Origin of the sequence: Paenibacillus oryzisoli (assembly GCF_050467285.1) — a bacterium.
Lineage (GTDB): Bacteria > Bacillota > Bacilli > Paenibacillales > NBRC-103111 > Paenibacillus_E > Paenibacillus_E oryzisoli_A.
In genome coordinates this window covers 230687-461372 of sequence record NZ_JBCMUN010000001.1, presented here as the reverse complement: position 1 = coordinate 461372, position 230686 = coordinate 230687, and the positions used below count along the sequence as shown (strand labels likewise).

At 51.9% G+C, this 230686-nt stretch carries 194 protein-coding genes, 4 tRNA genes, 2 pseudogenes, 2 riboswitches and 2 other annotated features (2 of these 204 cut by a window edge); of the genes and pseudogenes, 47 read left to right on the top strand and 153 right to left on the bottom strand.

Annotation, left to right across the window (positions count from 1 at the left end; genetic code table 11):
• The 4 genes from ABE504_RS01775 to ABE504_RS01760 form a co-directional block, all read right to left on the bottom strand.
• Positions 1-1334, bottom strand: partial view of a putative bifunctional diguanylate cyclase/phosphodiesterase gene (locus tag ABE504_RS01775; protein WP_430083618.1) — the 5' portion only. 886 nt of this gene lie to the left of the window's left edge; 1334 of the gene's 2220 nt are visible here — the first part of the coding sequence; its start codon is at positions 1332-1334; its stop codon lies beyond the left edge, outside the window.
• 139 nt (positions 1335-1473) lie between these two features.
• Positions 1474-1566, bottom strand: a riboswitch (cyclic di-GMP riboswitch).
• A gap of 187 nt (positions 1567-1753) precedes the next feature.
• Positions 1754-2863 (bottom strand): GerAB/ArcD/ProY family transporter, encoded by a 1110-nt coding sequence (locus ABE504_RS01770; protein WP_430083615.1) that lies wholly within the window; start codon positions 2861-2863, stop codon positions 1754-1756.
• A complete protein-coding gene (locus tag ABE504_RS01765) occupies positions 2860-4056 on the bottom strand; it encodes a Ger(x)C family spore germination protein (RefSeq protein WP_430083612.1) in 1197 nt (398 codons plus the stop codon). Before ABE504_RS01765 ends, ABE504_RS01770 begins: the two co-directional genes overlap by 4 nt.
• A complete protein-coding gene (locus ABE504_RS01760; RefSeq protein ID WP_430083609.1) occupies positions 4053-5564 on the bottom strand; it encodes a spore germination protein in 1512 nt (503 codons plus the stop codon). Before ABE504_RS01760 ends, ABE504_RS01765 begins: the two co-directional genes overlap by 4 nt.
• Positions 5565-5643: 79 nt before the next feature.
• Between ABE504_RS01760 and ABE504_RS01755 the strand changes: the two genes are divergently transcribed.
• The 3 genes from ABE504_RS01755 to ABE504_RS01745 all read left to right on the top strand — a co-directional run bounded on the left by ABE504_RS01755 (position 5644) and on the right by ABE504_RS01745 (position 8243).
• Positions 5644-5823, top strand: coding sequence for a hypothetical protein (locus tag ABE504_RS01755; RefSeq protein ID WP_430083606.1), 180 nt, complete (start codon positions 5644-5646; stop codon positions 5821-5823).
• Positions 5824-6027: 204 nt separating this feature from the next.
• Entirely contained in the window at positions 6028-6807 is a 780-nt protein-coding gene (locus ABE504_RS01750; protein WP_430083603.1) for a hypothetical protein, read from the top strand.
• A 26-nt stretch (positions 6808-6833) separates the two neighbouring features.
• Entirely contained in the window at positions 6834-8243 is a 1410-nt protein-coding gene (locus tag ABE504_RS01745) for a hypothetical protein (protein ID WP_430083600.1), read from the top strand.
• A 250-nt stretch (positions 8244-8493) separates the two neighbouring features.
• Here ABE504_RS01745 and ABE504_RS01740 read toward each other — a convergent pair whose 3' ends face one another.
• Positions 8494-8775: a Fur family transcriptional regulator gene (locus tag ABE504_RS01740; protein ID WP_430083598.1), complete on the bottom strand. Its 282-nt coding sequence runs from the start codon at positions 8773-8775 to the stop codon at positions 8494-8496.
• The gene (locus ABE504_RS01735; protein ID WP_430083595.1) at positions 8759-10246 is read right to left on the bottom strand and encodes a catalase; all 1488 of its coding nucleotides are present in this window, start codon (positions 10244-10246) and stop codon (positions 8759-8761) included. The genes ABE504_RS01740 and ABE504_RS01735 overlap by 17 nt, the downstream gene beginning before the upstream one ends.
• A 369-nt stretch (positions 10247-10615) precedes the next feature.
• Between ABE504_RS01735 and ABE504_RS01730 the strand changes: the two genes are divergently transcribed.
• On the top strand, positions 10616-12928 hold the full coding sequence (locus ABE504_RS01730) for an S-layer homology domain-containing protein (protein ID WP_430083592.1): 2313 nt from the start codon (positions 10616-10618) through the stop codon (positions 12926-12928).
• A gap of 187 nt (positions 12929-13115) precedes the next feature.
• On the opposite strand, the gene ABE504_RS01725 is transcribed toward ABE504_RS01730, so the two are convergent.
• The 17 genes from ABE504_RS01725 to ABE504_RS01645 form a co-directional block, all read right to left on the bottom strand.
• Positions 13116-15281, bottom strand: coding sequence for a Sip1-related alpha-galactosidase (locus ABE504_RS01725; protein ID WP_430083589.1), 2166 nt, complete (start codon positions 15279-15281; stop codon positions 13116-13118).
• 503 nt (positions 15282-15784) lie between these two features.
• Positions 15785-18673 carry a fibronectin type III domain-containing protein gene (locus tag ABE504_RS01720; protein WP_430083586.1) on the bottom strand — a complete coding sequence of 963 codons (2889 nt, stop codon included), beginning with the start codon at positions 18671-18673 and terminating at the stop codon, positions 15785-15787.
• A gap of 13 nt (positions 18674-18686) precedes the next feature.
• Positions 18687-21608, bottom strand: coding sequence for a sugar-binding protein (locus ABE504_RS01715; RefSeq protein ID WP_430083584.1), 2922 nt, complete (start codon positions 21606-21608; stop codon positions 18687-18689).
• A 28-nt stretch (positions 21609-21636) separates the two neighbouring features.
• On the bottom strand, positions 21637-22728 hold the full coding sequence (locus ABE504_RS01710) for a peptidylprolyl isomerase (protein ID WP_430083582.1): 1092 nt from the start codon (positions 22726-22728) through the stop codon (positions 21637-21639).
• 107 nt (positions 22729-22835) lie between these two features.
• Positions 22836-24077 carry a CynX/NimT family MFS transporter gene (locus ABE504_RS01705; RefSeq protein ID WP_430083579.1) on the bottom strand — a complete coding sequence of 414 codons (1242 nt, stop codon included), beginning with the start codon at positions 24075-24077 and terminating at the stop codon, positions 22836-22838.
• A 48-nt stretch (positions 24078-24125) separates the two neighbouring features.
• Positions 24126-24908 carry a Nif3-like dinuclear metal center hexameric protein gene (locus ABE504_RS01700; protein WP_430083577.1) on the bottom strand — a complete coding sequence of 261 codons (783 nt, stop codon included), beginning with the start codon at positions 24906-24908 and terminating at the stop codon, positions 24126-24128.
• 71 nt (positions 24909-24979) lie between these two features.
• Positions 24980-26533, bottom strand: coding sequence for an ABC transporter substrate-binding protein (locus tag ABE504_RS01695; protein ID WP_430083574.1), 1554 nt, complete (start codon positions 26531-26533; stop codon positions 24980-24982).
• A 73-nt stretch (positions 26534-26606) separates the two neighbouring features.
• A complete protein-coding gene (locus tag ABE504_RS01690; protein WP_430083572.1) occupies positions 26607-27581 on the bottom strand; it encodes a carbohydrate ABC transporter permease in 975 nt (324 codons plus the stop codon).
• 14 nt (positions 27582-27595) lie between these two features.
• Positions 27596-28546, bottom strand: coding sequence for an ABC transporter permease (locus ABE504_RS01685; RefSeq protein ID WP_430083569.1), 951 nt, complete (start codon positions 28544-28546; stop codon positions 27596-27598).
• Between the two features lie 158 nt (positions 28547-28704).
• Entirely contained in the window at positions 28705-30312 is a 1608-nt protein-coding gene (locus ABE504_RS01680; RefSeq protein WP_430083566.1) for a response regulator transcription factor, read from the bottom strand.
• Positions 30287-32059 (bottom strand): sensor histidine kinase, encoded by a 1773-nt coding sequence (locus tag ABE504_RS01675; protein WP_430083563.1) that lies wholly within the window; start codon positions 32057-32059, stop codon positions 30287-30289. Before ABE504_RS01675 ends, ABE504_RS01680 begins: the two co-directional genes overlap by 26 nt.
• Before the next feature lie 121 nt (positions 32060-32180).
• A tRNA-Leu gene (locus ABE504_RS01670) sits at positions 32181-32262 on the bottom strand.
• A 16-nt stretch (positions 32263-32278) separates the two neighbouring features.
• Positions 32279-32350, bottom strand: a tRNA-Glu gene (locus ABE504_RS01665).
• Positions 32351-32531: 181 nt separating this feature from the next.
• Positions 32532-34274, bottom strand: a complete 1743-nt coding sequence (locus ABE504_RS01660) for a methyl-accepting chemotaxis protein (protein WP_430083560.1) — start codon at positions 34272-34274, stop codon at positions 32532-32534.
• Positions 34275-34454: 180 nt separating this feature from the next.
• Positions 34455-34542: transfer RNA gene (locus tag ABE504_RS01655), tRNA-Ser, on the bottom strand.
• Positions 34543-34547: 5 nt separating this feature from the next.
• Positions 34548-34623 (bottom strand) — tRNA-Asn (locus ABE504_RS01650).
• A 19-nt stretch (positions 34624-34642) separates the two neighbouring features.
• Positions 34643-35116 carry a SprT family protein gene (locus tag ABE504_RS01645; protein ID WP_430083558.1) on the bottom strand — a complete coding sequence of 158 codons (474 nt, stop codon included), beginning with the start codon at positions 35114-35116 and terminating at the stop codon, positions 34643-34645.
• A gap of 116 nt (positions 35117-35232) precedes the next feature.
• Here ABE504_RS01645 and ABE504_RS01640 point away from each other — a divergent pair, with 116 nt between their 5' ends.
• From ABE504_RS01640 to ABE504_RS01630, 3 genes are all read left to right on the top strand, one after another.
• Positions 35233-35586 carry a hydrolase/acyltransferase gene (locus tag ABE504_RS01640; RefSeq protein ID WP_430083555.1) on the top strand — a complete coding sequence of 118 codons (354 nt, stop codon included), beginning with the start codon at positions 35233-35235 and terminating at the stop codon, positions 35584-35586.
• Positions 35587-35669: 83 nt separating this feature from the next.
• Positions 35670-35831, top strand: a complete 162-nt coding sequence (gene cmpA / locus ABE504_RS01635) for a cortex morphogenetic protein CmpA (protein ID WP_126142772.1) — start codon at positions 35670-35672, stop codon at positions 35829-35831.
• 175 nt (positions 35832-36006) lie between these two features.
• Positions 36007-36492: a hypothetical protein gene (locus ABE504_RS01630; protein ID WP_430083552.1), complete on the top strand. Its 486-nt coding sequence runs from the start codon at positions 36007-36009 to the stop codon at positions 36490-36492.
• Positions 36493-36836: 344 nt separating this feature from the next.
• Here the strand turns inward: ABE504_RS01630 and ABE504_RS01625 are convergent, their stop codons facing one another.
• The 32 genes and pseudogenes from ABE504_RS01625 to ABE504_RS01470 all read right to left on the bottom strand — a co-directional run bounded on the left by ABE504_RS01625 (position 36837) and on the right by ABE504_RS01470 (position 73258).
• Positions 36837-39077, bottom strand: a complete 2241-nt coding sequence (locus ABE504_RS01625) for a Tex family protein (protein WP_430083549.1) — start codon at positions 39075-39077, stop codon at positions 36837-36839.
• Positions 39078-39171: 94 nt separating this feature from the next.
• Positions 39172-39522 (bottom strand): type II toxin-antitoxin system PemK/MazF family toxin, encoded by a 351-nt coding sequence (locus ABE504_RS01620; protein WP_028553893.1) that lies wholly within the window; start codon positions 39520-39522, stop codon positions 39172-39174.
• 4 nt (positions 39523-39526) lie between these two features.
• On the bottom strand, positions 39527-39808 hold the full coding sequence (locus ABE504_RS01615; RefSeq protein WP_028553892.1) for a CopG family ribbon-helix-helix protein: 282 nt from the start codon (positions 39806-39808) through the stop codon (positions 39527-39529).
• 258 nt (positions 39809-40066) lie between these two features.
• Positions 40067-41254, bottom strand: a complete 1188-nt coding sequence (gene alr, locus ABE504_RS01610) for an alanine racemase (RefSeq protein ID WP_430083544.1) — start codon at positions 41252-41254, stop codon at positions 40067-40069.
• 46 nt (positions 41255-41300) lie between these two features.
• A pseudogene (locus tag ABE504_RS01605) lies at positions 41301-41384 on the bottom strand (SEC-C metal-binding domain-containing protein); the annotation flags it as partial.
• Between the two features lie 1390 nt (positions 41385-42774).
• Entirely contained in the window at positions 42775-43983 is a 1209-nt protein-coding gene (locus ABE504_RS01600) for a LolA family protein (protein ID WP_430083542.1), read from the bottom strand.
• A 168-nt stretch (positions 43984-44151) separates the two neighbouring features.
• Entirely contained in the window at positions 44152-44457 is a 306-nt protein-coding gene (locus tag ABE504_RS01595; RefSeq protein WP_430083539.1) for a hypothetical protein, read from the bottom strand.
• Positions 44458-44550: 93 nt separating this feature from the next.
• A complete protein-coding gene (rfbC, locus tag ABE504_RS01590; protein ID WP_430083536.1) occupies positions 44551-45090 on the bottom strand; it encodes a dTDP-4-dehydrorhamnose 3,5-epimerase in 540 nt (179 codons plus the stop codon).
• 133 nt (positions 45091-45223) lie between these two features.
• The gene (locus ABE504_RS01585; RefSeq protein ID WP_430083534.1) at positions 45224-45349 is read right to left on the bottom strand and encodes a hypothetical protein; all 126 of its coding nucleotides are present in this window, start codon (positions 45347-45349) and stop codon (positions 45224-45226) included.
• A gap of 84 nt (positions 45350-45433) precedes the next feature.
• A complete protein-coding gene (locus ABE504_RS01580; protein WP_430083531.1) occupies positions 45434-46840 on the bottom strand; it encodes an undecaprenyl-phosphate glucose phosphotransferase in 1407 nt (468 codons plus the stop codon).
• A gap of 181 nt (positions 46841-47021) precedes the next feature.
• A complete protein-coding gene (gene cysC / locus ABE504_RS01575; protein WP_430084728.1) occupies positions 47022-47624 on the bottom strand; it encodes an adenylyl-sulfate kinase in 603 nt (200 codons plus the stop codon).
• Positions 47625-47945: 321 nt separating this feature from the next.
• Positions 47946-48803 (bottom strand): glycosyltransferase family 2 protein, encoded by an 858-nt coding sequence (locus ABE504_RS01570; RefSeq protein ID WP_430083528.1) that lies wholly within the window; start codon positions 48801-48803, stop codon positions 47946-47948.
• A 17-nt stretch (positions 48804-48820) separates the two neighbouring features.
• On the bottom strand, positions 48821-49564 hold the full coding sequence (locus ABE504_RS01565) for a sugar phosphate nucleotidyltransferase (RefSeq protein ID WP_430083525.1): 744 nt from the start codon (positions 49562-49564) through the stop codon (positions 48821-48823).
• A gap of 19 nt (positions 49565-49583) precedes the next feature.
• Complete coding sequence (gene rfbD, locus ABE504_RS01560; RefSeq protein ID WP_430083522.1) at positions 49584-50453, bottom strand: dTDP-4-dehydrorhamnose reductase; 870 nt, start codon at positions 50451-50453, stop codon at positions 49584-49586.
• 13 nt (positions 50454-50466) lie between these two features.
• The gene (locus ABE504_RS01555) at positions 50467-51492 is read right to left on the bottom strand and encodes an NAD-dependent epimerase/dehydratase family protein (protein ID WP_430083519.1); all 1026 of its coding nucleotides are present in this window, start codon (positions 51490-51492) and stop codon (positions 50467-50469) included.
• 16 nt (positions 51493-51508) lie between these two features.
• A complete protein-coding gene (gene rfbC / locus ABE504_RS01550) occupies positions 51509-52057 on the bottom strand; it encodes a dTDP-4-dehydrorhamnose 3,5-epimerase (protein WP_430083516.1) in 549 nt (182 codons plus the stop codon).
• Entirely contained in the window at positions 52044-53267 is a 1224-nt protein-coding gene (gene lhgO, locus ABE504_RS01545; protein ID WP_430083513.1) for an L-2-hydroxyglutarate oxidase, read from the bottom strand. The genes rfbC (ABE504_RS01550) and lhgO overlap by 14 nt, the downstream gene beginning before the upstream one ends.
• 90 nt (positions 53268-53357) lie before the next feature.
• Positions 53358-55466, bottom strand: a complete 2109-nt coding sequence (locus ABE504_RS01540) for a DUF6077 domain-containing protein (protein WP_430083510.1) — start codon at positions 55464-55466, stop codon at positions 53358-53360.
• 159 nt (positions 55467-55625) lie between these two features.
• Positions 55626-56642: a glycosyltransferase family 2 protein gene (locus ABE504_RS01535; protein WP_430083507.1), complete on the bottom strand. Its 1017-nt coding sequence runs from the start codon at positions 56640-56642 to the stop codon at positions 55626-55628.
• 30 nt (positions 56643-56672) lie between these two features.
• Positions 56673-57596: an NAD-dependent epimerase/dehydratase family protein gene (locus ABE504_RS01530; RefSeq protein WP_430083504.1), complete on the bottom strand. Its 924-nt coding sequence runs from the start codon at positions 57594-57596 to the stop codon at positions 56673-56675.
• Positions 57593-59362, bottom strand: a complete 1770-nt coding sequence (locus ABE504_RS01525) for a thiamine pyrophosphate-binding protein (protein WP_430083502.1) — start codon at positions 59360-59362, stop codon at positions 57593-57595. The genes ABE504_RS01530 and ABE504_RS01525 overlap by 4 nt, the downstream gene beginning before the upstream one ends.
• Positions 59363-59377: 15 nt before the next feature.
• Positions 59378-60436 (bottom strand): CDP-glucose 4,6-dehydratase, encoded by a 1059-nt coding sequence (gene rfbG / locus ABE504_RS01520; RefSeq protein ID WP_430083499.1) that lies wholly within the window; start codon positions 60434-60436, stop codon positions 59378-59380.
• A complete protein-coding gene (gene rfbF / locus ABE504_RS01515; RefSeq protein WP_430083496.1) occupies positions 60433-61230 on the bottom strand; it encodes a glucose-1-phosphate cytidylyltransferase in 798 nt (265 codons plus the stop codon). Before rfbF ends, rfbG begins: the two co-directional genes overlap by 4 nt.
• A 23-nt stretch (positions 61231-61253) precedes the next feature.
• Entirely contained in the window at positions 61254-62786 is a 1533-nt protein-coding gene (gene rfbH / locus ABE504_RS01510; protein ID WP_430083494.1) for a lipopolysaccharide biosynthesis protein RfbH, read from the bottom strand.
• Positions 62783-63178: a GtrA family protein gene (locus ABE504_RS01505; RefSeq protein WP_430083492.1), complete on the bottom strand. Its 396-nt coding sequence runs from the start codon at positions 63176-63178 to the stop codon at positions 62783-62785. The genes rfbH and ABE504_RS01505 overlap by 4 nt, the downstream gene beginning before the upstream one ends.
• Positions 63175-65448 carry a hypothetical protein gene (locus ABE504_RS01500; RefSeq protein ID WP_430083489.1) on the bottom strand — a complete coding sequence of 758 codons (2274 nt, stop codon included), beginning with the start codon at positions 65446-65448 and terminating at the stop codon, positions 63175-63177. Before ABE504_RS01500 ends, ABE504_RS01505 begins: the two co-directional genes overlap by 4 nt.
• Positions 65449-65469: 21 nt before the next feature.
• Positions 65470-66711 carry a hypothetical protein gene (locus tag ABE504_RS01495; protein WP_430083487.1) on the bottom strand — a complete coding sequence of 414 codons (1242 nt, stop codon included), beginning with the start codon at positions 66709-66711 and terminating at the stop codon, positions 65470-65472.
• A complete protein-coding gene (locus tag ABE504_RS01490; RefSeq protein ID WP_430083484.1) occupies positions 66711-68510 on the bottom strand; it encodes a glycosyltransferase in 1800 nt (599 codons plus the stop codon). Before ABE504_RS01490 ends, ABE504_RS01495 begins: the two co-directional genes overlap by 1 nt.
• Positions 68507-69463 (bottom strand): glycosyltransferase family 2 protein, encoded by a 957-nt coding sequence (locus ABE504_RS01485; RefSeq protein ID WP_430083482.1) that lies wholly within the window; start codon positions 69461-69463, stop codon positions 68507-68509. Before ABE504_RS01485 ends, ABE504_RS01490 begins: the two co-directional genes overlap by 4 nt.
• A complete protein-coding gene (locus ABE504_RS01480) occupies positions 69451-71073 on the bottom strand; it encodes a sulfotransferase family protein (protein ID WP_430083479.1) in 1623 nt (540 codons plus the stop codon). The genes ABE504_RS01485 and ABE504_RS01480 overlap by 13 nt, the downstream gene beginning before the upstream one ends.
• A 17-nt stretch (positions 71074-71090) precedes the next feature.
• Positions 71091-72437, bottom strand: a complete 1347-nt coding sequence (locus ABE504_RS01475) for an ABC transporter ATP-binding protein (RefSeq protein ID WP_430083476.1) — start codon at positions 72435-72437, stop codon at positions 71091-71093.
• 20 nt (positions 72438-72457) lie between these two features.
• Positions 72458-73258 carry an ABC transporter permease gene (locus tag ABE504_RS01470; protein ID WP_430083473.1) on the bottom strand — a complete coding sequence of 267 codons (801 nt, stop codon included), beginning with the start codon at positions 73256-73258 and terminating at the stop codon, positions 72458-72460.
• Positions 73259-73464: 206 nt separating this feature from the next.
• On the opposite strand from ABE504_RS01470, the gene ABE504_RS01465 reads away from it, so the two are divergent.
• On the top strand, positions 73465-75978 hold the full coding sequence (locus tag ABE504_RS01465; RefSeq protein ID WP_430083471.1) for an O-antigen ligase family protein: 2514 nt from the start codon (positions 73465-73467) through the stop codon (positions 75976-75978).
• Between the two features lie 159 nt (positions 75979-76137).
• Here the strand turns inward: ABE504_RS01465 and ABE504_RS01460 are convergent, their stop codons facing one another.
• From ABE504_RS01460 to ABE504_RS01445, 4 genes are all read right to left on the bottom strand, one after another.
• A complete protein-coding gene (locus tag ABE504_RS01460) occupies positions 76138-76356 on the bottom strand; it encodes a hypothetical protein (RefSeq protein ID WP_430083468.1) in 219 nt (72 codons plus the stop codon).
• Positions 76357-76371: 15 nt separating this feature from the next.
• Entirely contained in the window at positions 76372-79437 is a 3066-nt protein-coding gene (locus ABE504_RS01455; protein ID WP_430083465.1) for a DEAD/DEAH box helicase, read from the bottom strand.
• Positions 79434-81011 carry an SWIM zinc finger family protein gene (locus ABE504_RS01450; RefSeq protein WP_430083462.1) on the bottom strand — a complete coding sequence of 526 codons (1578 nt, stop codon included), beginning with the start codon at positions 81009-81011 and terminating at the stop codon, positions 79434-79436. Before ABE504_RS01450 ends, ABE504_RS01455 begins: the two co-directional genes overlap by 4 nt.
• 144 nt (positions 81012-81155) lie before the next feature.
• The gene (locus ABE504_RS01445) at positions 81156-81404 is read right to left on the bottom strand and encodes a hypothetical protein (RefSeq protein WP_430083459.1); all 249 of its coding nucleotides are present in this window, start codon (positions 81402-81404) and stop codon (positions 81156-81158) included.
• 239 nt (positions 81405-81643) lie between these two features.
• Here ABE504_RS01445 and ABE504_RS01440 point away from each other — a divergent pair, with 239 nt between their 5' ends.
• Positions 81644-82357, top strand: coding sequence for a Crp/Fnr family transcriptional regulator (locus tag ABE504_RS01440; protein ID WP_430083458.1), 714 nt, complete (start codon positions 81644-81646; stop codon positions 82355-82357).
• A 79-nt stretch (positions 82358-82436) separates the two neighbouring features.
• Complete coding sequence (locus ABE504_RS01435) at positions 82437-82808, top strand: carboxymuconolactone decarboxylase family protein (protein WP_430083457.1); 372 nt, start codon at positions 82437-82439, stop codon at positions 82806-82808.
• Between the two features lie 61 nt (positions 82809-82869).
• Here the strand turns inward: ABE504_RS01435 and ABE504_RS01430 are convergent, their stop codons facing one another.
• Positions 82870-85122 (bottom strand): rhamnogalacturonan lyase, encoded by a 2253-nt coding sequence (locus ABE504_RS01430; RefSeq protein ID WP_430083456.1) that lies wholly within the window; start codon positions 85120-85122, stop codon positions 82870-82872.
• A 171-nt stretch (positions 85123-85293) separates the two neighbouring features.
• Between ABE504_RS01430 and ABE504_RS01425 the strand changes: the two genes are divergently transcribed.
• A complete protein-coding gene (locus ABE504_RS01425) occupies positions 85294-85617 on the top strand; it encodes a hypothetical protein (RefSeq protein WP_430083454.1) in 324 nt (107 codons plus the stop codon).
• A gap of 237 nt (positions 85618-85854) precedes the next feature.
• On the opposite strand, the gene groL is transcribed toward ABE504_RS01425, so the two are convergent.
• From groL to ABE504_RS01385, 8 genes are all read right to left on the bottom strand, one after another.
• Entirely contained in the window at positions 85855-87486 is a 1632-nt protein-coding gene (gene groL / locus ABE504_RS01420; protein ID WP_430083451.1) for a chaperonin GroEL, read from the bottom strand.
• A gap of 74 nt (positions 87487-87560) precedes the next feature.
• Positions 87561-87842, bottom strand: coding sequence for a co-chaperone GroES (gene groES / locus ABE504_RS01415; RefSeq protein WP_430083448.1), 282 nt, complete (start codon positions 87840-87842; stop codon positions 87561-87563).
• 241 nt (positions 87843-88083) lie between these two features.
• Positions 88084-88842, bottom strand: a complete 759-nt coding sequence (tatC, locus tag ABE504_RS01410; RefSeq protein WP_430083445.1) for a twin-arginine translocase subunit TatC — start codon at positions 88840-88842, stop codon at positions 88084-88086.
• A 35-nt stretch (positions 88843-88877) separates the two neighbouring features.
• The gene (gene tatA / locus ABE504_RS01405; RefSeq protein WP_430083442.1) at positions 88878-89393 is read right to left on the bottom strand and encodes a twin-arginine translocase TatA/TatE family subunit; all 516 of its coding nucleotides are present in this window, start codon (positions 89391-89393) and stop codon (positions 88878-88880) included.
• Between the two features lie 77 nt (positions 89394-89470).
• Entirely contained in the window at positions 89471-90472 is a 1002-nt protein-coding gene (locus tag ABE504_RS01400) for a molybdopterin-binding protein (protein ID WP_430084725.1), read from the bottom strand.
• Positions 90473-90486: 14 nt separating this feature from the next.
• Entirely contained in the window at positions 90487-90978 is a 492-nt protein-coding gene (locus tag ABE504_RS01395) for a MogA/MoaB family molybdenum cofactor biosynthesis protein (RefSeq protein WP_126142816.1), read from the bottom strand.
• 47 nt (positions 90979-91025) lie between these two features.
• Positions 91026-91514 (bottom strand): cyclic pyranopterin monophosphate synthase MoaC, encoded by a 489-nt coding sequence (gene moaC, locus ABE504_RS01390; protein ID WP_430083439.1) that lies wholly within the window; start codon positions 91512-91514, stop codon positions 91026-91028.
• Between the two features lie 4 nt (positions 91515-91518).
• Positions 91519-92148, bottom strand: coding sequence for a 5-formyltetrahydrofolate cyclo-ligase (locus ABE504_RS01385; RefSeq protein ID WP_430083437.1), 630 nt, complete (start codon positions 92146-92148; stop codon positions 91519-91521).
• A gap of 222 nt (positions 92149-92370) precedes the next feature.
• Here ABE504_RS01385 and ABE504_RS01380 point away from each other — a divergent pair, with 222 nt between their 5' ends.
• Positions 92371-94341, top strand: a complete 1971-nt coding sequence (locus ABE504_RS01380; protein WP_430083434.1) for an ABC-F family ATP-binding cassette domain-containing protein — start codon at positions 92371-92373, stop codon at positions 94339-94341.
• A 471-nt stretch (positions 94342-94812) separates the two neighbouring features.
• Here the strand turns inward: ABE504_RS01380 and ABE504_RS01375 are convergent, their stop codons facing one another.
• From ABE504_RS01375 to ABE504_RS01345, 7 genes are all read right to left on the bottom strand, one after another.
• On the bottom strand, positions 94813-96381 hold the full coding sequence (locus ABE504_RS01375) for a 2-isopropylmalate synthase (RefSeq protein WP_430083431.1): 1569 nt from the start codon (positions 96379-96381) through the stop codon (positions 94813-94815).
• Positions 96382-96871: 490 nt separating this feature from the next.
• Positions 96872-97144 (bottom strand) — a binding site (T-box leader).
• A 157-nt stretch (positions 97145-97301) separates the two neighbouring features.
• Positions 97302-97552: a binding site (T-box leader), on the bottom strand.
• A 164-nt stretch (positions 97553-97716) separates the two neighbouring features.
• A complete protein-coding gene (gene tsaD / locus ABE504_RS01370; RefSeq protein ID WP_430084722.1) occupies positions 97717-98790 on the bottom strand; it encodes a tRNA (adenosine(37)-N6)-threonylcarbamoyltransferase complex transferase subunit TsaD in 1074 nt (357 codons plus the stop codon).
• Between the two features lie 41 nt (positions 98791-98831).
• Positions 98832-99365 carry a ribosomal protein S18-alanine N-acetyltransferase gene (gene rimI, locus ABE504_RS01365; protein ID WP_430083428.1) on the bottom strand — a complete coding sequence of 178 codons (534 nt, stop codon included), beginning with the start codon at positions 99363-99365 and terminating at the stop codon, positions 98832-98834.
• Positions 99362-100216 carry a tRNA (adenosine(37)-N6)-threonylcarbamoyltransferase complex dimerization subunit type 1 TsaB gene (gene tsaB / locus ABE504_RS01360; protein ID WP_430083425.1) on the bottom strand — a complete coding sequence of 285 codons (855 nt, stop codon included), beginning with the start codon at positions 100214-100216 and terminating at the stop codon, positions 99362-99364. Before tsaB ends, rimI begins: the two co-directional genes overlap by 4 nt.
• On the bottom strand, positions 100213-100701 hold the full coding sequence (gene tsaE, locus ABE504_RS01355; protein WP_430083422.1) for a tRNA (adenosine(37)-N6)-threonylcarbamoyltransferase complex ATPase subunit type 1 TsaE: 489 nt from the start codon (positions 100699-100701) through the stop codon (positions 100213-100215). Before tsaE ends, tsaB begins: the two co-directional genes overlap by 4 nt.
• A gap of 299 nt (positions 100702-101000) precedes the next feature.
• On the bottom strand, positions 101001-101183 hold the full coding sequence (locus ABE504_RS01350; protein WP_430083420.1) for a small, acid-soluble spore protein, H family: 183 nt from the start codon (positions 101181-101183) through the stop codon (positions 101001-101003).
• Complete coding sequence (locus ABE504_RS01345; protein ID WP_430083417.1) at positions 101180-101359, bottom strand: hypothetical protein; 180 nt, start codon at positions 101357-101359, stop codon at positions 101180-101182. Before ABE504_RS01345 ends, ABE504_RS01350 begins: the two co-directional genes overlap by 4 nt.
• 158 nt (positions 101360-101517) lie before the next feature.
• Between ABE504_RS01345 and ABE504_RS01340 the strand changes: the two genes are divergently transcribed.
• Positions 101518-102399 (top strand): Ku protein, encoded by an 882-nt coding sequence (locus ABE504_RS01340; RefSeq protein WP_430083414.1) that lies wholly within the window; start codon positions 101518-101520, stop codon positions 102397-102399.
• A 78-nt stretch (positions 102400-102477) separates the two neighbouring features.
• Here ABE504_RS01340 and ABE504_RS01335 read toward each other — a convergent pair whose 3' ends face one another.
• On the bottom strand, positions 102478-103425 hold the full coding sequence (locus ABE504_RS01335) for a DNA ligase (protein WP_430083411.1): 948 nt from the start codon (positions 103423-103425) through the stop codon (positions 102478-102480).
• A gap of 115 nt (positions 103426-103540) precedes the next feature.
• Between ABE504_RS01335 and ABE504_RS01330 the strand changes: the two genes are divergently transcribed.
• Positions 103541-104833 (top strand): arsenic transporter, encoded by a 1293-nt coding sequence (locus ABE504_RS01330; RefSeq protein ID WP_430083408.1) that lies wholly within the window; start codon positions 103541-103543, stop codon positions 104831-104833.
• Between the two features lie 88 nt (positions 104834-104921).
• Complete coding sequence (gene ligD / locus ABE504_RS01325) at positions 104922-105806, top strand: non-homologous end-joining DNA ligase (RefSeq protein WP_430083405.1); 885 nt, start codon at positions 104922-104924, stop codon at positions 105804-105806.
• A 6-nt stretch (positions 105807-105812) separates the two neighbouring features.
• Here ligD and cls read toward each other — a convergent pair whose 3' ends face one another.
• The gene (gene cls, locus ABE504_RS01320) at positions 105813-107210 is read right to left on the bottom strand and encodes a cardiolipin synthase (protein ID WP_430083402.1); all 1398 of its coding nucleotides are present in this window, start codon (positions 107208-107210) and stop codon (positions 105813-105815) included.
• Positions 107211-107448: 238 nt separating this feature from the next.
• Between cls and ABE504_RS01315 the strand changes: the two genes are divergently transcribed.
• From ABE504_RS01315 to ABE504_RS01300, 4 genes are read left to right on the top strand one after another with little or no spacing between them, the layout of a single operon-like run.
• Complete coding sequence (locus tag ABE504_RS01315; protein WP_430084719.1) at positions 107449-109104, top strand: spore germination protein; 1656 nt, start codon at positions 107449-107451, stop codon at positions 109102-109104.
• On the top strand, positions 109091-110269 hold the full coding sequence (locus ABE504_RS01310; RefSeq protein WP_430083399.1) for a Ger(x)C family spore germination protein: 1179 nt from the start codon (positions 109091-109093) through the stop codon (positions 110267-110269). The genes ABE504_RS01315 and ABE504_RS01310 overlap by 14 nt, the downstream gene beginning before the upstream one ends.
• 3 nt (positions 110270-110272) lie before the next feature.
• Positions 110273-110509, top strand: a complete 237-nt coding sequence (locus tag ABE504_RS01305) for a hypothetical protein (protein ID WP_430083397.1) — start codon at positions 110273-110275, stop codon at positions 110507-110509.
• A gap of 5 nt (positions 110510-110514) precedes the next feature.
• Positions 110515-111900 carry a GerAB/ArcD/ProY family transporter gene (locus ABE504_RS01300; RefSeq protein WP_430083394.1) on the top strand — a complete coding sequence of 462 codons (1386 nt, stop codon included), beginning with the start codon at positions 110515-110517 and terminating at the stop codon, positions 111898-111900.
• 94 nt (positions 111901-111994) lie between these two features.
• On the opposite strand, the gene ABE504_RS01295 is transcribed toward ABE504_RS01300, so the two are convergent.
• Complete coding sequence (locus ABE504_RS01295) at positions 111995-113086, bottom strand: ParM/StbA family protein (RefSeq protein ID WP_430083391.1); 1092 nt, start codon at positions 113084-113086, stop codon at positions 111995-111997.
• 196 nt (positions 113087-113282) lie between these two features.
• Here ABE504_RS01295 and ABE504_RS01290 point away from each other — a divergent pair, with 196 nt between their 5' ends.
• The 3 genes from ABE504_RS01290 to ABE504_RS01280 all read left to right on the top strand — a co-directional run bounded on the left by ABE504_RS01290 (position 113283) and on the right by ABE504_RS01280 (position 115684).
• Positions 113283-114332 (top strand): peptidoglycan DD-metalloendopeptidase family protein, encoded by a 1050-nt coding sequence (locus ABE504_RS01290; RefSeq protein ID WP_430083389.1) that lies wholly within the window; start codon positions 113283-113285, stop codon positions 114330-114332.
• Between the two features lies 1 nt (position 114333).
• Entirely contained in the window at positions 114334-114801 is a 468-nt protein-coding gene (locus ABE504_RS01285) for a bactofilin family protein (protein ID WP_430083386.1), read from the top strand.
• Between the two features lie 148 nt (positions 114802-114949).
• Positions 114950-115684 (top strand): HAD family hydrolase, encoded by a 735-nt coding sequence (locus tag ABE504_RS01280; RefSeq protein ID WP_430083383.1) that lies wholly within the window; start codon positions 114950-114952, stop codon positions 115682-115684.
• A gap of 885 nt (positions 115685-116569) precedes the next feature.
• Here ABE504_RS01280 and ABE504_RS01275 read toward each other — a convergent pair.
• Positions 116570-117517 carry an ABC transporter permease gene (locus tag ABE504_RS01275; RefSeq protein WP_430083380.1) on the bottom strand — a complete coding sequence of 316 codons (948 nt, stop codon included), beginning with the start codon at positions 117515-117517 and terminating at the stop codon, positions 116570-116572.
• The gene (locus ABE504_RS01270; protein WP_430083377.1) at positions 117501-118436 is read right to left on the bottom strand and encodes an ABC transporter ATP-binding protein; all 936 of its coding nucleotides are present in this window, start codon (positions 118434-118436) and stop codon (positions 117501-117503) included. Before ABE504_RS01270 ends, ABE504_RS01275 begins: the two co-directional genes overlap by 17 nt.
• Positions 118437-118563: 127 nt before the next feature.
• On the opposite strand from ABE504_RS01270, the gene ABE504_RS01265 reads away from it, so the two are divergent.
• Together ABE504_RS01265 and ABE504_RS01260 are read left to right on the top strand one after the other, a co-directional pair.
• Positions 118564-119766, top strand: coding sequence for a sensor histidine kinase (locus tag ABE504_RS01265; protein ID WP_430083374.1), 1203 nt, complete (start codon positions 118564-118566; stop codon positions 119764-119766).
• A 38-nt stretch (positions 119767-119804) separates the two neighbouring features.
• The gene (locus ABE504_RS01260; RefSeq protein ID WP_430083371.1) at positions 119805-120500 is read left to right on the top strand and encodes a response regulator; all 696 of its coding nucleotides are present in this window, start codon (positions 119805-119807) and stop codon (positions 120498-120500) included.
• 10 nt (positions 120501-120510) lie between these two features.
• Here the strand turns inward: ABE504_RS01260 and ABE504_RS01255 are convergent, their stop codons facing one another.
• The 3 genes from ABE504_RS01255 to gltB form a co-directional block, all read right to left on the bottom strand.
• The gene (locus tag ABE504_RS01255) at positions 120511-121017 is read right to left on the bottom strand and encodes a hypothetical protein (RefSeq protein ID WP_430083369.1); all 507 of its coding nucleotides are present in this window, start codon (positions 121015-121017) and stop codon (positions 120511-120513) included.
• A gap of 651 nt (positions 121018-121668) precedes the next feature.
• Positions 121669-123153: a glutamate synthase subunit beta gene (locus ABE504_RS01250; RefSeq protein WP_430083366.1), complete on the bottom strand. Its 1485-nt coding sequence runs from the start codon at positions 123151-123153 to the stop codon at positions 121669-121671.
• A 203-nt stretch (positions 123154-123356) separates the two neighbouring features.
• Positions 123357-127949 carry a glutamate synthase large subunit gene (gene gltB / locus ABE504_RS01245; protein ID WP_430083363.1) on the bottom strand — a complete coding sequence of 1531 codons (4593 nt, stop codon included), beginning with the start codon at positions 127947-127949 and terminating at the stop codon, positions 123357-123359.
• 231 nt (positions 127950-128180) lie between these two features.
• Here gltB and ABE504_RS01240 point away from each other — a divergent pair, with 231 nt between their 5' ends.
• Genes ABE504_RS01240 through ABE504_RS01225 form a run of 4 tightly spaced genes read left to right on the top strand, consistent with a single transcriptional unit; the run spans position 128181 to position 131569 of the window.
• Positions 128181-129164: an HD domain-containing protein gene (locus ABE504_RS01240; RefSeq protein ID WP_430083360.1), complete on the top strand. Its 984-nt coding sequence runs from the start codon at positions 128181-128183 to the stop codon at positions 129162-129164.
• Between the two features lie 45 nt (positions 129165-129209).
• Positions 129210-129788, top strand: a complete 579-nt coding sequence (locus ABE504_RS01235) for a thymidine kinase (protein ID WP_430083356.1) — start codon at positions 129210-129212, stop codon at positions 129786-129788.
• 46 nt (positions 129789-129834) lie between these two features.
• Positions 129835-131013, top strand: a complete 1179-nt coding sequence (locus ABE504_RS01230; protein WP_430083353.1) for an MGDG synthase family glycosyltransferase — start codon at positions 129835-129837, stop codon at positions 131011-131013.
• A 31-nt stretch (positions 131014-131044) separates the two neighbouring features.
• Positions 131045-131569, top strand: coding sequence for a hypothetical protein (locus ABE504_RS01225; RefSeq protein ID WP_430083350.1), 525 nt, complete (start codon positions 131045-131047; stop codon positions 131567-131569).
• A gap of 940 nt (positions 131570-132509) precedes the next feature.
• Here the strand turns inward: ABE504_RS01225 and ABE504_RS01220 are convergent.
• Positions 132510-133712, bottom strand: coding sequence for a hypothetical protein (locus tag ABE504_RS01220; protein WP_430083347.1), 1203 nt, complete (start codon positions 133710-133712; stop codon positions 132510-132512).
• A gap of 192 nt (positions 133713-133904) precedes the next feature.
• On the opposite strand from ABE504_RS01220, the gene ABE504_RS01215 reads away from it, so the two are divergent.
• Positions 133905-134918, top strand: coding sequence for a M23 family metallopeptidase (locus ABE504_RS01215; RefSeq protein ID WP_430083345.1), 1014 nt, complete (start codon positions 133905-133907; stop codon positions 134916-134918).
• Entirely contained in the window at positions 134915-135367 is a 453-nt protein-coding gene (locus ABE504_RS01210; protein WP_430083342.1) for a bactofilin family protein, read from the top strand. Before ABE504_RS01215 ends, ABE504_RS01210 begins: the two co-directional genes overlap by 4 nt.
• A gap of 62 nt (positions 135368-135429) precedes the next feature.
• Here ABE504_RS01210 and ABE504_RS01205 read toward each other — a convergent pair whose 3' ends face one another.
• The 4 genes from ABE504_RS01205 to ABE504_RS01190 form a co-directional block, all read right to left on the bottom strand.
• Positions 135430-136677, bottom strand: a complete 1248-nt coding sequence (locus ABE504_RS01205) for a DUF445 domain-containing protein (RefSeq protein WP_430083339.1) — start codon at positions 136675-136677, stop codon at positions 135430-135432.
• Positions 136678-136759: 82 nt separating this feature from the next.
• Positions 136760-137434: a uracil-DNA glycosylase gene (locus ABE504_RS01200; protein ID WP_430083336.1), complete on the bottom strand. Its 675-nt coding sequence runs from the start codon at positions 137432-137434 to the stop codon at positions 136760-136762.
• 512 nt (positions 137435-137946) lie between these two features.
• Positions 137947-138594, bottom strand: a complete 648-nt coding sequence (locus tag ABE504_RS01195) for an HD domain-containing protein (RefSeq protein ID WP_430083333.1) — start codon at positions 138592-138594, stop codon at positions 137947-137949.
• Positions 138591-139538, bottom strand: coding sequence for a TrmB family transcriptional regulator (locus ABE504_RS01190; RefSeq protein ID WP_430083331.1), 948 nt, complete (start codon positions 139536-139538; stop codon positions 138591-138593). Before ABE504_RS01190 ends, ABE504_RS01195 begins: the two co-directional genes overlap by 4 nt.
• Positions 139539-139745: 207 nt before the next feature.
• Here ABE504_RS01190 and ABE504_RS01185 point away from each other — a divergent pair, with 207 nt between their 5' ends.
• Complete coding sequence (locus ABE504_RS01185; RefSeq protein WP_430083329.1) at positions 139746-140192, top strand: flavodoxin; 447 nt, start codon at positions 139746-139748, stop codon at positions 140190-140192.
• A gap of 6 nt (positions 140193-140198) precedes the next feature.
• Here the strand turns inward: ABE504_RS01185 and ABE504_RS01180 are convergent, their stop codons facing one another.
• The 30 genes from ABE504_RS01180 to ABE504_RS01035 form a co-directional block, all read right to left on the bottom strand.
• Positions 140199-140771 carry a GNAT family N-acetyltransferase gene (locus ABE504_RS01180; protein ID WP_430083326.1) on the bottom strand — a complete coding sequence of 191 codons (573 nt, stop codon included), beginning with the start codon at positions 140769-140771 and terminating at the stop codon, positions 140199-140201.
• Positions 140708-141316, bottom strand: a complete 609-nt coding sequence (locus ABE504_RS01175) for a VC0807 family protein (protein ID WP_430083323.1) — start codon at positions 141314-141316, stop codon at positions 140708-140710. Before ABE504_RS01175 ends, ABE504_RS01180 begins: the two co-directional genes overlap by 64 nt.
• 1 nt (position 141317) lies before the next feature.
• Positions 141318-141971, bottom strand: a complete 654-nt coding sequence (locus ABE504_RS01170; RefSeq protein WP_430083321.1) for a DUF2306 domain-containing protein — start codon at positions 141969-141971, stop codon at positions 141318-141320.
• 11 nt (positions 141972-141982) lie between these two features.
• Positions 141983-142564: a TetR/AcrR family transcriptional regulator gene (locus ABE504_RS01165; RefSeq protein ID WP_430083318.1), complete on the bottom strand. Its 582-nt coding sequence runs from the start codon at positions 142562-142564 to the stop codon at positions 141983-141985.
• Between the two features lie 249 nt (positions 142565-142813).
• Entirely contained in the window at positions 142814-144094 is a 1281-nt protein-coding gene (locus tag ABE504_RS01160; RefSeq protein ID WP_430083315.1) for an SLC13 family permease, read from the bottom strand.
• Positions 144095-144335: 241 nt separating this feature from the next.
• The gene (locus ABE504_RS01155; protein WP_430083312.1) at positions 144336-145310 is read right to left on the bottom strand and encodes an SGNH/GDSL hydrolase family protein; all 975 of its coding nucleotides are present in this window, start codon (positions 145308-145310) and stop codon (positions 144336-144338) included.
• Between the two features lie 142 nt (positions 145311-145452).
• On the bottom strand, positions 145453-146859 hold the full coding sequence (locus ABE504_RS01150) for a sulfatase-like hydrolase/transferase (protein WP_430083309.1): 1407 nt from the start codon (positions 146857-146859) through the stop codon (positions 145453-145455).
• 48 nt (positions 146860-146907) lie between these two features.
• The gene (locus tag ABE504_RS01145) at positions 146908-148560 is read right to left on the bottom strand and encodes an ABC transporter substrate-binding protein (RefSeq protein ID WP_430083306.1); all 1653 of its coding nucleotides are present in this window, start codon (positions 148558-148560) and stop codon (positions 146908-146910) included.
• A 15-nt stretch (positions 148561-148575) separates the two neighbouring features.
• Positions 148576-149469, bottom strand: coding sequence for a carbohydrate ABC transporter permease (locus ABE504_RS01140; protein WP_430083303.1), 894 nt, complete (start codon positions 149467-149469; stop codon positions 148576-148578).
• A 15-nt stretch (positions 149470-149484) separates the two neighbouring features.
• A complete protein-coding gene (locus tag ABE504_RS01135; protein WP_430083300.1) occupies positions 149485-150462 on the bottom strand; it encodes an ABC transporter permease in 978 nt (325 codons plus the stop codon).
• A 96-nt stretch (positions 150463-150558) separates the two neighbouring features.
• Positions 150559-152364, bottom strand: a complete 1806-nt coding sequence (locus ABE504_RS01130) for a sensor histidine kinase (protein ID WP_430083298.1) — start codon at positions 152362-152364, stop codon at positions 150559-150561.
• On the bottom strand, positions 152364-153386 hold the full coding sequence (locus tag ABE504_RS01125; protein ID WP_430083295.1) for a response regulator: 1023 nt from the start codon (positions 153384-153386) through the stop codon (positions 152364-152366). The genes ABE504_RS01130 and ABE504_RS01125 overlap by 1 nt, the downstream gene beginning before the upstream one ends.
• A 349-nt stretch (positions 153387-153735) precedes the next feature.
• On the bottom strand, positions 153736-155964 hold the full coding sequence (locus tag ABE504_RS01120; RefSeq protein ID WP_430083292.1) for a glycosyl hydrolase family 95 catalytic domain-containing protein: 2229 nt from the start codon (positions 155962-155964) through the stop codon (positions 153736-153738).
• Positions 155965-156464: 500 nt separating this feature from the next.
• On the bottom strand, positions 156465-157151 hold the full coding sequence (locus ABE504_RS01115; RefSeq protein ID WP_430083289.1) for an MgtC/SapB family protein: 687 nt from the start codon (positions 157149-157151) through the stop codon (positions 156465-156467).
• Positions 157152-157238: 87 nt separating this feature from the next.
• On the bottom strand, positions 157239-157928 hold the full coding sequence (locus tag ABE504_RS01110; RefSeq protein WP_430083286.1) for a response regulator transcription factor: 690 nt from the start codon (positions 157926-157928) through the stop codon (positions 157239-157241).
• Entirely contained in the window at positions 157925-159421 is a 1497-nt protein-coding gene (locus ABE504_RS01105) for a sensor histidine kinase (RefSeq protein WP_430083283.1), read from the bottom strand. The genes ABE504_RS01110 and ABE504_RS01105 overlap by 4 nt, the downstream gene beginning before the upstream one ends.
• A 6-nt stretch (positions 159422-159427) precedes the next feature.
• Complete coding sequence (locus tag ABE504_RS01100) at positions 159428-160177, bottom strand: ABC transporter permease (RefSeq protein ID WP_430083280.1); 750 nt, start codon at positions 160175-160177, stop codon at positions 159428-159430.
• The gene (locus tag ABE504_RS01095; protein ID WP_430083277.1) at positions 160170-160907 is read right to left on the bottom strand and encodes an ABC transporter ATP-binding protein; all 738 of its coding nucleotides are present in this window, start codon (positions 160905-160907) and stop codon (positions 160170-160172) included. The genes ABE504_RS01100 and ABE504_RS01095 overlap by 8 nt, the downstream gene beginning before the upstream one ends.
• The gene (locus ABE504_RS01090) at positions 160904-161854 is read right to left on the bottom strand and encodes a hypothetical protein (RefSeq protein WP_430083274.1); all 951 of its coding nucleotides are present in this window, start codon (positions 161852-161854) and stop codon (positions 160904-160906) included. Before ABE504_RS01090 ends, ABE504_RS01095 begins: the two co-directional genes overlap by 4 nt.
• A 210-nt stretch (positions 161855-162064) precedes the next feature.
• Complete coding sequence (locus tag ABE504_RS01085; protein WP_430083271.1) at positions 162065-163228, bottom strand: Ger(x)C family spore germination protein; 1164 nt, start codon at positions 163226-163228, stop codon at positions 162065-162067.
• Entirely contained in the window at positions 163228-164676 is a 1449-nt protein-coding gene (locus ABE504_RS01080) for a spore germination protein (RefSeq protein WP_430083268.1), read from the bottom strand. Before ABE504_RS01080 ends, ABE504_RS01085 begins: the two co-directional genes overlap by 1 nt.
• Positions 164673-165767: an endospore germination permease gene (locus ABE504_RS01075; protein WP_430083265.1), complete on the bottom strand. Its 1095-nt coding sequence runs from the start codon at positions 165765-165767 to the stop codon at positions 164673-164675. The genes ABE504_RS01080 and ABE504_RS01075 overlap by 4 nt, the downstream gene beginning before the upstream one ends.
• 156 nt (positions 165768-165923) lie before the next feature.
• Positions 165924-166004: a YjcZ family sporulation protein gene (locus ABE504_RS01070; protein WP_430084716.1), complete on the bottom strand. Its 81-nt coding sequence runs from the start codon at positions 166002-166004 to the stop codon at positions 165924-165926.
• 87 nt (positions 166005-166091) lie between these two features.
• Positions 166092-168371 carry an RNA polymerase recycling motor HelD gene (gene helD / locus ABE504_RS01065; RefSeq protein WP_430083262.1) on the bottom strand — a complete coding sequence of 760 codons (2280 nt, stop codon included), beginning with the start codon at positions 168369-168371 and terminating at the stop codon, positions 166092-166094.
• A 15-nt stretch (positions 168372-168386) separates the two neighbouring features.
• Positions 168387-169358, bottom strand: coding sequence for an ABC transporter ATP-binding protein (locus ABE504_RS01060; protein WP_430083259.1), 972 nt, complete (start codon positions 169356-169358; stop codon positions 168387-168389).
• Between the two features lie 57 nt (positions 169359-169415).
• Complete coding sequence (locus ABE504_RS01055; protein WP_430083256.1) at positions 169416-170207, bottom strand: ABC transporter permease; 792 nt, start codon at positions 170205-170207, stop codon at positions 169416-169418.
• On the bottom strand, positions 170204-170983 hold the full coding sequence (locus tag ABE504_RS01050) for an ABC transporter permease (RefSeq protein ID WP_430083253.1): 780 nt from the start codon (positions 170981-170983) through the stop codon (positions 170204-170206). The genes ABE504_RS01055 and ABE504_RS01050 overlap by 4 nt, the downstream gene beginning before the upstream one ends.
• A gap of 159 nt (positions 170984-171142) precedes the next feature.
• Positions 171143-173158: an LTA synthase family protein gene (locus tag ABE504_RS01045; RefSeq protein WP_430083250.1), complete on the bottom strand. Its 2016-nt coding sequence runs from the start codon at positions 173156-173158 to the stop codon at positions 171143-171145.
• A 97-nt stretch (positions 173159-173255) separates the two neighbouring features.
• A complete protein-coding gene (locus ABE504_RS01040) occupies positions 173256-173594 on the bottom strand; it encodes a c-type cytochrome (RefSeq protein ID WP_430083247.1) in 339 nt (112 codons plus the stop codon).
• A gap of 186 nt (positions 173595-173780) precedes the next feature.
• The gene (locus ABE504_RS01035) at positions 173781-175175 is read right to left on the bottom strand and encodes an MATE family efflux transporter (protein WP_430083244.1); all 1395 of its coding nucleotides are present in this window, start codon (positions 175173-175175) and stop codon (positions 173781-173783) included.
• A gap of 143 nt (positions 175176-175318) precedes the next feature.
• Between ABE504_RS01035 and ABE504_RS01030 the strand changes: the two genes are divergently transcribed.
• The 3 genes from ABE504_RS01030 to ABE504_RS01020 all read left to right on the top strand — a co-directional run bounded on the left by ABE504_RS01030 (position 175319) and on the right by ABE504_RS01020 (position 177891).
• Complete coding sequence (locus tag ABE504_RS01030) at positions 175319-176215, top strand: AraC family transcriptional regulator (protein ID WP_430083241.1); 897 nt, start codon at positions 175319-175321, stop codon at positions 176213-176215.
• A gap of 120 nt (positions 176216-176335) precedes the next feature.
• Positions 176336-176569: a hypothetical protein gene (locus tag ABE504_RS01025; protein ID WP_430083238.1), complete on the top strand. Its 234-nt coding sequence runs from the start codon at positions 176336-176338 to the stop codon at positions 176567-176569.
• Positions 176570-176688: 119 nt separating this feature from the next.
• Positions 176689-177891, top strand: a complete 1203-nt coding sequence (locus tag ABE504_RS01020) for an MFS transporter (protein WP_430083235.1) — start codon at positions 176689-176691, stop codon at positions 177889-177891.
• A gap of 447 nt (positions 177892-178338) precedes the next feature.
• Here the strand turns inward: ABE504_RS01020 and ABE504_RS01015 are convergent, their stop codons facing one another.
• On the bottom strand, positions 178339-178947 hold the full coding sequence (locus ABE504_RS01015) for a VC0807 family protein (RefSeq protein ID WP_430083232.1): 609 nt from the start codon (positions 178945-178947) through the stop codon (positions 178339-178341).
• Positions 178948-179158: 211 nt separating this feature from the next.
• Between ABE504_RS01015 and ABE504_RS01010 the strand changes: the two genes are divergently transcribed.
• Both ABE504_RS01010 and ABE504_RS01005 read left to right on the top strand, forming a co-directional pair.
• Positions 179159-180361 carry a sensor histidine kinase gene (locus ABE504_RS01010; protein WP_430083229.1) on the top strand — a complete coding sequence of 401 codons (1203 nt, stop codon included), beginning with the start codon at positions 179159-179161 and terminating at the stop codon, positions 180359-180361.
• Positions 180321-180989, top strand: coding sequence for a response regulator (locus ABE504_RS01005; RefSeq protein WP_430083226.1), 669 nt, complete (start codon positions 180321-180323; stop codon positions 180987-180989). The genes ABE504_RS01010 and ABE504_RS01005 overlap by 41 nt, the downstream gene beginning before the upstream one ends.
• 88 nt (positions 180990-181077) lie before the next feature.
• Here ABE504_RS01005 and ABE504_RS01000 read toward each other — a convergent pair whose 3' ends face one another.
• The 11 genes from ABE504_RS01000 to coxB all read right to left on the bottom strand — a co-directional run bounded on the left by ABE504_RS01000 (position 181078) and on the right by coxB (position 194220).
• Positions 181078-182688: an extracellular solute-binding protein gene (locus ABE504_RS01000; RefSeq protein ID WP_430083223.1), complete on the bottom strand. Its 1611-nt coding sequence runs from the start codon at positions 182686-182688 to the stop codon at positions 181078-181080.
• A 19-nt stretch (positions 182689-182707) separates the two neighbouring features.
• Positions 182708-185065, bottom strand: a complete 2358-nt coding sequence (locus tag ABE504_RS00995) for a helix-turn-helix domain-containing protein (protein ID WP_430083220.1) — start codon at positions 185063-185065, stop codon at positions 182708-182710.
• A 147-nt stretch (positions 185066-185212) separates the two neighbouring features.
• Positions 185213-186094, bottom strand: coding sequence for a carbohydrate ABC transporter permease (locus ABE504_RS00990; RefSeq protein ID WP_430083217.1), 882 nt, complete (start codon positions 186092-186094; stop codon positions 185213-185215).
• A 10-nt stretch (positions 186095-186104) separates the two neighbouring features.
• The gene (locus ABE504_RS00985) at positions 186105-187061 is read right to left on the bottom strand and encodes an ABC transporter permease (protein ID WP_430083214.1); all 957 of its coding nucleotides are present in this window, start codon (positions 187059-187061) and stop codon (positions 186105-186107) included.
• A 62-nt stretch (positions 187062-187123) separates the two neighbouring features.
• The gene (locus tag ABE504_RS00980) at positions 187124-188737 is read right to left on the bottom strand and encodes an extracellular solute-binding protein (RefSeq protein ID WP_430083210.1); all 1614 of its coding nucleotides are present in this window, start codon (positions 188735-188737) and stop codon (positions 187124-187126) included.
• A gap of 208 nt (positions 188738-188945) precedes the next feature.
• Entirely contained in the window at positions 188946-189401 is a 456-nt protein-coding gene (locus tag ABE504_RS00975; RefSeq protein WP_126139837.1) for a DUF420 domain-containing protein, read from the bottom strand.
• Positions 189402-189419: 18 nt separating this feature from the next.
• Positions 189420-190271 (bottom strand): cytochrome c oxidase assembly protein, encoded by an 852-nt coding sequence (locus ABE504_RS00970; protein WP_430083207.1) that lies wholly within the window; start codon positions 190269-190271, stop codon positions 189420-189422.
• A gap of 104 nt (positions 190272-190375) precedes the next feature.
• Entirely contained in the window at positions 190376-190690 is a 315-nt protein-coding gene (locus ABE504_RS00965) for a cytochrome C oxidase subunit IV family protein (protein WP_430083204.1), read from the bottom strand.
• 1 nt (position 190691) lies between these two features.
• On the bottom strand, positions 190692-191306 hold the full coding sequence (locus ABE504_RS00960) for a cytochrome (ubi)quinol oxidase subunit III (RefSeq protein WP_430083201.1): 615 nt from the start codon (positions 191304-191306) through the stop codon (positions 190692-190694).
• Positions 191303-193177, bottom strand: a complete 1875-nt coding sequence (ctaD, locus tag ABE504_RS00955; protein WP_430083198.1) for a cytochrome c oxidase subunit I — start codon at positions 193175-193177, stop codon at positions 191303-191305. The genes ABE504_RS00960 and ctaD overlap by 4 nt, the downstream gene beginning before the upstream one ends.
• Before the next feature lie 26 nt (positions 193178-193203).
• A complete protein-coding gene (gene coxB / locus ABE504_RS00950; protein ID WP_430083195.1) occupies positions 193204-194220 on the bottom strand; it encodes a cytochrome c oxidase subunit II in 1017 nt (338 codons plus the stop codon).
• Positions 194221-194496: 276 nt separating this feature from the next.
• Between coxB and ABE504_RS00945 the strand changes: the two genes are divergently transcribed.
• The 5 genes from ABE504_RS00945 to ABE504_RS00925 all read left to right on the top strand — a co-directional run bounded on the left by ABE504_RS00945 (position 194497) and on the right by ABE504_RS00925 (position 199345).
• The gene (locus ABE504_RS00945) at positions 194497-195192 is read left to right on the top strand and encodes a YhcN/YlaJ family sporulation lipoprotein (protein ID WP_430083192.1); all 696 of its coding nucleotides are present in this window, start codon (positions 194497-194499) and stop codon (positions 195190-195192) included.
• Between the two features lie 139 nt (positions 195193-195331).
• Positions 195332-197092: a DEAD/DEAH box helicase gene (locus ABE504_RS00940; RefSeq protein WP_430083190.1), complete on the top strand. Its 1761-nt coding sequence runs from the start codon at positions 195332-195334 to the stop codon at positions 197090-197092.
• Between the two features lie 140 nt (positions 197093-197232).
• Complete coding sequence (locus tag ABE504_RS00935; protein WP_430083187.1) at positions 197233-197820, top strand: guanylate kinase; 588 nt, start codon at positions 197233-197235, stop codon at positions 197818-197820.
• A 21-nt stretch (positions 197821-197841) separates the two neighbouring features.
• A complete protein-coding gene (locus ABE504_RS00930; protein WP_430083185.1) occupies positions 197842-198216 on the top strand; it encodes a hypothetical protein in 375 nt (124 codons plus the stop codon).
• Positions 198197-199345 (top strand): conserved virulence factor C family protein, encoded by a 1149-nt coding sequence (locus tag ABE504_RS00925; protein ID WP_430083182.1) that lies wholly within the window; start codon positions 198197-198199, stop codon positions 199343-199345. Before ABE504_RS00930 ends, ABE504_RS00925 begins: the two co-directional genes overlap by 20 nt.
• Before the next feature lie 80 nt (positions 199346-199425).
• Here ABE504_RS00925 and ABE504_RS00920 read toward each other — a convergent pair whose 3' ends face one another.
• The gene (locus tag ABE504_RS00920) at positions 199426-200673 is read right to left on the bottom strand and encodes a M48 family metallopeptidase (protein ID WP_430083179.1); all 1248 of its coding nucleotides are present in this window, start codon (positions 200671-200673) and stop codon (positions 199426-199428) included.
• A 130-nt stretch (positions 200674-200803) separates the two neighbouring features.
• Here ABE504_RS00920 and ABE504_RS00915 point away from each other — a divergent pair, with 130 nt between their 5' ends.
• On the top strand, positions 200804-201697 hold the full coding sequence (locus ABE504_RS00915; RefSeq protein WP_430083176.1) for a C39 family peptidase: 894 nt from the start codon (positions 200804-200806) through the stop codon (positions 201695-201697).
• A gap of 350 nt (positions 201698-202047) precedes the next feature.
• Here ABE504_RS00915 and infC read toward each other — a convergent pair whose 3' ends face one another.
• Positions 202048-202521, bottom strand: coding sequence for a translation initiation factor IF-3 (gene infC / locus ABE504_RS00910; protein WP_430084713.1), 474 nt, complete (start codon positions 202519-202521; stop codon positions 202048-202050).
• A 152-nt stretch (positions 202522-202673) separates the two neighbouring features.
• Here infC and ABE504_RS00905 point away from each other — a divergent pair, with 152 nt between their 5' ends.
• Positions 202674-202982 (top strand): hypothetical protein, encoded by a 309-nt coding sequence (locus tag ABE504_RS00905; protein ID WP_430083173.1) that lies wholly within the window; start codon positions 202674-202676, stop codon positions 202980-202982.
• A 63-nt stretch (positions 202983-203045) separates the two neighbouring features.
• On the opposite strand, the gene ABE504_RS00900 is transcribed toward ABE504_RS00905, so the two are convergent.
• The 4 genes from ABE504_RS00900 to ABE504_RS00885 all read right to left on the bottom strand — a co-directional run bounded on the left by ABE504_RS00900 (position 203046) and on the right by ABE504_RS00885 (position 206646).
• Positions 203046-204071 carry an LLM class flavin-dependent oxidoreductase gene (locus tag ABE504_RS00900; RefSeq protein ID WP_430083170.1) on the bottom strand — a complete coding sequence of 342 codons (1026 nt, stop codon included), beginning with the start codon at positions 204069-204071 and terminating at the stop codon, positions 203046-203048.
• Positions 204072-204224: 153 nt separating this feature from the next.
• Entirely contained in the window at positions 204225-204926 is a 702-nt protein-coding gene (locus tag ABE504_RS00895) for a phosphatase PAP2 family protein (RefSeq protein WP_430083167.1), read from the bottom strand.
• A 40-nt stretch (positions 204927-204966) separates the two neighbouring features.
• A complete protein-coding gene (locus ABE504_RS00890) occupies positions 204967-205635 on the bottom strand; it encodes a TVP38/TMEM64 family protein (protein ID WP_430083164.1) in 669 nt (222 codons plus the stop codon).
• A gap of 159 nt (positions 205636-205794) precedes the next feature.
• Positions 205795-206646 carry a sugar phosphate isomerase/epimerase family protein gene (locus tag ABE504_RS00885; protein WP_430083161.1) on the bottom strand — a complete coding sequence of 284 codons (852 nt, stop codon included), beginning with the start codon at positions 206644-206646 and terminating at the stop codon, positions 205795-205797.
• A 138-nt stretch (positions 206647-206784) separates the two neighbouring features.
• Here ABE504_RS00885 and ABE504_RS00880 point away from each other — a divergent pair, with 138 nt between their 5' ends.
• Positions 206785-207636 carry an AraC family transcriptional regulator gene (locus ABE504_RS00880; RefSeq protein ID WP_430083158.1) on the top strand — a complete coding sequence of 284 codons (852 nt, stop codon included), beginning with the start codon at positions 206785-206787 and terminating at the stop codon, positions 207634-207636.
• An 854-nt stretch (positions 207637-208490) separates the two neighbouring features.
• On the opposite strand, the gene ABE504_RS00875 is transcribed toward ABE504_RS00880, so the two are convergent.
• From ABE504_RS00875 to ABE504_RS00835, 9 genes and pseudogenes are all read right to left on the bottom strand, one after another.
• Complete coding sequence (locus tag ABE504_RS00875) at positions 208491-209606, bottom strand: aminopeptidase (protein WP_430083156.1); 1116 nt, start codon at positions 209604-209606, stop codon at positions 208491-208493.
• A 2-nt stretch (positions 209607-209608) separates the two neighbouring features.
• Positions 209609-210217 carry an ArsR/SmtB family transcription factor gene (locus ABE504_RS00870; RefSeq protein ID WP_430083153.1) on the bottom strand — a complete coding sequence of 203 codons (609 nt, stop codon included), beginning with the start codon at positions 210215-210217 and terminating at the stop codon, positions 209609-209611.
• Between the two features lie 277 nt (positions 210218-210494).
• Positions 210495-211136, bottom strand: coding sequence for a thiamine phosphate synthase (gene thiE / locus ABE504_RS00865; RefSeq protein WP_430083151.1), 642 nt, complete (start codon positions 211134-211136; stop codon positions 210495-210497).
• Between the two features lie 230 nt (positions 211137-211366).
• Positions 211367-212170: pseudogene (gene thiD, locus ABE504_RS00860) on the bottom strand (bifunctional hydroxymethylpyrimidine kinase/phosphomethylpyrimidine kinase); the annotation flags it as partial.
• A 369-nt stretch (positions 212171-212539) separates the two neighbouring features.
• Positions 212540-213307 (bottom strand): thiazole synthase, encoded by a 768-nt coding sequence (locus ABE504_RS00855; RefSeq protein ID WP_126145017.1) that lies wholly within the window; start codon positions 213305-213307, stop codon positions 212540-212542.
• Positions 213308-213312: 5 nt separating this feature from the next.
• The gene (gene thiS / locus ABE504_RS00850; RefSeq protein WP_430083148.1) at positions 213313-213516 is read right to left on the bottom strand and encodes a sulfur carrier protein ThiS; all 204 of its coding nucleotides are present in this window, start codon (positions 213514-213516) and stop codon (positions 213313-213315) included.
• 20 nt (positions 213517-213536) lie between these two features.
• Positions 213537-214865: a glycine oxidase ThiO gene (thiO, locus tag ABE504_RS00845; protein ID WP_430083145.1), complete on the bottom strand. Its 1329-nt coding sequence runs from the start codon at positions 214863-214865 to the stop codon at positions 213537-213539.
• A complete protein-coding gene (locus ABE504_RS00840; protein WP_430083142.1) occupies positions 214866-215483 on the bottom strand; it encodes a thiamine phosphate synthase in 618 nt (205 codons plus the stop codon).
• 169 nt (positions 215484-215652) lie between these two features.
• Positions 215653-215750, bottom strand: a riboswitch (TPP riboswitch).
• A 67-nt stretch (positions 215751-215817) separates the two neighbouring features.
• A complete protein-coding gene (locus ABE504_RS00835) occupies positions 215818-216576 on the bottom strand; it encodes an MBL fold metallo-hydrolase (RefSeq protein WP_430083140.1) in 759 nt (252 codons plus the stop codon).
• 127 nt (positions 216577-216703) lie between these two features.
• On the opposite strand from ABE504_RS00835, the gene ABE504_RS00830 reads away from it, so the two are divergent.
• On the top strand, positions 216704-217132 hold the full coding sequence (locus tag ABE504_RS00830) for an Lrp/AsnC family transcriptional regulator (protein ID WP_430083137.1): 429 nt from the start codon (positions 216704-216706) through the stop codon (positions 217130-217132).
• 53 nt (positions 217133-217185) lie between these two features.
• Entirely contained in the window at positions 217186-218172 is a 987-nt protein-coding gene (locus tag ABE504_RS00825; protein WP_430084710.1) for a bile acid:sodium symporter family protein, read from the top strand.
• An 84-nt stretch (positions 218173-218256) separates the two neighbouring features.
• Here ABE504_RS00825 and ABE504_RS00820 read toward each other — a convergent pair whose 3' ends face one another.
• Together ABE504_RS00820 and ABE504_RS00815 are read right to left on the bottom strand one after the other, a co-directional pair.
• Complete coding sequence (locus tag ABE504_RS00820; protein ID WP_430083135.1) at positions 218257-218895, bottom strand: SdpI family protein; 639 nt, start codon at positions 218893-218895, stop codon at positions 218257-218259.
• Positions 218892-219173, bottom strand: a complete 282-nt coding sequence (locus ABE504_RS00815) for an autorepressor SdpR family transcription factor (RefSeq protein ID WP_430083132.1) — start codon at positions 219171-219173, stop codon at positions 218892-218894. The genes ABE504_RS00820 and ABE504_RS00815 overlap by 4 nt, the downstream gene beginning before the upstream one ends.
• Positions 219174-219335: 162 nt before the next feature.
• On the opposite strand from ABE504_RS00815, the gene ABE504_RS00810 reads away from it, so the two are divergent.
• The gene (locus ABE504_RS00810; protein WP_430083130.1) at positions 219336-220685 is read left to right on the top strand and encodes an MFS transporter; all 1350 of its coding nucleotides are present in this window, start codon (positions 219336-219338) and stop codon (positions 220683-220685) included.
• A gap of 522 nt (positions 220686-221207) precedes the next feature.
• Here ABE504_RS00810 and ABE504_RS00805 read toward each other — a convergent pair.
• The 6 genes from ABE504_RS00805 to ABE504_RS00780 all read right to left on the bottom strand — a co-directional run.
• A complete protein-coding gene (locus ABE504_RS00805) occupies positions 221208-222809 on the bottom strand; it encodes a response regulator transcription factor (protein ID WP_430083127.1) in 1602 nt (533 codons plus the stop codon).
• Entirely contained in the window at positions 222802-224637 is a 1836-nt protein-coding gene (locus ABE504_RS00800; protein WP_430083125.1) for a cache domain-containing sensor histidine kinase, read from the bottom strand. Before ABE504_RS00800 ends, ABE504_RS00805 begins: the two co-directional genes overlap by 8 nt.
• An 81-nt stretch (positions 224638-224718) precedes the next feature.
• Positions 224719-226122, bottom strand: coding sequence for an ABC transporter substrate-binding protein (locus ABE504_RS00795; protein WP_430083122.1), 1404 nt, complete (start codon positions 226120-226122; stop codon positions 224719-224721).
• A gap of 131 nt (positions 226123-226253) precedes the next feature.
• A complete protein-coding gene (locus ABE504_RS00790) occupies positions 226254-227093 on the bottom strand; it encodes a carbohydrate ABC transporter permease (protein WP_430083119.1) in 840 nt (279 codons plus the stop codon).
• 66 nt (positions 227094-227159) lie between these two features.
• Positions 227160-228110, bottom strand: coding sequence for a carbohydrate ABC transporter permease (locus ABE504_RS00785; protein WP_430083116.1), 951 nt, complete (start codon positions 228108-228110; stop codon positions 227160-227162).
• Positions 228111-228729: 619 nt separating this feature from the next.
• On the bottom strand, positions 228730-230686 hold the 3' end of the coding sequence (locus tag ABE504_RS00780; protein WP_430083113.1) for an S-layer homology domain-containing protein. The gene runs 7565 nt beyond the window's last position; only the last 1957 of its 9522 coding nucleotides appear in the window; its start codon lies off the right edge, out of view; its stop codon occupies positions 228730-228732.

Here is a 230686-nt window from a genome sequence, read left to right as displayed (position 1 = left end):
TGCTTGATGAGCAGTTCGGCGCTGCGGCCGTCTTTCGGATACATGGCAAGTCCTACGCTGGCCGTTATAATAATTTCTAATCCGTCCGTATGAAACGGATAAATCAGCTCGTCCATCAGCTTGGCAATCAGCTGTTCGGCGTCCCGGTTCGTCGCATGCGGCAGCAGTGCAACAAACTCATCGCCGTCAAGCCGCGCGACGAAGCCGTAATTCGGCAGCAGCGTCCGCAGGCGCTGAGCGAAGCTTTTGAGCAAAAGATCGCCTGCAGCATGGCCGAACGTGTCGTTAATCATTTTAAACCGATCCAGATCAATCAGCATGACCGCCAGCCCGCTCATGCCTTCCTCGGCGCTTTGAATTTCTTTTTCGAGGCGCTTGACCAGACAGTTGCGGTTCGGAAGATCCGTGAGCAGATCATGGTACGTCATATAGCTCATCCAGTCGCGGGACTTTTTCACTTGGGTAATGTCTCGGATGCTCGTGAGGATCGCGGGCTGCCCGTTAAAATGCAGCAAAATGGAGTTGACTTCTACGTCCATGGCTTCGCCGTGGTAATTGTAAATTTGCAGCTCCGTACGCTCCAACTTCTTGCCCTCCTTCAAGAGCGTCAACCGATGGGCGAGCAGCGGCTGGTACTGCGGCAGGATGAAAGAGGAAACGTTCAGCCCGATCACATCCTCCATGCGTGAAGCCCCGAACATGGCCAGCCCCGCTTGATTCACAAACAGCACCTGATCCCCGCGATGCACGAGATTGGCCTCCGGCGCCAAATCGAAAATATGCCGATAGCGGGACTCGTTATCCAGCGCAACCCGTTCGCTGCGATGAAGATCGGCGAAGAATCTTTTTCCAATGATGCATATGCTGATACACGTCAAACAACACATGCCAAAAATCGTGTACAGCACGATAGCACTAACGGAATTCAAGTTAAAGTAGGCATTCAGCGAGTGATGGATGCTCAAGACGATCAAACCGTACAATGAAGCGAGCAGCGTTACCCGAAGATTCAAATAGATCAGCGACAGTGTCACATATACCAGCACAAGAAAGCCGGCGTTTGAGGACGGAATGAACCACAGCGACGTGAACTCAATGATAAAAAGGTAAGCGGAAATCAGATATTTGCCGATCGCCTTATCATACGTCAGCCTGTACAGCCCGTATAAAATGAATGCATGCGGAACGACATACAGCATATGCTTCTGACATAAATCGGTCGGAATCAGATGCAGCGAAGCGGAGACATAGTAAATGGGAATTGACACTCCAATTAAGATCAGCATGGTATAAGTAAGCAGTTTGGAGCTAAGCCTGTTATAATGGGTTACCACGCACGTACACGTCCTTTTCTCATCGTTTGAATCTCCGCACGAAACCTCGACAAAAAACCTTCCCGCGCCAAGTAAAGGATCGCCCATCACAACCGATGAGTCCTATCCAACCTGTACAAGAAGGTTAAGAACTTAAACATTCGGCGGTCTGGCAGCCATATCTCCCCGATCCGGGAGACTTAGACCCATGACTTTGCGTCCCCGACTTTCGTCGGATTTGCCCTTGGAAACTGGTTTAATTACTATTAACTAGGAAAAATATCCTGATACTACCGTTTTACCATGACTTGTCTATGTTTTGTATAGTTCCAAATAACTATATTTCCATGTTGGTCCTAGAAAAAAACTCTGTTATCGTCGTAAATTATCGTTAATTGTCGAATAAAAACGAATTTTCTTGGGACTTGATTAAATTTTGATTAAGACCTGGCAGCACTATTCAGCTTCTTACGAAACAGCAATCGCAACGTCAGCAACGCCAGCGGCAAACCGAAAGCGATCGGCAGTGCAATCTTCGGCCAATCCTGTTCCAAATAATGAATGGCGCGAAAATGATCCTCCACGATCCATGTCCCGAATATGCCCAGCATGAGGCATACCGGAATAATCATCCACTTGTGGCTCTTTATCCCGATGATTTTGGACAGCGTGACGGATGTGCCATAGATACAGAACATTACCTCGAATAGAATAGAGACGGAGTACAGCGCAATCATAATCATTTCATACCGCTGCAAAAAGTTTCCGATATGCGCATTCCGCGCCAACTTCATGCACGAAATTGTATATTGGCTCGTGACTTCCGCCGATAGCACCGCTCCCTCCAGGATCGCCCAGATGACGATCAACATGCCGCTTACGAGAATGCTGACCACGCCAAGCTGGCTGCCGCGGGGCACCGCTTCGCTTACGAACGGCATAATCAGCGCAACGAGCATAATCGCAAGCGACCAGTCTACGTCAAAGTGGAGGCTTGCTGCTGCCGTTTGCGGAAAGCCATGCTCCAAGAGCGGAAGCAAATTGCGTATATCGAATTCGTTCGTGGAACCGATAATAATCAGAATATTCAACAGAAAAATAAAAAGCAGCCCGATCAGCGCAATGCGCCCCATCACTTCCAAACCGTAAAAGCAGCCAATTGCACCTACAATTAATGAGGAGACTGTAAACAGCCATACCGGCGCTTCGGGGAGAAAGTAGTCTTTGATGTGATAGACAAAGGTGATCAGGACCGGGCCGAAGCCTGCCAGATACAGGATGAAGATCAACAGAGCAATGATTTTGCCGAACCATTTGCCCAGCAGCACTTCGCCCAGCTCGATATAATTCAGATGCGGCGTTCTGCGGACGACCAGATAGGCGATATACATCATCGCACAGCCCTGCAGCATGCCGAGCAGCGTCGCCACCCACATATCCTGGCCGATTGCGCGGGCAAGCACGCCCTGTGTCAACCCGATGGCCTTGGCGAAAATCAAGTTCACCACCATCGCGATAAACATGCCGTTCGTGATCTGGATTTTCTTCATTTAACCCCCTGCTTCCCTGCCTTCAGCACCGTAGACTTAATCGTTGTTTGGACCTCGACCGTCGTTTCCGCCTTTGCAAAGACAGCATTCCAATCCGCGCCAATCCTCTGCCATTCGACAGGGAACTTGTTCCGAAATACGTCGCCGAGCTTCAACACATCGGACTGATACTGCTGCTGCAGCTTGGCGATGACGCTCTGAATTTCAGCCGTTACTTTCTGATCCACCGCCTCTTGGATCTCCTGACGAAGCTCCGCGGTCGTCCGCCCGCAGTTGTTCTCCACAACATCGGCCTTGTTCTTCAATCGAATATGAAATCGCGGAAGTCCGTTTATGTACGCAGGCGCTACCTTGAAATCCATCTGTTTAAATTCCACCGTTACAAAATTATCTTTGCTGTTGGGACAGTCAACGACCTCATCCGCACTTCGCAGATTCTGCAAAAAGTACATTAACCCCCTGGTTTCCTTGAAGGATAGCCAGCCCGCCATTTTATCTTTCTGAAATACCGCAGCGCCCGCCAATTCTACCTGGTTCAGTGAGCCGTGCTCTTCCGGCTTCTTGTTGGAAATGCCCCTTGGCACAAGCCGGATCTTCGCTATTACCGGTTGGACGGATTGGCTCATGTAGGCCTCTTCCAAGCTTCTCATATTCGATGCCGGCGCCAGACCGACAATCTCCACATTGCGGAACAGCCGATCGACCGCCTCCCCGGGTACAACTTCAAGCCCTGTAATTGTGGAGATGACCTCATCCGGCGAATCCGGGGTGACGGCCACCCACGTATTCATCCGAAGCTCATGATTCCGTGTAAAAAAATCAATCATATCCGAAATGCCGCGCCGGGCGTAATCCTCTTGCATCACGATCAAAAAATTATGTGCCCAATAGACCCGCCGCGAGGTAAAATGGCCCAGGTTGCGGATCGCTTCGAAAATACTTCTGCCTTCCGCACTGATGGAATAAATCGGCTGTCCCGTCCCGCCGGCAGGCGCTCCCGTCTGCCCCCTGGCGTCAGCTGGACGTATAATTTGCACGGACAGTTTGACCGAGCCGGGCTCTTTCCCAATGTCCAGACCCACAGCTGTCACCAGCGCGAGCTCGTTAATCTGGCGCAGGCCGTAGCAGGATGTGGTGAGCAGCAGCTGCAGCACAGCCAGCATGACAATGAGGATATGTCGTAGGCCGCTCATTCCTTCGGCACCCTCGGCATTTGGTCGTCGCTCATCCGCTGTGTATCCTGGGCAAAGGCCGGCCGCCCATCGAGCATCCACAGCGGGAATCTAATCATCATATCCCGCTGGTCCGCTTGGCGGAACGGACTCACCGGCGCCATGTACGGTTCTCCGAAGGAGCGGATCGAGAGCGCGTGCAGCAGCAGAATAAAGAACATTCCCGAGAAGCCCAGCAGCCCCAGCGTACCGGAAGCGATCAGCAGTGGAAACCGGAAAATGCGCAGCGCCAGCGATGAGGAATAGCTCGGAATGGCAAACGAAGAAATGCCGGTTATCGCGATGACGATGACCATGAACGGTGACACCAGCCCCGCCTGCACCGCCGCTTGGCCGATAATCAGCGAGCCTACGATGCTCACCGCTTGGCCGATCGGCTTCGGCATGCGAAGCCCCGCTTCGCGCATCAGCTCGAAGGCCAGCTCCATGAGCACCGCTTCCAGCAGCACGGGAAATGGCACGACCTCCCGACCGGAGGCAATCGTCAGCGCAAGGGAAGTGGGAATCATCTCGTGATGAAAGGAAACCAGCATGACATAAATAGAAGGCAGCATTAATGAAATCAGAAATGCGAAATAACGCACAATGCGAAAAAACGAACCGACCCAATACCGGTTATAGTAATCGTCCGGCGCTTGAATGAACTGCCAGAAAAACGTCGGTACAATGAGCACGACCGGGGTGTTGTCCGTGAAAATCGCCACACGGCCCTCCAGCAAGGAGGAAGCCACCTTATCCGGGCGCTCCGTGCTCTGTATCGTATTGAACGGGGAGAAAGGAGCGTCCTCGATCAATTCTTCAATATAGCCACTTTCCAGAATCGCATCGATCTGGATGCGGGAAAGCCGGCTTTTAACCTCATCAACAAGTCCGACCTTCACCAAATCTTCAATGTAGACCACATTAATATCCGTTTTTGAGCGCGTTCCGATGACCATGCCCTCAATCCGCAGCATCGGATCCTTAATCCTTCGGCGGACGAGCGCCGTGTTCGTGCGGATGCTTTCCGTAAAGCCGTCACGCGGACCGCGAACGTTATTCTCCGAAGACGGCTCCTCGACGCTGCGATCCTTCCACCCTTTGGTGCTGACCAGCAGCGGCTGTTCGACGTCTTCAATCAGCACCAGTGTATCCCCAGCAAGCACGCCTTCAATCCCCGCTGCGAACGTACTGCAAGCTTGAATCGCCGCATTGAACATCAGACTGCTGAGAATCTCTTCCGCCGTGGCGAGGAGCGCAGGCTCTTCCACCAGTTCATGGCCTTTGACGACCAGCGCCCTGAGCGCGGTATCAATGATCGCTGCATCCGCAAGCCCTTCGACATAGAAGCAGCAGCCAGGATAATCAGGATTTCCGCAAAACATAAAGTCACGGCGCTGGAAATCGACACATTGGCCAAATATCCCCTCAATCGCCGCTGTTTTCTCTGCCAACCTCAACCCTTCAAGCCCCTGTCTCATTTCCTGCATGAATGTCCCCCCATCTTCTGGGAATAAGCCGCACACCGCTGGCTACACTAACTACACATTATCGAAAGGAGCGGCTGCCATGGACTTTTATCATTCCTTCATCTATCTGTCCGTGCTGAACACGGAATGGTTTATGTGGATCATCGTCAGCGCAGTGCTCGGCATCAACTTTTTGGCACCGGTCCTCGTGTGGTACAGCCTTCGCGGCAAGCAAGTTATTCAGAAGTTTATGGCACTGTGGCGACAGCGCAAAGGTTAGGCAACCGCCGGTACGATCGTTATATTTTGCCAAAAAAACAGGAAAATATTACGGTCGTGTTGGAAGAGTCCCGTATATTTATGTAAATTTAATTTGACATATCATGACAATTTTTGAGATAATCCTCCTAATTATTGGGTCTATCATCTAGTATTTTCGTAAATTAGGTCCAATCTACTATATTTCTATTAGGGGGAATGTCAGATGACAGCATATTGTACAAAGTGCGGGGAGCGGTTGGAGGGAGACAATGCGCACGTATGCCTGGCGCAAAGCGAGCAAGCGGCTTCACTTGCAGAAGTGAGAAGCACGACGGCATCATCCGGTTTTTCACTCGACACGAATCTTCTCTTGCAGTTGCTTAGGAATCCTTATGCCGGTACTCGACTTGACGAACACCAGGGCTTCATCTACGGCTTGATTGGCATTGCGGCAGCGATTCTCAGCTTCTATATCTGGGCGTGGTCGCTGAAGAAACAAATCGTTTCCAGCATTGCAGATACGATTGGCGGCGGACTCGGCATGTTTGGAGGTTCAGCGGTTAAATCAGGCATCAAAAGCGTCGGAAAGCAGCTTCCAATTGATTCTCACATGCTGCTGCTTGGCATCGTTTCGATCTGTGCGCTCATTGTCCTTGTCTTTCTTGTCGGCAACTGGATCAGCGGGACGAAACGCAGCATAAAAGATATCGCAACAAAACTTGGCGCGATGCAGCTTCCATTTGCCGCCATCTATCTGATCTTGGCCATTGTCAATGTGATTTCTTTAAAAGCTGCCCTGGTGCTGCTTATCATTACGCTTCTCATTCAACTGAACACGATTCTTCTTGCCTCCATGCAAATCTATGAAATTCGCCAAGAGAAAAGCCTCACATTCAATGGAATCGTGATTGGCATTCAACTCATTGTAATCGCTGTTGTCTTTAGTTCATTATCCGCCAAATACGGAAATATCTTTACGAACATTGGCGATTCGCTCTTCTAAATTTCAAGAGAAAGTAGGAAAATTGTTTGTTTTGTTCAGCATGTGGAAATAAAACCGCGCTCGAAGACCTCTATTGCGGCGGTTGCGGCCAGCGCATTCAACAAGCGGCATCGGCGGCGATAGTTCGAACGTCTGGCAATATCGCACTCCCGGCACTCACCCGCAGAAGTAAAGTCGGGCTTGGCGCAGCAGGCGCCATCATTGGCGTCCTCTTGACGGGATACTTTATCGCCCATGCAACTTATGGACCGTCAAGCCCCGAAGCCTTGGAAAAGCAAGTGAACGCGGCACTATCCGCCGGCGACATGGCCAAGGTAGCCAGCTTTCTCGATCCTAATCAGGCTCAGTTGAAAGCTGCCCCCCTGTTGGAGGCTTTTAAGAACAGCCTGAATGATAAGGTGAAAAATCAATATCAAAACAGTTTGGCGGATGCCAGGCTTTCAGCCTCTCAAGCCGCTTCCCAAGACAGCACAACGAAACAGATTAGCGCGTTCGGCAGCGCCAGAGGCATTCTGCAATTTGTCAGCACCTCGAACTGGCGCGGTACCAAATGGAGCTTCCACGTCTACCCGTCTGAGTTAGCTTTTCAAGCCGACGGGACAAACACCGTCAAAGGAACGATAGGCACGCTCGCAGACAGCGATGGGACGATTCGAAATCTTTGGCCGTCCGAATACAAATTCGAGGGCACGCTCTCCAACGATTATGCCTCCCAGCCCTTCAACGGTACCGCCAACTTGCTGACCTCCTCCAAGTTTACCTACACCCCTGCCAGCAAAACTTACCTTAACATCCGATTTCCTGATATAAAAGAATTCTCCGTTACCTTAAACGATAAACCGGTCGTTCCTACCGCAGGTAAACAAGAACTTCAACTTTCCCCTGCGCCTGCCACTGCCAAATTTGTTATTTCAGCTAAAATTATGGGGAGTTCCGTTCAAGGATCTATGACCGTTGACGGCTCCAAGAGCAGCCAGGTTCAACTGATCGACGCCTTGAAAGAAGCGGCGAGCAAAAAAGCGCTTGATGTCATTCTGCAGTCCGCAGACACATGGGCTAAAGCAACGAATGCCGGCGATCCTTCATTGATAAAAGGAATTCAAACGGATTCCGCTTATTACAAAGATCTTGTTGGCACAATAACTAAGCCCTCTGATCCTAAGATCAAGCTGTTAAAAGCCGCTGTGAATCCCGATTCGTTAACGATACGCGGTGATTCCATCACACTTAACGCGTCTGAAATGTACGAATATGCACCTGCCTCAGACAGCACTTCCACCCGTCAAACGACATCAAATTGGACGTATACCTTGCAACAAACTGCCGGAAAAGACGAATGGTGGATTACATCTCACAGCTCAAGCTGGTTTGGCGAGAACGTATTCAACGCTAAAAACAACTACAGTAAAGAGCCCGCTGCCGTTTCGGCAACATGATCGCAGCTAGGACGACGCCTCTTCTCTTCCGCACTGTCGGAGACGGGAACTTTTACGGCTATCCTATTGTTTCGAGACATCATACTTCCCGAATATGAGAAAAACTTCTATCGAAGTCCTTCAAGGATGTGCGACCGTGTTTTAAAGGTAGTTTTTATCGCCAATAAGAATTTGTTCTTCCGGGTATTGGAAACTTATAAATTCTTATGTGGTAAAAAAATGGCTGCCGGATGGCAGCCATTTTTCTTGCTCAAGACCCGATTGCCGCTTCGTACCGCGCCGAATTCGAACTGCCGCGCAAAACAAGCTCATTCACCAGCCCCAGCTTCTGAAACACATGCAGGTTGCTGTTCACCGTCATTGCCGTGATCGCCGGATATTTGGCGCGCAGCGCTTCGCAAATTTCCTTCACACTTGTATCGCCGGTCTGCGTGTACAAAAACTCCAGTAACGCATACCGCTGCGGCGTCAAATGAATATTCTTCGCGCGCATCCGCTGCAGCGCTCCGTTCAAATCATGTGTGGCTGCCATCCTGGGCACCTCCTCGCCTTACGTAAGGGGAAATATCGACGTTCAAGCCAGCGGCAAGCCGCTCACCGAACCGGGCATCCGCGCGGTAGAAATTACAGATCGCGAGCAGCTTCGATTGCTCGTGCACCGAGGCCAGGTCGCCGATCAGATTGGCGATCAGATTCGCTTGCTCCTGCTCGCTGAAGCTGCGGAACGTCTCGCCGGCTTGCCCAAAATCGTTCGTCTTGGCAATCCGCTGCCGTACGACTTGGCCTTGCAGCGGCGCGGAGCTTTCCTGATACGCCGGCGCTTCCTTCGGCGCATCCGCGTGGCGCGTCGGCTCGTAGTTGACGCTGCCGGCCTGCGGCTTCATCTGCATCGCACCGTCGCGCTGATTGTTACGCACCGCGGCATACGGGCAGTTCACCGGGATTTGCAGGTAGTTCGCCCCAAGGCGGTGCCGCTGCGTATCCGGATAGGAGAACAAACGGCCCTGCAGCAGCTTATCCTCGGACGGCTCGATGCCGCTGACGAGCACGCTTGGCGCGAATGCCGCCTGCTCCACATCCGCAAAAAAGTTTTGCGGATTCCGATCGAGCGTCATCGTCCCGACTTTGTGCAGCGGAAGCTGGTCTTCCGGCCACATTTTCGTCGGGTCCAGCGGGTCGAAATCGTACGCATCCAAATCCTCCGGCTGCAGCAGCTGCACGTAGAGATCCCATTTCGGGAAGTCCCCGCGGGCAATGGCATCATACAAATCCCGCGTCGCATGATTGAAATCCCGTCCCTGCACCTCTGCGACTTCCGACTTGTTCAAGTTCCGCACCCCTTGATGCGGCTTCCAGTGGTATTTCACGTAAACGTAGTTGCCGACCGCGTTCACCCATTTAAAGGCATGCACCCCGAACCCGTTCATCTCTCGGTAGTTCGCCGGCGTCCCATAGTCCGAAAACACCCAAGTCAGCATATGCGTCGATTCCGGCGAAAGTGACATGAAGTCCCAATAACGATCAGGTGTCTGCACATTCGTATCCGGCGCCGGCTTCAAGGAATGCACCATGTCCGGGAACTTCATCGCATCGCGAATGAAAAACACAGGCAAATGATTGCCGACCAAATCGTAATTGCCTTCCTCCGTGTAAAATTTAACTGCGAAGCCGCGCGGGTCACGCGCTGTCTCCGGCGATCCTTGGCCGTGGATGACCGTCGAGAAACGGACGAACACTGGCGTCTCTTTGTCGGCTTCGCCGAGAAAAGCGGCTTTGGTGTAGCGACTCATCGCGTTCTCCACCTTGAATGTGCCGAAAACGCCCGCGCCGCGTGCATGCACGACCCGCTCTGGAATGCGCTCCCGGTCAAAATGCGCCAGCTTCTCCAGCAGATGATAATCCTCCAGCAGCGTCGGCCCATGCTGGCCGGCCGTTCGGGAATTCTGATTGTCGCCCACCGGCGCGCCTTGGTTCGTCGTTAAATAGTTCGGGTTATGTGTCATGGAAAAAGTCCTCGCTTTCAAAATTAAAATGAATACTTATTTATAATTATTATAATTTAATATTTATTTTATTTTAATTGATAACGATTGTCAATTCTTTTTCCAGCATTCCAGCAGGAATCTGACGACACAAATGTGGCCACATTGTATCCTATCCGCTTGAGATGCGGGATTATTCGACCGAAATTACCAGAAGAAGGAAAGGGGGCTGCCGTGGCAGCCCCTTCTTTTGCATCATGACACAGACTCTTACCCTGTGTTGATGAAGGTATTCTGATTTTGTAGAGATATGAAGGATAAGGATGGTTTTTGTCGAATTTTTACAATAGATTTATCTTCCATTCAATTAATCCATCAGGAGGTTTCTTCATGCATTCCAGTAAGTCTCGGCGCATCATGGCAATTGTTTTCGCATCTGCACTTGCATTCTCAGTATTTAGCTCAGTGTCCTTTGCGGCGACACCTGCAACACCAGCAGTTGCAGACAGTAAACACATCACTGATTTGGATTTCTCGAATCAATCGGCAACACCAGCAAGGTTGGTGAGTAAGACTGGTATTGATTCGATTAGCGCTATAGGAATTCTTACGATTACAGATAGTAACAATCATACTGCAGCAATCTCCACAGCCGGCAATAATAGCATTTTCGTATTGGTAGATTGGATTAACGCCAACATGGGGACCACCGCGGCAAGGGCCTACGTTGAAAATCCAGACAACCCAGACAAATTCGTAATCGAGTCCACTGCAACTGGTTCTTCGGCAACTTTGACTCTCGGTGATTCTATGGCAAGTTATTTATTCACCACCACATCAGCTACAGGTACCAGTGGGATTAAAAACAAGACATTCACAATAGCCGACATGGACAATGATACGGCAACAATAAACTTGACTACTGACTACACCTCGTCTGGCATCGGTGGGATTGTGGCAGATGTAAATGCTGCCCTCAATAACGCTCATGTAGATGTCGGCGCTTTCGTACTTAATCCAACCACCATCGAGCTGATCAGCACAGGAAATGGCCAAGCCGCAGTAATCAATCTTGGCGGGGCAAACTACACGGATTTTTTCGCTGAAGCATCTTACCAAGGTCAAGATGCGGTGAAGGCAAATGTAAATTTGAATAAATCTCTTGTAGCTAATGCAGTCTTTGGTCAAGTGATAAACAGTTCGGTAACAATCACTTCGGATGACCCTCAAGTAACTGCCGCAGCAACTGGTACAGTTACTCTTACAATTGACAATGACTCATCTCAAACGGCTTCGCTTTCAAACGGGGTAGCGAGTTTTGTAACATCTATTTTGCCCGCTGGTGATCATACGTTTGTATATACTTACGGAGGTGATGCTAACTACAACGGGGCAACTACAACTGGAACTCTTATTGTAAATCCAGCGGTGGTTTCGTCCCTGACGGCGAATCCGTCGAGCGTGTCCATCATAGCAGGTCAATCTGCTTCGCTTCCTGTAGTAACGGCAGTATACAGTGATCAGTCCACAGCAGTCATCGCACCTTCCGATATGACTTGGACTTTCGGAGTACCGGGTATAGCTTCCATCGTCAATGACGAGCTAAACGGCGTAAATGTAGGTAACACGGTGCTGACGGCTACCTATGGCGGTCAATCGGTCAACATTCAAGTTGCAGTTACGGCTCCAATTACGGTAACAGCGGTGGATGTTTCTCCTACCGACATGGTTGTAGACTTTGGCCAAACACAACAAATCACGGTAACGGCGCACCTGAGCAACAGCACGATTCAGGATGTTACTTCCTTGGCAACGTTTGATCCTGAAAAGAGTGGTATCGTTAACGTAAACAACACAGGTTTGGTCACGGCTCTCAATTCTGGGGAAACGACCATTAACGTCACTTACTTGGGAAACACGATTCCGATTACGGTCACAGTTCCACAGCATAGCAGCGGAACGTCTGAGCCGGCTTCAACACCTACATCGACTCAAACCCCGACACCGACTCCGACTCCGATTCCAACTACTACTTCAATTTTTAACTCGGACGTAGTGAAAACGGATAAGAACGTGGTAGATTCGATCAAGGAGAAGGTAGCCGAGGTCAAGGTTTCCCACTCGAGCTCTAATCCGGTTGTTGAGCCTTCGGATACCAAGGGTCACTGGGCGGAAAAGACGATAAATACTTTCGAAAAGCTCGGTGTAATTAAGGGGTATGAAGATGGCTCCGCGAAGCCGGATGCTCCAATTACACGTGCTGAGTTCGTGACGATCATTACCCGCACATTTGGCATCACGGGCGGCTCTAAGTCCGATGCATCATTCTCCGACGTTAGCGACCACTGGGCATATCAATCGATTATGACCCTTGCTCAAGCAGGAGTCATTAGCGGCTACGAGGATTTGTCCTTTCGTCCTGATAAGACAATAACGCGCGAAGAGATGGTCGTTATCCTGTCCCGCATCATCAACATGAATGGGGTATCGAAAGATACATCTAAGGGCAATTTTTCTGACCTGAACGATTCCTACGCATCCGACGCTATAAAAAATGCGGCTGAAACCGGAATCATCGACGGTATTGGCGACAGTAAGTTCGTTCCGAAAGCACGGTCTACCCGCGCTGAAGCTTTGACGGTCATATTGAAAACACTAAACCTTAATCCTGATGTGAAAACTTTGTTGGATTCTATCAATTAACCTAATCCCATCAAATAGTGTACCTTTTCACGAGATGATGTCTACGAGGCATCATCTCTGTTTATTTTCGAGCGAGAACGATCCCGAGCAGCAATATCAAAGAACCCTGTACAGATCCATCAGCCGAGGAAGACCGAGCTTCTTCGCGCCGTCTACATATTTATCCCAATCGTCCATGCTTTGCAGCTCACTTGCAAGCAATCTTGACGACAACTTCACCTGGTTGCTCACTGCAATCAACCTCGTAGAAGCCCTCTGCAACCACCGCAGCCTGCCGCTCCGCCTCATTAACCAGCACGAGCTCGGGTTTCACTGGGGCGTAGAACAAGAACTTGCCGCCCTCCCGCAGCCGCACCACATCCGCATCCCCCAGTCGCGACTGTTGAATAAGTGCGTGGGAGGAGGCGAATTTGTCCGCCAGCCCCAGCGGCGTCACACCGGTCACATCGCTGCTCAGCGGTGCGAGAAGAAACAACTTGCATGCCTCCGGCTGCAAATCAAACGGGAACGCTTCGCCCGCTTCCAGCACGCGGCACGTCTGTGAGAAATGCTCGTACAGCGCCACGCGCTGCCCGGCAAGCGCAGGCACGTCCTCGGCGGATACGGTGCCCTGCACCGCGCTCGCCGTTTCCGCGATGTGGAACGCGGCGACCAGACCAGCGCTCCCGGCTGTGTTCCACAGCTTGAGCGGGATAAGCTCGCGCGTCGGATCTCTCAGCAAGCCGTCCAGGGTCGGCACAGCCGGCTGATCGCAGCGCAGCAGCTTGCCGTCGCGGTACGTCAGCGGCAGCAGCTTGGCCGGATCGGTCCGCTCCAGCGGATCGCTGATATAGACGGGACCGCCGCTGATCGCGCGGAGCACGGCATTTTGCAGGTCGTCATGATTCATCGTCCAGAACATATCCCAATCGCCCCAATAGAAGGGCCCGTGATAAAAAGAATTGTACGCATTCTGCAAAGCATGCTCCCTGAAGCCGTGCTGACTTCTCGGCATAAAGTCATCACTGTTCCGCGATACCGCCGAGGCCGGACGGTGCCAAATATTTTCGGCGGCGAGCCCCATGCAGTTGATCATCCTCTTATCAAAATGCAGCGCTGTGGAAGCTTCAAGCGCCTGATGAGTAGCGGATGCCGCAGCCCCAATCGTCTTGTCATATTGCATAAAATTGCCGATCGCTGCTTGGCTGTCCACCTTGACGAAGTCGATGCCCTGCCGCCGCAAATAGCCGTGCCAAGCGTTCCAGAAGCCGAAACCCAGCGCCGGATCGGGGTATGGGATCAGGCTGCCGTCAGGCGTGGCATAAAGGTATGGGCGCAGTTCTGCAGCCATGACGCTTAGCGGGTGAATGCCGCACCAATATCCCGCAATCGTATGCCAGACGCCGACCCAGCGGATGCCGTGCTGCTCTTTGAGCCGGCGGGCTGTATGCCCGAGCCCTTCCGGAAATTTAGCCGCATCCGCCTCAAAACCGAGCAGCTTGCCGTCAGCCGTCGTCGACCAGCCGTCATCGATCATGACCCAGCGTACAGGAACGCCGAGCGCATTGAACTCCGCCGCCTTGGCGAGTACCCCCTGTTCATCCACTTTTTGATAAAAGGCATCCCAGCTGCACCAGCCTAAGTAATCCAGCACTTCGGGATAGGTTTTGCCCTTTCGCAGGATGGCGGGACCGTTCAGCGCCAGGAGTGCAGCGTCCGTGGTTCGCTCCGCCAGTGCGTAAGGGTCAGCGCCGCCGCCAAGCACAAAAGCCAGCGCCTCAGTCCGCTGCAGCCCGCCCCGATGCGAGGACAAGCCGACCGAGAAGCCAGCGCCCTCCTCCCCGCCGCCACCCGTGACATCGGCCCGAACCTCCGGCCCGCACACCGGGAGCAGCCTGAAATAGGCGTCCTCCGTTCGCCACAGCAGGGAAATCGTACGTTCGGGAAGCTGCGATACATCCGAGCCAAAATGCGGCCGCGTCCACCACTCGTTATGCTGGTAGTTCGCCATCAGCCCCTGCACATCGTTCATCTCCTCGACTGTGACAGCCACCCCTTTGACCGGCGCGAACGATCGCCGGCTCATAAAAGCAGGCCCGCCAAGCACCTGCGCGTCCACGAAGCCAAGCACAGTATCTCCGCAGCAGCGCAGCCGAAACGTCGCCGATACGGTTGCAGGCTCAGCCTCATCCTGGAATCGCAGCGTGTATTCCTCAAACGCCTCGTGCTTATCGGTGCCGGTCACATGCTCGCAAGCTTGAAATGTGAGCCGTTTCGGCGTTTCCCCCACGAGCGAAACGGTTAGACCGAAACCGCGCAGCACCGGTGCCCCCGATCCCGCAAATAAAGTTAAGTTCTGGTAGGTAAACATCATGGCCCACTTCCTGATCGTTGTATAGTCTTGTTTCTATGAGATAGAGCAGCCGGCTTTGTCGCTGGCACATAAAACGGATGAGAGTGATGCCCTCTGAGCGAGCATCACTCTATCGAAAAGCTTGCACATGCAGCGGAACGCTGCGGCAGAAGCAGCAGATTGTCGAACCCCTCGCATCCAGATCCTCACAATCTCACCGTCTCCAACAAGAGGAACGTGGATGCACTATTTTTGCAAGATTGGCCGACTTTTGCTGGAAGCGGAGTGAGATGCCCTTATTTGCGCCTTTTTGCAGCATTCTACGGGTTTCGGGCCCGAATAGCGCATCCTCGTTCCGCATCTCGGGAAAATCAGCGAAAATTAACCAAATAGCGCCCTGACGTTCCGTTGTGTTTGTTACCCGCGCGCCTCGCTCCTCCACCGCTTCCCCGCACTCACTCAAAGCTCTTGCAAAGCCAACAGCCGGCCCGCGCCTCTCAGCCAGTGCCGACCAGCCGCACCGCTTATTGCAGCGTCACCGCATCCGCTAACGCCGTCATATCGTTCGCGTTATCCCAGATGAACGCTTTAATGGAGTACCCGGCAGGCACTGCCGGCACCGTCAAAGTAACGCTCAGCGCTTGGTTATCGTACTTGTTCACGACAACCTCTTGCGTCTTGTACTCGACGAGCCCCGTCGGGCCGTACAGAGCGGCAATCAAAGCTGCGCTCATGTGCGTCTCCGAAGAATTGACCACGCGCGTCGACACGTTGACCGTGCCGGAGGCCAGCGACGTCAGCACGCTGCCGCTCACATCGGTAAACGCTGGCGCATCCACGATGACATGCGGGCCGACGATCACTTCCGCCGGATTGCTCTGCAGCGTCACGCCGCCGAAGGTAAAGCCTGCGTGGAAGTGCGTAATGCCGTCGCTCACACCGGTTATGACGCCGCTGCCGACATTCACAATCCCGGCATCGTCAACCGTGTACGCGAGCGTTGCGTTATCGGCAGTCAAGTCCACCCGCTGACCGAAACTATCCGTTCCCCAGACGGTGAACTTCGCCGTTGCCCCTGTCCGCAATTGGAGCTTGTCGGTCGCCAATTGCACGCTTACGACATCGTCCAGCCCGAAGTCCTGCAAGTACACGAACTTCACGGAGTCCGCCGCCACCTCGCCATTGCCGGCATCGCTCAGCTGCACGTAGCCCGATGTGCCCTGGTTGAAGCGATGAATGCCAAGCGGCACCCAAGCCCCACCCTTCACACGCTGATCGACGGTGTACGTCTTGGAACCGCCAGCCCCGCTGACGGTGTATCCGGCATTCCCTGCGCGGGAAGCTGAGCCGTCCGGCAGGAAGTAATACACCATATAGTAGCCGCTGTACGGAAGATTCGGCATCCACTTGACGGTATTCGCGCCGATCCCCGCAGCGATCCGGTGATAATCGTTATTCAGCGCATTCCCGCCGGTTGCCGCTGTCCAGCTGCCGGTGCGAACCGCTTGCGCATTGTCGACGGTGACCGCCGTCATGGTCGTGGCGGAGACAGTCGCGCTCGGTGCGGAGGCGTTCCATTTCCGGTCCTTCGCCACCACATAGAAGCTGTACGCTGTTCCCGGCGCCAATCCCGTCACCGTCACGGTGTTGCCGGAAATAACCGACGCGACGACCTGATGCGTCACCGCATTGTAAACATCGGCATCGAGCTCAATGCCGTTCTCCAGCGATGTCCAAGCCAGCGATACCGTCGTATCGCTCTTGCCCGTGACGGCAACCGACGTCGGCGCACTTGGCGCAACCGTATCGTCGACCGTGCTTGTCGGGTCCTCGAACGCCCCGATATCCGGCAGCCCCGTATAGATCGGATTGTTCCAGAAATCGCGGACGCCATGATCCCCTACCACGGCGCCGGCGCCGATGAGCGGAGAATCGGACCGCAATTTATAGCCGTCGAGCGTGTTGAAGCCATCGAGCCCCTGGCCCGGATTGACGAATCGGGGATCGCCAACGATGTTGTTTTTGCCTTGCGCCGGCGCAGCCTGACCGTAAAAAGCATTATAGAGAAATCTAGGTGCTGACGCATAGGTTTCCGTGATCGGATTCGTACCCGTTACATAGAAAATATTGTTCATAAACGTGGCGTTGGCATTATTTTTCATTTGGAACCCGATGCCCTGGTCGTTGTAGAAGACGTTATTGTAAAAGAGCCCCGGATCGTTAATGTTCATCGTATAGCTGTGCCAGCCGTTGCGCTTGTCGTTCTGGCTGATGTTGTAGCGGACGATGTTTTTCCCGTTCTTGAGCTGCCCCATGTCCATGAAGAATCCGCCTTCATTCTCATGGGAATAGTTATATTGAATCGTGTGATCGCCCCGAGCGGAAATGTCGGTATCAAAAGCCGCAGAGTCCGTATCCGACTTAATCTCGGCATGGACGCGCCCCACTTCGTTAAACTGCAGCAGCGCCTGATCCGTCCGCCAAACCCACATGCCGGCGATCCACTTGATCCCTGGTGCATACGCACCCGCATCCAGGCTGACGTTGTGCTCAATCAGCGGGTTGCTCGTCGCGCCGACGACAATGCCGTCCGCGCCGTTATTGAGAATTGAATTTCCGCGAACCGCCACATTGCGGTTAAAATACGTCACATCGGACGAGAAAGCCGCAATAGTAATTCCCATCGTCGACATATCGTGGAGGTAGTTGTCTTCCAGCGTCAACCCGTCGTAATAAGCCTTCGGCTTGTTCGTTTCCCACTCCCACGCTTCGATTTGGATGCCGGCGTTGGAGTTTTTATTGACGCCTTTATCCTTGCCATCCGTCGTTGTCGTCGTCGTTTCACCGGTCAAGTTCATCCCTGTGACATCATGAATGTCCATGTTTCGAATCGTAATATCTTTCATCGGACCGTTATGGAACGCCTTGATCCAGATCCCGCTCCGCCGGTAGTAACCGGTCAAATAATCGTCCGGATCAGCGGGCTTAAAGTTCGTCAGCTCCAGATCCTGAAGCGTAATGTACTGGATGTTTTCCAGATCGATCGCCGCATAGGTCGCATTCGCATTGATGACCGGCCGGGCATCGCCGCCGTATTTGCCGACAACGATCGGATTGCCCGCAGCTCCCGAGCTTTTCAGTTTCAAGGAGCCCGACCACGTACCTCCCGATTTGAATAAAATATGGTCCCCCGGCAAATAGTTGGTTTTCGCATTCACTTTCGTCAGCGTTTTCCAGGGGGTCGTGGTGCTGGTGCCATTATTGCTGTCGCTGCCCGAAACGGAATCCACATAATACGTCGTGTTGTCGGCATACGCCCGCTCGCCCGGCACAGTCGCAACCCACGCTGTCATCAGCACCGTAGCCGATAGCGCGATGGAAGCGATTCTCCTGCCTATTCCTTTGAGTTTCATGGTTACCCTCCCCCTATTGGCCGTTATTTACAACAAAGGTCGTGGTCTGCGGAACCTGGATGCCGGCGCCGCCGACTTTCACCGTGTAGGTCCCGTTCGCCGCTCCCGAGCCGCTCAAGCTGTAGCTGAACGTGAAATTCCCGGACCCATTGCTGACCGTCTGCGCGAGATAATTCACCGCACCCGCAGGATTCTTCACAGTCAAGGTTACAAAAGAGTTGTTGACCGACAACGTATGCCCCGTCACCGTCACTACGTGCGTGCTGGCGTTATAGCTGGCCGACAAGGTCATTTCCGCCGCCGGTGCTGTCGAGGTCTCGAAGCTTACGCTTCCCCACTGGCCTCTGGCCTTTTTCGCCGCTTCACCGTTCGTCGTCCAGCCCCACTGCCCCCGGCTCGCATAACCGCCGTCACTGAGCACGGCATTCAGGATCAGCGCTTTACCTGACCATGGATTGGCAATGCCCAGCGCATATAGCGGTACCGCCGCCTCCATCGTATAACCTTTGCCGTCCGTGTCTCGAACAAGCTCCATGAAAATTAAAGGCTTCGAGTTCACGCCATTCGTGTACAAATAAGACTGATACCCGTACTCCGTACCGCTGCCAAGGACAAGCTGGCGATCGCTCGAGAGCATCGTGCCGATCAGATCCGGATGCTGGGTGTAATCCATATCCTCGTCACCGAAGAAAATTTCAAGGACATCTCCATTCCAGATGCCGGTTCCGGTTTTGGTATTCACCATCGGGGTCGGGTCCTTGATCTTGGCTCCGATGTACAGCTTCTTCTCGTCATATTTCAGGAAAACATCCGCTCCCCGATGATCCCCGTTGTTATCTGTAACGCCTTCAATGTGAATGCGTTCGCTGCCCGCCCATTGCCCGGCCGGATTGCCGCTCGAATCCGTCTCGACAACGCCGTCGATGGTGATGCTCGAAGATGTCCGTCTAATGGTAACGTCCGTATCCACCGGCTGCACCGCAACTTCCTCTCCGTAGCCAAACGCCAGCTTCGTTATATAAGGGAAACCGTTGCCGATATTGCCAACAAGCCGCACTCGGACATACTTCACCCCATCCGGCAAAAAGTTCGCCTGCAGCACATCCGGAATGCTGTTATTGGCGGAAGATCCAAAGGCAGGGTGTTTGTAAATACCGGACAAGTTGTATTGGGTAAAATCGGTGCCATTGGTTGACGTCCACAGCTCAAAGGAAGGACTGCTCGGCTGGTTCGCGAAGTAGTAGCCTTCGATATAAGCCGATTTAAAATCCTTGCCGCTCGGCGCCGCATACGTCATCGCCGTTGTCGCCGTGCTTGTGTTAATGCGCTTTACATACGTCGTCGTGCCGAACGTCCGGATAGACGACAAGTTGCCGGTTAGGTTCACCGCTTGCAGATTACTGGTGTCGCCTCCCGCTGCATACATCGAGAAGTCCGCCATAGGATCGATGACATAGCCATCAGCCACGTCCGAAGTGGATTGCGAGCTCTCGAAGTTAATGAGGTCGATTTTAAAATCGCCCGCAACCCCCGTCTCGCTGAAATAGCCGGCCTGCGGCAGTTTCACGTGCACATATTTGGTGCCCGGTGTCAGAGGCTCCGCCAGCGCATAGGTCGCTTTCACATACTGCACACCCGACATCAGCTCCGGATGGAGCCTGCGTACAAGCGTCACTTTTTTGCCATCCACCAGGCTGCCGGTTTGTGAATTATACGACGCTTCGTATACGGACAAATCATCGGCCGGCGAAAAATTGAGCGCCCATTTGTTATACGTTACATCGATTGCTAGCGACTTAAAATCACTGGCACCGGCATAATAGGCAAAATCGCCGCCAATGCCCACCGCGCTGCCACCGGAGATCGAAGCCCCGTTCGTTCGGAACGCGTAATTCCACTGTGTCAACTCATCTGTAAAACGGCCCGTTCCATCGAACGGCACAACATTCCCCTGCACAGGGATATACACAGGCGCGCTCAGTGCCGGCGTGCCCACCAGAACGCCCGCCGCAGCGACCGGAGTCACTTCAAACCAGACGTACCCGCCTGCATCCCCTGACGCCACCGTGTAAGTTGGCGAGACAGCCCCGGCAATCGCCGTTTTATTCGAACCATCAGCCAGCGTTCCTCTGTACCATTGCAGAGTCGTCGCCGCTTCGCTGTCCCCATCCGCATCTGTGAAGAGATAGCCGCCTGTCAGCACCTGCCCCGGCGCCGGAGTACCGTACACGTTCAGCGACACCGCTGTCGGCGCTTGATTCGGCGGCGCAACGAACTCTTTGTTTACAACCAGATCGTCTACCCGCATAGTGCCTGACTGGTAGCGATACGAGGAAAATCCGTACTGCGTCACCTCGGTTGCCGCCTTGTACAACGCAACATTCGTTGCCGAAGTAATCGGCACACCGTCAATCGTGACACTGTAGGTTTTGGCGTCCATATCGACATCTACATGCACGTTGTACCATTGATTTGCGACGATGCCGGACTTCACGGTTGCCTTCAAGTTGCTGCCGTATCTGCGTGAAATCGTACTTCCGTTAAACAACAACTCCAGCACCTTATCACCGGCGCTGTCGCGCAAGAGGAGGAAATACCCTTCATACGAGGAAGTCGTCTGCTGAGTCATCGCACGCAAATCTACGCTAAACGAAGAGGTGATGGGTGCTGCAAAATCATAGTTGGCCGTATTCGGAACCGAATTGTTCGTCTCCGAGGTGCTTAAATATCGGTTGCCTCCCGTTTCTTCCGCAACGCCGACGAGATTCGCTCCCGTTGTTGCCACCCAGCCGGACGGAACCTGCCCGACCGTCGTACTGTCAAAATTCTCGGATAAGACCGTGACGCTTGCCGCTTCCGCAGCCGGCATTCCCACAGGCGACCATACACCGAATAACAGCGCCGCCAGCGTTAACTTTGCGATACCTTTTCTCATTGTGCCACCTCATTTTCTTCTCAGATTTCTACTTGCTCATGAGCACTTGCGATTCAACCGCCTCCAGCACCTCCTTGTTCAGAGTCAACTGCGCCCGGTCGACCTCCTCTTGCAGCCTGCGTTCGAACGCCTGGTCGCTCAGCTTGGCCGCAATCGCATCTTTAACCGCTGTGAGCGGCAGCAGCGTATCCATGAGTCGATCTGTACATTGAACCAACGTCAGCACCTGCTGTTCCTCGAACACTTCACTGAGCTGCCCTTTGGCGAGTTCCTTGACAGCGGTTGTCAGAAGCGGACTGGCCAGCGTGTCCTTTCTGGCGGTGTCGCTGCTGAACTGCTGCTCCCTACAGGTGTACTTCGAAGATTGGGAACGGCATACATCACCTGTCACCGCTGCAAAATCCTCCCCAGCCGCCACGCGCCTTGCAATCGCTTGCAGGCTGCGCTTCGCTTCCTCCTTGGACACGCCGCCACCCGTCGTCACGGTCGAGATCATCTTCACATGCACCGTTCCCGCCCGGACAAACATACTGCTGTTCTTGTCGTAAAAAGCCTGAATATCAGCTTCGCTAACTGCTGCCCCGCCGCTTAGCTTCATCTTCAAATCGTCCAGCAGCTCGGACTGCCGCATCTCGTAAAAAGCTTTTTCCGTCAGCTGCTTCGGCCCGTACACCGGTCTGCCGCTATTCACCTCCTTTTGTCTGCGCGCATTCTCCTGCGCCAGCTCCCGCAAAAACGCGCTGTAGCTAGCATCCTGCAGCACACCGAGCTGAACGCCCAGCGCCTGCTGCACCTTCGTTCTGACCACTTTCTGCAGGACGTCTTGCTCGATTTTGGCCAGCGGCACCTCCCCTTGATAATTCTGATTCCAAAATGAAGGACTGTCCTCCGCACCGTACTTATCCTGGAAGTAGGCGTAGGTCTTCGAGCGTTCTCCGCTCAACGCAGCGGCAAATTCTCTCGCCTCCACGATCTGTCCGTTAACGACAGCAACGCCGGCGCTATCCGGATTGCCTTGAGCCTGAAGCTTCATGCAGCCTGATAGGACCAGCGTCGCTATGACGATCACGCCTCCCCAAGCCTGCAACGGTCTCCCTTTCCACAGCTTACTGATCTGCACCACGGTCGCTCCTCTCGATAACGGTTACAATGCACTCACATCGTAACAAGATCGACTTTGCTCCAGCTATAGGGTTTCATGACAAAACTATCGAATTTGTAACCTTTTCAAGAGTACATGGATTTCTCACCCGATCCAGCCATCGATGCCTCGCTTGCCTGCGCCTCAGGCAGCTTCACGTTCCGACCTGCGCCCAGCCCTGCCCAGGTAAAGACAGCCACCGCCGCCAGCAGCACGCAGAGCGGCATGTTCCAGCCTCCGCTGACATCGTGCAGCCAGCCGAATAAGGCCGGGCCTGTGCAGGCCAGCGTGTACCCGATGGACTGAGCCATGCCGGACATTTCGGACGCTTGGCGGGCGCTGTTCGTCCGCAGATTGAAGAACATCATCGACAAGCTGAAGGCGGAAGCCGCCGCACTGCCGATCAGCGCACCGCCCAGCCCAAGCAGCACGGCGCTGTCCATGAACAAGCAAAGGACGCCTGCTAAGGACATGAACGCCGCCATCATGGCCAGCCAGCGCTGATCCTTGACCTTGGCCGCCAGGAGCGGCATCACAAAGTTAAACGGCAGCCCGCAAAACTGCATCAAGCCGACCATGATACCGGACGTACCGGCGCCAATGCCCCGCTCAGCGGCAATATCCGGCAGCCACGCCATAACAATAAAAAACATAAACGATTGCAAGCCCAGGTACAGTGTCATCTGCCAACTGAGCAGGTGCCGCCAGAGCCCAAGCCGCCGTGAACCAGACGCTTCTTTCTTGCCGCTTGCAGGGACTTGAACCCGGAGCCTCTGACACAACAGCCAATAACAAGCTGTAAATAAAGCGAGAAAGCCCCACAGCGCGAGCGTTCGCTCCCATCCGAGGCCCATCGAACGGGCGATTGGAATGCTCAAGGCTGACGCGACCGAGCCGATCAAATTCATGGCTACCGTGTACGTGCCCGTCATCAGGCCCAGCCGCTTGGGAAAATACCGGTTGATCAGCACCGGCAGCAGCACGTTGCAGACAGCGATGCCGACCCCGGCGAGCAGCGTGCCAACCAGCAGCTGGCTCACCCCGAACCAAGGGCGCAGCAAGAGCCCTGCCGAGAGCACAAAGAGGGCGATCAGAATCACCCGCTCCAGCCCGAACCGGTTTGAAAGGCGGGGCGACAGGATCGAGAACGCAGCGAATGCCATCAAGGGCAGCGTCGTTAACAGCCCCGCTAAAGGATGCGACATGCCGAGCTGGCGGCTCATCGACTCCAGCAGCGGGCTCACGGACGTAAGCGGCGCCCGCAGATTCGTCGCGATAAAAATAACTGCGAGCACCAAGACAACGTTTTTATTACTCAACTTCCACATCCCAATTCCCCCTGCTGCTCTTCCAGTTATCGTAGATGCAAGGCGCCCCTACAGCCAGACAGCGCCGGATGTGCCAGGCACAAAGAAGGCTTCAAGTTCAGGGAATAACGCCCTCAACAGATCGACAACCGCCCGCATCCCTGGCTCTTCACTGGACATATGGCCCAGCACAAGCATCGCTTTCAAAGCCCCCACATCCAGCGCATCCTGCACATACGCCTCCGTTTCCCACGAGAGCGTTTCTCCTGCGATAAGCAGATCAACGCCATCCCGCATCAGCTTCGCTATCTGCCTCCGCCCGCCTTCCATACCGGGGCTGAGACACACCACTGATACCGCTTGCTCCGGATTCCCGATCAGCTGTATCGACGGCAGACCAAGCCTCCTCTTCACGTCGTCCGCCAGTTGACGAACCGTGGTCTTGAGCACATCCACAACAAATGGCGTCTGGGCCCTAGCGCAGGTCTCCCAGCGCATAGCCGCCAACAAACCGCTCAGAATCCCATCCGGCTGGTAACGGTGCCAGTAATCGTGAAACCGATAGATCGCGAGGCCAGACTCCTCAATCAACTTTCGCTTCTGTTCATAAATCGCTTCGCCTTGCAGCCAATCCGTCTCATCAAGATGCGAATAAAACGTCGGCTCATGGGTAATGAGCAAATCCGCCCCGCCGTCCACTGCGCTTCGAATACTCGCATAGGATGAGTTGAACGTGACAGCCACACGCCGCACCTCCCGAGCGCTGCCGCCGGCTATCAACCGGTCCGTTGTTTCTTTCAAAACGCCGACCGGCTCGGTCAGCTTATCGATGATCGTCTGCACCGTAATCATGACGTTTCTCCTCTCAAGAAGGAACGGCCCCGAGCAAGTCGGAGCCGTCATCTTTCGCCTGTAACAGCGTATTACTTCTTGTTGTTCGCCGCAGCCCAAGCATCCAGCTGCTTTTGCACCTCGGCGTTGATTTTTTCCATACCGGCTGCCTTCAGTTTTTCCACCATTTTCGGCAAGTACTCTACTGGATCCAGGGTGCCTGTGATCAGACCCGGATAGAACTCGGCGAGGGCGTTAGTGTAAGCACTGATTTCGTTTTTAACATTCTCGTTGTTGAAAATAAAGCCAATTCCTTTCGCTTCATCCGCATCCGCATTAAACTTATTGTATTTCTCCCATTTCTTCGGATCTTCGTTCGTCCAGAGGTAGTCAATAAACTGGTTACCGAACATGTAAGGTGCGCCAAGGGAGTATCCGGACGTTTGCGCTGTCATGCCCGGCGGGAAGTCAATCGTGTTCTCATCTTTCTTCACGAAGTGCTTGCCTTCAAGCCCGAATGCAATCATATTGAGCAGCGTTTTGTCTGTGTACAACAAGTTCAGGAACATCATGACACGCTCCGGATTTTTGGAGGTGCGGGAAATCGACAGCATGTTGCCGAGCGTACTGCCCGTCGTGATCAGCGGCTTCGTTAACTCAACTTGCACCCATGGCAGACCAGTGGCCTGCGTCACTTCCAAATCTTTTCCAGGTTTCAGCGTCTCCGGGAAGGCAAATACTTTACCCGAACGATACGTGCCGGCAAAATCAGTCAGGGTCGCAGCGTCTTTGTTAATATATCCGGCTTTATACCATTTGTTCGCCAGCTTGAGCATATCCATGTAACGCGGATCGCTGTAGAGATCGATTAATTTCAAATCCTTCGTCGCACGATCCATCACCCCGAGATTCGTCGCACTGGAACTCGCCGAAACGAACATGCCTTCCTGCAAAGCGATGAACAGTCCGTTCGTCTTGCCGCTCAGGAACGGAATCATGCCCGTCTCATTCTTCTTGATCACGTCGAAGAACGGTTCCATATCTTCCGGTTTTTTCACCGTGCTGAGGTCGAACTTATACTTATCGACTAAATCCTTGCGCACCAGGAACCCTTTATTGGCGGCAAATTCTTTATTCGTCGGCATGCCATACGTGACCCCGTTATACTTGATACCGTTCAGCACCTTCGGATTCACAATTTTCAGCGCATCTTGCCCATATTTGGCCATCAAGTCATCCAGCGGAATGATCGACTTGTTCTGGATTTTGCCAGGCCAGTTGTCCCATGACGTCGTCCACGTAATATCGAACACTTCGTTAGACGCGTATTTCAGGTTCATTTTGTCCGCCCAGCTGCCCCAATCAATGACCTGCATATCGAGTGTCACGTTGATCTTGTCTTTCAAATACTTACTGACCTCGGCGTTAATCAACTCCTGATCCTTCTGTGGAACGCCGGGCACGAACATCTTGATCGTGTACGGATCCAGCTTGGGCTGGGCGGCGGTAGAAGCCGCCGGACTTGTACTTGCAGCGGGTGCGGGGCTGCTGGTGCTTTCCGAGCTTGAGGAGCAGGCGCTGAGCACAAGGCTCGCGGTTAGGGTAAGCCCTAACGCAGCGCCAATTCGACTGCGGATTGATTTCATCTTTTTAACCCTCCATTTAGTTAATTGTTGCGAACATGCTCTATGCTCGACCGGCGCGAGGGCCGGATGAAGCCTACCCTTTTACAGCGCCGACCGTTAAGCCTTTTACGAAATATTTCTGGAAAAAAGGATACGCCAGCACGATCGGCCCCATCCCGATAATCGCCATCGCCATCCGGGCTGTCTCGCTCGGAAGTTTAGCCGTCTGATCGCCAAACCCGCTTACTGCAGCGATCGTATTCAAGTACTGCAAGTTTCTCATCGCCTTATACATCAAATATTGGATCGAGATGAGTTTATCTGAATTCATGAATACCAGGGAATTAAACCAATCGTTCCAATAGCTCAGCGTATAGAAAAGACCGATGGTTGCCAGTACCGGCAACGATAACGGCAGTACAATGCGTGTAAAAATGCGAATCTCGCCGGCTCCGTCAATTTTGGCGGACTCCAGAATGGACGGATGAATGCTGCTCGTAAAAAACGTCCGCATAATGATCACATAGAACGCGCTTAGCAAATGATTCGGAACAATCAAGCCCCAGATGGAGTCCCGAAGGTCGATGAAATTCGTGTAGACCAAGTACCAAGGCACCAAGCCGCCGCCGAAAATCATGGTGAAGAAGAAAAAGAAGGAGAAAAAGCTTCGAAACGAGAAGTCTCGCCTGGACAGCGGGTACGCCACTAACGCCGTAATCATGAGGGCAACGATCGTGCCGAATACCGTGACGAAGATGGAGACAAGATACGCGTCTATGATCGGCCCGATGTCGCGCAGCAAGTAAGCGTAGGCCGACCAGCTGAATACCCGAGGAATCACGTTGTAGCCGTAAAGATAAATCGTATCCTGATCGGTTAGGGAGACGCCAAGCACAACGAGCACCGGGAAGACGCAGGCCGCCGAGAACAGCAGGAAAAATAGATGCAGAGCAATTTCCGTCGGCGTTTTAATCGAGTTGATTTCGCGTTTTCGCCTTATCAGCGGAAGCTTATGCTCCTGAGGAGGAGCTTGCGGCGACACAGCCACAGTGGTCACAGATTCCTTCATAGCAGCTCCTCCTTCTAGAACAATGCGTTCTCTTTATCAATTTTGCGAACCACATAATTCGTGGTCATGACGAGCACAAACCCCACCAAAGCTTGATATAAACCGGCTGCCGAGGACATTCCGATGTCGCCGAGCGTAAGCAGCGCGCGATACACATACGTATCGATGACCTGCGTAGTATTGTAGAGTGCTCCGGAATCCAGCGGCACTTGATAGAACAAGCCGAAATCCGAGTTGAAAATTTTACCGACTTGCAGCAGCGTCATCACAATCAGCACGGGACGGATGAGCGGCACCGTTATGCGCGTAATCTGCTGCCATTTGCTCGCGCCGTCGATGTGGGCTGCTTCGTAATACTCGTTGTCGATGCCGATGATCGCCGCCAGATACACGATGCTGAGGTACCCGACATGCTTCCACAGATTGACAAGCGGGAGAATAAACGGCCAAAGCTTCGACTCGCTGTACCACGATACGGCAGGGAACCCGAGCGGCTCCAGCACCGTTTTGTTAATGAAACCATACTCGCTGTTCAGCAGGGAATAACCCAGATAGCTGACGACGATCATGGACAAGAAGTGCGGGAGAAACATCACACTCTGATAAAATCGCGCCGCCAAACGCGCCCGCAGCTCATTCAGCGCAATCGCAAACGCCACGGCCACGACCAGATTCAGCACAATAAACAGCGCATTGTACAGCACCGTATTCCGGGTAATGATCCAGGCGTCTTTCGTACTGAACAGAAACTGGAAATTGTCCAGCCCGACCCAGTCGCTTCCGAGAATCCCTTTGGAGTAGTCGACATGCTTGAAAGCAATGACGACACCGAACATCGGGAGATAGTTGTTGAGAATGAGATAAAGCACCCCGGGCAGCAGGAGCAGGAGCAGCGCTTTATCTTTGCGCACGTTGCGGATGAATCTCAGCATCGCGTTCTGCGGCTTGGGTTTGGTTATTGCCATGCGTGTCACACCTTTCACGTTGGTTGCTATAGGTTAAGTATAGCTTCGTTTGGCGATCCCCTCTATCGGGTGGCGTGACACTTTCCTCGTTTTTGTGACTGCTTGCAAAAAAAGCACAGCCGTTAAGCTATGCCTCTTTGCTGCTCCCTGCGGTCAGGTCAAGTAATATCCAGGCTCTGGAACCGCTTGCGATACTCCAAGGGCGATATGCCGACCTTTTTCTTAAAAGCTTGCCCGAAGTGCGAGTAATTCTCGTACCCGATCTCCTCACACACGTCCACAATCTTCAGATTGGACTCCGTCAGCAGGATTTTTGCCCGGTCCATCTTGGCCTGAATGATAAAATCAATGAGCGATTGCCCCGTCTCCCGCTTAAAAATCCGTGATAAATACGCCGAATTGAGATAGATATAGTTCGCCGCTTTCTCGCGCGTCACGTCTTTGAGATTCGCCTTGATGTACATCTTCGTCTTCTCGATAATGAGCGAGCATTCGTTCCGCTGATTGTCCAAATACCGCGAGCCTGTATCGATTAGCTTCTCCGCCCACGCTTTCAGCTGGGGAATGGAGCGAATGGCGGCCAGTTCCCCGCTTCGTTCCCGCAGCCCCGACCATTCTTTCACCGAGAGCCCGTTCTTATGTGCGACGTGGTACATCATATACGTTAACGCGTGATAGAGCGCGCTGGCCGATTCCGTATCCGCCTGTGCCTCCTGCATCTCCGCGAACAGCTGGTTGAGGCGCTTCAGGAGCTCCGCTTTGTTGCCGGACTCAAACAGCACGACCCAATCCGACCAGGGGATGGACAGCGGCGTCTTATTGCGGTTTCCTTGCAGGGCAGGCTGCCGCAGCTGTTGGACGGAGAGCGGACTGGACAAGTTCTCCTGCTCCAATTCAATCAGACGGTGGACGACTTCAGTGAGCGAATGGATCGGCACCATATGCCCGATATAGCAGGACACCGTACAGTAAAAATAGCGGTTGCAGGCGTCGGCGAACGCCCGGCACGCTTCAGCCAGCGCAGCAGGGTCCGGCAATCGCCCTGACGTTTCGTAGACGAGCGCAAACAGGATGCCGTTCTCGTCCTTGATGATGCCGCCGGCGTAGTCCCCCAACAGCAGTTCAGCCGCTGCATTACGGATCGCATACTCCAGCGTGTCCTCGTCGCGCAGCGAGAATTCCTTATGCCACTGCTCGATGCTGAGGAGGATCGGCAGGATCTGCGAGTGCGGGTGGATCGGCAGATTGACCGCCCGCATATTCTCCTCGCCAGGCACGATCCGCCCCGACAGCAGATTTTGCCAGAAGCGTTCGACGACGACCGCCTTCTGAAGCTCCCACAAGGTCTGGTACTTCTTGCTCGTTTCCAGCAGCCCTGCTGCGGCGCGGTCCTTCTCGATTTTGTCAATCGCCAGCTGAATCGTGGCCGTCAGCTCCTCCGGCTTGACCGGCTTCAGTAAATATTCGAAGCTGCCCAACTGGACTGCTCTTTTCGCATACGCAAATTCGGCATGGCCCGTCAGGAAGATCGTCTCCACCTCCGGCGTATGCTCGTTGACCCACTCAATCAGATCTAGCCCGTTCATACCCGGCATCTCAATATCGCAAATAATCAGATCGATGGCCTGCGTCTGCAGAATGCTCATCGCTTCCTTCGCCCCCATCGCCTGATGCACCTCGTCAAACCCGAGCGCAGCAAAATCAATAGACTTCCGCATCGCGCGCAATACGTAGATTTCATCATCGACAATCAGCAGCTTTAGCATGGTCATCCTCCTCCATTTCGCTTAAGGCGCCGCTCGCGGGCAGCACAAGCCGCACCACCGCGCCATGCGGAGCTTCCAGCGCAAACGAAAGCTCCGCCTCATTTCCGAATACCATCCGCATGCGCCGGAATACATTTTGAACGCCCATGTGAGCTCCCGTCTCATCGCCAAAATCTTGACGGTTAAACCTCGTGAGCGTCGCAGGTGGAAAGCCCCGCCCGTTATCCTGGATCAGCACTTCCATGCGGTCGGGCATGTCAGGAAGTACACCTGCGGTAATCGCAATATGGAACGGGGCGCTGCCCTCTTCCATGCCGTGAATGACAGCGTTTTCGACAAACGGTTGAATCATTAACGGCAGAATCGACGTACCTGCTAGCTGCTCTTGCACATGAATGTCGTACGACAGTTTTTCCGGAAACCGAACCATCTGGATCTCAAGGTAATTGCGAATGTGCCGCATCTCTTCGGTGAGCGTAATCGTATCCCGATGAGATCTTGTGATGAACCGGAAATACTCCGCAAGATGCTCCGTCATTTTCTTAATCAGTTCATTTTCCCCGAGCGTGGACAGGCTGTTAATAATATTCAAAGAATTCAGATAAAAGTGCGGATTAATCTGCGCCTGCAAATGCTTGAATTCCGATTGCTGCGCTTTCAGCATCTCTTCGTAGACGTTAATTTTCAAATGGCTGATCTGCGACACCATGTGATTGAACGTCGTAATGAGGAAGTTCAGCTCCTCAGTATCCGCTTCCTTGACGCCGATGTCCATATCGCCCTTGACGACCCGCCGCATGCCTAGAATCAACCGGTTCATGGGGCCAAACAGCATTTTGCGCAGGTAGAAGGAGTAGAAGTAAAAAAGAATGACTACGCCCAGCGGAATCAGATAAATCACGCGCTGGAAAAAGGGCAGCTGCTGCAGCAGCGACTTCTCCGGGATCATCGCCGCCAAGCTAAGCGGCGCCTGCTGGAACGGCGTGGAGACGAGCAGATAGTCCGTCCCGTCCGTAGGACCTTCAAACAGTTGGAACGCTTTTGGATTAGCAAGCAGCTTCTGGCTCGCGGCGATCATCGTCACATTAGACAGCGCCGACTTCGTCAACGGATTTCCTGTCGCGTCGAGCAGAATCGCCTCCCAGCTGCTCCCATAATCGAGCGCGCGCAGCGGCTGCAGCAAGTCTTCCAGCCGAAGCACAGCCCCGATGTAGACGCCGTTATTCGCTTTCGCGACACGGACGAGATAGGCGTCCTCGCTTTGGTTCAGCACCGTCCAATCCCCGAATACTTGTCCGACCTGCTGCAAATAAGTCTCCAGAATGGTTTTCAGGTTGGTCGTATCGGCGTAGGAGGATCGCGAAAAAATAAAATCATCTTTATCCGCCGCATAGGTGAAAAAGGAATAGAAATTTTCGAACGCCCCGCTCCACGCCGTCAGATCGTTATGGACTTTGATTTTGGCCAGCGTGTAATCACCATTCGTTTCCGGCAGAGCCGCCATCGCCAAATAGGAGGATTGCGTATCCGGCGTGACGATCTGCCGCAGGAGATAATGCGTAATTTCCTCGAGTGTGCGATCAATCTGACCAATATGCACGGCCAGCGCCTTGCTCGTCGACTGTGACACTTCTTCGCGGACGACTTTGATGGCATAGTAGTTTTCATAAAATAAAAATAAAGCCATCGGTGTTATGATCATTAGGAAACTGCTAATCAATTTGATTCGAAGAGCCGGTTTTTTCATTCGCATTCCACCCGTCGATTTTTCTCGATATGATCATATCATGCATGCTGTTCCGGGGATTCGTCAATTCGGAAAATAAAAAAACCTGAATTCCTTAATAGGAATTCAGGTTTCGTTGGGATGCGGTCGGAGGGATTTGAACCCTCACGCCTTGTGAGCGCCACCCCCTCAAGATGGTGTGTCTGCCGTTCCACCACGACCGCAAGAGAGTAAAAAAAGTGACCCGTAGGGGACTCGAACCCCTGTTACCTCCGTGAAAGGGAGGTGTCTTAACCACTTGACCAACGGGCCATAATATCAACTTAAAGCTGTTAGCCCGCTTGGACGACAAAAATGATTATACTGCATTTATGAATAAATGACAACCCTTGCGCGCAAAAAAAATGAATCGTCAAAAACAGGATGCAGCGACCGACAAGCGGCCCCTGCATCTGCCTTCATTTCCGGATCAGCCGACATGTTCGGCCAACCGTTACTTGATTTTAAATGCCGCCACAGCTCCGGTCAACGCATCCACAACCGTGCGCAGCTGCTCGGACGCCGCGGCAATGTTCTCCATCATCGCCAGCTGCTCTTCCGTTGCCGCCGCTACGGATTGCGACTTCGTCATCATCTGCGAAGAACCGGCTGCCGCATGGTCCATCGTCGCCGAGATCTCCTCAGAGCTCGCCGACATCTGCTGCGTAATCGCGGACGTCTCATGAATTTGCGTCACGATCTGGTTAACCGAGCTGTGAATGGTGTCGAAGCTTTGATTCACTTCCGCCATCAATCGCGAACCTTCGCCCGCCTCTTGCAGCGTCTGAGCCATCGACGACGACACACTGGCGATTTCCACCCGCGTCTCGTCTATCAGCTGATTAATCGTATCCGCCGATTCCAGCGACTGAGAGGCCAGCTTGCGAATTTCGTTCGCCACGACGCTGAACCCTTTGCCATGCTCCCCGGCCCTTGCAGCTTCTATCGAGGCATTCAACGAAAGAATATTCGTCTGATTTGCAAACGACGTAATACTCGAAGCAATCTCACCAATTTGATCGGACTTGCGTGTAAGCGACTGCACGGTGCCGGACAACTGCTCGACCGCATTTAGCATATTCACAATCTGCTCCTGGAGCTTCGCCAGCATCGTATGACCGAGCCCTGCGTGCTCCGATGTATAGGTGGAGTGATCCGACATGACACTGGCATTTTCCGCAACGCGTTGAATGCCGATCGCCATCTCCTCAATCGCGCGGCTCGTCTCCTCGCTGCTTCTTGCCTGGACTTCAACATCCTGCGCCATCTCCTGGATGTTCGCAGCAACATGCTCGGCTGCCCGTGCAGATTCCTTCGAGCTGTCGGACAAATCATTCGAAGCATCATGCACATATTGCGTATGCTGGGCAATCGTTCCGATCAAGCTTTTCATATTGTTCAGCATGAGATCAATCGCTTGGGCAATTTGACCGAATTCGTCTCGCGCATACGTTTGCTGCGGCTCGATACGCAGGTCGCCTGCAGCAATTTTACCCGTAACATCCAGAATACGTCTGACAGTCCGCATGATTTTCCGGATGACAATTCCGCCAGATAGCAGCAAAATGATAACCACAACGGCAACACCGATATAAACGCCGCGCGCCGTTTTGTCGTTCTGGGCTTCAATATCCGTTATGCTGCGGAGCGCATCCGCATCCAAGATTTCGCCGATCCGGTTTAGAGGGCCTCGCCCTTTGTCGAAAACAGCCATAAGCTTAGGATCATTCACAATCCCTTTGCCAACTGCACCGCTTTGTACGACGCCGTTCGCTTCCTTCACCCACTGGTCAAAAGAAACCTGAAAGTCAGCCGCATTTTGCTCAATCGTCGTGTTCGTCTCCGCATGAGCCGTTTGCAGCAGCTGTTTTTCTTTTAAAATCGCAACAGCTTGCCCAACCCTTGTATTCGTTTGCTCAATGTTTTCTTGCAGCGCTTTCAACTGAGTCGCCTTCTCCTCAGCACTTAGCGTGCCCGATACCAACAGTTGATAAGCCGTCAAGGCTTGATACATGTCGCGATCCGCGTTGAGGATCAAGGAAAGGCTGCGGTCCGCGGTTTCATACAACGAAGATTTCAACGAATCCGTCGTGGAATGATTCACTTGAAGCATATACACACTTGTGAACACATACATCAAAGATGGAATTAAAAGCAATAAAATCAAGCGCAGGCGTACGGATAACAATTGAGCCACAGCGAGTTCCCCCATATAGATGTTTTATTTTCAATATATCGGACAATCATTTAATCGTTGTTAGAAATTTGTTAGAAAACTTTTATGTAAATTTTGGAAAACAACTAAAAACCGAATAACCGACATAACCGACAAAAAAATAAGCCCAACAGCAATATGCCGTTGGACTTATTTCACTTACGGAGAGAGAGGGATTCGAACCCTCGCACCGCTTACGCAGTCTAACCCCTTAGCAGAGGGTCCCCTTGAGCCACTTGGGTATCTCTCCATGATTGGCTCCCCGAACAGGACTCGAACCTGTGACAACTCGATTAACAGTCGAGTGCTCTACCAACTGAGCTATCAGGGAATGGACAAGTTTTATTGTATTATGAAGGCTTCGTGAAGTCAAGTGGATACGATTTCAGTTTCCCCCTGCATTTGCCGCACGCATATTTGCGGACATCGACTTTTCGTTTGCGCAAATATTCGGTCCGGCAGTCCGCGCACACCAGCTTGTATTTGTAAGCCTGCTTCGGCCTCGCCTGCGGCAAGGATTGACAGTACCGGGAGCCCCCGACCTGGGCCAGCAATGTTTTAAAATCCAAATCCCGATGCTTGTATCCCCGCTTCAGCAAATGCAAATGGTAATGGCACAGCTCATGCTTAATGATTTTCTCCGTTTCCTCGCGACCGTACGTCTCCCATTGCAGCCAGGAAATTTCGATGTCATGGGATTTCATAAAATAACGCCCGCCTGTCGACGTCAGTCTACGATTAAACCGCGCCCGATGCAGGAACGGCCTGCCGAACGATGTGAGCGAAACCTGCTCTATCCATGCCTGCAGTTCTCCGTCATCCATACACCTTACACTCCCGCTCTACAAGTCTCACTTGAATTTGTACCGTATGTACCGCTATACTGTCAAGTAGAAAAGAAGCTCGAAAGACAGTGAAAGAAAGGATCTGACCTCCTCTTATGCCGAAAATGCGCTATGCAATTCTACAGCTCGACAACCAGCTTGAATTTGTGGCTATGCCTTCTTCTTATTCTTATCAGCTTACCGCGCTCAATCAACGTCTGCACAAGGAACTCGACAAATTAACTGCCGATCACGTCCCACTGCTGCCTCGTGTAATCGCGGAATGTGACGATCTGGAGCTGGTCGGTACCACCTACACACTGGTTCAAGGACTCGATTATTTGAACCGCTTGGAGCAAAGCTTCGCTGCCATCCAAGAGAAATCGTACCCGCTGGTATCGCTTCTGACCGAAATTCGTGCGCTGCAAGCCCAGCTTGAACAGTGGTACGAAGAGGAATTTGAAGCATAGGCTCTCCTGCCGACAAAGGGACCTGCACCCAAAGCCGCCCCCCTTCATATGCTATAAGATATGGTGAAGAAGGGGATGGGCATATGCCTCAATGGCTTTGTAATCAATTAATGCGTGCCTTCCAGAGCAAAAATCGCAGACAAATCCGTCTGCTCAATGAAAGTTGGTTCTTTTACCGCACACGCCGCTCGCAAGAGGAATGGCCGGATTCGCAGTCCGATGGACCCGGGAAACGGAAATTTTAGCGTTTCGCCTCATATCTTGTAAACATTTGTAAAAAAACCGTTGACAATCCTCAAACATACTCGCTATACTGTAAATAATTGTAATCCAGAGTGAAGCACACTCGTTCTGCGCAGAAGATCGTTCTGCCAGGCCGGGTGTGCTTTTTTTCATACTCATTTCTAAAGGAGAGGTCATATGTCGTATCGAAAACCACGCGGATTTTTAAAACAACTGCGCGAGCTTGGCTTGCGCAAGCTGGAAGGTGTTCCTACTTCTTCCGTTCCGATGACGTCCGGGACCGCCCAGCGCATGCGGAACTTGCGCATCGTATTTGCCGCCAAGATCCTGCATGAGCTGTCCGTTCGCGCCAAAACCCGCCGCGCCCGCCGCCCGGCAGGCCGTAAAGTTGTGCCTTTTATTCGCAAGGAAGCGCCTCGCCGCTTTATCGACGAGGACCTCTGGGAATTGCGGCGCCATATTGTCCTGCAGCTCGCCAAGCGGCTGGGCGGCCGCATCAAGCTGCAAGACGTGGCCGCCGAATGCAACGTGCACATCCGCACAGCGGCGGACTGGCTGGGACGGCTAGCGACCGAAGGACGGCTCGCACTTGTGACCGAAGGACACCGCCTTAAGGTGTACGCGCTGAAGGAGGTGGATCCGCTCGCGGAATCCGGGGATTGAGCGATGGAGAGCCCCGTCCCCCGGTCAGCTTGGAATCCGAGACTCTAGCGTCGCTTTCGTTGGAATCCTGTATTTTCAACATCAAATTTCAGGAAAATAGGCCGAACTTAGTTAGAATCCTGTATTTCATACAAGTAATTCACCCAAGGACTCCCCTTTTTCGATGAAAAAGGGCCTGATGGCGGAATTTTGCTGTAGGTTTTACATGATTCTCGGCGTTTCGCCACCTTTTAGCAGAAATTACCTGCAGTTTTTGCAGGAAGGGAGGGACAAGGAGGATCTATCGGAGGATAACTACATAATAAAAAAAGCAGGCAAGCCCTCCGGCTCAACCTGCTCCATCTTTACTGCTGCGGCTTTTTCATCGTCAGGCCAACGCGGCCTTTCTTCTGGTCGACGTTCAGCACCCAGACCTTCACAATATCGCCGACGGACACCACGTCCATCGGATGCTTCACAAACCCGTTCTTGAGCTGGGAAATATGCACCAGCCCGTCGTTTTTGATGCCGATATCGACGAACGCGCCGAAGTCGATGACGTTGCGCACCGTGCCGGTCAGCTCCATGCCCGGCACCAGATCCTCCAGCTGCAGCACATCCGTGCGGAAGATCGGCGCCGGGACTTCGTCCCGCGGATCGCGCCCCGGGCGCTGCAGGCTGTCCAGGATGTCCCGCAGCGTCGGGACACCTACGCCAAGCTTCGGAGCCAGCTCAGCCGGCTCCACGGTCTTCAGCAGCTCGAGCAGCTGCTGAGAGCCCAGCTGCGCCAGTTCCAGGCGCAGCTCTTTGAACAGCCGATCCACCACGTCGTACGACTCCGGATGGATCGGGGTGTTGTCGAGCGGATTGCGGCCGCCCGGAATCCGCATAAAGCCCACGCACTGCTCGAAGGACTTCGCCCCGAGCCGCGGCACCTTCGCCAGCTCCTGCCGGGAGCTGAACTTGCCGTTCTCCTCGCGATACTTCACGATGTTTTTGGCCAGCGTCGCGTTCACGCCCGACACGTACGAGAGCAAAGACGGGGACGCCGTGTTGAGGTCCACGCCGACATGGTTCACGGCCGACTCGACGACGGCCTTCAAGTTCTCATCCAGACGTTTCTGCGACACGTCATGCTGGTACTGACCGACGCCGATCGCTTTCGGCTCGATTTTCACAAGCTCCGCGAGCGGGTCCTGCAGCCGCCGCGCGATCGAGATCGCGCTTCGCTCGGCGACGTCGAGCTCCGGAAACTCCGTCTGCGCCAGCTTCGACGCCGAGTACACGCTCGCCCCCGCCTCGCTGACGATCAAATACTTCAGCTCGCGCTCCTTGATCTCGCTGATCAGCTCCGCAACAAACTGCTCCGTTTCACGGGACGCCGTCCCATTGCCAATAACGATCAGCTCCACCCCGTACTTGCTGATCAACTGCTTGAACTTCGCCTTCGCTTCCGCCACCTTGTTATTTGGCGGTGTCGGGTAAGTGACGGCGATTTCAAGCATTTTCCCGGTGTCGTCGATCACGGCCAGCTTACAGCCTGTCCGAAAAGCGGGGTCGACACCAAGCACCACATGGCCCTTCACGGGCGCCTGGAGCAGCAGATTCCGCAGATTTTCCGCGAAAATCTTAATCGCCTGCTCCTCGCCCGCCTCGGTCATCTCACCGCGCACCTCGCGCTCGATGGAAGGTGCGATCAACCGCTTGTATGAGTCCTCGACAACTGCTCGAAGGACATCACGTACCACCGATTCGCCACGCACCACTTGACGAAGCATGTACTCGTGAATCTTGTCCGCCTGCACATCAAGGCTGACCTTCAGCACGTCCTCCCGCTCCCCGCGATTAATCGCGAGAATCCGGTGCGGCGGCAGCCGTTTCACAGGCTCCTGGTACGCATAATACATCTCGTACACCGATTCCGCTTTAGCGTCTTTCGCCTCCGTGCGAATCACACCTTGATCGTGCGTATACCGGCGCACCCACGCCCGGATTTTCGCGTCATCCGCGATATTCTCCGCCAGAATATCCATCGCGCCTTGAATCGCCTCAGCCGCGCTGCCAACGCCCTTCTCGGCGTTCACATAGCGCTGCGCCTCGGCTTCCAGCGAGCCTTGACGAGGCTGCTTCCAGATCCACATCGCGAGCGGCTCGAGGCCCTTCTCCTTCGCCACGCTGGCTCTCGTCTTCCGCTTCTGGCGATACGGCCGGTACAAGTCCTCGATCTCCTGCAGCTTCACAGCGCCCTCGATCGCCTTGCGAAGCTCGTCCGTCATTTTGCCCTGCTCGTCAATCAGACGAACGACCTCGAGCTTGCGGTCCTCCAGATTACGCAGGTATTGCAAGCGCTCCTCAATATCCCGCAGCTGGTTCTCGTCCAGCTCCCCCGTCATTTCTTTCCGATACCGGGCGATAAACGGGATCGTATTGCCCTCATCGAGCAGCCCCATCGTCGTTTTCACTTTGCCGGCAGGCAGCCCCAACTCGGCGGAGATTTGCTTCAGTATCCTCTCCTGAATCTCCGCTTTCTTTTCCTCAGAGAGCTGCACCTTTTCACGAGGCTCGTCCGCCTCAATTGTTTTTGCTTGCTCCTCAACAGTCGCCATAGGTATGTATCCCCCTCTAATGATGGATAAGAGTATGTATGCACAAACCAAAAAACGAGGGTAATACCACGCCCTCGTCCGTTCCAGATCCTATTCAAAATTCTATCAGGCCCACACTAATTTGCAAAGCGTCGTCAACCTTTCGCATCGTTTCTTCATCCAAATGCGTGATCTTATCCGTCAGCCGCTGCTTATCGATCGTTCGGATCTGCTCAAGCAATATCACCGAATCCCGGTCGAAGCCATGCGTTTCCGCATCGATTTCTACGTGCGTAGGAAGTTTGGCCTTCTGGATTTGCGCCGTAATCGCGGCAACAATCACCGTCGGGCTAAAGCGGTTGCCGATATCATTTTGGATCACAAGAACAGGACGAACGCCTCCCTGCTCCGATCCGACGACCGGCGAAAGATCTGCGAAAAATACATCGCCACGTTTCACAATCACTAACCTACACCCCGCTTACTAAGCGATCAAGCGTACCGTCCGCTTCTTCCTCCGCTTGAAAAGCTTCAGATGCCATGCTGAGATTTATTTTTGCCATTTCCATATACCCACGCTGCATGGATTCGCGTAGACTGCGCTTTTTGCGTTCAATTAAATACAGCTTCATTGCCTGACGGATAAATTCGCTCCGGTTGGAGTTCTCCTTCTCGACAATCCCGTCCACTTCCTGCAACAGATTGTCAGGCAAACTAATCATGATCCTTTTCGTATTATGCGCATTGCTCACACTCTCGCACCCCCAGAAACGATACAAAGACAATATTACCAGTATGTCATTCCCAAAACCAAATTATACAATACTTATATGCCTCCGGTATATCAAATATGTTACACTCACAGATATAAGATTGTGCTTTACTACAATTCGCCGCTTCCGTTGAAAATCCTCTCCAATACCTGCAATATTTGCATGGTAAATTCATGAAACCACTTTCAGTCTAGAGACAACGACGAAAAACGTACCGCTAACTTCCTCGCAGCTCTACTAGTAGCGATGCCTCATCAATGGATTTAACGCCTCGACTCTTTGGCCTCCGCGCACATACACGCGAGCCACTCGGTGGGATATCATGCAGATGATTTCATAATTCACGGTTCCCAGCTGATCGGCCAAATCCTCCGCCGTAATGCGTTCGCCGCCCTGCTCTCCGATCAGTACGACCTCATCCAACGCTTCCACGTCCGGTACGTCCGTCACGTTGATCATGCACTGGTCCATACAGATTCTGCCGACGATCGGCACTCTGCGGCCTCGTACAAGCACCTCCGCTTTCGTCGAAAGCATACGGGAATAGCCGTCTGCATATCCGATCGGCAATGTCGCGATTCGCTCCTCGCCCTTCGTACGATAGATCGTGCCATAGCTCACGCCCGAACCCTGCGGCAGCGTTTTGAGATGAACAATTCCAGTTTTGAGGCTCATCACTGGCTTAAGCTCGACAACCGATTGGTTAACCTCCTCGGAAGGATAAAGTCCATACATAGATATGCCGAGACGAACCATAGAATACGTAAAGCCTGGCAAATCAATCGCCGCAGCGCTGTTGCCGGCATGAATATAAGGGAATTCCACCCCTTGATCGGTAAAATGGCTCACAATCCGCGCAAAGCGGCGGTATTGCTCCATCGTATAGCTTTTATCGCTCTCATCCGCGCTCGCATAATGGGTGAACAAGCCTTCTACAACCACATTCGGCAGCTTCAGTGCTTCCTCAATGAAAGGAATCGCATCCGCTTCCGTATGCAGTCCGAGCCGGCCCATCCCTGTATCCAGCTTAATGTGGATTTTCAGCTTCCGCTTGGCCTGGTCCACCTGTTGGCTTTGACGGCGGAGTGCCTCCAGCACGTCCCGGCTGTATACCGCGATCGTGACATCCATCTCCTGGGCACGGGCGATGCCTTCCGGCGGCGTGTAGCCGAGCACGAGAATCGGCGCCATAATGCCGGCATTGCGAAGCTCCAGCGCTTCATCGAAGAAAGCCACGCCCAAATAATCAACGCCCGCGGCGAGCACCTCTTTGGCTACTTCCACAGCCCCGTGTCCGTAAGCATCTGCTTTGACGACCGCCATCTGCTTCATGCCCGAGGGCAGTACTTTCTGAAATTGCTCTATGTTGCTGCGCAGCGCATCTAACGATATTTCAACCCACGTGGGACGATAAAAAGCATCCACCGGTTTCACCTCTTCTGTCCTGTATACATCCTGCTGCGCTGCCTGATTACAGGCAGCACTTCTTATATTTTTTGCCGCTTCCGCATGGGCACGGATCGTTGCGTCCAACCTTTGATCCGCTTACAACAGGTGTGCGCGGTGCCGCTGGCTCTTCCTTCGACCAGTAACGGAAAACAGCATGCCCTGCAGGCTCAATCGCCATCGACAAAGGCGTGCGATCAAATTCGTATTTGATGTCCGATTCCAACGGGAACTCCGCGCGAACAAATCCGAAGCGCTTCAGCAGCGTTACAACAGAGAACAAGAATACACTTGTTACCAGCGTAGCCTCATCAAACTCGTTATTGGCTTTGGCCTGCTTCCAAGCCGGATCGACGTCCAGCGCTTGCCCCACCGGCCAGCTTGCGAGCACTCTAGCAATGGCCGCACACGCCGTAGGCGTGGAAAGATCATGCCAGAACTCGCCACTATCCTCAGTGAGCTTCTCCCATGGCACATGGTTCCACAGCGTATCCAATAGGACAACAGCCTGCTCTTGCTCTGTTAAGGAGAGATACGTTTCCACTTTCGGCGTTACGACACCGTTTGCTCCTGTTACATCGATAAGCCCCAGGACATCAGCCGCAGCATAGAAAAACTGGAACAACGGCTCCTGATTCTGATTCAACGTCGGCTTACGGATCAGCTGCCAACCAAGCTGCGCATCCAGCTCGTGCCAGAATTTGCGGGGCAGATGCTTGCGCGCAGATGTCAGCTTCACATTTTTACCTGTGCCCACTGCTGCCAAGAACGCGCGAAAATCCGCCACAACCGAAGGAACCGCCTTTTGTCCGTCGATCCAGAGCTGCTTCAGCTTCTCATCGACAACTAGCGGCATTGCTTGCGGGGTGCTTCCTTCTTCCTCATTCAAATCCACTAGATTGGCGTTATGCCAGTCCATCATTTCTTCTTCCGTATCCGCCTGCATGTATTGGTCAAAACGGGCCAGGAAGTAATCTTTCTCCTTGAGGACATCCATCATCGCTGTATACTGCTCATTCGATATTTTACCAACTTGTCTCAGGTACGGCAGCCACTTTTTAAAAGCCGTTATATAATTCGCAATGTCCGTTTTCGTACTGTTCAAAATATGGCTGATCGCAAAGCGGCCTACAAAATCCCCAACCGTTTCACTCGCCAACTCGTCATACCCGATCCCGTACCGGACCAAATAAATCTCTGCAAAATCATTTACACGGCTCACATGCTTCGCAATCGTTTCTTCTTTTAACTTGCCTTCATCCGCGAGATGTTTGCCGAACAAAGCCGTTTCCTTTTCCCAAAAAACTGTTTGTTGCTCAAAAGTTTCAAGTTTCATCCAAGACACTCCATTTTATCTATTCGCTCTAAAGTTGCATTATACCAAAAAAACGCCCGTTCGTGGGAGTTGGGTAAATCTTCTTGCACACAATTTAGTAGAAAATTGAGAGAAAAAGAGAAAAGCACCCGCCGGAAGCGAGTGCCTGTTCCCTTATTTCATCCTATTTTCCGGATTGACCTTCCGTAGAAATTGCCACTTGGATCATCTCATTTGTTGGCATATCCCCCGTGGACATCCGGTATTCAACACCGTCATTCGTCCATGTGAGCGTTTTGATGCCCTCTGTTTTCCCATCAACGGCTCCGGTCAACACACCAATCGTAAAGCCGAGGTCCACGATGTCGCCAGGCTGCAGCGCAACAGATTTCGCTTGCGGTCTCACTTCTACGATGTTAAAAGAGTATTTGCCCTTATAACGAAGCAGCACCGCGGCATCTTCACCGAGCTTCATATCCGTAATGTCCTGCTTCACCACATCCTTCGGCAGGTAGAACGGCTCGACAATGCTGCCAAAGCTTTGCGCTTTCGTTGCTGCCGGTTCTGTTTTGGACGTGCTGCCTGTCGCAGCGGATGCTTTCGGATCCGTCGCTGTGCCCGCTTTTCCGGTCGCTTGGTCAGATTGACCGCCGGTTGCCGTCAGGTTTTTATCCGTCACCGATTTGCCATCTGCCGGATGGTCGGCGTCTGTCACCGCCACATCGCCCATCGTCGCCATACTTTGCTCCATATTAAAGCTTGTCATGTTGCGTTCCATTTGGAAATAATCCTTATCAAAGTTTGCATCGAATTCAAAATGGGTAAAGTTCACTTGCACCAGCACATTTTGATTCGCATCCGACACCTGGACCTGTGTTGGCGCCAACGTCTTCTTATTCAGCCAAATCTTTTGGCGGGCTAATTGCTCATTTTGATAATTCGCCGCTACATCGAACACATAGGCATCCTTGTCCGCTGTGAACTGGCGATCTTGATCCGCGATAATGCTTTTCGCGAGCGATTGGAACAAATACACTTGGCCTTGATTTTCCGGCCAGTCGCTTTGGAAACGGAAGCTTTTCTTGAGGTGCGGCGTCAAGACGAACACGCCCTCTTCATTGCGAAGCACAATTTGCGTAACATCCTTCGTTGCATTTGTCAGCGCAATCCGGTAAAAATGCTCCGGCGAGAACGCCACTTCAACCGAATACTCCTGCGGCTGCTGCCCCGTATTCAGAATCATGCTGCCTGTTGCCTGGTAGCTGCTTGCCTTGCCGACCACACGATCCAAATCCTTGACGATAGAAGCTGCATCCTTCTTGCCCATCCCGCATCCTGCGAGAATCAATGTTACGCACATTACCACGGCCAATACCCATGTGACCCGGCGCATTCGATCATCCCCTCACTCATGATTAACATCAACATAGTACATGCATATGAGGGGACTTGGCCGATTATGCAGCCAAGCTTGACAAGCTGGGAAAAAGAGTTGCGGCAAAGGCTCCGACACTAATCTCTATAGAAAAAGAGCAGGAATGAAGTGAACTTCATCCTGCTCTTACTTAATCAGTTTTAATGTACGAATGCTCGCGGTATGCTCCAACATCGTGACAGCAATACCTGCAATCTGCTCACCTTGTTGCGTTTGCAGTTGTTTTACATCCAATAAAGCCTCCTCAACTTTACCCATGCGGCCTTCCATGCTTTCCATGCGATTTTCCATACTATCCAGACGGCCTTCCATTCTGTCTAACCGCCTGTCAATCTGATCCACACGATCCCGTATAGCCGTTACATCAGCACCAATCTCATTCATTCTTCCAAGTATAGCACTCAGAAATTCCCGTTCTGTCATTTCAGCCAAATTTATCAACCCCCTGCACATATAGATATATTACTCATTATACCTCAGAGAATTGATAAATGGCATCAAATTTCGATAAAAAACAATTTCCACCTACACCTCCGCATCCCGCAGCGACGGATGCTTCCCATCCTTCTCCGACAAAATCGGGCTCGCCGTCGGCCACGTAATCCCAATCTCCGGATCGTTCCACATGATGCCCCGGTCATGCTCCTTCGAGTAGTACGCATCTACCTTGTAAAGCACCTGCGTATGCGGAGCCAGCGTGCAGAAGCCGTGTGCAAAGCCCTGAGGCACCAACAGCTGCCGTTTATTCGCTTCGCTAAGCTCAACCCCTACCCACTGCCCAAACGTCGGCGAGCCAGGCCGAATATCCACCGCGACGTCATAAATCGCGCCGGTCACCACGCGCACAAGTTTCGTCTGGGCATACGGCGGCAGCTGATAGTGTAGACCGCGCAGCACCCCAACCTCCTCCGACAACGAGTGGTTATCCTGCACAAACGTCATCCCCACGCCATTTTCCGCCCATTTGGCCTGATGATAACTTTCCATAAAATATCCCCGATGATCCCCGAACACATCCGGTTCAAGAATCAACACACCTTCCAGCTTGGTCGTAGTCACTTTCATCTCGTCTCACCTCAACCTATCTTATGCGGACCGGCAACTTCCTGTCCACGCGAACTGCCTCTGCCCACATGACACAAAAAAGAGACTGAACCAAGCGATTCCCGCTCGTCAGTCCCTTCGCTATTCTCTAATATTACCACATATACACAATCCCGGCGATAATGGCCGCCCACATCAGAGCGCCGAACAGCACACCAATAAGCAACCCTCTGCCCATCGACATCTGTTCATCCTGGTAAGCGTCTTCATGATCAATCATAGCCATCCCTCCCCGCTACTTTACAGTATATGCGTTAGTATGGGGAAGATACTGGCGAATCATGCGTTTTTTAGAAAAAAACTTTTAATATGCGTTCTTATTAATGAATCCGTTGATCACCGTGCGCCAAATAATCTTAATATCGAACAGAAAAGTCCAATTCTCAATGTAAAAAATGTCATGCTGGATGCGTTCTTCAATCGACGTGTCGCCGCGAAGCCCGTTGCTTTGCGCCCAACCCGTGATCCCGGGACGGATGTGATGCTTAACCATGTATTTCGGAATCTCTTCCTTGAATTGCTCCACGAAATATGGCCGCTCCGGCCGAGGCCCTACAACACTCATATGCCCGAATAGCACATTAAAAAACTGAGGCAGCTCATCCAGACTCGTCTTGCGAAGAAACGTTCCGACCTTCGTCCGCCGCGGATCATTTTCCACCGTCCACTCCGTGTTCGACGCACTTTCCGGCAGCACCTTCATGCTGCGAAATTTATACATCATAAACGTCCGGCGATTGAGTCCCACCCGCTCCTGCTTAAAAATGATCGGCCCCGGCGACGAAAACTTAATCGCAATCACCGTGGCGAGCATCACCGGCATCGTCAGTACGATCGCCACCAGTGCAAACGCAATGTCGAACGCTCGTTTAAATAGTCGATTACGCAGCTCATCGAGCGGAATGTCCCGCACATTAATCAGCGGCATATCCGCGAAATTATCGAAATACGGCCGCGACGGCAAAAAGTCAAAAAAGTCAGGAATAATCAGCGTTTTAACCCCGATCTTCTCGCAGGTATTAATGATACTACCGAACTTGCGGTGAGCATCCAATGGCAGCGCAATAATAACCTCATCCACAATAATCTCATTCAAAATCGTTTCCAAATCATCAATCTTCCCGATGATCGGCTTATAATTCTGGTACGCAACGTCATGCTTCTCCTGAAAATCGTCGAGAAACCCAACAACCTCATAACCAAGCTCTGGATGCTGCTTGAGCCTCGTATAGAACTGACGCCCCAGCGAACCCGCGCCAAGAATGAGAATGAACTGCTTGTTGTACCCTTTGCGGCGCACGCGCTTTAGCGACACCTTAATCATATACCGATAAAAACTGATGAACAAAATATTATTCACAAGAAATAACAAGAGATAAGAACGGGAAACATCCACTTCTTTTAAAATAAACAATACACTAAGCAGCATCAGCAAGCTGAGCACATGGACCTGAACGATTTTCAAAATTTCAAAAGAAAACCGCTTCCTCCGCTTCGGCGTATAAAAATTAACCAAATAACTGATCGCAACCGCAATGAGCGCATAGGCCACGCTCCACATCACGTAGTGCTTAAACGGCAGCGGGGAATCGAACGGAATCCAGCCGCTTCGGAACTTCAGCCACCACGACAGCAAGAACATCAACTGAATGACTATAAAATCCGCGACCGCATAGAGCTGCGTCAAAAAACCTTGACTCTGCCGAATCAAACCAACTCACCTCACGGGACGTAATTTATTTCGTGCTAGCGACAGTGCAAACTTCACGCCTACCCCTATGTAAACCAAGCCATCCGTCAGCCAAGAGTACTTCTTGCGGTAGTGCTTGTTATGGAACAGAATCAGGCGTAGTATATTTGCGAATATCCCAAGCGATCTTAATTTTGCTAATTTAAAGAATTTGATTTTGAATCAAGTACTCGATAATGCGCTCAGCAGATACCTCAAGCGAATATTTCCCGGTTTCTATGTTCAGTTCAGGTGAGTTTGGAGCCTCATAAGGCGCAGAAATGCCCGTAAATTCCTTTATTACCCCATTCCGAGCCTTTTTGTAAAGCCCTTTAGGATCTCTCTTCTCACAGATGTCTAAAGAACAATTCACATAGATCTCGATAAACTCACCCGAATCAAACATGTTTCTAGCCATGGCCCTGTCTGCTTCATATGGTGATATGAATGCCGCCAACACTAATACCCCTGCATCCACGAATAATTTGGATAGCTCTCCAATTCTACGAATATTCTCTCTTCTATCCTCTACACTGAAGCCTAGGTTCTTATTAAGACCAAGGCGAATATTGTCCCCATCGAGGATATAAGTCCGAATTCCTCTTGCATAAAGCCGCTTCTCTACTTCATTAGCCAGCGTTGATTTTCCTGATCCAGATAAACCAGTAAACCACAATACGCAGCTTTTATGTTGATTAAGCTCATGACGATCTTGCTTATTAACTGTAGATTTATGGAATGTTAGGTTTTGGGATAAATTTTCTATGTTTAGCCCCCCTCAGTAAATGTTGAATTTTCATCATCATGTTAACCTTCTCTGTTAGAAGCGTCAAGTCCTCTAGCATCGTTATATCAATAAATGATGAAAATACAATCCAAAGCCTAAGTGTATGGCGAAAAAATCTTAGGCTCGCCATTTGTTTGACATCCACAGAATTTATAGCTGACAATAGCTTGATCCCCTTAATGTAAAGATGAGGATAGGCAATTTATTATGTTAAAACAGGAGAATGCTCCCCGACCTTTAATAAGGGCATTGGGAGCATTCAAATGCGTTTGGAATCCGTACTCTTTAAAAATACATTGCCTAAAATAATCGCGCTTTTAACCACTCTATTACGAACTTCGTTGAAATTCCAATAACAACCATCGTATTCACAACAAGCGAATGCTTTTTCCAGTAATGCTTTCGATGAAAAACCAACATTGCCCTATGAAACTCATATATCATTTTGGTCGGCTTCTTACGCCAACTTGCACGTTTATGATGCAAAATCATTGTCCGTGGGTAATAATAATTTATTAAGCCTGCTTCTTTAATCCTGTAACACCAATCAATATCGTCTCCATACATAAAAAACTGCTCGTCCAACATTCCTACCCGTTGAATTGTCGTTGACCTTACAAGCATAAATGCGCCCACTAAACAATCAACTGGATATTCTTCATCGGAATTTAGATAACCAAGCTGATATTGATTAAAAACTTTTACTTTTGGAAAAAGTTTAGAAAGCCCAAAAAAATAATAGAAAGACGCTGATGGTGAAGGGAATCCCCTTTTGCATGCTTTATCAAGCGAACCATCAGGAAGGACAACCTTACAACCACTTGCCCCGATCTCCGGACGGTTCTCCATTAATGTAAGCATAATTTCCAAAGTGTCAGGTTGTATCTCAGTATCTGAATTCAATAGTAATACATATCGTCCTCGCGCTACTTCCATACCTTGATTATTTGCTCGTGCGAATCCAACGTTCTCATTATTCACGATTAAATGAACATATGGATATTCCGCGAATATCTTCAGAACAGAGTTATCCATAGAGGCATTATCAATTAATATAACTTCAAAAGTAAAAGATGATTTAGATGCGAACACCGATCTCAAGGCCTTTAATGTCAGTTCACAAGTGTTATAATTCACAATAAGGATACTCAGATCCAAGTTGCCATTCACCACGCTTATAACTTGAGTTTACCAAACTTATCGCCAAGGTTTAAATCCTGTGCTAACTCATTCGCACGTAAAAACGATGAATGCGTCCCAGCGTCAGTCCACCAACCTTCAAGTTGATCGTAGCTTAGCTCACCACGCTCAATATAGCTGTTATTTACATCAGTAATTTCCATTTCACCTCTAGCGGAAGGTTTAAGCTTCTTCACAATTTCGAAAACAGTTTGATCAAACATATAGATGCCAGTCACTGCAAAATTGCTTCTAGGCATCTTCGGCTTTTCTTCAATAGAAATAATCCGATCTTCATCCAATTCTGGTACGCCATAGCGCTCAGGATCGTGAACACCCTTAATTAAAATTTTCGCACCTTTTCCTTGATTTTTGAAGTTACTCACGTATGAAGTGATGTCATCCTCAAAAACATTATCACCCAAAATAACAACTGATAAATCAGTACCAACGAACTGCTCTGCCAGCCCAAGTGCTTGTGCGATCCCGCCTGCCTGATCTTGTACCTTATACGTGAAAGTGGCCCCGAATTCATATCCACTACCAAGCAGGTTCACAACGTCTCCCATATGCTCTCTACCAGTTACGATCAAAATATCTTGAATATCTGCATTCAGAAGCTTCTGGATAGCATGATAAATCATTGGATATTTACCGACTGGCAGTAGATGTTTGTTCGTAACTTTTGTCAGTGGAAAGAGTCTCGATCCTGTTCCCCCCGCCAATATAATCCCTTTCACGTTAGTTCTCCTCTCCGTATTAAAGATATTCTTTTCTAGTCAAGTATTCTCTGAGCGCATCAGGCCATAATGGCATCTGATGAATCTTACTAATTTTCTCATTGGAAAGAACACTGTTAGCGGGGCGTTTTGCTTTGGTAACAAATTCCGATGAGGAAACTGCTGTAAGATTAACATTTAGGTTTAATTGTCGAAAAATTTCAATTGTGAATTCGTACCAACTACAACTTCCATCTCCAGAACAGTGGTAAATACCGTATTCTCGTACATCTTTATCAAGGAAGCTCTTTATTGCTTTTGCAATATCTAATGTATGTGTAGGTGACATATATTGGTCAGAAACTACCTTTAGTGGCTTACCCTCACGAGCTAGTCGTATCATTGTTTCAACAAAATTACCGCCTTTTCCGCTCGCACCTGCCTTACCAAATAATGATGAAACGCGCAAAATAAAAAACCGATCATGATACGCTTCAATAGCCTGTTCACCAGCTGCCTTTGAGATACCATATACATTCACAGGCCTAGTAGCATCCTCTTCCGTGTAGAAAACATTACTTCTGCCAGAAAACACATAATCGGTACTTATATGAAATAACAGCTTATCATTGGCGTAACAAAACTTTGCCAACTCTGCAACCGAAACGCTGTTAATCAAATACGTTTTCAACGGATTATCTTCACACTCATCCGTCTTATGATATGAAGTACAATTAATCAATACATCAAAGTTTTGTTTGTTAAGGTATGAGGAGACCTCGCTTGTCAGCTCCATATCCAATTCGTTTCTACTAACTGCTTGTACCTGATAATGGGTGGAATTACTCAAGACCTCTTGTACATCAGTACCTAGCTGCCCATTCGCACCAAGCAATAATACACTGATCAATTGAATCATCCTTTTAGATTTCTATTATACCGCCATATCTTTCAACATTCTTAATAATCTGATGCCACTTAATAAGCTCATTATACCACTGTAGAGTAATTGTTTGTTCAATATGATTTAATTTATCGGTTACAAGTGCATCGTAGATTTCTCTTGCACCATCTGCTGCGGTCCATTTGGCTTTCCAACCTAATGTTTTTTCAATTTTTTCAAAATTCACACGATAGGATCTGTGGTCTGGATCGCCATACCAGTCAATTTTCACATCAATAGGTAAAGAAGTAGCAATCTCTTCTGCTAAAGGCCCTAATTGATAGTTATTCTTATCAGAACCAACGTTAAAGATTTGTCCATTAATTTTTTCGTGCTCTGCTCTTAGCAACAAAATCATCACATCTGTCGTATCCTGAACGTGAAGCATAGGGCGCCACTGCGAACCGTCACGCATCAAAGGAATTACTCCTTTATTCCATGCACCAAGCGTCATTCCATTAATAGCTAGGTCAAAACGCATTCTTGGAGAAAATCCATAAATAGTTGCCTGACGCATTACTACAACAGTGAAATCATTATCGGCTAATGGAAGAATTCCTTGTTCGGCCTTTTCATTCGCTTTAGCATACGTAGTCAATGGATTAGTAGGGGACGTCTCATCTACTGTAATGTTTTGGTCTACAAATCCATAGATACTGCAGGAGGAAGGAAGAATGTAACGTTGTACTCCAAGCTTCTTAGCCATATGCGCTGTTGAGACACGAGAAATATGGTTAATTTGGTAAGTTGCATCTTGGAACAACTCACCACTCGGATCATTCGAAATAGCCACTAGGTCTATGACAGCATCTACATCAGCAAAATATTCTTCACGCATTCGGCGAGAATCATCTTTAATTAAAAACAAATTTTCATGTTGAGGAAGCTTGTCTTCACCGAAGAAGAAGCGATCCAGTGCCTTAACTTTGTATCCGCTGTTTAGTAGTTTTGGGACCAGAACGCTACCAATATAACCGCCAGCTCCCGTAACAAGTACTGTTTTCATTTGTTTAAGTTCTCCTCTAATCAAAGTTTATTTCTGCTTCTTTTAATCGCGGTTGTTTCAGATCTTTGTCAGAAAGCACAGGTTTTGATGTAGGCCATTCAATTGCCAAATCTGGGTCGTTCCAAAGTATGCCTCTATCATTCTCAGGAGAATAATATTCATCGACTTTGTAAAGAATCTGAGTGTTAGAAACAAGTGTACAAATACCATGCGCAAATCCCTTAGGTACAACAATCTGGCGATTGTTATCCTCGCTCAAAATAACGCCAATCCATTGACCAAATGTTGGTGAATTTTTACGGATGTCAACAACGACATCATAGATTGCACCAACCAGAGCTCGTACAACTTTCGTTTGCGCCTTTGGATGAAGTTGATAATGTAAGCCTCGAATAGTACCAGCTTCAACAGAAAGGGAATGATTGTCTTGAACAAAATCAAAGTTTAATCCCATTTCCTCAAACTTCCGTTTATTATAGCTTTCCATAAAATAACCACGATGATCACCAAACGCCTGAGGCTCAATGATATAGACATCTTTTAACTTCGTTTCAACCAATTTCAATGTGAGAACCTCCTCTTTTTTTCAGTTCAATCTCGTCCACCACATATTTTGCAAAAGGCATCGAACATGTGAAAGCAGGAGAAACTGCATTTAAGACATGCATAGAATTTGCATCTCCCTCTATTACAAAATCCTGTACTAATTCAAGCGTTTTTTTATTTAGTAATTGTGCTCGGATTCCTGGTCGTAGGAATTGACCAAATCCTTCTTTATCGAGCTTTTTCACCATTTTTAATGATAACCCAATAAAAATGGATTTTCTATATTTTTTCATTTCATCAAATGCTAAACTACGGAAGTTAAATGAGTTTTTAAGAAATAGTTTAGCTTCATAGTAAAGAATCTGTAAGAACTCATCAAATCGAAATTTCTGTAAACCTTTATAATTTTCCCGCCAAAATGCCGGAATAGCCGTTGGCCCGATCTTGATGCTATTATCAACCGTCTTAGTAAAATGAACCCCAAGAAAAGGATTCTTTAAATTCGGTACTGGATAAATATTGGTTGCAATATCCGTTTTATTTTTATCATACTTTAAATAAATCCCCTTAAAAGGTATGATTGTATATTTCTTTCCGAATCCAAACTGATGGGCAATCTTGTCAGCATATAATCCAGCAGCATTAACAAGATAGTCGCAAGTATATATTCCTCGATTTGTAATAATTTCATTATTTCTTTTACACTTGAAATTTGCATTATAAATAATTTCAACTCCATTAGCTAATATTTCATTCTTTAATGCATTACATACCTCAACTGGGTCAACAGATGCCGTATTAGGTGAATATAGGGCTTTGAGATATGTTTTGACATTAGGATCGATTTCCGTCACTTCTTCTTCCGATTTCCAATGTAGTGTAACACCATTACGATCACCGCGACGTTTAAGTTCCTCAAGTCCTTTTAACTCATCGACATCAGTTGCCACAATAAGTTTGCCGCAATTATTAATACGAAGGCCATTCACTATGCAATATTGTTGCATCGCACTGTTACCCTCACGGGTAAACTTAGCCTTTAAGCTGTCTGCTGTATAATAGAAACCAGCATGAAGAACTCCACTATTTCGTCCGCTTGAATGTTGTGCTATACCAGATTCTTTCTCCAATATACCAACTGTGAGTTCAGGATTGCGTATCAATAATTCACGAGCTATTGTAAGTCCAATAATCCCACTGCCAATTACCAAATAATTATAGTGTTTCATCTTCACGCCTCTTTATTATTGTTGGATTGCCAGAACATCTAATAACCCGTCTGTCAACTAGTTTTGTCGACTTCTATTAAATCAAAATTGCTAGAGCGTTTTATTTCCATCGAAGTTAATGAAGTTAACTGCAGATTGTAGAACTTCATCATAATAATAAATTCGAAATTTGTTATCATTACTTTTTAATTTTTTTTTATCAATAATAGTAATCCAACCAGCTGTAGTTATAGACGAATCGTTGCGCGCTTTTGAAACATCTGGTCTGTCAAAACAGTTTTTGGTTGTTGCCAGTATATGATCTTGAGCATCAGTAACAATAAGCGTTACGTTTGGTTTACCTGGGATATTAATCCAACCTTCTAGTACAATAGAGAAACTATTTTCTTCCACACTATCCAAATTCCCAGAGGCTTTTACTGTGCGATTTTCAGAAAAGGAAATACTTAATGGAAGGCCAAAGTTTATAATAAAATTACTTTGATAGTTTTTTAGTAATAAAAAATAGCTAGTATCGATATAAGCAATCTCCCAACCTTCATGTTTTTTCGCGAGTTCCCTAACAATTTTCGGCAAATTTTCTTTTTTTGAAATAATCCCATTAACTCCAGAATTAATAGATGTATGGAAAGCATCGGCATACGTCGGCTCAGTTGTTTCAATGAATCCTTTTGCTTGTTGTCTTCGTAATCCTTCTATAGAATCGCCATATTCTAGAAAATAATGTTGAACTGAGTTACTTCTTCCTGCTTCCAAACGGATATTATGATTCAATAAAGGAAGAACAGCAACCATTTCGTCAGGAATCAATAAGTTAAGATTATTATTCAAAATAGAATTTATTTTTTTTGCCGAATTCAGAACTTTCTGATCAAACTTGTAAGCAAAAGGGGGTTTAAAACTTATCTCTTTGGGAGAAATACTAACCTTTTCAATAGTAACCAAAGTTATTATTATAATTGCAAGCGCCAAGATCGGTCTTAAATATACTCCGCTTCCTTTGTATTGCTTCCACTGCTCAAATATATTAGCAATCAAACCAAAACTTAAAGGGATTGGCAATAAGTACACTAATCTCCAGTATGACGCTGGTTCTACATAACTCATTACTATTGGTCCTACTAGTGGATTAAAAAACAAAAAAGTAATGCTCAGAGAATAAATAATAATAAGCAAAGCCTTACGAAAGGGAAGAGCGATGAACGGCACTATAAGCAAGATAAGAACATCTCGTACTAAAGTTGAATAGTCTCCAAAAACTAGCATAATATTTTCGAACCAATGAGATGGCCAACCATATACCCAGGCCGTTTTATCCTTAGGTTGAGGCAGAATTCCCAAGGTAATAAGCAATGCTGCAACACTACAATAAAGACTTCCAATAATAATTAAAATTGAGTGATATATTTCACCTTTTAGTACTCGCTTGTAGATAAGCAAGTTGCTAAAGAAATTAACGCATCCAACAGTTATTACCATAATAGGTATTAAAAACACACCTGCATTACTTAAACCCAAGGCACAAACTGATGCCATAAAAATACAGAAAAAATAAAAATTATTTTTGGAGGTGATGTATTTATAGATAATGAAAAAACATATTGGAATTAATGTTGTCCATAAGATCGTTTTTCCCTGCCATAATCTAACAAAAGCCATATTTCCAAACGATCGATGAACATTTCCGTCAATGATAAAAAAAAGAACAGTAAGTAATACAGCAATAAAAGAAGTTTTTTGTTTCGCCCCAAACATTCTAAATAAAGAATAATATGTAAGCAATGTAATTAATGAAGCAAGCCAGCTCATACAATTCTGGTAAACAATTACTGGATTAATCCCGATTATTTTTGCAATAAATATTATCAAATATTCATATGATGTAGTCAAATGCAAAATAGATAGAGGTGGCAATCCACTAAAATTTAGTAAGGTTTCATTAACATATATGGGATCATGAAGGTGAAAGAACTGTAAAAATGCTCTATGGAAAAATTCAATATCATCATTATCTGGTCTTGATATAATCAATGACATTATTGAAATAATGCTAAAAATTAATAAAATTAATATGTTAGAGTAGGAAATAAAACCCTTTAATTGTTTTACACTAGTAAATCTATAAAATATTATTGTACTAAATATAAACAATATAATCCATACTGGAAAAATATACAATGCTGGTACTTGGAATAACAATATTATATGATATCCAATTGTCCAATTGTCCAGTTTGAAAGAATCGATAATATAAAATATATGAAAATACTAGAAAGATCTAAATCAGTTTTTTTGGCAAGTTCATTGTTAGTTGACACAAGACTTCCCTTTCCTAAATTGTTAAATTAGATGGCGTCTCTATTTATCTGTTGTTTCTTCTGTAGTACTTGCAACTTGATTTCGAGCTAGATTATAATTGAAAGATTTTAAACTCTCATCTTCTTCATCAAAATTATACCTCTCCTTTTCTATTACAAGAGGTCTTTTTAGTACCTGAGTATGAATTGATCCGATATACTCTCCAATAATACCAATAAAAAACAATTGAATAGAGGAAAAGAAAAATAATCCAATAATTAGTGGTGCCATTCCTACAGAGAAATAATTCCAAAAAATAACTTTAGCTAGAAAATAAATAATTGCCACGCTAAAACTTAAAGCTGACATTCCAAATCCGAGCATTGCAGCTAAACGTAATGGAACTTTAGAATGATTGGTTATTCCCAGCATAGCGATATCATAAAGTGTATAAAAATTATTTTTAGTTATCCCGCGGCGTCTAACTGGCTGTAAATATTCAATTTTATAACTTTTGAAACCAATATCAGAAATTAATCCTCTGAAATAAGGATAAGGATCTTCAATACCTTTTAATACTTCGATAACCTTTCTATCATACAATCCAAATCCAGTATTATTCTTTGTCAGTTCTATTTCAGAAACACGATTAATGAAATTATAGTAAGTTTTTCGAATCGCAAACATAAGGGCTGACTCTTCACTATGACTTTTCACTCCAAGCACAACCTTATATCCCTCTTCCCACTTTTCAATAAAATTACTTATTAATGTAGGAGGATCTTGCAAGTCAGCAACAAGCAAAATTGCTGCATCACCAGTAGCTTGAAGCAGAGCATGATAAGGTGATCTAATATGACCAAAGTTTCTGGCATTTACAATAATCTTAACATTAGCATCTTTAGAAGCGATTCCCTTTAATATTTCTACTGTATTATCCGTTGAGGAATTATCAATAAAAATATGCTCATAAGTAAAATTAGTTAATTCATTAATCTGATGCTTAACCTGATTGTATACTTCTTCGACGTTTTCTTCTTCATTAAAACAAGGAGTAACAATGGATATCTTCTTCATTTTTTTGCCTCGCATTTCTATCTATACTTATTACGCCAAAATATGAAGCAACTCATTCTGAATAGTTTGCAAAGTAGAATAATGAGGCTGGTAGCCTAACTTAGATATTTCTTTATTGCAAGTATAGTAATTGCTTTTGTTTCCAGTAGCCGATACTGAAAACTTTTCATTTGTATAATATTTAAGCCCATATTTTCGTACAAAAAAATCCAAAATATCCATTTTACTAATTGGCTCAACAGAATATACATCAAAAGCTGCATTTAGTATTTTGTCGGAATTTATTACTATCTCGATAAGCCTTACAAAGTCAATTGGATGGACATAATCTCTAATTATATTACTTGAACTAGTTTCAAGGACTTCTTTATTGATTATCGCTTTAATAACATCTGTCATAAAAAACTGAGATTGCAAATCAATAAATCTACTAAAGAATCCGAAAATTCTTAAATCGACGATTTTATAATTACTTAAACTTCTATGTTTTGCTTCTGAATTTAATTTTGCAATACCATAAAATTCTGAGATATTAATATGATTTACTTTTATTACCGCTTCTGTATTTAGTGAAGCCGGTTCCTTAAAATCATTAAGATAAACAGCTCCAGAACTTAAATTTATATACAAAGTTTTAGGATGATTTGATAAATATTCACAGCATAAATTGTCAAATTGTTCTGTTATTTTAAAAACTTCATAATAATTTTCTGAAAGCTTCCCCGGATCACCTATACCTACACAATTTATTAGAACATCAAATTTATAATTAGTAAAATCGCAATAATTGGCAAAGCTAATTCTTTCCTTTGCGGGGAGCTTCATTAAAAATCTTTCTAGATTATGTTGATTTCGATTAAATAAATAGAATTCCCAATTTAGATTTGCATACATATGATAAATAAGATTTTTAGCAATATGACTTGTGGCACCGAGAATCGCGATCTTTATCATTTAGGTACGTCCATTTCAGCAACCAAATTTATTTTCATGACACTTTGTAATTCCTCTCGAGATAGAAAAGGATACATATCTTCTATAGGTCTATTGACTACCAATTTAGGATTAACTGCCGTGTTCTGCTCCAAAGATACTTCAACCAAAACAGCACCTTTAGTGGAAAAAACAGTAGCAAGAATTTCACTGGTTTCTTCTGGTGTTGTAATATGATAAGAAGGTATCCCATAAGAAGTAGCTATTTTTGTAAAATCCGGGTTATTATAAATAGTCGATTGCTGTCTTCCATTAAAATAAATATCTTGAAATTGTCTTACCATTCCAAGAGAACTGTTATTTAGTACAAAGATTTTTACTGGAAGTTTTAATCTCACGATAGTATCTAACTCTTGAATATTGACTTGGATTCCACCATCACCAGCAATCACTACCACATCTTCATTAGTGACCAATGCTGCGCCAATAGCAGCTGGCAATGCAAAACCCATTGCCCCCATACCACCAGAATTTAAAAGTCTTTGATTCTTCTTTAATTTAAAAGACTGTGAAGCCCACATTTGATGCTGTCCAACATCAAGGCAGATTGCGGTTCCTTCTGGAGTCACCGAAGACAAATGTTGGATAAACCGATTGGGTTCTATTCTGTCTTCCTTTTGCTCGGCAGAATATGTTGGATATTTTTCGCGGTAAATATCAATAACTCTGTACCACTCTTGTAGATCTGGCTTTTCGTAATTCTCTAAACTAGAATTTAGAATATCAAGAAATGCTCTAATATCGGATTTTACAGCAATATCTGCCTCGACCTTTGCATTGAGTTCATTGTCATCTATATCAACATGAATAATTGTTGCTTCTCTAGCAAAAGTATCAGGTCTTGTACCCGTCTGCCTACTATCTAACCTTGAACCCAAAACTATTAATAAATCGGAATTTGCCAAAATCAAATTACTATATCTATTCCCATATGAACCTATCATCCCATAATATAAAGGGTTCTGATGAGATATAGCATCAATTCCCATCAAAGAACAAACAACAGGTACTCCTGTAATTTCAAGAAATTTATCCAATGCAGTTGTTCCGTAACTTGCCCTAACTCCGCCTCCGGCTAATAGTGCTGGTCTTTTTGCCTGTGCCAGTAAGTTAACTACATCATTTATTGTTCTCTCTGAAATGAAATTCAAAAATGTTAGCTGTTTAAATTCTGAACTGTCAAAAAAACTTTCTAGTTCTGTAGGATTTATATCTGCTCTTTGCAAATTCATAGGAATATCTAATAATACAGGACCTGGTCTCCCATGTTTAGCAAGAAATATCGCTTTTTCCAAACAATATCGAATCTTAAGTGGATCAGTAATTAACTCTGCATGTTTAGTCAAGGGCTTGGCTACTGAAACAATATCAGTTTCTTGAAAACCAATTTGCCTTATGGATCTATCAAATTTATACTCATACGTATTAACTTGTCCCGTAATAAATAAACAAGGAACCGAATCAAAGAAGCAGCTTCCTATTCCTGTAAGAAGGTTTAACGCTCCTGGACCACTAGTTGCCATTGCCACTCCCAAATTCCCGTTTACACGAGCATATGCTTCAGCAGCAAAAGCCCCCGCCTGTTCGTGACGAACTGAGACACATTGAATATCATCTCTTGCGGCTATTGAATCTAGTAAGTGCACAATCGCACCACCTATAAATTCAAATACATGAGAGACACCTTCTTTTGCTATCGTGTCTACTACATAATCAGAAAGCTTCATGGCAATTTCTCCAATCTATTTAAAATAATCTTCTATTTGTTGGAAGCACACTTCAGCCATATCTTTGTCATTCTTATATGCTTTATTCCACTCTAAAATCTTTTCCAAAGCAATTTCTAAACTCCATCTAGGTTGCCATTTCAACCTGGATTTTGCTTTAGAAATATCAAGTTTTAAATACTTGGCTTCATGAGGTTGAGATGTATTATCAACAATGTAAGTAGAGCCTTCTGCCCACATATCACATAACTTTTGAACAATCCAGCTGACAGGTTTAGTATCGACCTCATTGGGTCCAAAATTCCAAGCTCCTATAAATTCACGCCCATCCTCATAAAGATTCTGAGCTAGTAGCAAATATCCGCTTAATGGCTCTATCACATGCTGCCACGGCCTTATGGAATGAGGGTTACGTATTTTAATAGGTACAGAATTCGTGAGGGATCTAAAGCAATCTGGTAACAGTCTGTCTTCTGCCCAATCACCTCCTCCAATTACATTTCCAGCCCTTGCCGTTGCAATAGCTACTGATGTATGACCGCTAAAAAATGATTCTCGATATGCGCTTGTTACAAGTTCAGAGCAAGCTTTACTGCTTGAATATGGGTCAAATCCCCCAAGCGGCTCCGTTTCACGATATCCCCATTCCCACTCTTTATTATCATAACATTTATCTGTGGTTACATTGATAATAACTTTTAACTGGGTTAACTTTCTTGCAATTTCCAATAAATTCACAGTACCCATTACATTAATAGAATAAGTATCAACAGGATTTTTGTAAGAATCCCTAACTAATGGTTGGGCTGCCATATGAATAATAATATTAGGTTCAACAGATGTTAATGCTTCATCCAGCTTATTATAATCGCGAATATCACCAATAAATGAACGCTTAATCTTAGTTTCTACCTTACACAAACTATATAAACTTGGTTCTGTCGGTGGTTCTAAGGCATAACCATATACATGGGCTCCATACTTCGTTAGAATCATACATAGCCAAGAACCTTTAAAACCTGTATGACCCGTAATAAAAACTTTTTTATTTTCCCAAAAATTCATCGATATCATTTGTCCACCGTCTCATCTGAATTCCATGTCTTCCATGGGGCATTTCCACTTTTCCACAGTTCCTCAAGGAAATTTTTATCTCTAAGTGTATCCATAGGGTGCCAAAAACTATTATGTTTAAATGCCATAAGTTGATTTGACTTTGCTAGATCTTCCAATGGTTCTTTCTCAAAAATTGTAGAATCATCTTTAATAAATTTAAACACGTCTGGATTCATAACAAAAAAACCAGCATTAATCCAAGAACCATCCCCCTTAGGCTTCTCTTGGAATCCATTCACTTCATCTGACAAATTGATGTCTAGTGCACCAAATCTTCCACTTGGTTGAACTGTTGAAACTGTTGATATGCGTCCATGCAATTTATGAAATTTCACAAGCTCCCCAATATCAATATTGGAAACCCCATCACCATATGTGAGCATAAATGGTTCACTATTAATATATTGTTCAATTCGCTTAATTCGGCCACCGGTCATAGTATCTAAACCCGTATTTACCAATGTAACTTTCCATGGCTCAGCTGAGTGCTGATGTGTGATCATTTCGTTGCCGTCTCTAAAATCAAAAGTAACATCAGATTCATGTAAAAAATAATGTGCAAAGTACTCTTTAATGTAATAACCTTTATAACCTAAGCAAATAATAAAATCATTATATCCATATGAAGAATATAATTTCATAATATGCCACAAAATAGGTCTTCCTCCAATCTCAATCATTGGTTTGGGTCTCAGATGTGATTCTTCACTTATTCTGGTTCCATAGCCACCCGCTAGAATAACAACTTTCATTTTAGTCCCCCTAATTTTGTTAGTTATTTCTTAAGAACGAATTCCCTAATTTTAGTAATCACATAATCAATCATCGTCGAAGTCAATCCCGGGTACACGCCGACAAGAAATGTATCTTTCAATATTTTATCTGTATTTGTCAGGTCGCCATGAATCCGGTAGTTAGCATTTTGAAAAGCAGGCTGTCGAATAAGGTTACCTGCAAACAACATTCTAGTTTGAATGCGGTTGGATTCCAAGAATTGGACTATTTCATTTTTAGTAAAAGGTACACCATCCCTCAACGTAAGAATAAAACCGAACCAACTTGGATCTGATTTCTCAGTAGCTCTAGGAAGGATGAAGTAATCCGATAAGTCTTTTAATCCTTCTAACAATTGATTGAAATTATTTTTCCTTGCTTTTACGAACGAAGGTACTTTCTTAAGTTGTTCCACACCTATTGCTGCTTGCATCTCCGTAACTCTTAAATTGTAGCCTATATGAGAATAAGTATATTTATGATCATATCCATAAGGGAGTGTGCCTAGCTCCCAACCGAATCGCTTCTTACATGAATTATCACATCCAGAAGGACACCAGCAATCTCTACCCCAATCCCGAAATGATTCAATAATCATTTTTAATTGAGGATCATTGGTATATACCGCTCCACCTTCTCCCATAGTCATGTGATGCGGTGGATAAAAACTAGATGTACCAATATGACCATAAGTTCCCGTTAATTTCCCGTCAAATTTTGAACCTAAAGCGTCACAATTATCTTCTACAACCCACAGACTATATTTATTTGCGATTTCCATTATTTTATCTAATTCAAATGGATTTCCCATGGTATGTGCTATCATAATCGCTTTTGTTTTTGGTGTTATTGCGGATTCCACACGATCAACAATAATATTATAAGTACCTAAATCAACATCAAGGAAAACAGGAATTGCACCATTCTGAATAATTGGAGTTACGGTCGTAGGGAATCCTGCGGCAACAGTAATGACTTCGTCTCCTTGTTGGATACGGCGATCTCCCAGTTTAGGAGAAGTTAGTGCTGAGAAAGCCAGTAAATTCGCTGAAGAGCCGGAATTCGTAAGCAAAGAGTATCGAACTCCTAAATAACTAGCATATTGTTGTTCAAATTGCTTATTATATCTTCCAGCAGTCAACCAAAAATCTAAAGATGAGTCAACAAGACTGCGCATTTCTTTCTCATCATATACACGACCACCATAGGATAACTGTGTAAATGCAGAATCAAACTGTTTGTCACTTTTATGAAATGAATAATAAAAATCTTCTACCTTAGAAAGGATAATTGCTCTTGATAATTTTTCATAGACCTCTTGAGGCAAATCAGCAATTTCTTTAATCTCTGAACTTGAAACATAATCTACCTTAGCTATGTCAATTTTAAAATTACTGGTTACCTCTATGACATTTTGCAGATTTGAATTCGAATCTGCTTCAATAACAACTTTGCACTTACTGTTCATACTTTCGACTACAACAGCTTTTAAAGTTGTAATTTTCATCTCCACGATTGCTCCAGGACGACTCATTCAATATTGCTCCTTTTTTTCTTTTTGTGAAATGCCCAATATTTTTGTGAAATAAAGCTAATAACCGTTGTAATGATGATCACAAGTAATTGAGAAAACACTTTATTTCCACTAATATATCGAACAAAAATAGGTAACAACGCCAAGTTAAACAACAATGTGATAGCATAAGTAGCACAAAATTTAACAATTGTTTTGAAATTATGAGAGCCCGCCTGAAATGTCCAGTTGCTATTTAATAAATAACTGTTAAGCACACCAATTATATGAGCAAGAACTAAGGCAAATAAATAATGTAGCGTGGTAAATTTCAGTAATAAAATGTAACTCAAAAAGCCCACACCTGTATTAATTACGCCCACAATAATAAATTTAACTATTTGTTCTCTCAATTAAATAATTCCTTTATTTTCTTTTTTCTTAATTTACACTCTAGCGCAGCGATTGGTAGAGCAAAATAGCTAGCTAATAATAAGAAATATAAGTATCTCCATTCTGCTGTAGATAATACAATAAACAAGAATGGAATATTTATAATAAATACAAATGCATACAAAGAGGCTGCAGGGATGTATTTATACAGTACAATAAGCATAATTAATAGTAGCATACTTGGTAAAGTATTAAACACGGTAAAACCATACAATCGATTATATATAAACTTTTCTATAAACGTTTGCAATCGTTCGTTCACGGTAGATAATTTAAACCGATAAGCTTCTATAGGTCTCCAAGTACTCTGGTCACTTCCCGCGCCTTTCAATTCATTTGTTGTGAAAAAAACATTATCAGCAAAACCCATTGTCCCAAATAACATCGAAATCCGATCGGCTAAGAAAACATTTAAATTCGTAATGCTTCCTATAAAATATAAACGATTCAGTTCGCTTCTTTCCGGCTCAGGAAGAGCTTGCCATTTAGAAACCAGCACTCCCACTGAATCAGCTTGAGAAGTAGGACGATATATAGAGGAAAGTTCCTCTTTTGATACCCATTTATTAAGGAGCCGCATATCTTTTTCTTTATCAATTGAATTAAAGTTTGGTGATAAATGAAGGGCAGCCAAGGGACCTACTCTGTAAGTTTTTGAGAAAAAATCACTGACTGCCTCACGATTTGTATTAGTGACAGATGGTGTAATGATATAAAAAACACCAAATATCAAAATAAGAGATGTAACTAGCTGAACAATATTTTTTCGATTCATAAGTTTAAAAAATGATAATAAAGCAGGGATAATGACAATAAAAATAATACCATTATGACGGATTGTGCATAACAAAAATATTGTTAAACTTAAATAGAAAATGTAACTGAACCTTAGAATTACTACTTTATTCTTATAGTGCTTACATATATATAAATAAAATAAAAATAAGCCCCAAAAAAGCATTATTATATTGAAAGGTATGTCCTTCCACATTGTAATGCTATATAAACCTACTGGTACCGAGGTAATAAACAAGATATAACAAATTAATGTTATTGTTTTACTCCCTTTCTCATAAAACCAAAAGAATGCCAGTGAACTTATAGATGTAAGTAGAATTATCTGAAATACAGACACAACTGCAGGAGAATCAAAGAATTGCGTTAGAATTAAAACATATACATTGTATATCCATGGTGTAACATCAGAAAATTGTAAGGTCTTAATCTCTCTCCAAGTAAAATGATAACTATCTACCGACATGATTCCAGGCCATTGCCCTAATAACCAAATGCTAAATGTCCCCATGTTAATGATCCAAAATATCCAAAATGGCAAGTATGTTTTTGTAAAGATTTTACGAACATGGTTACCATCACGGCGCCACCCATCGATTGCCAAATAAACAAAGTGTGTGATGATGAATGAGATCGCTAATTGTACCAAGACTAAAGTTATTGAAAATGTTTGGGTATCAAATGTTTTTGAGAACTTATACTCCCGTTTACCTAAAGAATTTTCAAATTGTATCTTTTGGGTTTGGTTGCCTACTTGTGAAGAAAGAGACAATATTTCTGTATCCTGCGAAAACATTAGTTTGAATTGAGAGATCTTAATTTGAGGAACATTGAATTCAATTTTTTTTGGTTCTTGTTTGGCTCCCGGATAAATATCAACCTTTTTTACAAAAGTTTTCCCTGAGTATAGGTCGATTGTTCTAGAGTAGGATTGATCAACAGTTATTTTAACTTTACCAGCCCATTGATGATTCTCCAGATTGATAGAAAACGTTTTAAACTTTTTATTGATTTCCAACGTAGAGCTTTTCTCAATCGCAAGCATTCCATTTTCATTTAACTTTGATATATTTGGAAAAAGGAATTCCTGGATAGTTTGCTTTTTTCCATCAAACTCAATGTTGGAGATAAATACTTCGCTACCCTTGCTATTTGAATTCACATCATCTAGCCGTTGTATACGAATAGTATGGGTGATCCCAGCATCAAAATCTTCAGGTGTATATGGAACAAATGAAATAGTTTCCTGGTCATTAAATCCTTTCCCACTGTCCCAAGCAAAGGTCCCTTCTGTTCCTACTGAACTATTCGTTTCAAGGACGATTTTAGAAGGTGCATAGAACTTATTTATCGTCGTCAATACGGTGAATATTAGCCCACATAAAATAATATATGGTACTAGCCTCTTGATTCTGTTTTTCCAATTCAGTTTCATTAATCTGCTCCATACCAATGGTTATTTTAATCTACCACTCAAACCCTTGTAGCCTTCTTTTCGGAATACACGAACAGCCTTCTTCGTTATTTGGATGCCATAGCGATAATCTTTGATTGCCGATTTAACATACTTTTTAAACATATTCCAATTAATCGGTCCCGTGCGGTACACAGGAGGAACAACTAAAGTATCATTTAACGAGGATGATGTCTCATGCGTCTCAAATAACTCAGGATGCTCAAGTTTAGCTTGTCCATCAAACCAACGGTAAAAGCAAGGACCATCAACTATAAAATAGGGATCAGGGTAAGCAGCTTGTAGATCAGGACGTAAGCGGTAAAGAAAACGATGTTGTTTGGAAATTTTTTCACCATTATCAAAGCATCCGAAAGCCCATGGAGTTGCCGCGGCAGTGGGATCTTGAGTTTCAGCAGTTTCATACCAATCGAGGAGTTCCATTAAAGAACGATTATTCCCCTGATATTTGGACGCCATTACCTTATGCGCCCCACTATCCCATCCACTGAAATGATAAAAACCTAAAGACTCTTTATCCACTGTTAGCCCTTGCATTAACGAGCCTTCCATTTTTCTTGTAGTAATATTCCATGCAGCTACATTGTAACGAGACGATTTAAGGACCTTAACACCATCGAAAAATGCTGGAGCAAGATCGATCCACTTTTGATCTGTCCATAAACCCAAGTGTAATCCTTCTCTACAAAATTCATATAACCTCTCCGACCACCACTCGGCAAACAAATTACCGTTAATATCATTTTTCACCGCAACAAACCCTAGATTATATACACCATGTCGCAGACTGCTTATCTCGTTATCCATTATTGCTTCTAAACTTTTCTCAGGCTTTGTTTGATGAGGAGTTAATCCAATACTATGCGTTTCGAATATATCTAACAAATCGTCTAATCTTGAGAATAAAACCATATCTGGGTCAAAATATAGAACGCCTTCACTTTCTTCTAAAGCAAGCAGTTTTCGAACTACAAAAGGTTTGATAGCTGTACTAAGCTCAATTAAAGAGTGACCAAACATCCATGGACGTAAATTTGTTATTTCAAGCTCTTCGACAGTAATAATATTATCGAAAGGTTCGTTTTCTATATTCAGCCATTCTGGTTTACGATCAGGCAAAGCCAAGTGAACTGTTACCTCTGGATGGTATTTTTTTATTGAATCGCAGAGCAACCTTACTTTTGGTAAATAATTCACAGCTGCACTAGTAAAAAAATGAATCATTAAACGATCTCCTCTTCCCTACAATCAAGATATAATTGTTGATGAAACTTAATTATTTTCTGCAAAATTACCGATGGAGTCATTTCTGAAATAATAAGCCCCTTTGAATATTTAGATACGCGTTCTGCTTGAGCACCTAATGAAAATGAAACAACTGGTAATTCAAAATGCATGAATTCATTCACGACATAGCAAAACGTCTCCGGCACTATTGAGGGAACAAACCCAATATTTACTCCTGTCTTTTCGATAAGATCTTTCAATTCACTATGTTTATATTCACCTGTAACATGCAAACAATCAGATTTAGGTATATTTCCCATTCTTCCAATCACGGTTATTTTAACAGGTAACCGCTGGCTTTCAACTAACTCAACCATCTTCCGAATGATACTTGCGCCTTTGATTTCAGATATATTTCCCAGAACCCCAACATTAACTGGCAGGTTAGCGGAAATCTCAAGCTTTTCCTCTGGAAGATAATCCACGGTATGAGGAATAATTTGAATTCTATCGGAGTTTAAATCCGGGTAGGCTTTCATTACGTAATCGTATGAGGACCTGGAAAAACAAATAATATGATCAGAGTGTTGTAACAACAGATTCCAAGAATACCTCCAAGAATCAATGTTCTCAAAATTCACAATATGCCGAAATTCCCCTTTATTTTTTGGCAAACAGTCACGACATTTATCTAAATCAGGTATTCCACAAAAATCACCTTTGTAGTCTTGAAGTGTGAATGATGGACAAATACAAAAATAGTCATGAATTGGAACTGTCAATTTGGCTTGGCAAAGCACTTTCAAATTTAGAATAAACTTTGTAAGGAATATTGGCAAATCAAAAGATACCAGATTGTTCACAAATATTTCTGAAAAATTTACCGTTTTAGACTGAATGATAGATACTATTGTTTCAATTGAATCAAGTGCAAAGGTAGTTGAATCATCTTTGTAATAATAAGTAATTCCATATTCTAGGCTGGGCAAATCATAAAAAAGGTGTATAACAGGAATATTCTTCCTCTTTTCTTGAATCAATCTTTGCCGATAAAGATTTGCCCCTCCGCCCATCTTATGATCGAAGATAAGCAAAAATGGCAAAGCATTTACTTCCTTTATGACTTCATTAAAATGAGCCATCTTAAATAGTGGATTAGCATTACTATTATGGACGGCCTGAATAGATTCCCGACTCTTTGTGATAAGTTCACTGAATCTACCTTGCAGGAGGTATTTAATAAGTTTTATAGTTTTTCTTTTATAAATACTTGTTCTTGTCAGTGCTCTTCCTTTTACAGTTTCAATAGGTATTATCTGCTTTGTTTCATCATTCAACCAGATTTCTAAATATAGTTTAGCTTTCCCTTTTGATATATGACATGAAATTAGAAATCCTGAATATTCTGATTTAAACTCTGGATGATCTGTTGCAACATCGACTCGTTGATTGCCATACTGAACAGGATAAAATTGAGTTGAACCTCTGCGGTATTCCAGTAATTGAATCTTTTTAATGTCACTTTTTTTATGAAATGCCCAACCATAGCCATAGATCTTACCATTACTAATCTTAAATGAATCAATTGAAAATCTAAGATCATCTGTATATGAGATAATCGGCAAGTTATTATCAGCCATTCTATTCCACAATCGTTCAATAATTGAAGGGCGTCTCTTCAAATCATATACTTCATTTTCCAATAATTCCAATTGAGAATGAAGACTCTGAATTTCTACTTTCATCTCAGCAAGTGTATCCTCAATAGATAAATGGTCTAGAGCCTTGTTCCTCACGTCCTCTCCTCCCTCATTATCAAAATTGCAATTATGAACCCTATGTTTCGAATAAAGCTATCTTTGCAAAACCTATGTTTTAAACAACTTAAAACTCGCTTTAAAAGATTTTGCTTCAATAGTAAAGCGTAATCCTCTACCACTTCCAATTGTTGTTTTTTTAAATGAATCGAATATAGCCTTACAAAAACATTTGCCTGCTCGATTGTTCTAATAGCTGATAATATGAAATTAAGCCCAATCATATTCTGTAATACATAGTGAAAAGAAAAAAACAAATGAGCACCAGTATCATTATTATCATGTTGTCTGTACATTACAGTTTTATCGTCAGTATAAAGGATTACACCAAATGCAGAAGCAATAATCCCCACCCACCAATCATGCATAATGATTCCTTCTTCTGCCGTCTGAGTCAAATCAGCCAGCTTGCGATTCATTAACAGTGAACAGCCAGTTACATTATTCTGAACCAATAGTTGATGTAGTTGATTTCTCTTAGAATTAATTTTTTGATATCTCCAGAAAGATGGACTTATTATTCTAAGACTACTATCCACTACACTGAGATCGCTATGAACTAACACAGGAACGTCTTTGGAGTGATTTTCTTCCCATTTCGTTACAATCCCTAGTAAACATTGAATTTTATTAGGAAGCCACACATCATCTTGATCACAGAACATGACATAAGACGCATCCGAATAGCTCAACAACTCAAGAAAACTTCTACATGGTCCTATGTTCATAGCGGAATCGATTATCCTTACAGAATGACCCGATGTTTCTTCAAACTGCTTAAGAATTCTCAATGTATGATCATTGGACCCATCATCTCTTACAATTAGTCGCCAATCAGAAAATGTTTGAGAACTGAGGGACTCCAAAAGTTCCAATAAATACACTTCGCCGTTATAAGTGGAAAGCAATATATCTACTGTTATTTTTTCCATTTTCCACCCATTGCCTTATAAATATGTTTCAATGGATTCTCCTCGAATTGTTGTTGAAGTGCTTGAAACTGATGATGTAAATGGTCATAGTTTTGAGCCCCAGAGTCTATAAGCTTCTCTTGTTTCTTCTGAATCACTTCTAATTGAGCATATATCCGATTGCATTCTTGGAAAAAGATATCGAACTGTTCGCATTGTGCTTGTAGGTATACAGCGGATTTCTCCTCTAATTTTGATTCAAAAATCCGAGCAATTTCACTAGCCATGCTAGTAATCTCAGCCCTTATCTCCTCTGCAAGACTTATTTTGCTCTGATCCAAATAATCCATCATGCCGTTAGAAATGGGTTCACATCTCAATTTCACTGCAATTTTAAATTGACATTCATAATAAACTTCAGGAATAATATCCAAATATATCTGCGGATCATCATTTAATGAAAAAAATGTTAATCTACCCTCCCTATCGATAATCTGAATATTTTCAAGATTTACTATTCCTTTAAAACTATTTTCACCGCTACATTCCGAAACTAATTGCCATTTTCCATTCTCTGATGTTTGATATATTTTAATGTACTCCACCTCAAAACGTGCAGGTTGACACGATGGATCCAGTCTCAATACACCTTTAACTGAAGTTGGTAACTTGATCTCATACTCGAAATATTCATTGTCAGCCTTGACTGTAACATAATCGGAGAATTTCTCGGAATAGAGTTGATTATCGTCCATCCAATATAACTGCATTCTAAGATAAGATTTTTTCGCTAGCATTGATGATAACTGCACAAACTGATCTATTTCTTTTTGGATTTGAGTAATAAACTTTTCGCTTCTTGACAAGACCTGATTTTGTGCAACAGCTTGCAGGGATTCATATAAGTCTAGTACTAGAACAGGTAGACTTTGTCTTTGTTGCTTCATATTCGTCCTATTTCTATGGAGCGAGGGCTTAATGACAGATGATAATTTATTTTGTAACACCTCCATGTCACCATTGCCATTCGTACCCAACCAAGCAATAAGTTCATGAATAATACCTTCCCATCCAGACATAAATGTGTCATAATCTACAAAATATCGGTCTTTTCGAGCCGAATAATGAAGAGCAAATAAATTATACTTTAACCATAGACCAAAGGACTGTGATTCAGGAAAAGCATCTCTTCTTCCTAATGATTTTGCTACATCAATAGGATTACGAAACATGAATAAATACTTAACTTCGACCCCTAGCCCACTCAGGACTTCTTGCCACAATGGAAGCAGCAAACAAGTTCTTGGGTCCTTCCATGCCCATAAATTCGAATTATTAAAATGCTTTACAATTATATTCCTAAGTTGTATTTTATAAGGTGTCATTTGAGGTAATAACCACCATTGATCTGACAAAGGAGACGGAGTATTCCAGTCACTCCTTAACGTTGAAAGAATCTGCTCTTGAAGATCCACCACTTCTGCCAACTCCCAGAAGCCCTCGGGGTTATCACTCCTAGCATTAAGTAATGCAGATTCTTCTCCTAAGTAAACATCCATTAAGTGAATGACATTTGCCATTAGTGATGTGCCACTCCGGTGCATGCCAAGAATACATATTGCTTTGTTCATGCGAATCCGCCCTTAAGTTAAGATTTTGAAATGACTGAGGACACACTGAAATCAACTAAAGACGTCATTAAAGATTCTTCAAAATTTAATATTCTAAATGCGCCTAGGTCAATACCCCGATCTAAGTATACTTCTCCTTCATCAACGACACCCAACACTCCACCATTTACAAAATATGTCCCTGCATTGAGCCTTGGTTGGAACGTGAATTCTATTTGGAGCGTAGTGCCTGGATGAACTTTAGGAATTCCATTTCCAACAAGTTCCGTAGCGGCTCCGCCTAACTCCATTCCCGACCCCGTTTTTATTAACATTCCGAACCGAACATTGAAACACATCTCAGTGAATCTAACTGAATATTTCCAAATATAAGATTCTGTAGGAAGCAATAAATTTACTTTGTCGCCACTGAGACTAGTAATTTCTGCCCCAAATATTTCTGCGCCGCGTCTTTCATACTTCATTGTTACAGGGGGGACAAGATTGGGATCGAACGTAGCTTCACCGTGGACTTTTTTCTTGGACTCACCATGATGATTCATTTTAGATAAATCCTCATCTTGGTATTCTAAATTCTCATCAAATGAAGTGAGTAACTTTATTTCTTCTTTTATTTTTATTTTTTTCTCATTCGGTGCATAAATCAGTTTTTGATATAAGTTGACTATCTTGCTACTGTTATCGACCAATAGCAGTTCTCCTGAATCAAGTAAAGCAGCACGATCGCAGAGTTCGATGATTGTTGAACCAGAATGCGATACAAATAAAATTGTACCCCCATTTTGTTTAAATTCTTCAATTTTTGCAAAGCATTTTCTTTGAAATAATTCATCTCCTACAGCAAGTGCTTCATCAACAATTAGTATCTCCTTTGGAACTAGAGCTTGTACTGCAAAAGCTAGACGGACTGCCATTCCACTTGAATAAGTTTTCACTGGCTGATCAATAAAGTCACCAATGTTTGCAAACTCTACAATTTCAGCATATATATTTTCGATTTCTTTTTTGGTTAAACCAAGAATTGCACCGTTCATAAATATATTTTCTCTACCAGTAAACTCAGGATTAAATCCACTACCCAATTCAAGAAGTGCAGCCACCTTACCGTTTACCTGAACCTCTCCTACGGTAGGATTCAATGTTCCAGCAATAATTTGAAGTAACGTACTCTTACCTGAACCGTTCTGTCCAATAATTCCAAATGTTTCACCTTTAGCAATATCTAGATTAATATCTCTTAGAGCCTGGAATTCTCTGTGGTATTTGGATTTGTTTGTAATAATTTGTTTCAGCCTATCCTGCGGCTTATCGTATATTTTGAAAATTTTACTAACACCTTTAATACTAATAGCTGTCCGAGACAACTCAAAACCTCCTTTTCAAACTACAAAACGTCCGCAAACCCCTTGCGTGAACGTTCAAAAAATAAATATCCAAAAACAAAAATAGCTAAGGCAAAAGCCGTTTGGCAAGCTAGTATTCCCCATTGAGGGGAGAATCCAAATATAGTAATGTTCCGCATTTCCTCAATTACAAAACTAATTGGATTTAGAGTATAGATATATTGATATGTAGGAGGAATTACTGATTTCGGATAAAATATGGGGCTCAGCAGCATCAAAGCCTGTATAATAACCCCTATCAATTGACCGATATCTCGTAAATAGACCCCAAGTGCAGATAAAAACCAACTTAACCCTGCTATTAGTAGGAAATACGGGACCAAAACGACAACGACTAAGAAAGAACCAATATGAAATTGTGCGAACATTAAAAGTCCGATAAACAGAATAAGAAAACTAATCAGGAAATTAATAAATGAAGCTAGCAAAATTGTTATTGGCAATATCTCAAGTGGAAATACAACCTTTTTCACATAGTTGGAATGGTGAATAATAATCTGAGGGGCTCTGCTTAACGTTTCTCCGAAAAAATTATAAGTTGCTATACCGCAGAAAATAATTAAAGCAAAATCTAGCTTTGAGGAGCTAGTTACATTCCATTTCGCCTTAAAAATTTCGCTATAAACGTAAGTGTAAATGATCAACATTAAAAGAGGAGTAACAAATGACCAAATAATCCCCAGTAATGAGCCCTTGTATCTTAAGGATATATCACGAGCAGTAAACTGCTTTATTAATGATCTATGCGTCCATAAATTAATAAAAGGTTTCAAGAAAAACATCACATTAACTCCTATTCATTAAAGTAATACCTTATGTCCTATATTATAACTTCACTAAAATTTCACTTAAAAACAATTTTCTACCTAGGTGTCTTTCACAGTTCTCTCCTCAAATTATTCATATTGGGTTAATATCTTATTTCCCACCCACTCCCATCTATGCTAAAATAAAGTCGAACCTTAGCGAAAGAAGGAGACAATCTGCAATGAGTGCAAGTAAAAATGCCTACGCGGCGTCGCGTGCCAAAGCGAAGGGAACCGCGACAAAGACAGAGACGAGCTCTGTTATGTTTTGGCTGCTGATCATGTTCACGGGCTTGTTTATGTTCTGGGCGCCGTTTCAGCGAGCGTTGTTTAATGGCGGTACCTATGACTTCGAGCGGTCGATTTACTCGGCTTCGCTGTGGTCATCGATCATTTTGGTGCTCATCGCGATTCTAGCGTTTTTTGTGTTTAAGCTGCGAGAGAAGAAAGATATTCTGACGATCCTGGTCTTTATGATGCCTTTAACGTATGTCATTTCTTTGTCGAATGCAGCCTCGCACTATCTGGCAACAAATATGGTTTACATACAAATGCTGTATGCATCTTTCTTCATTCTAGGTGTATTTCTGACAAAAAACAAGCTTGGAACGACAATTCTTTCGACACTTTTCTTGGTAACTGGGTACTTCATTGTAGCATTCGGACTTTTGTACTGGTTAGGGAATGGCAACTTCGCCGGACATCTAGTCGGTTGGTTTGCGTTAATGGATTCAACGAACCCGAACTTGTATCGCGATGCGATTATGACAGACTCGAACGGTCTACGGTTGACGTCGGTGTTCCAATATGCGAATACGTATGCGGCGTTTCTCATCACGTTGTCGCTGTCATCCCTGTTCTATATCGTCAAGTCGAGCAAATGGTACATCGTAGCGCTCAATGCGTTCCTGATGGTGCCAACGCTCATCTCGTTCTGGTTGACGCTCTCCCGCGGCGCGATTGTGGTGATTCCGGCAGTCTTCCTGGTGATGTTGTTCTTCTTTAAAATCAGTCGGCAAATCGTATCACTCATCCAATTCGGACTGGCTTTTATCGCTTCGCTGGTCATCCTGCAAAAGGTGACGGACATCGGCATCGGCCTGCAAACCCAGCCGAGCGGTGCAGAATCCTGGCACGGTTGGTGGATTTTGCTGCTAGCCTCTCTGATCTATGCTGGCCTAGCCATCGTGATTCAGCGATTTGCAGCACCGTGGATTGAACGAATCACAGCCCGTTTCGACTCGAAGAAATATGCAACGTTCATTCTACCGATCGCTGCGATTGTCATTGGTGTAATTGGCGCAATTCTGATCCTCAGCGACACAGGCTTCAAAAACATTCTTCCAGACAACGTCAGAACGCGTGTCGAAAATATTAACTTCCAACAGCACTCCGTTCTGGAACGCGGAACCTTTTACAAAGACGCTGTGAAGCTGTGGAAGGACTACCCGGTTCTCGGAGCCGGTGGCGGAGCTTGGGCCGCGCTGTACGAGAAGTACCAGAACAACCCGTATACGTCCCGTCAAGCGCATAACTTTGCGCTGCAATATTTGGTTGAGGCCGGTGCGCTGGGCTTCCTAGCTTTTGTCGGTTTTGTCATTGCGGTGTTTGTGTTCTACATTCGAAGTTACATCCGAAGCTCGGCGGAGAAGCGCGATCTGCACTTCCTCTTTTTCATCGTAACGGTAGCTCTGCTGGCGCACAGTATGATTGACTTTGACCTCAGCTATGTGTATATGGGAGCGATCTTGTTCCTCGCGCTGGGCGGCATGCTGAGCAACAGTTCATCGTCTGAGTTAAAAATCAAGTCGAATTCGTTCGCGATCCACAAGTCATTCCCGCTTGCGATTGCGCTGCTTGGTCTGGTGATGTTTTTTATCTCGGCCAGAGTGCTTTCTGCGAACGGCGACTATAAAGAAACGCTCGACGTCATCAAAAAAAGCCAGGATTACAATCAAATCGTCGCTCCCTTAGACAAGGCGCTCTCCCTGCATCCTGGGCATCCGGACTATTTGTTAACGGGACAGGTTAGCCGAATTGGCATTCTCCTCCAGGTAGCGAATCAGATGCAAAAAGAAGATCCAACGAAACAAGAACCGTTCATGACGCAAGCGCAGACGCTGCTGGACGAGCTCATTAAGAAAGAGCCGCACAACCGATTTGCTGCGCTGCAGCAGCTCAACATGCTTCTCCTGAAAGGAGATAAGCAAAAAGCGCTGGACTGGGCGAATGCACAAATCCCGAACTACCCATGGTACACAGATATGTATGAGAAAAGCATCGGTCTGAATATCGACCTGGCGAATCAAGCCAAGGAAAAAGGCAATACGCAGGAGTACAACACACGCTTAGATAATGCGTTAGCGACGTATCAAGAAGTGCTCACTCGCATTGACTCGCTGAAAAATCTGCCGAAAGAGCAAGGCCAAGGCCGCGAGTTCGCGGTAACGCCTAGCATGGCGCTGTATGTTGGCCAAATCAAGTTCATGAAGGGCGACTACGCTGCCGCGGCGACAGAACTGCAACCGCACATTACGGACAACATGGACGACCAAACGAACCGTACGTTGGCCAGATGGTATCTAGCTGCTGTGCAGAAACAAGGCGGCAAGGATCAAGCGCTGCTTGATAAGCTGGTAGCCAAGGATCCGGCGGAAAAGCAAAACATCGATGCCATTCTTGCAACGAAGTTCTAAAGCGGCACCATTAGAAGTTCAAAAAACCATGCGAGCCCAAATGGGTTAGCATGGTTTTTTCATCATCACAGTCTCCGCTATTTATCGCAAAGAAGTCCCACTACACCTGCCCCCGCAGTCGATCCAGCCCCTGCAGCATCAGCTTCAGATGGCTCACCGTCATTCACCGCGCATCTCCCGCGATACAGCCAAATAAAACTGCTGCCATTCGCTAGGCAGGCTCTCCGTACCGGACAGCGGCTTCTCCGAAGGTCGAGGCGATGTCGGCTTCTTCTCACCTGTTTGCCACCCAACAGGCGTTTCAGCCTTAGGCGGCCTGCCTCTCTTTGGCTTCGCAGCATCGCTTGCCACCGCTCCGGTCTGTTTGATTCTCGCCATGTCCAACGCCCCCCTCTATCCCTCAATCCATTCCCGACGCAAGGCAAAAAGCTCGCGCAGCTCACCCGTCGACAGCTCGGTAATCCAGTTCTCGCCGCTGCCGACAATCTGATCGCTCAGGCCTTGCTTGCGCTCGATCATCTCGTCAATCCGCTCCTCCAGTGTGCCGAGCGTCACGAATTTGTGCACCTGCACATCGCGCGTCTGCCCGATGCGGAAAGCCCGGTCCGTGGCCTGATTCTCCACGGCCGGATTCCACCAGCGGTCGAAGTGGAACACGTGGTTCGCCGCTGTCAGGTTTAACCCCGTCCCTCCCGCTTTCAGCGAGAGGACGAAAACATGGCAGCGCTCCTCCGCAGGGAGCGCTTCATCCTGGAAGCGCGCGACTAACGCGTCGCGCTCCGCTTTGCCCAGGCCCCCGTGCAAGAACTGCACGGGCTCACCGAGCCGCTGCGCAAGCGAAGCTTGGAGCAGGCGGCCCATCTCGACGAACTGGGTGAAGAGGAGGCAGCTGCCTCCTTCGCTTCGGAGTTCGTCGACCATCTCCGCTAGGCGCTCGAGCTTGGCCGAGCGCCGCATCCAGGCCGCTGCGTCGCCGGCGGCGGCTCTGCCCCTTCCGACCTTGCGCACGCCTTCGGCGGCCTCCAAGGTCGTCTCTTTCAGCAGCAAAGCAGGGTGATCGCACACTTGCTTAAGCTTGGTCAGCGTGGCGAGAATGAGCCCCTTTTTCTCGAAACCGGTCAGTCCCTCGATTTTTTCCATCATCGATTGCGTTACTTGCTCGTATAAGGCTGCTTGCTCGGCTGTCAACTTGACAAACGCTTTGCCCTCATATTTATCAGGCAGATCGAGTTGAATCGCCGGATCTTTCTTCACCCGCCGCAGCAGGAAAGGGCGAATCAGTCTCTGCACCCGTGCAGACAACTCGGCTGCCCCCTCGCCTCCCCTTTCGATCGGCCCCACATACGCTTGTGTGAAGCGGCGCAGCGAACCGAAATACCCCGGGTTGATGAAGTCGAAAATCGACCACAACTCCGTCAACCGATTCTCAATCGGTGTGCCGGTCAAGGCGATGCGCTGATCCGCGGTCAGCCTGCGAATCGCTTGCGCTTGCTTCGTGTAGGCGTTCTTAATATTTTGCGCCTCGTCCAGACACAGCGCTTGCCACGAAACGCCCGCCAGCTCCTCTTCATCCAGCTGTGCGATGGTATACGTGGTCAAGACCACGTCCACGCCTGCCAAGGAGACGGGAAACGCCTCACCTTTGGCACGCTGAGGTCCATAGTGCAGATGAACGTGCAGTGACGGCGCAAAGCGCTCGAGCTCCTTTTGCCAGTTGCCGAGTACGGATGTCGGACAGATGAGCAGCGCAGGACCAGAGACCAGCTCGCCTTCTTCCCTCTTGCGCTTTCCAGCGCGAGCCAACCCCTTCCTCTCACCGCGTCCCCCCTTAACCTGAAGCAAATAGGCGATGAACTGAATCGTTTTGCCAAGCCCCATATCGTCCGCCAGGCAGCCGCCTAGCCCAAGCTCGCGCAAAAAGAGCAGCCAAGATGCCCCCTCAGCCTGATAGGGCCGAAGCTCGGCGTGCAAATCCGGGATCTCGGATTGAAGCGGAATCGTTTTTTTATGCTGAAGCTGCTTCATCAGGCCGCGCAAATGCTGATTCAGTTCAACCTGCACCTGCACCGCGTCGTCGCGCACTCCCTTGACTTCTGCAGCCGCGTCATCCTCCTCCGTCCTGCTCAGATGAAGCTCTAGCACATCCCGGAACGACAGCCCTTTCTTCTTCTCGATCTGCTGCATGGCGACCCGAATCTCCTCCAGCATCGCCGGGTCCAGCTGCACCCATCTGCCGCGGAGATAAATCAGGCGCTTCTTCTGCTCGGTCAGTTGCTGGAATTCCTCTTCAGACAGCTCTGCACCTCCGATTGCAATTCGCCAGTCGAACTGCATCAACTGATCGAGTCCGAACATCGTTTTGCGCGACTGTCCGACGGAATTTCTTAGCTTCGCTTTGAGCTGAGGCCTAATCGTACGCTTGACGTCCTCCCACCAGTGCGGCAAATACACCGAAACCCCGGCCGTCACAAGCCGCAGGCTCCATTCCGATAAGAACAGCCACGCTCCTTCGTCCGAAAGCTCCTCGAGCAGTTTCCCTGGTTGAAATCCGCTCTCCAGCTCGGGAATCATCCGCACAATCCGCTGCGTCTGCGCATGCAGCCTATCATAGATGTCTTCCTGCCATGCAGGGGGAAGCTGGCCCGTAAGCAGCTTACCACCGGCGGTGAATTCGACGATGCGGCCCGCATCTGTCCGATCCTGCACGATATAGCGCAGCCGCCAATCCGCTGCGTTATCGCGCTCCAGGGTTGTGCCATCAAGATAGGTTTCCGCATAAGGTTCAACCAATTGCACGCTTATTTGATAAGGAAGCGCATCCCGGCTGCTCAAACCGATCGCCTGCAGCCAATCCTCCTCTTGCATCCAGGCGCACTCTTGCTTAATCCTTTCAAAATCCGGATCGTCTACGCGAAGCAGCGCATACGTACGCCGGAGGCTTGCCCAATGCTCAGCAAGGCTGCTTGCCTCTGAAGAGAGCAGCTCGCTCAGCGCAGCACTGAACCACGCCTGCCAGAAGCTTTCCGGGAAAGCGCCTGCACTTATCTTTGCGAAAATCCCCTGCTCGTCTTCCGGCAGCCGCAGCTTCCAGCCATTTTTCCCTTCGAGCCAGTGCTCATAGGAAGGCACATACCACCCGGACGCCAAGGCTTGCTGGAGCAGTCCGGCCCCTTTTTGCAATTTCAGCGACTGCTCGTCCCACGTAATCTTACTGTGCAGAAGAACAGCGGGAGCGGCCAGATAGTCAACAGCCATCAGCGGAGACAAGATAACTGCGGGATGATAATCCGCCGTGCCGACTTCCAATCGGGTACCGTAAAAAGACCGCTCATGCCAAGCAAACAGTCCTTTTCTCAACATACTTTCAGGCACACTGTTCGCCTGTTCCGTTTCTCCGTAAATCGCAAAACTGCCGTCGGACAGCTGCATCACACGTGTATGAAAGGCTATTTGGATCATGGGAGCAACTTTCCTTTCTGCAATTCTTCCTGGAAGGCGCGATAGCGGGCATACCGATGGTTCAGCTGTTCCAGATAACCTTGAAAACGCGAGCTCTTTCTCAGCTCTCTATACGCGGCTTGCATTTTCTTTAGATATTTGATCGCTTGCTTGTAATCGGTACGATTCTTCCCTTGGACCAACGTCTCGACAGCTTGATGATAAATAGGAAGCAGCACACGCGCGTCCGCCTGTTCAACCCGCTTCATGGCTTTGGCATCGAGCTGATCAGGCAGCAGTCGAAGCAACAGAGCCAAATCCGCCCATCGCAGATAATCCTGTTTATCGAGCAAATACGCCGCATAATGCGAATAGCTGGCAGGCAGCATTTTCACATAGATGTCATTTATTTCTTGGTCTAACTGCCGATGATGAGCAGCTTCCTCCCACAAATCCAAATATTGGTCGAGATAAGTCCCGCCTGTCTCCCTTATGTCCGGAAGCAGCCATCTCAGCCATTTCACAAGACGGTCCCAATCCCCCCTATCAGCGAAAGCACTCAAATCTTCAAACCAATCCTCCGGCTGGACGGCAACCCCCGAAGTTTCAATCCGCTCCCATACATTCTCATCTTCCCCGGCCAGCATGTCCAAATGCGCAAGGCCCAGTACCGCCCATGCCTGCGCTGCGCTCGACTCGGAAGCTGCGGTAGCTGCCGCCCGAAGCCGCTCTCTCTCCAAATCCGCCAACGTTGTCACTTTGAAAAAACGCGACCATACCAGCTTATAGCAAGCAAATCGGCTTTTCCAATATCGTTCGGGCCCGTTCTCGCACAAATCAGCGGCCATTGCCGCCAGCGTCTTCAAATGTCCGGCATACGAAGCTTGCGCTTGCTCCACATCAAGACTATGCAGCGCAGCCTCCAATTGGTTTTGAGCATGACTTAATACCCGGTGCACGTAGTAACCTGCATTATAATCGTAATCGTACGTGTTCACCCGATCACCGGCCAGTTTGCCGCACAACTGTACGATATACAAAGCCACCTGACTATCGTAAAGCCCCCGAATGACAGGCGGCCAGCTATCCGCTTCGGCATGCAGCTCACGCCACGCGCGTTCACAAACTTCGATCACGCTGAACATGCTGAGGATCCTCGTCCGTCCGTATTGCTGGTCAAAATAAGCCTGCCACGTCTCACTCGGATCCGATGGCTGCGGACGGGTAATCACAGCTCCTGCAGCTGCGGATCGACGCTTTTCCTCTTTCGCTGCACCAATGGTTCCATCGCGAAGCGCCCCAGGCTCCACCCCGGACTGCTCGGCCAACTCAAAGAGCACCGCTGCCATGTGCTTGCAGTCCAGACCATACGGACAACTGCATGTACTGCGCTGAAAGCTCTGCATATCCAAGGTGACCCGGTACCAACTGCTAGACCCGGCCACCATTGCTTTTACAAGGGATGCCCCTTCCGTCGAGAGGTCCCTAACCCTGCCTTCTTTATAATACTTCCAACCTCGCGACGAAATCGTACTGTCAAAATAACTGCGAAAACGCCGATTCCAAAGCAGCCAATCGATCTCCACATCATGCATACACAAGTTCCTCTGACTTTCGACAAATTCTTTCTCTTATTATACTAGAAAAACACAGGATGGGCACACGCGTTCCACTATGACTGAAAAAGCCCCAAACGAATCATTCCGATTCGCCTGGGGCTGTCTGGGGCTGGCCGGCGCTTACTTGCGCAGCATGCCTTGGTGCGGATGCGGGTGCGTGCCGCAGTACTCATCCACTTCCGTACACGTGTAGACATGCTCATACACCGGTACGCAGTGATGGCGGTTCACAATTTGAATCGGGTGGATGACTTGCACCTTTTGCGGGTGATAGAAGTCTCTGACCACTCTTTCCGGATCCGTCATTATGGGATCAGCCGGTGGACACTGAAATTGTTTACCTTGGGTTGGTTGCGGTTGAAAAGCCATTATTGAAGTCAACTCCTCGTTAGGTTTGAGATAGTATACGTTTAACCAGGGGGCTCAGCGTGTACGTCCGCCCATTCTCGCAATAATTAGGCGGATGTGGATGGGCCAAGCAGGTAGATGTCCACACCTCTGAAGAAAGGCCAGGCTCTTAGGTGCGCGTAGTCCCTTTCAGTCCAGAGGACGGCTCCCTCGACTCAGACATGATATACTATAAGCAACGTTTATAAAGGAGGGTCTTTATGAAAAAGCTTCCGTTATCCCGTGACAGCGCCATCTTGCAGCCTTTGCAAGACATGACGTCCATCATGAGCCTGTTCCCCTGCTTTGCGGAACTCTCCGAACAAGATTGGCTGCTCGCGCAACAGGTTCGCGTCTCCCCCTCAACTCCGCATGAAATTGCAGAAGGGCACAGGCTGAGCCATGCGCTTTTTGTCGTGTCCGGTTCTGTCCGCATTTATAAAATCAACCCTGGCGGGCGGGAAGTCACCTTATATCGCGTCGGTCCCGGCGAATGCTGTGTACTCATGATCGCCAGCATCCTGGGAGAAACGGAATACGAAGCGTCCGTGCAGATCGAGACGGAGACAGAGGTGCTCCTTTTCCCCGTAACCGCTTTCCGGCAGTGGATGCATGCTTATCCTTCCTTTCGGCGCTCGATATATCGCCAGTTTACAGAACGCTTCATCCGCGTAACGAGCCTGCTTGAGCAAATCGCCTTCGGCTCCCTGCCTGAACGAGTAGCAGCGCATCTCTTCCACCGGCTTCCCAAGACCGAAGGTGCCACAGAAATCCGAGTCACACACGAACAGCTCGCCGTGGAGCTCGGTACAGCACGCGAAGTCGTCAGCCGCATTTTAAAAGAAATGGCAGCAACAGGCGCAATATCCCTCCACCGGGGTAAAATCAGCGTGCTGGATCAAGCGCAGCTTCACCGCTATTGCTCCCCTTTGTGACTTTATCACGGAAAGCCTCTCACTATCGCTGTAAACTGTAGTTGTTCATACAATTACGCGTTAGGGGAGGAATCGTTCAATGAGCCATTACTACAGCCGTGAGGATCTGGCTGCTATTCCGGAGCTCGTCAAGCAGGCTCCACAGGCGGCAACGTCTTTTTTTACCTTTGAAAAAGAAATCTATCATGCCGATGGCGCCGTCCCCCTTAAAACCAAGGAACTGCTTGCCATCGCAGTTGCCCATGTTACAGGCTGTCCGTACTGTATCGACACGCACGTGCAGCGGTATCGAGCCTTGGGCGGCACGATGGAGGAAGTCATGGAGGCCGTGCTTGTCGCAGCTTCTACGCAGGCTGGAGCCGTACTGAGCCATGCCACACAGGCGCTGGCCGCTTTCCAGCGCGCTGAACATAAGAGTGGCACCGACAAGACACCCGAATGCTTTTGCTAAAATGCCAAAACGACCCGACTCTACGCAAGTAGAATCCGGTCGTTCTTTGTTGAGAAGCCGCTTACGCCTCCGCACGCGGCACATGCAGCTTCGGAATCGGCACCTTCAACCAGTCCATATCCGAAGCCATATAAAAGCTCGTGTAACACGGCTGATTGTACACGACATTTTGCCAGGCGACGCCTGTTCGGTACTGCGCATCGTGCATGAGCGTATACAGCTTGCGGTCCGTCAGCTCCGTGCTGAGGTAAATGCGGATCGCCAAGCTGTCTGCCGTGCGAACCAGCAATTCCTCCCGCCAATCGCCGAACACATCGGCAACCAGGCAGGGATTACCCTTCGTGCCGTTATTGCTGCGTGTGCCTTCCGCCGTCAGCAGAACGCCGCGCTGCCAATCCTCAATCGTCACAGACCGCTCGAAGCTGCCGGAGAGGATCTGCGTCGTCATATCGCCCGACCATTGGATATTCATGTTCGTCCCTGGCACCTGCCGGGAGATCCGCTCCCCTGCGGCCGTCAGCAATCCGAACGCGTCATCGCTCGTGTAGCTCTCGCTGGCCCAGACCTGCAAGCCGCGCCGCGCAGGGTCTACCTGACCAACCATACCACGCCCGACATCCTCCGTGGCAAAACCGCCGAAAAGCACCTCACCGGTTGCTGCATCTCGCAGCGTGTACCCGTATGGCCCCCAGATGCCACTCTCATGCACCATGAAAATCTCAAGTCCAGGCCGATCCGGGTCAATATTCGCGACATGAAGCGCGTCGCCGTGACCGAGCTTGGCGGAGCGACCTGGCGCTGCGCTGCCTTCCGGGAGAACACCTCTGGAGCTGTACAGGATCGTGCCGTCGTGGTCGATCGTCGCCGCCCCGTAAATAATTTCGTCGCAGCCATCCCCATCGACATCCGCGATGCTGAGGGAATGCGCCCCCTGCTTCGCCAGGCTGCCATACAGCTCGCTGCGTCCATCCTCTTGCCTCAGCGTATCGTTGAACGGATTGTTCATCGGCACCCAACCGCTGTCCGTGTACCAGGTCTCCTGGAGCTGCGCCCCATTCCACGTATAGGCCGCCACCGCAGCCCGCGTGTAGTACCCGCGCGCAAAAATCGCATGCGGCTTGCAGCCATCGAGATAGGCCACACCGGCGAGGAATCGATCCACGCGGTTGCCCGGCTCGATGCGGTTCCAGGCATAATCGCCCCACATCAGCCCGTCATCGTGGCGTCCCGGCTTATACCTGACCGTTTGAAGTTCCGCGCCCGTCTCCCCCTCGAACACCGTCAAATATTCCGGCCCCGTGAGAATAAACCCCTCAAACGCGCGCAGCTTGTTTCGGCTGCTGCGGCTCGGTGCATAGACGTCGAAGAAATAATCTGCCAACTGCACAGCGTCCTCCCGGGACAGCGGATACGAATAGGCGGGTTCTATGCCAAAACATGCTTCCAGCGTTGCCGGCCAATGCCCAGCCGTCACTTCCTCATGCACGTTCCAGTCCATGAACATCTGCACTACATGCTCGTAATAATCCGAACTGCTCATCCGATAATCGTCGGCATGGCCGTATCCAGCCGCTAGATCCTCCTCGGGCATCGTAATATATCGCTCGGAAACCATCATGCCGTCGGAATCGTAAGCGATTGTTTTCGTACCCGGCGCTGTTTTGAGCATAACCTCCGCTTTCCCATCCCCATCCCAATCATACACAAGGAACTGCGTATAGTGAGCGCCTGCGCGAATGTTGACCCCGAGGTCAATCCGGTACAGCAACGTGCCGTCCAGCTTGTAGCAATCGAGGTATACGGGTCCCGTGTAGCCAATGTGCGAAACATCCTTGGAATTGGACGGTTCCCATTTGACGAAAAACTCATACTGACCGTCCCCATCCACATCCCCGACACTCATATCGTTGGCTGAGTATGTGTAGCTTTCGCCGCTTGGCGTCACGCCGTCTGCGGGCTTGCGCAGCGGAATTTCTATATAATCGCTCGCCCACGGCTTCACGTCTCTGCTGCGATCGATTTCCTGCCCTTGCTTCACAGCACAGACATAATAAACGGATCCAGCGCGCCCGCTGCGATCCAAATAATTCGTACTGTCTTCCACCATCGCAATCCAAACGCCGTCCCGGTACACATGGAAATCCACGCCTGTCATTCCGTGCGACGCAGCCCCCGTCACTTCCGTCCCCAGCAGCCGCCAGCTGAGAAAAATGCCTTCTGACGTAGCAGCCCCCACCAAACCACGGTCCAAATATTCCAGCTGCTTAGCAGCTTGCATCACGCCCTCGTGCAGTTTCCCTTCTCCTGTCTTCATCTGTTCGTCCTCCTGCCTGTAAAAGAAATCGCTATATGCTATCGCTCCTCTTACCATACCGGATCGACGGTTTGCCGGCATTAAGACATTTTTGCATGTATCCAGTTGTCCCATTATCGGTTATAATGATCTAGCGAAAAAAACAATTTCCGTAACAGAAGGAGAATGAAATTGAGCGAACAACTTTTGAAACAAATTATTTCCGAATTGCAAGAAATTAAAACTGAAGTTGCTGGACTTAAAACTGAAGTCGGAGGACTTAAAACCGAGCAACAAAATATGGGCGTGCGACTCGATCGCATGGAAACCGACATTACCGATATCAAAAAGGACACCTCATTAATCCCGTTCGTACAGAGAGCCGCGTTGGAAACCCACAGTGATAATCTAACAATGAAAGATCTCCAGCAAGAGCAACAAAAAATTCTAGAACGCCTGTCCTATCGTTCCGTTTCACAAGAAGCCGACATTGCGGAGCTTCGCCGTATTAAATAATGCAATGAAACCCTAGTCTGATCGAGCTTCCTCATCTGTACACCCCCTTCTCGGTTTCGCCGTTCTCATCACCCTCATTTGCTTGATGAACTACAGAATGCTTAATAAATATAATAGGCTTCTCACAGAGTTCAACTTGGACTCATGAGAAGCCTATTTTCATTCATATGGCCACAATGTGGTCAAAAGGAGATTCCTCCAAAGAGGAACCCTTGATGCAAAAGGCTTTTCAGCCTCTTACATCATGCCGCCCATACCACCCATGCCGCCCATATCAGGCATACCTGGTTTGTTTGGTTCTGGCTTATCAGCGATAACAGCTTCAGTTGTCAAGAACATTGCTGCAACGGATGCTGCGTTTTGAAGCGCGGAACGCGTTACTTTCGCAGGGTCAACGATACCAGCGTCGAACATGTTCACCCACTCGCCGGAAGCGGCGTTGTAGCCGATGCCGATTGCTTCGTTTTTCAAGCGCTCAACGATGACGGAGCCTTCTTGACCAGCGTTAGCCGCGATGGTGCGAACTGGCTCTTCCAGGGAGCGCAGGATGATGTTCACGCCTGTTTGCTCGTCAGCGGAAACCGCTTGTACTTTAGCAACTGCGTTGTATACGTTCACGAGAGCTGTACCGCCACCGGATACGATACCTTCTTCAACCGCTGCGCGAGTTGCGTTCAGAGCGTCTTCGATGCGAAGCTTGCGCTCTTTCAGCTCAGTTTCCGTCGCTGCGCCTACTTTGATAACCGCTACGCCGCCGGACAGTTTAGCCAAACGCTCTTGCAGTTTTTCTTTATCGAAATCGGAAGTTGTTTCTTCCAATTGTGCACGGATTTGTGTAACACGGGAGTTGATGTCCGCAGGGTTGCCTGCACCGTCAACAATGATTGTGTTTTCTTTGGTAATGCGGATTTGACGCGCGCTACCCAGTTGGTCAGGCGTTGTACCTTTCAGTTCCAAACCAAGCTCTTCCGTGATCACTTGACCGCCAGTCAGAGCCGCGATGTCGCCCAGCATAGCTTTACGACGATCACCAAAGCCAGGAGCTTTAACCGCTACGCAAGTGAACGTGCCGCGAAGTTTGTTCAATACAAGCGTTGCTTGTGCTTCGCCTTCAACGTCTTCTGCAATGATCAGAAGCTGTTTACCGGATTGAACCACTTTCTCAAGCACAGGCAGAATTTCTTGGATGTTGGAGATCTTTTTATCTGTGATCAAAATGTAAGGATTGTCAAGGACAGCTTCCATTTTGTCAGTGTCAGTTACCATGTAGTGGGAAGTGTACCCGCGGTCGAATTGCATACCTTCTACCACTTCAAGCTCTGTGTTGAAGCCTTTGGATTCTTCGACAGTGATAACGCCGTCTTTGCCCACTTTTTCCATCGCTTCAGCAATCAGCTCGCCAACTTCTTCGTCAGCTGCGGAAATTGCCGCAACTTGTGCAATGGATTGTTTGCCTTCGATTGGCTTCGCGATCGCTTGCAGTTCTTCAACTGCTGCTTTAACCGCTTTTTCGATCCCTTTGCGGATGACCATTGGGTTCGCGCCAGCTGTTACGTTTTTCAAGCCTTCGCGAATCATCGCTTGAGCAAGAACCGTAGCGGTTGTTGTACCGTCACCAGCGATATCGTTGGTTTTTGTAGCAACTTCTTTAACCAGTTGAGCACCCATGTTCTCGAATGCATCTTCCAGTTCGATTTCTTTCGCAATCGTTACACCGTCGTTTGTGATCAACGGGGAACCGAATTTTTTCTCAAGAACAACGTTGCGGCCTTTTGGACCCAAAGTTACTTTAACTGCATTTGCCAAAGCGTCAACCCCGCGAAGCATGGAGCGGCGGGCTTCTTCGCTAAATTTAATCTCTTTTGCCATGATAGGAAACCTCCTCTAATATGAACCTGTAAGTATGAAGTAAATGTGTTGCCGATCTATGTGCTGCTCTAAAATTAGGCTAAAACAGCGAGGATATCGCTCTCGCGCAAGATCAACAGTTCACGGCCGTCGTATTTCACTTCAGTTCCTGCGTATTTGGAGAAAATGATGCGGTCGCCTTCTTGCACTTCAAGAGGAACACGAACGCCATCTTTCAACGCGCCGGAGCCAACAGCGACAACTTTACCTTCTTGTGGTTTTTCTTTCGCTGTATCTGGCAGCACGATGCCACTTGCTGTAGTCTCCTCTTTCGCAACGGCTTCAATGATAACTCGATCACCTAACGGTCTGATCATGGAAAAATAGCCTCCTTTAGAAAATTGTTTCGGTTATGTTTCGTTTTATTAGCACTCGAATGTGTTTAGTGCTAACAACATCTCTAATGATACTCATTCTGGGAGTAATTTGCAAGTCCTTTTACACAATTTCCATTGATTCCGGACACCCCCTCATTCTATCCAAATGATTGGCAAATATTCCCGGATCCATAAAAAATAGCCTGTTCGAACGAACAGACCATTTTAACCCAACCTTCGCTTATTTCGCACCGTATTCCAGTTCCCATGCTGCATCCTTCGCAAGCTGCTTCCGATAGATCAGCCCCGACATAAAGACGCTGAACTCATATAAAATAACAAGCGGAATCGAGACCAGGATTGCCGAAATGGCATCTGGAGGCGTAATCACCGTCGCCAAAACAACCATCAGCATATAGGCGTAGCGTCTCATTTTGTGCAGACGTTTCGGATTCAGCAGCCGGATTTTCGTCAGGAACATTACGACGATCGGCATCTCAAACACACATGCGAGCGGAAGAACAATATTGAACATGAAGGTAAAATATTGCGCGGCGCCATACATCTCATTAATATCGAGGCTCTTGCTGATCGAAGATGTGAAGTAGAAGGCCATAGGAAATACGACAAAATAGCCGAACGCGAGACCAAGAATAAAAAGGCCGAACGCATACGGCACATACAGCACCGAAGCTTTTTGCTCTTCTTCCCGAAGGCCCGGCTTCACGAACGCCCACACATGATACATGATAACAGGCAGCGTAATTAAAAGGCCGACGGCAAGCCCAAAATTCATATACAGCCGCAGCGCGTCCCAAGGTGAGAACACGTTCCAGCTGATTCCGTTCGCCGGGGGGATGCTCTTCAAATACCGGATGATCGGCCTTGCGGCAATAAGACCCGCGACCATTCCGATGATCAACACGAGCAGCACCCACATAATTCGCTTGCGCAGCTCGGTGAGATGCTCGACAAGCGACATTTCTTCGGTCGTTGACATGCTACACCTACTTTACGGGAGGATAATGGTAAAAATTAATCCGGCAGACGCTTGGTTGAAGCACTCTCGTCTGGCTGCGGAGATGATGCCGCAGCAACGGTCGGCTTCGCCTCACCGCCGGCCTCCCCTTGCACCCGAACGACGCTTTTCTTCGTGACAAAAGCGACTGCAGCCGCCTTCGGCGCCTCCACCGTGACCGGGGTCACCGGGTCAGGCGCGAGCGCCGCAGTTTCCACTGCGGCAGCAGTTGGGCTGACCGCAGCCGGCACCTCAACGACAGCCGGTACTGACACCTCAGTCCCAGCCGCTGATTCCACGACAGAAGCCTCTACCGGAGCAGCGGTCTCCGCCTTCACCGCAGGAGCCGCAGGCTTCTTCGGCTCCTCCAGCGGCTGCTTCACCTCTTGCAGCAGCCCGCCCGTGAGTTGCTTGAACTCGCGGAGCGTCTTGCCGAGCATACGTCCGATCTCGGGGAGCTTCTGCGGTCCGAAAATGACCAGCGCCACGACGGCGATCAGCAGCAGCTCCGAAAAACCAATATTTTGAAACATGGACCTTCAACTCCATCCAATTTTGAAACTTAGACTGTGCCGAAATAGAGTACCGTCAATTTCCCTCGCAGCCCTACCTAGCACTGATAAAAGCCGCCGTACCCCATCTCCGTAATGTCGCTGCGCACGATTTCTTCGCCTGCGCAGATGCGCGGCAGCAGCACGTCAAACGACGTGTACGGGTCGTGCATCACGCACCCCGGCAGCCCCATGATCGGCGTATCGCCAAGGTACGCGATCATGAGCATCGAGCCCGGCAGCATCGGCGTGCCGTAGCTGACCACGCGGGCGCCAGCCTGCTTGATCGCGCCCGGCGTGCGGTCGTCCGGGTCCACGGACATGCCGCCCGTGACCAGGATCAGATCCACGCCAAGCGCCTGCAGCGCGTGGATCTCGCCCACAATCGTTTCGCTGTCGTCCGGCGCGAAACGCTGCTCCACCACCGAGGAGCCGAGCTGTGCCAGCTTCTCCTTCACGACCGGGCCGAATTTATCCTGAATTCGGCCCTTGTACACCTCGCTGCCCGTCGTGATCACACCGACGCGAAGCGAGCGAAACGACTTCACCTCAAGCAAGGTGAAGCCCGCTTCACGCCTGGCCTGCGCCAAGCGCTCGACCTCCACAACCTTCGCTTCCTCTACAATCAGCGGGATCACCCGCGTGCCGATCAAGGAAGCGCCTGCTTTCACGACCGTGTTGCTCCAAATCGTCGACAACACGATCTCATCGATCGCGTTCACACTGTCCACGAACGCCTTATCGATTTTGACCAAGCCGTGGATCGGCGACTTCACATTCACTTTGCCCTCGTGCGGCTCGGTGAGCACTAGCGAGGCGCTGTCGCCCGCAATCGCGCGCGCCATGCGCAGCGCCGCCTCGTCCTCATGGAGATAGCCCGGCTGCAGCTCCATCGCGTAGATGTGCTCCTTGCCGATGCTCAGGAGCGCAGGGATGTCCGCTTCCGTGACCTGATGCCCTTTGCGGAAGAGGCGGCCTTTGAATTCCCCGGGCAATATTTGCGTCAAGTCATGCGGCAGAATCATGCCGATCGCATCTTCCACCTTGACCTCACGCAGCATCGTGTCTTTGTAGCTCACCCGTGATCGCCTTCTTTGCCGGTCAGAATACCGAGCGCATGCGGGAGCTGGTCGATAATCGCCATCAGATTTTCCTGCACACCTTTCGGGCTGCCAGGCAAATTAATGATCAGCGTGCGCCCACGTATGCCGGAAACGGCCCGCGAAAGCATCGCTTTGCGCGTCTTCTGCATCGAGGTCATCCGCATCGCTTCCGCGAAGCCTGGCGCGACCCGGTCGATGACGTTCAGCGTCGCCTCCGGCGTCACGTCCCGCGCCGCGAGTCCCGTTCCCCCCGTCGTGAGGATCAAGTCGGCTTGATAATAATCGGTCATCTCTATGAGAGATGCCATAATTTCGTCCATCTCGTCCGGCACAACCCGGTACTCGATGATTTCGCCTTGCATTTCCTCTTCAATCAACTCGCGGATTACCTGAGCGCTGGTATCTTCTCGTTCTCCTCGGTAACCGCGGTCACTGGCTGTCAGAATCGCAACTTTCCAGTGCATCCTTCGTCACCTCTCCCTTTTGAACCGAATGGAATCCCCTTCGTTGGTTACACGTCTTGCCTATGAAAATCCCCGTTCTTCCCACCCGTTTTACTCACGAGCATCGTCGAGGCAATGATCATATCCTTCTCGGCCGCCTTGCACATATCGTACACCGTCAAAGCCGCGGCGGAAACCGCCGTCAGCGCCTCCATCTCCACCCCCGTCGGACCGGTTGTCCGAACCGTCGCTTCGATGTACAGCTCATTCACACCATTGTCCGTGAACTGAATGTCGATGCCGGTCAGCGCAATCGGATGACACATCGGAATCCAGTCCGACGTCTTCTTGGCGGCCATAATGCCGGCGACCTGCGCAACCGCGAGAACGTCGCCTTTTTTCATTTTGCCTTCCTTGATCAGGGTCAAGGTTGCTACCTTCATGATCAGCGCAGCCCGCGCCGTTGCGGTACGTTTGGTTTCACTTTTGTCCGAAACATCCACCATACGCGCGCGGCCTTGCTCATTAAAATGCGTCAGCGGTGACGATTCTGCCATACAATCACCCCTTCTTAAAAATCAGCTTACTCTCCGTCACGATCCCGTCCACTCGAAAATCATGCCAGGACGAAGGCACCGAAGGAATCAACTGCTTATCGAACGCAGCCGCAATCGAAAACGGGCGTTCCAGCCCCCGTGCCGCGAACAACTGCATAAACCGGTCATAGAAACCTCCGCCATACCCCAGCCGTCCGAAATCCATATCAAAAGCAAGTCCAGGCACGAGAATCATCGAAATGGTCGACAGATCCTCCTCGATCGGCACATCCCCGCGCGGCTCGCGAATCCCGTACGCTCCGCTTTCCAGATCCTCATACCGGGAGATAATATGCAGATTCATCGTTTTCGTATTCTCTACTACTTTCGGGATGAGCACCCGGATTCCCTGCTGCCAGCACCATTCCATCAGCGGCGCAACATCCGGCTCCGTTCGAAACGGCATATAGCTGAGCAGTGTGGGCTTCCGGCCCGCCATTTGTTCATCAGCCTGCAGAAGCCTGTCCTTACACAGCTTGATCAAGCGTTCATTTATGCGTATCTGCTTCTCATCCCGCACATTGTTCATGATAGAAGCGCGCTTTTGTTCCATTTCTTTGCGTAGAGCAATTTTCCTCTCTCTAATGTTCATCATCGTTACAGCCCTTCCTGCCTAGGAGTGGTTTCCCCCATTTTAACATAAAAAAAGTAAAAATCGATACTGCGCCCGCCGCTCGCCCTCGTTCACGGAAATTAACAAGGCATTGCGCTCTTTCCTAGTGTATACTAATGATTTGATGGTATCACGAAAATGGTCAATTCGTGAAATTTCACTTTCTTTCATTAAAAATGCAATTGCTCAGGAGGCCTTCCAATCATGCTATTACAGGTTTCAAACGTTTCCAAAAGCTACGGAGTCCGCTCCGTTCTTTCCAATATAACGCTTCAAATTGAAAATCGGGAGCGTATCGGCCTCGTCGGTGTCAACGGCGCAGGCAAATCGACGCTCCTGCAAATTATTGCGGGCGAGATGTCGCATGATAGCGGCGATATTTTCAAAGCGAAAGAAACAAAGATCGGCTACCTCAAGCAGAACAGCGGCCTTCACACGGATAAAACGATTTGGGACGAGCTGCTGAGCGTGTTCAGCTCTTTGCTCGAAGCGGAGAAGGAGCTCCGCGCGCTGGAGGCGCAAATGGCGGATCCGGCGCTGATGGCCGACGAGAAAAAATATGAAACTACGATGAACCGCTATGCTCAGCGCTCCGAATGGTTCCGCGAGCAGGGCGGCTACGAAATCGAGGCCAAAATCCGCGGCATCCTGCACGGCATGGGCTTCGGCAGCTTTCCGCCGGACACGCTGGTGAACACACTGAGCGGTGGACAGAAGACAAGGCTCGCCCTCGCCAAAATGCTGCTCGAAGAACCCGATCTGCTCATGCTGGACGAACCGACGAACCATCTCGACATTGCCACGCTCACTTGGCTCGAGGGCTATCTGCGTGGCTATCCCGGCTCGATACTCGTTGTATCTCACGACCGCTACTTCCTTGATGCGTTGGTCACCGCGATTTATGAAATTGAACGGCACGCCTCAAGGCGATATACCGGCAATTACACGCGCTTTGTCGAGATTAAAGAAGCGAACTACGACATCGAGCTGAAGCAGTATGAAAAACAGCAGGAAGAGATTTCGAAGCTGGAGGATTTCGTGCAGCGCAACATTGTGCGCGCGTCCACGACCAAGCGGGCGCAGTCCCGCCGCAAGCAGCTTGAGAAAATGGACCGCCTGGACAAGCCGTTAGGCGATTTGAAGCGCGCGTCATTTTCTTTTGAAATTGAACAAACGTCCGGCAAAGAAGTGCTGCAAGTCGACCGGCTGAGCATCTCTTACGATGGCAAGAACCGCCTGCTCGATGGCGTTTCTTTCGGTCTTCGCCGCTCGGAGACGGCAGCTTTGATCGGGCCGAACGGGATCGGCAAGTCAACGCTGCTCAAAACCTTAATCGGCCAGCACCAACCCGACGCAGGCACGTTCAAGTGGGGCACCGGCGTGACGATCGGCTATTACGACCAAGAGCAGACCGGGCTGAATAAAAACAATACCGTACTCGAAGAGGTATGGAACACGTACCCCCATCTCGAGGAAGCGCGAATTCGCACCGTGCTGGGGAACTTCCTTTTTAGCGGGGAGGAAGTGTTCAAGAAGATCGCAGCCCTAAGCGGCGGCGAGAAAGCGCGAGTTGCGCTGGCGAAGCTGATGCTGCAGAAGGCGAACGTACTCATTCTGGACGAGCCGACGAACCATTTGGACCTCTACAGCAAAGAAGTGCTGGAGTCCGCGCTCATGGATTACGAGGGGACGCTGCTGTTCATCTCGCATGACCGTTACTTTTTGAATAAGATGGCGGAAAGCATGCTCGATTTGCAAAAGGACGGCTTGACCGCCTACCTCGGCAACTACGACGATTATATGGAGAAAAAAGCGGAGATCGCCGAAATGGAGGCGCAGCGACTGGCGACAGAAGCAGCGAAGAAAGCGGCGTCCGGCAGTTCGGGCGGGAAAGTTGATGCTTCGGCTAGCGCGAAGTCTGATCCAGCTGGCGGCGGCAGCTATGAAGCCGACAAACAGGCGAAGCGCGAGGAGCGCAACCGCCAGCGCAGACTCGAACAACTTGAGCAGGACATTGCGCGGCTGGAGGACGAGATCACAGCTTTGGAGGCGGAGCTCGCCGATCCGGCTGTGTATAACAATTACGTCATCGTGCAGGAGAAGACCGCGGAAGTGGATAACCGCAAAGAAGCGCTCGCCGCTTGTTATGAGGAATGGGAAGTTCTTTTGGCTTAAAAAAAAGATGAGGCTCGCACAGGTTGCTGTGCGGGCTTTTTGGTGTCGTGTTTGGCGCACTGTTGTCGCAGCGGGCGACTCGTAAACGCACAGTGGCAGGTACTCGCCGAATTCATTCCGTGTCGTTAAACGTCCACCGCGTTAAAGTTCAGGAATTTGCGATTGTTACGACAATTCTCCACATTCGACATTTTTCGATTTTCGCTATCCACACCATTATCCACAGAAAAAGAGACGCGAATTCCGCGTCCCTTCTGGGGTTCCTCCTGATTTCCACAAGTTTATCCACATTATCCACATTTTCTTGTGAAAAAGTTATTCGATTTCATCGGACTAAGAAAATGCTGATGGGACAACGTTTTCTAAACTTATGCACATTGTACACAGGGTGTGTGTATAACCTTGCTCACAAGGCGTGTATATATCTAAGTTTTCTCACAATTTTGTGCACAGCCTTGAATCGTGCCCAGCTTACGATGCGGACGTCGCTGTGGATGGTGCCGCTGTCTGGTTTTGCATGCGCATCGCCTGATTGCACGCGGAGACGAACGCTTTCGCCACAGCGACAAGCACGTCTTGATCGATGGCGGTATTTTTGTAAGTCTCACCGTTCACCGCAATGGTGACCTCCGCCTCTCCGGTCGCTTTTTCACCTGTGGATAACGAATGCAGCTCCAGGTCGGAGAAATCCACAGCCATCGGCATCGCCTGCTGCAACCCGTGGATAATCGCTTCGATCGGCCCTTCGCCCGTTCCGCTGTAAACTTGCTCCTCACCTGTCGTGTTGTTGCGCACGGCAACCGAGGCGACGCGATCTTTGTCGCTGTTCGAAACCACTTGCATATGAACCAGGGAGAACGGCTCCATTTGACCATCAACGGTCGATCCGACCAGTTCCATCAGTTGATCGTCCGTGACGATTTTTTGCTCATCAGCCTTCTCTTTGAACTTGGTGTACAGTGTCTCCAGCTCTTCCCCTGTCAGCTCTACCCCGAATTGCCCTACACGGTGCTTCAGCGCATGACGGCCGGAGTGTTTGCCGAGAATGATCATCGAGCGCGGCACGCCCAGCTTTTCCGGATCCATGATTTCGTAAGTGGAACGGTTTTTCAGCAGACCGTCCTGGTGAATGCCCGCTTCATGCTGGAACGCGTTGCGGCCGACAATCGGCTTGTTGTACGCGATCGGGAAGCCCATGATGCGACTGACCATTTTGGACGTGTTAAAAATCTCGCTCGTCACGATACCCGTTTCTACGCCCATCGTATGCTTCCGCGTCTCAATCGCCATGACCAGCTCTTCCAGCGAGCAGTTGCCGGCGCGTTCGCCCACGCCGTTCACGCTGACTTCCACGTGTGTGACGCCCGCGCCAATCGCAGCCAGGCTGTTCGCTACCGCCAGTCCGAGATCATTATGGCAGTGCGCACTGTACTCGACGGTGTCACCCCCGCGGACGCCTTGACGGACTCGGCGGAACATCGCGCCGTACTCTTCAGGCATCGCATACCCGACCGTGTCTGGGATGTTCAGGATCGTTGCGCCTTCGGCGATGACCGCCTCCAGCACTTCAAAAAGGAATTCATCGCCGGTCCGTGTCGCATCCATTGGCGAGAATTCGATGCGGTCTATGAATTGCTTCGCATAAGCGACCATCGACCGCGCAATCTCGACGACCTGCTGGCGCGACTTCCGCAGCTGGAAATCCAGGTGAATGTCTGACGAGGACAGGAACATGTGAATCCGGCGGAAGCCCGCGTCCTGTGTCGCTTTAACAGCGGCGTCAATGTCCGCTTGAACCGCGCGGGCGAAGCCGCAGATTTCCACGGTTTGCAGCTCGCGGGAAATTTGCTGCACCGCCTGGAAGTCGCCAGGGCTTGAGATCGGGAAGCCCGGCTCGATCGTGTCGACGCCCATTTTCGCCAGTTGGCGGGCGATGCGGATTTTTTCGTCCGGGTACAGGGATGCGCCCGGCGCCTGCTCCCCATCACGCAGTGTTGTATCGAAAATGCGAATGCGACGATTTGTGTTTGCTTGTTTCATGGTTGGTTCCTCCTTAGATTGGCCGGTCTCAGCCGGCTGTTGGGTTGGATTGTTTTCGATGTATGCTATCTAGCGCTAATTTACTGAGGGTGCTCTTGAGTTCTCACTGCCATTGTTGCTGCTGCCTTAACTGCCTCAACTGCTGCCTCTACTATTACCTTCACTACTGCTGCCTCCACTGTTACCGCCCCCAACTCGCCTCTGCTTCCTCGGCAATTTCTTAGACAAACTGCAAAAACTACATCAAATTTGCTCAAAATCGCTCATTTCGCGAAAGTACCTGCAAAAAGTGCAGTAAATTTCGCGGGGATGCCGGGTTTAGGCTAGTTTTCGAGCTGTATATCCCCATTTCCATGTATAAAATGCAGGATTTTGCTCCTATAAGGCGAGAGATGCCCATTTTGCTGTACAAATTGCAGGTTGTCGCTTAGACACCGTGCGGGGCAGACGCGTCTTGAACAACTACAACAAAAAGACCCGCCGTCTCTATCAAAGAGACGACAGGTCTTCACCCGGCGCGGTACCACTCTTGTTGACTCCTTGCAGGAGCCCACCTCAGATCCAGCGACGGGACCAGCTATAAACCGGCTATCCGCGCTGCATCACCCGATCACGGAGGTTATCCGTCCATCCCTAGCAGCCGAAGGCTGTTCAGGATGACCGCTTCCAAGCGAGTTCGGGGCGTTCAAGGTCTGCGTCGCAGCATCCCGCAGCTTTCTGTACCGTTGAGGTAGCCCTTACTATTCTTGTTCATTGCGTTGTTTGCGATATGGTTATGTGGACGGGGGTGACTCTCCGTTTGCGACTTTGTGTCACGTATCCCCAATTTCGGTTGTTTTGCTAATGGCGAGCGGTCTTTCATGCGTTCCAGCTTCATCTTTTGGCTGTCCGGACAACCAAAAAAGCCTGCCATCTCTTATAAAAGAGACGACAGGCTGTAGCCTTCCGCGGTACCACTCTCATTGATCCGAGCTGTCAACAGCTCGAAACCACTCGTGTACCCGATCACGGGGGTCAACCGTCAAGACCTACTACGAATGCCGGATCCAGCATGCTTCAGTCTTACCGCTCCCGGGCGAGTTCAGGCTGCGTTTCGTCTGTGCTTTCACCAAGCGCACAGCTCTCTGAGCGAAACTTCAGTTGCCTTACTACTCCCGTTCAATGCGTTTGAAAGTATTGATTGTGATTATAGTATGCGGATTTGGCAAAGTCAATACCGGCTCTGGAAAAAATTTTTCGGCGGCGTGGAGCCCAAGCCCAAGCTAAGCCCCCGTCGGCACCGGGCTTCCCGCACCGAGTACCCGAACAGCCGGATCTTGCCAGCAAATTGCCGCGCTACCACGTTTCCAAATCAAGCTGCGCCTCTGCTTTGAGCTCCATCGTGTCGAACTCGCCGCGCTCCCACTTAAGGAAAGCCGCGGCGCCGATCATCGCCGCGTTATCGGTGCAAAGGCTGTGCGGCGGCACCAGCAGCGGAACGCCGAGCTCCGCGCAGCGCGCCGCGAGCGCGCTGCGCAGCCCCTTGTTCGCGGCCACGCCGCCCGCGAGCAGCAATTGCTTCGCGCCGTACGCCCGCACGGCGCGGCTCGCCTTCTCCACAAGCACGTCGATGACGGATGCTTGGAAGCCCTTGGCAATCTGCGCGACCTGGACGGTCTCGCCGCGCATCTTGCTCTGGTTGACGACGTTCAGCACCGCGGATTTCAATCCGCTGAAGCTGAAGTCGTAGGAATCCGCCTCGAGCCAGGACCGAGGCAGCTTCACTTCGGTATCGGCTTCCTGCGCAAGCCGATCCACGTGCGGACCGCCCGGGTAGGGCAGGCCCATCGCCCGGGCGACTTTATCGTAGGCCTCGCCGGCCGCATCATCGCGCGTACGCCCGATGATCTTGAAGCTGCCGGGGCCTTCGAGCAGCACAAGCTCGGTGTGTCCGCCGGACACCACGAGCGAGAGGCAAGGATAGACCAGCTCATGCACGAGCTGGTTCGCATAAATATGACCGGCGATGTGATGCACGCCGATGAGCGGCAGGCCAAGCGCGCTGGCCAGCGCTTTGCCCGCGACGACGCCGACGAGCAGGGCCCCGATCAGGCCAGGGCCTTCCGTGACGGCGATCGCCGACAACTCGTGCAGGCCGACGCCTGCCTCGTCGACGGCCTGCTCCAGCATCCGCGTAATGGACTCCACGTGCTTACGCGATGCGACCTCCGGCACCACGCCGCCGAAGCGCTGGTGCGTGTCGATCTGCGAGGAGATTTTGTTCGAGCGGATGATTTTGCCATTTTCGATGATGGCTACCGATGTCTCGTCACAGCTCGTTTCAATTGCCAAAATATAAACCGGCTTGCTTGCCGGGGCGTCAGTCGTGATCTGGTCTGCTTCTGAGGTACCTGTTGGCGTCTTGCTCATGGTCTCGTTATCCATCTGTCCCAGCTGATTTTCTGTCCTACTCACACTTGTTCCCCTGTCCGAAAGCCGCCGTCACTGCTCAGATCTCTGCGCTTGGGCAAGTCCGCCCACATGACGACCGCATCCTCCCGATTGTCGGTATAATAGCCTCGGCGCACGCCGACGGCGCGGAAGCCGAGCTTCTCGTATAAATTTTGCGCTACATAATTGGACGTACGCACTTCCAGCGTCATCCGGATCGCGCCGAGGAACGCGGACGTTCTCATCAGCTCGCGCAGCAGACGCTCCCCAAGCTTGCGCCCCCGAAACGTATGTTTGACGGCAATATTGGTAACATGCGCCTCCTCCATGATGAGCCACATGCCGCCGTACCCGGCGACTTCGCCGCCGATGTCCATGATCATATAATGCGCAAACTGATTGTTGTTCAGTTCATTTTCAAAAGCGCCCTGAGTCCAAGGTGTCGTAAAGGCCTCCTGCTCAATCTCACAAATATGCGGAATATCCGCCATGGTCATCGAGCGAAAGACAAGCTGATCTTCGAGCGCATGTGGCTGACGCTGTTCCACGTTCATCGATCCCCTTTCTTCACCTGGACACCTGCCAGTAAATTCGCCTCCGCTTCCGGCAGGCGCGTATAGTTTGGCACGAACGCATGCACATCGGCCTTCTCGCCTTGCAGCAGCCGAGGATAAGCCAGCCGCCCGATAAATTCCGCTTCGATCCCGTACGGACGCACGAGAACCTCGGCAGAAACCGTCGCTGCAAAATCCTCCAGTTCCTGAGCGAACCCTGCCGTTTCACCGACGAACAGTAAGGTTCTTACCCCCGCCTGCTCCGCCTGATCGCGGACTTGCTCCAGCCAGCCTCCGATGACACGGATGCCGTCCGGCAGTACTTCGTGCCAACCAGCACGGCCAAGCCCAGTTTCCGCCCCCTCGCCTTGAAACCCGTAAACCGCCGTAAAAGCCTGCTTGCGCCGCCCGTCCATCAGCGGAATAACCCATGTCAACTCGCCATCTAATCCGGCGTCGTTCCGTACAGAACTACCAAGAGCCATCGCTTCCAAACTGGATACCCCGAGCAGATCCAACCCTAGCGCCCAGGCGTACGTTTTGCCTACGGAGACCGCAATCCGCACTCCGGTATACGAGCCTGGGCCTTGTCCTACCGCGATGGACTGAAGATCGCGCGGCGTCATCTGAAAACGCGCAAGCAAGTCATTAATATGCGGCATGAGCCCGATCGAATGATTGCGCTCCGCATGCGAGCTGATTTCCCCCAGCAGCTTGCCCTCTTCGAGCAGCGCTACGCTCATTGCCGATGTCGAGGTATCGATGGCCAGGCATCGCCCCGTTGACGGTAATCTTTCCGCCCTTATCATGGTCTGTCCCCGTTCTGTCATTATCTCTTCCCGTTCTGTCATTGTATGTGTCCGTTCTCCTTCATCTGCAAGCACCAGCTCTCATACGGCAGGCCGTATGGCGTCAGGTGAAATACGCGGGATTGATCCTCCAAGAGGCTAATTGTAATCGCAAGCCGGTCCGGAGGCAGCAAATCCGCAATCAAACTGGACCATTCAATCAGCGACACGCCCGTACCGTAAAAATAATCCTCCAGCCCGAGCTCGTCCGCTTCCTCCTGCGAAATACGGTACATATCCATATGATAAAAAGGGAGATGATCCCCCTCATATTCCTTGATAATCGTGAATGTCGGGGAGTTGACGTGCTCCGTAATACCGATGGCACGGGCAAAGCCTTGCGAGAATCGCGTTTTGCCTGCCCCCAGATCTCCATCGAGCGTAATGACCGTGCCGGGCTGCAAGTAGCCGGACAACAGCCCCCCCAGACGATCCGTATCCGCTTCCTCGCGGGATTCAAACGTATAAGTGACTTGCTGTGCGCTCATTTCCGTCCTCCGCTGCTCCTTTTTACTCCCTCTATTATAGTCTTCGCCCGCAGCAGCATCAACTGGGATCTCCGTGAGCGGCAAACAGCCCTCTCCGCACGAGGCAGAGAAGGCTGCTTGGCTTGCTCGGTAAAGGCTAGGGCGAGTCTGAAAACCCGCTCAGGGGCATCTTTCACCACCTTTTCGCCCCCTGCGGCGTCACTTTCGCTTGACGTACCCCCGGTACGCCTTCACAAAAGTTCCTTGCATGGAACGAAAATTCGGCAAAATCTGCGGCCCTCGGAGCATTCAGACTCGCCCTAGTGAACCTCTTCCAGCTCTTGCGCCAACACGACGCGTGCATCGGACGGATTCTCCTCCACATGCACCTTCACCATCGATTTGGCGGCGTCCACGCTGTCAATCCAGACCGACAAGCCATTCAAGCTGACCTCAATTTTCTCGTCGGCGGCTAGAATCTCTTGTGCGCGGTGAACGTTCATGGCTCATCCAAAACGGATTCCGGATGATCCATCGTGTCGGTGGTGCTGGCTTCGATGAGGCCATTGTGCATGGTGACGTTGCCGCCCCCCAAGCCTTCATTAATCATCCTGTCAATGTCCATGAAGTGATCGTCTTTTCCTTCGTGGTCGTTATCCTGGGAAAAGTCTTCTGCCATCCGTGAACCCTCCTTCGCTTCGCAATCGGCAGGCATCCTGCCTGCTTTTATAATCTCCCCAGCGCGCTGCGGAACCATTCTTTTCATGTGCCGCCGTATAAAGGCGGGTCTTTCCGCGAATACTAGTACAATTATGTTTGTTTGGAGGGGGAGCAGCCGTGCATACCGTTTGGAAAGGTGCAATCAGCTTCGGATTAGTCCATGTTCCGGTCAAAATGTTTTCGGCTACGGAGGACAAAGACATCTCCATGCGCTACATTCACAAAGCCTGCATCACACCGCTGTCTTACGTCCGTAAGTGCCAGACTTGCGAGAAGGAAGTCGAGTGGGAGGAAATTGCAAAGGGCTACGAGTATGAGCCAGGGCGTTTTGTTTTGTTTGAAAAAGATGAGCTCGAGACGATTTCGGGCGAAGCCAACAAGGAAATCAAAATTTTGGATTTTGTCAACTTGACGGATATTGATCCTGTATATTTTCAGAAAACCTATTACCTGGGGCCTGACGGAACTGGCGCCGGCGCCTATAGCTTGCTGCTCGAGGCGATGCGGCAGACGGGCAAAATCGGCATCTCCAAAGTATCGATCCGCTCCAAAAGCTCGCTCGCCGCAATCCGCGTAATCGACAATTGTCTGGCGATGGAGACGATTTTTTATCCCGATGAAATTCGGCCGATCACGCAGGTACCGGGTCTCCCCGACAAAGTCACCGTCAACGAGCGGGAAATGGATATGGCGAAAATGCTGATCAGCCAGTTGTCCACTCCTTTTGAACCGGACAAGTATCAGGATGAATACCGCGCGCGCATGCTGGGCGCCATTCAACAGAAGGTGGCTGGCGAAGAGGTTCAGACAGCACCAGAAGTCCAAAAGACGAGCGTCATCGACCTCATGGCTGCGCTCCAGGCAAGCCTCGATGCGACGAAGCAGGCCGACGAGAAAATGACCCTGCAGCCCGACGCTTCCGTCACGGTCGAGAAGAAGCCACGTGCTGCTGCAAAGCCCCGCGCAAAAAAAGAAAAAGCCCAAGAGCCGGTTACTTAAGACCGGCTTTTTGTATGCCCGGATAACCCGGCGACACAGCGGGCCTCATACGAGCGGTAGCAGAAGAGCTCTCCCCCCTCACAGCTGCGCAAACGTGCACGCCGCCAGCTCCGCCCCGCCGAACGCCTGAATGCTTGGATGACGCATTGTGCCGTTAGGCGTCCATTCCATGTACTGGATTTTCACCGTGAGCTGCGGCGCGAGCCAGGCCCATTCCTTGCTGTTGCGCTCCGGCTCATTGACGAACGGGTGCTGCGGTATTTTCATCCCCTCCACCAGCGCCGTAAGCTGCCGCCATTCTTCCCGGCTTACCAGCCCTGTGCCGGCGTGGCCGATGTAGACGAATCGCCCTTCGCGGTCATACAATCCGAGCAGAATCGCATTCACTGTTCCATCTCGATAGGTTACGCCGCCGATGACCGCGTACAGATCGTGGAAAATTTTACGCTTCATCCAACGCGCATCCTTACCGCCGATAGCATATGTGCTCATCAAATCCTTGCACACGATCCCCTCCATCCGGTGCGCTTTCATCAACTCGTAGAGCTGCCGTCCGTCCGGCACGCTCGGTGTCAGCTGAAGCGACGGCTGCGGCCGAATCACGCGCTCGAGCAACCGCTGCCGCTCGGCGAGCGGCTTGTCTGTCACCCACTCACCGTTCAGCATCAGCAGGTCGAACAGCATATACGTGACCGGCGTCTGGTGCCGGGCCTTAGCAATGTTGACTTCCTTGCGCAGCGACTCGCGCTTCATAATCTGATGGAACGACGGCTTGGCGTCATCCATCGCGATTATTTCGCCGTCCAGAATGACGGACGACGCCGTGCAGTAGGCGCGAACATCCAGCAACTCTGGATACTGCAGCGTGCGCTCGTTGCGGCGTCGATTCCACAAACGGGTCGACTGACCGTCGAAATAGGTGAGCATGCGAATGCCATCCCATTTAATCTGTGCGATCCAGTTCGGTCCTGTCGGAATCTTCTCCGACTGGATCGGTTCAAAAGGTATGATCGGTTCCAACTCCATGCTTGCTTTTCTCCCTTTTCCACGAGTGTTGCTTCCTAGTGTTGCCCCTGCACAAAACCGTATACAGATGTTTCAAAATCTGAGATACTGTCAATGGTGCAGGAGGGAATTCATCATGATTTATACCGCAAGTTTTATCTTTTTACTTACGATGACATTCGTCATCTGGCAGCCGAAGGGCCTGAATATCGCCTGGTCAGCTTCGGCCGGCGCGATGCTTGCGCTGCTCTGCGGAGCTGTCACCTTCGGAGACGTCGCTGAAGTCACAGGCATCGTCTGGAATGCCACACTAGCCTTTATCGGCATCATTATAATCTCGATCGTGCTGGACAGCATCGGCTTCTTCGAATGGTCCGCACTGCATATGGCCCGCCTCGCCAAAGGCGACGGCAAGCGCATGTTTGTGTACGTTATCCTGCTGGGAGCGGCGGTATCCGCCTTCTTCGCCAATGACGGGGCTGCGCTAATTTTGACCCCGATCGTGCTGGCGATGGTCCGCGCCCTGAAATTGCCGGAGCCGATGGTCCTGCCTTTTATAATGGCCAGCGGCTTTATTGCCGACACGACATCCATTCCTTTTATCATCAGTAATCTCGTTAACATCATCGCGGCCGATTTCTTCGGAATCGGATTCGTCACCTATGCCAGCCGGATGTTCGTTACAGGGTTAGTCTCACTGGGCGCAAGCCTGCTCGTGCTCTACCTGTATTACCGTAAACAGATCCCGCAGACGTACGATATTGCCCAGGCAATGAATCCGAGTGACGTGATCAAAGATCGAAAGCTATTTAGCTACTCGTGGTGGATTCTAGGCATTTTGCTCACGGCCTACATCGCAAGCGGTTTCGTGTATATCCGGGTGTCGTTCCTTGTATGCGCAGCAGCACTAAGCTTTCTGTTAGCAGCAAGGACAAGCCCTGCGGTCAATACGCGAAAAATCTTGAAAGAAGCGCCTTGGACCATCGTGATCTTCTCGATTAGCATGTATGTTGTCGTATACGGGCTCAAAAACGCGGGACTGACCGATGCCCTCGGGAATTTCATCGCGTGGATGGCTCATCAAGGAGTGTTCGCTGCGACGATCGGCATGGGCTTCCTCTCGGCCGTGCTCTCCTCCGTCATGAACAACCTGCCGACTGTGCTGATCGGATCGCTGGCCGTGCAGGGGGCGCAAGCGGAGGGCATCGTGCACGAAGCGCTCGTGTACGCCAACGTCATCGGGTCGGATCTCGGCCCGAAAATGACACCGATCGGCTCGCTGGCCACCCTCATCTGGCTGCACGTCCTCTCCCGCAAAGGCGTCAAAATCACCTGGGGCGCCTACTTCAAAACCGGTGTCGTGCTGACGGTGCCTACGCTTTTGATCACACTGATCGGCCTTTATCTATGGCTCCATATCGTAGCCTAACGCCGCGCGAGTTTGAGATGCCCCCTTCCGGGCGATACTTCAGATAGACGTTGGAACGTCTGCACATGAAGCTTGGGAGGCGGGTTATTTGGCGTATAAAACTGAAAAAGGCACCCTGTTGGTCGAAGGCAACGAACTCACCATCACGAATCCGAACAAGCCGCTGTGGCCGGAGCTGGGCATTACCAAGGCGGATTATCTGACGAAGCTGGGCGAGCTTGCTCCTCATCTCCTGCGTTACTGCCGCAACCGGCATTTGACGACAATCCGGTATCCGCACGGCTATAACGACAAATCCTTCTATCAAAAAAATGCCCCTGAACCAACACCTGACTTCGTCAACTTGGCTCCGCTCGACGGCATTAATTATGTGAATCTCGACTCGCTCTCCACGCTGATTTGGTTGGGGAACCTGACCTGTCTGGAGTTTCACCCTTCGTTTCACTATGTCGGACAGACGATGCCGGCGGAGTGGCTCATCGACATCGATCCTTCCCGCGAAGAGGAACCGCGCATTATGGAGGCTGCGCAGCTCATCGGCGAAATCCTGGACTCTCTGCGCATTCAGTCTGTGCCCAAGACGTCCGGCGCCACCGGCGTACAAATCTACATCCCGATTCAGCCGAAATACACGTTCGAGGAGCTGCGAAAAATCGGGCATTTCATCGCCGAGTATGCGGTGCAGCAGCATCCCAAGCTGTTCACCATCGAACGGTTCAAGAAAAATCGCGGCGACCTGATCTACATCGACTACCTCCAGCACTGGTACGGCAAAACGCTGTCCGCGCCATACACCCCGCGCGCCACCAAGGATGCGACCGTGTCGACGCCGCTCCTTTGGGAGGAAGTCGCACTGCGTCCCAGCCCGCGCGAATTCAATCTGCTGACGATCATGAATCGTCTGCGCACCTACGGGGACCTCATTCAGCGCGTTCCCCCGCAAAATCTCGACGCCATCCTGTCCCGACTGTAAGCCTGCCTAGAATAAAGGTGACAGCAGCCGGGCGATGGCTTCTTTGCCTTTGACGGACCTCGGCCTTTGCAAGAAGGCCGCAAGCTCCACTTCTTCGCACTCCTGCAGGTCCTTAGTAAAATCCTGCTCCAGCCGTCGGATCTCCGCCTCGCTGAAGAGGACCGCATTCAGCTCGAAGTTGCTGAAGAAGCTGCGCATATCCATATTCGCGGTCCCCGCCGTCGCCATGAAGTCGTCAAACAAAATGACCTTGGCATGGATAAAGCCCTTGCGGTACAGATAGAACCGGACGCCCGCCTGCAGCAGTTCCTGCATATATGATTGCGAGGCATATTGCACAATGCGGGAATCGCCCTTGTACGGAAGGATGACCCGCACATCCGCGCCGCTGCTCGCTGCGGTTTTCAGCGCCATCGTAATGCTCGGATCCGGGATGAAATACGGCGTCGTCACATAAATGCGCCTGCGCGCCGCAATCATGCCGGTGAAGAACATCTCCTGAATCGTATCCCAGTACCGGTCCGGGCCGCTGGAGATGATCTGCACGTGCGCTTCCTCCTCCACATCCAGCTTAGGAAACAGATCCTTATCCCGCAGCTTCCGTCCGCTGACAAAGGCCCAGTCCGTCAGAAACGTGCGCTGCAAGTCCGCAACCGCCTCGCCTTCCAATTTTAAATGCGTATCCCGCCAGAAGCCGAGCTTCGGGTCTCCCCCCAAATATTCGTCACCAATATTAATACCGCCGACAAAACCAACCTTGCCGTCCACTACCACAATCTTGCGGTGATTCCGGTAATTCAGCCGTTTCTCGAAGAAGGCGATGAGCGGTTTCAAGAACGGATACACCTCGCAGCCAACCGCCTTCAACTTATCTACGTAAGCCTTGGGCAGCTGGTACGAGCCCATGCCATCGTAGATCACCCGTACTTGAACCCCTTCCCGCGCCTTGCGGATCAGCACATCCTGGAACCGCCGCCCCGTCTCGTCATCACGAATCGTATAAAATTCAAAATGAATATGCCGATGCGCAAGCTCCAAATCTTCCAGCAAAGCGTCATACGTCGCCGCCGCATTCGTCAGGACCTCGACCCGATTGCGGACTGTCAGCGGTGCGCCAGGTACCCGCCGCAGCCACTCGCAAAGTCGTTCATCCATCCTGGCCGGCCAGGTTTCCGCCCCTTCCTCACACACAGATTGCTCGCGGTCCCCGCGATGATCCCGGTACACCCGCTTCCGCCTGACATACTCCCGCGCCATAAAGTAATACATAACGAATCCAATAATTGGAAAAATATACAAAATAGAAAGCCACGCTACACTCTTTGCAGGTCTCTTGTACTCGCTGAGCAGAATAGCGGCCGCCTGCAGGATGAACAAAAGCAGCAATGATACAAGCCAAACCAATGTGTTCCCTCCTCATCTGCGCCGCCTTCGCCGCTTCCTGTATCTTCATGCTCCGATAGCTTTTGCCAACATTCCGAAACCTATTCCCCAAGGGATTCTTTCTCATGAGACTATAAATTTTTCCAACTTTCGTAATAAAATCCTGACTTTCCGACAGAATAATAGATGCTTTGCTCTGAACCCAATTCCGGCTGCGGCAGGAGGTGCCCTGAACTTGACCAAGCGATCTACTTATTTCATGCGTGCCCTTTTGCGGGATCGGTTTTTGCCATCCGGCTCGGCGGCAGGCGGCGCGTCCGAAGCGCAGCAGGATCCGCGCGAGTATCAGTTCATCGAACAGCTGAAACAGACCAAGCTGTCCCTCCTGCTGGATGAGAATCACAGCTTCATCAAAGACCTGTTCAACGAATGCTCGGACGTCGTTGTCCGTGAATTTCAGCTGGAAGGCGGCATTCCTGCACTGCTTCTGTTTGTCGACGGGCTGACCAATACACAGCTTCTCAACGAAACCATGAAGGTGCTCATGCTGCTCGGCACGGGAGAAACCGCCATCTCGCAAATTGAGGACAAGATGCTTCCCGTCTCGCAAACACAAATCTCCGACAACTACGGCGATCTGCTCGCGTCAGTCCTGGGCGGCGACGCCGCCCTGCTTGTGGAGGCCAACGATAAAGCGATCCTGCTGGGCATTCGAGGAGCCGAGAAGCGGTCCATCGGGGAGCCGGAAACAGAGACGGTCGTCCGCGGCCCTCGCGAGGGCTTCGTTGAGAGCATCCGCACCAACACGTCAATGCTCCGGCGCAAGATCAAGACGCCGAAGCTGAAAATGAAGTCGATGAGTGTCGGCAAGGAGAGCAATACCAACCTGGTCGTCTGTTATATGGATGACCTGGCGATGCCTTCGTTGGTGGAAGAAGTCGTCAAGCGGCTGGAGCAGATAAAAGTCGATGCGATCTTCGAATCCGGCATGATTGAGGAATTCATCCAAGACGACGCGTTCTCGCCGTTTCCGCAAATGCAATACACCGAGCGCCCTGACGTTGTGGCGAGCGCCCTTCTGCAAGGGCGAGTTGCCATTATGACGGACGGCACCCCGTTCGTGCTTATCGTTCCTTTTGTTTTTATTCAGATTATGCAGACGAATGAAGATTACTATGAACGTTTCCAGATCGGTACGCTCCTGCGCCTGCTTCGGTATGTGTTTATGTTTTTGTCACTTACAACGCCAGCCCTTTATGTCGCCATTACGACGTACCATCAAGAACTACTACCGACTTCTCTCATGCTCAGCGTAGCTGCAGCCCGTGAAGCCATACCCTTTCCGGCCGTCGTCGAGGCGCTCATTATGGAGATTACGTTCGAAGCCCTGCGGGAAGCCGGGATTCGCCTGCCGAAAGCGGTCGGCTCCGCCGTGTCCATTCTCGGAGCGCTTGTCGTAGGCCAAGCCGCTGTGCAAGCGGGTATCGTCTCGGCGCCGATGGTTATTGTCGTGTCGATCACGGGGATTGCGTCTTTTACCATCCCCCGTTTTAACGGCGCGATTGCGATTCGGATGCTGCGCTTTCCCATTTTGATCGCGGCTTCCATCTTTGGGTTCTATGGGATCTTCTTCTCGCTCATGATCCTGATTGGACATATGGCCAACTTACGCTCTTTCGGCGTTCCTTACTTGTCTCCGATCGGACCTTTATCTGCGGCAGATATGAAGGATGTGCTCGTACGCTCACCTCTGTGGGAAATGGTAAAACGGCCTGAGTTTATGACCGTACAGGACAACACGCGCATGGGCAACGAACTTCCCCAAACAATCAAAAAAGAGGGCGGGCTCGACGGCAGCAATATCGATCATGTGCATAAATCCAGCGAGGAGGAACCTCCCAATGGCTCGTCTTAAGCGATATGTCCGGACGACGCTGCTTCTCCTCCTTGCCTGTCCGCTGCTCACGGGATGCTGGGACCGTGTTGAAACGAACGATATCGCCTTTGTCCTGACTGCCTCCTTCGATCTGGAGGATGATGGCAGGTACCGGATTGCCTACATGTTCCCGCTCCCCGGTTCTATGGGCGGCGCAAGCGGCGGCGGCGGCGGTACATCCGGCAACAAGAGCTATTACATCGATTCGGAAGTTGGGAAAACGCTTCGGGAAGCGAACAACAAGCTGCAAATGAGGCTGTCTCGACACATCCTGTTATCCCATCGGAGGACAATTGTGATCGGAGAGAAGCTCGCCAAGTCCGGCATCCACGTGCTGTTCGACGTGCTGCCCCGCTCTCCGGAGAACCGGATGATCGGCTTTCTCGTTGCCACGAAGGGCAGGGGCTACGACCTGCTGAACAGTTCACCTAAGTTTGAGCGGTTTCCAGCCGAGACGCTCCGCGAAATGTCCAAATCCAGGAACTCGCTGCCAACCTCGCTCAAAGATGTCGGAATCTCGTTAAGTTTTGGCGCCGATCCCATCGTTACCTATTTTGAAATGGCGGAAACCCAAGCGGCCAAGGAAGTCTCCCACGAAGTTCAACTGAAAGGGTACGTTCAGTTTAAGGGGGATCGAATGGTCGGTGTTTTCAGGGACAAAGAAGCTAAAGGATTACTCTGGCTCCGGGGGCAGCCGAAAGAGCAAATGTATACGTTCCCCGTCACAGATGGAGATGCTGCCAATGTTTCCGTTACGGTCCTTGGAGGAAAAACGACCATTACGCCTGTGGTACATGATGATCGTATCGACTTTGCGGTGAGCATCTTTGCCAAGGGCACTGTCCGGGAAGATCAAACGGGGGAGGACCTGGGCGATACGAAGGTGATTAAGCGACTGCAGGACAAGTTCGCCGAACAAATTCAGCTTGCCGCACAAGCGGCCATTCGCAAGATGCAAAAAGAAGGGACAGATTCTGCACATCTCGGACTTCGCGTATGGCGACAGCATCCTCAATTGTGGAAAACGAAGTACGAGAAAGACTGGGACACCCTTTTTAAAGAAGCACAGTTCCGTATTGCCGTTACCGCTGACATCGTCGATGCCGGGCTCATCAATAAAAATCTCGTGCAGGGAGACGAATGACGCATGAACAGCATATTTGCAGTCTTCTTTCTCCTTACGTTGGCGGTGTCCATCCTGTTTGACCGCAAAGCGTTAAAAAAAGCGAGAACAGCGGTTAAGGTCGTGTATTTCTGTACGATCCTTCTCCTCTTAATCATTTTCACAAGTCCGTTCCTGCATATTGTCATTCCGATGCCGATTTATTTTTTCATTAACACCGTGTCGCCCTGGCTCGTCCAAGCGCTCGGTCTTCAAGCATAAAGGCGGTGTTCCCCATCGATCGCAAACAAATTATTAACCAACGGCAGCTCTCCTGGTTGACCTCGTCGATCATTACAAGCGGAGGGATCTTAACGTTGCAAAACGTGATGCTGCGCATCAGCCAGATGGATGCCTGGTACAGTTATTTATTTTCCGCCTTGTATGTGATCGGGATCGCCGCTTTCTTCGGTTATCTCACCAAGCATTACCCGGAGAGGCATATCTTTGATATAACCAAAGAAGTATTGGGCCGATGGGGCGGCACGTTGGTCAATTTGATCATGGTGTTTCATTTCTGGCAAATTGTCGTTCGCGATGTCGCGTCGATTTCCCACTTCAGCTCGACGCTGTTGCTGCACTCGACGCCGTTTGAAATTTTGATTTTTCTGCCGTGTTTTCTCCTCATGTATTTCGGCAAAACGAGCGTTGAAGTTATTGCCAGGGTCAATGACTTATTTTATCCGCTCTTCATGGTCACGATCCTTGCGATGCCGCTCATGCTCTCGAACGAATTCTTTCCCAGACTGCTGACACCGACGCTCACGATGCCAGCTCCGCAGCTTGTAACAAGCGGCTTTCTGACGCTAGGCAGCGCCGGCGATCTGTTTATTCTGGGCGCATTTCTTCATATGCTCTATAACTCGAATCACGTCCGGTCGGCCATCCGCCATGGCGCGCTGCTGGGCCTCTTTTTGCTCACCTTGCTCCTGTTTCTGATTATTGCCGTGCTGGGTCCCAAAATGCCGGGCAACTTTATGTATCCCGTCTACAATCTGGTCCAGATGATTCACATTACGGACTTCCTGGACCGTCTGGATCTGGTCATGCTCATGATCTGGTTTCCGACGATTGCCTGCAAGACGATCGCGATCTACCTGGCTCTGCTCATCGGCATCTCCTCAATCATCAACGAGCCGAACTATCCCTATTTGAATAAACCGATCAGCTTGCTCATGGTCGTCACCACGATTTTTTCATTTAAAAATATTTCGGAAGTGCTGCGCTTCTCCAATTTCAGCTCGCCGGTTATTGTGCTGGCCTATCAGCCGCTTCTTGCCCTGCTCATTCTTATCGTGGGTCTTGTGAAAAAAAGGAAAGGGACAGACTCGCAGTCATCCAATTCCTCCGAAGCGCAGCCGCATGGCAAGAGATCGGCACAGTTTCTCGGGAAAGTGAGTCAACTCCTGCCTTACTCCGCATGGCGCTGGAGCGGCAATATCCTTATCCTGCTCTGCGGCGGATGCATCCTGGTCGGCTTAATGTTCAGCGGGGGTACCCCATTAGTGGGGGCACTTTGCGGCGCAACTTTCGCATTCTGCTTCTTCCTGACGACTATAACAACATACATGGAAGTTACGATCCTGAAGCAGGCGGATAGCGGAGGCTCTTAAAGTCAAGGTTGTAACTACCAACCTGGCCATACCTGAAGCTGGAGGAATGCTTATAAGAACTACAAAAGCGCCTGCTCGCGCAGACGCTTCTTTCTTAGACGGGAACTGCTTGATTCAATCGGCTTTTTGCCACTTTCAAGTACCCGTATACGTTTAAAAACTCACTATCGTTCGTAAATCTCAACTTCATCGGTCCGGCCGCATCCAAAATATACGGCTTGAGCGCCGCAGCGCCGCCGCCGATGACGTAAAAGCATTGAATGTCCGGGCACTTGCGCCAGCGTTTCTTGATCATTTCGACCATGCGCGCAGCAGCACGGCGGAAATGCTGGTCGACAATCGCGCGGATGTCCACCTGGCCTTCACCTGGCAATTGAATCATATACTGGCGATTCTTGACGCGCACCGCCAGCTTGGCACGGCTTGGGAACACGTAGCCGTAAGCATCTTCCACGTCGCGAATGATCGCGTCTAGATAGGTCGCAATGCCGATCTGCTCGCCATGGCTGAAATGATTGTCGATTGCCATGCGCTTGATGACCGGAAAGTCCGTCGTCAACGCGCCGATCTCGCACACGCCGATGATGCCGCTGTAGATTTCCTCGTCCTTCACCTGCAAGCTGTCATGCGTGGCCAGATGGAACATTGCGGCTGCGCCTTCAATCGAAATTGCCGCTTTACGGACGATGACTTTGACTTTGCGGTTACGCAGCTGCGGCGTGGACAGGAACGTTACCTCATGTTCGCCGAGCAACCGTTGTTCGAATTGCTGATGATATTTGGCGTAAGCGCGCACTGGTAGGCCAGTGCCGATCGTATATTCGACCTCGTCCGTCTGTCCGTAGCCGCTTGCGGCGGTTTGGCCTATGAGACCTTGGTAAGCAAGTGCCGTCAAGGCGACGATAAGAGATTGGTCCGACAGCGCTTTGTTATCGGTATCTTCCAGTTCGAGATTATCTTCGTGCTCGAGCGCGAGCTGTCCGACGAAGTATCGTTGATTTCGCTGCGAGAGGCTTGGGCTGTAGATCACAACGTCAAGCGCTTTCCAAGCGGAGTCTTCTTCCTGCAAAATGTGTCGCTCATATCCCGGTGCGATGATATTGGGAATGACGAACGGGTCCTTCGAGCCGTCGACTACCAATTTAATGCTGTCGTTTCCAATATCGATCCCTGCAAGCTTTATCATACGCGTCCACTCCATATCTGCTCGTTCTCTCAATTTGATATAAGAAGATTCGCGTATTTACAACAGGATTCCTTCCTACTTTCGACTCATTTTCCTAGGACTGGCGGGCAATCGGCAGGGTTTTTAGCAGAAAATGACGAATGGTGTACAGGACTTTCCGTTACCAAAATCAACCACGACAGGAGATACTGAAGCTTTGAGAAAGTTCAATGTGACGAAGGTTAATTGGATGAAATTCAAGTGGAAACCGAAAAAAATGACACTGGTGATCATTCCGGATGCGAACCAATCCGTGGTCCGCTTCAGGGTGTCCCATATTTTTGCTTATCTCGCAGGCGCAGGGTTAACCCTGCTGCTGCTTATGTCTATCTTTATCTATGTGCTGCACGCGCACACGTTAAAACAAACGGTTGCCTTGCAATCGAAGCTGAGCGGCGCCAACCAGGAATGGAGCGCGACCGTCACGTCCAAGGACGCTGCCATCGAACAACTGCAGAACGAGGTGATTCAGCTCTCTCAGCAAACGGAACAAATGAAATCCCAGTTGGAAGAGGTAAAAAAGCTGGAGAGCGACCTCAAAACAATCGCCGGCATTGACAGCGACGCGACCGGCAAAGCGTTCGCCAGCGCCGACACGGCGAAGAAAGCTGAAGGCGACGCAGCAGCTTCTACTGGCGTCGGAGGCAGCCCGGACCCCGTGTCGCAGGATGCCATCCTGAAGCTCGGCGAGATGACGTCGGCATCGCTGACCGCCCTTGGCGGCGAAGTGGCCGAGCTGCAAGTGAATCTGACCGCCACGAAGCAGAAGGTCGCAGAAAGACAAGCCCAGCTGCGGATAACTCCGACGCTGTGGCCGACGATGACGAAGGTGGTCACGTCCCCTTTTGGCTACCGTTCCGACCCGTTTACGAAAATCCCGAGTTTTCATTCCGGCATCGATTTCGGCGCGCATGAAAACGATCCTGTTTTCGCAACCGCCGCCGGCACCGTCGTATCGACGGGCAAAGACATCTATCATGGCAACAACATTGTCATCGAGCACTCCCAAGGACTTCGTACCTGGTATATGCATTTGAACAAAATTCTTGTGAATCGCGGCGATACCCTGGAAAAAGGCGACACCATCGGCCTCGTCGGCTCGACAGGTCGCAGCACCGGCGCCCACCTGCATTACGAGGTGCTTAAAAATGGCGAAAGCATCGACCCCAAACCATATCTCAAAGCTATGCGAAAGGATGACAACTAGCATGTTTAAGAAAGGTAAAAACCTCTTGAATCCCAACACAACCGATACCTTGATTGGGGAAGGCACCGTCTTTGAAGGACGCATCAAATCGGAAGCGAGCCTGCGGATCGAAGGCACCATTACGGGGGATGTCGACTGTGCAGGCGATGTCATTATCGGCGAGAACGGCGTCGTCAAATCGAATATTTCCGCGCGGGATGTCGTGTTGGCCGGGAGCGTTCACGGCAATATTACGACGAAAGGCAAACTGACGATTACGTCAACTGGCGCGCTGCACGGCAACCTCAGCGCCGCTTCGTTCATCATTGAGGAAGGCGGCGTCTTCCAAGGCAGCTCCAAGATGGAATCGAAAGCTGTGGTTCCAGCGGAGGCTCAGGCGCCTAAGCCTGAGGGAGATCAGGACGGCGGCTTGAACAAGCCTGCTTACTCGCCGGATAGCGGCTATAAGGGTGCGACGATCGCGATGTAGCGTTGTGTGCGGGCAAGCGCACCCTAAGACGGAGAGAGGCATGATGCGAGAGCGTCTGGGCGGCTAGGCTAATCCGCACCATGCGTGGTATACTGATGAAAACTTCGTTTTCATTTCATTTTCAAAACCATGCAGGAGACGAACGCCTATGAGAGAGCAAACGATTCTTTTTGATCTGGACGATACGCTGGCCCATTGTAATAAATATTTTGATTTTGTCATCGAGCAGTTCATCGATGTGATGAAGACCTGGTACGCCGGGCACCGGTTAACCCAGCAGGACATTCGCCGTAAACAGCAAGAAATTGACCTCGCCGGCATTCACATCCACGGCTTCAAGCCGGAACGGTTCCCGCAGTCGTTCGTCGAGACCTACCAATGGTTCGCTGAGCGGTTTAATCGGCCGACGAGTGCAAGCGAGGAAACGTTTCTGTTGGATCTTGGCAATACCGTGTACGCCTACACCGTGGAGCCTTTTCCGCAGATGAACGAAACGCTGCAACGCCTGCAAGGGGAAGGCCACCGGCTCTACCTGTACACGGGCGGAGATGCGGGGATTCAGATGAAAAAAGTGAAGGATCTCGGCTTGACGCAGTACTTCGATGATCGCATTTTCATCACCGTGCATAAGTCCCGCGAGTTCATGGAGACGATCATGGCGGAGCAACGCTTCGACCGCGAGCATACGTGGATGATCGGCAACTCCGTCAAGACGGACGTGCTGCCCGCGCTGTATGCGGGTATTCACGCCATCCACATCCCGGTGCCCGGCGATTGGGTGTACAACACCGGAACCGTCGATGTGCAGCCGAAAGGCGCGTTCTATCGCCTGAACGAGCTGCAGGAAGTACCGGATACGATTCAGACGTATATCCGGAAGTAACGAAGCCAACCCGTTCCGAGAATCGGGTTGGTGCCCAAAAGGCCCCACCGCCGCTGGTTAAGCGGAGGCGGGGCCTTTTGGGCATGGGCGCGCTGCGGGGGAGTGCTGGGCGGCGGGCTCCCTCGCCCCGGTCAAATAAGAGTAGTAAACCGCTGCTATTAGAGCATCGCGCTCGATTCTATTGGAAATAAGCGTGGTAAACCGCTCTTATCCGGGCGTGAACCGCCGTTTTCCGGCGGTCCGGAGCCAAATAGAAGTAGTTTACCACTTCTATTTTCTCCGCGTCGTGCGGAGGCAGCAAAATAAGAGTGCCTAGGCACTCTTATTTCATCAGCGGCACACTGGCCCATGCTTGCGCTGGAGCAGCAGAGCTCCGAGCTAAGACAGGTAGCCCCTCTAAGCTCGGCGATTTTCGCCATTTCGAGCGAGTTAACTAGGGCTAGGCACCCTTAGCTGGACTGTTTTCTCACTTTTGACGGGATTTCGCCGTACTTTAGATGGGCCAGACCCTCTTAACTCGGCGATTTCCGCCGTTTTAAGCGAGTTAACTAGGACTAGGCACCCTTAGCTGGACTGTTTTCTCACTTTTGGCGGGATTTCGCCGTACTTTAGATGGGCCAGACCCTCTTAACTCGGCGATTTCCGCCGTTTCGAGCGAGTTAACTAGGGCTAGACCCTTAGCTGGACTGTTTCTCACTTTTGGCGGGATTTCGCCGTACTTTAGATGGGCCAGACCCTCTTAACTCGGCGATTTTCGCCATTTCGAGCGAGTTAACTAGGGCTAGGCACCCTTAGCTGGACTGTTTTCTCACTTTTGCGGGATTTCGCCGTACTTTAGATGGGCCAGACCCTTCTATGCTCAGCTCAAACGAACCAGTCAGACCTTTATGCCGCGACATCCCGCCTGCGGAATATTTCCCAGGAAAGTGCGTTGAACACGATAAAGTACACGAGCAGCATCGTGATGGAGAAGCCGAGCGACATCCCTTCGGCCAGCGGCTGCCCCTCCAGATACGGCGTTAGATCCGTGTTCGCGAAGAGGAAATATTTTCCCCAAGTATACTGTAGAAACAGGTACGTCAAGCTCTGCCCAGCGAACATGATGAAAATGCTCAAGCCAATCGCGAGCGAAGCGCTGCGGAACACCGTCGAGATCATAAATGCCAGCGTGACGATCATCACCAGCTCAACAAGTTTCAGCCCGTAGGTGGCGAAGACGTAGAGCAGCATGTTTTTCTCATGTACTTGCGCCTGCTTATCGACCGTCAGGTGGGGAAGCGAAATCGCATCGAACCCATACAGTACCCCGTTCACCACCAACGCGCTCAGAAACAGCAGCACCAGCAGCGTCAACGCAAAAATCAGCGTCGACAAGTACTTCGATAACAAAATCTTCGACCGTGAGGCGGGCCGGATCAGCAGCAGCTTGATCGTCCCCCATGTGAATTCTCCGGCGACCACATCTCCGGCGATGATGACGGTGAACAGCGTCACCAGTAGAATCAGTCCGGCTGCGCTCAGCGTCCCACTCCACAACGTGTTGTCGGTCGGCGGATAGTTATGATCCAGCATATATTGCTGCAGCGCGCTTTCCTCCCGCATCTGCTGCTTGAATTTCTCCGGCAGGTCGCTGCTTGCCAACTCAGTCTGATTGTGCTGAATCGTATCGGCCGCACGTTTCTTCCAATCATCGTCAGCGGCCCGATGGTTTGAATGCGACAGAATGGCCGACGTCACCACGATGAGCACGAGTAGAATCGCCAAAATCCACGTCCGCACCCTGCCGTACATTTTCATTTGTTCATTGAGAATCAAATTAAGCAATCGGATCACGTCCCGTCATTTCCAAAAATTGATCTTCCAGCGACTTCGTCGCCGCCCGGATACCGTACACCGCGATGCCCGCAGTCACGAACCGCTTGTTCCACTCGGCCGTCTCGTCCTTCGTCAGCTCGAGAATAAGCCGCTCGTCGGCCGACTGATAAGCCAGCCCTTCCGCACGTACAAGCGCCTCCGCCCGCTCCGGCGAAGACAGCTCGAACGCCACGGACTCCTTGCCCTCCCCGCGTCCGAATTCATTGATCTGCCGCACGTCGACGAGCTGGCCGTTCTGAATGATGGCGACCCTGTCGCACATCAGCTCCATTTCCGCGAGCAAATGGCTCGAGACGATGACCGAGATGCCCTCCTCGCGCGTCAGCTTGCGCAGATGATCCCGCAGCTCGCGGATCCCCGCAGGATCGAGGCCGTTCGTCGGCTCATCAAGAATCAGCACGGACGGCTTATGGAGGAGAGCTTGTGCGATGCCAAGCCGCTGCCGCATGCCGAGTGAATATGTTTTGACCTTGTCATGAATCCGGTTCCCCATCCCGACCAACGCAACGACTTCGTCGATGCGCTCCTTCCCGATCGCCGGAAACATACGCGCGTAGTGTACCAGATTGCGGTACCCGCTCAGGAACTTGTACATCTCCGGGTTTTCGACGATGGCGCCGACATGGCGAATCGCTTTCTCGAATTGCGAACGGATGGAATACCCCTGGATGCGAATATCGCCTTCCGAAATGGACATCAGGCCCACCATCATGCGGATCGTCGTCGTTTTGCCGGCCCCGTTCGGTCCCAGGAAGCCAAAAACCTCCCCCTGCGGCACATCAAAACTGAGCTGTTTGATAATCGTTTTGGACCCGATCCGTTTGGATACGCGGTCTACTTGCACAATCGCCGTTGAAGCCGGCTGCGTGTCGGTCATGCTCAAACCCCTTTCTCGGTCACATTTGCAGGTCATATGATTAATATGACTGTGTTCACTATGGCTTTTGTTCAAAATTAGGTAAAATAAGGAGAAGACGAACGATCCAAAAGGAGACCGTTTACAAATGGTACAACGAAGACCGTGGCACGGCGTGGAATGGTCCCTGTTCATCGTGCTGACAGGCGCCAACCTGCTTGGCCTGCTCTATACGCTTCTACATCTCCGCGAGCATTCCCTGCAAGTGACCCTGCTCACGATTGGTGCAATTCTGCTGGCTTATGGCGCTCCCTTTTTGTTTTGGCGGCCGCAGTATATCCATGCTGCCTGGTATCCGATCGCCGTACTGCTAGCGGGGGTGCCGCTGCAAATCTTTTTATCCTGGATGGAACAGGATCTCTTACTTATCATTAATTGCCCATTAATGGTCATCGGATTCCTCACCGATCGAAAAAATGCCTGGTGGACCGCCCCCGTTTTTATGGTGGGGATGCCGATTGTTTACTTTATCCTGCTGCATAGCGGAATGGGGATCGGGCAGCTGTTCAGCTTTATTCTGAACGCCAGCCTATTCTTTGCCATCGGGCTCAGCCTGCAGCGTGTCGTCACCTCGAACGAGCATACGGAAAAGCTGCTCGCCGAGAACCAGCGGCAATACCGCCTCATCCATGAGCAAAACAACGCACTCGAGCAGTACGCCAACCAAATCGAGCAGATGACGCTGGTCGAGGAGCGGAGCCGGATGGCGCGCGAGCTGCATGACACAGTCGGGCACACGTTTACGTCAGTCATCATGGGTATGGACGCGGTGTCCTACCTCATCGAAGCCTCGCCGGAAATGGCGCGGCAGAAGCTCGACGTGCTTCGCGGCGTCACCCGTGCCGGTCTGGAAGAGGTGCGCCGCAGCATCCATCAGATGGCTCCCCGGGAAGGCGACTCGCTCTTGTCCCAGCAGTTGATGCGGCTCGCCAATGAGTTTGCGCTGCATACTGGCACGCAGATTCGTTTTGATACACGGGGCGATGAGTTCGATTTACCGAAAATGACGAAGCTTTCTCTCATCCGCTGCTTGCAGGAGTCGTTAACGAACGCTAAGCGGCACGGCGGCGCCGAGCAGGTAGCGGTCGAGCTCGCGTTCGCAGACGACCATATCCGTCTGCAAGTTGCCGATAACGGCGCAGGCTCCGATCAGATCAAAGCCGGCTTCGGCATCGCCGCTATGCAGGAGCGTATTGCTGCGCTCAACGGCATTTTGCAGGTCGATTCACAGGCAGGTGAGGGCACGACGATCACGTGCACCATTCCGGCCAGAAGATTATCTGCTTTGTAAGAACTAGAAGAGTAAAGAATAGGAGGCGTTCCTTGTATATGACTGCACAACTGCCGCTGAAACTACTGCTCGTCGATGATCAAGACCTCATTCGGGAAAGCCTGCATATCGTGCTGGGTATGGACCCGGACATCAATGTCGTCGGGCTTGCCGAGAACGGCTTGGTGGCACTCGAACAGTGCGAAATCCACCAGCCCGACATCGTGCTGATGGACATTCATATGCCCAAGATGAACGGGGTCGAAGCGACCGGCCAAATCAAAGCAAAATGGCCGCAAACGCGCGTCATTATTCTCACGACATTCCAGGAAGTCGGCTACGTCATCGACGCGCTCGGCGCAGGGGCCGAAGGCTATTTGCTGAAAGCCATTCATCCTAAAGATTTGGCCGCCGGCATCAAATGGGTGCATCAAGGCGGCACCTTGATTCCGCAGGACATCGCCAAGCTGCTGGTGCAGCAGGCGCGCAGCGGCGCCGAAGCGGTTGGGGCCGATTCGGGTGCCGGCAAGCCTGCGGACGATGGCGGGCGCTCCTCAGACGCCTACGGGCTGAGCGATCGCGAGCTTCAAGTGCTGCACGGCATCGCGGACGGCCTTAACAATCGGGAGATCGCCGAGAAGCTCTACCTCTCCGAAGGCACCGTGAAAAACTACATCTCCAGCATCTACGCCAAAATGGACGTGCGCGATCGTGTGCAAGCATCAAAAAAAGCCCACGAGGAAGGTATGCTCTGAGGGCTTGACACTATTCAAACAATCGCTCAAGGAACGATTTTTTCCGTTTGCGGATTTTGCGGTAGCTCTTGACGCGCGAATAAGTCGGGGGAATCTCCTCCGGCTCTTCCGTGCTGTGCGGATCGGCTGGCGGCGGAATCAACGCGGGATGCAGCTCTGCGACTGAATCTGCGGGAGCGGCAGCAGGGGTTTCCCCCGGCAGCGTCTCTTGCTGCTGCGCGACAGGTGTGCGCTGCAGGATAACCCCATTCATCATCTGCTCGTACAGCTTGTACTCGAGATGATGCTGGAATTGCCGGAGCAGTTGTTCATGCCTGAGGTGCTGCTCCTGAAAATGCCCCTGCAACTGCTCCTGCAGCTCCGCCACCTGACGGGAGAGGAGCACGACCGCCTGCTGCAGGGCATACAAATGCTGCGCGCCAATAGGCTCGTCCGGCGCAAACTCCTGCAGCCCGCCGCCATTGTCTCCAAGCAGCGCTTGCAGCTCAGCCGGCGTTATGAGATCTTCCCTCTTCATGTGCTCCCCTCGCTTTCCGTTCTTTCTTCTATATCATTCGCTTCCGTCAGCCCTTTTCATGTCCTCTATTGTACATGAATTGTGGAAATTGTTCATCTTTTTGAATAAAACTGGGCAGAAGGGCTTATTCCGCTGGTCCAAACGCGCGTGTTGTGGGCCTTGAGGCAGCCGAAGGGGCAGACCTCATCGCTCCAACAGTCACGAACCTGTAAAAGCTACATCAAAATCAGGGAAAAACACCCCAAATTATATGAAAACCTGTAAAACCTACAGTAAAAAATTGGTGTTTTCTCGGATTAGGTACCTTTTTTAAGGTTTGAGCCTGCATTTCATGTAGGAAATACAGGTAATCCGCCGGATTCCCCGGTTATGGCGACAATTAGCTGTACGAAATACAGGATTATGGAAGCGATGGAGTGGAGACGTTCAGGAGACTGGTGTCTGGTTCAAGAATAGGCGTGACCGACGGGGCTTCGGAGTAAGTTAGTAGCTAGGGAATTGCGCCCGAAAGTGAGGATGATCGATGGTCGGGAATAGGTAAGGAGATTCGTGTCCTCTTCAATAAAAAATGCCTGCAAGCGGCACCCCGCTTGCAGGCATTTCTTTCGTCAACGCGCGCGCAGAATTTCCGAGCGGCATTGCAAATGTCTCTTATGGCAAATTGGACGCGCCCATCAAATAGCGATCCACTTCACGCGCCACGGCGCGGCCTTCGTTGATCGCCCAGACGACGAGGCTCTGGCCGCGGCGCATATCGCCGGCCGTGAACACACCCTCGACGTTCGTCGCGAATTTGCCGTACTCGGCCTTGGCGTTCGAGCGCTCATCCTTCGCAACGCCGAGCTGATCGAGCACCGTGTGCTCCGGCCCGGTGAAGCCCATGGCGATCAGCACGAGCTGTGCCGGGTACACCTTCTCGCTGCCGGGCACTTCGACCGGCACGAACTGGCCCTTCTCGTTCTTCTGCCACTCGATCAAGACCGTGTGCAGCTCCTTCAAGTTGCCCTCCTCATCCCCCACGAATCGCTTCGTGTTGATGAGGTATGTGCGCGGGTCTTCGCCCTGCACCGCCGCGGCCTCCTGCTGGCCGTAGTCGACCTTCAGCACCTTCGGCCATTCCGGCCAAGGATTGTTCGCCTGGCGCATTTCCGGCGCCTTCGGCATAATCTCGAACTGCGTCACGCTGCGGCACTTGTGGCGCAGCGATGTGCCGACGCAGTCCGTGCCAGTGTCGCCGCCGCCGATGACGATGACATCCTTGCCTTCGGCAGAGATGAAGGCGCCGTCCGCGTGCTCGGAGTCGAGCAGGCTTTTCGTGTTTTTGCCCAGAAACTCCATCGCCAGATGGACACCTTTCAGCTCGCGGCCCTCGATCGGCAGATCGCGGCCTTTCGTCGCGCCGCCGCAAAGTACGATCGCGTCGAACTCCTCCTGCAGCTTCTCAATCGGATAGTTGACGCCGACATGTGCGTTCGTCACAAACGCCACGCCCTCGGCTTCCAATAGATCCACGCGGCGCTGCACGTATTTTTTGTCCAGCTTCATGTTCGGGATCCCGTACATGAGCAGGCCGCCGACGCGGTCGGCGCGCTCGAACACGGTCACCCAGTGACCGGCCTTGTTGAGCTGCGCAGCAGCGGCAAGCCCCGATGGGCCTGAGCCGACGACCGCGACTTTCTTGCCGGTGCGCACCTCCGGCGGCTGCGGGGTGATCCAGCCTTCGGCGAACCCTTTGTCGATGATCGCTTTTTCAATGCTTTTGATCGTGACCGGCGTATCCTTGAGGCCTACCGTACAGGAGCCCTCGCATGGCGCAGGGCAGACGCGGCCCGTGAATTCCGGGAAATTGTTCGTCTTGTGCAGCCGATCCAGCGCCTCGCGCCAGCGGCCTTTATACACCAGATCATTCCATTCCGGAATGAGATTGTTGACCGGACAACCGGCCGCCATGCCGCTAATGATTGAGCCTGTATGACAGAACGGTATGCCGCAATCCATGCAGCGGGAGCCCTGCGTTTGCAATTTATCTTCGGTGAGCGGCGTCACGAATTCTTTCCAGTGGCCGATTCGGACGAGCGGAGCCGTCTCGGACGCCACTTCACGTGTATGTTCTATAAAACCCGTCGGTTTCCCCATTTACGTTGATCCCTCCTGCGTATGATAGCCAGCCAAGCCGGCACCCTGCCCTTAAGCACGCCCGCCCCCCAACGAGCAGACGGACACGCTGCGCGATTCAGTTAGGAGCTGCGAGGAATTTAGTATCCGCTTTTGCTGACAAAATCTCCACGGTTTTGGGAGTTTTGGCGGCAAATTAGCGGTACTTTATTCGTCGCAGTCTCTTAGTTGCCGCCAACCCGCGAAACATCCCTCATATTCGCCTCAAAAGCCACCATCACGGCCTCCTGCTGGCTCAGTCCGGAACGTTTCACCTTCTCGATGGCGTCGAACATACGTTTGTAATCCTTCGGAATAACCTTCACGAACTTCCAAACGTATTCCTCCCAATGCTGAATGACGTTATGGGCTACGCTGCTATCCGTAAATGTGGCGTGATGCTGAATCATCGTTTTCAGCTCATTCATTTCATAGGTCTCCTCCAACTGTTCAAGGAGCACCATCTCTTTGTTCACCTTCGAGGCAAAATCGCCCTTCTCGTCGAGCACATATGCAATGCCGCCGGACATCCCTGCCGCGAAATTGCGGCCCGTCGCCCCAAGCACAACGACCCTGCCGCCCGTCATATACTCGCAGCCGTGATCGCCTACGCCCTCTACGACAGCGCGCACGCCGCTGTTTCTCACGCAGAAGCGTTCGCCGGCAATCCCGCGAATGTAGGCATCGCCATCGGTCGCGCCATAGAACGCCGTGTTCCCGATGATGATGTTCTCCTCGGGAACAAAGGTCGCACTCGCCGGCGGGAAAATGACCAGCTTGCCGCCGGACAGTCCTTTGCCGACGTAGTCGTTCGCGTCGCCTTCGAGCGAGAGCGTAATCCCCTTCGGCACGAATGCGCCGAAGCTCTGGCCCGCCGATCCGTGGAAATGCAGCCGGATCGTATCGTGGGGCAAGCCCTCCGCGCCGTGCTTGCGCGTCACTTCACTGCCCACGATCGTGCCCACGACGCGATTCACGTTCGTGATCGGCAGATAAGCGTGGACATGCGCTTTGCGCTCGATGGCGGGCTCGCAGATCGTCAGCAGCTTCGTCACGTCGAGCGAGCGGTCGAGGCCATGATCCTGCGGCATTTGGCAGAAGCGGCCGACATCGTCGCCGACGTCCGGCTGGTGCAGCAGCGGCGCGAGATCGACGCCTTTGGCTTTCCAGTGGGCGACCGCCTGCTTGCCTTCCAAAATGTCGGTGCGGCCGACCATTTCCTCAATCGTACGGAAGCCCAGCTGTGCCATCCACTCGCGCACGTCCTGCGCGATGAACGTCATGAAATTGACGACATGCTGCGGGTCGCCGGCAAATTTTTTGCGCAGCTCCGGATTTTGCGTCGCTACGCCGACCGGACAGGTGTCCAGATGGCAGACGCGCATCATGACGCAGCCAATCGTAATGAGCGGTGTCGTCGCGAAGCCGAACTCCTCCGCCCCGAGCAGCGCTGCGATGACTACATCGCGTCCCGTCATCAGCTTGCCGTCGGTCTCGACCGCGATCCGGCTGCGCAGGTTGTTCAGGACGAGGGTCTGGTGCGTTTCCGCCAGACCGAGCTCCCACGGCAGTCCCGCGTGGCGAATACTCGTCTGCGGGGACGCGCCTGTGCCGCCGTCGTAGCCGGAGATGAGGACAACGTCCGCTTTCCCCTTGGCGACGCCGGCTGCAATCGTGCCAACCCCAACCTCGGAGACGAGTTTCACGGAGATCCGCGCTCTTGGGTTGGCGTTCTTGAGATCGTGGATGAGCTCAGCGAGATCCTCGATCGAATAGATGTCGTGATGTGGCGGCGGCGAAATCAGTCCGACGCCTGGTGTAACCCCGCGCACCTCGGCCACCCAAGGGTACACTTTGGACCCTGGCAGCTGGCCGCCCTCGCCGGGCTTGGCGCCCTGCGCCATTTTGATCTGAATCTCGTCAGCATTGACGAGATAGTGGCTTGTGACCCCGAAGCGGCCGGACGCCACCTGCTTAATGGCACTGCGGCGAAGATCGCCGTTCTCGTCCGGCGTGAAGCGCTCCGGATGCTCGCCGCCTTCGCCGGTATTGCTTTTGCCGCCGATGCGGTTCATCGCGATCGCGATGGTTTCGTGCGCTTCTTTGGAAATGGAGCCGTAGGACATGGCTCCCGTCTTAAAGCGCCGCCAGATCGCCTCGACCGGTTCGACTTCCTCGATCGGAATCGGTTGGCGGCCTTCTTTGAAGCTCAGCAGCCCGCGCAAGGCCATATATTTCTCATCTTCGCGAAGGATGAGCTTCGCAAAGCTTTTGTACATGCCGTAATTGTTCGTCCGCACGGCGGTCTGCAGGGCATGGACCGTTTCCGGCGTATACAGATGCTCTTCCCCATCACGCCGCCACTGCAAGTCGCCGCCCGCGTCGAGCACAGGATCGCGCCCTTCTTGCGGGGAGAATGCGCGCTGATGACGCAGCACCGCTTCCTGCGCGATCACATCCAGGCCGATGCCGCCGACCGGCGTGTACGTCCACGTGAAGTACTTGTCGACAAGTTCCTGGTTGAGGCCGATCGCCTCGAAAATTTGAGCGCCCCGATAACTTTGAATCGTGGATATCCCCATTTTCGCCAGTACTTTGACAACGCCCTTCGTGACAGCCTTGATATAATTGTAGGTCGCCTTCTCGTGATCAACGCCGACCAATTGCTTGCGCTGAATCATGTCGTCCAGCGTTTCCAGCGCCAGATACGGATTGATCGCACCCGCACCGTAGCCGAGCAGCAGGGCAAAATGGTGCACCTCGCGCGGCTCGCCCGACTCGACCAACAAGCCAATTTTCGTCCGCGTGCCCTCGCGAATGAGGTGGTGATGCAGCCCCGACGTCGCCAGCAAGGCCGGAATCGGCGCTTTCGCACTGTCCACGCCGCGGTCGGACAAAATAATTAGCGTCGCTCCGTCCGCAATCGCCTCATCGGCCGCTTGGCTCAGCGCAGCCATCGCCTGCTCCAAGCCTGCGGCTCCTTCCGCAGCCGTGAAGAGCGTCGACAGCGTCACCGTTTTGAAGCCATCTCGCTGAATATGGCGCAGCTTCGCCAGCTCGACGTTCGTCAGGAACGGCGTCGCGAGCCGAATTTGACGGCAGCTTGCCGGATCCGGCTTGATCAGATTGCGCTCCGGCCCGATCGTCGTGCCCTGCGCCGTAATGATTTCCTCGAAGTTCGCGTCAATTGGCGGGTTCGTCACCTGCGCGAACAATTGTTTAAAATAATTGTATAAGAGCTGCGAACGATTCGACAGCACCGCAAGCGGCGCATCCGTGCCCATGGAGCCGATCGGATCAACCCCTGTTTTCGCCATCGGTTCCAAAATTTTACGCAATTGCTCAAACGTATACCCAAACGCTTGTTGACGCTGCCCCAGCGTATCCAGATCGGAGCCAAGCGCAAACGGCGCATCGTCCAGCTCCTCCAGAGAAATCAGATGCTCATTCAACCATTCGCGATAAGGCTGCTCGCTGGCGATACTGCTTTTGATCTCATCATCCGCCACGATGCGGCCCGCTTCCGTATCCACGAGCAGCATGCGGCCCGGTCTGAGCCGATCCTTGTACAGCACGCGCTCCGGCTCGATGTCCAGCACGCCAACTTCAGACGCCAGTACAATTAGATCATCTTTGGTCACATAGTACCGTGATGGCCGCAACCCGTTGCGATCCAGAATCGCCCCGATCTGCGTACCGTCCGTAAACGCAATCGCCGCCGGACCATCCCACGGTTCCATTAACGTGCTGTGGTATTCGTAGAACGCTTTTTTCTCGTCGTCCATGCCCTCGTGCTTCGACCACGGCTCCGGCACCATCATCATCGCCGCATGCGGCAGCGAACGACCGGACAGCATGAGGAACTCGAGCGTATTATCGAACATTTGCGAGTCGGAACCATCGGTGTCGATCACAGGAAGAATCCTTTTCCAATCGTCCCCAAAAAGCTCCGTCTCGCACATCGCCTGGCGGGCATGCATCCAGTTCACATTGCCTCGCAGCGTATTAATTTCGCCATTATGGATCAAGTAGCGGTACGGATGCGCGCGCTCCCAGCTTGGGAACGTATTCGTACTGAAACGGGAGTGTACCAGCGCAAGCGCAGACTCGACTTTTTCGTCCTGCAGCTCCACGTAATAAGCGTCCACTTGCTCCGGCGTCAGCATGCCTTTATACACGATCGTGCGGCTGGATAAACTGGAATAGTAAAATTGCGACAAAGGTTGATCTTTTTTGACAGCGTTTTCAGAAATCTTCCGAATGATGTACAATTTGCGTTCAAAATCGAGATTGTTTGTCACATCCGCGCTCTGGCCGATAAAAACTTGTCGAACAAACGGTTCAGCCGACTTGGCCGATTCGCCCAAAGAGCTGTTGTTCGTCGGCACGGTCCGCCAGCCCAGGAACTGCTGCCCTTCTTCTCTCACCACGCGTTCAATCGTGTTCTCACAAGCTTGGCGCTCCTCCAGGTTCTGCGGCAAATACACCATGCCTACGCCGTAATGTCCCGCTTGCGGCAGCTTGATATTGTCTGCTGTGCAGGCCTCCTGAAAATAAGCATCCGGAATTTGCATGAGAATGCCGGCTCCATCGCCCGTATTTTGTTCGCTGCCTTGACCTCCGCGATGGTCCAAATTGCACAGCACGTTCAGTGCCTGCTTGACGATCGCATGCGATTTGATCCCCTTGATATTCGCCACGAAGCCAATCCCGCAAGCGTCGTGTTCATATCCCGGATCGTACAATCCTTGTTTGGGCGGTAATCCATTTCTCCTCATGTAGCGCAACCTTTCTCCCTCAGTTTGGTGAAACAGGCATACTTCCGCTACCTTTGTACCTCCGCAAGCAAGTAGAGGAAATATTCGAAATATTTTATCTTATATTAACATCTGATATTCTATTCTTCAATGGTCTCATAGGATAGCATACCTTCTATAGTTCATGTTATGATAACTATTACCGCCCGCACGAACTTACAACCAGATTTTACAGCGTAGGAGGATCTCTGTTTGAGTATTCAACACACCTTTGGAAACGGCAGGATCATGGAGCCGATCTATCAGTTTCAGACGGAGGCGCATCCGGTTGAGATGGACCTATTCCGTTCCAAGCCGGTGCGGCGCTTGCAATTTTTACATCATTTCGGTGCGGCTGCGCTTTGCACACCCCTCACCCACTCGCGGTTAGAGCATACCGTAGGCGTGTGGTCGCTTACAGCGCATTTTTGCCCGGAAGACCTGCCCATGCGAATCGCAGCGATTGTCCACGATATTGGACATTTGCCGTTCTCCCATGCCATCGAGCGTACACTCGGGTTTAACCATCACCGGCATACGGAGCAGTTCATTCTGCAAGGCGAGGTCGCTGAAATTTTAACCAATTACGGATTTAAACCGTCACATATTGTAGATATTCTGAAAAAAGAAAGCCCGCTCAAGAACCCTACGTCGATTCTCGGGCTCGACCATCTGGATACGTATCTCCGTGATACGTACCGCGCCGGCAAACAGCTCCAGCCGCCATCCGAGCTGATCCGCAAGCTTCGTTTACGCGGCCATTTGCTGGAGGCTCAAGACGATGAGGCAGCGGCGGCGCTCGCCCACTGTATCGTGGAAGGCCATCGCCTTCAGCTTGAGCCGCAGCATGTCGCCATGGACGCTTTGCTCGCCAAAGCCGTCACGCATCACTGCGAAGCTCAGCCGGAGATGAAGCGGCATCTGCCTTTTCTGATGGATCATGAATTACTGCATGCGCTCATGCACAGTCACAACGGCACCGCGCAGGAAACGATTCGTGTGCTGATGTTTGAACCGCACCGCATCCAGATTAGCAGCCAGCCGGTGCTCGGAAGCATCGAGGCTTCCTTCAGCAGCGTGCCGAAGAAACAGCCCCTGCTGCGGGAAAAACCTGCCGCCGAGGCAAGCTTTCAAGTCGCGGTCAAGCTGGCTGAACTGGAGAGCCTGGCAGGCACCTACTTTTTCATTATCGCTTAATGCACGTATATCCCGTATTCCCATCTAGGAGAGGACTGGCTTAGCTTGGCAAAATTGTATTTTCGATACGGCACGATGAACAGCGGGAAATCCATCGAGGTGCTGCGTGTCGCGCATAATTATGAGGAACAAGGCAAAAAAGTTCTCCTCCTCACCTCCGTCGTCGATGACCGTTTCGGCGTCGGCAAAGTGACGTCCCGCATCGGCATGGACAAAGCGGCGATAGCCGTAGACGGCCAGCTCGATATGCGGGCGCTTGCAGAGAGGGAACGACCGAACTGCATTTTAGTGGACGAAGCGCAGTTTTTGAATAAAGAGCAAATTGCCGTATTGATCGGCATTGTCGACGAGCTGGATATTCCGGTGATCGCCTATGGGCTTCGCGCGGATTTTATGGGACAGCTGTTTGAAGGCAGCAATGCGCTGTTGGCCGCGGCAGACACGATCGAAGAAATCAAAACAGTCTGCTGGTACTGCGACAAAAAGGCGATCATGAATATGCGCTGCAAGGACGGGGAACCGAGTTTCCACGGGGAGCAGATTCAAATTGGCGGCAACGAAAGCTACGTCCCGGTGTGCCGCAAATGCTACGCCGCGAAGCGGAAAAACGCTGTACACAAATGAGTAAACGCGGCAGGTCTCCATTGGCCAGCCAAGAAAGGTGAGTTCTTTGCGTAAAAAGAGGATTTTGATCTTATCCGAAGGCTTTGGAAAAGGGCACACACAAGCGGCTCACGCGCTCGCCGCGCAGCTTCGCCAGTCATCGCCCGAACTGATCACCCGTGTGCTGGAGCTGGGGGCTTTTTTGCATCCGACGCTCGCGCCCTGGGTCTTTTCCGCTTATCGCCGCACGGTGACGCTGCAGCCCAAGCTCTATGGCGTTCTGTATCGAAATCAGTATAAAAAATCGCTGAACAGCCTCGCCGGCCTGGTGCTGCACCGCATGTTCTACGCGCGTTCCAAGGCAATCATCCAGCAGCTTCGGCCTGATCTGATCGTGTGCACGCACCCTTTTCCGAGTATTATCGTTTCCCGGTTAAAGCGTGCGGGGCTGGATGTGCCCCTGTTTACCGTCATTACGGACTACGATGTGCATGGCACCTGGATCAATCCGGCCGTCGATAAATATTTGGTCTCCACTCCGCCTGTGCGGGACAATCTGCTCGATCGCGGCGTGGCCGAGTCCCGTATTGAAGTCACCGGCATTCCGGTTCATCCAGATTTTCGTCTGAACTACAGCAAAGAGCTGATTCGCCAAGAATTCGGCTTAAAAGCGATGCCTACAGTGATGGTCATGGGCGGTGGCTGGGGCATTTTCAAAAAAGAAGAAAAAGAAGAGCTCCTCACCCACCTTGCCAACTGGAGCAAAGACATTCAATTGTTGATCTGCTTAGGGACCAATGAAAAAGCGCGGCAGCAGCTGCTCATGGAGGAGGCGTTCCGGCAGCCGAACGTCCATTTGATCGGGTACACACACGAGATTAGCAAGCTGATGGATATCTCCGATCTGCTGATCACCAAGCCAGGTGGCATGACGTGCACCGAGGCGATCGCCAAAGGAATCCCGATGCTGTTCTACAGCCCGATCCCCGGACAGGAGGAGAGGAACTGCGACTACTTCCAGGAGCTCGGCTTCGGTCAGCGGATTACGTCCCTCGACATGATCGATCACTGGTTCAAGCTGCTGATGGAGCAGTATCCCGAGCTGGCAGAACGCCGCTCCAGCATCCGCAAGCAGCAAGCGCTGGACAGCAAAAGCTGCGCCGAAGCGATCAAGGACTACCTCGCGTTAACAGACAAGCGTGCGTATCTTCACGCATCTTCAAAAACACCGCTCATACACTGGTAATAACCACGGTGTAAGGGCGGTGTTTTTTGATATGAATCCACTTCATCGTTTCGGAAAGCAGGCGATTTTTGTTTATTTGCTCGTCTGGTTCATCGGCAGCCTCTGGATGATGGCCGTGCTCGGCAGCAATGCGCCGCAAGGCAAATTTCTGGGGATCAATATGGCGCAATACCACGACTATGCCTGTTTCGGCTTCGCCGGTGCACTCGGCGGCACGCTGTATGGACTGCGCATGTTCCACGAGCATTACGAAGCCCTGACCACGCAGTGGGTGTACTGGTATCTAATGCGGCCCGTCCTCTGCTTCGGCTCCGCCATCATCACGATCATCTTGTTCGAGAGCGGCATCATGCTGCTGCAAGTGGACGACTCCTCGTCCGCTCGGATCTCTCTCGCGTTCCTGACCGGCTACGGTTACGGCAAGTTTATGGAGAAGCTGCGCGATTTGACGACGACATTCTTCAACGGGAAGTCGTCGGGGAACGGGGCTGACGGGAATGGGAACGGCGGAGGCGGCAATGGCGATCCCAATGGTGGCGGGACTGGGAAGGTGTAGATAGTGGCACGAATTGTGCGGGGACAGGGACGTGGGGATGTAGGAGAGTAGCTAGCGGGTTTGTTTGTTGCGTGGGAATGGTGGCGTGAATTGCGCTTGGATAGTGTGTGGGAATGTAGGAGAAGTAGCTAGCGGGTTTGTTGTTGCGTGGGGTGGTGGCGTGAGTCGGGCGGACAGAGTGTGGAACGTAGAGAGTAGCTGCGGGGTTGTTGTTGCGTGGGGTGGTGGCGTGAGTCGTGCAGAGACAGTATGCATGCTTGATGCGCTTGATAGGCCGCGAGGGAGGGTGTGAGAAAAATAAGCGTGGTAGACCGCTCTTATTCGGATTTGAATGAAGAATTGGGCAGAATTAGGGGTGGCAAACCACCTCTATTTTGCTGTTTGGCGGCGGGTTTGCGTGATTTCAGCCGATGTAAGCGTATGCGACCACTCTTAAATGGCTAGAAAGTCGTGGTATGGCAGAAATAAGAGTGGTTTGCTACTTCTATTTTTCTGGCTGCCGAGCACGTGGAGTGCTGAAGGGAACGTTGGATACACTAGACCAGGGTGAAACTGGCCGGTTGCGCGATATGCGAAATGCTAAGTGGGGCTAGACCTCTTTAGCTGGCCCCAAATCGCAAAAATAGCTCTGTTAAGAGGGCTTGGGCCTGCTTAACTACGGCGAAATCGTCGATTTGGCACGAAATTCGGACTGCTAAGAGGGGCGGGCCCCCTTTAGCTCGCCTCAAATCGGGAAATTAGCTCCGTTAAGAGGGGATGGGCCTGCTTAAGTGGGCAGCAGTTCGATAGTCAGTCCCTGCTATTCGAGGACTAATCAGATTAGGGGTACTATCCCCTTCGTTCAGGTGATAGCGCTAGCGCAGCAGGCGCCGCGGCAGCCTGCCCGGCAGCTGCCGCGGCCATAAAAAAACGCCCCCACCTGCAAGCGGGGGCGTGAACCTTATTTCGGTGCATCGAACGTATGCACCGATTTCCACGTCACACCACCGTCGCTGGTGGTGTACATAACGCTGGGCTGCTCATTATCATTCGTAATGAGCCAGCCCTGTTTGCCGTCGGCGATCGCGAGCAGCGGATCGCCGTAGCCGGTGAACGACTGCTTGCCGTTCACCCAGGTTTTGCCGCCGTCGGTCGTGGAGCCGACGGTGACGGGTTTGTCGCAGGCCGGGCACAGGCCAGCCATGAACGCGACGTCGGGGCTGGCGACGTAGAGCGGGCCGGGCTTCGAGCCGGCGTTCTTCGGTCCGGTGCCCGCCTCCATCGGGAAGCCAGGCGCCGGGCCGCCTCCGGCCGTACTGTTCACCAGTACGGCTTGCCAGTTTTTACCGCCATCGCGTGTGTGGAAGAGCGAATACGACGTTTGCGTCATGCCGGACTCGCCAATGAACGCTACCCAGGCATCGTCCGCTCCGGCGGAACGGATGGTCGTGCCCGTAACGGAGGCGACCGTCGGGTTGGTCATGACGGTGCTCCAGTGCTGGCCGCCATCTTGGGTGCGCAGCACCTCGATGTTAGAGCCTTTTTGCCGGGCGGCCCAGCCGTTCTTCGCATCATGGAAATAGCTGTCGCCTGAGATGCCTTCCGGGACGGCCAGTGTCGTCCAGGTTTTACCCCCGTCCTTCGTCTGCGCATTGCCGCTGAACGCCTCCTGCTTTGAAACAAAATGCAAAAACGCGCTGCTTGGCAAATGCCCGCCAGTGGCGCTCCAGCTTTTGCCCCCATCGGTTGTCGCCAGCAAATTGTTGCTGTCGCCTTGGACTGCCCAGGCTTCCTGCCCGTTCAACGCAAAAATTTGCGAGATCGTCCCCTTCCCGGTGTACTGAACCTTCCAGTCAGTCCCTCCATTATCGGTGTGCGCTAGCCAGCCGTCGCCGCCAATCCAGCCGGCCTTCGGGTCTGCGAGCCGAGCTGCCGTTACTTTTTTCATGGCAACGGAAGCCGATGTTCCCTGTGATGCTGGCGGTGGACTGCTGGTTGGCGTTGGTGCTGGTGTCGCCGTCGTTGTCGGCGTGCTGCTCTCCACAGGCGCCGGTGTCGTAGATGCAGGCACCGATGTTTCACTAGCCGAGCCCGAAGATTTGCAGCCCGGGAACACAACAAGCGCAGCGAGCGACAAGAGCATTAGCGATTTTTTTATTCTCATAAGTAAGTCCCTTCCTTCCCTGAAATCCACTTCTGTACTACATAGACGGTACTTTTCCCATAAAAGTTGACGTCTCTCACCCTACCATTTTCTCCAATCTTCAAAAAATAAATAGCATGACTCCCTCTTTTGACGAATACAATCAAAATCAGAAAGGGGGCCGCGCTACTCTAACGGAAAGGATGAGGACTTTTGAAATTCATATGGGCCAAAAAAGAACTGACCCTGATGATTATTCCTGGGGCTCACCGCCGTACGGTACGATTCAAACTCCCGCATAGCATGCTCATTATCGTACCCAGCCTGCTGCTGCTGGTACTGACGGGGTTCGTGATCACGATCTATGTGATGCATACGACTTCAGATCAGACCAAGCTCAATATGCAAGCCGAACTCGACGGGCATGATCGCCAATTCACCGAGCAACTCACGCAAAAAAACGGCGAGCTTGAAAAGCTCCAGACCGATTTAATTACGCTCAGCCGGCAAGCGAACGATTTTAAAGATACGCTGGAGGAAATCAAGCAGTTGGACCATGTCATCGAGCTGATGGCCGAGCCGGAAGGCGCAAACGGGACAAGCAAAAAAACGGCAGGCAGCCCCTCGCCCACCGCCTCCAAACGCCTCGATATCGGCGGCAGCGACACCCCTGTGACCTCCGACGAAGTATTTGCCCTGGTCGGCGAGACAAAGGACGGGTTATCCTCCCTCGTCAGCGACATTAATGGCCTGCTGGAGCATCTCAAAGCGTCCGAAGCCAAAATTAAAGAAGTCGAGTATATTCGCAGCATCACGCCCACGCTCTGGCCGATCGCTAACCATCGGATTTCCTCCGGTTTTGGCATTCGCCTCGATCCCTTTACGCTCAAGCCCTCCATGCATACTGGACTCGATCTCGACGGCGATATGAATGATCCAGTCTATGTCGCAGCCGCAGGCAAAGTGATCGAAGCGGGCTTCGACAACGATCACGGCAATCATATCATCGTGGAACACAGCAAAGGTCTGGAAACGGAGTACATGCATATGAATAAAATGCTGGTAAAACGCGGAGAATCTGTATCGAAAGGACAGCAGATCGGGCTTGTCGGTTCGACCGGACGGAGCACCGGTTCTCATCTTCATTATGAAGTGCATAAGAATGGCGTCCCAATCAATCCCATGCCCTACCTGATCACAGACCGAAAGGATGATGAACGCAAATGATAGGCAGCTCAAAAGGGAAACGGGTCGATACCAAATCGACGGACACGCTCATCGGAGGCAGCACCATCTGTGAAGGCAAATTCATGTCGGAAGCAAGCATCCGCATCGAAGGACAACTGAGCGGCGACGTGGAGTGCGCGGGCGACATCACGATCGGCGAGAACGCGGTGCTGCAATCCAACCTCTCAGGGCGGGATATTCTGATCGCCGGTAGAGTGAAAGGCAACGTACATACGAAAGGCAAGCTGATCGTCACTTCGACCGGCGTCCTGATCGGCAATATCGATGTGCGGTCGTTCGTTGTGGAGGAGGGCGGCATTTTTCAGGGCAGCAGCGCGATGCCTGTAGGCGTCGCTGAGAAGACTAGCGGCGGCGCCAAGGTCATCGATGCGAAGGCCCATAAGCAGCATAAAAATGAACAGCAAGCCGTCGCTTCCGGCGGGAACTAGCAGCAAAAACCACCAACGTATCCCTGAACAGGACTACGTTGGTGGTTTTCTGTTTTGCTGTGCTATAGCAGCTGTTTCAGCCCTGCAAGCACAAGGCCGATAATGAATCCGCAAATGGCGCCGTTCACCCGGATCCATTGCAGGTCTTTGCCGATTTTGTCCTCCATGAGGAGCGTCAGCTTGTCGTTGTCCAGCTTGTCGAGATTTTCTTTGACGAGTTGGCCGATCTTGCTATGATTTTGCTCCAGATAGGATGCGATCTGGTCCTGAATCCACTGCTCTCCCCGCTGCATCATGTCGGGATTCGCTGTTATGTTGGACAGCAGCTTCCGAAGGAGCGGCACGACATGCTGCGGAACAAACGCCGGTTGGTCTACGAAAGCTTCGGCTTTTTCTTTGATGCGAGTAAGCAGATGCGCCACTTTGGCGTCGAGGTCGATCAGCTCGGGCAGCTTGGTTTTCAGGTTCTCCAGTTCTTTGAGCAGATGCGGGTTGTACTCCAGTCTATCCAGTTCTTTGCGGATAAACTGCAAGACAGCCTCACGACGCGGATGACGAGCGGTGCGCATCTGATCGATGTACGTGAGCAGGAAGTTTTGGATGATCCCGCCGATTTTCTCCTCGTTCACCATCCCGATAAACGCGTTGACCGCAAACGCCATAAAGCCGTTGGATTGCAGCCCTTCAAAAGCTTTAAGCGCCATCGCCCCGAGTTGGTCGCGCGTATCCGCTTTGATCACCCAAGCGGCAACTTTGTCGAGGACAAAGTCGAAGGTTTTGCCGTCGTAACCGTTCTCTGTCACCGCATCGACCAGTGTTCGAATAAGCTTGGCTGTATCGACGTCCTGGAGGGCTTGATTGAGCTCCCGGGCAATGAGCGGGGCGAGCTTGTCCATGTCAATTGCTTGTAAAATGTGGCGAGCAATCGCCCAGATGCCGTTATGCACAGCAGGCTGATCCAGCTGCGTGTCTGCCAGCTCGAGCCCCCGCTCGAGGAAGCGAATCTGCTCCAGGCGAGCCTTGATCGTCGCTTTGGAGAGCAGTTCGTTTTGCACGGTGGAGACGAGTGCATTCGTGATTTTCTCCCGATTCTTGGGCAGCAGCGCTGTATGCGGAATCGGAATGCCGAGCGGATGACGGAACAGTGCCGTCACCGCAAACCAATCGGCGAGCCCCCCGACGACCCCGGCTTCGAAACCGCCTTGCAGGAAGGCGCCCCATACCGTCGACGACACCGGCAGCGTGGCGAGGAAGCCCGCCCCCATCACGCCAAGAGACGCCGTGGCTAAGTATCTTGCTTCTTTTTTCATCGTGCACAACTCTTTCTGCATGAGATAGTGGTTTTATTTTAACATAAAAATGATGGGAACGCGGCAAACGCCAGCCGGAGGGCTACAGATTCGGAATCTGCCAGTCGATTTCTTGCAGGCCCTTGGAGCGCAGAAACTGATTCGCCTTTGAGAACGGCCGGCTCCCAAAAAAGCCGCGATGCGCCGACAATGGACTCGGATGTGGCGAACGAATGAGCAAGTGGGTGCGATTCGTGATGAGCTGCGCTTTCTTCTGGGCGTGACTGCCCCACAGCAGAAAAACGACAGGCTCATTCTTGCTGTTAATGGTCTCGATAACGCGGTCCGTGAACGTTTCCCAGCCGCTTTCCCTGTGTGAGTTGGCCTGATGCGCTCTGACGGTAAGCACCGTGTTCAGCAGCAGGACGCCTTGCTGCGCCCAATTCAGCAAATGCCCGTGATTAGGGATGAAGCAGCCGAGGTCAGCGCGCAGTTCTTCAAACATATTTTGCAAGGATGGCGGCGGCGCGACCCCTTCTTTCACCGAAAAGCTTAATCCGTGAGCCTGCCCCAGCCCGTGATAAGGGTCCTGCCCCAGAATGACAACCTTCGTATCCGCCAGCGGCGTATAATGCAGAGCGTTAAAAATATCGTATTTATCCGGATAAATCGTCCTCGTCCGGTATTCGTCGACAAGAAACTTGCGAAGCTGCAAGTAATAGGGTTTGGCAAATTCCGGTTCCAGTTCGTTGGCCCAATCGTTTTTCAAAATCGCCATTTCAAGCCCGATCCTCCCGCTCGACAGTAGCATTCGACAAAATTATACCATATCCGATCGACTTACAGCACATAAGGGGAGGATCTGATGGACTGCGGGAGATGGTCAGGTTGCTGGGATGTGGGGAGTTGGGCTGCCCGTAGGCGGCTGTGAAGTGGTGCTGAGGCCGGTGGGTGATGCGATTGGGTGTTGGAGGGTGCTGCGAAGCCTGCAAATATGCAGGAATTTCGATAAAAATAAGCGTTATTTTGAAAATGCCTGCGATAGAGCAGGTATTTTCGTCCGAAATGGATATTTCTTGCGCCAATGCGTAAAAAAGATGCTGATGCGCAGGCATTCTTCCCTGATGCGTGAAAAATGCTGCAAAGCCTGCGTTTTCGCAGGCTTTGCTTAGAGGTCGGCTGCAGAAGAGGTACAGGCAGCAGATAGGAAATGGCCAGCCCTCAACGTTGCTCGACAGCTCCTAAGTCTTGCTCCGTACAGTTGCAAACCCGAAATTCTTGCAGCGGCGCTTACCGCTCGCCCTCCCACTCCGCGTAAAACTGCTGGAGGTACGTCTCCATGAAGCGGTGCCGCTCCTCCGCCAGCTGCTTCGCGTAGGGCGTGTTCATCAGCTCCTTCAGCTTGAGGAGCTTCTCGTAAAAATGATTGATCGCGGTGTCCTTGCCATCGCGATAGTCCGCCTCCGTCATGTGCTCGCGCACCAGGACGGACGGGTCGTGGATCGGGCGGCCCTTCCAGCCCGAGTAAGCGAAGACGCGCGCGATGCCTACCGCGCCAATGGCATCCAGCCGGTCGGCATCCTGCACGACCCGGCCTTCCAGCGTCGCTATCTGCGGACGCGCGCCGCCTTTGAACGACATGGTGCCGATGATCTCGAGCACATGACTGACTTGCGCCGCCGGCGTGCCGCTGGCGGCGAGCCAATCCTCGAGCTCCCGCTGCGCCGCGGCGGGATCGGCGTTGAGCTTCTCGTCGGCGACGTCGTGAAGCAGCGCCGCCAGCTCGCAAACGAAGCCATCGGCGCCCTCCCGGGCAGCGATGGCTTTCGCCGTCTGCACAACGCGATAGATGTGCCACCAGTCGTGGCCGCTGCTGTCGCGCTCCAGCTTTTCCTTGACGAGCGCCTCGGCGGCGCGGAGTATAAGTTCCTGCGTCATTTCTTCTTTTTCCTCTTTCCTGATGTCGATTTATCGTCAGTCCCTTTCGCTTTGCCATCCGGCGCCGGTTCACTCGCAGGCAGCGGATCTCCGTCCCCCTCAACAGGAATCAGCACCGCCGCTTTTAATTTGTCCTCCGCCTTCGGCTCGGTCGTCTTACCGTCGATGTGCTTTTGGATAAGCTTTTTGAACTGCTTGCCGTATTTCTCCTCCTGCTTCGCACTCATATCCTGCTGCAGCTCCTGCAGCACCGCGCAGGAGCACACATGATGAAACAGCAGCTCGATCATCGCCGTATGCTCGGTGAGCATCGCAACGGTCGGCTCCTCCCCACCGCGCGTGCCAACAATCGCTTGCGTGCGATCCAGCAGCAGCGTAAACTTCCGGCCTGCCGCACGCGGCACCGCCGACTCTTCCCGCTTCTTCCCAAATGGATGGAAGCTGCCAGTCCCGGCCTCGCGGCTGTTCACGACAACCACGCGGACGCCTTGAGCCTGCGCCTGCCGCAAATCTTCCTTGAGCAGCTTCGCCTCCTCCGGCCAGAGGTCGCAGAGCACCTCTTCCTTCGCCTTGCGCAGCTCTGCGCGGATGCGCTCGACGACCTTGGTGTCACCGTCCAAGCTGAAAAACTCCGACCGATGCGTCTCCTGCTGCGGCAAATGCGCCTTGACGTACTGCAGCGAGGCTTGCAGACTCGCCTCGAGCCTTGCGCCGATGTCTTCGATCGGCACGCTCTGGTAAACCGTTGGCTCGCCGTGGCTGGTAAGCACGGCCCCTTTCTCCGCCAGCTTCTGAAGGGCAGCGTACACATTCGAACGCGAGACGCCAAGCTGCTTCGCAATTTCATAACCGGTATGCGTGCCGCTAATCGCAAGCACCTGCAGACATTTGGCCTCCAGATCGGTGAATCCCAAATTTTTCAAATGCAGCAAAAGTTCCTCCATGGCGAAGCTCTCCCTTCTTCAAGCCACTATCCTTCCTTGTTCTCATTGTACCATGATTTCCGACGAGGCATGGCAGACTTCTCAACGGTTCTTGAAATTCTGGCAATTGTACATTGACAATGATAATCATTATCAAATAGGATAATTAAGAATGCTTATCTTTTTCGGGTGCCCGCCCTATTTTAACTATTCATGGAGGTTGTTTGTATGTCTAAAGTAATTATAGTGTTTGCCAGTATGTCCGGCAATACGGAAGAGCTCGCCGAAGCGATTGCGGAGGGTGTTCGATCTGCAGGTCTCGAGCCTGAATTCAAAAATGTGATGGATGCGAGCGCCAGCGAGCTTGCAGACTACGATGGCATTTTGCTTGGGGCTTATACATGGGGAGACGGCGATCTGCCGGATGAATTCATGGATTTTTACGATGATATGGACGATCTGAAGCTGGAAGGGCGCAAATCCGGCGTTTTCGGTTCCGCCGATTCCTCCTATACACACTTCGGCAAAGCTGTCGATACGCTGGAAGAGAAGCTGGCTGAACTCGGTACGGAAAAAGTGTTTGACGGCTTCAAAGTCGAATTGAATCCATCCAAGGATGAAAAGCAACAATGCCGCGACCTTGGCGCCAAGTTCGCAGCAGCGCTGGGCGCCTAAGCCAAGCTAGAGCGCTTTTTCGTAGGCGAAGTACGGCTCGCTCCGCATCGGAAACCGAATGGTGCCGACTTGCCTGTAGCCGGCTCGTTCATACAGCTGCGCAGCCCCCGGGTTGCCGCTGTACACGTCGAGCCGGATGCAGCTTCCGCCTGACGCGCGGGCCTGTTCCTCGGCAAATTGCAGCAGCTTTTTGCCGAGTCCCTTGCCCTGCCAAGCCGGATCGACGGCCAACCGATGAATGCAGCGCGCGCCGTCCAGCGTCCACGGCAGTTCGCCGTAGCTGGCGCTTTGCCGATCATCGATCACGACAGCGCCAATCATGTGCTTCCCGTCGCGCAGCCCGTAAGCTGTTCCCCGCTTCAAATCCCCGCGAACGACAAACCAATTGGGATACAGAAAGTCCCATTGCTGTACGCCGTGCCGCTTTAAATCCGCGGTGACCCGGCGGTAGAGCGCCAGCAAGCTTTTGACATCCTTCGTTGTAAGTGGAATAATCTCCATGCTGTCAGCCCTCTCTACACCGTCTTCTTGATTGCCGTCAGCTTTGCCGCAGAATGCCTGCGGTACACGACTGTCCACAGCACAGCTGCCCCTATAAAGCCATACAATACGAAGTTCGACAAGGCCAGATACGTGCTCACTGAAAGCTCATACACCATAATGACCCGCACGACCGCCTCCAGTGTCAGCATAATGCCCCACACCAACGTCATCAGCCGCATGACAAAACGGAAATACGCAACCGACCAATTGTCGGCAAAGCTCGGATTATGAATAAAGCGCATCGCTAGGTAGAACATGATCGGACGGCGGAACAACAGCGAAATCAAGAAGACCAGGCCGACCCCGGCGGTAATAATCGATTCACGAACGAGCAGCACCTTCTCGCTGCCGCCCATCAACACGAGCGCGATGGTCAGAAGGAACGTGAACAGCATGATGGAGCCGAAGGCGTCCAGCTTCCGGTGCTTAGCCAAATGCACCACATTATCCACCAGCGGGACTAACGTTGCAATCGACAGCGCCGCAATCGAGCTCATATGGTCGTTCAGCAGGACGTAAAGCAGCCACGGCACGATCCCGTTCACCAACAAGGTAAAAATCACATAGTTTCGTTTGGACATGTTACACAGCTCCTTCGATAGGCAATCTTGTTTTTTTCTTATGGTTATGACGCACATACAGTTCGGTAAACATCAAATTCAGGGCAATCGAGAGATACACAGCCAGCGGAAATGTAAAACTGCGGTCGGCATCCAGGGACAGCTGGACAATGCCGAGCACGATGCGAAATGTGACGAACACGAAGGTGATCGCATAGCTGCGCAGCATCCATGCGCGATGCCGGGCTACCTGCCGCTGCATAATGGCATAAATGCCGGCCGCCGTGGTGGCGAGCCAGAACATATCCAGCACTAGAAACGCGATCGTCGACGGCGTCCCGCCCGTTGCATACAGCGCGATGTACGGCACGACCAGCACATTCACGAGGATGGCGATTCCGTACATCCGCCCCAGCATGCGATGCCGCTTCGGGTTGCGGCGGCTGCGATCTGTAAGCTGGAAGGCTCCGATAAGCAGCGCGACGATGCCGAGGATGATGTGCGGGTAAAAGAACAGCTTCCATACGAAGTATGGAAAGGATGTGTCGCTAGTCAGCTTGGCGGACACCATGCCGGCCTGACTGGGGCTGAACACGAAATACTGAACTACGATGTAGATCGTCAGCAAGTAGGCCAGCATGTAGAGCGTGGGTAAAATGATTTTTTTACTCGGCATCTGTCTCCCCCTCAGCTTAATGAGCGAGTCATCATTGCAACCAAATCTTCTGCCGTAAGCCCGCTCTGGTCTGGATAAATCGTTTTCTGCACTCGCATCCCGTATATATACGTCGCCAGGAACTCAGCCACTTTAGCGGCATCCACTGTCCTCGGGATCGCGCTGTGCTGCTGCCCAACCTCAATCCACTTGCGGCAGGTCGTCAGCGTAAAATCGAAAACCTCCCGCACGATCCGCGCGACCTTCTCATTATCCATTTGGCTTAGCAGGTAAATGGAAATTTTGCTGGTCACATCGTGCGGATTGGTCGAGCGCAGCATGCCTTCGGCAATGAGCTGCAGCGGGCCGTTCAGCCCAGACTTCTGCGGACTGTTAACCACCTCGGTGAAGCGCGAGTTGATCTGCTCGACCCGGGCTTTCAGCACAAGCCCCAGCAGCTCATCCTTGCCGGTGACGTAATGGTAAATGGCGCCTTTGGAAAGTCCCGTGCGCTGAATGATGTCCTGCAGCGTCGTCTGCCTGCAGCCTTTCTCCTGGATTAATGCCTCTGCCGTGTCTAAAATAAGTTGAAAACTTCCGCTTGTTCCTGTCATGTGAATTCTTCCTTTCTTTATGGCTGCTTGGGCCGCAATTTGTCTTTTCAGCAGCTCTTCTGCGTGCGACCGACCGTCGGTCTGTTATGAATTCATCTTACTATACCGACCGTCGGTCTGTAAAGGGGGTTGGTAAAATTTTCTGCGCCTATTTTAAAAAGTGTTACGCGCTTCAGCCTGTTTGAGAAAGAGCAGCGCCCCGTCTTGATGACAACGCATCGATGACAGGGCGAGGAATTGAATACGATTTTAGATCAAATAACGAAGGTAAACGTAAATGCTCGCCAATACGACGGAGAACAGCATGAGCGGAAAACCATATTTCATAAAGGTCACAAACTTGATCGGGTGCCCTTCCTTACCAGACAAGCCTGCAACAATTAAGTTAGCGCTTGCCCCAATGAGCGTCCCGTTGCCGCCAAGGCATGCCCCTAAAGCGAGACTCCACCACAGCGGCTCAAGGTTACTTACCCCCATATTGCCCATTTCTTGAATCATGGGAATCATCGTCGCTACGAAAGGGATATTGTCCAGGAAGGCAGAAGCAATTGCACTCAGCCATAAGATTAACATGGATGTTGCAACGGGGTGGCCTCCCGTCAATTCAATAGCTTGCGCCGCGAGCTTGGAAATAACCCCGGTTTCCACAAGTCCGGAGACCAGGACGAATAAACCCACAAAGAAGAAAATCGTCGTCCACTCGACCTTCGTAAAAGCATTTTCCATCGCATGCTCACCAGTGAGAAGCAGCAGTAGAAAGGCTCCTGCCAAGGCAACCGTAGCGGACTCCAAATGAAGCAGTTGATGAAGGAAAAAACCAACAATTGTAAGCCCAAGTATGGATACGCTCTTAATGAGCAGCGGACGATCTGTTATCACTTCTTTTTCGTCGATTTGCATGATGCTCATCTTCCGTTCAGGTGTGGTCTGAATTTGTTTGCGAAACAGGAAGACGAACATGGGGATGATGCAAGCCATAATGATGACGACAATTGGCGCCAAATTATTGATAAAGGCCATGAAGGTAAGCTCTTTGACCGCGCTGCCAATCATAATATTCGGCGGGTCTCCGATTAAGGTTGCCGTGCCGCCAATGTTGGAGGCCAGAATCTGTGTAATGAGAAAAGGTACGGGGTTCACCCGCAATTGCCGGGTAATGCTGAACGTAACGGGAACCATTAACAGCACCGTTGTGACATTGTCCAGAAAAGCTGATCCGATTGCAGTGATGAGGACAAGCGCAACCAGAATCCGCACGGGGTCGCCTTTCGCTTTTTTGGCAGCGATCAGAGCGATATACTGAAAGAGTCCTGTCTCTGCCGTAATGCTGACAATAATCATCATGCCAACAAGCAGTCCCAACGTATTAAAATCAATATGGTGCAGCGCGCTTTCCTGACTAACAATGCCCAAAGCCACCATCAGCACGCCGCCGATCATGGCGACGATCGTACGATGAATCTTCTCGGCGATAATCATGCCGTACGTTACTAGAAAAATGCCAATTGCTATAATAGCTTGCTGGTCCATCTCATTCCTCCTGACTCTTCGTTCATTTCCATAATGTTCCCATTTTTTGCACAAAAAAAGCCCCATCAGGGGCTCCGCATGGCGAAAAAAGACCAAAAGGAGCCCTTGGTGACAGGCTCCTCCATTATGCAGCAACTATTAAATTTAGTTTAGGATATGAATGGCTTCTAACGAATATGCAATGTGATACCAATTTACAATGGACCGCCGATTCCTGTCAAGCTTCTCGCGTCCGGCAAGTCTATAGCGTCAATTTACCCATGATATGGTTAGCCATTATTTTATTACCCTCAGCATTCGGATGCAAATGGTCCGGCAAGTAGTCGATATAAGCTTCCCCAAAAATCTCCAAGCCATCGACATAGGTAAGATGGGCATCCCCGCAAGCCGTCAGCACCTTCACCGCTTCCTGGATTTCTTCTCTCATCGTAACCAGATTCATCCCGACTGTATTCTCATCTGTTTCCCGGTGAGGGCAATAAATAGGCGAGAAGAGAAAGATAGGGGTAAGCGGATGCTTTTCCCGAATGATCGCTACCATGCCGATGACGGCTGAGCGAAACGTTCGGATATTTAATGTATTGCCCCCCATCACATTAATGCCGAGGCACAGGGAAATGACGTCGGCGGGAAGATCCCGTATGACGCGGGCGACCATCGGTTCGATGTGGCATTGACCGGCGAAGCCCAGACAGCGCAGATCCCACCCTTTGCTGCGCGCGACGATAGCTGGCCACGTATGCGCCGGGCTCTCGGCGTCAGTGCTTTGCGTAATGGAGCTGCCGTACGTAATCCACCGGGGCTGCGTATTGGTCAGGGGAGCGGCCGACGCTCCGTCACTTACTTTGAGCGCTTTCACGGTGACCTCCGCTTTTTGCGACAAATAGATTTCAATTCGCTTCGTGCGCTCAGGCAAGTTGGTAAATAAACACACGTCTTCCCCAGCCGGGAGCGTCCGCGTTTCGACATATTCGTCTTCAATGACGAGGTCGAACTGTACATTTTCTTCCGCTGCAGCAACGTGCAGTTCAACGCTAACAGCATCGCTTAGAAAAGCAACCCGAACGCCCGCCGGTTGCCCTGCCCGCTCCACCAGTTTATCGGCATAGAGCCCGAGCTGATCATGAGGCAATCGCCATGGCCGGAGTCCAGCCTCCGTCGTCTCGATGGAGACGGCCCCCCGAAACCACGCCTCATTTAATTCAATCGTTTGCATGCTTCTCTTCACCTTTCCATTTAAGTATAGAGGCCCCTCGTGACCTCAATTATACGTTCCGTTCCTGCAAAAATAAACGGCTCCGCTGACATGTGAAAAAAGCCGCTATTTACGCGGCCTTTTATGCGATAACGTTCTAGCTTCAAACGCTTGGCGCAACGGGAAGAATTGGCTGATCCTGCAACATATCACCGGTTGCTTGCATCCATGCAGCTAATTCGGAAGCAAGCCGCTCGATGTCTCCAGCATGTGCCGGATCTGCAGACAAATCGTGCGTTTCCCACGGGTCGTTCAGCAAATCGAACAACTGGATACGTTCCGTTCCTGCATTTGTTACCGAAGAGCGATAATAACGAATCAGCTTCCACCGGCCATCCGTGACCATCCGCTGGACGTCGCGATAAGCGGAACCTACGATTCCCCGAATCCTATCGCTCTCCCCTGTCATAACAGGGCATAAACTGAGTCCTTCTGTCTCCTCAGGCAAGTCGACGCCGCAAAGCCCGGCAACGGTAGGGAAAATATCGATATTGCTGGCAAGCGCCTCTTCCTGCTTGCCTTTCGGCACGCCCGGCCCGTGGAAAATAAGCGGGATGCGCACGCTGTGCTCATAGAGATTCTGTTTGCCCATCAATCCGTGCTGCCCGACCGCCAAGCCATGGTCCGCGGTGTAGACGATCAGCGTATCGTCATAGATGCCTTTCGCTTTCAACACCTCGACGATTCTGCCGATGTTCGCGTCCAAATGGCTGATCATCGCATAGTAATCGCCAATATGTCCGCGAATCTCGTCCGCCGCTCTCGGCCATCCTGCAAGCTTCTCGTCCCGAATCGTCAATTCCCCGTTATCGAAAGGATGCTCAGGTGCAAAGTTCGGCGGCAGCGGCAAGCTCGCCCGGTCGTATATGCTGGCGTACGGCTCAGGCGCAGTGCGCGGATCATGTGGCGCCGTATACGCTACATAGAGGAAAAATGGCTCCTCCTCGCTGTAACTCTCAATAAAACTGACGGCGGCATTCGTGAACAGCTCCGTCGAGAACGTCGTTTCTACATATTCCTGTTCCTTCGGATACGCTCCGGTCGGATCATAATCGTATACAGGAACCTCGGTGTGATTGCTCATGCCGCCAAACAGCAGCTTATCCCCTCCCTGGAAGCCCCGGGTAAAGCTCATCTTGTCGTTATGCCATTTGCCTACGGCATGTGTGCGGTAGCCCGCCTCCTGCATCGCTTGCGGCATAATTCGCACATCCGGGCGAATGACGTTCAAATTTTCCCGGGTGACCATATCCTTACCGACCGTCGCCCGGAAAATCGGGATGCCCGTTTGGACGCACGCCCGGCTCGGCGCGCATAGCGCCCCGGTCAGACCGCCGACAATATGCGTGCTGCGGCAAGCAGTTCCTCCGGCTGCCAGCGCATCCAGCACAGGCGTCTGCACAGCTTCCCGGCCGAATGCGCCAATGGCTTCCCCGCGATGATCATCGGCGATAATAAATACGACATTCGGCTTCTTGGCTGATAGTTCCTTGATGTTCTGTTCTTTCATCGTATACCTCACTATGGCGAAACTGGATGTATTTCATTCGGAATGGGGTTACTTTTTCGATTTAAACTGGTCATAGGCTTGCTGATAAATTTCAAGGTAGCGTTTGATGTTCATTTTGTCCAGGGTACTTAAGTAGTTGTTCCATTCCTTATCGACGTCCAAAGATCCTGTCACCGTCTTCGCGAAAAATTCGCTTCTGTAGTCCGTAATCGTCTTCTCCAGCGATGACAGCTCTTCCGCCTGTTCGTTGGTGAAGAACAACGGCGGCACAATTTTGGCAGGGTCGGTTTTGTAGGGCTCATACTTCTTCGTTTCATTGTACAAAATGAGTTCCAGCGAGTTTTTCGGATCTGCCGCCACGCTTAAGCGCAGGTCGTTGGTACGCAGGGACGGTCCCGCTTGCGCCCAGTGGATGTTTTGCAGTTTGCCGAACGTCGCGATCGGCTTCCACACCGCTTGCTTCCCGTTCACGCCCAGTTCGCCCTGCTCCGGACGCACCCACTCTTGACCAGGACGGCCTTGCGTGCTGCGCAGCGTCGCTTCTTCCGACAGCAGCAGGTCAGCCAAACGGAAGGCGGCAGCAGGATTTTTCGCCTTATTGGTGATGACATACTGCCCCGAAGATACCGCGTACGGATTGTAGGCCGTTGAACGTATGCCTGTCGGCCCTTTGAGCGGCGGCACGGCGACAAAATCTTTGAATCGCTCGTTATCGGCATCGACAAAGACCGTTTGGTTTTGCGAAGCAACCGCTCCGACAATCGGGATCTCCGGGTTCATGCCCATTTGTTTCAACTGGTTGCGATCCTGCGTAAACGTCTGCGGGGAAATTAGCCCTTCCGCAAACAATTTATGCAAATACGTCAAGGCGTCTTTCCACTCCGGCTGGTTGTAAGCAACTTGCACTTTGCCATCCTTCACAAATTTCTGATTGAAATCCTTCTCGATAAATGCGCTGGTCAGGAAGAGATCCAGCGTCGAGGAAGGGCCGTTGGTTGCGCCGACAAGCGGAATCTCATCCGCCTTACCGTTTCCATTGGGGTCCTTCTCTTTAAACGCTTTGAGTACTTGATAAAACTCGTCTGTCGTTTCCGGCACTTTTAGGCCAAGCTTATCCAGCCAAGGTTTATAAATCCACATTTTTTGGCCAAGCGAGCAGTGGTAACATTCATTGACTTGCGGCACCGAGTAAATTTTGCCGTCAGGCAGCGTAATCAAATCTTTGACATAGGAAACTTGCTCGTACATCTTTTTCATTTCCACGCCATATTTGTCGATATACGGGTTGAGCGGAATGAATACGCCGTCTTTCCCGTAGATGGATTGTTGAACCTGGGATACGTTCATATTCAGCAGAACATCCGGATAATCGCCGCTGGCGAGCGAAACGTTAAGCTTCTCGGCAAATGTTTTCTCCGGCGCGACTTCCCAATCAATATGGATGTTCGTCTTCTCTTCCAGCCATTTCGTAAACTCGTTCGTGGCAAAATTCTCGACAATGCTGGAGCCTTTAACCATCACCTTGAGCGTCGTCTTCTCTTTGGTGATCGGGAATTCGCCCGCTGGCGTGACTTGATCGTCGCTGATGGCCTGCGTCGCTTGCGCCGATGGTGCCGATTCGTTAGACGCGCTTTCGGAACACGCGCTTAGCAGCGCTAAAGATGTTGTCAGCGCCACGGCAACTGTTAAAGCTTTTTTCATCGTAAAACCTCCCCTTTAGCCTTTTAGTGAGCCAATCATCATGCCTTTGACAAAATGCCTTTGTAAGAAGGGATAAATGATGAGCACGGGCAGTGTGGATACGACGATCAGAGAGAATTTCAAGAGTTCCCGCAAACCGTCTCTCGCCGCCTGATCGGCAACGTCGGTAATCATCGACGCATCGACCTCGTTTTGCACCAAAATATCCCGTAATACCAGTTGAAGCGGATACAGCTCCTGATGTTTTAAATAGAGCAGCGCGTTAAAATACTGGTTCCAATGGCCGACGGCGTAAAACAAGGCAATAACTGCGATGATCGGCCCTGACAAGGGAATGACGATTTTGCGCACGAACGTAAAATCGCTGCAGCCATCCATTTGGGCGGCCTCGAGCAATTCGTCGGGAATCGTCGTTTGAAAGTACGTGCGGGCAATGATCATATTCATTACCGCAAGCGCACCCGGAATAATCAAAGACCATCGGGTGTCGATCATGCCCAGCTCTTTCACCACCAGATAGGACGGAATCAGCCCGCCGGAGAACATCATGGTGAAGACGAACAAGGCCATAATCGCGTTGCGAGGCATAAAATCTTTTCGTGCCAGCGGATACGCCGCAATCAGCGTAAACAGCACATTGATCGTCGTCCCCACCACGGTATAATAGACCGAATTCAAAAAGCTCGACATAATTAAACGATGCTTGAACACCGCTTCATAGCCTGCCAGCGTCGGCTCGACCGGATATAACCAGACTTTGCCGGAAACAACCGCTGTCGAGGAGCTGAAGGAAGCGCTGACAATATAGATCAGAGGATAGAGAATCGTAATCGTGAATACGGACAGGATGATGTAGTTCAAAATCGTAAACAGCCTGTCATCCGCACTTTCTTTCATGCGTCCTGTCATTGAAGCGCCTCCTTCTTACCACAGACTCGTTTGTCCCAATTTTCTGGCGATCCGATTTACAAGTACCAGCAGGACTAAGTTAATGACCGATTTAAACAATCCGATGGCCGATGAATAGGAATAGTTGATCGCTGTCGAAGCCAGACCGACTTTGTACACAAACGTATCGATCACCTCAGATGAGCTCAGATTGAGCGGATTCTGCATGAGCAATACTTTTTCAAAGCCGATGTCCAGCACATGACCGGTGTTCATGATCAGCAAAATGACGGCTACCGGCATAATCCCTGGCAGATCGACGTGCCACATGCGGCGCAACTTATTGGCTCCGTCCATCACCGCCGCTTCATGCAGCGAGGGATCGACCGCCGCAAGCGCGGCCAAGTAGATGATGCAGGAGAACCCAACATTTTGCCATATTCCTGACCAGACAAACACGTGTGAGAACCACTCGGGAATGCCCATGAAATTGACGGAGGGAAGCCCGATAAATTTCATAATCGTTTGCACCAGGCCAACCCGCGGATCCAACATTTGCAGGATGATGCCGACCATAACGACGACGGAAATAAAATGCGGCGCGTACGTGACCATTTGCACGGTCTTCTTAAAGAAGCGCGCATTCACATAGTTTAGGGAGAGCGCCAGGACGATCGGGAACGGAAATCCAGCAAACAGGCTGTACAAGCTGAGCAGCACGGTATTCTTCATGACCCGAACGAACTCATACGAATGGAAAAAGCGGTCGAAATGCTTCAGTCCCACCCAGTCGCTGCCCCAGACGCCTTTGGTCGGAATATAATTTTTGAAGGCAATGAGCGCCCCATACATTGGCACGTATTTGAAGATGATCAAGTAAATAATCGGCAGCAGCATAAACAGGTAGAGCTGCCAATGACTGATTGCGTTATTCCTTAGTCGGAACAGATAGCTTCCCTTTCTTTTACCGACAACGGCAGGTATGACGCTGCTCTTGCTAGCCGAAGCTTCCATAAACCCCTCCCCCATTTCGATAACCGTGACGTGGTTGATGTAATCGCTTACTGTCTTTAGGATACAAAAGAGGAGAGGCTCCAGCATTGTGCTGTTTTATAGCGGTATGACTTTTTTTGTGGGGGAAGCCGGCATGCGGATCGTCACTTTCGTACCTGCCCCCCACTCGCTTTGAATAGAAAGCCCGTACTGCGGTCCGAACACCATCTGAATTCGGTTATGCACATTGAGCAGCCCGATGCTGCCTTCATACATGGCCTGTGCATCCTCCAGCTGCTCCTCTCGGCTATTCTCAAGCCGCCCGTTTAATTGCAGAAGAGCTTCCTGTTCAATGCCGCAGCCATTATCTTCGACCGTGACATAGAAATCCGCCTCATCCTTCCAGGCGTCAATCCTAATCGTGTGGGAATCTTCAATGCCGTGAGGAAACGCATGCTTGAACACATTTTCGACCAAGGGCTGCAGCGTCAAGCGAACCATGCTGTCCAATAAATAATCCGTGTTGATGCGAACATCGATTTCAAATTCACGCTGGTTGCGGTACTTCATAATGGACATAAAATAGAGCACATGCTTCAGCTCGTTGGCGACCGTAATTTCCTCCAAATCGGTTCGGACGGAGTAGCGCAGCATATACGACAGCGAACGAACGATATCTTTGATTTCGCTTGATTTCTGGATCACGGCATAGCAAATAATAATCTCCAGCGTGTTGTACAAGAAATGCGGATTAATTTGCAATTGCAGCGCTTGGAACTCGGCCAGCTGCCGTTTCATGAGATTGTCCTGATTGCGCAGTTCGGTCTCGTAGACCCGTTCAACAAGCTCCTCCAACCGCGTAACCATCGTATTGTAGCTGATAATCAGCTGATCCATCTCGTCGCGGCTTCCGGAAACCGGCACACGCGTCCACTGCCCTTTGGCCGTCTTGCGCATCCCACTTTCCAACAGTCGAACAGGCCGAACGATCGATTGACCGAACCGATACGCCAGATATAAAGCAGCAATCAGGGTGAGAATGCCGACGATGAGCGTCGTTTGCCGCAAGTCTGAAATGGGCTTGCTCTGTTCCGCGACCGACATGCTGGCGACGAGCGTCCAGCCGGAATAGTCGGACTTGCGGCTAAAGAACACCCGCCCCGGCTCGCCGGGCAGTTCAAAAACCTGGTCGGTCTTCGCTTCAACGGTGTCGAAATGCATGCCGTCCAGCTGTTTGCCGATACGGCTCGGGTCCGGATGGTATAAGATTTTGCCGCGATCGTTGACGATAAAAAAATAGCCGGATTCTCCGAGCTTGATGCCCTTCCAGAGTGTCGTCAGCTCCCCGATTTTCAGCTCGAAGCCCATAATACCTTTAAAAGATTTGGATGACGTGCGATCCGCCAATTTGCGTATCAGTGTGAGATGACCGTCCAGAAACCCCGAGTCCTGAATTTTCAGCTTTCCGCTGATATCCTCGTCTTCCTTCAGTTGTTCGACATATTCCTGGAACCCTTGGTAATTGAAGGGAACGATGTGGACATTGAAATCCGTGGCCTGAAACCCGTTGAATCCGACGATGTACGTCATGGAGATTTCAGGATTGTTGATGAGAACGGGCTGAAATACGCCCTTCATGGCCATTTCAGACGTATAAAAGTCAGATGTCGAATTGGGAGGCAGGTCCAGCGCCTCTTTGACGACCGGCGAGATCATAATCGAAAGCGTCGCCCGCTCGTAGCTTTTCAAAAATAAATCCGTTTCATGCAGGACATTATCTACGATTTGCGTCAAGAGCCCTTCATACTGGTCCTCCAATGCATTGGATGATCGCCAGTAGCCGGTGACCCCCACCGTCACCAAGGCCAGCGTGATTAGGATGACGAAATAAATGTAAACTTTACGAATCAGACTGTGATTCATCACTTAATCCCCAGCAGCCCGCGATATTCAGTCGGAGAATGGCCCGTTGCTTTTTTGAACACCCGGGAGAAGTGGGGATAGCTTTCGTAACCGACCTCGGCTACAATGTCGATGACTTTGTAATGCGGAACGGCAAGCAGTTGCTTGGCTTTATCGATTCGTTTGCGCATGCGGTACTGCACAAAGGTCTCGTTCGTATTTTTCTTAAAATAATGGCTGAAGTACGTCGGCGTTACCCCCAGCTTCTCCGCCACTCTGTCCAGGGAAAGCTCCTCTTCAAACAGATGCTCGTCAATGTATTGCAGCGCCGCCCCTAGCACATTGATTCTCTCGTGATTCCGGTACTCGCTCAGCCGCTGTATCCAGGTACCGACTTCGGCCTGAAACCATTCGTAGGTCATTGCGTGAAGCGTATTCTCCTCGATGAGCGAGTTCGTTTCAAACCTGTACGCCCCTCTGGCGTTCAGCTTCTTGAGCAGCAGCCTGACGGCATCGTAAATGCGCTGGTACTGCTGGATGTCCGTTTCAACCAAGCACAATTGCCGCTTTTCCTCTTCAATCAGTTCATCGGCCCGCGCCTTATCCATCATCCAGACCGCTTCCTCCAGACGATCCACCCATTGTTCAAAATGGGAGAACGATACCAGCACCGCTTCCTGCACGGCGAGCAACTTATCCAGCACCGGAAAGAGCTCGATCTCGGTAACGGGCTTCAGCAAATATTCCTGTACGCCGTATGACATACATTTTTGTGCATAGGCAAAATCCCCGTAGCCCGAAAGCACAGCGACTTTGGTAAAAAGTTTGAGCTGCTGAATGTTGCGGCATAGCTCCAGACCGTCCATGCGAGGCATCCGAATATCCGTCAACACCACATCAGGAGGGTGTGCCATAATGTTGGCGAGCGCTGACATGCCGTCTGAAAACGTCTGAATCTCGCTGAACCGTCCATATTCGCCAATTAACGTTTTGAGCCCAATCCCGATTATCGGTTCATCGTCAACAATCACTATTCTGGCCATTTTGCATGCCCCCTCTCCTCCTCTTTATTATGTGCCGCCCCTCTAAGACTGCCTACCCATCAAAACCGGAACCCCATCCTCAAAATCGAAAATGCCCGGCCATCAATACTTCAACTGGGCCTGCAAAATGAAGACAGACCGCTCAGCAAATCTGCCGATCGGTCTGTCCAGGGCGAGTCTGAATGCTCCGAGGGCCGCAGATTTTGCCGAATTTTCGTTCCATGCAAGGAACTTTTGTGAAGGCGTACCGGGGGTACGTCAAGCGAAAGTGACGCAGTAGGGGGCGAAAAGGTGGTGAAAGATGCCCCTGAGCGGGTTTTCAGACACGCCCTAGGTGTCTATTGGAAAATTATTGAATCGGCAGCCCATACAAGCGCCATGGCTTGCGTCCGCCAAAATATCCGCACAAATGGCTCTGCGCCGGTACCGGCTCGATCGCCCATGAGCTCGCGGCAGCAGCGGCGGCGGCGGGATGATCCGCGCTGTAGAGTACCGCCTCTTCGCCCTGCGGCAGCTCAAGCTCGAACACGCCCCCGCCCAAAGAACGGAGCTGCACCGCCGTGCCCCCGGACATCCGAATGTCTCCCTGCATATCCGTTTGTATGCGGCATGGCTGTCCGGCCAAGCTTTTGACCCTAATCCATGCCGTAGTTCCTTCGGATCGCACCGCACTGACCTCGAATGCGCCCTCGGCCCGCAAATTATGAAAGACAGCTTCCCTCCATTCGGAAGGAACGGCCGGGAAAACCCGGATCTCTTCTCCCCAGCTTTGGAGCAGCATATCGTGGATCGCTTCCGCCCCGGCGAGCGGAGACTCGATGACCGGTCCCGCCTCTTTGTACATCGTGTTCGGTTTGATCAGATGCATCAGCGCTTTCAGATACTTCAGCGCTTCGTCGCCTTCGCCCACCGCTGCGGCGATGGACGCGGCGCCGGTAAACGTGAACCCGCGCAAGTCTCCCTCGCGTGAAAACCAATGGCGCAGCGAGCGCAGGATGAGCTCCCGTTCTTCCGGCGAATCCCCGCTGAGCAAGTGCAGCGGGAAGACCGCCATCAAATGGCTGAAATGGCGATGGCCGAATTCCAGCGGCTGGCCCGCGCCGATCATAAAGCCGGTCTCATCGACAGGCAGCGGCGTTAATTGCTCCAGAGTCTCTTCCCAGCGGGATTGCGAAGCATCCTGAATGCCCAGGATGTCGCACATCCGCAGCAGCGTCTGGCAGCCCCATCGCAGCAGGGCCAAGTCATAGTGCGTATCCGGCACAGTTAGCTGCAGGAATGACCCGTACTCGGGCGAGATCATCGGCGGCAAGTGTAATTTGCCGTCATCGCCTCGCTCCAGCAGGTGCAAGTAATACTGCACGCTTCGCTTCAGCAGCGGGAACAGCAGCTCCTCGAGCATCGTGTTGTCCATCGCGTGCCGGTAATGCCGCCATAAGTTATGACACACCCACGTCAGGTTGCCGACTTCGGTCCCGACCTCACCGGCCAAGTCGTAGCTCATGCTGCGGCCCAGCCCCGCTGAATCTTCGCGGTAAGGCTCGGGTACATTGCGGATCAACTGCGCCATATTATCACGAAAAGCGCGAACAAGCGATTCGCCGAGTTCCAGCCTGCCTGATGTGTAGACAGGGGAATAGCTCATTTGCACGTTCATGTTGAACCAGACGCCTGCCCATGGCGTCGTTGTGAGCCAAGGGCCTTGGTTGTCCATGATCATCCCGTCGCTGCGGGTTGCGGAAGCCAGTTTGTACATCTGGATCCAATAGAAGCCTTCCAGCATCGTGTCCGGAATGGACACAAAGCTTTGGCGATAGTACTGGTGCCACCAGCTCCGGTGCGCTTCCACCCAAGTATCCCACGGCTGCTTGGCTGCCTCGCGCACATTCGCTTCCACTTTGCGCTGGGCCTGCTCATCGAAGCCGTTTTCGATCGAGAGCCACAGCCGGCGCAGATGAGGGGAGCTCGCAGCCGGCGATTCCGTCCATGCCGTCGTGCAGCCGCCATCATGGTCGAACTTTTGCACGCCAATCGTTACTCCATCCGCCGCCGTATGCCGGACAACTTGCGCCTTCGGAATGTACTGATTCAGGTTGATGCCGTCGGCATTCTTCAGCACCGGGTCTACTTCGCTGAACGCGTACCAGGTCATGCGCGCGTCCTTCTCGCTCTCGCTGGTTTCCAGCTCCACGGCCAGCACCGCATCCTCGCTGTGAACAAAAGCGCGGACGGTCACCGTGCCAACTGTTGTCGTAATCTCCGCCCGCATCTCCGCGTTCCACAAATCAATCCGAACGGAGGACGGTTGATAGTACCAGCCCGTCAGTTCCAAGTGCAGCTCTCCCACCGGCACGCGGGGCGGAAATCCGCCGCCGGGTTTCTGTGCCGTGACGTCCGTGCGTCCGAGCACAAACCGCAGCACGTGCCGTTTATCGCGATGCTCCTCGCTATATATCATGGCCCCGATCACGCCATTGCCGATAAATGCCCCTTCGTCCCATGAAATCGGCTTCACCGACCACGTCAGATCATGTCTAGCCATAAAGGAAGGCCAATCTAAGGTTGTCTTCACCAACATAACCACACTCCTTACTCATTTCCTGCTAAGCGGCGACGGATCTTCCAAACAAAACCCCGCATATGCGAAGCGGGCTAAACCGCTTGGCTTGGCCGCACCGCGCCCAATCTAAATATACATTCGTGTAGGAAGTTTACCATTGTGTTTAATTATGGTGATATGACTTTTTTTGTGCAGGGGGATGCAAGGGGGCGTTGCTTCTGCTGTGCTCACTTTGCGCTTGGGCGCGCTCGGACAATCACCAACTGCAAAAACTGCAGGTAATTCGAGGGAAAAGGGGCAAAATGCATGAAAGACCTGCATTTCTTACAGTAAAATTCCGAGCAAATTGCTGTGTAATCGCTTCCATTCAATTCTTTGCCGAAATTTACTGTACTTATTGCAGGTCCTCTCTACATTTGGGCTTGAATGGCGAAATTAGCTGTATATTTTGCAGTAGTGGGGCTCCCCTCCGGCAAAAAAAAGAACGCCACCCCCCGCGTTCCCTCTTCTCACTGCTGTTATAGCGTCTCCACTTCCACAATTTCAATATAAGTCATCGCTTTCAGCTCGTCGTACACCTCGGAGGCGTACTTCCTGTCCACATAGATGATGAAGTTGAGCTCCTGGTGCTGCTGATTGAGCTCCTTGATGTGAACACTCTGCATCCGGTAGCCTCGCGCGATGATCGCCTTGATCACCTCGGTCATGTTCGCATCATGCGACACAATGAGCCTTACGCGCAAATCCTTCATCAGCAGCGGCCGCGGCCCCATTTTCTTGATAAAAAACGGCAAGACCACGACGCTCACCAGAATGAGCACCAGCCCGAAAAAGGCTTCCACGATAAAGCCGGCACCCACGGCGATCCCGAGTCCGGCCGCGCCCCAAATCATCGCGGCGGTCGTCAGCCCGACGATGACATCGTTGTGCTTGCGGATGATCGCCCCGGCGCCAAGAAAACCAATGCCGCTGACCACTTGGGCGGCGAGCCGCATCGGGTCCATCACATGCAGACCCGCGACGGCAAATTTATTCGCCGACTCGATCGAGACGATCGTGAGCAGGCAAGCGCTCAAGCAGATCACAAGCGACGTCTTCAAACCGAGCGGCTTGTTCCGGACTTCCCGTTCAAGCCCGATGATGAGCCCGAAAATCGCCGATATACCGAGTTTTAACAATATGTCCGTATCTACAATAAGTTCCATTAATGCTGTCTCTCCTAGATAGTTGCGTTTACAATATCTTAACATTCGGAGAGAAAAAAGAAAGCGTCAAATTTTTAACAGCAACCATCAAATTTTGAACCGATACCCAGCGCCCCAGACAGTTTCAATATATTGCGGATTCGACGGGTCCTGCTCAATCTTCTCGCGCAGTTTGCGAATATGTACGGTTACGGTCGCGATATCGCCGAGCGCATCCATCCCCCACAGCAGGTCGAACAACTGCTCCTTGCTGTACACGCGATTCGGATTCATCGCCAGATGCGTCAGCAGATCGAATTCTTTAGTCGTAAAAATAGCTTCCCGCTCGTTCACGAAAACGCGCCGAGCCGTTTTGTCAATTAACAGCCCGCGAATGCGCACCTCATCGTTGCGGGCCTCGCGCCGCCCCATCAGCCGCTCATAGCGCGCCAAGTGCGCCTTGACCCGAGCCACCAGCTCGCTGGGGCTGAACGGCTTGATCATATAATCGTCGGCGCCGAGGCCGAGACCGCGGATTTTGTCGATGTCTTCCTTTTTCGCCGACACCATAATAATTGGAATATCCTTCTCGCTGCGCAGGCGGCGGCAAATTTCAAAGCCGTCTACCTTCGGCAGCATCAAGTCCAAAATGACGAGATCCACCGAGGTACTGAGCGCCCGCTCCAACCCCTCGTCGCCGCTGCCAGCAATCTCCACACTGTAGCCGCTCAGCTCCAGGTAGTCCCGCTCCAGTTCGGCAATACTCAGTTCATCCTCGATGATTAAAATATGACTCATACGCCACTCCCTTCCTGCGTCTGCGCGCCCTGCTTCAGCACGATCGTAATCGTCGTGCCCTGCCCGATCTCGCTGCTCGCGCTAATGGAACCACCGTGTTCCTCGACGATCTGCTTCGCGATGGCGAGCCCTAATCCGCTGCCGCCGGTGGCGGTATTGCGCGAAGGGTCCGCCCGGTAGAAGCGGTCGAATATATGCGGCAGCGCCTCCGCCGAGATGCCCTGCCCCCGATCCGCGATCTGGAGGACGGCATGCCCCTCATGCGCGAACAGGCGCATGGTGACGTCGCAGCGATCCGGATCGCTGTATTTGACCGCGTTCTCGATGATGTTCAGCAGCACGCGCCGAAATTTATCCCGATCCAGCGTGACGAGAAGCGGTGGATCCGGCAGTTCCGCGACGCGGAACACGGCCCCTTTTTTCTCCATATCCGTCTGAACATCCTCCGCGCAATCCCGCACATAGCTGACGAGATCGACTGTCTCGAATTGAAACGGCACTTTGCCAAGATCTAGCTTGGAAAAGAGGAACAGCTCATCGATCATCCGGTCCATATCGACCGCTTTGTTGTAGATGGTCCGGATGTATTTATCCAGTTTGTCGGGGGAATTCGTCACTCCGTCCATAATGCCGTGCGCGTAGCCTTTGATGGCGGTCACCGGCGTTTTCAGGTCATGCGAAATGTTGGACAGGAGCTCCTTGCGGTTCTCCTCATATTGAAGCTGCAGCTCCACGGATTCCTTCAGCTTGCGTCGCATCGCTTCAAACGCTTTGCTCAGATCGCCAAGCTCATCCTGGGCGTACGGCACGATTTCGAAATTGAGATTGCCTTCCTTGATCTCCTCCGCGGCGCGCCTCAGCGCCCGCAACGGCCGGATAATACTCCTGGAGACGAAGTACGTCAGCACCCCGTTCGTCCCCACGAGTATAATCAGGAACGTCCAGACAACGGATCGGGAGAACGCGTGCAAATATTTTTGAAATGAGCTGCCGTTCAAGAAAATGAAGACAGACCCTTGACTCTGATCGGAAAATAAAAAGTCTTGCTGGCGGGTAATCCAGAGGGAACCTTCCCCCCAGCCCAAATGTCCGGGTTTCGAGCTAAGCTCGGTCGTGCCGTAACGGGGGAGCCGCAGCCCTTGGCCGGAATCGCTCGTCTTCAAATACGGGGATACATACGTAACGGTTTGATCCTTGCGGACGATCAGTCCCATGTTGAGCTTGTGGAAACGATCTTCCAGTTCTTTCAGCAAATCCGCCTGCAGCAGCGCGTCGGGATCCCCGTCGATTTTCGTTTTCAGATAAGCGACATCCTCCGCTTCCTGCTCGATGACGCGCTTGACCGGATTCCCATGGGAGAAATCGACGTCAAAGGCGGATTTCAAGCTGCCAAAAGCGGCAATGGCGAACAAAATCAAGGCTAGCCCGAACAGCACAAGCGGCACGAGCAGCATGGCGATATAAGACAGGACTAGCCGTAATCGAATCGACATGACGCGTTAAAGCTCCTTTCGGTCAAACACATAAAAGCCTGCTGTAAACAACAATATACTACACGCCAGAAAAAACATAAAGATCGCGCTGATTCGTCCAAAGTCAAGCCCGCTGCCTACCCAGAGCATATGCCAATCCAGATAAGACGTCGGGGAGAAGCGGTTCACCTGCGGCAGGAAAAAACCTCCCGCCTTGACAGCCAGATAAAGCAGAATGGAGACGGTCAGTGCAGCACCTGAATTGCGGAAAAACTGCGCGAGCAGCACGCCGAGCATCGAGATCACGAGCAGCGGCACGAAAGCGGCGCCGTACGCCAGCAGCCACTTCAGCACGGTGCCGAAGCCGCCGCTGTGTTGCAGCAGCAAGGAGCTAAGCGTCGAGGCGAGAAAGCCGGCAGCCAGGTAGGCGATGGCCGACAACGCGAGCGCGGCTTGCTTGGAGGTGAATACGCCGAAGCGCGTGATTGGGCGGGTCAGCACGTTCTTCATCGTGCGGTCGCCGATTTCGCCGGCGAAGCTGTCCGCGGCGTTCATGAACAGGAACAGCGGCAGCAAGACGCTCGTCAAAATCCCTAGCATCATGATCGGAAAATCCTGCGATGTGAAAGCTCCGATGCCGATGCCTTGCTGGAATCGGGAGAGCAGGATGCCGGCTGCGACCGGCAGAAGCAATGTCAGCGCCAGGAAGGCGATGGTGCGCTTTTTCAGTGCCATTTTGATCATTTCGTTGCGAATGTTCGCGGTTAGACTAAGCATGGGCTGCTTGCCCCCTTACTTGGTTTAGTTCGTGCAGGTACGCCGCTTCCAGCGTCCCTCGCTCCTGCAGGAGCGTAGAGATTGCCGCTTCCCGGATCAGCCGCCCTTCATGCAGGATGCCGATGCGGCTGCACAGCTGCTCCATTTCCCCGATGAAATGGGAGGAAAGGAAAATCGTGATCCCCTGCTCGCGCGCTAGCCTCGCGATCAATTCCCGAATCTGGACCATCCCTTCGATGTCCAGCCCGTTCGTCGGCTCATCCAGGATGAGCAATTCCGGCTCGCCGAGCAGCGCCGCGGCGAGACCAAGCCGCTGCTTCATGCCGAGGGAGTAGCCCGCGACTTTCTCGTGCGCATAGGGGCTGAGCCCCGTCAGCTCTAACACTTCGTCGATACGCCCCTTCGGGAGCTGCGGATAGAAGCGCGCCGCCTGCTCCAGGTTCCGCCGGGCGCTCATGTACGTGAACGCTTCGGCCGTCTCGATCAGGACGCCGACCTTCGCCATCGCCTGCTCGAACCGGGTACCGACGTCATGGCCGAACAGCCGGAGCTGCCCCTGCTGGGGGCGGGCAAGCCCCGTCAGCATTTTCATGACCGTCGTTTTGCCCGCGCCGTTCGGCCCGAAGAATCCGTAGATATCGCCTCGGTTAACCATCAGGGAAATATCGTGGATGCCCCGTCGATTGGAAAAAATTTTCGTAACGCCGCGCAATTCCAGCACCGGACTCATGACGTGTGATTCCCTTCATGTCCGCGGCCGAATCGGCCTTCCGGCTTCTCGAACTGGATATGCTCCACCGTTTTACCCGTCAGATCCACCGTATCTGGCACCGTGGAATTCATGCTGGAAAGCGCCATATCGATGTGCAGCACAAGCTGATGCGCCGTACCTTGGGCATCTTTGCCGGACACATGCAGGCTGCCCGATTGATGCGTGATGTGCAGATCACCGTCTACGCTCGAGTTCATTTCGATTTCATCCAACTTGACGTCCGACGTCAGCTTCGGCAGCGCGTCGCGAAGCGCAGCTACATCAAACCCTAGCGACTGCACTTCAGCAGGAACAGCCTTCTCCGTGCTCGCCATCGCGCCATGCTTGATCAGCAGCGAACCAACCGTATTCACCACGGCAGGAATCTGGCTGCCTGTCAATTGAAAATGCAGCTCTTTGCCGCCGCCCGTTCCCGCATTCGTTTCCGTCACGTAGTTCTTCAGGTTGCCAACCAGCGCATCCAGTACATGTTCTCCGTCGCTCAGTGCCTCCGGCGATGGTTCGTGCTTTTGCATGCCGCGCCCTTCCAGCTTCCCATGAGCGTCGTCGATGTCGATCACTTTATACACGTCGGAGCCGCCCGTCTGCATAATACGCTGACCGTCCTGGCTGTAGAAACGGATCGTTTGCACCTCGCCGCCGCTCGTTACTTTGACATCGGCGCTGCCGGCGCCGTCATTGCCGCTGCTTTTAATCACAGAATTCACTTGGACGACTTGCGCTCCGTTATCTTCGAGCGTCACATTCACATTCCGCGTCACATTGCTGACTGCCGCTGTTTGCTTGACCGCGGCCTTGAACGTTTCATACCCCGGCGCATCGCCGACACCCGCATAAACCGAAGTCACCAGCATCATACTGCCGACCGCCACACCTACACCTAACAAAGCAAGCTTTTTATTCATTTGACATCCTCCGCGCCTTCAGGCGTTCCATCGAATTTGTAAGCGCGTGATCCCGCGCCTCCATGTTCTTCATGATAGCCCGCACGGCTAAATTGCCGCTAAAGCCTCTCTTAACGAAGCCTAAAACAATTCTTAAAATTTTCTAAACTGAGGGACGACCCATCGAACAAAAAAAGAGCAAGGGACGCCTATGTCCCTTGCCCATTTCTCTCAGTATTGTGACTCGTTCCTCTTCAGTCTCAGCATGCCGGAGTGAACGATATGTACGTTCACCTGAATGTCGCCAAGTTCGAAATCAGTTAAAGCTTTCGCGCCCTTATTCGTCAGCCGGGCCCAGTCTGGAAACCGATCGTGGTAGAGCACATGCTCGAAGGAATAGACGTCGGCATCTACTTTGCGCCCTTCTGAAAATGTGTAGCGTATATTTTTCTTGATTTCCTCCTCAATGAGCTTGGTAAGTTCAGGTTCCGGGACATATTTCAGCACTTCAGCCACAATCGCTTTGCCCTTCAATTGAACATCAAAATAAACTTGATTCTCGGTGATCCGCGGCTTTACGCTGGCTCTGGGCTTTTCAATTCGAATGACCCCAACAGCTTTGCCATTTTGATGAATGGGAAGCGTTGTACGTACCGTTTCGTTGCTCATCCAGCGCAATCCAACAAGCCGATCGAAGCTGAGTACAGCAAAGTGCGGCATCTTCGTCAGCGCAACAATCCCTTCGACACGGAGCTTAGGATCTTCTTTTTTATTCTCATACCAAGTAGTTCGATCGACACCCAGCACTGGAATATTAACCGTATTCCCAGGCTCGCGCAATTGACTGCTTACCTTGTAAAGCCGAAGCGGAGCCACCATGGAATGCTGTCTGTAATTCTCTTCTGGCTGCATGAGAATGGAATTCATGGGCGATACATCAAAGAAGGGAATGACATTCAACAAGTCTAGAATCGGCTCATTCGTTGTGTAAATCCATTGGGTGTAACGCGTTTCATTGAAACGGATAGAACCGTCCGTGAAACGAAGCCCTGCCTTTTCAATGGCCGCCTGGCTGAATAAATAGGCGCCGACATGCCCCCAAAATACCCGTTGCTGCGCGGTTCTGTATAAATTGTTGTACGCAGCGCTGACCGTTTCGCCGGCCCCCTTGCCCACCCATATTTTGGGTGCCTGTGTGGACTGACCTTCCTGCTTCGCAACGTTGGCGAAGGAAAGCATCTGCCCGTACACAATATATTGGCCATCTTGATAATCAAAGCCGATCGCCGTCATATAATTGACATCTTGAATCGTCTTCATATCCCAGCAGCCTGTCAGCAGCAGCGGCAAGACTAGAACAATGAAGATACCTTTACCCGCGATGCGCCCCAGCATTAGAGATTCCCGTCCGATCTCGTATCGTCCTGCGGGTGCAAGTCTTTCGGCCTTCGCATCATTCTTTTCCAGGGCAAGGCAATGACAGATTTGATAATTTCTCCACGAATTGGCGGCGTTATCGGAGTCAAGTACGGCACCCCGAACGATTCCAGTGTAGACATAAACAACACTAGACCCATGACGGAAAGCATGAAACCGTAAATGCCGAACATTGTGGAGGCCAGCAAAATCAGGACGCGCATAATGGTAATCGTACCGGATAAGCTCTGATTCACCAACGTATACATCGCAATCGTAGACAAAGATGTCACGACGAGCGTCGTTGGCGAAGTCACACCTGAACGAATCGCCGCGTCTCCGACGATGAGCCCGCCTACCACCGTCACGGTTTGCCCGACGACCTTGGGCAGACGCGCCCCTGCTTCCCGGAACAGTTCAAAGAGCAACAGCATGACAATAAAGTCCATCGCTCCGGAAAGCGGCAGTCCTAGGCGAGAAGAGGAAATCGTCGCCACCAGTTGGAACGGAATCTGATCCAGATTAAAGCTGGAAACGGCAATCCAGAAGCCTGGCAAAAAGATGGCAATGAACAAGCCGATCAGCCTTAGCAAACGCTCAAAAGCAACAAACGTAAAGGGGTTGTGAACGTCTTCCGGCGAATTCAGAAGGAACATGAGATTAACCGGCCCTATGAGCGCAATCGGAGAACCGTCGACAAGAAGCGTGAACCGGCCTCGAAGCAAGCAATCGGCCACATAATCGGGGCGTCCCGTCTCATCAATCAGCGGAAAAAATGAATGAATGTTGCCCGACAACGGCTCCATCAGCTGCATGCTGGAAATAACAGCATCAACATCAATGGATTGCAGGCGGTCTTTGACTTCTTGAAGGAGATCGGGATTAATGACATCGCCTAAGTACAACAGCGCCACCACCGTATTGCTCCTTCGTCCAAGCGCGATTTTCTCGCAGCACATGCTGTGGGACAGCAACCGTTTACGAACCAGCGCAATATTGGTTACCACATTTTCCGTAAACCCATCGCGCGGTCCCTTGATGGACGTCTCCATACTGGACTCTTCCGGCTGTCGATTCGGCGGGGACGCAATGTCCAGAGAGAATACTTCTTCACTTTCTTCAAAAAAAAGGACGACGAATCCGCTATACACCAGCGTTCCCATTCGCTCCATCAAGTTCCTCCCGGTAAGCCTCTGAAGTTGGATTAAGGAACTCACGTCCATCTGCTCGGAAAGCGCATCATTCGTTCCTTTCATCAGACTGTAAAGCTTGGGCAGCACAAGCGAATCGATACGCTCAAGCTGCACCATGCCATCGCAGTAGATTAATAAGACACGCCGTTCCGGCTCCTCCGCTGTCAAAGGATACGAACGGACAATGACATCCTCCGAAAGTTCAAACCAATATCGAATATCCGTCTCATTCATCCATGCTCCTCCTTCCGTTTTCCAGGCAAGAGAGTGACTGCCAACATATACAGCATGACCGCCATCCCCGCAATGAACATGGAAGGGTAATAGATATCCTGTATCCATCTAAGCATTGTATTGTCAGAGATAGGCACCATGCTGTCAATAACGAGAGAGACCGAGATCGCCAGCAGCAGAATCGTCCGCGTTCTTCTACGATTGATTTCCCAGATATCGATCATGAGAAACATCAACGCAGACGTTCGAATACATGCCCCGGAAATCCATTGAAAGATGGACAAAAAGTCAAGGTGTGAGATGTACTTTCCTACCGTAACCATACGCCACTGTTCAAACGCGGGGTATCGCAGATCCGCAGCTTCAAACGGCCCGAAAATCGCAATGGCCCCCGTCAGCGGCCCGATCGTCAAGCCCAGAATGCAGACGGAAATGATGAGCAGCGCACGCAAACGAATCCGGGTACTGGCATGATGCTGCAGAAAGATAAGTACAAGCATTTCAAAAGAAGCGCCGCAGGTTAAGTACATACTTTCGAGCGCAGGGCGATAACCGTGCGTAAATAGCGGGGTCAGCAGCGAATAATCTTTATACTGGAAGTTGGCCCCCATGACAAAATAACCGAGGACGACGACCAGCGGCAGTAAAATGCCAGTCGAGATCGCAATCGCACGCAGTCCCGCCCTTGCCGCAAAGAAGCAGAATAACACAAAAGCCGAACTGATCATCAGCATCGGAGTGCCGGGCAAATAGGTCGTCTTCGTCCAAACCATAACATCCCGCAGCGAAACGCTTGCGTGTATATATGCAATAAGGCAGATTGCGATACGAAGAGGGGTTGTGAGGAGACGGTTATTAAACTTTTCCCTCATCCAGATGAGAAAATGCTGCTGCTGTGTGCGCTTAACGAGCACGTAAACGAGACTCGCATAAATCAGGATCGGAATCAGGGAGGCAGCAGCACCGACCCAGGCATCGCGTTTGCCGAAACGCAGCAGAACCGGAATCAGCAGCACGTGATTCGTAATCGCAATCGAGATTATAAAAATGCAATAAAGTTGAAATGCGGTAATTTTCTTGGCAGCAAACATAGGCTCGTTTCCCCTCATAGACGACCTGCAATCCGTACGAACAGCGAGACAACGGTATTTGTTAACGTGCGCTATTCATTGGTAAATTATGCGCGGGACGGCAAAAAGCCCCCGGTTCCATCTGAATGGAACCAGGGGCCCTGCAACTCACGACGCTTAGTAGAACGTAGCCAAAATAATAACGAGCAAGATGAAAAGCACCAGTACGATAGCTGCGCTATTGTAGCCTTGCGACATGGAGATTCCTCCCTTCCGTCTGCCTAACCTTGATTCTTATCTGGTCATAGCATATGTCCGGCAGGACGGTCCGGTATGGACGAATGTCTAGCTGCCTGCAAGAAAAGGAGAGAGCTCGCCGAGATAAAAAATGTCCAGCTCATGCAGCGGCCGCGTGCACGCCGTGTAGAGCAGCTTCTGCTCGCGAGCTTCCGCATAAACGGCAGCGCCCGCGTTGTACAGAATGACCGCGTCGAACTCGAGCCCTTTGGCGAGATACGCGGGCACAATCATCACCCCTGCCTCGTAGTGCAGGGTGTCTTTGGTAATCCGCGCGAGGCTCGGCAGCAGCGGCTTCAAAGCCGCGTGCGCGCGCGCCGTCTCGCGCTCGGTCTTGCAAATGACGGCGACGGAGCCCGCGCCGCCGTCAAGGCGAGCCTGAACCGCCTCCGCGATGCGGCGGTGCAGCTCGGCCTCGTCCGCCGCCTGCGTCAGGCGCGGCGGCTCGCCGCTGCGGGCGAACGGTTCCACCGGTTCGCCGCCAGGCAAAATCGCCGACGCGAACTCGGTGATCTCCCGCGTCGAGCGGTAACTCTTGACGAGACGGATTGTCGTCGTCTCGGCTTCCTGCATCAGCTCGCTGATCGAGCTGAACGCGCCTGTGTCGTCGGCATTCGCATGCGCGAAAATGCCCTGGTTCCAGTCCCCGAGCAGCGTAAAGCGCGCGCGGGGGAACAGCTTGCGCAGGTACGCGTAGTGGAACGGCGAGTAGTCCTGCGCCTCATCCACGAGGCAGTACCGGATCGTGCCGACGCGCAGCTGCCCTTCGACGAGCCCCTTGAGGTACACAAGGGGCGTGGCGTCTTCGTAGCGCAGGATGCCCTGCTCCAGCGTTTCGCCGGTGTAGGCCGCGATGGCCGACCAGGCGGCAGGCAGCATCTCGCCAAGCTGCACGCTGATGCCCGGCAGCAGCTCTGCGCTCGCGAACATGCCTTTGTACAGGCTGAGCACGTCGACAAAGGCCAGCTTCTGCGCCCGCTCCTTAAGCGGTGCAATCGCTCGGTGCGCCTTCGCGCGGGCCATTTTTTTCAATTCAGGCTCCGAGCCCATATATTTCGGCTCCCGCATCAGCTTGCGGAAGAAACGCTTCTCCGCATCGGCCTGCACCTGGTCGAGCCGCTCCAGCACCCACTCGGACAGCTGCTCCATCCGTTCGCCGAGCGCGAGGATCGACGCCTTGCCGTAGAACCGCTCGCTCAGCTCCGTCCCGGTAATCAGCACTTTCGAACCCACTGCAAAATCCACAAACGCCAGCCCGCTTGTCTTTAACTGCTCACCGTACGCTTCCATAATGTGCAGGAACGCTTCGGACGTTTTGTAGCGGATGCTCTGCATGCGCGTTTCGTAAGCCGGTTCGCCGCTCGTCCCCGTCAGGATAAATTCCAATTGGTCATACGGGTCTTCGAGCTGCAGCCCGAGATCCGACAGCTTGAACGTAAGGTAGTCCTGGAACGTCGTCTGCTGCATCGTCGCCTCACCCAACTCCGGCAGCACGCGGGACACGTAATCGCTGAACAGCGAGTTCGGCGAAAAGAGAATCATATTGTCCGCGCTGAGCGTCGTGCGGTACTTGTACAAGAGGTACGCGATGCGCTGGAGCGCGACGGACGTCTTGCCGCTGCCCGCCGCGCCCTGCACGACCAGCACCTTGTGCTGGTCATCGCGGATGATCTGGTTCTGCTCGCGCTGAATCGTCGTCACGATGGAGCTCATCTTCTCGTCGGCGCTGCGGCTCAGCATCCGCTGTAGCATCTCGTCGCCGATCGAGAGCCCCGTGTCGAACACGTCCTGCAGCTCGCCGTACTTAATGATGTACTGCCGCTTCAGCTCCAGCACGCCGCTGACATCCATCTCCGGCGTGCGGTACGTCGCCGGGCCGAGCGGATAATCGTAGAACAGCGCGGCGATCGGCGCGCGCCAGTCGTAGACGAGCATCTCGTCCGTCTTAGGATCAATGAACGATGTCAGCCCAATGTAAATTTCTTCCCGAGCCTGCTCCCCTTGCTCCTTGAAATCAATCCGGGCAAAATACGGCGCATCCACGACGCGCAGCAGCTTGTACAACGCGTCCTGGGCGACCTGAAAGCTGCGCTTCTGGCCCTGCAGGACGTGCTCTTGCTGGGCCATGCTCGCCGCCGTCTCGATAATGTCGTCGGCGTTGTCCGCGTTGACGGAAATGTCGTCCCAGAAGCTGCGGCCGATCTCCGTCACTTCGCTTCTGCGCTCGTCCACCGTCTCCCGCAGCTCCGCAATGCGCCCTTGCATGCGGGATCTGACACTCTCCACCCGCTTCGTTTCCTGTTCCCGCTCCTGCGCGTCTATCGCCATTCGGGACACCCCTCTCTACTGATATAAGCTTTGAATCACTTCTTCAAAGTGCGGTTCTTCCATATGTACGTCCTCCATATCGCCCCAAGCGCTCAGCTCGCGCAGCACGTCCATCGCTTTCAGCGACTGGCGGTTGCAGGAGATCGTCAGACAATCCTCATCTTGTTCCATAATCTGAAAAGGCAGTTCCCACTGTGCCGGCACTTGTACACGGCCGCGATAGGTCACTTTCATCACGGTCGGAAGCCCGATTCGTTCCCGCAAGCTGCCGATCGAGCCATCATAGCTGATCTGCCCGTGATTGATGACAATAACGCGCTCGCAGAGCTGCTCAATGTCGTCCATGTCGTGCGTCGTCAGCAGGATCGTCTTGCCGAAATCTTTGTTCAGCGTGTGCAGGAAGCCGCGAATGCTCCGCTTCGCCACCACATCGAGCCCGATCGTCGGCTCATCAAGGAACAAAATATCCGGGTCGTGCAGCATCGACGCCGCCAGATCCGCCCGCATCCGCTGTCCGAGGGACAGCTTGCGCACCGGCATCTCGAGCAGCTCCTTCAGGTTCAGCAGCTCGGTCAGCTCACCCAGCCGCCGCTGCGCGGCGGCGCTGTCGATCCGGTACATCGCAATCAGGATCTCATAGGAATCCTTCACCGGCAAGTCCCACCACAGCTGGCTGCGCTGGCCGAAGACGACGCCGAGCTGCCGGACCACATGCCTGCGGTGCCTCTGCGGGCTGTGCCCGTGAATGAGCACCTCGCCCGACGTCGGGTGCAGGATGCCGGTCAGCATTTTGATCGTGGTCGATTTGCCTGCGCCATTAGGTCCAATATACCCGACGAACTCGCCGGTTTCAATCTCGAAGGAGATATCCTTGACCGCTTCCTTCTCCAGATAGGCCCGCGACAGCAGGGTGCGCAGCCCGCCGAACCGGCCTTCCTGCCGGACGGGGGTTTGAAATGTTTTGCGTATGTGCTTGACCGAAATCATGCGTTCGATCCTCCTTGTTATTGGTTGTCTATGCGATGCAGCAACGTCTAGCGAGATCTAACTGCCTGTGCTTTGATAACGTGACAGTCCCAGCTTCCATAGCTGCATGGCAAGGTAGAGGGCCAGCGCTGCAACCAGGACAGTGCCGAGGAGGAACAGCAGGCCGCCGTCATGCCTCAGAATGAATAAGGACGGGATGTAATTTACGAAACCGACCGGGACCACCGCGAGAAAAGCTGTCTGCAGCCACTTTGGATACAGCGAAAGCGGATATCTAGCCGCAGTTTGGGAAGCGTCTTCGGTCATGTTCTGGAGCGATTCGATGCGCGTCAGCCAGAAGCCGAGGGCCGAAGTTGCGAGTCCAATCGCGAATAGAATGGCCGCGCCCGACAGAATGACCAGCACGGTGAGGGGTATGGCTTCCCAGCCGATCTGCCCTTGCCCCATCAGCGCTCGCATGGCGATGACCAGGAGAATGGTGCCTTGGCCGAGCTCGGCGAACAGGATTTTGGCATTTTGCGTCATGAGCGCCAGCAAGACCGGGATGGGTCGGATAATCAGGGCGTCGAGATCGCCGGAGACCAAATATTTTTCCAAGTGATGCACATCCGAAGCCAACGTCCGATAAATCGCACGCGAGAGCATCATAATACCGTACAAGTAGCACACTTCGTAAAGCGACCAGCCTTTGATTGAGCCGAATTTCATCATGACGAGCGCCACCATGAGAAACTCCGACACATGCACGCAGGACGCCATTGCCATGCTAAACAGGAAATTCATTTTATACTGCATGCGGCTGCGCATGCTCGCCCTAATCAGGAGCAGATAGAGCTTAATCGACATCATCCGCCCTGCACCTCCAGTTTATGGCGCACCAACCGCGTCAGTCCGAGACACGCTGCGGTGAATATCGCGCCCCACAGGAGTGAGCCGAGTATAACCGTCCTGTCGTGCTCCATACCAAGGTAGATGCGCGTCGGATAGTACAGCAGAAACGGATACGGCGTGTAGTGACTGATCGTTCGGAGCCATGCCGGCAGCCACTCGACCGGAATAAAAAAGCCCGATAACAGCATGCTGAACGCATAATTGACCCAGTACAGCCAGCGGGATTCGGTTGTCCACAGCGCCATGGCGCCGATTAAGTAATTCATGCAGATGGAAATATAAGCTGCGCAGAGAAGCGCAATAGCCGCCCAGGCGTACATGCTGAGCTGTTTTGGAAGCTGTAAGTGGAAGATGAAGATGTAGAGGACGTAGATCGGAACGCTTTTCCATAGAAATTGATAGGCAAGCTGCCCCCATTCCCGGCTCATCGCCTGATAGAACAGATGCACCGGCCGCATGAGATCGACCGCGATTTGCCCCGTTCGCACCGCCTGCTCGAGTCCGAGACCGTTGGTGCCGAACTGTGTGACCCACAGAATCGCTTGATTGCAAGCGATGTAGGCGATCATGCCTTGCGCGCCGTACTCGCCGAGCGAGGCATCGCTGCCCAGCCCCGACCAGATGCTGGCGTAGATGTAGCCGAATACCATACTGACAAGATTATGAAGCAAATGAGAGCCTCGGTATTGCAGATTTCTTGCATAAGCCTTGCGCGCTAATACCGCGAAAAGCATGGTACACCTCCTGATTGAATCGATTATCAGCCAGTTGTCGTGCAGCCGCCGCGTAGAGACGGAAGAATATAATACCAAAATTCCCCTGGGAGTGGCAAGGATTATTTTGGGGGCGAAACTAACAAAGCTCCGCCCCCCTGTCAGGGAGCGGAGCTTCTTCTATTGACTTGCCGCAGGTCTACCTGCGCCTTCCGCTTCCGCATGCTCGCCATCAGCGGCCGCGGTGAGTTCGGTGTTATAATTCGGCTGAGAGCTTTTCGTCAAATATTCGTGGTCGATATAATTCGCCAGGAACTGTTTGCCGAACATCAGATCATATTGGACGTTGCGGTAATCAGTTAGCAGCGGCTGTATCGTTTCAGGCTCTTTAGCATGCAGCTCGCCGTTGCTGTCGATAACAAGGTTGCCGAGCAACCCCGGTGTCTGTTTCGCTACTTCGCTGTCCAGTGTAAAGTTCGCCGGTTTCTGCAGCTGCAGCATATCCAGCACATGTGCGCCTAGGAACGAGGCGCTGATCGTGCCGAGACCTTCTTTCGGCATCGTAAAATTGGACCACATCACAAGCGGAGTACTGTGCATTTTCTTGTTCTCTTCCAGTGACCATTCATTGGCGTTGCTTGTAGAGATAAAGCCTGCTTCTTTGTACACCTGATAGTCCATGCCCAGCATCGGCAGATGATCGCCATAGAAGATGAGCATCGTCGGCTCATCGGACTCCGAATAATGGTCGATCAGCATTTGTAGGCTTTGATCGGCGTCGTGCGCGCCTTGCGTGTACGTCTCCAGAATGCTTTTGGCTTGTGCGGAAAGGTTACCTTCCGCTTTATATTTATTCTCGCCGTAACGAGGCTCATCGTACGGTCCGTGATTTTGCATGGTCACCGTGTAAATGAACATCGGATTTTCGGTTTTATCCGTCTCGGCCGTGATATTGCGGGCTACTTCCGCATCCGAGATAAAGTACCCTTTGATCTCCGGATTCGTGAAGTACTCGCTGCTCTTGAACGTTTCGAAGCCAAGCTGCTTATACACCGTGTTCCGATCCCAGAACCAGCCTTCGTAGGAGTGAATGCCCATGCTCTTATACCCCATGCCGGCAAAATAACTGGCCAAACTCGGCAGCGGCTTGGAAACGTACTGTTGATACGGGATGGATCCGCCTGGCAGGAAGCTCATGGAATTCCCGGTCAGCACCTCAAACTCCACGTTGGCTGTTCCGCCCCCGAATTGCGGCGAAAGCAGGTAGCCTGCCGCCGATTCCTTCTGCAATCGATGAATGGTCGGAACCGGATCTTCGCTAAATTTGACGTTCGTCAGCAGCGTCGGATCCCAGAACGCTTCACTCATGATAAAAATAATGTTCGGTTTCTTGCCCGCCGGCAAGCTGACGGCTTTTTTCAGCCCTGCGCTCGTCGCGCCGCTGACTTCCGCCTGCCCAATCCCCGCCGCCGCGGAGGCAATCGCCGTCTCGTTATACGTATCGGGCTTCTGCACGATCGAGTTCTTGACGTTCAGCGTGAACGCCAGGGCAAGCCCGTTGTTCGCATAGTTTTGCTGCTGATCCCAGACGATTTCGCTCACGCCTGCATGGTTAATCATTTTGCTTGCGAGCGGTGTCTTGACGCCGAAAGCGTACAGCGCATACAGCGAGATCAGCCCCAACGCAGCCCGGGCGACGACCGGAATCGTCACGCGCGGAATGATCCAGCGCAGCGCCAACACGGCCAGCACGATCACGATAACGGCGATAATCCGGATCAGGGCGGCTTTGCCCGTTACAAGCGAAGAGATGTCCATGCCTTCCTTATTGAGCAGGATATCCCAAGGGAAGAACGGTTCGCCAATCATTTTGACTTTCATATACGAAATCAAGGCCATCAATCCCAGCACTGCTGTCGTAATCGCACCGGAAATAGCCAGCGATCCGACAAGGGCGTACACAAGCGCCAACAGGCAAAACGTTAGAATGACGTTTAAAACAAATAACGGTTGATTTGCCGTAAGCCACGACATCGTTTGGGACATGGAGCCTCTTTCCAGAAATTCCATGCCGATGACGGACAGAACAGGCAAGCCAACCATAAATAAAATTAATGTAAGTGTTGCTCCCAGACGATTGGGTGAAGCTTTTTTCTTTTTCACACGTTGCTGGGACTGTCCATTCAAGTGCTGCACCTTCCATCACTCTCCTATTGCCCCTAGTGTACATGACAAATGTGAAGAAATTGTGTAGGCAGCCTAAATGGCAGCTTAACCCTTCCAATCTTTGTCACTATTTAAGCTGTGCAAGCCAGGATGCGAGTGCTTTCAACTCCTCGTCCTTCATGGCAACTTGAAACGGGGGCATGCCGCCTCCGCCCTTTTGAATTTGCTTGATAATGGCCGCTTCGTCGAGACGTTCTCCGACTTTTTGCAGGTTCGGACCTTGTCCGCCTTGCAGCTGTGTGCCGTGGCAGGACATGCAGTAATTCTGATACAGGGTTGCAACATTTGCGGAATCCGCCTTAACCGCCGCGGACGACGATGGCGCTACAGTATCATTATGGTTATTTCCGCAGGCAGATAAACTCAGGGCAACGATGCCAACAACAATCAACTTGCTTATGTTCATGCGCGAAACTCCCTCATCCCGTTTTTCCTCATCATACCAGAGCCGAGGAGAGGAGAAAACTTTTACAAGACCAGAAAAGCCGCGGCACGCTGCATCGATGTCGGCTGCCGCTTCGTCATGCTGCGGTCGTCCTGACTATTATGCAACGCGAAACGGCTTAATATTGAAGCAGAAGGTTGGAAAATCCTATGCGCTGCGGCCCTCCGAAGGGAGGAGCGGTACGCTTGCGTCCACTGTGCCCAGGTGCGCTTCCAGTCTCAGACGCTTCCTTCTCTGGTAGCGCCAGCGCAGCGCGACCAGCAAGCCTCTCGCATATTCGTCGCACATCATGGCGATGTAGACGCCGGTCAGTCCCCAACCGAGCCGCAGGCCAAGGAAGTACGACAGCCCCGCAGCGGCTCCCCACATAAAAATAATCGAGATCACCATGTTGAACCGGGTATCCCCGATCGCATTCAGGGCATTGCCGAAGCCCATGTTGATCATGCGGCCGGGCTGCAGCACGGCGGTCAGCACTAGGCAGGATAAAGCGAGCTGCACGATATCCGCATCCGTTGTGAAAAAGCCGAGAAAACTGCGCCCGATCCCGAGCAAAATCAAGCTGTTGCAGCCTACCAGGGCAAGGCCGATCCATGTTCCGCGATAGCCGCTGCGATAAGCTTGATCCATGCGGCCCGCCCCATACAGGTGAGCGATCTGGATTTGCGCAGCGAGCGCGATGGAGTATCCGAGCATGAAGCAAATCGATTCAAGCGTATTCATATACGTGCGAGCCGCCAAGGCTGCCGCCCCCATCATCGCGAGGAACGCGTAAATAGCGAGCTGTGACAGCACCCAGGACGACATATTGACGCCGAGCGGCCAGCCGATTTTAAGAATTTCGCGAAAAAGCTTGCGGTCAAACGCACCGAGATCGCGCCAAGCGATGCGCCGTTCGAAGACGGAGAGAAACAGGTAAAACAGGACGCAAGTCGCCAACAGCCTGGAGATCAGCGTGGAAACTGCAACCCCTTCAAGGCCTAGCTGCGGGAATCCAAACGCACCGTAAATAAACCCGTAGTTCATAAACACGTGGATAGCGTTCATTCCGATTGCCGTCACCATCGGCGCTTTGGTGTTGCCTGTATTGCGGATCACCGTGCTTAGCGATGCGGTTAAGGCCGTAAGCACCATGCCGCTGCCGACGATGGAGATGTACGTCCGGGCCAGAGGAATCAACCGCTCTTCGAGTTGGAACACCCTCGCCAGCGGGACCGCCCAGACGTACAGCACGATGCTGAGCACAAGGCCGATCGCGCCGCTGATGGTAATGGCCATGATGCCGACGGAGCGCGCATCTTCGTGCTTCCCGGCACCCAGCCTCTGGGCAATCAAAATGCCGGCACCGCTCGCCACCGTCATGAACAGAATCATCACCGCCTGGAAAATCTGATTCGCAAGCCCGACCACGGCGACTGCATCATCCGACACGCGGCTGACCATCAGCGTATCCGCAGCGCCTAGAAGGAGCTGCAACAGCAGTTCGATAAAAATGGGCCAAGCCAGCACCCATAAGGAATACCTGTTTTTTTGTGATTCCATCTCCGCCACCGTCTCTTTTGTTGTAAAATTAAAACTATCAATAGTTCAACATTATAGACGGTTTAATAAGGTTCATGTATCAGCATCGCAACGCAAACTTATGTAATTCCAACCTCATTATTCTTGTGCAAGAAGGTGGCTTCATGGCATATCTGACTTTTACCGTCCCGCCTATCCCTCATTACATCACAAGCGGGCTTAGTTATATTCCGCAAGGCGGGCATCACCCGAGCCGAAGCAACATTCAAGTGTTCGATCTGCTCATTACGACAGCGGGTTGCTTGTACATCGGAGAGGAGGATGCCCGCTACGAAGTACGGCCGGGGCAAGCGATTATTTTGCGGCCTGATCGGTATCATTATTCGACACAGCCTTGTGAGGAGCTTACGTGGACGTATTGGCTGCATTTTCACGCCAGCGGCTCTTGGGCGCATGACGATCCCCGGATGGAACCGCTGCTGCTCGAAGAACCGCCGGTTAGCGAAAGAGAGATCGAGGCTTTTGTTGTGGCCCCGTTCTCTCTGCGGATCCCGCAATATACAACTTTGCTGCATCCGGAGAAAATGTACGACTTGTTGGAGCAGCTTGCCCAGCTTCAGCCTCATGCGCATGTCAGCTCCGTGCGAATGTCTGAGCAGCTTGTCTTTCAGGAGGTGCTTCGGCAGCTCGCCCTCTCTTCGGACTCCGAGACGCCGTCGGCTGCCCGCACATGCGCTGAGAAAGCCGCCTCCTACCTGCGGCAGCATTACCGCGAAGCCTTCTCCGCCAAGCAGATCGGCGATGAGCTGAATTTTCATCCTGTCTATATCGCCCGCTGCATGCAAAAAGAATACGGCTGCTCCCCGGTCGCTTACCTGCTGCACATTCGCATCGAGCAAGCGAAGCTGCTGCTTATGCAAACGAATCTCCCCGTCGCCCATATCGCGCAGGAGGTAGGGTTTGAGCAGGCCGCTTATTTTACGGCCAGCTTTACGAAGCTGGAGGGAATGTCCCCGCGGAGTTATCGGCAGCAATTTTCCAAAGATAAGCGATTCCGCTAACCTTTTCGGCGTGGCAGCTATCGCTGAAATAGTGGGAATCCCTTCCATATCCAGTCATATTCCACCCGGCACGGCATACAGTTAAAGGGATGTGACTAAGGAAGGGAGATGAAGTACCCTATGGAAGAACAACAAGCGCCGGTCATTAGTGTGAAGTCGTGGATGCTCACGATTTTTCTGCTGGCGATTCCAATTGTCAACATTGTGCTTCTATTCGTTTGGGCGTTCAGCAAGAGTGAGAATCCGACCAAATCGAATTACGCCAAAGCATCGCTCATTTGGGCCGCCATCGGGATCGTGCTTTATATTCTCTTCTTCGTAGCTTTCTTCGGCGCTATTGCGTCAAATAATTAGCAGAACAACCATTTTACTCGACAATCCTCAGCGGCCTATCCGTTGGGGATCGTTTTTTTTATGCTATACTTGAGGATACTGATGATACTGAACTTACTGACGGAAAAGGAGATCCTCTCATGGCAACCCCCTTACATTGGAAAAAATCACTGTGGATTCTATGGGGTGCGAACTTCTCCATTACGTGCGGGATGAACCTGGTGCTGCCCTTTCTGCCGCTGTACATCGGCGAGCTCGGGGTACACCGTGTCGAGGACGTTGTGCGCTGGACAGGCTGGATTGTGGCCGCCCAGTTCATCACGTCCTTTCTTACGCAGCCCCTCTGGGGCGCCATTGCCGATCGCCGCGGCCGCAAAGTCATGCTGCTGCGCGCCGGCTTCGGCATGGCGATCTGCACCGCGCTGATGGGGCTGGTCACCGAGCCCTGGCAGCTCTTGGGGCTGCGCTTGCTCAACGGCTTCTTCTCCGGCTTCATCTCGATGGCCGTATCCTTACAGGCGTCGTTGACGCCGCCCGAGCATTCCGGCAAATCGCTCGGCACGCTGCAGACCGGCGCCATCGCCGGCACCTTGATCGGGCCGCTGATCGGCGGCTTGCTGGCCAGCTTTCTCGGCTACAGCCATGTGTTCTTCTTTACGGGCGCCTTAATGCTGTGCGCGAGCGTCATCGTGATGGTGTTCATCCGCGAGGAACGCAAGCCCCCGAAGGCGAAAAAAACGCGGCAGCGGACGCCATGGCGGCTTTTCCGCCCGCTGCTGCCCGTGTTCGCGGCTTCGCTGATCACCCAGATCGGCATGATGAGCATCGAGCCGATCGTGACCGTCTACGCGAAGACACTGTATGCTGGCCAGCACCTGGCGCTGATTGCCGGGCTGATCGTGGCGCTGACAGGCATCGCCAACCTGTTCGGCGCCCCGACGCTCGGGCGGCTTGGCGACCGCATCGGTCAGCGGAAGACGCTCGTCATCGCGCTGACGATGGCGGCGCTCGCTTTTCTGCCGCAGGCGCTGGCGCCCGGCGTCGGCCTGCTGCTGTTCGGCCGCTTCATGCTCGGCCTGTTCATCGGCGGCATGATTCCGTCGCTGAACGCACTCGTCATGAAGCTCGCGCCTAGCGAGATCCAGGGCACGGCGTACGGCTTCAACACGTCGTCGCTGTTCCTCGGCAACCTGCTCGGCCCGCTGATCGGCAGCCATGTGGCCGCGGAGTTTGGCTTCCGCTCCGTGTTCTATGTCACGATGAGCGTCCTGCTCGTGTGCGCGGGGTTTGTGTATATGAGCCGCAGCCTGGATGTGAATCGGCGGACGGCGGAGGCAGGTTAATGCGGGAGGGAAGCCCACCGGTTCTCAGGGGAACTTGTGGGCTTTTTACGTGCGCGTGCTACCAATGCTTTTCCATTGCCTCTTGTCAGCGGGCAAAGCCGTTTTCTAACTCGTGTTGGTGAAGATGGCGGATGGCCGATGCTGCGAGGAATTGACACGCTTCTGTAGTATTAAGAGGGGTTTACCACTTCTATTTCGGACTTTGGCGGCGTTTTGCACGAAATAAGAGGGGTTGATACGCTTACATATGCCGGTCAGCCCGGAATTGGCACGTTTGAGCGTGGTTAAGAGGGGTTTACCACCTCTATTTTCCGAATTTGTGGCCAGACGAGCAAAATAAGAGGGGTTGCATACGTTTACATCAGATCCCCCTGACTTAGCCTCCTCCCGCGTTTCCTCCATAGTCAAAAAAGGCCGTTCCGCTGCCGCGGAACGCCCCCTACTAGCTTATTTGTTCCTCTGCAAACTCCACCGTACCACCAAGAGCAACAACAGCAGCCCCACCGTGACGCAGCGCGATACCACCAGGAAAGCGCCTGTTGTCAGCGTAAAAGCCAGCACGACGTGCAGTGCGGCATCCAGCATCAAGCCGAGCCCGAGCAGCAGCGAGAAGGCGGTGAGTTTGCGATGCACAGCGCGATCCGCGAAGCGAGCAGTGTTGCCCATTTTGGCGGCTCGGAGCACGGTCAGGAGCAGCGGCTTTTTCGCCAAGGCGGAGCCGGCGAAGGCGAGACCGATCGTCCCCGTGATCAGGGGATGATACAGCTTGAGCGGCAAGGAGCCGCCGCCGGTCAGCATCGACAAGGCTAGGGCGACGCCAAGCCCGGCAATGCCCATGACGCCGATCCAGTCGACGCGGCGGGTCTTGAGCATCGTAGCGATGACCCATACGACCGGCACGCAGGCGCTGATGGCCAGCGCGGCGGTGTCTGACGCAACGGCATCGCACAGCCAGTTGTAGATGAGCAGCGGCGCGAGCCAGTTGACGGCGAGGCTGGGTACGATTTTTTTGATGAGCTGCGTGGAATTGAACTTATGCTGAGCATGTTGAGACATGCGGTCACTCCCTTTTCGCTATGGTGTGTTTCTGACACTCCTATCATAGCGCAGCCTCCCGCAGCTCAGCGCCAATCCCCGGATGGATTCCGCGTCACGGCGCTCTCTATCCAGCGATAGAGAATGTGTGTTTGACTAGCTTTTGACCGGCTAAAGCCCTACAATGTTGTACAAATGCGCATCCCACAGCCTTCTATCGGAGTTGATCCCTATGTCCTTAAAATCCTTCCCTTTCGCAGGGAGGCTGCTCATTGTCGCCGCGATCCTGTTGTTTCTCCTGGGAGGCAAACGATTATTCCTCGGAGATGCCTTGCAACTCTCGCTTCATATCCTCATCTGGATTTCTTTTACGACGGTACTCTTTCTGCCCAAAACATGGCGGACGCTTCCCCGACTCACCGCAGCCATCGCGCTGCTGCTGATCGAAAGCGCCGTCGGCTACTTCTGGCTCCGCGATACCAGCTTCATTTATATCGGCGCGATCGTGCTGATCTCGACGCTGCTGCAAGTTCAGATGGCCCGCTCCGCCGCGCCTGTCATTTTGACGCTGTTCGTGACGGGCGCGCTGTACATCCGATTTGGCCGCGCCGACCTATTCAGCGCGCTGTCATTCGTGCTGCTCGCCGCCGCGCTCTACCTCAGCATCCGCAGCCGGATGCAGCGCAACGAGACGAACGCCCGCAACCGGCAGCATCTCATCGATCTGCAAGCGGCCTACGCACAGCTGCAAGAAGCTTCAGTCAAGGACATGCACTACGCTGTCCTGGAAGAGCGCACCCGCATTGCCCGGGACATCCACGATGCAGTTGGGCACAGCCTGACCTCCCTCATCGTGCAGATGCAGGCGATGCGCTACATGCTCAGCCGCGACCCTGCCAAGGCGGCCGAGACGCTGGACAGCATGCTCGCCGTCGCCAGGCAAGGCCTGACGGACATCCGCACATCCGTTCACGGGCTCGCAGACGACCAATCGGAATCCGGGCTGCTCCCGGTCCAGGCGCTGCTCGCCCGCACGGGTGCGGTTGCCTCGATCCACACCGAGCTCCATGCGCCTATCCGCGAGGATGAGCTGGATGCCGTCACATCTCGCCTCATTTTCAGCGTGGTACAGGAGGCGCTGACGAATACCGTCCGGCATGCTGAAGCGTCGGAGGTGCAAGTCCACCTAGAACAGCACTCCGACCACTGGCTGCTCCAAATTCAAGATAACGGCGCTTCCGAAGCGCGGCGCAGCTTCGCCGAAGGCTTCGGCCTGCACATGATGCGCAGGCGGCTCGAAGAACAAGGCGGCACGCTCAAGTGCCGCGTGCTGGAGCCGGTCGGTTTTGAAGTGACGGCTCACATCCCTTTCCACAAGGAGGAGATTCCCGACGATGAATCCATCAACGACAATCCAAGTCATGCTCGTCGATGACCAGACCCTCATCCGCCAAGGATTCGGCTACGTCATCGGCGTGCAGCCCGATATGACGCTGGTCGGCGAAGCCGCCGACGGCGAGGAGGCCGTGAAGCTTGCCCTTTCCACCAAGCCCGACGTCATCCTCATGGACGTCCAGATGCCGCGCATGACGGGTATTCAGGCGACACAGGCCATCCTGGCTCAACGGCCGCAGACGAAAATCGTCATTCTCACGACATTTAATGACGAAGCTTATATCTACGAGGGCATCCGCGCAGGCGCGGTCGGCTACCTCCTCAAGGATGCCGACACGGAGGACATGCTCGAGACCGTCCGCGCCGTCTACCGCGGCGAAGCGGTGTTCCGCACCGGCCTGGCGGCGCACGTGCTGACCAAGCTGGCGACCTCGTCCGCCGCCGCAGCTCCGGCACCGCAAGCCGAGCTGGTCGAGCCCTTGACTCCCCGGGAGAAAGACATTCTCCAGGAAATGGCCTATGGGCTGCGCAACGACCAAATCGCCGCGAAGCTGTTCATCAGCGAAGGGACGGTCAAGACGCATGTCCATCATATTTTGCAGAAGCTCGGCGCCGAGGACCGGACGCAAGCAGTCGTGTACGCCCTGCGCAACGGGCTGGCCCAATGAAAAAAAGCCGCTCTCAAGCAGCGGCTACATGATGTTACCAGCAGAAATTCGTGACATCAATTTGCTAATGGCCATTCCAAATTTCAGCTCACAGCTTCTCCGAGCGAAGCAAAGCATTTTTCTGAATCTCAATCGCGCGGTCGATTTTCGCCGCTTTGATTTTGCTGACGTAGCTGTCGAATGCCTCGAGCGGCTCTACGCCTAAGATGATTTTAAGCGACATCTCGTCCACCAGCGTCGTAATATCGAGCATAATCGAGGAAAACTCCGCATTCTCCACTTCCGTCCGCGGGACCAGCGGGATCATGTACGCATCGGTATCCGTATCCGCCCATAAGCGCACGGCATCCCGCTGTTGCGGCAGCGTGTAATACTGCTCCATATACCGCACGTCCTGCACGAACGGTCCAAAATAGCTCGACCGCGTATACATCCCCAGCGCCTGCGCCGGTGCCAGCTTGTCCGGATTGTGCAAAATATAATCCGTATACGTCGGATAGCCGTCCTTCATCGTGTAGCTTTGGCCTTCGATGCCAAAGTTGAATAGCATGTGGCCTTCCTCGCTGTAGCCGTAGTCCAGCATTTTCACCGCATCGACCGCATGCTTGCTATGGCTGGAGATCGCGACGCCGCCCGTCCCAACGTATTCGTAACTGCGCTGGCCAAACTTCGGCCGCTCACCTTGGTGAAGCACAGGGTACGTCGTCCCCGCAAACTTCACCGCTTTGTTGTTCTCTTCGACGATCGGCTGCCATTTGCCGATACCCGCTCCCGCGTTCCAGATCGTCGCGCCGCTGCGCCCGGAGATCATATTCGCATCCATTGTGCGCGCATCGACGGAGGCGATATTTTTATCGATCAACCCTTCTTCATACCACCGGCGGAACGTCGCGAGAAAATCGCGGTAGCCCGCCTCGATCGGACCAAATTTCACTTGGCCCTTCTCTACGTAAAACCCTTTCTTCACTCCGTACGCCCCGACAAAAGCGCCCCCCTCGAGCCCGAACAGTGGATTCGGCACGCCGAGGAACGTCAGCGGAGCCGCTGCGCCCTTCTTGTCCTTGAACGCCTTCAGCACCGTGTGCCAATCGTCAATCGTCGTCGGCATCGGCAGCCCCAGCTCATCGAGCCAATCCTGGCGGATAATCGGCCCCTGATACGTGCGCAGAAGATCGTCCCCGCGGATAAAAGGAAACACATAGTAGCTGCCGTCCCCCGTGCGGATCTGCTTGTCGACGTTGGGATGCGCGTTCAGATACGCTTTGAGGTTCGGCGCATACTTGTCGATCAGATCGTTCAGCCGCAAAATATAACCGTCCTTAATCGCCTTCTCCGGCCCGCCCGGAATGCTGTCCCACTCAAACTCCATCATATCCGGCAGCTCACCCGAGGCAAGGAGCACGTTCATCGCTTCTTTCGCCTGATTCGCCGGCGGCTGAATAAAGGAAAGCTGAACCCCGGTCCGCTTCTGCCACTCCTGAAAAAACGGAATATCCTGAATCTTCGCCTTCACGCTCGCGGCGTTGCCGTTCAATTCCGACCAATAGGTCATTGTGACCGCGGCTTGCCCTTGTCCATCCGTCGAGGACTTTGGCGTCCCGCTTCCCGCATCCGCTGCCGGCCCCTTCGAGCAGCCGCTCAAGACAAGCGCAAGCACGTGAACCAGCAGCCCAGCCCTGCGCAGCCATCTTTTCCCCATCGTACATCCACCTCCCGTCTCAGTGCGTTTCCTTATATTTGCCTGGGGTGATCCCCTCATATTTCTTAAAAACGCGAATGAACGTCGCCGCCTCATTATACCCGACCTGCTTGGCAATATCGGCGATTGAATCCTGCTTCTGCCCGATCATTTTCTTCGCCTGTTCAATGCGATACTTCGTAATATAATCGAGCAGCCCTTCACCGGTCTGATCCTTGAACAGCTTGGACACATAGCTCCCCCGCAGCGCAAAAAACTCCCCAATCGTATTCACATTCAAATTCGCATCCTGATAATGCTCCGAAACGTAGCGCATCACCTTCTCGGCAAGCTCCTTGAGCGCATGTGCGCGCTCTTTGGTCAGGTTCGATTCGAGCTTCGCCGCGGCGAACGTGCACACCTCGCCCAGCAGCAGCTGCAGCTCCTGCCGCATCTCTTGGATCGTATCGCAGGCAAGGATGGACTCCATCCACAGCGGATTGTCTCCGAGGAGCGGCTGATTCGCGCCATCCTCCAGCTCGTTGATCGCCTTGACCATCGTGCCGACGAGGTTAAAAATCAGGCAGCGCGCCAGCGTCAGCGAAACAAGCGGCTTGTCGAAGTTGCGATTCATGATCTCGTTCATGCTCGCCGATGCCTGCGCCAGATCCCCCGCCTTGATCAGGTTGATGATCTGCTGCTCCGCCTGGAGCGGATAGTAATAGCCGAGCGGCAGCTTGTCCGTCTCATCGATATGAACTTCGTCGTACGTGATGATCTCTCTTTTGCCCCGCACCATCTTATATTCCATCGCATCAAGCGCTTCGCCGTAAGCTTCGGCCACGCTCGTGAGCCCGTGGTGCACACCGGAAATCGAGATCGTCAGATCCATCTGGAACCGGGTCAGAAACCGCTGCGCCTCCGATGCAATCCACGCCAGATCCGCCTTCTGCTCGGCTGTCTCCGACTCGCCAAAGTTCACGATACACGCCATCATATCGTCGATTTCCGCCATATACCCCGCATGCTGACGATGACCGACCAGCTCTTCCACCACATTCGTAATAATAAAATGCAGCAGCTTCCGGCGCTCGCCCATATGCATCCCAGGCAAATTCGAAGCAAGACTATCGGAATTCTCAACGGCGAACAGGATCACCGCAAAATAGTTCGAGCGGAGCTCGATATGGAACGTCTGGAACGCTTCCTCGTACGACACGAGCGAATCGATGCGGCCCTTAAGCAGCCGGTTCAGCATGTTCGAGCGCAGCACCTGATGATGGGATTGCAGCTGCATCTCGATCTGGTCCTTCTCATTTCGCGTATGCGAAATCATGCTCTGAATGAACGTCAGCTCGTTGCCGTCCGTTCTAGCCTCATCTTTTTTATCGGCAAAAAGCTGTACCAGCCGCTGAATCGGCGAATAGTTCCGACGCATGAAAAACCACGTCAACACCACAGCGCCCAGCAGCGAGATAATAATGCTAATATACGTAAATTTGCGAACATACTCCGCTTTTTCCCAATAAAGGCTGCTCGGAATGAGAAGCGCATACTTCAAATCCGACACCGCCGATTGAATATAGAAAAGCTCCGAATCTCCGTTCTGCGCCGGTTGGTACACCACCTGATCGGGATTTTGCAGTTGATCCAGACTCAGATGCGGATTGACCTCCGCCTGCATGTTGGAGAGCAGAACTTGATTGTCCTTATTTAAAATCACAACTTGCCCGCCGCTGAACCCGGAAATGCTCTCAATCGCTTTCTGAAAACGCTCCAGATCCGCCATCACGACGACCGTCCCGGTCTGTTTGCCATTCAGATCGTTGGGCAGATGCGTAATATACGCAAGCGAAGTGGCCGAGGGCCCCGCCTCCATACGCGGCAGCAAAATAAACTGATTGCTCGCAGCATGATGAATTTTATCCATCCACTGCTCGTACCGGATCGTGCCGGTATTATGGATCGTCTCAAACGCCGTCTTCATATCCCGCACATTCCCCGGACGGAGAATAGCTCCCTCTTGATCCCACGTGACATAAAACTCGTCAATGGTCGCATAAGAGGTCTGGTAGGTCCGAAAGTCTTTCACCAGCTGAAAAGCTAAAAACTGATCGTCGCTCGACCGCACGTTCGAGTACATCAAGCTTTGCAGTTTCGTATTCCACGTCACTTCCATATTTAACCGCTTCATCAAATCGAACTGCGTATCAATCGTGTAGCGCACCTGCTTCAGCAGCGAATCGTTGGCACGATGAATTTCACTTTTTAAAGCATGGCTGGATTGCATATAAATGATGATGCTCATCATCATCGGCACGAACAACACCGCGCTGTAAGAGATGAGCCATGTGAACATAATGCTTTTTCTTTTTCGCCAAAGAAACCCGAGCTTCACCTGGATCTCCTCCCGCTGCACGTTGAAATTTCAATGAAAGGATTGACTTCACTGCTCCTTATTATACCTCGGTTTGCAGGGGGAGGAATGTCCAATATGACAAATGGGATTGATAAAAGCGCAAACAGAGTCGGTATACCGCAGATTTTACCCTTTTAAGGAACCCACCATAACCCCTTTGACAAAATAACGTTGAACAAACGGATAGATGCAAAGCACAGGTCCCGTTGCGACAACAATCGTCGCATATTTAATCGTTTCACCAATCTGGTAACGATCTGCCGCATCCGCCCCAGCTGACATGCCGTCCGTTGAGTTGGCGATTAATATTTCACGGAGTACAAGTTGTAACGGAAAGAGATCTCTGCTTTTAATAAATACCGATGCGTAGAACCATGCATTCCACTTATCCACTGCATAGTACAGAATCATAACGGCAATGACTGGCATGGAAAGCGGAATAATAATTTTGAACAAGATTGTAAAGTGATTCGCACCATCAATTTTAGCGGATTCCTCCAAGCTATCGGGTACAGACATGAAGGCGGTGCGCATGATGATGAGATTGAAGGTACTGATCGCAAACGGGATAATCGTCGCCCATAACGAATCAAGCAGGCCTACATTTTTCACCGTCAAGTATAAAGGAATGAGTCCGCCATGAAAGAACATCGTGAACACAATAATCAGCATAAAGCCTTTATTCCAAAGGACATTTTTCCGCGAAAGCACGTAAGCCCCTAACGCAGTCATGAAGATGTTCACGATGATCCCAGCCACAACGATAAACAGCGTATTTCGGTATCCAATCAGTATACCTGGGTTTTTAAATACGCCCTTATAGGCCTCCACGCTGAAACCTAGTGTCTTATACAGAAATCCTTTATGCGTGATGAGCTGACCTGCGTCGCTGAAGGAAGCCAGGATCACATAGAGCAACGGATATAACGTGACAATAACTAGAAATGTGAGTATCAGATAAATGCCGACATCGAAAGATCTTTCAAAAATACTTGTGCCTCTTTTCATTCGCTCCACCTCACCATAAGCTGCTTTCATTGACTTTGCGGCTAATATAATTGGCTGTAACCAGCAAAATAAGATTGATGACCGAGTTGAATAAGCCTACTGCCGAGCTATAGCTCCAGCCGAATTCAAGTAACCCTTTGCGATAGACGAATGACGAGATGACATCTGCCGTTTCATAGGTGACCGGATTGTACAGAAGAATAATTTTCTCGAAGCCCACGTTCAACAAATTGCCCATTCGCAAAATAAGCATGATCGTAATGGTCGGCATAATGCCCGGCAAGGTGATGTTAACGATCTGCTTCCATCTGCTCGCTCCATCCATATGCGCAGCTTCATATTGCTCCTGGTCGATCCCCATTAATGCAGCAATATAGATGATGGATTCCCAACCGATCCGCTGCCAAATTTCAGATAAAATATAAATAGGCCGGAATAATTCCTGCTTCTGCAGCATCGCTTGGCCATCATATCCAAATAGCATCATGAGCTTATTAATAACACCATCGGCATTTGTAAAATCGGTGATAATTCCACAAATTACAACGAGCGAAATAAAGTAAGGCATGTACGTAATCGTCTGAGCGACACGCTTAAACGCTTTGCTTCGCACTTCATTTATTAACAAGGCCAAAATAATTGGCGCTGGAAATTCAAAAACCAGTGAGTACAGACTGATGACAAGCGTATTCTTTAAAATACGCCAAAAGTAAAAACTGCCGAAAAAATCTTTAAAATGCTTGAGGCCAACCCAATCGCTGCCCATGATTCCTTTCATGGGGGAGTAATCTTTGAAAGCAATTAACGCACCATACATGGGGGCGTAATGAAAAACGATGTAATAGAGAATGACAGGAACCATCATCAAATACAAATACTTATTCATGATAAAATCATGCACAAATCGATTGCTGCGCGTTTTTTTCTTTACTTGCGACTTACTTAGTAGCGGTTGAGTACTCTCCATCTTCTCCCTCACCTCATTCTGAGTTGACGGAGAGAGTCACCTCTCTCCGCCCTGTCCCTTTATTAACGTTTGTTGTAGCGATCCAACGCTGCTTTTTGAATTTCAATGGCGCGATCCAGCTTCAAGGACTTCATTTTTTCCAAGTATTTCGGGTACTGATCAATGGATTCAGATCCTAATACCATTTTCAAGGTCATTTCATCAACCAATGTATTAATGTCACTCATGATTTTGGCATATTCCGAGCTTTCTTCCGGCGTAGGTGTAATCTGCGGCAGATTATGTTTATCTGCATCGGTTTTCTTCCAAACGTTCACCGCGTCACGCTGCGACTGCATGGTGTAGAATTGTTCCACATATCGCTTATCTTGCACAAACGGTCCGTTATAGCTGCCGCGGGTATACAGCGACATGGCTTGCGCCGGGGCCAATTTATCCGGATTCTTCATTAACAAATCCGTATATTTCGGATAGCCGTTCTCCATGTTGTAGCTGACGCCTTCTTTACCAAAATTGAAGAACATGTGGCCTTCTTCGCTATATCCGTAATCCAGCAGTTTGGCGGCGAGCTCAGCGTTCTTGCTATTCGCTGTAATCGCAACCATGCCGCCGGTGTCATAAGCCGAGCTCTTCTGTCCGAATTGCGGTGTGTCGCCTTTCTTGAGCACAGGGTAAGGGACGCCTACCAATACGGCTTTCGGGTCTTTGGCTTGAACAAGCGGCTGCCATTTCCCTAAACCGCCTCCGGCGTTGCCGATACTTGCTCCCGTACCGCCGGAAGCGATGCTGCTATCTACCGCTTTCGAATCGGCAGTTGCAATATTTTTATCCAGCAAGCCTTCTTTGTACCATTGCTGGAACTGTGCCAAGTACTCCTTATATCCGTTCTCGGCTGGACCAAATTTAATTTCTCCATTGTCTAGATAGAAGTTGCGGTTCACTCCGAATGCGCCAAGAAACGCTCCATTGTAAGAATCATTGAAGAAATTCGGTTTACTGTTAAAAGTCAGAGGAGCGGCCGCGCCTTTCTTCTCTTTGAACGCTCTGAGGGTAGTTGTCCAATCATCCATGGTTTCAGGCACTGGGAGCCCCAGTTCGTCTAACCAGTCCTTACGCATAATTGGACCTTGGAAGACTTGGAGATATTCATCTCCCCGAATGAAAGGAAACGCATAGTAGCTTCCGCTATCCGTTTTAATCATTTTGTCGACTTCAGGATGTTCCTTCAAATATTTCTTAAGGTTAGGCGCATACTTATCGATCACATCATTCAATTTCAGGATGTAGCCATCCTTAATGGCTTTCTCAGGTCCCCCTGGGAACGTAAGAAAGTTATATTCGATCATATCCGGCAGATCACCGGAGGCCAACATCACGTTAAGTCCTTCTTTCGCCTGACCCGAAGGCGGCGCTATGAATTTAAGCGGCACACCGGTAACTTTTTGCCATTCTTGAAAGAAAGGGACGTCTGCGTGCGTTGTTTTCACACCCGTAATATTGCCAGTCAACTCTCCCCAATAAGTAAGCGTCTTATCGGTTTGGATTGGATACGTCGTCGTTGCGGCGGCAGCTGGCGCTGTCGATTCTTTCGGCGCAGTCGTCTCTGTCTTCGTGGAACAAGCAACCGTTGTTCCGATCATCATGACAATCATGGTAGAAGCTAACAATTTCTTCATTCGTTGACCCTCCGCTATAAATTTAGGTGAGATGCATCTCTTCCTCTAGCCTAGCGGACGGAGCGGCAGATACCTATGGGCAAAAAGGCGAAATGCATGCCGAATTCCGAACGGAAAATTGCACATTTCGGAAATGCCATGTTGAAAAACACAAAAAAAGCACCGAACCACGTGAATTTCACATGATTCGGTGCTTGGTTAACGTTATTTACAGGCCGAAAATCGCATCGATGACCGGCTTCGTCGTACCGCCCGGGTACATCACATACAGCAGGATGTAGACGATTACGCCAGTTGGTGCAGTTAAGAGCCAGACAATCGCGGCCACGCGGCCGATGCGCTTATGTTGAAAGAACTTATTCTTGTACGCATACCACAACGTGATGAGCCCCAACACACCGCCGAGCGTCGCCAGCGCGATATGGAAGAACAAGAACAGGTGATACGGCAGCTTCAGACTTTCCGGACCGCCGAAGGACGTATTGCCTTCAAACAGCGTGCGGGACATATAGATGAGGAAAAAGGCCAGCGCGAAGATCGCACCGAACACCATCAGCTTTTGATGCGTTTCCCGGTTTCCTTTCACAATGTGATACCAACCAAATCCAACAAAAATGGCCGAAATCACAATAAACATGGTCGAAATTGTTGGTAAAATGTGCATGCGACTATTCCTTTCTGCTTAAGCGCGATTCAAGTTCCCGCCTTGAGGATTGTCCGGTGCTTCAACGGGGTTCAAATCGTCCTCATCCCGGCGCTCTCTGCGATACCAACGGAAGAAAATGAAAGCGAGTGTCGATCCGTAGATGATCTCCTGCAAAATTTTCATAATGACACCGCCGAGCTGCTGATCATCCAGCGGAGACAAGTGGGCAAACGGAACCGTCACATTGTCGTACATATCATAAATAATCGTATCTGCGAAAATGATGAGTGCGCAAGCCGGTGTAAGCAAGACGCCATTGCCAAAAATGTACGCCATTTTCATAAGATCGCTCAAACGCGCCAGTTCTGGAGCCGGACAGAAAACCGGGAACCACATCATGAAAGCTGAGAATAAGAGCACAGCATGATAGGCAAGCAGCCACACATCATTCTTCATCAAGTAATCCATAATAAACGGCATATGGTAGATCGAGAACAACATGTTAAACATAAACAAAGCGATTAGCGGACGCGTGAAAAAGGAAAAGATGCCGCGGAACGCCTTATTCCGCATGCAAGCTAGAAGCAGCCAACCCGGCGTGCCCACCCAGATCAGAATCGGCACAACGAGATATAACAATGTCTGTTGGAGCATGTGCATACTAAACAGATAGTGATGTCCGATATAATTAATCGGACTTCCTTGCCCAATGTAGAACAGAACAAGCCCCGCGTAAAAGGAGCACTGCTGCGCAAGCGAAATTGGCTCACGATCTGTGGAACTCCCATTTCCTTTTACGACAAATCGACCATACAGATAGCCGATTACCACGACGACCAACAGTACAACAGGACTCCACAAATCAAAAAAATCACCAATCTGACTCATACCTGCACGCTACTCCTTTCAATCAATCCGAGTGAAAACCGATACATTTCCGATTAAAAAAAGAGGAGGCACTTTGCCTAGACAAAGTTGCCTCTTCCCGCTTACTACCACCATACCCAATATACTGCCGTAATAACCCCAGTAAGAGCAACAATCGCTCCGCCCCCGATAAAGATGAGAGGGAATAAGTGCCCTCTCTCTTTGGCATGCATCCAAAAGAACAACTGGATGATTGCTTGCACGATGGCCAGGGAAACAATGAAAATCAAGATAAACGAACGATCCAGATCTCCGTAAAGGACGACAGCGAATGCCAACATCGTCAGCAAGATCGAGATAATGTAAGACAAGTAGTGATTTGCAGGCGATTCATGCTTGACGCGTTTGCTAGGTGCGGATGTATCATGAGAGTTGCTCATCTTAGTGACCCACCTTCCCCATCAAGTAAACGACCGTGAAGATAAATACCCATACCAAGTCGATAAAGTGCCAGTATAGACCGGCTACATAGAACTTAGGAGCCGTCACGACGGTTAAGCCTTTTTTCAAACCTTGTATAATCAAGAGGGTAATCCAGCAAACCCCGAAAGCAACGTGCGCTCCATGGAATCCGACCAGCGTATAGAACGAAGTCGAGAATGCGCTTGTTACGAATTTGTGGCCTTCATGCACGTATTCATTGAACTCGTAAATCTCGAGTCCAAGGAACGTAAGCCCTAACACAACAGTTACTGCCAGCCAGGCCAGCAATTGGCCAAGCTTATGTTTGTGCATCGCCATAGTAGCGAAAACACTTGTTAAACTGGATGTTAAGAGAATGAACGTCGACCAGCCAACGGTTTTCAGCTTGAAGATTTCTTCCGCTGTCGGACCGTCCGGAACCGAGTTCCGAAGTGCGATATACGTTGCGAACAAGCAACCGAACAAAACTACCTCGGCGCCAAGGAACAACCAGAAACCAAGAACCTTATTTTTCCCTTCGAGGGTAGCCGTTTCCGGATTAGCAGGCAGTGCGCCCGTGTGATGAGTACTCATGCCTTTACCCCCTTATGATCGTCTTCCAGTTCTTCCGGTTCAATGTGCCAACCATGATCGTCGTACACGGAACGAAGGAACATACAGATAAGCGTTACCAGAATGCCGGCACCAGCTACATAGTAGTTTTTGTACATAAAGCCAAAGCCTGCGATGAATAAACCAACTGACATAGCAAGCGGAAGAATCGAAGCGGACGGCATGTGGATGGAACCTACAGGCTCAGCCGGCGTCATTTCCTTGTTGCCTGCCATTTTCTCTTTCCAGAAAGCGTCAAGTCCGCGAACAAGCGGCGTTTGTTTGAAGTTATACTCCGGTGCAGGTGAAGGAATCGTCCACTCAAGCGAACGGCCATCCCATGGATCTGCAAGAGCTGTCTTCGGTTTTCTAGCAGTTGCAATAATGTTGATCAGGAATACGATCATACCGATACCCATGAAGAATGCACCGATCGTAGATACCAAGTTCCCTACTTCAAGATCGTGACCCGGTTGATACGTAAATACGCGCCGCGGCATCCCCATCAGACCCAAGAAGTGCTGCGGGAAGAATGTCAAATGGAAGCCAATGAAGAACAACCAGAAATGAAGTTTACCAAGTCCTTCATTGAGCATACGACCGAACATTTTTGGCCACCAGTAATACAGACCTGCGAACAAGCCAAGTACGAGACCACCAACGATTACATAGTGGAAGTGAGCTACGACGAAATACGTATCGTGGTATTGGAAGTCCGCTGCTGGAATCGCGAGCATAACCCCTGTCGTACCACCCATAACGAACGTTGGAATAAACGCTGTCGCGAAAATGTTCGCTGTTGTAAAACGGATTTGTCCACCCCAAAGCGTAAACAGCCAGTTAAAGATTTTAACCCCTGTTGGAACCGCGATCGCCATTGTTGCAATGGAGAAGATGGAGTTCGCAACTGGACCCAGACCTGATGTAAACATGTGGTGAACCCACACCATGAAGCCTAAGAAACCGATTAATACAGTCGCGAATACCATGGAACTGTATCCAAATAGACGCTTTTTCGAGAAAGTAGAAACAATCTCAGAAATAATACCGAAAGCTGGAAGAATCAAAATGTAAACTTCGGGGTGCCCGAAGATCCAGAACAAATGCTCCCATAATACGTTGTTACCGCCTCTGGCTGCATCGAAGAACGCACCGCCAAAGATACGGTCAAACATCAATTCAACGAGCGCAACCGTAATCGCCGGGAAGGCAAGAACGATCAAACCGGAAGTAACGAACGCTGCCCATGTAAACATTGGCAAACGCATGTAAGTCAGACCAGGAGCACGCATGTTGATAATCGTAACAAGGAAGTTAATCCCCCCGATTAGCGTACCGATACCGGCAATTTGCAAGCCAAGCACATAGAAGTCCGTACCTTGGATGTTGTTTTCAAGCGTTTGACCCCAACTGGTATCCAGGATTGAGGATAACGGAGCGTAACCCGTCCAACCTGCATCCGGTGCACCGCCAAGGAACCAACTTGTGTTCATAAGCACGCCGCCGGCGAAGAATAACCAGAAACCGAGTGAGTTAACGAACGGGAACGCAACGTCCCTTGCACCAATCTGCAGAGGTACGATCGCATTCATAAATGCGAAGATGACCGGCATCGCCGCAAAGAAAATCATCGTTGTACCGTGCATCGTCGTCAATTGGTTAAATGCATCGCCGACGAAGATGTGTTGATCCGGATAAGCCAACTGAATCCGAATTAGGATCGCTTCAAGTCCGCCGATGAGGAAGAAGAACCCGCCCGCGATTAAATACAGAATACCGATTTTCTTATGATCGACGGTTGTGAGCCAATCCATCAGGCCGGTATGTTTTTTTACTGGATGAGAGTGAGCCAACGTATGAACCTCCTTACATCAAGAGTTTATTTCAAAGTTTGAAGATACTTGACGATTTCGTTGATTTGACCGTCATCAAGTTTACCGCCTGCTTCTTTACCGAAGGCTGGCATTTTGTTGCCTGGTTTTTGCTCTTGCGGATTATGTATCCAAAGCGCCATGTTCTCAGGCGTGTGTTCCAAGATGCCCGCTAGCGTATCACGATCTGCAAAGCCTTTCAGGTTAGGAGCAACCCCAGGGCCGCTTGCGTTAACCGCGTGACAAGACATGCAGTTTTCTTTGAAAAGCTCTTCACCTTTTTGTGCGGTTGCCGGCACAGTTGCAGGTGCTTTCATTTTATTCACCCATGCGTCGAAGTCCGCTTGGGATTTAGCCGTTACGGTAAAGTTCATCAAGGCATGGGAAGCGCCGCAGAGCTCCGTACATCTACCTTGGAATGTAGCGATTTCATCCGCTTGCAAGTAAAGCGTGTTGTGAATACCTGGGTTTGTATCGACTTTACCGCCGAGGGATGGTACCCAGAACGCGTGAGCTACGTCTGCAGAAACGAGGTCAAAAGCAATAATTTTATCCTTAGGAACGACCAGCTCTTGCGCAGTCGCAATGCCAAGGTCAGGATACTCGAATTGCCACCAGAATTGGTGAGCGGTTACTTTGACATGAACGGCATCTTTGTCTTGGTTGTAGTTCTTGGAATGTTTGAATGTGTAGGATACTGTCGGAACCGCAAGCACCAACAGCAACAGGATCGGGATAACCGTCCAGATAATCTCCAGCACATGACTTCCTTCTACTTGCTTAGGAATGCTGTTGTCCCCAGCGCGTTTGCGATAGCGAACCAACACATAAGCGTAGATCGCAAAAACAACAATTACGACAAAAACCATAATGAAAAGACTTAATTTCATTAGGAACAGCTGCTCTGATGCTACTGGACCTTTAGGCTTTAAAGCAGATAAGGTTGGGTCTCCACACCCGGTTAGCATGAACGTCATCACCGCTAATAGGGGTAGCAGACGCCAGAACTTTTTCAATTGACTCATTGTATCAACCCCACTTTTAAAACAATATTTTTACCACGAAGGCCATGCCCATGTCAATTCACTTTAATAACTATAAATTCGTGAAAACTTTTTGTCAATCGCTGTAGAAGAGTTCACAAATTGTTCTTAAACAGCGTCCTGTAGCGATATATTTCCCTTCATGGTTATTTCCATACGCCCCCCTCTTTATGCATTTTCGCCTTTATTTGTCAGGGCGAATAATTCAAGGGAAACATCTCATCCTAATCTCATCAAATCTTTAAGGAGGTCAACAAGATGCTCAGGAAGTTAGGTTTTCCGATTTGTGGAATGATATTCCTCCTGCTAACATTACCTGCTTGCGGGTATGAGAAACGCGATTATGGCAGGGATGCGACGAATGTTGCTCACGGCAACTACGGATCTCCCGTCTCCGACGCCGATCACCAAACGCGCGCCTATCAAACGCAGCAGCTGACCGGCCCCGTGACGCACAACAATAAAACATTGGCGTACAGCCAGTTTTTGTCCGATCAATTAAACGATATGAACGGCGTTAACACCGCGATCGTGGTCACGACAGATCAGAATGCCTATGTCGCTCTGATGATCGACAGCAGCGCCATCGGTACCAAAGGCACAACGAAAGAAACGAATAATGTCGGAACGACAAGAGGCATCTACAACGATATGAAGCCGTACGACGATTCCATCCCTCGAAACGATCTGAACAATGGTTTTAACAGCTATGAAACGGCCGTTCATCACGACCTGCTGTCTCACCGTTTCAAACAGGCTATTGCAGAAAAGGTTCGCCAATTGCAGCCTAACCTGATGGACGTCTACATTTCGGCGAATCGCGATTTCCTTAATAAAATGAATACGTACGCGCAGGAAACATGGAAAGGGCATGATTTAACGCCGCAGCTTGCGGACTTCAATCAAACCGTGACCCGCACTTTCGGTACCGCCCAACAACTTCCTCAGGACTGAGGTTCAAATTTTTCAACTATATAATGTAGAATTTTTTTCAATCCTGGCCGGCTCCTGTTTCTATTTGTCGGCCATTCCTGTACAATGAGGGAATCGTCTTCAAAGTCCTACAAGGAAAAAGGGAGCTGGCTAATTACCCATGTCAAATGGATTTGCCCTCATGGGCATTCAGGACAGCATTGTCCAAACGCTGCAAAGTCAAGGAATCACTGAACCTACACCGATTCAGCGCCAAGCGATTCCGGTTGTTATGGAAGGCAGCGATGTCATCGCACAAGCACAAACAGGTACGGGCAAAACGCTTGCTTTCGTACTGCCGATACTCGAAAAAATCAATGTTCAGAGCCCTGAGGTACAGGCGCTGATCTTGACGCCGACTCGCGAACTCGCCATTCAGATCAGCAATGAACTCAAACTGCTCGCCCCAGTAACAGGTGCGGGTGTCTTAGCTGCGTATGGCGGTCAAGACGTAGAAAAACAGCTTAGAAAGCTTCAAGGAAACATACATATAGTAGTAGGAACGCCGGGCCGGCTGCTGGATCACCTTCGCCGCGGCTCCGTCAATTTCTACAAGCTTAAGGTGCTTGTCCTCGATGAAGCGGATCAAATGCTGCATATGGGCTTTTTGCAGGAAGTCAGGGACATCATCTTGCAGACGTCGTCCAACCGGCAGACACTCCTGTTCTCGGCTACAATGCCCGGGCAGATTGTCAACCTTTCCAAAGCTTATATGAAAGACCCGAAGGAAATTAAAGTCCAAAGCAAACAAGTCACGCTTGCGGAAATCAAGCAAGAATTGATTACGACCACGGATAAAAACAAGCTGAATGCACTCTTAGCTGCGATTAAGGAACACAACCCTTATTTGGCGATGATTTTCTGCAAAACGAAAGCCAAAGTCATGGAAGTGAATGAGTTTCTGCAGGTTAACGGCATGAAATCCGACGAGCTGCACGGCGATCTGTCGCAGTCGAAGCGCGAACAGGTCATGAAGCGCTTCCGTGAAGGGCGCGTCGAGCTGCTGGTCGCGACCGATATTGCCGCACGCGGCCTGGACGTCGAAGGCGTGACGCACGTCTACAACTTCGATATTCCGCAGGACGCCGAAAGCTATATTCACCGCATTGGCCGCACGGGCCGTGCCGGGGATACGGGAGTTGCGGTCACCTTCGCAACGACTAGAGAGATTCCTGCCATTGAGCTCATCGAAAAAGGCATCAAAATGTCGCTGCGTGGTGAGGAGCAACCGCAGCGAAAAGTGCGTGTGAGCCGTGAAGAGGACTACGGCTCGGAAGGCACTGGCTCGGCTCGCCGCGGTCGCGGTCGCAGCGACCGTGGCACGCAGGAGCGCGGCACGCGCGGCGGCGGTCGGTCCGGAGCGCGCGAGGTGCGGCGCGGGGGCCGCGGGGCCGACGCGCAGTACGGCGCAGGCCGCCAGGCCGGCACCCGCGTGAGCACGGAGCGCAGCCCGGACACGTGGGGCCGCGCTCCGCAGGCGATCGAGCCGGCGGCGGGTCCTGCCGCCGGGAAAGGGCGCGTCACACGTGGACGCGCCGAAGGAGCGGAGCGCGCCGCCGAGAAGGCGCGGCCGCGGATTGACCGGCGCAGCGGCGCTGGCGCCGGAGAAGGCGCGCGCACCGCGGGCTACGAGCGCCCGACGCGCGGTAGCAGTGGCGGCGCCGCATCGCGCGGGCCGCAGCAGTACGGCAGCGGCGCTTCGCGCAGCCGCAGCGATGAGCGCAGCCCGCGGAGCGATGCTGCGCGTGGCGATGCCGCCCGCGGCGGTGCGTCTCGCGGCGGCGGGCGCAGCGACGATCGCGGCCCGCGCGGTGGCGCTGCGCGGGGCGACGCAACCCGCGGAGGTTCACCTCGCGGTGGGCGCAGCGGCGGGAAACGGTAAGGGAAGCGTTTTCGACAAGGCTTTACCTGGATTCTCTCCCGTAGTAGAATAGAACTACGCCAATCCTATTTAACAAAAATCGTTTCATACTTTCACGCACGTAGGATTTACCCCCCACCACAACAAAGGAGGTATGTTCCATGTACGCATTAAGGGATAAGGAAATGATTTTTGTCTTCACCGGACCTCATGGTGCCGGTCGCAAGACAGTTGCCGAAATGTCAGGTTCCACCCTCGGAATCAAACAGGTGATTTCGTACACCACCCGGCCTCCGAAGGCAACGGAGGTGGATGGTCAGGATTATCACTTTATCTCCCCCGGCCAGTTCGCTAAAGCGCAAACCGAAGGAGAATTCATCGAGGTTAGCACCGTCAACGACCATTTATACGGCATCAAAAGCAAGGACATCGAAGAGACATTTCAGCGCAGCGGCTCCATTTACCTGATTTTGAACCACTCCGGCGCCGAAACGTTGAAAAACCTGTACGGTGACCATGTTGTTCAGATCTTCATCTATGCTGAGCGCGAAACCTTGAAAGAGCGGATGAAAGAAAGCGGCGATTCCGAGGAAGTCGTCAGCAAGTATCTCTCCGATTTTGAAAAGGAGCTCGCTTACCGCGATCGCTGCGATCACGTGTTTGAGAATGTGGACCTCGCGCACACCGTATTCGATCTAACCAAAACGTTGGATAAATATTTGGGGCGCAATCTGCTGGAGCTGGATTAATCTCATATGTATAAGGCATGAATGGGCCTGGACGAATTTATTCGTCCGGGCTTTTTGCAGATAGCAGCACCAACTGCTGGTGTAGCCGTACGAGCAGCCGCGACAAACCTGCAAAAAGGCAGGTATTTCGGCTCGCATCACCTCCTGATTGAGAAATACCTGCAAAAAGGCAGGCATTTTCGCGAATTCGAGCCAGTTGTGAGGATTTCGCCGAAAAAAACTGTTTTTTCGCAGGCATTCCGTTCATCAACGCCAATTGATGACAAATTCCTGCTTGTTCGCTGGAATTTAGCGACTAATGTTGCGTCTGGCGTGCCACTGACATTGTCTGACGCAGTCGTTAGTTGCGTCTCCACTTTGAAAGGATTGAATTCCAATGAAAATACTTTCCATTGAACCGACGCCCAGCCCGAACTCCATGAAGCTCAACATGGACGAAGCACTCCCGGCGGGTCGACGGGATACGTATACGAAAGCGAATCGCGCGCAGGGCCCTGCCTCTGTGCAGGAACTGCTCGATGTGCCTGGCGTGCTGAGCGTGTTCCTTGCCGCCGATTTTATCGCGGTCGACCGGAATCCGAAGGGGGACTGGCCGCTCATTCTCGGCCGGGCGCGGGAAATCTTCGGCGAGGCGCAGCCTGCCGAAGGCGGCGCAGCCGCGCCGCCCCAGGCGCAAGCCGACACCGCCTTCGGAGAAGCCCAGGTGCTCGTGCAAATGTTTCGCGGCATTCCGCTCCAGGTGCGGGTGCGCGCCGGCTCCGAGGAAGCGCGTGTCGCCATGCCGACGCGCTTTACGGACGCCGCGGTCCGCGCAGGTACGGCCTCGCCGAACCTGATCAAGGAGCGGAAGCTGGAAGAGTTCGGCGTGCGCTACGGCGAACTGAGCGACATCGCGGGCGAGATCGTCCAGGAACTGGACGCGTCGTATGATGACGCCCGCCTCGAAGAGCTCGTCTCCCGCGCGATGCAGGAGACGCCCGATGCCCCTGCGGAGCCGCAGACCGCAGGGGACGCGGATCTGAGCGCAGCGGCGGAGCAGCTGCGCAGCCCGGACTGGAAGCTGCGCTACGCCGCGCTTCAGAAAATCCAGCCGTCGCTGGAGACGCTCCCGCTGCTCGTCCATGCTTTGCAGGACGAGAACACGTCGATCCGGCGACTGGCGACGGTGTACCTCGGGGACATCAAGGAGCCCGAGGTTCTGCCTTATCTGTATCGCGCCCTCGAGGACGATACGCCGGCCGTGCGCCGGACAGCTGGCGACACGCTGTCCGATCTGGGCGACCCCGCCGCGATTCCGGCGATGGCGAAGGCGCTTGCGGACCGCAACAAGCTGGTCCGCTGGCGCGCGGCGCGCTTCCTCTACGAGGTCGGCGACCGCAGCGCGCTCGACGCTTTGCGCGCCGCGGCAGACGATCCGGAATTTGAAGTCCGGATGCAGGTTAAAATTGCGCTGGAGCGCATCGAGGGTGGCCATGCCGCCGAAGGCTCGGTGTGGCAGCAGATGACGCGGCGGAACGAACAGTAGTTTTACAGGAAAGGCTAGTGAGGGAGCGATGAGCTTCGCCCTTCACTAGCCTTTTTCGTTCAAAGAGAGCGATGGAAGTGTCACTTTGCGAAATTTTCAAAATACAAAATCCTCTCCAGAATCGTTGGATGCGAGCCCCTGAACCACTGCACCAGTTTCGGCTGCGTGACGGGACTTAGATTCTCCTTGGCGATCTGCTGGAACGCATGAATAGCGGCTGTGCCATCCCCTGTCATATTCATCGCATAAACATCCGCCCGGTGTTCGATGACGCGGGAGAATGCGTTTTGCATCGGCGCCGAAACAAAGCTCATCAGCATCATGAGCAGAAGCAGCATCGGCAGCGCCGCCAGGTCACGTTCGCCCCGAAGACCGATCGAAGCTCCGAACCGCCGCAGCATCCAACGAAACGCATGGAACGCTAGCCAGAAGCCGACGAAGCTCAGCGCTATGCCATAGGCCAGACCCCAGTAGATGTGCTTTTCGGCGTAGTGGCCCATCTCATGCGCCATGACGGTGAGGATCTCTTCCGGCGTCAGCTTTTGCAGTGTCGTATCCCACAGAACGATACGAGCATTGTCGCCGATGCCGCTTACATAGGCATTGATCGCGTTCGTGCGCTCGGACATGTTCACCTGATACACCTGATCCGCGGGAATATGCGCTTGTGCAGCCAGATCGAGTATTTGCCGCTTAAGCTGCTCATTGTGCAGCGGCTCAAATTTGTTATAGAGCGGATCCAGCACGACCGGTTGAATAAATGTCACAAACACGATCAGCGGAATCGAGATTCCCCACAGCCATAGCCACCAACGCTGCGGGCTCCATTTAGCTATCGTGCGGTAGATACCGACCATGACCATCGTGCCTAGCAGCGAAATTAGAAAGGATTTCGCATGATCACTCCAAAACATGCCCATCGTCTCCGTTGAAATGCCGTATGTATGGTCGATGCGGAACAGCAAATAATCGATCGGCAGGAACAGCACGTCCGTCAACAAGCTGAACAAGAGGAGAAATAGCGAGAGCTGCAAAATCCCCGACCTCGTAACTCGCTCCGCCAGCTTGCGGAACCGGACGGCCACTCCAAACAATGCAATCGTAATACCCATCTGAAGCGGCGCGCTGATGAAAAACGAGAGCGAATGAATGCGGGAGAGCGACTCCGCCTTATGAATTTGCGCCGCGGTCATGAAGGTGTGCGGATCCGCCGCCGTACCGACGAGCGAAGCAGGAATGTGGAACAGATCTCCCCTTAAGAAAATCATCGCTGCAAGTAAACAATAACTGATAAAAGCCGCAACACAACCGATATAGAATCGTTTCATGATGATCCCTCCAAGGCTAGTCTATGCGGCAAGCTGCGGGGATATTTCATTCCTCGTCTTGCATTCGTACGTGCCCCATGATGTAATGACATTAACGATCAACTACCTTAAATAATGGAGTGTCTTCCTTTTGCGTAAAATCACGCTAAGTTTGCTGGGGCTGGGAGCAGCCTTTCTCTGTGTCTATGTGGCGGAGTTGGTCTCGCCAGCCGGTGAGCACGTCCAGCCAGCGGAAGTTAGCGCTGCCGCGACGGCCGCAGTGACGATGGTGGCGCTGTCGGCGGATGCGCCAGTGGCAACGACTGCAGCGACGACGGTCGACGCTGGCGATGCGAACGCTGCCCGGCCTGCGGCGGCAAGCGCGGTGGTGGGCCCGGCGGAGCCCGCGCAGCCCGCAGAAGCAGTGCCAGCGTCGGCGACCCGCGCTGCGGCGGAGCCGCTGCGTGCCATTCCGGCGCTGTCGCAGCTGCCGGAGCTGCCCAACGGCTGCGAGGCCGTCGCAGCCACCATGCTCTTGAATTGGGCCGGACTGCCCATTTCCAAAGAAGACGTCGCCGCCGCGCTGCCCAAAGGCGAGCTCCCCTACACCAACGAGGATGGCGCCGTGATCGGCGGCAATCCTCGGGATGTGTTCGTCGGCGACCCTTTTGACGTCGGCTACGGCATTTACCATGCGCCCGTCGCCGCGCTCATGCAGCAGTGGCTGCCCGGGCAGATCGAGGATGTGGCCGGAATCGCTTTTGCCAGGCTGCTCGAGCTTCCCACCAAAGGCAGCCCCGTCATGGTGTGGGCGACCGAACATATGGACATGCCATATCTCGATCTCGAGTGGGAAGACCCAAACGGCGAGCTCGTCGAGTGGTATCAGCCGGAGCATGCGCTGCTGCTCGTCGGCTCCGACGACGAATACGCCTACCTGAACGACCCGATGACAGGGCACCAGGAGGCCTACGGCTTGGACGCTTTCGAGCAAGCTTGGGAAGCGATGGGAACACAGGCGATCACAGCCCGGCGAGCAAACTAGCCTGTGCGGCTGTGCGCTCCGGGTTTGCGCCTCGGCTTTGTGTGGCCATAAACAGGAAAACCTCCAGCTCATTTCATGAGATAACGGCTTCCACGCCAGTTGAACTGGAAAACCTCCAGGTCATTTGGGCAGTTTTCGGAGAGTAGCTGCTAAACGGGCAAATGTACGGGAAGAATTCCAGTTCATCCCCCCGATTTGGGTGAAACCGAGAAAATGAAGGGGAGAAATTCCAGTTCATTGGAGGAGCGACGGCAGATTAGCCGGCAGGCAAAGTTCTAACCGATGCCGACTCCCCACCACGGCACAGAAAAAGCATGAACCCGCCCAAATGGCCGTGTTCATGCTTTTCTTTATACCGGGTCGAGCTGCACCGCCGCCTGCTTGCCGCTCAACTGGATGCCCGTCTGCTTGCGCCCGAACGCGCCGAGCTCCTTCACAAGCGCCTCCAGCAGCGACTTGGCCTGCGGCCCTTCCTTGCCGGAGATTTTGACGACGAACAGCACGGCATCGCCGCCGCGCAAAATGCGCTCCGCCTGGCTGCGCTTCGTCTCCAGATCGTGGTCCTCGATTTGCGGCGTCAGCCGGATCTCTTTGACCTTGGACGGCTGCTCTTTTTTGCGTGCCTGCTGCGCCTCTTGCTTCGCCTGGCCGGCCCCGATCAGCTTGCAAGGCGGAGGGAAGCTCATCAGCGAGGTGCAGACGAGGTCCACCTTCAGCTCCTTCGCAAGCTGGAGCGCTTCCTTCGTTGAGACGATGCCAAGGTCTTCGCCGTCTACGCCCGTCAAACTGACCTCGGATGCTTTAATTTTTTCGTTCATGAGCATCATTGTGAAACCACCTGATCTTTCGCTATAATGAAACCCAGCTAGCACCAGCGTCTCCCTGCATGCCCCCACAGTGAAATGGAGAGGGATATCTGGGCTACTAGAGGTTTTTTATGTTCAATGGGATGGAAAAAGGAGCTGCTTTCGCGAGTATGAATAAAAAACAATTAGAAGAGCAAATGATCGAAAACTTCAAGCGGGAAGAGCATATGATGATTCTCGTTTTTGCCCAGTGGTGCATCAATCACGATCTCGATCCCGAGGCGCTGTACCGCCAGGCGTACCCGGAGCAGCCAAACAATGAAGAGCTGCAAAAGGCGATGGAGCTGACCGTGCCCAAAGAGGAAGCTGGCGATGTCGCCGACGCCACGCTGCTTGGCGTGCTGTCCCTGTTCGGCAACGAGGACTTGGCATTTATCGTGACGCAGGAAATCGAGAAGCGCGGTCGCAAGCTGCGTTAACCTCACAATGGTCAATTATTCACATGGACCGACTAACGTTATGAAGCCACAGTCCGCCAGCCCTTACCCCGTCAACCGCGGGCGCAGCCGGAACATCTCCGCCAACAGCTCCAGCGTCTGGCGCCGGGTCTCCGCGCGGTAGCCGCCAGTCACGACCATCACCTCGTCGACACCGTAGCTGTCGGCGACCCGCCGCAACCCGTCCCGCACCTGCGCCGGGTTGCCGATAATCATCCGCGATCGGTTATCGCGAATCCGGGTCTGATCCCAGTCCGAGTACACGTACGCGGCCGCTTCTTTCGGCGATTTCACACCGGTGAACTCGCCTTTTTCCATTTGCAGAATGCGCAAATCGATGGACGTCGCCTGCTCCTCCGCCTCGGCGGTCGTCTCGGCGCAGAGCACATAGATGCAAACCGTCGCCTGCGGCACGACATTGAGCGCGGACGGCTGGAACGACGTGCGGTAGCTGCGCACCGCCTGCTGGCCTCCCGCCCCGTTGATAAAATGCGCGAAGCAGAACGCTGCGCCTACCTGCGACGCATACACCCCGCTCTGTCCTGTGGAGCCGAGCAGCCACATCTGGGGCATCGATTCCACCAACGGGGTGGCCCGAATGCCCTCAAACACATGACCGGAATCGATCGTATCCGTCAGGAACCCGACCAGATCCGCGATTTGCGCCGGGAACCGCTCCAGTCCCTCAAACAGATTGGCCTCTGCGCCCCGCAGCGCTTTGGCCGTATGCGGCGTGCCGCCCGGCGCCCGCCCGATGCCGAGATCGATGCGGCCGGGGTACAGCGCCTCGAGCATGCGAAAATTTTCCGCAACCTTGTACGCGCTGTAATGCGGCAGCAGCACGCCGCCGGAGCCAAGCCGAATGCGGCTCGTTCGTGCGGCAAGCGTCGAGAGCAGCACTTCGGGCGAAGAGCCGGCGAGCCCTTGCGAGTTGTGATGCTCCGACACCCAGAACCGGGTATAGCCGAGCCGGTCGGCAAGCTGCGCGAGCTGAACGGTCTGTTGGACGGCTTCCCTATGACTAACGCCGGCGGACACCGGCGATTGATCCAGAATGCTTAATTTCAGCATCGTCATCCCTCATTTCCAAGTTGATTAACGGTCGGATGGTAAATTCCATTATACAACGGCAGGCGCACAAAAGAAAAAACGGACAACCCCTATAAGGTATTGTCCGATTATCCTGGCGTTTTCACTATACGTTTTCTTATTAAAAGTGTATGGCTACAGCGTAACTTTATGACTTTCCGTTTGACTGCTCGGCCTCGAGAAACCAGCACGGCTCGCCCGGCGCATCCCGATGGTGCGCACCGCGAAAATGCAGATGAGCAGCAGCACACCGCCTGCCGTAAGGCCGGCCAACACGTCGCTCGGATAATGCACACCGAGGTAAATCCGCGTGAGGCTAATAGCGAAGATCATCACAGCGGTCAGCGTCGGGACAATCCAGGCGAAACGCCATTTGTCCCGCACATTGATCCAGATCAAATACCCGACAAGGCCGTAAAAAAAGCTCGACACCATCGCATGCCCGCTCGGGAAGCTGAAACCGTCCTCCACAACGAGAAAATCCAGCGGCCGCGCTCGCTCGAACAGCCCTTTGAGCAACGTATTCAACCCCCAGGCCGCAACGGTCCCGATGAGTAGGACGAGCGCTTCCCCTTTTTGCTTCCACTTCAGCAGCAGCACGAGCGCGACAATGACGAACACAATGCCATCCGTGACGCTTTTGCCTAGCATCGTGACGCCTTTCGCCATGCTAGTCAATCCTTCATTCCGCACGCTATGTACGGCGCTTCCAATCCGATCATCGAACTGATGCAGCCAATCCGCGGAAAGGCCGGCCGCCAGCACGATAAACCCTATCGCCAACATGATCACCGCTCCAACTTCCCATCCCCGCGCCAACCGTCCTGTCTTCTCCATCCTGATCTCCCCTATTCTGATCTTAACCGCCCATTTGCTTTTATTCCCCCGCGCGTACCTTCCGCTTCTGCATCCGCCCCCGCAACAACAGCGGCACAATGGCAAAGACGGCATACATGATGACAGCACCGAGAAATTTGAAGGACCAAATATCGTTCAGCGAAGCCCCGAAAACGTTGTACACAATCGCACCCGGAATAATGCCGATCATCGTGCCCCAGGTGTAGTCCCAGAAGCGGATTTTGGATAAGCCCGCGCCATAACTGATCCCGTCAAACGGAAAAAAAGGCATCAGCCTCATATACAAAATGACCATAAAGCCCTTCTCTTCGGCTTTTTGATCGAAGGACAGCAGCTTCTTGCTCTTGAGAATGCGTTGAAAAGCGCCTCTCCCCCACCTCCGGGTGATGTAAAAAGAGAGCAGCGCTCCGGCCCCCGCGCCGATAAAATCATAGATGGTGCCCCAAAACGCACCGAACACATAGCCGCCATATAGCGTCAGCGGCGTCGCCGGAAACAACACCAGCGGGCGCAGCGTGTAGGCAATGATATAGAGCAGACCGCCGAGCGGCCCCAGATCGCGCAGCCAACGCGTGACCCAGTTCAAATCCAACTGGTGCCAGACGCCGGTCCATTTTAAAATCAATAAGGTCAATGCCGCAGCAGCAAACCAGCCTGCCAGCAGCCAAAGCGGTTTTGAACGCGCCATGGCCCGCCTCCTTCATGCCAATTCCATTTCTAAGCTACATCTTACACAATGTGAGCATCCCATCGCAATATCCTCTGTTTGCCAGAAGAACTGAAGCAACATAACAAAACCCGCCGGAGGCGTACAAGACGCTCCCAGCGGGCTTTTATCCATGCTATTTTAAGCCAGCCATTGCTTGACTTTCGCAACAAAGTTGTTCAGCATTTCAGCAGTACCGTACTGGTTGCTGAAGTCCTCGATGCCGATGTAGCCGTCGTAACCGACTGCTTTCAGATCGTCCAGCGTTTGCTTCCAGTTTACAACACCGTTATCGATCGGCGCCCATTCGCTTTTCCACAGCTTGACGCCGTTTTGCTCTTCACCGGTTGCGACCCAAGCGGCGTTTTTGAGATGCACGTGCGCCAGGTATGGTCCAAGAAGCTCGAGGCCCATACGGTGGTTTTCGTAACCTTCATGCACCATGTTGCCTGCATCGTGAAGAACGCCGATATGGTCGGGGTTGAACTTGGAAGCAAGACGGTGCGCAAGTCCGGCACTCGGTGTAATCGTGTTGTGGTGGATCTCGATGATCCCTTTGATGCCGTATTGCTGCGAGAACTCTTGCACTTGATGCAGATAATCCGTCGCTTTGGCGAACAAGTCGTTATAGTTCTCTGTGCGGTTATATGGTGGCACACCGACACGGATAAAGGATGCACCGATCGTTTTGGCATGCTTGAAGGCCTGCTCTGTCGCGGCAAGGTCGAGTGAGTTCAGGTAAGGCGTGATGCTGAGCGTCGTCAAGCCTTTCTTCTCAGCCGCCGTCTTGAAGCGAAGCAGCTCTTCGTCGGATACGGACGGATCGATCGTGCACAGGTTGTTGCCCCAGAAGGATGGCGCTTGGTTCGCCGCTTCTGCGGGGTTTTTCGTATATCGCCATTCAACGCCTTGAATACCGGCTGCCGCCGCTGTTTTCGCAAGCTCTTCAGGCGTCAAATCGGGAGTGGACACGGTAAATACGGACAATTTCATAGATCTATGCCTCCTAGGTAATTGACTGCAAGGATGATTTATCTCCTCTTTATTTTGCAGTATAATAAAAACGTATTCTTTGCATTAATTGGGCAAAAGTTTGCTTAAATTGACTCCGCCCGTTCAAGGAGAACCTTCATGCAGGACATCTACCATAATCTGTTCGATCTCGTGACCTTCCGGCATTCTGTGACGCATACTCCGGTGCCGCTCGGGTTCCATCAGCATCAGGATCAGTACGAGATTTATTTCTTTCTGACCGGTGATGTGCACTATTTTATCGAAAAACAAGTGTACCAGCTGCAATACGGCGATCTGCTGATCATGCACAGTAACGAGCTCCATCGGCCGAATTTTCAATCCAAAAAGCAGCGCTACGAAAATGTCGTGATCCACTTTAATCCTTCCCTTGCGGAGCATTTTAATGCAACGCATTTCGATCTTCTCGGGTGCTTCCACAACCGCGCCTTCGGCGAGCGCAACCGGATCCGGCTGAGCCAGCCGCAGATCGACGATATTATGAAGCTCTACGAGCGGATGGAGCTGCATCGGCGGCCGCAGGCGCAGCCGGGTTCCGACATTTTGTACCTGTCGACCTTCATTGAGCTGCTCGTGTTCATCAACCGCGCGTTTCAAAATCAAGACAAGCAGGAAGAGCCCGCCGTCATGCCGGACAAGCTCTCCGCGTTATTTGCCTATATCGACGAAAATCTGGACCAGGACCTGTCGCTCGACGTGCTCGAGCAGGTCGTGTTCATGAACCGCAGCTACCTCTGCCGCCTGTTCAAAAAGCACACAGGCAGCACCATCCACGAGCATATCCTTTTTAAAAGGATTGCGAAGGCGAAGCAGCTGCTGCGCGAAGGCTCCACCGTCACCGACACGTGCCAGCTCGCCGGCTTCAACGACTACTCAAACTTCATCCGCACGTTCAAGAAAGCCGTCGGCTTGCCGCCGCGGCAGTATCAGGCGCAGCAGAGAAGGGTGTGAGTGGGGGGCAGGATGCAGGGCGAGCACGCCAAGGCGATGGCGGCTCAGCGTAAGCGCACAGTATCGTCGCGGGAAAGAGCGATCGTGTGATAGCCTCCCCCAATTAGAGCGGTGAACCGCTTCTATTTTGGGAAACTCGCTGATTTGCGATCTGATAAGAGTGGTGAACCACGCTTATTGCTTCGCACATCGTTACTTTCTCTGCTAGCCTGCGCAATAAGAGCGGTTTGCCCACTTCTATTTGTTGTCAAACAAGCTAAGATCGGGAAATAAGCGTGGTTAGCCACGCTTATTTGTTATGCTGTTGGTCGCCATGCTGCTGACGGTGCCCGGGGAGGGTAAGATTAGCTAGTTTGATAGACCTGGGGATGCGGCGGCGGCGGAATTTAATAGGGGTGCTGCGTGAGAGGAGGTTAAGTGCATGGTTCGTGAGGGTTAAGCGGGGCTAAACCCTCTTAACCCGCCCGAAATAGCCATTTTGGCGGATTTAGCTAGGGCTAGACCCTCTTAGCAGCGGCGAATTGGCTTGTTGGGGTTCGTTCGGCCTGCTTTAAGAGGGGCTGTCCCCTCTTAAAGCACCCAGAATAGCCCATTTTCGCGGAGCTAGCTAGGGCTGAACCCTCTTAGCGGCGGCGAATTGGCTTGTTGAGGTTCGTTCGGCGTGGGTTCATAGGGGCTAAACCCTCTTAACTCGCCCGAAATAGCGATTTTGGCGGATTTAGCTAGGGTTGGACCCTCTTAGCGGCGGCGACTGAACCGTGGAGCTACCTCTCCTGCACCGCGCCTAGGCCCTACTTCAACCAAAAAAACCTCCCGCTACCCGTAATGCAACGGGCTAAGCGAGAGGTTTTATTTTACTTCAAATTCTCCGGGTTCAGCTGCTCCAGCTCCGGCAGGACGAACACGCCATCCTTGCGGATCAGCACGTCGTCGAACCAGATTTCGCCGCCGCCATACTCGGGACGCTGGATGTTCACGATGTCCCAGTGCAGGGACGATTTGTTGCCGTTGTACGCATCGTCGTAGCAGTTGCCCGGCGTGAAGTGGAAGGAGCCGTCGATTTTCTCATCGAACAGGATGTCCTTCATTGGATGTTTAATGTAAGGATTGACGCCGATCGCGAATTCGCCGACATACCGCGCGCCCTCATCCATGTCGAAAATCTCGTTGATCCGCTCCGTATCGTTCGCGGTCGCTTTGACGATTTTGCCGTCCTTGAACTCGAGGACGATATTCTCGAAAATAAAGCCGTTATAAGGCGTAGGCGTATTGTACGAGATCACACCGTTGACGGAGTCGCGCACAGGCGCGGAGTACACTTCGCCGTCCGGGATGTTCAGCTCGCCGTCGCATTTGACGCCGCCGATGCCTTTGATCGAAAACGTCAGGTCCGTGCCAGGGCCGACCAGGCGCACTTTGTCCGTGCGGTCCATGAGCTCTTTGAGCGCGTCCATCGCTTTGGACATTTTGCCATAATCCATCGTGCAGACGTTGAAGTAGAAGTCTTCGAACGCATCCGTGCTCATGCTCGCAAGCTGCGCCATCGAAGAAGTCGGATAACGCAGGACGACCCAGCGCGTATCCGGCACACGCACGTCAAAATGCACCTGCTGATAATAAATCGAGTTGTACAGCTTCATCCGGTCCGCCGGAATGTCCGACATCTCGTAAATGTTCGCACCGCCGCGAACGCCTATGTAGCCTTGCATTTGTTTCATTTGGAACGTGTCAGCGTCCGCCCAAGTCTGCATTTGGGCTTCCGTACTCTCCATCACCAGCTGGCGAAGGATCGCATGGTCGCGCAAATTCACGAACGGGCGAGCGCCGGCGGCGTGCACCTTTTTCACAATTTCTTTGACCAGCGCGTTGTCGATGCCATAGGCTTCAATCAAAATATTTTCGCCCGGCTTCGCTTTCACAGAATAATTGACCAGTACATCGGCCAGCTTCGTTAGTCTAGGATCCAGCATGGCTATTTCTCCTCTTTCACTTCCTCCACAGGATCGAAGGAAGGCTCGTTAATTTGAAAACCGACCGTCGTTAAATAGAACCAGTCTCCCTGCTCCTCCTGCTGCGCATCCAGTTCAAAGATCAGCGCGCGGAATTTCGACAGCCACTGCGCGAACTTTTCCTTGCTCATTTTGACTTCGATTTGCGTAGCCATCCGGTGCCAGTGCGTACGATCCGGAGACGGAATCTGAAAAGCTTCCTCCGGCGCCTCAATTGCCCGAATTCTGGCGCGGCCAAGCGCGTTGAGCGTCGCTTCCCGATAATAATTCTCAACTTCGGATACATAAGGAAGCAACGCTTCGCTAGGAACGAACCCCCGCGCGACGGCACGGTAAAACTTTTGGACGATCCCATTCTTCAGTTCTGTACGAATGACGGTAATAAATCCATGTTTTTCCAGCTCATTCAGATGGTAATGAACCTTGGCGCGCGCCATCCCCAGTAGTTTAGCCAATTGTTGGCCCGTATACGCTTTCTCAATTAAATAGAGAAGCACTTTGTAGCGAAGTGGGTCGCTCACTGTCTTCAATTGTTCAAGCTCTTCGATAATATAAACCGGTTGCAGCTCCATACAGATTCGACCTCCCTCTCCTATGTACCGATGATCCAGTATAGGCTTCTTGGTTTAATTGAACGACGGTCAAATCTTTTTAACCGTATCATAATGCCAAACAGAATCCCTGTCAATCGCGATGACGGCAGGACATCCCCTGCTTCTCACCCATCGCCCCGCAATTCAATGCTTTAACGATTTACCGAGATCAAGCCTTTTTTCTATGGTAGCAAAAAGGGACGTTCTTGTCACCCTGAAAAAGGTGGAACATCCCGAATTTTCAGAAAAGATTCAGCTAAAAAAGCTTGCGCAGCCCCTCGGCCGCTGCTCGTGGGGAGGATGCGGCCGTGATGGCGCTCACAACCGCGACCCCGTCGGCCCCGGCGCGCAGCACGGGGCCGGCGTTTCCGGCATCGATTCCGCCGATGCCGACCACGGGCAAGCGGATGCCGCCAGCGCGCATCCGCTCGATCATGGCAGGCCCCTGGACCTCACGCGCATCCAATTTGGTGCGCGTGACGTACATGGGGCCTACGCCCAGATAGTCGGCGCCGGCGGCGACCGCCGACTCGGCTTCGGCAAGATCGTGGGCCGACACGCCCACGATCAGCCCGGGATGCCGCCGCCGCACCTCAGCGGCGGGCGCATCCTCCTGGCCGATGTGCAGCCCATCGGCCTCAAGCAGTTCGGCGAGCCGCTCATCATCGTTCACGATGAACGGCACGCCGCGGTCCCGGCACAACCGGCGCAGCCGGGTGCCGAGCGCGAGCAGCTCCGGCCCCTGCAGGGCGCCGGGGCCTTTCTCGCGCAGCTGAAACATCGTGACGCCGCCGTCGATGGCGGCGTCCAGCACCGCAACCGGGTCCGCCCCGCCGCAATTGGGGCTACCCATCACCAAATACAGTCGAAGCGCCTTGCGCAGCTCTTCGCTCGTCATTCGCGGGCACCTCGCATTCTTGCAGGAGCGCCAGCACCGGCTTCAGAGGTGCCGATCGCTTCGGCAGCACGCCCGCTTTCGCCCAAGCCGTGCTCGCGCTCGCTTGCGGCGGCTGCAACAGCGTCGACTGCCTCGACGCGGGATTGGCCCGCTTCGGCAACGCCTGCCATGCCCGCAACGGATGGCACGCCGATGGTCGCAGCTGCGACTTGGCCGCCCTCCTCCGCCAGCCGCCGGTACGCCCAATGATTCGTCGGGCCGTGCCCGGCGCCAATATTCAGCGGCGAGGCAATCGCCGCATGGATAAACCTTTTAGCCTGCCGGATCGCTTCCGGCATCGCCATTCCCTGCGCCAGCCCCGCCGTGACGGCGGCGGCAAACGTGCAGCCCGTACCGTGCGTATGGCGGGTTTCCAGCCTCGGGGCTGTAAACGATGTGAACGTCTGCCCGTCGAACAAAAGATCCGTCGAGCTCTCCGCATCCGCTTCATGCCCGCCTTTGATGATGACGTGCTGGCAGCCGTAGCTGTAAATGCGTTTCGCCGCCAGCTCGCGCGTCGCCTGATCCACAATGCGGATGCCGCTCAAGGCCTCCGCTTCCGGAATGTTCGGCGTCACGACGCTCGCCAAGGGCAGCAGCGCCTCGATCAGCGCGTCGACCGCCTCCTGCTGGAGGAGCGCAGCGCCGCCTTTGGCGATCATGACGGGATCGACCACGACATGCGCCCAGCTAAAACGACGGATCGCCGCCGCAACCACGCGGACGATGTCGCCGCTGAACAGCATACCGGTTTTCAGCGCATCGGGCGGCAAATCCTCGCCGATGGAGACGAGCTGTCGTTCAATCGCCTCGGCGCTCATCGGGTATACGCCCTGTACGCCGAGCGTATTTTGCGCCGTTACCGCCGTAATGACGGTCATGCCGTATACGCTCAGCTCCTGAAACGTTTTGAGGTCGGCTTGAATGCCTGCGCCGCCTCCGCTGTCGGAGCCTGCAATCGTTAGTGCTTTTGAAACCGTATGTTTGACCGACACAGCGATCCTCCTTACCCGTTTTCGTATTCCTGTGCTTGCCTGCAATAAAGCAGGAATTTTCCTCAAAAAAGATGTTTTCAGCAAAATTCCTGCGAAAAAGCAGCTTTTTAGACTGAGACCGTTCCAAAATAGGCTTCTCTCCAAAAATGCCTGCGCAATCGCAGGCATTTCACCAAATGAAGTGAGGATCGGGGAAAATTCCTGCTTTTTTGCAGGTTTTGACAGCCGATCCGGTGCGCCCCAGTCCGATCCAGTCCGACTCGGTCCGATTCCACCACTGGACTCTCAGCCCGGAAATCAGCCTCTAGCGTTACTTGTTCCACTTGAATTCCACTATCGCATGTCTTGCTTTGACTTTGGCCTGTTCCCCTACACTCGGCTAAAGCCTTCCATCGGCGAGCTCGCCGAAGCGTAGCGTTTCTTAGGGATACGTCCGGCTTCAAAACCGGCGCGCCCCGCTTCAATCGCCAGCTTCATGGCGAGCGCCATCTTAACTGGATCTTTCGCGCCGGATACCGCCGTGTTCAAAAGCACGCCATCCGCACCCATTTCCATCGCCAGCGCTGCGTCCGATGGTGCACCGATTCCAGCATCAACGATAACCGGCACCGTCGCCTGCTCGATAATAAAGCTCAAGTTCAACGGGTTCACGATGCCCTGCCCCGTCCCGATCGGGGATGCCCCCGGCATAATCGCGTGCACGCCGAGTGCCTGTAGTCTTTTTGCCAGCAGCACATCATCCGATGTATAAGGCAGCACGATGAAGCCTTCTTCGAGCAGCATTTCCGACGCTTTGAGCGTTTCCACCGGGTCCGGGAGCAGCGTCATTTCGTCGCCGATCACTTCGACCTTGATCATGTCGCACAAGCCGGAGGCTTTGGCGAGACGCGCGATGCGCACCGCTTCTTCGGCGGTTTTGGCACCGGCGGTGTTCGGCAGCAGCGTGAAGTTCTTCACATCCAGCATCGACAGAAAGTTCGGCTGACTCGCCTCAAAAATGTTCATCCGCCGCACCGCGAACGTCAAGATTTGCGACTCGCTGACATCGACAGCTTGCTTTTGAATATGAAAATCCGGGAACTTGCCCGTACCCAGCAATAAACGTGAACGAAATTCATAAGGACCGATTTTTAACATTGTGGTTATCCCCCTCCTACAAAATGAACGATTTCGATGCGATGACCTTCCGCAAGCTGAGCTCCGGCGTGGTCTTCCTTTTGTAAAATGGCATCATTGTGCTCCACGATAAGCATTTTCTCGCCCAAGCTAAAATGTTCCAGCAGGTCGACGACCGTCCGAATCCCGTCCGGCACCTCGACCCCCTGCCCGTTAATGTGCAGCTTCACTCCTTGGCAGCTCCTTTCGTTTAAAGTGCGGGTTCGCACGATTTTTCGGCCAGCTTATTCAAACTCGCTCGCTTGGAGCCCTCCGCGACATCCGGGACAAAAGCGTCCAACATCAGCCGATCCTCTTCGCTCAGCACTGTCCCATCTTGCGTGCTCCCTGCTTCCGCAGATCGCCAACCAGGCTGCGACTGGGCGGCTCCTCCCGCCTCTTCGGCAAACCCCTCATCCGCAAACTGCCACACCAGTTGCTCCTCATCTTCCTCCTCGTCGTCCACTGCGCTCCCCTCCGCGATCAGGTTCGCCATCACCTGACCAGTGATGGGACTCAGCAAAATCCCGTTGCGGTAATGCCCGCAAGCAGTATACAGCCCCGCCAGCTGCGGCACGGCGCCGATGTACGGCAGGCCGTCGCCCGACTGCGGCCGCAGACCCGACCAGGCGCGCTCCCACTCGGCGCCGGCCAGCTCCGGCATCAGCTCCTGCGCACGCGCCATGAGGAGCTGAAGTCCTGCCAGCGACACCTTGCGGTCGTAGCTGTACGGCTTGACGGTCGCGCCGACGAGCACGCGCCCGCCGGCCTTCGGCACCACATAGCACCCTGGGGTGAACAGGGTTTTGTGCAGGAGAGGCTTCGGCGTCAGCACCGAGAAGCACTCGCCCTTGACGGGGTACATTGGCAGCTCTGCGCCGATGCCCTGCAGCAGTTGGCCGCTCCACGTCCCCGCGGCCACAACGACGCAGCTGCTGTAGAGCGGCCCCTCCGGCGTCATCACGCCGGTGACGCGGCCGCCCTCGGCCAGCAGCGCACTTACCGGGGCGAACTCGCGCACGTTCGCCCCGAGCGTGATGGCGGCCTGCGCGAACGCGGCCGCCAGCTTCGGCGCCTCTACCTGCCCGTCGTCCGGCAGGTAGAGCGCCCCGCGAACCCGCGTGCTAAGCGCGGGTTCAAGTTCACAGGCGGCGGAGGCGTCCAGCCACTCCGCCCGCTCCCCCGCTGCGCGCTGCCATAGCGCCCTCGCGCGCAGCTCCGCTTCTTGAACGTCGCTGAGCGCGACGTTCAGCAGCCCTTCCCGGACGAGGCCGATGTCGAGGCCCGTCAATGCTTTCAGTTCCTCGCTGAGCGCGGGGAACATGCTTCTGCTGCGGCGCGCCCATTGAAACAGCGCGCCGTCGTCCTCCATCTCGGACTGTGCGCCGAGCATGCCGGCTGCGGCCGACGACGCCTCCGTGCCGAGGCGGCCGCGATCCAGCAAGGTGACGGACGCTCCTTTTTTCGCCAAATAATACGCAATCGATGTACCGATCACACCGCCGCCCACAATGAGCACATCTGTTAACTTGCCGCTCATCTACAGCATCACTCCTTTATGCCCAAGCACTTGATGATAGGTCTGAATTGTAGCCAGCGGATCCTCCGCTTCCCAGATGCCGCTCATGACGGCAATACCGGCAGCCCCTGTTGCGAGCACGTCCTGAACGCGGTCCGGCGTCATGCCGCCGATGGCCAGCACCGGGATGCGCACGCGTGAGGCTGTTTCGGCGAGCTGCTCCAGCCCTCGCGCTGCCAGCCCTGGCTTGGAAGCCGTCTCATAAATGTGCCCGAACAACACATAATCCGCCCCTTCCGCCTCCCGCAAAGCCGCTTCCTCCGTGCTATGCACGGAGAAACCGATACGGGCCACGGCTATGCGTATAATCTCCTGAAGCGGCGGCGAGCTGCCCGGCAGGTGAAGCCCGCCGAGCCGCAGCGCTTCCGCCACTGCAGGCAAGCCGTTGACATACAGCTTGGCGGCCGGCACCCCAAGCGCCAGCAGATGCTGCACACCGATGAAGACCTCATCGGGCGACTTGGCTTTTTCCCGGATATGGATCGCCGTAACCAACGAATGAATTTGCACCGCTGTTTGACCGATCTCTGTCCAGGTACGTCTGCCGTTCGTAATGACATGCAGTTCCTTGCCTGCCATGGTTTCCGCCTCCTTTTGCCTGGTATCGCTAACGGTTGCCCTAGCCGCGCTGGCAACCGTTACAGCTTTCGCACCCCCTGATCGGCCTCGCCATGGACGCAAAAAAACCACTTCTCCGTAGAAAAGTGGTCGCACGCTGCCGCAGTAACAATTGAAATAAGCAATCAGCTTGAAATTCGCTCCACTTTCCTCCGCTGGTATGACCCAGTTCAGGTTCAAAGGGTTCAGTTGCACTGTCTCAGCCTTTCGGCGCCCCTAGGGAAACACTCGTATGCAGTTATTTCTTATCATAGCACGAGGAAACGCGCTTGGAAACATGTATTTCCAACATCGCCTACCCTGCTACCGTCTCCCCATCCTCCGGAATCGCCACCTGCTCTAGCAGCCCTGCTTCCGCAAGCTTGTCGCGCAAGTCCGCCCGTGTCACGAGGCAGTGGTTGATCGCATCCATGTGCACAGCCACGAGCTTTATCTGCGGCGCGATGCGGCACACTTGGATGACATCATCCGCATCCATCGTAATCGGATCGCCTGTCGTGAACCGGGCTCCGCCGGCATTCAGGATTGCCCACTCCGGCTTATGCACCGTAATCGCCTCCCTCACATCGTCGCACCAAATCGTATCGCCCGCGAGATACACAGTCGGTTCTCCTTCCGCTTGAAAAACGAAGCCAGACACCCTCCCCATCATCCGCCCGATCTCGCCGGTACCGTGCTGCCCGGAGGTTCGGTTTAAAGTCACCCCATGCACAGTGATGCTCCCATTGACGGCCGTCACGGAAGTGAAGCCCGCTTCCTGAAACGCCGCTTCATCCCCTGGCTGGCAAAGTACTGGCGTAGCCTTTGGAATAGCGGCAGCCGCAGCGCTGTCCCAATGGTCACGGTGAAGGTGCGTCACCACGAGTACATCCGGCCGGGCATACATGTCCGCCGATACCGATGCCGGCAGGGGCACCAGCGGATTGCGCCGGTCATTCGCCGTGTTCGGGATCGGCGGATTTTCCTCCCGGTTGCTGAACATCGGATCGATTAAGAAACGAAGGCCTGCATAGGTGAGCAGGAGCGTTGCATGTCGGATTAACTGAATTTTCATGGTTCTCCACCTCTTATCTTCCTGGTACGGTTCTGTTACAATAATAAAATACACAGGAGGTTCTTCACAGAGCCGCTTGAAACGATTTCGGCGTTTTCATTTTCACCGTGAAAGGAAATATCGGGCGATGCAGACTCCGCTTTTTGACGACATCGATTATCGCATACTCCGATGCCTGCTGCAGGACGCCAAACTGTCCTTCAAAGCGATAGGCGGGCAGGTTCATCTAACCGGCCAGGCCGTCGGCGCCCGCGTGCGGAGACTGGAAGACCTTGGCGTCATTCGCGGCTACACCGTCAACTGGGATCCGGATAAAATCGGACTGCCCGTACACGCATTTATTGTCGTCTTCATGAAATCGAACACCGCGCATAACGCGTTTCTCGCTTACATAGCACGCAGCGAGTCCGTGTTGGAAGCGCACCGGGTCAGCGGAGAGGGCTGTTATCTGCTGAGAGTCCGGGTCGCCGCGTCTTCCGATTTAAACGTTTTACTTGATGAATTGCTTGCTTTCGGCAATTACAAAGTCAGCTTGTCCATTGGCCAAATGAAGTAGTCCTGTACTTTTTACACGCATGCACACGTGAACACGAGAGGATGAACATCAAGATGCTCCCAGCGCTCAATCGACAATTGGAAAAAATCATGCCGCTCATTACACCCATTTCGGTCCTTATCGGCGTCCTGCTCGGCAGTCATTTGTCCGGATTTACGTTTTTATCTCCGTGGCTGTTTGCCTTCATGACGTTCTCCGGGAGTATCTCCTCCAGCTTCAGAGAATTTGTCAAAGTGATTGTGCAGCCGCTGCCGCTCATTACGACGCTGCTTATTCTTCATGTCGGCATGCCGCTCGTTGCGCTAGGTCTCGGGCACGCCGTCTACGGCCACGAACCTTTAACGATCACTGGCCTGATTCTCGCTTCCGCCATCCCGACGGGGATTACCAGCTTCGTCTGGGTGGCGATTTACCGCGGCAATATCGTGCTGACACTGTCCATCATTCTTATGGATACGATTCTTTCGCCGTTTGTCGTCCCGTACACGCTGTCGCTGCTGGTCGGCACCAAGGTGCAACTCGATACGCTGTCCATGATGAAGGGACTCTTCTTCATGATCGTAGTACCTTCCTTGATCGGCATGCTGCTTAACCAGTGGACGCGCGGGCGCGTAAAAGAAAAATGGAGCGGCAGGCTCGGCCCCTTCTCCAAGCTTTTCATGGGCATCGTCGTTGCCATCAACAGCTCCGTCATTGCGCCGTATTTACGCGATTTTGACATGCATTTGCTCGGTCTGGCGGGCTTTGTCCTCATCATCGCCTCGCTCGGCTACATGATCGGCTGGCTTGTCGCCAAGCTTTTCGGCTGGGATCAGGGCACCATCGTTGCCCTGACCTTCAATGGCGGCATGCGCAACATCAGTGCTGGCGCGGTGCTCGCCGTGGCGTATTTTCCGCCGCCGGTCGCGATTCCCGTCATTCTCGGGATGCTGTTCCAGCAATCTCTGGCCTCGCTGTTCGGCTTCCTGCTGAACCGCAGGTATGGCCTGAAAAACGATGCCAAGCGGGTAAACATCTCCTCGAATGTGAAGCAAGCTTAGCGGTGTACTCGAAAAATCATTCGCCGACAACACAAAACGCCTCCACCCATTTATCGTGGGTATGGAGGCGTTTTATCTATTCTCTCATCTCGCTTGCTGTTTGAACAGCAGATACGAATACAACACAGGAACCAAAAACGTCGCGATCATCGCAGCGATCAGCACAATGACTACCGTTCCGTTCGTTACGAACGCGGCGATGAAGGCGAAAACACCGCCGAGCATCATGAGCGGGCCGCCCATGCGATGCGTTTTGCGCCAAATTTCGTCATCGGCGAGTGTCCATGGCGTACGGATGCCGAACGTGTAGTTCGATTTCACCTGCGTCATGAAATTGCCCATCACGGCAAAAAGAACGCCGATGGCCACCAGTATGATTTTGGACATCTGCACATGGTAGCCGAGATTATACAGCAACATCCCCCAGCCCGCCGCGGCAAGCAGAATGCTGACCCCGATGCGCGTCACTTCAAAAGCCACGGGAAACTTGCTGAAGTTGCCCCGTTTTGGATCGATGACTCGAATCGCCTTCAGGAGCAAGGGCATGAATCCTAGCACACCGAGCAGGATGATCATGCTGTTTTTGCCCATCCAGCCGTTCGGTTCGTTATTTGCGCCAAAATGGCTGGCAACTGTATCTGGCAGTTGGTTATACACAATGAGAGCCCCGATTGCAGGGGACAAACAAATAAGCAGCAGAAAAATTTCCTTCATTTTTTTCATGACTGTTCCTCCTCGGTATCGTTCTTCTTCATCATCTTGAACATCCAGCCAATCACATCTTCGACCACCGTCGTATGCAGCGAATACACAATGTGCTGGCCCTGTCGTTCATCGAGCACAAGTCCCGCCTGCTTCAAAAGGTTCAGATGGTGCGAGATGCTTGGCTTGCTGATGTTAAAATGCTCTGCAATTTCGCCGGCATTCCGGCTCTTATCCCGAAGCAATTGCAAAATTTCGCGTCGGGTCGGGTCAGCAAGGGCTTTGAAAGCTTCGTTCATTGCCACCCCTCCGTTCTTTCCAATTATATATTTAGATAATTATCTAATAATTAAATTATGCCCGTTAAACCCGCCGTTGTCAATGGGCGCATGCGCGTAATTTGGCTATTTCGGAGTATCTTTACTATAATAAAAAGGAACTGATTTCTCGGCAGACATCCTATGTACAGACTGGACGGTATCTTTATGAACGACAAAATTGTGATGCCCGTATGGACAATCGGGCTTTTTATTGTGGTGATGAACACGACGATGTTTAACGTGTCCATTCCAAGCATTATCCAAGATTTACACATCACCGCGGACCTCGGTTCCTGGGTCATTTCCAGCTACTCGATCGGTTACGCGCTGTCTACGGTCATTTACAGCCGGCTCTCCGACGCTGTTACGATCCGCAAGCTGCTCACGGTCGGGCTGTGCGTGTTGGGCTTTTCCTCGGTGTTCGGCTTGTTCGCCCATAGCTTCGGTACCTTACTCACCGCTCGCATTCTGCAATCCGCCGGCGCCGGCGTCATGGCTGGGCTCGGACTCGTGCTCGCCAGCCGTTACATCCCGCCGGAGCGCCGCGGCTCCGCCATTGCCATGATCTCCGCAGGGAGCGCCATGGCGTTCGGGCTCGGTCCGATCGTCGGCGGCGTCATCGCCGAGTACTTCGGCTGGAACGGCCTATTCGCCGTCACCTGCCTTGTGCTCGTGATTTTACCTGTGCTGCTGCGCCTGCTGCCGCGCGAAGAAGCCCCGCCATTTCGTTTCGATCTGGCCGGAGCTTGCTATACCGTGGTAAATGCGGCCACGCTGCTATTGGCGGTCACCCAGCTGTCGTGGCTGTGGCTCGCCATCAGCGTACTTTCCTTTGCCGTGCATGCCTGGCATTTGCGGCGCGGGCAGGAAACGTTCATCAACCCGGTGCTGCTCCGGGACGGCACTTATCGCAAGCTCGTCGTGATCGGCTTTTGCCTGCTGATCCTCAATCTCGGCAATCTGTTCCTCATGCCGCTCGTCCTGGCCAAAGCATTCGGCCTCAGCGCCATGCGCATCGGCTTGATGATTGCGCCGGGCGCAATATTGTCCGCATTCTTGACGCGCTTCGTCGGCCGCTGGATCGACCGTTTCGGCAATATGCGCTTTCTGCTGCTCGGCCACGGCCTGCTCGCGCTCGTCCTGCTCGGCTTCTTCGCCTGCGTCGGCGCATCGCCGTTCGTCATTCTGGCCGGCTACATCGTGTTCTCGCCGGCGTTCTCGGCGACGCTCGCCTCGCTGAACAACGAGACGTCACAAAGGCTGCCGAAGCCGCTCATCGGCTCCGGCATGGGGCTCATGCAGCTGATCCAGTTCTTCGGCGGCTCCATCTCCGTCGCCGTGTGCGGGCTGCTGCTCGAGCTGCAAACGCACACGGCGCTTGTGCCGTCGTACAAGCACGTGTACGGCGTGCTGCTGGCCGTGGGCGTGGTTTCGCTGGGCATGCTGCTGTGGTACAAGCAGGGCGCTCGGCAGGAGGCTGCCGCACAGTAAGAGGCGAGGCAGCCTCCACGGCATGCCTCGGCATGCACGTCTGCAGCTTTGCTGTGCAGCGTTTCCCGCGCGCAGCTTGGCCTATACGCGCCGCCAGCTTCTGGGTCACCACCTCTTCACGTGACCCAGCCTCCCAATTGCCTGCGAAAAAGCACGCATTTTTCTTTTTTCAGCCCGTTTCGGCGAAATACCTGCGAAAACGCATCTTTTTCGCGCGATTGCTCCCGAAACTGGCCGATCCGCCAATAATAGCTGCTTTATTGCAGGTATTCCCGGAAATCCGCCCATAATGCAAAAAATTCCTGCGGATTTGCAGGAATTTTTTTTGCGCGAGGCTTGGCTGCGTACTCTCAGGAATTTTTTTGGCGCGGGGGCTTGGCTGCGTACTCCCAGGAATTTTTTTGCGTGAGGGTTGGCTGCTTGCTCCCAGGAATCAGTTTTGGCGCGGGGCTGGCTAGCTGGGACGCCCATCCCTCTCGAATCGCCTCGACACGGGCAGATCCTGTCGTCTCCCTCAGCCCCCTACCCCCGATACTCCACCGGCGTCACGCCGACGTAGGCTTTAAACGTTTTAATAAAATAGCTCTGATTATCATACCCGAGCATCTCGCAGATCTTGCTGCTGGGATGATTCGTCTGATTCAGCAGTTCTTTGGCGCGCTCCATCTTTTTCCGCGTGACGTATTCGATGAAGCTTTCGCCGACTTCCTTCTTGAAAAACCGGCTGAAGTAGCTCGGATTCAAGAAGCAGTGCTCCGCCACTTCCTCCAGCGATATTTTCCGGTCGAGGTGCTGGGATACGTACTGGCACGCCTTCATGATCTCGGGGCGCAGACTCGGCCCTGTGCTGCCTCCGGCCAGATCGGCAATGCCCTGCAAATGCCCGGACAGCCAGCGCTTCATTTCATACAACGTGCTCAGATCCACGATTTCTTTATGCAGCGTATCGGTCGAGTAGCTCGGGCGTATCATTTGCAGCGACTGCCATTTCAGCTTCTGGTCGAGCAGCAGCTTGAGCATCCAGTCCTTGACCGTCTCCGGCGCGTACGCTTCCGCCCGCATTAAGGCGGTCCAGCGTTCCACGACATCGCTGATCTCGTCGGGCTGCTTCCCCAGCAGCACCTCGCGCAGCTCCGAATTGGCTTCATCATAATGCGCGAAAATATCTTTCTGCCCCGCCGCCTCCTGCGTCAACCGGGAAATGCCGCCTTCCTCCATATAAAAACGCTGCGATTCCGCGGTCAGCAGGCTTTTCAGATTCCCTTTGAGCTGCTCCGGCGTCTGGCAGGCGTCCCCGATGAGGAACGACATCTGCAGCTTCAGCACGCGAAACAGCGTCGTCTGGATCGCATGCAGGCACGCGGCCGTATCCTCGAACATGTTGCGTTTGATCCCCCGCCGATACGTGAAAAGAAACAAGGACTCTTTCGCTCCGTAAGCGACGTGCATGACGCGGATGTCCAGCGTTTGCAGCACTTCCTCCATGACGTTCGTGATGGCAAAGCGCAGCGTTTGATCAGAGGAAAACCGCTTCTGAGCCAGCCTAAAATCCACCAAAAACCCCGCGGCGGCAAGGCACACGCTATCCTCAACCAAGACGCCGTAGCTTGCGGCTTCCTTCAACCATTCCTGCGGGCTCAGCAGCGGTTGCTGAATGAAATTTTTGAGCCACTGCTCCTTGCGCAGCTCCTTCGTCTCGTCCACCAAATGGGACAGCTTGCTGTGCTGCCAATGCGACTGCCGCTCGTCGTCGAGGCTCAGCTTGCATTGTTGCAGCAGCTTCTCCAAGTCTTTCGGATCCAGCGTATCCTTGATCAAATAATCCTGCACGTTCAGCCGCATTGCCTGCTGAGCGAATTGAAACTCGCTGTGGCACGACAAAATGATGCAGCGCATATTCCCCTTCCGTTCCTTGAGCCGGGTGATCAGCTCGAGCCCATTCATGCGCGGCATTCCGATATCTGTAATCAGAATGTCCGGCAGCTCCCGTTGGCTGTCTTCCCACGCGCTGAGTCCGTTCTCATAGGTTCCCATGAGCGTTAACCCCAACTGCTGCCACGGAATGACCTCGGAAAGCAGCTCCAGCACCGGGTAATCGTCATCGACGAGCATGACTTTATACATATGGAGACTCCTCCCTCTTCGGAATGATCATTCGAATGGACGTGCCTTGGCCTAGCTCGCTTTGCACATCCATCTGGAAATGGTCGCCGAACGTCATTTTCATCCGCTCCACGACATTCAGCAGCCCGATCCCCGAGAACCCGCCGCCGACGCGATCGGCCGACGCTTTTACCGTCTCGCCCCGCGCAATTTTACGGCGGAGCGTTGCCAGCTTGTCGGCATCCATCCCTGCGCCGTTATCCTCGACGGTGAGTACCAGGTGATCTTTCTCCATCTGCGCGCGGATCGTAATCAGCCCAGCTCCGCGATTCAAACCGTGAATCAGCGCGTTCTCCACAAGCGGCTGCAGGAAGAAACGCGGCACCTGAATCAGGAATGCTTCGGTCGGAATGTCGATGACGTAGGCGGTCTCTTCCTTTTGGCGCATATTCATCAGGTCCACATAGTGCGAGACGAGGTCAGTTTCCTCGTGCAGCGAGATTTCGTCCTGCTCATGGGAAATGCTCATGCGCAGCAGCTTCGACAGCGAGCCGATCATCGTCGCGCTCTCCGGATCGCCGCGCCGCATCACCTTCATGCGGATGGAATTCAGCACATTAAACAAAAAATGCGGCGAAATCTGCGCCTGCAGCATCGCCAGCTCCGCTTTTCGCTTGCGGGCCTGCGTATCGGAGACTTCCGCGATCATATCTTTCACCTTATCCAGCATCTGGTCAAAAGAGTAGCCCAAGCGGCCGATTTCATCCTGCCCCCGGATGCCGGAGCGAACGGATAGGTTGCCGAGCTGGACCATTTTAGCCGTTTTGCCAAGCTGCATCAGCGGCTGTGTAAAGGTGCGGAGCAAGAGCAGCAGCAGGATGAGGAACACGAAGAACGACCCGATTTGCAGCAGGAACACATTATTGAAAATCGTAGAAATATCCAGGATCGCATGCTGGTAGGGCTGCAAAGAGACAAGCTTCCACCCCGTCGGCCCCAGATTCACATCCTGCTTGGTGATCAGAAAATTCTCACCGTTAATCGGCATAATCGCCGAAGTCGCCCCGTCTTTGAACTGTTGCAGGTAAGGCAGCTTCGTGCCGATTTTTTTCGGATTCATATCCGAAATAATCTGATCTTCGCTGTTCACAATCATGTATTCGACTTGCTCGTTCAGACGATCGAACAGTTGATTGAGCTGCTTTTCCAGCATCGTCACCACGACGTAGCCGTACAGTTCCTTATTGTCCAACCGCAGCGTGCGCACGACGGAAACCTGGTAAGGGCTATCCATTTTCAGCGTTCGGAACACAGTCGGTGTGGTGTCGGTCCAGAACGAATTGTAACCGTTGAGACCTTTTAAACTTTCAAACCACTTCTCGCTTTTCAGCTCGAGCGGATTATATTCAGAGATGGAATAATTCATGAAATAAGAGCCGTCCGTCAGCAGCACCGTGACAAAATAATGCTCGCCAAGCGCCATCAGGCTCAGGCTGTCCAGTTGTTCAATGACCCTGTTTTTATCGGTAAATTGGCGGTAAAAATCGCTCTGCCCCTCGTAGACGTTGCCCGAAGCGAGCAGTTTGAAATAGGCGTTCATTTCCGGATTTAACTGCACATAGTTCGCAACACTAAGCATTCTTTTCAATAAATTCGTAATATTTCCGTTTAAAAGCAGCAGCGAATCCGACGCATTTGAAATCGCTTGCTTTTTCACCGCTGCCTGGGTGAGGCTGTTATAGATGAGCATGGTGCAGGCCGCAGGCACCAGAATACAGGCAATGGATGCCACCATCAGCTTGTAGCGCACAGAGCGGATTGTCAGCATTTCTTTGAGCCGTGTAAACATCCCCACCAAGTCCCCCTCTTAGATGAAAAAAAAGGGAGGGCCTAGCAGCCCGCCCCCTTGTTACCGTTAGTATATCAAAGATTACTTCTTATTCGAAGCGATAATTTTGTCCACTTGCTCTTGGGAATTTTTGATCATTGTGTCGATGTCTTCTTTGCCCAGAATCAGCTTCTCATACTCGGTGTTCAGCACTTTGTACACTTCCGCTTGGTACGAAGCCGGCGGCACAACTTGCGAAGCTTTGGAGATGGTCAGCGTGTTCACGAGTGATGCTTTGTCGACTTTCTCAGGGTTTTTCGTGCCGGCCAAAATCGTGTCAATAATTTTACCTACGTCATCGTTGCTGACTTTGCTCCAGGACGGGATGTTTTTGCCTTGCGCGATTTGGCCTTCGGATGTATACCAGCGAACGAATTTGTACGCTTCGTCTTTATGCTTGGAGTTCGCGCCTACCGCCACATAGTCGGTTGTAACCGGCGTCAGGCCGTTCGGATCGCCAGGGTTGTTTTTCGGGAACGGTGCAACAGCGACGTTAAATGTGAGCGGCACTTTGTCGGTTCCGCCGATTTCCGTGTTCATCCAGGAACCGATCGCGATCATGCTCGCGGATTGGTTAAAGAACTGCGTACGATAAGCCAGCTTTTGGGAGATCATGTCTGCATAAGGAACGGAGGATTTGTCTTCTTTCTCCATTTTCACGCGCAGCTCGAGCGTTTTCTTGAAGTTCGGATCCGCCAAGTTGGAAGAGCCGTCTGGCTTGAGCAGGTCTGCATTGGTCGGCTGGTTCTCCATCATCAGCTTCAGGTATTCCATCCAGCCGCCGCCTTGCGGGCCGTGGAAGTACGTACCGAAGCGCTTGGAGGCGCCTTCGCCTTTGGTCAGCTTTTTCGCATAATCGGCAAAATCGTTCCAGGTCCAATCCGTCGGCACTTTGAGGCCAGCTTCCGTGAGATGATCTTTATTCAGCAGGACGTACCATGGGTTGAATTTGCCCGGAAGCGCATACACCTTGCCGTTCAAATGCGTGTCGACCTTGTACTCGACCTCTTCTTTGTAGCCTTCCTTGGCAATGAAGTCATCCAGCGGAGCCGCCATGCCAAGGCCTACGCGCTGCGCGTAAGAAGCCGGGTCGGAGAACATGAGTACGTCGATCGTTTCGCCGGAAGCTGCGGCAAGGTCAAGCTTTTTCGTCGCTTCCTGCGTGTCCCCTTTGTCGCTGAGCTGCACGAGCTCGACTTTGATATTCGGATTTTTCGCTGTGAAGGCGTCGAGTGTTTTCTTCCAGTTGTATTGTTCCTCTGTGCCGTACGTGTACAAGCGAAGTGTGACTGGGTCGGCTTTCGGCGCCGCCGTTGCCGCCGTTCCTGTCGATGCCGCTGCGGACGGCTGCGTTGTTGCTGTTGTACCGCCATTACTGCTGCAAGCTGCGAGTAAACCAACGACCATACTGCCTGCAAGGACCCCTGACCAAATGTTCTTTTTCATAGTGAACCTCCCTATTTAGATGATGTATCTTCTGCGTAATCACATTATATAAGCCTGCAAGGCGCAGCTGATGAAACAAAATTTACTTATTTCGCAATTATTTTTACTTTTATGGGTAAAATTACTTACCTCTACCCTTTGACGCCGCCCACAGCGATGCCGTTCAGCACGTTCTTTTGCCCGATGATAAAAATGAGGACCAGCGGCAAAATCGCCGACACCGCAGCCGCCATAATCAGGGAATAGAACTCTCCGCTGACGGAAGTAAATTTCTGCATCGCCAGTTGAATCGTGAACAGCTTGTCGGTGCGAAGGAAAATGAGCGGATTAAAATAATCGTTCCACGTCCAGCCGAACCTGAGAATCGCATACGTGGCGACCGCCGGCCGCACGATCGGCAGCCCGATCGCATAGTAGATGCGGAAGTGGCCCGCTCCATCTATTTTGGCCGACTCAATGAAATCCTGATGCAGCCCCATGAAAAACTGCCGCAGCATAAAGGTGCCTAATACGCTAAAGCTGCCGATTAGAATGAGCCCGATATGATTGTTGAACAAGCCGATGTACCGGTACAAAATGAACTGTGGAATGATGACCGCGTAGCCTGGAATCATGTACGTAGCAAGGACGATCATGAACAAGTATTTGCTTGCTTTAAACTGGATTTTGGAAAATCCGTAAGCGGCCAGGCTCGACACGAGACAGGAAATCAATGTGGTCAACACACTGATTTTAATCGAGTTCCAATAATACAGGTAGAACGGATAGCTGCCGAACCATACTTCCTTATAATTCTCAACCGCATGCCACTGCTTCGGCAGCCACTGGATCGGATAGACGAACACTTCGCTTTCCACTTTCAAAGACGTCACCAGCATCCAGAAAAAGGGCAGCATGAACAAAATCGCTCCGGCCAGCATCACCACCGTGATGATCGTTTTGCGTAGGTTAAAGCCTGCGCGCTCTTCCATTTGCGTTTCGCTCCTTTCTTTAAGGCGACTTTCCGAAATAAAGTACAGTCATTTCGGAAAGCGCAACTAATAATTGACCCATTTTTTCTGTGCAATCCATTGCCCCAGCGTAATCAGCATAACGAAAATGAACATGATGACCGCCATCGAGGAGGAGTAGCCGACTTTCAGATTGACAAAGGCTGTTTCATACAAGTACCACAGCATCATCGTCGTGGAGTTAATCGGGCCGCCCTGCGTGAGTACGGCAATGATGTCGAACACTTTGAACGTCGAGATAATGCCCGTAATCAGCAGGAAGAAGGACGTCGACGAGAGCAGCGGGAACGTAATGCGCCGGAATTTGACCCAGGCGTTCGCACCATCGATCTCGGCCGCTTCGTACAAGTCGCTCGGAATCGCCTGCAGGCCGGCAATGTACACGATCATATTGAAGCCGATGGACACCCATACGGTAATCATCATGACCGAGAACAATGCAAAGCTCGGATCTGCAATCCATTTTGGCGGATTGGCGACGCCCAGTGCGCTGAGGAAGGAGTTAATCGGCCCATAGGACGGCTGGAACAGCACTTGGAACACGACCGCCACCGCAACAATGCTTGAGATGTACGGCATGTAGTACGCGACTTTGAAAAAACTTTTCATATACACATGCCGGTCGATCAAGATCGCCAGTACCATGGAGATGAGCATATACACCGGTACGACGAGCAGAAAAATCAAGTTGTTGACGACGGATTTCATAAATTTCTCGTCCTGCCACAGCTTGGCGAAGTTGTCGAAGCCTACCCAGTGGATGCCTTTCATCCCGGCCACAAAGTTCCAATCGGCCAAGCTCAGAATAAACGTTGCGAGAATCGGAAGCAGCACGAGAATGAACACCCCGAGCAGCATCGGACTGACGAACAGGAACCCGGTAAGCGTTTCACTTCGTTGAAGTGAACCCTTTTTTCTTTTTCTCCCGGAAGCCAAGGCCTCCGGACTTGTTACTACGGAATCAACTGCGTTGCGCATAGCCGTTCACCTCAAATCCAGTAAGTTGAGATCATTATAGGGGAAAAAGGCAGCCCGGATATAACGGTATTTTGTGCATCTACACCGTTATTTTTACCTAAATGCGGGCGATTTCGCGCAGGCGGATGGGGCTCGTGTCGCTTATGATGGCGGGAGACCAAGCATAGAGGGGGTAAACCACTCCTAATTCTTATCTATCCAGCGTTTGCCGGAAAATAAGCGTACCAAACCACTTCTATCTGGGAAAAAGAGCCGCAAATCTGCGATATTTCCATGCTGAGAAGTGGTTCACCACTCTTATTTCTTTCGGATTGGCGTGGGACGCTGCAATAAGCGTGGTTTACCACTCTTATCCTTGGGCGTCTCACTTCCCTCCAGCCACTTCAAGCACACAAAAAGCGAGCCAACGCCGATAACGGCATTGACTCGCTCTTTTGGTCCTGCTCCGCTCCTACGGGAGCAAATTCGCAATAGCTTGCGAAGTTTGCCCAGTCTACGGGAGCAAATTCGCAATAGCTTGCGAAGTTTGCCCAGTCTACGGGAGCAAATTCGCAATAGCTTGCGAAGTTTGCCCGGTCTACGGGAGCAAATTCGCAATGACTTGCGAAGTTTGCCCGGTCTACGGGAGCAAATTCGCAATAACTTGCGCGCTCTCCGCGCGGTTCATTTTCGCCTGCGGCGCAAACAAGTTGCCGCTGCGGCCGCTGATGAGGCCCCATGCTTGCGCAGCGCCTACGGCGCTCTGCGCCCAGTCTCCGATCTCGCCTTGATCGCCAAAGGCGCTTGGACTGGTCGGTGCTGTCGTCTTGCCATGCAGGTATTCGTACGCCCGCACGATCATCACGGCCATTTCTTCGCGCGTTACGTCAGCATCCGGTGCAAAGGTATCGGACGTGCGTCCGGTCACAAGGCCGGCTGCGCTCGCCTTGGCCACGGCGTCCGCATACCATGCGTCAGCGGTAACGTCTTTAAAACTTGCAACATGGCCATCTGTTAAGCCAAGTGCACGTACGAGCATCGCAGCAAACTGTGCACGCGTCACGTTGCCCTGCGGGTTGAAGTGCGTATCGTCTACGCCATCAATGATATGCTTCGCCGCCATTTTCTTGATAATGCCGTTGGCCCAGAAGCTTGCGCTCACATCGGCAAACGTTTTGTTATACTCCAGCACAGCGTACTTGGAGAAGTGGCTGACTTTCGCAACCATCATGCCATCTACCAGCTTCCCGCCGATAAATTCAAGCTTGCCGTCATCCGCGATATAGTAGATACCCAGTAGATCAGGGTTCGCATTTGGATCTACTTTTAGCGTAAGAACCAACGGTTCCTTGAATGTAGTAACTGGAATCTTCGTACCGTCCGCCGAGACAACGCTCAGGCTGAAATTATAGACTTCACTTGCTGCTCCCAGCTGAACGCCGGTTGGACTGCTAAGTTTGCCGACCGTATCCTTCGAAACAGCCACGGCTGAAATTTGAATCTGCGTCCCCTCCGAGCTGCCTCCGGCTGCCCCTTGGATGCTGTTCAGTGCTGCTTTGGAGAACTCGATCGAAAGCTTCGGCAGGTCCAAGCGCAGCCCGTTGTCGTCCATTTTCTCGGCAGCGTCTGCAGGGAGCACCACGGTCTCGATGCCTTCCGAGACTTTCACGGCTACGGTGCCGTTCGTCGCATTGCTCACATCATTGTTACCGAGAACTAGCGTATTAGCAGGTGTTTCCGGAAGAGCAGGTGCTGTTGGCGTCGTATCTGGTGTCGGATCAGACGGAGTCGTATCTTCGCCATCATTCGGAGTCACGATAACCGTTCGAGTAATTTCCAGCGCCGCATTGCCCGCCAAGTCGCTGACGTTGTAATGGTACACATACGTACCCGCCACCGCTGTATTTACACCGGCAACAGGATTGCCATCCTTCGTCACGGTCGTCACGATCCGGCTTGTAATGCCGCCGTCACGGTCATCCACAGCTGTTGCGCCTGCATCTGTATAGCTATCGCCCGCAGTCAGGTTAACCACGGACTGCCCTGTCAATGTAATCACAGGAACCACCGTATCCAGGTCTTCCACGATGTTGACCAGACGCGTCACTTCAAGTGCGGCATTACCCGCCAGATCGCTTACATTGTAGTGAACGACGTAAGTTGCTGAGGTCACGGTGCTAATCGCTGGAACCAGATTGCCGTTGTACGTAATCGTCGTCACGGTGTTGGCTGTAATATCGCCATCACGATCATCCGCTGCCGTTACCCCCGCATCCGTGTAGCTGTCGCCTGGATGGAGATTCACAATCGGAGAACCGAGAAGCGTGATCACAGGTTTCTCGGTGTCCGGACCTTCGGACTCCGCATCCTTTTTCGAAATCAAGATCCAACTCAACTGTGCGTCGGTGTTGCTTCCGGATTTTGCAGGAGAAACCGTAATATCCATCGTTCCGGCATTGTCCATCACAATATCTTTGTGCTCCGCAACTTTATAAGCATCCGTGATAATTCTGCCGGATTCAACCGTAGTTCCATTGATGGAGGTGTTGACCACCCGATTGGATTGCGAGTACTGGAACCAAGGATCATAGAAGCCG

Bases quoted from the DNA above. Each gene is read 5' to 3' on its own strand.
- ABE504_RS01770 (WP_430083615.1), bottom strand. From the start codon at position 2,863: ATGAAGAAAATCCAGATCACGAACGGCATGTTTATCGCGATGGTGGTG.
- ABE504_RS01765 (WP_430083612.1), bottom strand. From the start codon at position 4,056: ATGAGCGGCCTACGACATATCCTCATTGTCATGCTGGCTGTGCTGCAG.
- ABE504_RS01760 (WP_430083609.1), bottom strand. From the start codon at position 5,564: ATGCAGGAAATGAGACAGGGGCTTGAAGGGTTGAGGTTGGCAGAGAAA.
- ABE504_RS01755 (WP_430083606.1), top strand. From the start codon at position 5,644: ATGGACTTTTATCATTCCTTCATCTATCTGTCCGTGCTGAACACGGAA.
- ABE504_RS01750 (WP_430083603.1), top strand. From the start codon at position 6,028: ATGACAGCATATTGTACAAAGTGCGGGGAGCGGTTGGAGGGAGACAAT.
- ABE504_RS01740 (WP_430083598.1), bottom strand. From the start codon at position 8,775: ATGGCAGCCACACATGATTTGAACGGAGCGCTGCAGCGGATGCGCGCG.
- ABE504_RS01735 (WP_430083595.1), bottom strand. From the start codon at position 10,246: ATGACACATAACCCGAACTATTTAACGACGAACCAAGGCGCGCCGGTG.
- ABE504_RS01730 (WP_430083592.1), top strand. From the start codon at position 10,616: ATGCATTCCAGTAAGTCTCGGCGCATCATGGCAATTGTTTTCGCATCT.
- ABE504_RS01725 (WP_430083589.1), bottom strand. From the start codon at position 15,281: ATGATGTTTACCTACCAGAACTTAACTTTATTTGCGGGATCGGGGGCA.
- ABE504_RS01720 (WP_430083586.1), bottom strand. From the start codon at position 18,673: ATGAAACTCAAAGGAATAGGCAGGAGAATCGCTTCCATCGCGCTATCG.
- ABE504_RS01715 (WP_430083584.1), bottom strand. From the start codon at position 21,608: ATGAGAAAAGGTATCGCAAAGTTAACGCTGGCGGCGCTGTTATTCGGT.
- ABE504_RS01705 (WP_430083579.1), bottom strand. From the start codon at position 24,077: ATGTGGAAGTTGAGTAATAAAAACGTTGTCTTGGTGCTCGCAGTTATT.
- ABE504_RS01700 (WP_430083577.1), bottom strand. From the start codon at position 24,908: ATGATTACGGTGCAGACGATCATCGATAAGCTGACCGAGCCGGTCGGC.
- ABE504_RS01695 (WP_430083574.1), bottom strand. From the start codon at position 26,533: ATGAAATCAATCCGCAGTCGAATTGGCGCTGCGTTAGGGCTTACCCTA.
- ABE504_RS01690 (WP_430083572.1), bottom strand. From the start codon at position 27,581: ATGAAGGAATCTGTGACCACTGTGGCTGTGTCGCCGCAAGCTCCTCCT.
- ABE504_RS01685 (WP_430083569.1), bottom strand. From the start codon at position 28,546: ATGGCAATAACCAAACCCAAGCCGCAGAACGCGATGCTGAGATTCATC.
- ABE504_RS01680 (WP_430083566.1), bottom strand. From the start codon at position 30,312: ATGCTAAAGCTGCTGATTGTCGATGATGAAATCTACGTATTGCGCGCG.
- ABE504_RS01675 (WP_430083563.1), bottom strand. From the start codon at position 32,059: ATGAAAAAACCGGCTCTTCGAATCAAATTGATTAGCAGTTTCCTAATG.
- ABE504_RS01645 (WP_430083558.1), bottom strand. From the start codon at position 35,116: ATGGATGACGGAGAACTGCAGGCATGGATAGAGCAGGTTTCGCTCACA.
- ABE504_RS01640 (WP_430083555.1), top strand. From the start codon at position 35,233: ATGCCGAAAATGCGCTATGCAATTCTACAGCTCGACAACCAGCTTGAA.
- cmpA (WP_126142772.1), top strand. From the start codon at position 35,670: ATGCCTCAATGGCTTTGTAATCAATTAATGCGTGCCTTCCAGAGCAAA.
- ABE504_RS01630 (WP_430083552.1), top strand. From the start codon at position 36,007: ATGTCGTATCGAAAACCACGCGGATTTTTAAAACAACTGCGCGAGCTT.
- ABE504_RS01625 (WP_430083549.1), bottom strand. From the start codon at position 39,077: ATGGCGACTGTTGAGGAGCAAGCAAAAACAATTGAGGCGGACGAGCCT.
- ABE504_RS01600 (WP_430083542.1), bottom strand. From the start codon at position 43,983: ATGCGCCGGGTCACATGGGTATTGGCCGTGGTAATGTGCGTAACATTG.
- rfbC (WP_430083536.1), bottom strand. From the start codon at position 45,090: ATGAAAGTGACTACGACCAAGCTGGAAGGTGTGTTGATTCTTGAACCG.
- ABE504_RS01585 (WP_430083534.1), bottom strand. From the start codon at position 45,349: ATGATTGATCATGAAGACGCTTACCAGGATGAACAGATGTCGATGGGC.
- ABE504_RS01555 (WP_430083519.1), bottom strand. From the start codon at position 51,492: ATGAAAACAGTACTTGTTACGGGAGCTGGCGGTTATATTGGTAGCGTT.
- lhgO (WP_430083513.1), bottom strand. From the start codon at position 53,267: ATGAAACACTATAATTATTTGGTAATTGGCAGTGGGATTATTGGACTT.
- ABE504_RS01535 (WP_430083507.1), bottom strand. From the start codon at position 56,642: ATGAAGAAGATATCCATTGTTACTCCTTGTTTTAATGAAGAAGAAAAC.
- ABE504_RS01530 (WP_430083504.1), bottom strand. From the start codon at position 57,596: ATGATAAAGATCGCGATTCTCGGTGCCACAAGTCATATTGCTAAAAAT.
- ABE504_RS01525 (WP_430083502.1), bottom strand. From the start codon at position 59,362: ATGAAGCTTTCTGATTATGTAGTAGACACGATAGCAAAAGAAGGTGTC.
- rfbG (WP_430083499.1), bottom strand. From the start codon at position 60,436: ATGATATCGATGAATTTTTGGGAAAATAAAAAAGTTTTTATTACGGGT.
- rfbF (WP_430083496.1), bottom strand. From the start codon at position 61,230: ATGAAAGTTGTTATTCTAGCGGGTGGCTATGGAACCAGAATAAGTGAA.
- rfbH (WP_430083494.1), bottom strand. From the start codon at position 62,786: ATGAGTCGTCCTGGAGCAATCGTGGAGATGAAAATTACAACTTTAAAA.
- ABE504_RS01500 (WP_430083489.1), bottom strand. From the start codon at position 65,448: ATGAAACTGAATTGGAAAAACAGAATCAAGAGGCTAGTACCATATATT.
- ABE504_RS01495 (WP_430083487.1), bottom strand. From the start codon at position 66,711: ATGATTCATTTTTTTACTAGTGCAGCTGTGAATTATTTACCAAAAGTA.
- ABE504_RS01485 (WP_430083482.1), bottom strand. From the start codon at position 69,463: ATGGAAAAAATAACAGTAGATATATTGCTTTCCACTTATAACGGCGAA.
- ABE504_RS01480 (WP_430083479.1), bottom strand. From the start codon at position 71,073: ATGAACAAAGCAATATGTATTCTTGGCATGCACCGGAGTGGCACATCA.
- ABE504_RS01470 (WP_430083473.1), bottom strand. From the start codon at position 73,258: ATGTTTTTCTTGAAACCTTTTATTAATTTATGGACGCATAGATCATTA.
- ABE504_RS01465 (WP_430083471.1), top strand. From the start codon at position 73,465: ATGAGTGCAAGTAAAAATGCCTACGCGGCGTCGCGTGCCAAAGCGAAG.
- ABE504_RS01460 (WP_430083468.1), bottom strand. From the start codon at position 76,356: ATGGCGAGAATCAAACAGACCGGAGCGGTGGCAAGCGATGCTGCGAAG.
- ABE504_RS01455 (WP_430083465.1), bottom strand. From the start codon at position 79,437: ATGATCCAAATAGCCTTTCATACACGTGTGATGCAGCTGTCCGACGGC.
- ABE504_RS01450 (WP_430083462.1), bottom strand. From the start codon at position 81,011: ATGCATGATGTGGAGATCGATTGGCTGCTTTGGAATCGGCGTTTTCGC.
- ABE504_RS01445 (WP_430083459.1), bottom strand. From the start codon at position 81,404: ATGGCTTTTCAACCGCAACCAACCCAAGGTAAACAATTTCAGTGTCCA.
- ABE504_RS01440 (WP_430083458.1), top strand. From the start codon at position 81,644: ATGAAAAAGCTTCCGTTATCCCGTGACAGCGCCATCTTGCAGCCTTTG.
- ABE504_RS01435 (WP_430083457.1), top strand. From the start codon at position 82,437: ATGAGCCATTACTACAGCCGTGAGGATCTGGCTGCTATTCCGGAGCTC.
- ABE504_RS01430 (WP_430083456.1), bottom strand. From the start codon at position 85,122: ATGAAGACAGGAGAAGGGAAACTGCACGAGGGCGTGATGCAAGCTGCT.
- groL (WP_430083451.1), bottom strand. From the start codon at position 87,486: ATGGCAAAAGAGATTAAATTTAGCGAAGAAGCCCGCCGCTCCATGCTT.
- groES (WP_430083448.1), bottom strand. From the start codon at position 87,842: ATGATCAGACCGTTAGGTGATCGAGTTATCATTGAAGCCGTTGCGAAA.
- tatC (WP_430083445.1), bottom strand. From the start codon at position 88,842: ATGTCAACGACCGAAGAAATGTCGCTTGTCGAGCATCTCACCGAGCTG.
- tatA (WP_430083442.1), bottom strand. From the start codon at position 89,393: ATGTTTCAAAATATTGGTTTTTCGGAGCTGCTGCTGATCGCCGTCGTG.
- ABE504_RS01400 (WP_430084725.1), bottom strand. From the start codon at position 90,472: ATGCTGCGTGAGGTCAAGGTGGAAGATGCGATCGGCATGATTCTGCCG.
- ABE504_RS01395 (WP_126142816.1), bottom strand. From the start codon at position 90,978: ATGCACTGGAAAGTTGCGATTCTGACAGCCAGTGACCGCGGTTACCGA.
- moaC (WP_430083439.1), bottom strand. From the start codon at position 91,514: ATGGCAGAATCGTCACCGCTGACGCATTTTAATGAGCAAGGCCGCGCG.
- ABE504_RS01385 (WP_430083437.1), bottom strand. From the start codon at position 92,148: ATGATGAACATTAGAGAGAGGAAAATTGCTCTACGCAAAGAAATGGAA.
- ABE504_RS01380 (WP_430083434.1), top strand. From the start codon at position 92,371: ATGCTATTACAGGTTTCAAACGTTTCCAAAAGCTACGGAGTCCGCTCC.
- ABE504_RS01375 (WP_430083431.1), bottom strand. From the start codon at position 96,381: ATGAAACAAGCAAACACAAATCGTCGCATTCGCATTTTCGATACAACA.
- tsaD (WP_430084722.1), bottom strand. From the start codon at position 98,790: ATGAGCAAGACGCCAACAGGTACCTCAGAAGCAGACCAGATCACGACT.
- rimI (WP_430083428.1), bottom strand. From the start codon at position 99,365: ATGAACGTGGAACAGCGTCAGCCACATGCGCTCGAAGATCAGCTTGTC.
- tsaB (WP_430083425.1), bottom strand. From the start codon at position 100,216: ATGACAGAACGGGAAGAGATAATGACAGAACGGGGACAGACCATGATA.
- tsaE (WP_430083422.1), bottom strand. From the start codon at position 100,701: ATGAGCGCACAGCAAGTCACTTATACGTTTGAATCCCGCGAGGAAGCG.
- ABE504_RS01350 (WP_430083420.1), bottom strand. From the start codon at position 101,183: ATGAACGTTCACCGCGCACAAGAGATTCTAGCCGCCGACGAGAAAATT.
- ABE504_RS01345 (WP_430083417.1), bottom strand. From the start codon at position 101,359: ATGGCAGAAGACTTTTCCCAGGATAACGACCACGAAGGAAAAGACGAT.
- ABE504_RS01335 (WP_430083411.1), bottom strand. From the start codon at position 103,425: ATGGAGTTGGAACCGATCATACCTTTTGAACCGATCCAGTCGGAGAAG.
- ABE504_RS01330 (WP_430083408.1), top strand. From the start codon at position 103,541: ATGATTTATACCGCAAGTTTTATCTTTTTACTTACGATGACATTCGTC.
- ABE504_RS01315 (WP_430084719.1), top strand. From the start codon at position 107,449: ATGCGTGCCCTTTTGCGGGATCGGTTTTTGCCATCCGGCTCGGCGGCA.
- ABE504_RS01310 (WP_430083399.1), top strand. From the start codon at position 109,091: ATGGCTCGTCTTAAGCGATATGTCCGGACGACGCTGCTTCTCCTCCTT.
- ABE504_RS01305 (WP_430083397.1), top strand. From the start codon at position 110,273: ATGAACAGCATATTTGCAGTCTTCTTTCTCCTTACGTTGGCGGTGTCC.
- ABE504_RS01295 (WP_430083391.1), bottom strand. From the start codon at position 113,086: ATGATAAAGCTTGCAGGGATCGATATTGGAAACGACAGCATTAAATTG.
- ABE504_RS01285 (WP_430083386.1), top strand. From the start codon at position 114,334: ATGTTTAAGAAAGGTAAAAACCTCTTGAATCCCAACACAACCGATACC.
- ABE504_RS01280 (WP_430083383.1), top strand. From the start codon at position 114,950: ATGAGAGAGCAAACGATTCTTTTTGATCTGGACGATACGCTGGCCCAT.
- ABE504_RS01270 (WP_430083377.1), bottom strand. From the start codon at position 118,436: ATGACCGACACGCAGCCGGCTTCAACGGCGATTGTGCAAGTAGACCGC.
- ABE504_RS01265 (WP_430083374.1), top strand. From the start codon at position 118,564: ATGGTACAACGAAGACCGTGGCACGGCGTGGAATGGTCCCTGTTCATC.
- ABE504_RS01260 (WP_430083371.1), top strand. From the start codon at position 119,805: ATGACTGCACAACTGCCGCTGAAACTACTGCTCGTCGATGATCAAGAC.
- ABE504_RS01255 (WP_430083369.1), bottom strand. From the start codon at position 121,017: ATGAAGAGGGAAGATCTCATAACGCCGGCTGAGCTGCAAGCGCTGCTT.
- ABE504_RS01250 (WP_430083366.1), bottom strand. From the start codon at position 123,153: ATGGGGAAACCGACGGGTTTTATAGAACATACACGTGAAGTGGCGTCC.
- gltB (WP_430083363.1), bottom strand. From the start codon at position 127,949: ATGAGGAGAAATGGATTACCGCCCAAACAAGGATTGTACGATCCGGGA.
- ABE504_RS01225 (WP_430083350.1), top strand. From the start codon at position 131,045: ATGAATCCACTTCATCGTTTCGGAAAGCAGGCGATTTTTGTTTATTTG.
- ABE504_RS01220 (WP_430083347.1), bottom strand. From the start codon at position 133,712: ATGAGAATAAAAAAATCGCTAATGCTCTTGTCGCTCGCTGCGCTTGTT.
- ABE504_RS01210 (WP_430083342.1), top strand. From the start codon at position 134,915: ATGATAGGCAGCTCAAAAGGGAAACGGGTCGATACCAAATCGACGGAC.
- ABE504_RS01205 (WP_430083339.1), bottom strand. From the start codon at position 136,677: ATGAAAAAAGAAGCAAGATACTTAGCCACGGCGTCTCTTGGCGTGATG.
- ABE504_RS01200 (WP_430083336.1), bottom strand. From the start codon at position 137,434: ATGGCGATTTTGAAAAACGATTGGGCCAACGAACTGGAACCGGAATTT.
- ABE504_RS01195 (WP_430083333.1), bottom strand. From the start codon at position 138,594: ATGACGCAGGAACTTATACTCCGCGCCGCCGAGGCGCTCGTCAAGGAA.
- ABE504_RS01190 (WP_430083331.1), bottom strand. From the start codon at position 139,538: ATGGAGGAACTTTTGCTGCATTTGAAAAATTTGGGATTCACCGATCTG.
- ABE504_RS01185 (WP_430083329.1), top strand. From the start codon at position 139,746: ATGTCTAAAGTAATTATAGTGTTTGCCAGTATGTCCGGCAATACGGAA.
- ABE504_RS01175 (WP_430083323.1), bottom strand. From the start codon at position 141,316: ATGTCCAAACGAAACTATGTGATTTTTACCTTGTTGGTGAACGGGATC.
- ABE504_RS01170 (WP_430083321.1), bottom strand. From the start codon at position 141,971: ATGCCGAGTAAAAAAATCATTTTACCCACGCTCTACATGCTGGCCTAC.
- ABE504_RS01165 (WP_430083318.1), bottom strand. From the start codon at position 142,564: ATGACAGGAACAAGCGGAAGTTTTCAACTTATTTTAGACACGGCAGAG.
- ABE504_RS01160 (WP_430083315.1), bottom strand. From the start codon at position 144,094: ATGGACCAGCAAGCTATTATAGCAATTGGCATTTTTCTAGTAACGTAC.
- ABE504_RS01155 (WP_430083312.1), bottom strand. From the start codon at position 145,310: ATGCAAACGATTGAATTAAATGAGGCGTGGTTTCGGGGGGCCGTCTCC.
- ABE504_RS01150 (WP_430083309.1), bottom strand. From the start codon at position 146,859: ATGAAAGAACAGAACATCAAGGAACTATCAGCCAAGAAGCCGAATGTC.
- ABE504_RS01145 (WP_430083306.1), bottom strand. From the start codon at position 148,560: ATGAAAAAAGCTTTAACAGTTGCCGTGGCGCTGACAACATCTTTAGCG.
- ABE504_RS01140 (WP_430083303.1), bottom strand. From the start codon at position 149,469: ATGACAGGACGCATGAAAGAAAGTGCGGATGACAGGCTGTTTACGATT.
- ABE504_RS01135 (WP_430083300.1), bottom strand. From the start codon at position 150,462: ATGGAAGCTTCGGCTAGCAAGAGCAGCGTCATACCTGCCGTTGTCGGT.
- ABE504_RS01130 (WP_430083298.1), bottom strand. From the start codon at position 152,364: ATGAATCACAGTCTGATTCGTAAAGTTTACATTTATTTCGTCATCCTA.
- ABE504_RS01125 (WP_430083295.1), bottom strand. From the start codon at position 153,386: ATGGCCAGAATAGTGATTGTTGACGATGAACCGATAATCGGGATTGGG.
- ABE504_RS01120 (WP_430083292.1), bottom strand. From the start codon at position 155,964: ATGTTGGTGAAGACAACCTTAGATTGGCCTTCCTTTATGGCTAGACAT.
- ABE504_RS01115 (WP_430083289.1), bottom strand. From the start codon at position 157,151: ATGGAACTTATTGTAGATACGGACATATTGTTAAAACTCGGTATATCG.
- ABE504_RS01110 (WP_430083286.1), bottom strand. From the start codon at position 157,928: ATGAGTCATATTTTAATCATCGAGGATGAACTGAGTATTGCCGAACTG.
- ABE504_RS01105 (WP_430083283.1), bottom strand. From the start codon at position 159,421: ATGTCGATTCGATTACGGCTAGTCCTGTCTTATATCGCCATGCTGCTC.
- ABE504_RS01100 (WP_430083280.1), bottom strand. From the start codon at position 160,177: ATGCTTAGTCTAACCGCGAACATTCGCAACGAAATGATCAAAATGGCA.
- ABE504_RS01095 (WP_430083277.1), bottom strand. From the start codon at position 160,907: ATGAGTCCGGTGCTGGAATTGCGCGGCGTTACGAAAATTTTTTCCAAT.
- ABE504_RS01090 (WP_430083274.1), bottom strand. From the start codon at position 161,854: ATGAATAAAAAGCTTGCTTTGTTAGGTGTAGGTGTGGCGGTCGGCAGT.
- ABE504_RS01085 (WP_430083271.1), bottom strand. From the start codon at position 163,228: ATGCTGGGGCGCATCGCGGGTAAAGGTATCTTCATTGTTCTAGTCTTG.
- ABE504_RS01080 (WP_430083268.1), bottom strand. From the start codon at position 164,676: ATGAATGAGACGGATATTCGATATTGGTTTGAACTTTCGGAGGATGTC.
- ABE504_RS01075 (WP_430083265.1), bottom strand. From the start codon at position 165,767: ATGTTTGCTGCCAAGAAAATTACCGCATTTCAACTTTATTGCATTTTT.
- ABE504_RS01070 (WP_430084716.1), bottom strand. From the start codon at position 166,004: ATGTCGCAAGGCTACAATAGCGCAGCTATCGTACTGGTGCTTTTCATC.
- helD (WP_430083262.1), bottom strand. From the start codon at position 168,371: ATGGCGATAGACGCGCAGGAGCGGGAACAGGAAACGAAGCGGGTGGAG.
- ABE504_RS01060 (WP_430083259.1), bottom strand. From the start codon at position 169,358: ATGATTTCGGTCAAGCACATACGCAAAACATTTCAAACCCCCGTCCGG.
- ABE504_RS01055 (WP_430083256.1), bottom strand. From the start codon at position 170,207: ATGATGTCGATTAAGCTCTATCTGCTCCTGATTAGGGCGAGCATGCGC.
- ABE504_RS01050 (WP_430083253.1), bottom strand. From the start codon at position 170,983: ATGCTTTTCGCGGTATTAGCGCGCAAGGCTTATGCAAGAAATCTGCAA.
- ABE504_RS01040 (WP_430083247.1), bottom strand. From the start codon at position 173,594: ATGAACATAAGCAAGTTGATTGTTGTTGGCATCGTTGCCCTGAGTTTA.
- ABE504_RS01035 (WP_430083244.1), bottom strand. From the start codon at position 175,175: ATGGAATCACAAAAAAACAGGTATTCCTTATGGGTGCTGGCTTGGCCC.
- ABE504_RS01030 (WP_430083241.1), top strand. From the start codon at position 175,319: ATGGCATATCTGACTTTTACCGTCCCGCCTATCCCTCATTACATCACA.
- ABE504_RS01025 (WP_430083238.1), top strand. From the start codon at position 176,336: ATGGAAGAACAACAAGCGCCGGTCATTAGTGTGAAGTCGTGGATGCTC.
- ABE504_RS01020 (WP_430083235.1), top strand. From the start codon at position 176,689: ATGGCAACCCCCTTACATTGGAAAAAATCACTGTGGATTCTATGGGGT.
- ABE504_RS01015 (WP_430083232.1), bottom strand. From the start codon at position 178,947: ATGTCTCAACATGCTCAGCATAAGTTCAATTCCACGCAGCTCATCAAA.
- ABE504_RS01010 (WP_430083229.1), top strand. From the start codon at position 179,159: ATGTCCTTAAAATCCTTCCCTTTCGCAGGGAGGCTGCTCATTGTCGCC.
- ABE504_RS01005 (WP_430083226.1), top strand. From the start codon at position 180,321: ATGAATCCATCAACGACAATCCAAGTCATGCTCGTCGATGACCAGACC.
- ABE504_RS01000 (WP_430083223.1), bottom strand. From the start codon at position 182,688: ATGGGGAAAAGATGGCTGCGCAGGGCTGGGCTGCTGGTTCACGTGCTT.
- ABE504_RS00990 (WP_430083217.1), bottom strand. From the start codon at position 186,094: ATGAAAAGAGGCACAAGTATTTTTGAAAGATCTTTCGATGTCGGCATT.
- ABE504_RS00985 (WP_430083214.1), bottom strand. From the start codon at position 187,061: ATGGAGAGTACTCAACCGCTACTAAGTAAGTCGCAAGTAAAGAAAAAA.
- ABE504_RS00980 (WP_430083210.1), bottom strand. From the start codon at position 188,737: ATGAAGAAATTGTTAGCTTCTACCATGATTGTCATGATGATCGGAACA.
- ABE504_RS00975 (WP_126139837.1), bottom strand. From the start codon at position 189,401: ATGCACATTTTACCAACAATTTCGACCATGTTTATTGTGATTTCGGCC.
- ABE504_RS00970 (WP_430083207.1), bottom strand. From the start codon at position 190,271: ATGAGTCAGATTGGTGATTTTTTTGATTTGTGGAGTCCTGTTGTACTG.
- ABE504_RS00965 (WP_430083204.1), bottom strand. From the start codon at position 190,690: ATGAGCAACTCTCATGATACATCCGCACCTAGCAAACGCGTCAAGCAT.
- ABE504_RS00960 (WP_430083201.1), bottom strand. From the start codon at position 191,306: ATGAGTACTCATCACACGGGCGCACTGCCTGCTAATCCGGAAACGGCT.
- coxB (WP_430083195.1), bottom strand. From the start codon at position 194,220: ATGAGTCAATTGAAAAAGTTCTGGCGTCTGCTACCCCTATTAGCGGTG.
- ABE504_RS00945 (WP_430083192.1), top strand. From the start codon at position 194,497: ATGCTCAGGAAGTTAGGTTTTCCGATTTGTGGAATGATATTCCTCCTG.
- ABE504_RS00940 (WP_430083190.1), top strand. From the start codon at position 195,332: ATGTCAAATGGATTTGCCCTCATGGGCATTCAGGACAGCATTGTCCAA.
- ABE504_RS00935 (WP_430083187.1), top strand. From the start codon at position 197,233: ATGTACGCATTAAGGGATAAGGAAATGATTTTTGTCTTCACCGGACCT.
- ABE504_RS00930 (WP_430083185.1), top strand. From the start codon at position 197,842: ATGGGCCTGGACGAATTTATTCGTCCGGGCTTTTTGCAGATAGCAGCA.
- ABE504_RS00925 (WP_430083182.1), top strand. From the start codon at position 198,197: ATGAAAATACTTTCCATTGAACCGACGCCCAGCCCGAACTCCATGAAG.
- ABE504_RS00920 (WP_430083179.1), bottom strand. From the start codon at position 200,673: ATGAAACGATTCTATATCGGTTGTGTTGCGGCTTTTATCAGTTATTGT.
- infC (WP_430084713.1), bottom strand. From the start codon at position 202,521: ATGCTCATGAACGAAAAAATTAAAGCATCCGAGGTCAGTTTGACGGGC.
- ABE504_RS00905 (WP_430083173.1), top strand. From the start codon at position 202,674: ATGAATAAAAAACAATTAGAAGAGCAAATGATCGAAAACTTCAAGCGG.
- ABE504_RS00900 (WP_430083170.1), bottom strand. From the start codon at position 204,071: ATGCTGAAATTAAGCATTCTGGATCAATCGCCGGTGTCCGCCGGCGTT.
- ABE504_RS00895 (WP_430083167.1), bottom strand. From the start codon at position 204,926: ATGGAGAAGACAGGACGGTTGGCGCGGGGATGGGAAGTTGGAGCGGTG.
- ABE504_RS00890 (WP_430083164.1), bottom strand. From the start codon at position 205,635: ATGGCGCGTTCAAAACCGCTTTGGCTGCTGGCAGGCTGGTTTGCTGCT.
- ABE504_RS00885 (WP_430083161.1), bottom strand. From the start codon at position 206,646: ATGAAATTGTCCGTATTTACCGTGTCCACTCCCGATTTGACGCCTGAA.
- ABE504_RS00880 (WP_430083158.1), top strand. From the start codon at position 206,785: ATGCAGGACATCTACCATAATCTGTTCGATCTCGTGACCTTCCGGCAT.
- ABE504_RS00875 (WP_430083156.1), bottom strand. From the start codon at position 209,606: ATGCTGGATCCTAGACTAACGAAGCTGGCCGATGTACTGGTCAATTAT.
- ABE504_RS00870 (WP_430083153.1), bottom strand. From the start codon at position 210,217: ATGGAGCTGCAACCGGTTTATATTATCGAAGAGCTTGAACAATTGAAG.
- thiE (WP_430083151.1), bottom strand. From the start codon at position 211,136: ATGACGAGCGAAGAGCTGCGCAAGGCGCTTCGACTGTATTTGGTGATG.
- ABE504_RS00855 (WP_126145017.1), bottom strand. From the start codon at position 213,307: ATGTTAAAAATCGGTCCTTATGAATTTCGTTCACGTTTATTGCTGGGT.
- thiO (WP_430083145.1), bottom strand. From the start codon at position 214,865: ATGAGCGGCAAGTTAACAGATGTGCTCATTGTGGGCGGCGGTGTGATC.
- ABE504_RS00840 (WP_430083142.1), bottom strand. From the start codon at position 215,483: ATGGCAGGCAAGGAACTGCATGTCATTACGAACGGCAGACGTACCTGG.
- ABE504_RS00835 (WP_430083140.1), bottom strand. From the start codon at position 216,576: ATGAAAATTCAGTTAATCCGACATGCAACGCTCCTGCTCACCTATGCA.
- ABE504_RS00830 (WP_430083137.1), top strand. From the start codon at position 216,704: ATGCAGACTCCGCTTTTTGACGACATCGATTATCGCATACTCCGATGC.
- ABE504_RS00825 (WP_430084710.1), top strand. From the start codon at position 217,186: ATGCTCCCAGCGCTCAATCGACAATTGGAAAAAATCATGCCGCTCATT.
- ABE504_RS00820 (WP_430083135.1), bottom strand. From the start codon at position 218,895: ATGAAAAAAATGAAGGAAATTTTTCTGCTGCTTATTTGTTTGTCCCCT.
- ABE504_RS00815 (WP_430083132.1), bottom strand. From the start codon at position 219,173: ATGAACGAAGCTTTCAAAGCCCTTGCTGACCCGACCCGACGCGAAATT.
- ABE504_RS00810 (WP_430083130.1), top strand. From the start codon at position 219,336: ATGTACAGACTGGACGGTATCTTTATGAACGACAAAATTGTGATGCCC.
- ABE504_RS00805 (WP_430083127.1), bottom strand. From the start codon at position 222,809: ATGTATAAAGTCATGCTCGTCGATGACGATTACCCGGTGCTGGAGCTG.
- ABE504_RS00800 (WP_430083125.1), bottom strand. From the start codon at position 224,637: ATGTTTACACGGCTCAAAGAAATGCTGACAATCCGCTCTGTGCGCTAC.
- ABE504_RS00795 (WP_430083122.1), bottom strand. From the start codon at position 226,122: ATGAAAAAGAACATTTGGTCAGGGGTCCTTGCAGGCAGTATGGTCGTT.
- ABE504_RS00790 (WP_430083119.1), bottom strand. From the start codon at position 227,093: ATGGAAGAGCGCGCAGGCTTTAACCTACGCAAAACGATCATCACGGTG.
- ABE504_RS00785 (WP_430083116.1), bottom strand. From the start codon at position 228,110: ATGCGCAACGCAGTTGATTCCGTAGTAACAAGTCCGGAGGCCTTGGCT.